Annotated in this window: 209 protein-coding genes, 8 tRNA genes, 1 other RNA gene and 6 pseudogenes (2 of these 224 cut by a window edge); 138 read left to right on the top strand and 86 right to left on the bottom strand. The window is 58.2% G+C overall.

The features are described from left to right. Both ligA and C1Y43_RS14195 read left to right on the top strand, forming a co-directional pair. A protein-coding gene (gene ligA / locus C1Y43_RS14200; RefSeq protein ID WP_058781777.1) for an NAD-dependent DNA ligase LigA crosses the window boundary here: on the top strand, positions 1–405 show its final stretch. The gene continues 1,614 nt to the left of window position 1, outside the view; only the last 405 of its 2,019 coding nucleotides appear in the window; the start codon falls outside the window, past its left edge; it ends in the stop codon at positions 403–405. A 1-nt stretch (position 406) separates the two neighbouring features. Continuing rightward, complete coding sequence (locus C1Y43_RS14195; RefSeq protein ID WP_058758356.1) at positions 407–625, top strand: DUF3820 family protein; 219 nt, start codon at positions 407–409, stop codon at positions 623–625. A gap of 32 nt (positions 626–657) precedes the next feature. On the opposite strand, the gene C1Y43_RS14190 is transcribed toward C1Y43_RS14195, so the two are convergent. After that, a complete protein-coding gene (locus C1Y43_RS14190; protein ID WP_021508088.1) occupies positions 658–1,659 on the bottom strand; it encodes a bile acid:sodium symporter family protein in 1,002 nt (333 codons plus the stop codon). Between the two features lie 101 nt (positions 1,660–1,760). Between C1Y43_RS14190 and C1Y43_RS14185 the strand changes: the two genes are divergently transcribed. After that, complete coding sequence (locus C1Y43_RS14185; protein WP_021508089.1) at positions 1,761–2,681, top strand: LysR family transcriptional regulator; 921 nt, start codon at positions 1,761–1,763, stop codon at positions 2,679–2,681. On the opposite strand, the gene C1Y43_RS14180 is transcribed toward C1Y43_RS14185, so the two are convergent. The 6 genes from C1Y43_RS14180 to C1Y43_RS14155 all read right to left on the bottom strand — a co-directional run bounded on the left by C1Y43_RS14180 (position 2,678) and on the right by C1Y43_RS14155 (position 4,144). After that, a complete protein-coding gene (locus tag C1Y43_RS14180; protein ID WP_021508090.1) occupies positions 2,678–3,034 on the bottom strand; it encodes a FlxA-like family protein in 357 nt (118 codons plus the stop codon). The two genes, C1Y43_RS14185 and C1Y43_RS14180, sit on opposite strands and share 4 nt — an antisense overlap. A 539-nt stretch (positions 3,035–3,573) precedes the next feature. Further along, a non-coding RNA gene (locus C1Y43_RS14175) (RtT sRNA) lies at positions 3,574–3,710 on the bottom strand. Positions 3,711–3,754: 44 nt separating this feature from the next. After that, a tRNA-Lys gene (locus C1Y43_RS14170) sits at positions 3,755–3,830 on the bottom strand. 4 nt (positions 3,831–3,834) lie between these two features. Then, a tRNA-Val gene (locus tag C1Y43_RS14165) sits at positions 3,835–3,910 on the bottom strand. A 41-nt stretch (positions 3,911–3,951) separates the two neighbouring features. Then, a tRNA-Val gene (locus C1Y43_RS14160) sits at positions 3,952–4,027 on the bottom strand. Between the two features lie 41 nt (positions 4,028–4,068). Next, a tRNA-Val gene (locus C1Y43_RS14155) sits at positions 4,069–4,144 on the bottom strand. A gap of 273 nt (positions 4,145–4,417) precedes the next feature. On the opposite strand from C1Y43_RS14155, the gene gltX reads away from it, so the two are divergent. Next, positions 4,418–5,839 (top strand): glutamate--tRNA ligase, encoded by a 1,422-nt coding sequence (gltX, locus tag C1Y43_RS14150; RefSeq protein ID WP_058758358.1) that lies wholly within the window; start codon positions 4,418–4,420, stop codon positions 5,837–5,839. 83 nt (positions 5,840–5,922) lie between these two features. Here the strand turns inward: gltX and C1Y43_RS14145 are convergent, their stop codons facing one another. Beyond that, the gene (locus tag C1Y43_RS14145; protein ID WP_058758359.1) at positions 5,923–6,276 is read right to left on the bottom strand and encodes a YfeC-like transcriptional regulator; all 354 of its coding nucleotides are present in this window, start codon (positions 6,274–6,276) and stop codon (positions 5,923–5,925) included. 111 nt (positions 6,277–6,387) lie between these two features. Beyond that, positions 6,388–7,176 (bottom strand): formate/nitrite transporter family protein, encoded by a 789-nt coding sequence (locus tag C1Y43_RS14140; RefSeq protein ID WP_021508241.1) that lies wholly within the window; start codon positions 7,174–7,176, stop codon positions 6,388–6,390. Between the two features lie 360 nt (positions 7,177–7,536). Here C1Y43_RS14140 and C1Y43_RS14130 point away from each other — a divergent pair. Both C1Y43_RS14130 and C1Y43_RS14125 read left to right on the top strand, forming a co-directional pair. Then, a tRNA-Ala gene (locus tag C1Y43_RS14130) sits at positions 7,537–7,612 on the top strand. 44 nt (positions 7,613–7,656) lie between these two features. Next, positions 7,657–7,732 (top strand) — tRNA-Ala (locus C1Y43_RS14125). 125 nt (positions 7,733–7,857) lie between these two features. Here C1Y43_RS14125 and C1Y43_RS14120 read toward each other — a convergent pair. The 5 genes from C1Y43_RS14120 to C1Y43_RS14100 form a co-directional block, all read right to left on the bottom strand. Beyond that, entirely contained in the window at positions 7,858–9,474 is a 1,617-nt protein-coding gene (locus C1Y43_RS14120) for a rhodanese homology domain-containing protein (RefSeq protein ID WP_104188610.1), read from the bottom strand. Then, on the bottom strand, positions 9,467–10,057 hold the full coding sequence (locus tag C1Y43_RS14115; RefSeq protein WP_058758361.1) for a cysteine dioxygenase: 591 nt from the start codon (positions 10,055–10,057) through the stop codon (positions 9,467–9,469). The genes C1Y43_RS14120 and C1Y43_RS14115 overlap by 8 nt, the downstream gene beginning before the upstream one ends. After that, positions 10,054–11,037, bottom strand: a complete 984-nt coding sequence (locus tag C1Y43_RS14110) for an ABC transporter substrate-binding protein (RefSeq protein WP_088517100.1) — start codon at positions 11,035–11,037, stop codon at positions 10,054–10,056. Before C1Y43_RS14110 ends, C1Y43_RS14115 begins: the two co-directional genes overlap by 4 nt. Beyond that, complete coding sequence (locus C1Y43_RS14105; protein WP_104188609.1) at positions 11,037–12,125, bottom strand: LLM class flavin-dependent oxidoreductase; 1,089 nt, start codon at positions 12,123–12,125, stop codon at positions 11,037–11,039. The genes C1Y43_RS14110 and C1Y43_RS14105 overlap by 1 nt, the downstream gene beginning before the upstream one ends. A gap of 192 nt (positions 12,126–12,317) precedes the next feature. Next, on the bottom strand, positions 12,318–13,508 hold the full coding sequence (locus C1Y43_RS14100) for a NupC/NupG family nucleoside CNT transporter (RefSeq protein ID WP_031279840.1): 1,191 nt from the start codon (positions 13,506–13,508) through the stop codon (positions 12,318–12,320). Between the two features lie 370 nt (positions 13,509–13,878). Between C1Y43_RS14100 and C1Y43_RS14095 the strand changes: the two genes are divergently transcribed. Next, positions 13,879–15,120 (top strand): Nramp family divalent metal transporter, encoded by a 1,242-nt coding sequence (locus C1Y43_RS14095; protein ID WP_104188607.1) that lies wholly within the window; start codon positions 13,879–13,881, stop codon positions 15,118–15,120. Between the two features lie 50 nt (positions 15,121–15,170). Here C1Y43_RS14095 and C1Y43_RS14090 read toward each other — a convergent pair whose 3' ends face one another. Both C1Y43_RS14090 and C1Y43_RS14085 read right to left on the bottom strand, forming a co-directional pair. Next, complete coding sequence (locus C1Y43_RS14090) at positions 15,171–15,524, bottom strand: DUF2502 domain-containing protein (RefSeq protein WP_058781783.1); 354 nt, start codon at positions 15,522–15,524, stop codon at positions 15,171–15,173. Between the two features lie 157 nt (positions 15,525–15,681). After that, complete coding sequence (locus C1Y43_RS14085; protein WP_104188605.1) at positions 15,682–16,671, bottom strand: aldo/keto reductase; 990 nt, start codon at positions 16,669–16,671, stop codon at positions 15,682–15,684. Positions 16,672–16,884: 213 nt separating this feature from the next. Here C1Y43_RS14085 and C1Y43_RS14080 point away from each other — a divergent pair, with 213 nt between their 5' ends. After that, entirely contained in the window at positions 16,885–18,546 is a 1,662-nt protein-coding gene (locus tag C1Y43_RS14080; RefSeq protein ID WP_104188604.1) for an alpha-keto acid decarboxylase family protein, read from the top strand. 154 nt (positions 18,547–18,700) lie between these two features. Continuing rightward, entirely contained in the window at positions 18,701–19,666 is a 966-nt protein-coding gene (gene glk / locus C1Y43_RS14075; RefSeq protein WP_104188602.1) for a glucokinase, read from the top strand. Positions 19,667–19,701: 35 nt separating this feature from the next. Here the strand turns inward: glk and C1Y43_RS14070 are convergent, their stop codons facing one another. After that, positions 19,702–20,430 (bottom strand): LytTR family DNA-binding domain-containing protein, encoded by a 729-nt coding sequence (locus tag C1Y43_RS14070; RefSeq protein ID WP_021508252.1) that lies wholly within the window; start codon positions 20,428–20,430, stop codon positions 19,702–19,704. Further along, the gene (locus C1Y43_RS14065) at positions 20,427–22,118 is read right to left on the bottom strand and encodes a sensor histidine kinase (RefSeq protein WP_021508253.1); all 1,692 of its coding nucleotides are present in this window, start codon (positions 22,116–22,118) and stop codon (positions 20,427–20,429) included. Before C1Y43_RS14065 ends, C1Y43_RS14070 begins: the two co-directional genes overlap by 4 nt. 467 nt (positions 22,119–22,585) lie before the next feature. Between C1Y43_RS14065 and C1Y43_RS14060 the strand changes: the two genes are divergently transcribed. Next, positions 22,586–23,110 (top strand): GNAT family N-acetyltransferase, encoded by a 525-nt coding sequence (locus C1Y43_RS14060; protein WP_031280018.1) that lies wholly within the window; start codon positions 22,586–22,588, stop codon positions 23,108–23,110. 119 nt (positions 23,111–23,229) lie between these two features. After that, positions 23,230–24,465: an alanine transaminase gene (gene alaC, locus C1Y43_RS14055; protein WP_058758368.1), complete on the top strand. Its 1,236-nt coding sequence runs from the start codon at positions 23,230–23,232 to the stop codon at positions 24,463–24,465. 42 nt (positions 24,466–24,507) lie between these two features. Here alaC and ypdK read toward each other — a convergent pair whose 3' ends face one another. The 3 genes from ypdK to C1Y43_RS14040 form a co-directional block, all read right to left on the bottom strand. Further along, positions 24,508–24,579, bottom strand: coding sequence for a membrane protein YpdK (gene ypdK, locus C1Y43_RS14050; RefSeq protein WP_006120362.1), 72 nt, complete (start codon positions 24,577–24,579; stop codon positions 24,508–24,510). Positions 24,580–24,781: 202 nt separating this feature from the next. Next, positions 24,782–25,810, bottom strand: coding sequence for an HlyD family secretion protein (locus tag C1Y43_RS14045; RefSeq protein WP_104188600.1), 1,029 nt, complete (start codon positions 25,808–25,810; stop codon positions 24,782–24,784). 5 nt (positions 25,811–25,815) lie between these two features. Next, positions 25,816–27,417 carry an MFS transporter gene (locus C1Y43_RS14040; RefSeq protein WP_104188599.1) on the bottom strand — a complete coding sequence of 534 codons (1,602 nt, stop codon included), beginning with the start codon at positions 27,415–27,417 and terminating at the stop codon, positions 25,816–25,818. A gap of 149 nt (positions 27,418–27,566) precedes the next feature. Between C1Y43_RS14040 and C1Y43_RS14035 the strand changes: the two genes are divergently transcribed. The 4 genes from C1Y43_RS14035 (at position 27,567) to C1Y43_RS14020 (ending at position 30,161) form a co-directional block, all read left to right on the top strand. Continuing rightward, complete coding sequence (locus C1Y43_RS14035; protein ID WP_104188597.1) at positions 27,567–28,352, top strand: IclR family transcriptional regulator; 786 nt, start codon at positions 27,567–27,569, stop codon at positions 28,350–28,352. Between the two features lie 7 nt (positions 28,353–28,359). Continuing rightward, positions 28,360–28,812, top strand: coding sequence for a universal stress protein (locus tag C1Y43_RS14030; RefSeq protein ID WP_058758371.1), 453 nt, complete (start codon positions 28,360–28,362; stop codon positions 28,810–28,812). Between the two features lie 9 nt (positions 28,813–28,821). Then, a complete protein-coding gene (locus C1Y43_RS14025; protein ID WP_104188596.1) occupies positions 28,822–29,625 on the top strand; it encodes a hypothetical protein in 804 nt (267 codons plus the stop codon). A 254-nt stretch (positions 29,626–29,879) separates the two neighbouring features. Then, complete coding sequence (locus C1Y43_RS14020) at positions 29,880–30,161, top strand: membrane lipoprotein lipid attachment site-containing protein (RefSeq protein WP_021509105.1); 282 nt, start codon at positions 29,880–29,882, stop codon at positions 30,159–30,161. 73 nt (positions 30,162–30,234) lie between these two features. Here the strand turns inward: C1Y43_RS14020 and C1Y43_RS23960 are convergent, their stop codons facing one another. Continuing rightward, on the bottom strand, positions 30,235–30,387 hold the full coding sequence (locus C1Y43_RS23960) for a hypothetical protein (RefSeq protein WP_021509106.1): 153 nt from the start codon (positions 30,385–30,387) through the stop codon (positions 30,235–30,237). Between the two features lie 282 nt (positions 30,388–30,669). Beyond that, a complete protein-coding gene (locus C1Y43_RS14015) occupies positions 30,670–31,887 on the bottom strand; it encodes an MFS transporter (RefSeq protein WP_104188594.1) in 1,218 nt (405 codons plus the stop codon). Positions 31,888–32,167: 280 nt separating this feature from the next. On the opposite strand from C1Y43_RS14015, the gene C1Y43_RS14010 reads away from it, so the two are divergent. Beyond that, positions 32,168–32,407, top strand: a complete 240-nt coding sequence (locus C1Y43_RS14010) for a hypothetical protein (protein WP_021313687.1) — start codon at positions 32,168–32,170, stop codon at positions 32,405–32,407. 36 nt (positions 32,408–32,443) lie between these two features. Here C1Y43_RS14010 and C1Y43_RS14005 read toward each other — a convergent pair whose 3' ends face one another. Next, positions 32,444–33,343: a DMT family transporter gene (locus tag C1Y43_RS14005; protein WP_021509108.1), complete on the bottom strand. Its 900-nt coding sequence runs from the start codon at positions 33,341–33,343 to the stop codon at positions 32,444–32,446. Between the two features lie 182 nt (positions 33,344–33,525). On the opposite strand from C1Y43_RS14005, the gene C1Y43_RS14000 reads away from it, so the two are divergent. From C1Y43_RS14000 to C1Y43_RS13895, 23 genes and pseudogenes are all read left to right on the top strand, one after another. Beyond that, positions 33,526–34,389, top strand: a complete 864-nt coding sequence (locus C1Y43_RS14000) for a helix-turn-helix domain-containing protein (RefSeq protein WP_021509109.1) — start codon at positions 33,526–33,528, stop codon at positions 34,387–34,389. Positions 34,390–35,250: 861 nt separating this feature from the next. Continuing rightward, a complete protein-coding gene (gene tssB / locus C1Y43_RS13995) occupies positions 35,251–35,751 on the top strand; it encodes a type VI secretion system contractile sheath small subunit (protein ID WP_104093036.1) in 501 nt (166 codons plus the stop codon). A gap of 33 nt (positions 35,752–35,784) precedes the next feature. Further along, a complete protein-coding gene (gene tssC / locus C1Y43_RS13990) occupies positions 35,785–37,332 on the top strand; it encodes a type VI secretion system contractile sheath large subunit (RefSeq protein ID WP_058781795.1) in 1,548 nt (515 codons plus the stop codon). A gap of 17 nt (positions 37,333–37,349) precedes the next feature. Further along, a complete protein-coding gene (gene tssK / locus C1Y43_RS13985; RefSeq protein ID WP_104188592.1) occupies positions 37,350–38,690 on the top strand; it encodes a type VI secretion system baseplate subunit TssK in 1,341 nt (446 codons plus the stop codon). After that, the gene (tssL, locus tag C1Y43_RS13980) at positions 38,687–39,376 is read left to right on the top strand and encodes a type VI secretion system protein TssL, short form (RefSeq protein ID WP_058781797.1); all 690 of its coding nucleotides are present in this window, start codon (positions 38,687–38,689) and stop codon (positions 39,374–39,376) included. Before tssK ends, tssL begins: the two co-directional genes overlap by 4 nt. Then, entirely contained in the window at positions 39,373–41,079 is a 1,707-nt protein-coding gene (locus tag C1Y43_RS13975) for an OmpA family protein (RefSeq protein ID WP_104188590.1), read from the top strand. The genes tssL and C1Y43_RS13975 overlap by 4 nt, the downstream gene beginning before the upstream one ends. Before the next feature lie 3 nt (positions 41,080–41,082). Continuing rightward, the gene (hcp, locus tag C1Y43_RS13970; RefSeq protein WP_021509115.1) at positions 41,083–41,574 is read left to right on the top strand and encodes a type VI secretion system effector Hcp; all 492 of its coding nucleotides are present in this window, start codon (positions 41,083–41,085) and stop codon (positions 41,572–41,574) included. 234 nt (positions 41,575–41,808) lie between these two features. Then, positions 41,809–42,090, top strand: coding sequence for a hypothetical protein (locus C1Y43_RS13965; RefSeq protein WP_071813636.1), 282 nt, complete (start codon positions 41,809–41,811; stop codon positions 42,088–42,090). Positions 42,091–42,262: 172 nt separating this feature from the next. Next, positions 42,263–43,957, top strand: a pseudogene (locus C1Y43_RS13960) (AAA family ATPase); the annotation flags it as partial. Positions 43,958–43,996: 39 nt separating this feature from the next. Beyond that, positions 43,997–44,183 (top strand): annotated as a pseudogene (locus C1Y43_RS24130) (hypothetical protein); the annotation flags it as partial. A 101-nt stretch (positions 44,184–44,284) separates the two neighbouring features. After that, the gene (locus tag C1Y43_RS13955; RefSeq protein WP_104188588.1) at positions 44,285–44,815 is read left to right on the top strand and encodes a DUF3304 domain-containing protein; all 531 of its coding nucleotides are present in this window, start codon (positions 44,285–44,287) and stop codon (positions 44,813–44,815) included. Continuing rightward, positions 44,803–44,989, top strand: a pseudogene (locus C1Y43_RS24125) (hypothetical protein); the annotation flags it as partial. The gene C1Y43_RS13955 and the pseudogene C1Y43_RS24125, both read left to right, overlap by 13 nt. A 101-nt stretch (positions 44,990–45,090) precedes the next feature. After that, positions 45,091–45,621 (top strand): DUF3304 domain-containing protein, encoded by a 531-nt coding sequence (locus C1Y43_RS13950; protein ID WP_104188587.1) that lies wholly within the window; start codon positions 45,091–45,093, stop codon positions 45,619–45,621. After that, positions 45,609–45,842 (top strand): annotated as a pseudogene (locus tag C1Y43_RS13945) (hypothetical protein); the annotation flags it as partial. The gene C1Y43_RS13950 and the pseudogene C1Y43_RS13945, both read left to right, overlap by 13 nt. Positions 45,843–45,943: 101 nt before the next feature. Next, positions 45,944–46,426 (top strand): DUF3304 domain-containing protein, encoded by a 483-nt coding sequence (locus tag C1Y43_RS13940; RefSeq protein WP_104188585.1) that lies wholly within the window; start codon positions 45,944–45,946, stop codon positions 46,424–46,426. After that, positions 46,416–48,104, top strand: a pseudogene (locus tag C1Y43_RS13935) (ImcF-related family protein); the annotation flags it as partial. The gene C1Y43_RS13940 and the pseudogene C1Y43_RS13935, both read left to right, overlap by 11 nt. Further along, positions 48,101–49,702, top strand: a complete 1,602-nt coding sequence (gene tssA / locus C1Y43_RS13930) for a type VI secretion system protein TssA (RefSeq protein WP_104188583.1) — start codon at positions 48,101–48,103, stop codon at positions 49,700–49,702. The pseudogene C1Y43_RS13935 and the gene tssA, both read left to right, overlap by 4 nt. A 41-nt stretch (positions 49,703–49,743) precedes the next feature. Then, on the top strand, positions 49,744–51,498 hold the full coding sequence (tssF, locus tag C1Y43_RS13925) for a type VI secretion system baseplate subunit TssF (RefSeq protein ID WP_104188582.1): 1,755 nt from the start codon (positions 49,744–49,746) through the stop codon (positions 51,496–51,498). Then, complete coding sequence (tssG, locus tag C1Y43_RS13920) at positions 51,462–52,547, top strand: type VI secretion system baseplate subunit TssG (protein WP_104188580.1); 1,086 nt, start codon at positions 51,462–51,464, stop codon at positions 52,545–52,547. Before tssF ends, tssG begins: the two co-directional genes overlap by 37 nt. Then, positions 52,525–53,070 (top strand): type VI secretion system lipoprotein TssJ, encoded by a 546-nt coding sequence (gene tssJ / locus C1Y43_RS13915; protein WP_104188579.1) that lies wholly within the window; start codon positions 52,525–52,527, stop codon positions 53,068–53,070. Before tssG ends, tssJ begins: the two co-directional genes overlap by 23 nt. After that, positions 53,070–53,525, top strand: a complete 456-nt coding sequence (tssE, locus tag C1Y43_RS13910; protein WP_059009093.1) for a type VI secretion system baseplate subunit TssE — start codon at positions 53,070–53,072, stop codon at positions 53,523–53,525. The genes tssJ and tssE overlap by 1 nt, the downstream gene beginning before the upstream one ends. A 52-nt stretch (positions 53,526–53,577) precedes the next feature. After that, on the top strand, positions 53,578–53,790 hold the full coding sequence (locus C1Y43_RS24120) for a hypothetical protein (protein ID WP_104188577.1): 213 nt from the start codon (positions 53,578–53,580) through the stop codon (positions 53,788–53,790). A gap of 309 nt (positions 53,791–54,099) precedes the next feature. Beyond that, positions 54,100–55,464, top strand: coding sequence for a VasL domain-containing protein (locus C1Y43_RS13895; protein WP_104188573.1), 1,365 nt, complete (start codon positions 54,100–54,102; stop codon positions 55,462–55,464). Positions 55,465–55,498: 34 nt separating this feature from the next. Here C1Y43_RS13895 and C1Y43_RS13890 read toward each other — a convergent pair. Further along, a tRNA-Arg gene (locus C1Y43_RS13890) sits at positions 55,499–55,573 on the bottom strand. Between the two features lie 88 nt (positions 55,574–55,661). Next, a complete protein-coding gene (locus tag C1Y43_RS13885) occupies positions 55,662–56,594 on the bottom strand; it encodes a formate/nitrite transporter family protein (protein WP_058775841.1) in 933 nt (310 codons plus the stop codon). 243 nt (positions 56,595–56,837) lie between these two features. Here C1Y43_RS13885 and ccmA point away from each other — a divergent pair, with 243 nt between their 5' ends. The 10 genes from ccmA to mlaA are packed head-to-tail and all read left to right on the top strand — an operon-like array spanning position 56,838 to position 64,597. Continuing rightward, positions 56,838–57,452 (top strand): cytochrome c biogenesis heme-transporting ATPase CcmA, encoded by a 615-nt coding sequence (gene ccmA, locus C1Y43_RS13880; protein ID WP_104188572.1) that lies wholly within the window; start codon positions 56,838–56,840, stop codon positions 57,450–57,452. Next, the gene (ccmB, locus tag C1Y43_RS13875) at positions 57,452–58,111 is read left to right on the top strand and encodes a heme exporter protein CcmB (RefSeq protein ID WP_031280025.1); all 660 of its coding nucleotides are present in this window, start codon (positions 57,452–57,454) and stop codon (positions 58,109–58,111) included. The genes ccmA and ccmB overlap by 1 nt, the downstream gene beginning before the upstream one ends. 58 nt (positions 58,112–58,169) lie before the next feature. After that, positions 58,170–58,910 carry a heme ABC transporter permease gene (locus C1Y43_RS13870; RefSeq protein WP_058782040.1) on the top strand — a complete coding sequence of 247 codons (741 nt, stop codon included), beginning with the start codon at positions 58,170–58,172 and terminating at the stop codon, positions 58,908–58,910. After that, positions 58,907–59,140: a heme exporter protein CcmD gene (ccmD, locus tag C1Y43_RS13865; protein WP_031280028.1), complete on the top strand. Its 234-nt coding sequence runs from the start codon at positions 58,907–58,909 to the stop codon at positions 59,138–59,140. Before C1Y43_RS13870 ends, ccmD begins: the two co-directional genes overlap by 4 nt. Further along, positions 59,137–59,622, top strand: coding sequence for a cytochrome c maturation protein CcmE (gene ccmE / locus C1Y43_RS13860; protein WP_021509145.1), 486 nt, complete (start codon positions 59,137–59,139; stop codon positions 59,620–59,622). Before ccmD ends, ccmE begins: the two co-directional genes overlap by 4 nt. Continuing rightward, positions 59,619–61,577 (top strand): heme lyase CcmF/NrfE family subunit, encoded by a 1,959-nt coding sequence (locus C1Y43_RS13855; RefSeq protein ID WP_058769877.1) that lies wholly within the window; start codon positions 59,619–59,621, stop codon positions 61,575–61,577. The genes ccmE and C1Y43_RS13855 overlap by 4 nt, the downstream gene beginning before the upstream one ends. After that, positions 61,574–62,131, top strand: a complete 558-nt coding sequence (locus C1Y43_RS13850; protein WP_010617464.1) for a DsbE family thiol:disulfide interchange protein — start codon at positions 61,574–61,576, stop codon at positions 62,129–62,131. Before C1Y43_RS13855 ends, C1Y43_RS13850 begins: the two co-directional genes overlap by 4 nt. Continuing rightward, a complete protein-coding gene (locus tag C1Y43_RS13845) occupies positions 62,128–62,583 on the top strand; it encodes a cytochrome c-type biogenesis protein (protein WP_021509148.1) in 456 nt (151 codons plus the stop codon). Before C1Y43_RS13850 ends, C1Y43_RS13845 begins: the two co-directional genes overlap by 4 nt. After that, on the top strand, positions 62,583–63,794 hold the full coding sequence (ccmI, locus tag C1Y43_RS13840; protein WP_104188570.1) for a c-type cytochrome biogenesis protein CcmI: 1,212 nt from the start codon (positions 62,583–62,585) through the stop codon (positions 63,792–63,794). The genes C1Y43_RS13845 and ccmI overlap by 1 nt, the downstream gene beginning before the upstream one ends. Before the next feature lie 35 nt (positions 63,795–63,829). Then, positions 63,830–64,597, top strand: a complete 768-nt coding sequence (gene mlaA / locus C1Y43_RS13835; RefSeq protein ID WP_021509150.1) for a phospholipid-binding lipoprotein MlaA — start codon at positions 63,830–63,832, stop codon at positions 64,595–64,597. A gap of 71 nt (positions 64,598–64,668) precedes the next feature. On the opposite strand, the gene fadL is transcribed toward mlaA, so the two are convergent. Continuing rightward, a complete protein-coding gene (fadL, locus tag C1Y43_RS13830; RefSeq protein WP_021509151.1) occupies positions 64,669–65,952 on the bottom strand; it encodes a long-chain fatty acid transporter FadL in 1,284 nt (427 codons plus the stop codon). A gap of 358 nt (positions 65,953–66,310) precedes the next feature. Here fadL and C1Y43_RS13825 point away from each other — a divergent pair, with 358 nt between their 5' ends. From C1Y43_RS13825 to sixA, 4 genes are all read left to right on the top strand, one after another. Continuing rightward, positions 66,311–66,607, top strand: coding sequence for a YfcZ/YiiS family protein (locus tag C1Y43_RS13825; protein WP_021509152.1), 297 nt, complete (start codon positions 66,311–66,313; stop codon positions 66,605–66,607). 168 nt (positions 66,608–66,775) lie between these two features. Next, the gene (gene fadI, locus C1Y43_RS13820) at positions 66,776–68,086 is read left to right on the top strand and encodes an acetyl-CoA C-acyltransferase FadI (protein ID WP_021509153.1); all 1,311 of its coding nucleotides are present in this window, start codon (positions 66,776–66,778) and stop codon (positions 68,084–68,086) included. Beyond that, on the top strand, positions 68,086–70,215 hold the full coding sequence (fadJ, locus tag C1Y43_RS13815; protein ID WP_104188568.1) for a fatty acid oxidation complex subunit alpha FadJ: 2,130 nt from the start codon (positions 68,086–68,088) through the stop codon (positions 70,213–70,215). The genes fadI and fadJ overlap by 1 nt, the downstream gene beginning before the upstream one ends. 195 nt (positions 70,216–70,410) lie before the next feature. After that, a complete protein-coding gene (sixA, locus tag C1Y43_RS13810) occupies positions 70,411–70,893 on the top strand; it encodes a phosphohistidine phosphatase SixA (protein ID WP_021509155.1) in 483 nt (160 codons plus the stop codon). 369 nt (positions 70,894–71,262) lie between these two features. On the opposite strand, the gene smrB is transcribed toward sixA, so the two are convergent. Further along, positions 71,263–71,811, bottom strand: coding sequence for an endonuclease SmrB (gene smrB / locus C1Y43_RS13805; protein ID WP_021509156.1), 549 nt, complete (start codon positions 71,809–71,811; stop codon positions 71,263–71,265). Between the two features lie 153 nt (positions 71,812–71,964). Here smrB and prmB point away from each other — a divergent pair, with 153 nt between their 5' ends. The 6 genes from prmB to C1Y43_RS13775 all read left to right on the top strand — a co-directional run bounded on the left by prmB (position 71,965) and on the right by C1Y43_RS13775 (position 76,596). Next, a complete protein-coding gene (gene prmB / locus C1Y43_RS13800; protein ID WP_104093054.1) occupies positions 71,965–72,897 on the top strand; it encodes a 50S ribosomal protein L3 N(5)-glutamine methyltransferase in 933 nt (310 codons plus the stop codon). A gap of 46 nt (positions 72,898–72,943) precedes the next feature. Continuing rightward, complete coding sequence (aroC, locus tag C1Y43_RS13795; protein ID WP_058775833.1) at positions 72,944–74,029, top strand: chorismate synthase; 1,086 nt, start codon at positions 72,944–72,946, stop codon at positions 74,027–74,029. A 5-nt stretch (positions 74,030–74,034) separates the two neighbouring features. Then, complete coding sequence (mepA, locus tag C1Y43_RS13790; protein ID WP_168715081.1) at positions 74,035–74,862, top strand: penicillin-insensitive murein endopeptidase; 828 nt, start codon at positions 74,035–74,037, stop codon at positions 74,860–74,862. A gap of 9 nt (positions 74,863–74,871) precedes the next feature. Next, complete coding sequence (locus tag C1Y43_RS13785; protein ID WP_058758411.1) at positions 74,872–75,669, top strand: sulfite exporter TauE/SafE family protein; 798 nt, start codon at positions 74,872–74,874, stop codon at positions 75,667–75,669. Positions 75,670–75,735: 66 nt separating this feature from the next. Beyond that, positions 75,736–76,281, top strand: a complete 546-nt coding sequence (locus C1Y43_RS13780; RefSeq protein ID WP_058758412.1) for an elongation factor P hydroxylase — start codon at positions 75,736–75,738, stop codon at positions 76,279–76,281. Between the two features lie 33 nt (positions 76,282–76,314). Next, positions 76,315–76,596, top strand: a complete 282-nt coding sequence (locus C1Y43_RS13775; RefSeq protein ID WP_010617478.1) for a YfcL family protein — start codon at positions 76,315–76,317, stop codon at positions 76,594–76,596. A 29-nt stretch (positions 76,597–76,625) separates the two neighbouring features. On the opposite strand, the gene mnmC is transcribed toward C1Y43_RS13775, so the two are convergent. Then, complete coding sequence (mnmC, locus tag C1Y43_RS13770; protein WP_104188566.1) at positions 76,626–78,638, bottom strand: bifunctional tRNA (5-methylaminomethyl-2-thiouridine)(34)-methyltransferase MnmD/FAD-dependent 5-carboxymethylaminomethyl-2-thiouridine(34) oxidoreductase MnmC; 2,013 nt, start codon at positions 78,636–78,638, stop codon at positions 76,626–76,628. A 155-nt stretch (positions 78,639–78,793) separates the two neighbouring features. Here mnmC and fabB point away from each other — a divergent pair, with 155 nt between their 5' ends. Further along, positions 78,794–80,014: a beta-ketoacyl-ACP synthase I gene (gene fabB / locus C1Y43_RS13765; protein WP_021509164.1), complete on the top strand. Its 1,221-nt coding sequence runs from the start codon at positions 78,794–78,796 to the stop codon at positions 80,012–80,014. A gap of 62 nt (positions 80,015–80,076) precedes the next feature. Here the strand turns inward: fabB and C1Y43_RS13760 are convergent, their stop codons facing one another. Further along, positions 80,077–81,495 carry a PLP-dependent aminotransferase family protein gene (locus C1Y43_RS13760; protein ID WP_104188564.1) on the bottom strand — a complete coding sequence of 473 codons (1,419 nt, stop codon included), beginning with the start codon at positions 81,493–81,495 and terminating at the stop codon, positions 80,077–80,079. Positions 81,496–81,581: 86 nt separating this feature from the next. Here C1Y43_RS13760 and C1Y43_RS13755 point away from each other — a divergent pair, with 86 nt between their 5' ends. Beyond that, positions 81,582–82,025, top strand: a complete 444-nt coding sequence (locus C1Y43_RS13755; protein WP_104188563.1) for a rhodanese-like domain-containing protein — start codon at positions 81,582–81,584, stop codon at positions 82,023–82,025. A 14-nt stretch (positions 82,026–82,039) separates the two neighbouring features. Here C1Y43_RS13755 and flk read toward each other — a convergent pair whose 3' ends face one another. From flk to C1Y43_RS13735, 4 genes are all read right to left on the bottom strand, one after another. After that, a complete protein-coding gene (gene flk / locus C1Y43_RS13750; RefSeq protein ID WP_059009109.1) occupies positions 82,040–83,071 on the bottom strand; it encodes a flagella biosynthesis regulator Flk in 1,032 nt (343 codons plus the stop codon). A gap of 119 nt (positions 83,072–83,190) precedes the next feature. Beyond that, complete coding sequence (locus tag C1Y43_RS13745) at positions 83,191–84,699, bottom strand: tripartite tricarboxylate transporter permease (protein WP_058782030.1); 1,509 nt, start codon at positions 84,697–84,699, stop codon at positions 83,191–83,193. 12 nt (positions 84,700–84,711) lie between these two features. Continuing rightward, the gene (locus C1Y43_RS13740; RefSeq protein ID WP_058769887.1) at positions 84,712–85,143 is read right to left on the bottom strand and encodes a tripartite tricarboxylate transporter TctB family protein; all 432 of its coding nucleotides are present in this window, start codon (positions 85,141–85,143) and stop codon (positions 84,712–84,714) included. Between the two features lie 11 nt (positions 85,144–85,154). Next, a complete protein-coding gene (locus tag C1Y43_RS13735) occupies positions 85,155–86,120 on the bottom strand; it encodes a tripartite tricarboxylate transporter substrate binding protein (protein ID WP_233209842.1) in 966 nt (321 codons plus the stop codon). A 132-nt stretch (positions 86,121–86,252) separates the two neighbouring features. Between C1Y43_RS13735 and tctD the strand changes: the two genes are divergently transcribed. Both tctD and C1Y43_RS13725 read left to right on the top strand, forming a co-directional pair. Further along, positions 86,253–86,924, top strand: a complete 672-nt coding sequence (gene tctD / locus C1Y43_RS13730) for a transcriptional regulator TctD (RefSeq protein ID WP_104188561.1) — start codon at positions 86,253–86,255, stop codon at positions 86,922–86,924. Continuing rightward, on the top strand, positions 86,915–88,291 hold the full coding sequence (locus C1Y43_RS13725) for a sensor histidine kinase (RefSeq protein ID WP_058769889.1): 1,377 nt from the start codon (positions 86,915–86,917) through the stop codon (positions 88,289–88,291). Before tctD ends, C1Y43_RS13725 begins: the two co-directional genes overlap by 10 nt. Here the strand turns inward: C1Y43_RS13725 and C1Y43_RS13720 are convergent. Continuing rightward, positions 88,278–89,183: a DMT family transporter gene (locus C1Y43_RS13720; protein ID WP_104188560.1), complete on the bottom strand. Its 906-nt coding sequence runs from the start codon at positions 89,181–89,183 to the stop codon at positions 88,278–88,280. The two genes, C1Y43_RS13725 and C1Y43_RS13720, sit on opposite strands and share 14 nt — an antisense overlap. Before the next feature lie 95 nt (positions 89,184–89,278). Here C1Y43_RS13720 and C1Y43_RS13715 point away from each other — a divergent pair, with 95 nt between their 5' ends. The 15 genes from C1Y43_RS13715 (at position 89,279) to hisP (ending at position 103,366) form a co-directional block, all read left to right on the top strand. Then, a complete protein-coding gene (locus C1Y43_RS13715; protein ID WP_104188558.1) occupies positions 89,279–90,058 on the top strand; it encodes a helix-turn-helix domain-containing protein in 780 nt (259 codons plus the stop codon). Between the two features lie 57 nt (positions 90,059–90,115). Further along, positions 90,116–91,252, top strand: coding sequence for a 4-phosphoerythronate dehydrogenase PdxB (pdxB, locus tag C1Y43_RS13710; protein WP_088517061.1), 1,137 nt, complete (start codon positions 90,116–90,118; stop codon positions 91,250–91,252). 77 nt (positions 91,253–91,329) lie between these two features. Continuing rightward, positions 91,330–92,340 carry an aspartate-semialdehyde dehydrogenase gene (locus C1Y43_RS13705; protein WP_104093061.1) on the top strand — a complete coding sequence of 337 codons (1,011 nt, stop codon included), beginning with the start codon at positions 91,330–91,332 and terminating at the stop codon, positions 92,338–92,340. Further along, positions 92,340–93,152, top strand: a complete 813-nt coding sequence (gene truA, locus C1Y43_RS13700; protein ID WP_058758421.1) for a tRNA pseudouridine(38-40) synthase TruA — start codon at positions 92,340–92,342, stop codon at positions 93,150–93,152. Before C1Y43_RS13705 ends, truA begins: the two co-directional genes overlap by 1 nt. 27 nt (positions 93,153–93,179) lie before the next feature. Beyond that, positions 93,180–93,842: a DedA family protein gene (locus tag C1Y43_RS13695; protein WP_010617492.1), complete on the top strand. Its 663-nt coding sequence runs from the start codon at positions 93,180–93,182 to the stop codon at positions 93,840–93,842. A gap of 132 nt (positions 93,843–93,974) precedes the next feature. Continuing rightward, positions 93,975–94,883, top strand: a complete 909-nt coding sequence (accD, locus tag C1Y43_RS13690) for an acetyl-CoA carboxylase, carboxyltransferase subunit beta (RefSeq protein WP_021509178.1) — start codon at positions 93,975–93,977, stop codon at positions 94,881–94,883. A gap of 72 nt (positions 94,884–94,955) precedes the next feature. Next, positions 94,956–96,224 (top strand): bifunctional tetrahydrofolate synthase/dihydrofolate synthase, encoded by a 1,269-nt coding sequence (gene folC / locus C1Y43_RS13685; RefSeq protein ID WP_104188557.1) that lies wholly within the window; start codon positions 94,956–94,958, stop codon positions 96,222–96,224. Continuing rightward, positions 96,214–96,963 carry a cell division protein DedD gene (gene dedD, locus C1Y43_RS13680; protein ID WP_104188555.1) on the top strand — a complete coding sequence of 250 codons (750 nt, stop codon included), beginning with the start codon at positions 96,214–96,216 and terminating at the stop codon, positions 96,961–96,963. The genes folC and dedD overlap by 11 nt, the downstream gene beginning before the upstream one ends. A gap of 250 nt (positions 96,964–97,213) precedes the next feature. Next, on the top strand, positions 97,214–97,699 hold the full coding sequence (cvpA, locus tag C1Y43_RS13675; RefSeq protein WP_021509181.1) for a colicin V production protein: 486 nt from the start codon (positions 97,214–97,216) through the stop codon (positions 97,697–97,699). A 33-nt stretch (positions 97,700–97,732) separates the two neighbouring features. Then, the gene (gene purF, locus C1Y43_RS13670) at positions 97,733–99,250 is read left to right on the top strand and encodes an amidophosphoribosyltransferase (protein WP_021509182.1); all 1,518 of its coding nucleotides are present in this window, start codon (positions 97,733–97,735) and stop codon (positions 99,248–99,250) included. Between the two features lie 113 nt (positions 99,251–99,363). After that, a complete protein-coding gene (locus C1Y43_RS13665; RefSeq protein WP_058769895.1) occupies positions 99,364–99,933 on the top strand; it encodes a UbiX family flavin prenyltransferase in 570 nt (189 codons plus the stop codon). 274 nt (positions 99,934–100,207) lie between these two features. Beyond that, the gene (argT, locus tag C1Y43_RS13660) at positions 100,208–100,990 is read left to right on the top strand and encodes a lysine/arginine/ornithine ABC transporter substrate-binding protein ArgT (RefSeq protein WP_031280032.1); all 783 of its coding nucleotides are present in this window, start codon (positions 100,208–100,210) and stop codon (positions 100,988–100,990) included. 194 nt (positions 100,991–101,184) lie between these two features. Beyond that, a complete protein-coding gene (locus tag C1Y43_RS13655) occupies positions 101,185–101,871 on the top strand; it encodes a histidine ABC transporter permease HisQ (RefSeq protein ID WP_021509185.1) in 687 nt (228 codons plus the stop codon). Further along, positions 101,868–102,584, top strand: a complete 717-nt coding sequence (locus tag C1Y43_RS13650; protein WP_021509186.1) for an ABC transporter permease — start codon at positions 101,868–101,870, stop codon at positions 102,582–102,584. The genes C1Y43_RS13655 and C1Y43_RS13650 overlap by 4 nt, the downstream gene beginning before the upstream one ends. Before the next feature lie 8 nt (positions 102,585–102,592). Then, the gene (gene hisP, locus C1Y43_RS13645) at positions 102,593–103,366 is read left to right on the top strand and encodes a histidine ABC transporter ATP-binding protein HisP (protein ID WP_021509187.1); all 774 of its coding nucleotides are present in this window, start codon (positions 102,593–102,595) and stop codon (positions 103,364–103,366) included. A 102-nt stretch (positions 103,367–103,468) separates the two neighbouring features. Here hisP and C1Y43_RS13640 read toward each other — a convergent pair whose 3' ends face one another. Further along, on the bottom strand, positions 103,469–104,416 hold the full coding sequence (locus C1Y43_RS13640) for a sugar-binding transcriptional regulator (RefSeq protein ID WP_058785604.1): 948 nt from the start codon (positions 104,414–104,416) through the stop codon (positions 103,469–103,471). A gap of 196 nt (positions 104,417–104,612) precedes the next feature. Between C1Y43_RS13640 and dalD the strand changes: the two genes are divergently transcribed. Genes dalD through C1Y43_RS13625 form a run of 3 tightly spaced genes read left to right on the top strand, consistent with a single transcriptional unit; the run spans position 104,613 to position 108,787 of the window. After that, positions 104,613–105,995: a D-arabinitol 4-dehydrogenase gene (dalD, locus tag C1Y43_RS13635; protein WP_031280035.1), complete on the top strand. Its 1,383-nt coding sequence runs from the start codon at positions 104,613–104,615 to the stop codon at positions 105,993–105,995. 12 nt (positions 105,996–106,007) lie between these two features. Next, positions 106,008–107,477 (top strand): xylulokinase, encoded by a 1,470-nt coding sequence (gene xylB / locus C1Y43_RS13630; protein WP_104188554.1) that lies wholly within the window; start codon positions 106,008–106,010, stop codon positions 107,475–107,477. 29 nt (positions 107,478–107,506) lie between these two features. Next, positions 107,507–108,787, top strand: a complete 1,281-nt coding sequence (locus C1Y43_RS13625) for an MFS transporter (protein WP_021509191.1) — start codon at positions 107,507–107,509, stop codon at positions 108,785–108,787. A 49-nt stretch (positions 108,788–108,836) separates the two neighbouring features. Here the strand turns inward: C1Y43_RS13625 and C1Y43_RS13620 are convergent, their stop codons facing one another. From C1Y43_RS13620 to C1Y43_RS13610, 3 genes are read right to left on the bottom strand one after another with little or no spacing between them, the layout of a single operon-like run. Then, the gene (locus tag C1Y43_RS13620; protein WP_058758428.1) at positions 108,837–110,051 is read right to left on the bottom strand and encodes a cytochrome c; all 1,215 of its coding nucleotides are present in this window, start codon (positions 110,049–110,051) and stop codon (positions 108,837–108,839) included. Further along, positions 110,048–111,814 carry a GMC family oxidoreductase gene (locus C1Y43_RS13615; RefSeq protein ID WP_104188552.1) on the bottom strand — a complete coding sequence of 589 codons (1,767 nt, stop codon included), beginning with the start codon at positions 111,812–111,814 and terminating at the stop codon, positions 110,048–110,050. The genes C1Y43_RS13620 and C1Y43_RS13615 overlap by 4 nt, the downstream gene beginning before the upstream one ends. Further along, positions 111,815–112,564, bottom strand: coding sequence for a gluconate 2-dehydrogenase subunit 3 family protein (locus tag C1Y43_RS13610; protein WP_233209835.1), 750 nt, complete (start codon positions 112,562–112,564; stop codon positions 111,815–111,817). A gap of 278 nt (positions 112,565–112,842) precedes the next feature. Between C1Y43_RS13610 and C1Y43_RS13605 the strand changes: the two genes are divergently transcribed. Continuing rightward, complete coding sequence (locus C1Y43_RS13605; protein WP_104188549.1) at positions 112,843–113,607, top strand: SDR family NAD(P)-dependent oxidoreductase; 765 nt, start codon at positions 112,843–112,845, stop codon at positions 113,605–113,607. A gap of 56 nt (positions 113,608–113,663) precedes the next feature. On the opposite strand, the gene C1Y43_RS13600 is transcribed toward C1Y43_RS13605, so the two are convergent. Continuing rightward, positions 113,664–114,533 carry an MBL fold metallo-hydrolase gene (locus C1Y43_RS13600; RefSeq protein WP_104188548.1) on the bottom strand — a complete coding sequence of 290 codons (870 nt, stop codon included), beginning with the start codon at positions 114,531–114,533 and terminating at the stop codon, positions 113,664–113,666. Between the two features lie 172 nt (positions 114,534–114,705). Between C1Y43_RS13600 and C1Y43_RS13595 the strand changes: the two genes are divergently transcribed. Next, positions 114,706–115,593: a LysR family transcriptional regulator gene (locus C1Y43_RS13595; protein ID WP_058780300.1), complete on the top strand. Its 888-nt coding sequence runs from the start codon at positions 114,706–114,708 to the stop codon at positions 115,591–115,593. 17 nt (positions 115,594–115,610) lie between these two features. On the opposite strand, the gene C1Y43_RS13590 is transcribed toward C1Y43_RS13595, so the two are convergent. Then, positions 115,611–116,507 carry a TIGR01777 family oxidoreductase gene (locus tag C1Y43_RS13590; protein WP_104188546.1) on the bottom strand — a complete coding sequence of 299 codons (897 nt, stop codon included), beginning with the start codon at positions 116,505–116,507 and terminating at the stop codon, positions 115,611–115,613. A 204-nt stretch (positions 116,508–116,711) separates the two neighbouring features. Between C1Y43_RS13590 and yfcF the strand changes: the two genes are divergently transcribed. Beyond that, positions 116,712–117,353 carry a glutathione transferase gene (gene yfcF / locus C1Y43_RS13585; RefSeq protein WP_021509199.1) on the top strand — a complete coding sequence of 214 codons (642 nt, stop codon included), beginning with the start codon at positions 116,712–116,714 and terminating at the stop codon, positions 117,351–117,353. 105 nt (positions 117,354–117,458) lie between these two features. After that, positions 117,459–118,004, top strand: coding sequence for an NUDIX hydrolase YfcD (gene yfcD / locus C1Y43_RS13580; protein ID WP_021509200.1), 546 nt, complete (start codon positions 117,459–117,461; stop codon positions 118,002–118,004). 47 nt (positions 118,005–118,051) lie between these two features. On the opposite strand, the gene C1Y43_RS13575 is transcribed toward yfcD, so the two are convergent. The 3 genes from C1Y43_RS13575 to ackA form a co-directional block, all read right to left on the bottom strand. Then, the gene (locus C1Y43_RS13575; RefSeq protein WP_104188545.1) at positions 118,052–119,311 is read right to left on the bottom strand and encodes a 4-aminobutyrate--2-oxoglutarate transaminase; all 1,260 of its coding nucleotides are present in this window, start codon (positions 119,309–119,311) and stop codon (positions 118,052–118,054) included. 146 nt (positions 119,312–119,457) lie between these two features. Further along, complete coding sequence (gene pta / locus C1Y43_RS13570; protein WP_176428128.1) at positions 119,458–121,602, bottom strand: phosphate acetyltransferase; 2,145 nt, start codon at positions 121,600–121,602, stop codon at positions 119,458–119,460. Positions 121,603–121,671: 69 nt separating this feature from the next. After that, positions 121,672–122,874, bottom strand: a complete 1,203-nt coding sequence (ackA, locus tag C1Y43_RS13565; RefSeq protein WP_021509203.1) for an acetate kinase — start codon at positions 122,872–122,874, stop codon at positions 121,672–121,674. 339 nt (positions 122,875–123,213) lie between these two features. Between ackA and yfbV the strand changes: the two genes are divergently transcribed. From yfbV to C1Y43_RS13550, 3 genes are all read left to right on the top strand, one after another. Next, on the top strand, positions 123,214–123,666 hold the full coding sequence (gene yfbV, locus C1Y43_RS13560) for a terminus macrodomain insulation protein YfbV (protein ID WP_021509204.1): 453 nt from the start codon (positions 123,214–123,216) through the stop codon (positions 123,664–123,666). 150 nt (positions 123,667–123,816) lie between these two features. Next, positions 123,817–124,311: a YfbU family protein gene (locus C1Y43_RS13555; protein WP_021509205.1), complete on the top strand. Its 495-nt coding sequence runs from the start codon at positions 123,817–123,819 to the stop codon at positions 124,309–124,311. Between the two features lie 14 nt (positions 124,312–124,325). After that, entirely contained in the window at positions 124,326–124,985 is a 660-nt protein-coding gene (locus C1Y43_RS13550) for a sugar phosphatase (RefSeq protein WP_104188543.1), read from the top strand. A 25-nt stretch (positions 124,986–125,010) separates the two neighbouring features. Here C1Y43_RS13550 and yfbR read toward each other — a convergent pair whose 3' ends face one another. Beyond that, positions 125,011–125,610: a 5'-deoxynucleotidase gene (gene yfbR, locus C1Y43_RS13545; RefSeq protein ID WP_104188542.1), complete on the bottom strand. Its 600-nt coding sequence runs from the start codon at positions 125,608–125,610 to the stop codon at positions 125,011–125,013. Positions 125,611–125,680: 70 nt separating this feature from the next. After that, positions 125,681–126,898, bottom strand: a complete 1,218-nt coding sequence (locus C1Y43_RS13540) for a pyridoxal phosphate-dependent aminotransferase (protein ID WP_021509208.1) — start codon at positions 126,896–126,898, stop codon at positions 125,681–125,683. Positions 126,899–127,863: 965 nt separating this feature from the next. Here C1Y43_RS13540 and lrhA point away from each other — a divergent pair. Further along, positions 127,864–128,787 carry a transcriptional regulator LrhA gene (gene lrhA, locus C1Y43_RS13535; RefSeq protein ID WP_021509211.1) on the top strand — a complete coding sequence of 308 codons (924 nt, stop codon included), beginning with the start codon at positions 127,864–127,866 and terminating at the stop codon, positions 128,785–128,787. Positions 128,788–128,835: 48 nt separating this feature from the next. Here the strand turns inward: lrhA and C1Y43_RS24250 are convergent, their stop codons facing one another. Then, positions 128,836–128,970 (bottom strand): hypothetical protein, encoded by a 135-nt coding sequence (locus C1Y43_RS24250; RefSeq protein WP_254919513.1) that lies wholly within the window; start codon positions 128,968–128,970, stop codon positions 128,836–128,838. Positions 128,971–129,447: 477 nt separating this feature from the next. On the opposite strand from C1Y43_RS24250, the gene C1Y43_RS13530 reads away from it, so the two are divergent. The 14 genes and pseudogenes from C1Y43_RS13530 (at position 129,448) to C1Y43_RS13465 (ending at position 145,227) form a co-directional block, all read left to right on the top strand. Beyond that, positions 129,448–129,891 (top strand): NADH-quinone oxidoreductase subunit A, encoded by a 444-nt coding sequence (locus C1Y43_RS13530; RefSeq protein ID WP_021509213.1) that lies wholly within the window; start codon positions 129,448–129,450, stop codon positions 129,889–129,891. A gap of 15 nt (positions 129,892–129,906) precedes the next feature. Then, positions 129,907–130,584, top strand: a complete 678-nt coding sequence (locus C1Y43_RS13525) for an NADH-quinone oxidoreductase subunit B family protein (RefSeq protein WP_021509214.1) — start codon at positions 129,907–129,909, stop codon at positions 130,582–130,584. 116 nt (positions 130,585–130,700) lie between these two features. Next, positions 130,701–132,500: an NADH-quinone oxidoreductase subunit C/D gene (gene nuoC / locus C1Y43_RS13520; RefSeq protein ID WP_104188540.1), complete on the top strand. Its 1,800-nt coding sequence runs from the start codon at positions 130,701–130,703 to the stop codon at positions 132,498–132,500. Next, positions 132,475–133,018: pseudogene (gene nuoE / locus C1Y43_RS13515) on the top strand (NADH-quinone oxidoreductase subunit NuoE). Before nuoC ends, nuoE begins: the two are co-directional and overlap by 26 nt. A gap of 2 nt (positions 133,019–133,020) precedes the next feature. Next, entirely contained in the window at positions 133,021–134,361 is a 1,341-nt protein-coding gene (nuoF, locus tag C1Y43_RS13510; RefSeq protein ID WP_031280037.1) for an NADH-quinone oxidoreductase subunit NuoF, read from the top strand. A 100-nt stretch (positions 134,362–134,461) separates the two neighbouring features. Continuing rightward, positions 134,462–137,185: an NADH-quinone oxidoreductase subunit NuoG gene (gene nuoG, locus C1Y43_RS13505; RefSeq protein WP_058775807.1), complete on the top strand. Its 2,724-nt coding sequence runs from the start codon at positions 134,462–134,464 to the stop codon at positions 137,183–137,185. After that, entirely contained in the window at positions 137,182–138,159 is a 978-nt protein-coding gene (nuoH, locus tag C1Y43_RS13500) for an NADH-quinone oxidoreductase subunit NuoH (RefSeq protein ID WP_021509219.1), read from the top strand. Before nuoG ends, nuoH begins: the two co-directional genes overlap by 4 nt. Positions 138,160–138,170: 11 nt before the next feature. Further along, a complete protein-coding gene (nuoI, locus tag C1Y43_RS13495) occupies positions 138,171–138,713 on the top strand; it encodes an NADH-quinone oxidoreductase subunit NuoI (RefSeq protein ID WP_021509220.1) in 543 nt (180 codons plus the stop codon). A 10-nt stretch (positions 138,714–138,723) separates the two neighbouring features. After that, positions 138,724–139,275, top strand: a complete 552-nt coding sequence (gene nuoJ / locus C1Y43_RS13490) for an NADH-quinone oxidoreductase subunit J (RefSeq protein WP_021509221.1) — start codon at positions 138,724–138,726, stop codon at positions 139,273–139,275. Further along, positions 139,272–139,574, top strand: coding sequence for an NADH-quinone oxidoreductase subunit NuoK (gene nuoK, locus C1Y43_RS13485; protein WP_013509877.1), 303 nt, complete (start codon positions 139,272–139,274; stop codon positions 139,572–139,574). The genes nuoJ and nuoK overlap by 4 nt, the downstream gene beginning before the upstream one ends. Beyond that, on the top strand, positions 139,571–141,406 hold the full coding sequence (gene nuoL, locus C1Y43_RS13480; protein WP_104093074.1) for an NADH-quinone oxidoreductase subunit L: 1,836 nt from the start codon (positions 139,571–139,573) through the stop codon (positions 141,404–141,406). The genes nuoK and nuoL overlap by 4 nt, the downstream gene beginning before the upstream one ends. A 208-nt stretch (positions 141,407–141,614) precedes the next feature. Next, a complete protein-coding gene (gene nuoM / locus C1Y43_RS13475) occupies positions 141,615–143,135 on the top strand; it encodes an NADH-quinone oxidoreductase subunit M (RefSeq protein WP_031280038.1) in 1,521 nt (506 codons plus the stop codon). Positions 143,136–143,141: 6 nt separating this feature from the next. Next, positions 143,142–144,599, top strand: a complete 1,458-nt coding sequence (nuoN, locus tag C1Y43_RS13470) for an NADH-quinone oxidoreductase subunit NuoN (RefSeq protein WP_031280039.1) — start codon at positions 143,142–143,144, stop codon at positions 144,597–144,599. A 175-nt stretch (positions 144,600–144,774) separates the two neighbouring features. Next, a complete protein-coding gene (locus C1Y43_RS13465; RefSeq protein WP_104188536.1) occupies positions 144,775–145,227 on the top strand; it encodes a GNAT family N-acetyltransferase in 453 nt (150 codons plus the stop codon). A 28-nt stretch (positions 145,228–145,255) separates the two neighbouring features. Here the strand turns inward: C1Y43_RS13465 and C1Y43_RS13460 are convergent, their stop codons facing one another. Further along, positions 145,256–146,914, bottom strand: coding sequence for a glucan biosynthesis protein D (locus C1Y43_RS13460; protein ID WP_031280040.1), 1,659 nt, complete (start codon positions 146,912–146,914; stop codon positions 145,256–145,258). A 288-nt stretch (positions 146,915–147,202) separates the two neighbouring features. Between C1Y43_RS13460 and elaB the strand changes: the two genes are divergently transcribed. Together elaB and C1Y43_RS13450 are read left to right on the top strand one after the other, a co-directional pair. Then, on the top strand, positions 147,203–147,511 hold the full coding sequence (gene elaB / locus C1Y43_RS13455; protein WP_021509227.1) for a stress response protein ElaB: 309 nt from the start codon (positions 147,203–147,205) through the stop codon (positions 147,509–147,511). 153 nt (positions 147,512–147,664) lie between these two features. Further along, complete coding sequence (locus C1Y43_RS13450; RefSeq protein ID WP_104188534.1) at positions 147,665–148,861, top strand: nicotinamide mononucleotide deamidase-related protein YfaY; 1,197 nt, start codon at positions 147,665–147,667, stop codon at positions 148,859–148,861. A gap of 363 nt (positions 148,862–149,224) precedes the next feature. Here the strand turns inward: C1Y43_RS13450 and yfaE are convergent, their stop codons facing one another. The 4 genes from yfaE to ubiG form a co-directional block, all read right to left on the bottom strand. Then, positions 149,225–149,485 (bottom strand): class I ribonucleotide reductase maintenance protein YfaE, encoded by a 261-nt coding sequence (gene yfaE, locus C1Y43_RS13445; protein ID WP_021509229.1) that lies wholly within the window; start codon positions 149,483–149,485, stop codon positions 149,225–149,227. 2 nt (positions 149,486–149,487) lie between these two features. Then, positions 149,488–150,618 (bottom strand): class Ia ribonucleoside-diphosphate reductase subunit beta, encoded by a 1,131-nt coding sequence (gene nrdB, locus C1Y43_RS13440; protein WP_021509230.1) that lies wholly within the window; start codon positions 150,616–150,618, stop codon positions 149,488–149,490. A gap of 74 nt (positions 150,619–150,692) precedes the next feature. After that, positions 150,693–152,978: a class 1a ribonucleoside-diphosphate reductase subunit alpha gene (nrdA, locus tag C1Y43_RS13435; protein WP_021509231.1), complete on the bottom strand. Its 2,286-nt coding sequence runs from the start codon at positions 152,976–152,978 to the stop codon at positions 150,693–150,695. A 627-nt stretch (positions 152,979–153,605) separates the two neighbouring features. After that, entirely contained in the window at positions 153,606–154,331 is a 726-nt protein-coding gene (gene ubiG, locus C1Y43_RS13430) for a bifunctional 2-polyprenyl-6-hydroxyphenol methylase/3-demethylubiquinol 3-O-methyltransferase UbiG (protein ID WP_021509232.1), read from the bottom strand. 176 nt (positions 154,332–154,507) lie between these two features. Between ubiG and gyrA the strand changes: the two genes are divergently transcribed. Continuing rightward, complete coding sequence (gene gyrA, locus C1Y43_RS13425; protein ID WP_021509233.1) at positions 154,508–157,147, top strand: DNA topoisomerase (ATP-hydrolyzing) subunit A; 2,640 nt, start codon at positions 154,508–154,510, stop codon at positions 157,145–157,147. Positions 157,148–157,314: 167 nt separating this feature from the next. Next, positions 157,315–160,167, top strand: a complete 2,853-nt coding sequence (gene rcsC, locus C1Y43_RS13420; protein WP_021509234.1) for a two-component system sensor histidine kinase RcsC — start codon at positions 157,315–157,317, stop codon at positions 160,165–160,167. Positions 160,168–160,209: 42 nt separating this feature from the next. Here rcsC and rcsB read toward each other — a convergent pair whose 3' ends face one another. Genes rcsB through C1Y43_RS13405 form a run of 3 tightly spaced genes read right to left on the bottom strand, consistent with a single transcriptional unit; the run spans position 160,210 to position 164,698 of the window. Further along, positions 160,210–160,860: a response regulator transcription factor RcsB gene (gene rcsB, locus C1Y43_RS13415; protein WP_013509853.1), complete on the bottom strand. Its 651-nt coding sequence runs from the start codon at positions 160,858–160,860 to the stop codon at positions 160,210–160,212. A gap of 1 nt (position 160,861) precedes the next feature. After that, a complete protein-coding gene (rcsD, locus tag C1Y43_RS13410; protein WP_058758458.1) occupies positions 160,862–163,519 on the bottom strand; it encodes a phosphotransferase RcsD in 2,658 nt (885 codons plus the stop codon). Positions 163,520–163,543: 24 nt separating this feature from the next. Then, the gene (locus C1Y43_RS13405; protein WP_021509236.1) at positions 163,544–164,698 is read right to left on the bottom strand and encodes an MFS transporter; all 1,155 of its coding nucleotides are present in this window, start codon (positions 164,696–164,698) and stop codon (positions 163,544–163,546) included. An 892-nt stretch (positions 164,699–165,590) separates the two neighbouring features. On the opposite strand from C1Y43_RS13405, the gene ompC reads away from it, so the two are divergent. Further along, on the top strand, positions 165,591–166,700 hold the full coding sequence (gene ompC / locus C1Y43_RS13400; protein WP_031280043.1) for a porin OmpC: 1,110 nt from the start codon (positions 165,591–165,593) through the stop codon (positions 166,698–166,700). A 22-nt stretch (positions 166,701–166,722) separates the two neighbouring features. On the opposite strand, the gene C1Y43_RS13395 is transcribed toward ompC, so the two are convergent. After that, positions 166,723–167,286, bottom strand: coding sequence for a TetR/AcrR family transcriptional regulator (locus tag C1Y43_RS13395; protein ID WP_058769916.1), 564 nt, complete (start codon positions 167,284–167,286; stop codon positions 166,723–166,725). A gap of 97 nt (positions 167,287–167,383) precedes the next feature. Here C1Y43_RS13395 and C1Y43_RS13390 point away from each other — a divergent pair, with 97 nt between their 5' ends. Continuing rightward, positions 167,384–167,839: a nuclear transport factor 2 family protein gene (locus C1Y43_RS13390; RefSeq protein WP_058758444.1), complete on the top strand. Its 456-nt coding sequence runs from the start codon at positions 167,384–167,386 to the stop codon at positions 167,837–167,839. 1 nt (position 167,840) lies between these two features. Here C1Y43_RS13390 and C1Y43_RS23955 read toward each other — a convergent pair whose 3' ends face one another. After that, entirely contained in the window at positions 167,841–167,996 is a 156-nt protein-coding gene (locus C1Y43_RS23955; protein ID WP_166718437.1) for a hypothetical protein, read from the bottom strand. Between the two features lie 401 nt (positions 167,997–168,397). Between C1Y43_RS23955 and apbE the strand changes: the two genes are divergently transcribed. From apbE to C1Y43_RS13375, 3 genes are all read left to right on the top strand, one after another. Then, positions 168,398–169,429: an FAD:protein FMN transferase ApbE gene (gene apbE, locus C1Y43_RS13385; protein ID WP_104188532.1), complete on the top strand. Its 1,032-nt coding sequence runs from the start codon at positions 168,398–168,400 to the stop codon at positions 169,427–169,429. A gap of 17 nt (positions 169,430–169,446) precedes the next feature. Further along, positions 169,447–170,088, top strand: a complete 642-nt coding sequence (gene alkB / locus C1Y43_RS13380; protein ID WP_104188530.1) for a DNA oxidative demethylase AlkB — start codon at positions 169,447–169,449, stop codon at positions 170,086–170,088. Positions 170,089–170,174: 86 nt separating this feature from the next. Beyond that, a complete protein-coding gene (locus C1Y43_RS13375) occupies positions 170,175–171,827 on the top strand; it encodes a multidrug ABC transporter permease/ATP-binding protein (protein WP_104188528.1) in 1,653 nt (550 codons plus the stop codon). 153 nt (positions 171,828–171,980) lie between these two features. On the opposite strand, the gene C1Y43_RS13370 is transcribed toward C1Y43_RS13375, so the two are convergent. Next, positions 171,981–172,706, bottom strand: coding sequence for a 4'-phosphopantetheinyl transferase (locus C1Y43_RS13370; protein WP_104188526.1), 726 nt, complete (start codon positions 172,704–172,706; stop codon positions 171,981–171,983). 76 nt (positions 172,707–172,782) lie between these two features. Further along, the gene (locus C1Y43_RS13365) at positions 172,783–172,986 is read right to left on the bottom strand and encodes a hypothetical protein (RefSeq protein ID WP_010618078.1); all 204 of its coding nucleotides are present in this window, start codon (positions 172,984–172,986) and stop codon (positions 172,783–172,785) included. Between the two features lie 393 nt (positions 172,987–173,379). Here C1Y43_RS13365 and C1Y43_RS13360 point away from each other — a divergent pair, with 393 nt between their 5' ends. Next, on the top strand, positions 173,380–173,883 hold the full coding sequence (locus tag C1Y43_RS13360; protein WP_199189152.1) for a hypothetical protein: 504 nt from the start codon (positions 173,380–173,382) through the stop codon (positions 173,881–173,883). Between the two features lie 142 nt (positions 173,884–174,025). Further along, positions 174,026–174,298 (top strand): hypothetical protein, encoded by a 273-nt coding sequence (locus tag C1Y43_RS13355; protein WP_104188524.1) that lies wholly within the window; start codon positions 174,026–174,028, stop codon positions 174,296–174,298. A gap of 33 nt (positions 174,299–174,331) precedes the next feature. Here C1Y43_RS13355 and C1Y43_RS13350 read toward each other — a convergent pair whose 3' ends face one another. The 4 genes from C1Y43_RS13350 to C1Y43_RS13335 form a co-directional block, all read right to left on the bottom strand. Further along, positions 174,332–174,658, bottom strand: a complete 327-nt coding sequence (locus tag C1Y43_RS13350; protein WP_104188522.1) for a four-helix bundle copper-binding protein — start codon at positions 174,656–174,658, stop codon at positions 174,332–174,334. A gap of 162 nt (positions 174,659–174,820) precedes the next feature. Continuing rightward, positions 174,821–174,897 (bottom strand) — tRNA-Pro (locus tag C1Y43_RS13345). 72 nt (positions 174,898–174,969) lie between these two features. Beyond that, positions 174,970–176,718 (bottom strand): LPS biosynthesis-modulating metalloenzyme YejM, encoded by a 1,749-nt coding sequence (yejM, locus tag C1Y43_RS13340; protein WP_021509248.1) that lies wholly within the window; start codon positions 176,716–176,718, stop codon positions 174,970–174,972. Positions 176,719–176,741: 23 nt separating this feature from the next. Then, positions 176,742–176,969 carry a YejL family protein gene (locus tag C1Y43_RS13335; RefSeq protein ID WP_021509249.1) on the bottom strand — a complete coding sequence of 76 codons (228 nt, stop codon included), beginning with the start codon at positions 176,967–176,969 and terminating at the stop codon, positions 176,742–176,744. A 158-nt stretch (positions 176,970–177,127) separates the two neighbouring features. Between C1Y43_RS13335 and yejK the strand changes: the two genes are divergently transcribed. Further along, positions 177,128–178,132, top strand: a complete 1,005-nt coding sequence (gene yejK / locus C1Y43_RS13330) for a nucleoid-associated protein YejK (protein WP_021509250.1) — start codon at positions 177,128–177,130, stop codon at positions 178,130–178,132. Between the two features lie 64 nt (positions 178,133–178,196). On the opposite strand, the gene rplY is transcribed toward yejK, so the two are convergent. Beyond that, positions 178,197–178,481 (bottom strand): 50S ribosomal protein L25, encoded by a 285-nt coding sequence (rplY, locus tag C1Y43_RS13325; RefSeq protein ID WP_058775794.1) that lies wholly within the window; start codon positions 178,479–178,481, stop codon positions 178,197–178,199. Between the two features lie 131 nt (positions 178,482–178,612). Then, positions 178,613–180,367 (bottom strand): DEAD/DEAH box helicase, encoded by a 1,755-nt coding sequence (locus C1Y43_RS13320; RefSeq protein WP_104188521.1) that lies wholly within the window; start codon positions 180,365–180,367, stop codon positions 178,613–178,615. Positions 180,368–180,592: 225 nt separating this feature from the next. On the opposite strand from C1Y43_RS13320, the gene rsuA reads away from it, so the two are divergent. From rsuA to C1Y43_RS13305, 3 genes are all read left to right on the top strand, one after another. After that, positions 180,593–181,315: a 16S rRNA pseudouridine(516) synthase RsuA gene (rsuA, locus tag C1Y43_RS13315; protein ID WP_104188519.1), complete on the top strand. Its 723-nt coding sequence runs from the start codon at positions 180,593–180,595 to the stop codon at positions 181,313–181,315. 11 nt (positions 181,316–181,326) lie between these two features. Continuing rightward, the gene (locus C1Y43_RS13310; RefSeq protein ID WP_021509253.1) at positions 181,327–182,520 is read left to right on the top strand and encodes a Bcr/CflA family multidrug efflux MFS transporter; all 1,194 of its coding nucleotides are present in this window, start codon (positions 181,327–181,329) and stop codon (positions 182,518–182,520) included. Between the two features lie 331 nt (positions 182,521–182,851). Next, on the top strand, positions 182,852–183,178 hold the full coding sequence (locus C1Y43_RS13305) for a hypothetical protein (RefSeq protein WP_021509254.1): 327 nt from the start codon (positions 182,852–182,854) through the stop codon (positions 183,176–183,178). Here C1Y43_RS13305 and yejF read toward each other — a convergent pair. From yejF to yeiP, 9 genes are all read right to left on the bottom strand, one after another. Continuing rightward, positions 183,172–184,761: a microcin C ABC transporter ATP-binding protein YejF gene (gene yejF, locus C1Y43_RS13300; protein WP_104188517.1), complete on the bottom strand. Its 1,590-nt coding sequence runs from the start codon at positions 184,759–184,761 to the stop codon at positions 183,172–183,174. The genes C1Y43_RS13305 and yejF overlap by 7 nt on opposite strands. Next, positions 184,762–185,784 (bottom strand): ABC transporter permease, encoded by a 1,023-nt coding sequence (locus tag C1Y43_RS13295; protein WP_058780318.1) that lies wholly within the window; start codon positions 185,782–185,784, stop codon positions 184,762–184,764. It lies immediately after the preceding gene. Then, positions 185,784–186,875, bottom strand: coding sequence for a microcin C ABC transporter permease YejB (locus C1Y43_RS13290; protein ID WP_104188515.1), 1,092 nt, complete (start codon positions 186,873–186,875; stop codon positions 185,784–185,786). Before C1Y43_RS13290 ends, C1Y43_RS13295 begins: the two co-directional genes overlap by 1 nt. 10 nt (positions 186,876–186,885) lie before the next feature. Beyond that, positions 186,886–188,694: an extracellular solute-binding protein gene (locus C1Y43_RS13285; RefSeq protein WP_104188513.1), complete on the bottom strand. Its 1,809-nt coding sequence runs from the start codon at positions 188,692–188,694 to the stop codon at positions 186,886–186,888. 65 nt (positions 188,695–188,759) lie between these two features. Beyond that, positions 188,760–190,325 carry a cyclic di-GMP phosphodiesterase gene (locus tag C1Y43_RS13280; RefSeq protein ID WP_104093086.1) on the bottom strand — a complete coding sequence of 522 codons (1,566 nt, stop codon included), beginning with the start codon at positions 190,323–190,325 and terminating at the stop codon, positions 188,760–188,762. Positions 190,326–190,552: 227 nt separating this feature from the next. Continuing rightward, positions 190,553–191,128, bottom strand: a complete 576-nt coding sequence (gene mepS / locus C1Y43_RS13275) for a bifunctional murein DD-endopeptidase/murein LD-carboxypeptidase (RefSeq protein WP_031280047.1) — start codon at positions 191,126–191,128, stop codon at positions 190,553–190,555. A 514-nt stretch (positions 191,129–191,642) separates the two neighbouring features. After that, positions 191,643–192,350 carry a phosphatase PAP2 family protein gene (locus C1Y43_RS13270; RefSeq protein WP_104188511.1) on the bottom strand — a complete coding sequence of 236 codons (708 nt, stop codon included), beginning with the start codon at positions 192,348–192,350 and terminating at the stop codon, positions 191,643–191,645. 46 nt (positions 192,351–192,396) lie between these two features. Continuing rightward, the gene (locus tag C1Y43_RS13265) at positions 192,397–193,371 is read right to left on the bottom strand and encodes a GTP-binding protein (RefSeq protein ID WP_021509262.1); all 975 of its coding nucleotides are present in this window, start codon (positions 193,369–193,371) and stop codon (positions 192,397–192,399) included. 99 nt (positions 193,372–193,470) lie between these two features. Then, entirely contained in the window at positions 193,471–194,043 is a 573-nt protein-coding gene (gene yeiP / locus C1Y43_RS13260) for an elongation factor P-like protein YeiP (protein WP_031280049.1), read from the bottom strand. A 152-nt stretch (positions 194,044–194,195) separates the two neighbouring features. Between yeiP and C1Y43_RS13255 the strand changes: the two genes are divergently transcribed. The 4 genes from C1Y43_RS13255 to fruA all read left to right on the top strand — a co-directional run bounded on the left by C1Y43_RS13255 (position 194,196) and on the right by fruA (position 198,516). Then, positions 194,196–194,450, top strand: a complete 255-nt coding sequence (locus tag C1Y43_RS13255; RefSeq protein WP_104188509.1) for a YkgJ family cysteine cluster protein — start codon at positions 194,196–194,198, stop codon at positions 194,448–194,450. A 277-nt stretch (positions 194,451–194,727) separates the two neighbouring features. Then, positions 194,728–195,858, top strand: coding sequence for a fused PTS fructose transporter subunit IIA/HPr protein (fruB, locus tag C1Y43_RS13250; RefSeq protein ID WP_104188507.1), 1,131 nt, complete (start codon positions 194,728–194,730; stop codon positions 195,856–195,858). After that, positions 195,855–196,793, top strand: coding sequence for a 1-phosphofructokinase (gene fruK, locus C1Y43_RS13245; RefSeq protein ID WP_104188506.1), 939 nt, complete (start codon positions 195,855–195,857; stop codon positions 196,791–196,793). The genes fruB and fruK overlap by 4 nt, the downstream gene beginning before the upstream one ends. Before the next feature lie 16 nt (positions 196,794–196,809). Next, positions 196,810–198,516, top strand: a complete 1,707-nt coding sequence (gene fruA, locus C1Y43_RS13240) for a PTS fructose transporter subunit IIBC (RefSeq protein ID WP_104188504.1) — start codon at positions 196,810–196,812, stop codon at positions 198,514–198,516. A gap of 69 nt (positions 198,517–198,585) precedes the next feature. Here the strand turns inward: fruA and nfo are convergent, their stop codons facing one another. Next, positions 198,586–199,431 (bottom strand): deoxyribonuclease IV, encoded by an 846-nt coding sequence (nfo, locus tag C1Y43_RS13235; RefSeq protein WP_058775787.1) that lies wholly within the window; start codon positions 199,429–199,431, stop codon positions 198,586–198,588. 56 nt (positions 199,432–199,487) lie between these two features. Continuing rightward, a complete protein-coding gene (locus C1Y43_RS13230) occupies positions 199,488–200,534 on the bottom strand; it encodes a YeiH family putative sulfate export transporter (RefSeq protein ID WP_104188502.1) in 1,047 nt (348 codons plus the stop codon). A gap of 106 nt (positions 200,535–200,640) precedes the next feature. On the opposite strand from C1Y43_RS13230, the gene C1Y43_RS13225 reads away from it, so the two are divergent. From C1Y43_RS13225 to C1Y43_RS13205, 5 genes are all read left to right on the top strand, one after another. Then, complete coding sequence (locus C1Y43_RS13225) at positions 200,641–201,018, top strand: YkvA family protein (protein ID WP_058757253.1); 378 nt, start codon at positions 200,641–200,643, stop codon at positions 201,016–201,018. Between the two features lie 9 nt (positions 201,019–201,027). After that, positions 201,028–201,894 (top strand): DNA-binding transcriptional regulator YeiE, encoded by an 867-nt coding sequence (gene yieE / locus C1Y43_RS13220; RefSeq protein WP_058769936.1) that lies wholly within the window; start codon positions 201,028–201,030, stop codon positions 201,892–201,894. Positions 201,895–202,030: 136 nt separating this feature from the next. Next, complete coding sequence (locus tag C1Y43_RS13215) at positions 202,031–203,497, top strand: amino acid permease (protein ID WP_021509272.1); 1,467 nt, start codon at positions 202,031–202,033, stop codon at positions 203,495–203,497. Between the two features lie 814 nt (positions 203,498–204,311). After that, a complete protein-coding gene (locus C1Y43_RS13210) occupies positions 204,312–205,391 on the top strand; it encodes an iron ABC transporter permease (protein WP_058769937.1) in 1,080 nt (359 codons plus the stop codon). Next, the gene (locus C1Y43_RS13205; RefSeq protein WP_021509274.1) at positions 205,391–206,179 is read left to right on the top strand and encodes an ABC transporter ATP-binding protein; all 789 of its coding nucleotides are present in this window, start codon (positions 205,391–205,393) and stop codon (positions 206,177–206,179) included. The genes C1Y43_RS13210 and C1Y43_RS13205 overlap by 1 nt, the downstream gene beginning before the upstream one ends. A gap of 47 nt (positions 206,180–206,226) precedes the next feature. Here the strand turns inward: C1Y43_RS13205 and fghA are convergent, their stop codons facing one another. Genes fghA through C1Y43_RS13190 form a run of 3 tightly spaced genes read right to left on the bottom strand, consistent with a single transcriptional unit; the run spans position 206,227 to position 209,163 of the window. Next, complete coding sequence (fghA, locus tag C1Y43_RS13200; RefSeq protein WP_104188500.1) at positions 206,227–207,069, bottom strand: S-formylglutathione hydrolase; 843 nt, start codon at positions 207,067–207,069, stop codon at positions 206,227–206,229. 12 nt (positions 207,070–207,081) lie between these two features. After that, entirely contained in the window at positions 207,082–208,206 is a 1,125-nt protein-coding gene (locus tag C1Y43_RS13195; RefSeq protein ID WP_021509276.1) for an S-(hydroxymethyl)glutathione dehydrogenase/class III alcohol dehydrogenase, read from the bottom strand. 45 nt (positions 208,207–208,251) lie between these two features. Then, complete coding sequence (locus tag C1Y43_RS13190) at positions 208,252–209,163, bottom strand: LysR family transcriptional regulator (RefSeq protein WP_058757258.1); 912 nt, start codon at positions 209,161–209,163, stop codon at positions 208,252–208,254. 103 nt (positions 209,164–209,266) lie between these two features. Here C1Y43_RS13190 and C1Y43_RS13185 point away from each other — a divergent pair, with 103 nt between their 5' ends. The 7 genes from C1Y43_RS13185 (at position 209,267) to mglC (ending at position 217,509) form a co-directional block, all read left to right on the top strand. Continuing rightward, complete coding sequence (locus C1Y43_RS13185) at positions 209,267–210,397, top strand: YbfB/YjiJ family MFS transporter (RefSeq protein ID WP_104188499.1); 1,131 nt, start codon at positions 209,267–209,269, stop codon at positions 210,395–210,397. Positions 210,398–210,521: 124 nt separating this feature from the next. Then, positions 210,522–211,187, top strand: a complete 666-nt coding sequence (folE, locus tag C1Y43_RS13180; protein ID WP_021509279.1) for a GTP cyclohydrolase I FolE — start codon at positions 210,522–210,524, stop codon at positions 211,185–211,187. A 54-nt stretch (positions 211,188–211,241) separates the two neighbouring features. Further along, the gene (gene yeiB / locus C1Y43_RS13175; protein WP_058757260.1) at positions 211,242–212,402 is read left to right on the top strand and encodes a DUF418 domain-containing protein YeiB; all 1,161 of its coding nucleotides are present in this window, start codon (positions 211,242–211,244) and stop codon (positions 212,400–212,402) included. Between the two features lie 141 nt (positions 212,403–212,543). Further along, the gene (gene galS / locus C1Y43_RS13170; RefSeq protein WP_021509281.1) at positions 212,544–213,584 is read left to right on the top strand and encodes an HTH-type transcriptional regulator GalS; all 1,041 of its coding nucleotides are present in this window, start codon (positions 212,544–212,546) and stop codon (positions 213,582–213,584) included. Between the two features lie 308 nt (positions 213,585–213,892). Further along, the gene (gene mglB / locus C1Y43_RS13165) at positions 213,893–214,888 is read left to right on the top strand and encodes a galactose/glucose ABC transporter substrate-binding protein MglB (RefSeq protein WP_104188497.1); all 996 of its coding nucleotides are present in this window, start codon (positions 213,893–213,895) and stop codon (positions 214,886–214,888) included. Positions 214,889–214,959: 71 nt separating this feature from the next. Next, positions 214,960–216,480, top strand: coding sequence for a galactose/methyl galactoside ABC transporter ATP-binding protein MglA (mglA, locus tag C1Y43_RS13160; RefSeq protein WP_021509283.1), 1,521 nt, complete (start codon positions 214,960–214,962; stop codon positions 216,478–216,480). 18 nt (positions 216,481–216,498) lie between these two features. Beyond that, positions 216,499–217,509 carry a galactose/methyl galactoside ABC transporter permease MglC gene (mglC, locus tag C1Y43_RS13155; RefSeq protein ID WP_021509284.1) on the top strand — a complete coding sequence of 337 codons (1,011 nt, stop codon included), beginning with the start codon at positions 216,499–216,501 and terminating at the stop codon, positions 217,507–217,509. A 191-nt stretch (positions 217,510–217,700) separates the two neighbouring features. Here mglC and sanA read toward each other — a convergent pair whose 3' ends face one another. The 5 genes from sanA to C1Y43_RS13130 form a co-directional block, all read right to left on the bottom strand. Next, complete coding sequence (gene sanA, locus C1Y43_RS13150; RefSeq protein ID WP_104093252.1) at positions 217,701–218,420, bottom strand: outer membrane permeability protein SanA; 720 nt, start codon at positions 218,418–218,420, stop codon at positions 217,701–217,703. Between the two features lie 139 nt (positions 218,421–218,559). After that, positions 218,560–220,257 (bottom strand): NAD-dependent malic enzyme, encoded by a 1,698-nt coding sequence (locus C1Y43_RS13145; RefSeq protein WP_021509286.1) that lies wholly within the window; start codon positions 220,255–220,257, stop codon positions 218,560–218,562. Positions 220,258–220,415: 158 nt separating this feature from the next. Then, the gene (cdd, locus tag C1Y43_RS13140) at positions 220,416–221,312 is read right to left on the bottom strand and encodes a cytidine deaminase (RefSeq protein WP_104188495.1); all 897 of its coding nucleotides are present in this window, start codon (positions 221,310–221,312) and stop codon (positions 220,416–220,418) included. A gap of 124 nt (positions 221,313–221,436) precedes the next feature. Continuing rightward, positions 221,437–222,129, bottom strand: coding sequence for a CidB/LrgB family autolysis modulator (locus tag C1Y43_RS13135; RefSeq protein ID WP_021509288.1), 693 nt, complete (start codon positions 222,127–222,129; stop codon positions 221,437–221,439). Then, entirely contained in the window at positions 222,122–222,505 is a 384-nt protein-coding gene (locus C1Y43_RS13130; RefSeq protein WP_058769941.1) for a CidA/LrgA family protein, read from the bottom strand. Before C1Y43_RS13130 ends, C1Y43_RS13135 begins: the two co-directional genes overlap by 8 nt. A gap of 151 nt (positions 222,506–222,656) precedes the next feature. On the opposite strand from C1Y43_RS13130, the gene C1Y43_RS13125 reads away from it, so the two are divergent. Beyond that, on the top strand, positions 222,657–223,004 hold the full coding sequence (locus tag C1Y43_RS13125) for an endonuclease domain-containing protein (RefSeq protein WP_104188493.1): 348 nt from the start codon (positions 222,657–222,659) through the stop codon (positions 223,002–223,004). Positions 223,005–223,731: 727 nt separating this feature from the next. Here C1Y43_RS13125 and metG read toward each other — a convergent pair. Next, positions 223,732–225,765, bottom strand: a complete 2,034-nt coding sequence (gene metG / locus C1Y43_RS13115; RefSeq protein ID WP_104188491.1) for a methionine--tRNA ligase — start codon at positions 225,763–225,765, stop codon at positions 223,732–223,734. Positions 225,766–225,927: 162 nt separating this feature from the next. Between metG and apbC the strand changes: the two genes are divergently transcribed. Then, positions 225,928–227,040 carry an iron-sulfur cluster carrier protein ApbC gene (apbC, locus tag C1Y43_RS13110; protein WP_058757266.1) on the top strand — a complete coding sequence of 371 codons (1,113 nt, stop codon included), beginning with the start codon at positions 225,928–225,930 and terminating at the stop codon, positions 227,038–227,040. Positions 227,041–227,043: 3 nt separating this feature from the next. On the opposite strand, the gene C1Y43_RS13105 is transcribed toward apbC, so the two are convergent. After that, positions 227,044–227,487 (bottom strand): GNAT family N-acetyltransferase, encoded by a 444-nt coding sequence (locus C1Y43_RS13105; protein WP_104188490.1) that lies wholly within the window; start codon positions 227,485–227,487, stop codon positions 227,044–227,046. Between the two features lie 290 nt (positions 227,488–227,777). Between C1Y43_RS13105 and ahpC the strand changes: the two genes are divergently transcribed. After that, positions 227,778–228,341 (top strand): alkyl hydroperoxide reductase subunit C, encoded by a 564-nt coding sequence (gene ahpC / locus C1Y43_RS13100; RefSeq protein WP_010617942.1) that lies wholly within the window; start codon positions 227,778–227,780, stop codon positions 228,339–228,341. A gap of 70 nt (positions 228,342–228,411) precedes the next feature. Further along, positions 228,412–228,986 carry the beginning of an alkyl hydroperoxide reductase subunit F gene (ahpF, locus tag C1Y43_RS13095; protein WP_104188488.1) on the top strand. Its footprint extends 994 nt past the window's final position, so 575 of the gene's 1,569 nt are visible here — the first part of the coding sequence; the start codon lies at positions 228,412–228,414; its stop codon lies off the right edge, out of view.

The following is a 228,986-nucleotide window of genomic DNA, read 5'->3' as shown; positions in this document are numbered from 1 at the left end:
ATGAACGCCGATCTCGATGCGCTAATCGCGGTACAGGACGTCGGCAAAGTGGTGGCAGCGCACGTGCGCAACTTCATGGAAGAGGAGAGCAACCGTGAAGTGATCCGCCAGCTGACGGAGGAGGTGGGCGTGCACTGGCCGGCGGTGGTGGTGGTCAAAGCCGAAGAGATCGACAGCCCGTTTGCCGGAAAAACCGTGGTACTGACTGGCTCGCTGTCGCAGATGAACCGTGACGATGCCAAAGCGCGGCTGACGGCGCTGGGGGCCAAAGTCAGCGGCAGCGTATCGAAAAAAACCGATCTGCTGATCGCCGGTGAGGCCGCCGGTTCCAAGCTGGCAAAAGCGCAGGAGCTGGGGATTGCGGTGATCGATGAAGCCGAAATGATTCGGTTACTGGGCGCCTGAGATGGATAAGCAGCAGCTGGTTGACATTGCCAATACCGCGATGCCGTTTGGCAAATACAAAGGGCGGATGCTGATCGATGTGCCGGAAGAGTATCTGCTGTGGTTTGCGCGTAAAAATGAGTTTCCCGCCGGCAAACTGGGTGAGCTGATGCAGCTGACGCTGGCGATCAAAATCGAAGGCTTACAGGGCTTAGTTAAACCGCTCAAGCGCAGTGAATAAGTGACAGGCCCGCAATTGCGGGCCTGATGTTTTTATGACTTCTGCGCTTCAATCTGTTGCTTCGCCAGCTTCTTCTCATTGCCGGCTTTATAGCGCTGGGCAATGAACGAGCACACCATCAGCTGGACCTGATGGAAGATCATCAGCGGCAGGACAATAATCCCCACTGCGCTGGCCGGGAACAGAATGTTAGCCATCGGCACGCCGTTTGCCAGGCTCTTTTTCGAGCCGCAAAACAGCACCACAATCTCATCCGCACGGCTAAAGCCAAACAGCCGGGAAGCGCCAAGGTTGATCGCCAGTGCGACGAACAGAATCAGCAGGCTGCCAGCCAGAATCCACAGCAGGGTATCAACGCCGACGCGATGCCAGATGCCGTTAACCACCGCTTCACTGAACGCCGAATAGACCACCAGCAGAATCGAGGTTTGATCGGTTTTGCCAATCAGGCTGCGATGCTTCTCCACCCAGCCACCAATCCAGCGGCGTGCCAGGTGGCCCAGCACAAAGGGCACCAGCAGCTGCAGCATGATTTTACCAATCTGCTCCAGACCGTTGCCCGGCGCATCGCTGTGCACATTCATCACCAGGTTAACCAGCAGCGGCGAAATAAAGACGCCCAGCAGACTGGAGGCGGAGGCGGCACACACCGCCGCGGCAACGTTACCGCCCGCCATGGAGGTGAAAGCAATCGCGGACTGCACCGTCGCCGGCAGGATACACAGGTAGAGGAAACCGGTGTAAATCTCCGCGCCGACGTTGACCGGATGCCACCACACCAGCAGCAGGCCAAGGATCGGGAAAATCACGAAGGTGCTGCACATAATCCACAGATGCAGCCGCCAGTGGCTGCTGCCAGCGATGATCTTCTCACGCGACAGTTTGGCACCGTGCATGAAAAACAGCAGGGCGATGGCCGCAGTGGTCAGGTATTCGAAGAAATCGACAAACCCGCCTTTGGCCGGAAAGAAGCTGGCCAGCAGCACGGTGATGATGAGTTTGACCATCATCGGGTCAAGTCGTAAAAAGCCCATTGTTACAATCCGGTTAAATGTAATAAATGATGCTGCTGATTGTGCGTCAGACGCGTTTAGAAATAAAATTGATTTATTGCATTAATCTATGAGCGTAATCGATGAATTACACCTTACGACAGCTGCGCACCTTCGTGGCGGTGGCGCAGCACGGCAGTTTCAGCCAGGCAGGGCAGGCGATTGGGCTGAGCCAGTCGGCGGTCAGTCATAGCATTAAAGAGCTGGAAGCGGAGATGGGCGTACGGCTGCTGGATCGCACCACGCGCGAGGTGTTACTGAGCGAAGCCGGACAGCAACTGGCAACGCGGCTGGAACGACTGCTGGAGGAGCTCAATACCACTCTGCTCGATGTGCGCAGCTATGGCGAGCAGCGCAGCGGCACGGTGCGCGTGGCGGCCAGCCAGACGCCCTCGGCGCATCTTATGCCGCAATGTCTGGCCAGCAGCCAGCTGCGTTACCCCGACATTCGGGTGATTCTGCACGACCGCGTGCAGCAGTGGGTATTGCAGAGCGTGCGCAATGCGGAAGTCGATTTTGGCATCGTCATCGGTCCGCTGCAGGATGCGGATTTCGATAGCGAGGAGATTCTGCAGGAGCCGTTTTTACTGTTGTGCCATCAGGATGATGCGCTGGCGCAGGTGCCGCAGGCCCAGTGGTCAATGCTGGCTGGTCGCGCTATGGTGCTGCAGGATTACGCGTCGGGCAGCCGTTTGCTGGTCGATGCCGCATTGCAGCGGCTGGCGCTGAACGTGCAGGTGGTGCAGGAGATTGGCCATCCGGCCACGCTTTATCCGATGGTGGAAGCGGGCATTGGCATCAGTATCTTACCGGCACTGGCGCTGCCGCTGCCGTCTGGTCGTAAGCTGACGGTGCGCCGGCTCTATCCGGAGATCAATCGCAGCCTGATGCTGATTAAACGCAAAAATCGGTCACTCACCCCGGCAGCGGAGGCTATCTGGCAGGAAGTGCGTCAGCAGGCGGCGCTGCTGACGCAGGATCGCGCGCTTAATCCGGCGTTTTAAACATAAACGTCAAGTTGGTTGCTGTCGGTTGGGCGGTTGATGCCATCCGCTTTCACTGCAGTAACCTCCTGTTTCTCCTGCTTCTGCTCCGCTTTCTCCTTTTCCTGCTTCTGCAATTGCTGGATTTGCGCCTGCAGCAGCTGAATCTGCGCGTTAATCGTCTCCTGCTTATCCTTTCTTTGCTTCTCGGTCAGGCTTTTGTCCTTCGCGATGTCTTTCAGTTCATCGTTCAGACTGGCGATTTGTTTGGTCAGGCTGGCGATTTTCGAAGCGCTATCGCTACTGCCGGATGCGCTTCCGGATCCCGAAGTACTGCTGCTGCCAATATTGGTATTGGTCGAAATGGTGGTCATAACGTTCTCCTTGCAAATGTGCCCTTTCGTTATCGGAACGCAGCCGCTGCGGCTTGAGGGTGAGAGATGTTAAATTTGCGAAAAGGTTTCGTCAGGAACGAGGGCGGAAGGGGATAGGGCGGGCACGGCCTCAGGCTGAGCGGGTTCTTTCTTCACAGCTGAAGCGAAAAAGCGCCCTGAGAATGTAAGAGCGGTCAGATATGGCAACCGCAAGTCGCACCCTATTCGTAGCGGCGCGATTCATCGCGCAATAAATTGCGCCGCTACCAAACGCAACCGTAGTTGAATGCAGTTACAGCTTAACTGGCAGCTGGGGGGAACGTGAAGAAACGAAACAAGCGCCCTAAGGACGTAAGAGCAACCAGGTAAGGCAACCGCAAATCGCACACCATTTGTAGCGGCGCGATTCATCGCGCAATAAATTGCGCCGCTACAACATGTGCAAACGTGGTTGAATGCAGTTGCAGCTTAACTGGTAGCCTGGGAAGTGGGATGTAAAGAAACGAAAAAAGCGCCCTGAGGGCGCTTTTTCCTGAATTTGGCGGGTCGTGCAGGATATGCCTCGGCCCATCCGGGGCCTCGCCCTGCGGGTGATGCTGGCGCATCAGCCTGAATCGCTCCCGGCGATTCAGTCGAACCTGCAGCAGGTTCTCATCCTGCACGTTCAGCATCGGCGCACAGAAACGAAAAAAGCGCCCTGAGGGCGCTTTTTCCTGAATTTGGTGGGTCGTGCAGGATTCGAACCTGCGACCAATTGATTAAAAGTCAACTGCTCTACCAACTGAGCTAACGACCCGAAGTGGTGGGTGATGACGGGCTCGAACCGCCGACCCCCTCCTTGTAAGGGAGATGCTCTACCAACTGAGCTAATCACCCACTTCGGTACTGCTTAACAAGAGTGTCATCTGACTAAGATATGGTGGGTGATGACGGGCTCGAACCGCCGACCCCCTCCTTGTAAGGGAGATGCTCTACCAACTGAGCTAATCACCCATATCTTATCTCTTGTTCACTGCGGGCCATCTCATTAAGAGTGGTGGGTGATGACGGGCTCGAACCGCCGACCCCCTCCTTGTAAGGGAGATGCTCTACCAACTGAGCTAATCACCCCCGCTGTGTGGAGTCGCATTATAGGGATCCTTCGAAGTGAGTCAACGCTTTTTAAAACATAAATGTGCGTTCGCTTTAAATTTAGACATCATGCAGCGCTTTTAGCCAATGTGCTGGTTTTATTAGCAGAAAAACGCACTTCTGCCCGCGCCGCCAGCGTGACAGTGATTGAGGAATCAGCCTCACCTGCTAGAATATGCGCACTGTTTTTCCGCGTTAACCCGTTTTTTTGTCATCCAGACAACGAAACCTGCGCATTTAAGGCAATGCTGAATGAAAATCAAAACTCGCTTCGCACCCAGCCCGACGGGCTACCTGCACGTCGGTGGTGCGCGTACTGCGCTTTACTCATGGCTTTATGCTCGCCATAACCAGGGCGAATTCGTCCTGCGTATCGAAGATACCGACCTGGAGCGCTCCACGCCGGAAGCGATCGAAGCCATTATGGATGGGATGAACTGGCTGAATCTCGACTGGGATGAGGGCCCGTACTACCAGACCAAACGTTTCGACCGTTATAACGACGTTATCGACGAAATGCTGGAAGCCGGTACTGCTTATAAATGCTATTGCTCGAAAGAGCGTCTGGACGCGCTGCGTGAAGAGCAGATGGAAAAAGGCGAGAAGCCCCGTTATGACGGCCGCTGCCGCGACAGCCATGAACATCATGCTGCCGATGAGCCGTGCGTGGTGCGCTTCCGCAACCCGCAGGACGGTTCGGTAATTTTTGACGATCAGATTCGTGGTCCGATCGAATTCAGCAACCAGGAACTGGATGATCTGATCATCCGCCGTACCGACGGTTCACCGACCTACAACTTCTGTGTGGTGGTCGACGACTGGGATATGGGCATCACGCACGTTATTCGTGGTGAAGACCATATCAACAACACGCCGCGTCAGATCAACATCCTGAAAGCGATTGGTGCGGAAGTGCCAACTTATGCGCACGTATCCATGATCCTCGGCGATGACGGTAAAAAGCTGTCCAAGCGTCACGGCGCGGTGGGCGTCATGCAGTATCGCGACGACGGCTACCTGCCGGAAGCGTTGCTTAATTATCTGGTGCGCCTCGGCTGGTCACATGGCGATCAGGAGATTTTCAGCGTGGCGGAAATGACTGAACTGTTCACCCTCGATGCGGTGAGCAAATCGGCCAGCGCCTTCAACACCGAGAAACTGCAGTGGCTCAACCATCACTACATTAATACGCTGCCGCCGGAATATGTCGCGACCCAGCTGCAGTGGCACATCGAGCAGCAGAATATCGATACCCGCACCGGACCGGAGCTGGCGAAGCTGGTGACGCTGCTGGGTGAGCGCTGCAAAACGCTGGTCGAAATCGCCGCGTCCTGCCGCTACTTCTATGAAGAGTTTGACGCGTTTGATGCGGATGCAGCGAAAAAGCATCTGCGTCCGGTGGCGCGTCAGCCGCTGGAAGTGGTACGCGACAAGCTGGCGGCCATCAGCGACAGCGACTGGAATGCGGAAAACGTGCATCACGCCATTCAGGCTGCTGCGGATCAACTTGAGCTCGGCATGGGCAAAGTCGGTATGCCGCTGCGCGTTGCCGTAACCGGTGCCGGTCAGTCGCCTGGGCTCGACGTGACGGTGGAAGCCATCGGCCGCAGCCGCAGCGTGGCGCGTATCGAAAAAGCACTGGCGTTTATCGCGGAGCGTGAAGCACAGGCCTGATTGAGCTGAACAGCGGCCTGTCAGGCTGCTGTGATAAGGCAGGCAACAAAAAAGCCGGAAGCATCTCACTGCTTCCGGCTTTTCTATTCTTCCTGGATTCCTAACCGCTGTAATACGCCCCTGATCCCTTCCCGCAATAACAGCGCCGCCAGTTGTTCCTGTTCGGTGGCCGTCATTTGCTGGACAGAATTTATTAATAACGCAGGTAACGTATTTTGCTGAGCGCCGTAATTCGCCGCCGGTTCGTTTGCATGGCGGGTGGACTGAATGAAGCTTTTGACACGCTCATCAATGTGGATTAATCGCGCCTTACCGCCCTGTACACCGGGCTTGGGCGTGGTCGTCCAGTTTTCACGCTTGATCCATTTATTCACCGTCTGCCGACTGTAGCCCGTTTCCAGCGCGAGCTCTTCGGGAGTGAGCCATTCCTTTTTCACGATGCTGTCCCTGTTAAATACATTAGCTCTACATATTACAACAAAACGTTACGGGGAAAAGTAATCAAGGCAGAAAATGCCTTTTGCTGTGCGACAAAAGGCAAAATCGGTTTACTGCGCTTCGCTGACCGCCGCCTGTGCCGGACGGAAGGCGAGGAAATAGGTGAGGCCGACAAAGATCGCACCGCCCACACCATTACCTAAAAATACCGCAACCACGTTAGGTGCAAATTCTGCCCAGCTCATCTGACCGGCAAAAATTGCGGCAGGCACGATAAACATGTTGGCCACCACGTGCTGGAAACCGATTGCCACGAAGGCCATCACCGGGAACCACATGCCGAAGATTTTGCCGACCATATCTTTACTGGCGAAGGCCAGCCATACCGCCAGGCACACCAGCCAGTTGCAGCCGATGCCGGAGATGAACGCGTGCATGAAATCGGCGTTCACTTTGGCATGGGCGATCGCCACGGTTTTCTTCAGATAGTCGCCTTCGGTCATGCCGAGCAGATGGCCGAAGAACCATGCTACCGCAACGCTGCCAATAAAATTGGCGATGGTGACCCAAAACCAGTTACGCAGCACGCTGAAACCGCTAATGCGGCGCGCGAACCAGGCAATGGGCAGCGTCATCATGTTGCCGGTCAGCAGTTCGCCACCCGCCAGCACGGTCAGAATCAGTCCGACCGGGAATACCGCCGCACCGAGGAAGCCGGCAAACGAGCCCCATTCAGCAGGCAGCTGGTTAATAACGTGCAGATCGAGCAGGAAGCCGGTCGCGATAAACGCGCCAGCCATAAAGCCAAGAATTAATAAGGTGGAAACCGGCAGACGGCTTTTAGCCACGCCGGCCTGAATCGCCAGTTGCGCGATCTCTTTAGGTGTATGCAGCGACATAGTTCACTTTTCTTTTATTAAACAAGGAGGACGTGCTGGCCGGTTAGCGAGTGAATACCCTGGACGGCTAACCGGTTAATTAGCGCGCTAAGTTTTACACGCACCATTAACGAAAACAAGCCTGACGCTAACATCTTTAACCTAAAGTTAACCTCGGCGTGGCGCACCGTTGAGGCGGCGTTGAGATAACGGCTGAGGGCAGGGATGACGAGCACACGCTGCGCTGAAAAAAAAGCCACGGCGACACAGGGTTGCCGCCTTTTTCAGCGATCGCACGCAGAACGAGAATTTGCCGTTGACACTCAAACAGCGGTCTCATATTATGCCGTCCGTCGAGGTAACTCGGCGGTTTTTCGGTACGGGGCTATAGCTCAGCTGGGAGAGCGCTTGCATGGCATGCAAGAGGTCAGCGGTTCGATCCCGCTTAGCTCCACCAAACCGCTCCCAACGGTTTGCACTGAAAAAACGAATTCCAGATGTGGGGGTATAGCTCAGCTGGGAGAGCGCTTGCATGGCATGCAAGAGGTCAGCGGTTCGATCCCGCTTATCTCCACCAATTCTCTGTTCGTTCAGAACAAACGTACTTAAAACCCGATAATAATACTGCCCGTTTGCGCAGTGTGACGTTACATTCGCCGACTGGCTGCGCGCAATGGCGCTGACCTGCAGCGCCTTTCCGTGTTAAACCGTCACGGCCTGTGGCTGCAGCTGCAGCACGCGAAAACCGTGGGTACCGTCGCGATCCAGTTGCGCCACCAGACCATATTCCCAGTCGAGATAGGCCTGCATCACGTCCGGTTCAATATCGGTGCCTTCGTACGGGCGGCGATAACGATCGATGGGCGGCGAGAGCAGGCGCTGCTCGCCCTGTTCGGTGGGCAGACCGGTGGCGCGCCAGGCTGCATTGCCTCCCGCCAGCACCCGCACCGGTTTGCCGGTCAGCGTGGCAATTTGCTCCACGGCATAGCTGGCCAGCAGACTGCTGCCGCAGGTCAGCACATAGCGGCCAGCATCGGGCAGTAGTGCCTTGCCCTGCTGCTGCAGGGTGGAACGCAGCAGCCAGGCCGCACCGGGAATATGGCTGTTGCGGTAATTGGCGAGCGTGGTGAAATCCAGCACCTGCGTGTCGCCAGCCGCCAGCCACTCGGCCAGCTGCGCGGGGGAGATCGATTCCGGCGCAGCAACCGGCGCGACCTGCGGCTGCCAGCTACCGACAGCGCTGAAATCGCTGGCCTGCAATGCGTCAAGCACCGCCACCTGCCAGCCAAGCTGCGCCAGCCAGGAGCCGGTCATATTGGCGCGGACACCGTCATCATCCACCAGCACGATACGCGCACCACGCACGCTGGCGTAATGATCGGTCTCCTGTACCAGCTGGCCGCCCGCCACGTGGCGGCTGCCCGGCAGATGACCGGCGGCGTACTCTTCGGCATCACGCACGTCAAACAGGTAGGTGGTGCGTGCTTCCTGCTGCCAGCGCGTCAGCGTCGCCAGAGGAATGCGTGTCACGCCAGCACGATCGGCAATAGCGCGGGCCTGGCTCGCGGCCTGACGTTGCGCGGTTTCGCTGGCGTTGCCATAGCGGCGGCTCTGCCCATGCTCCAGCGCATGACCGGCCAGCGTCCAGCCAATGGTGCCGTTGCGCAGCGCGAATACCGGATTACGAATACCGGCATTGACCAGCGACTGCGTGCCAATAATGCTGCGCGTGCGTCCGGCGCAATTCACAATCACTGTGGTGCGCGGTGAGGGGGCTATATCGCGCACGCGCAGCACCAGTTCGCCGCCGGGTACGCTGGTGGCGCCCGGAATACTCATGGTGTGATATTCATCGAAGCGCCGCGCATCCAGCACCACCACGTCGGCATCATCGCTAATCAGCGCCTGTACCTCATCGGCGGAGAGCGAAGGCGTGCGGGCATGATGTTCCACCAGTTCGCCAAACGCTTTGCTGGGTGAATTAACATCGATAAACAGCTCGCCGCCAGCCGCCTGCCAGCCGGCTAAATCATCGGCCAGTAGCGTGACCTGCTGATAACCCAGTGCGGCGAGACGTTCAGCGGCGGTCTGCGCCAGGCCTTCGCCGTTGTCATACAGCGTAATGGCGGTGTGACGTTGGGGAATGCGGTCCAGCAGCTCCAGCTCCAGCTTTGATAGCGGAATGTTGATGGCAAACAGCGGGTGCCCGGTGGCAAACAGCGCCTCATCACGCACGTCAATGATCGCCACTTCCTGTTGCTGACGCAGCGCTGTCAGCAGTTCCGCCGCCTGGCGAAACGGGAAAACCGGTTTAGTCATGTGAGAGGTCCCAAATGTTAGGTAGATAACGGTTGCTGTAGCCGGAAATGAAGCGCTTTTCGTGGCCGTCGGCGGTGTAGACCGCGCGCTCAACCGCGCCGATATTTGCGCCATACACGTGGATACTGACAGAGACGCGATCGTCATAGGCGTTGCTGACGCGATGGATATCACCGACCGTCGGCGACACCGCCTCCACGCTGCCGGGTTCAAGCCGCAACGGTGCACCTTCTGCCTGTAAACCGTGCGGGCCCGGCTGCCACGATTGTGAAATCTCGGCGCCGCGCAGCATGCCAATCAGGCCCCAGACGCGGTGATCGTGAATCGGCGTCTGCTGACCCGGCCCCCAGACAAAACTCACCACGGAAAAGCGCTGCTGCGCATCGGCATACAGCAGATATTGCTGATAGTGCTGTGGATGGGGCTGGGTAAACGCCTCATCCAGCCAGTCATCGTGGCGAATCAGTTCAGCCAGCCAGCCGCTGCCCTGCCGCAAAAGGGTCGCTTCGTCCGGCTGGCTGTCGAGCAGGGTGGCCAGCCGGGCGACGAAGGTGCGCAGGCGATGGTGCTGGTAATCACTCATGATTTGTCTCCGGGCGCGTGCTGGGCGATGCGGTTAGCGGCGGCGGACAGACTGAAGTCAAACGCCTGACTGACATCGACCTGCTTTGGCAACACCTGATAACGATGGAAAAAGTCGGCGGATTTCTGCAGCGTGGCAATCAGGTGCGTGTCAAACACCAGCGGGCGGATACGCGCATCGTCAATCCAGCTGCGGGTAATGGCGGTGGGCATATTCAGGGTTTGGCTCAGCACGCCGGCGAATTCCTGCGGATGGTGTTGCGCCCAGATTTGCGCCTTCGCCAGTCGCGCCAGCAGGTCAGCAATCGCTGCCCGCTTGCCGGCGTCCTGCAACGCTTCATTACGGGCCAGCGCGTAGGAGTAACCGGACATAATGCCTTTACCCCCGCCGTCCGGTACGCGCACCGTGCCGTCGATGGCGGTCGAGGTGGCGATATAGGGCTCCCACGGCGCCCAGGCCGCGACCGCACCGGACGTCAGCGCCGCGCGGCCATCCACCGGTCCGAGGAAGCGCAGCGTGACATCCTGCGGCGTCAGGCCAGCGCGCTCCAGCAGACCCAGCAGCAGATAGTGTCCCCAGCCGCCGCGGTTGACCGCGATCTGCTTACCTTTCAAATCCTGCAGCCGGTGAATGCCGGCGTCGGGGCGGGTCAGCAGGGCGATGCTGTCCGGGTTATTCTGCCAGGCACCCACGGCTTTCACCGGCGCGCCTGCCGCATAGACAAACAGAAACGGCAAATCGCCGGTAAAGCCAACGTCGAGCGCCCCGGCATTGAGCGCTTCCTGCACCGGCGCGCCGGAGTCAAAGGCGGTGAGCTTAAGATCGTAAGGCAGATTGTTCAGTTCGCCCGAGGCTTTCAGGGCGGCAAAACGATCGCCTTTCACATCGCCGAGGCGCAGCGTGACTTTATCGGCCGCCAGTAGCGGCTGGAGTGACGCGAGGGCCAGCGCAACACCGGCAAACAGAGCGGCGAGACGCATCAGGCGCTCCTTTTTTCAATTGCGCTGAGCGCAGCCACTTTTTCACGCGTCAGCGGCAGCAGTTCACGGCCGTATTCCACCGCGTCATTCAGCGGGTCAAATCCGCGGATCAGCACGCTATGAATGCCGAGGCGATAGTAATCCAGCAGCGCCTCAGAAACCTGATCCGGCGTGCCGACCAGCGCGGTGGAGTTGTAGCCGCCCTGCACCAGCTTTGCCACGCCGGTCCACAGCACTTTGTCGTGGCGTTCGCTCTCATGCGCCGCCGCCAGCAGACGCTGCGCACCGACACTCTGCGGCTTCGGCAAACCAAAGGTATAGCCGGTCTCCGCCAGCTGCTTCTCTGCGGTGGCGCGGATATGTTCGGCGCGCTCCCAGGCTTCTTTTTCGGTGTTACCCAGAATAGGCCGGAAGGAGATGTTAAACGCAATCTGGCGCCCCTGCGCGGCCGCCGCCGCACGCACGTTACGTACCGTCTCGGCCGCGCCTTTTAACGGTTCGCCCCACAGCGCGAAGACATCAGCATGCCGCGCCGCCACGTCAATCGCCTCCGGTGACGATCCGCCGAAATAGATCGGCAGCTTATGTTGCAACGGTTTAATGGCAGAGAAAGCCTGCTCAGCCTGGTAAAACCGGCCCTGATGATCGTAAGGCTGCGGCGACTCAAGGCTCTGTTTCAGCACGCTGAGAAATTCGTCGGTGCGCGCATAGCGTTCAGCCTTGCTGAGAAAATCACCGTCGCGGCGCTGTTCGCTGTCGCTGCCGCCGCTGATAATGTGCACGGCCAGGCGGCCGTCGGTGAGATGGTCGAGCGAAGCCAGCTTGCGGGCCGCCAGCGTGGGCGCGACAAACCCCGGACGGTGCGCCAGCAGGAATTTAATCTTCTGGGTATGCGCCGCTGCGTGAGCGGTGACCAGAAAGCCATCGGGTTGATCGGACCAGTAGCCGACAAGGATGCGGTCGAAGCCGGCCGCTTCATGGGCGCGGGCAAAGCGGGCAATGTAATCTTTATCGAACAACGTGCCGGATGCGGGAATGATTTCTGAGGCAAGCCGGTGGCCAATCATGCCAAGGAACTGAATGCTCATGCGATTCTCCTGAGGTGAGGTCAGAAGGAAAAGCTACGGGTGCAGACGGCAACAACGGAAATTCGATATTGTGCAAAGGGTTTGCGGGAAACGGTGAAGCAGGGCGTGACGCGGCGGCAGGCTGACTGGCGCGGGATATAACGCTTAGGTATATAAAAGAAGAGAAGGGCGAGCCGCAGCCCGCCCTGTAGATCAGAAGCCCAGCACCAGACCGGCGATGGCGGCGGAAAGCACGCTCACCAGCGTCGAACCGTACAGCAGTTTCAGGCCGAAACGTGATACCACGTTACCTTGCTCTTCATGCAGACCTTTGATCGCACCTGCGACAATGCCGATGGAGGAGAAGTTGGCGAAGGAGACCAGGAACACCGACAGAATGCCTTCCGCATGCGGCGACAGCTGACCGGCGATTTTCTGCAGGTCCATCATTGCAACGAATTCGTTAGAAACCAGCTTGGTCGCCATGATGCTGCCCACCTGCAGCGCTTCGCTGGATGGTACGCCCATTACCCAGGCAAACGGATAGAACACATAGCCGAGCACACCCTGGAAGCTGATGCCAAAGATGGTATCAAACAGCGCGTTGAGGCCGGAGATCAGCGCGATAAAGCCAATCAGCATCGCCGCAACGATAATCGCCACTTTGAAACCGGCCAGGATGTATTCACCCAGCATCTCAAAGAAGCTCTGACCTTTATGCAGATCCTGCAGCTGCAGATCTTCTTCGCTGTCCACGCGGTACGGGTTAATCAGCGACAGCACGATAAAGGTACTGAACATGTTGAGCACCAGCGCGGCCACTACGTATTTTGGCTGCAGCATCGTCATGTAGGCACCCACAATCGACATCGACACTGTCGACATCGCGGTGGCTGCCATGGTGTACATGCGGCGCTGTGACATTTTGCCAAGGATATCCTTATAGGCGATAAAGTTTTCTGACTGTCCCAGAATCAGAGAGCTGACGGCGTTAAAGGATTCCAGTTTGCCCATGCCGTTGATCTTCGACAGCACGGTACCGATAGCGCGAATCACCCAAGGCAGGATGCGGAAATGCTGCAAAATCCCGATCAGGGCTGAGATGAAGACGATAGGGCACAAAACATTGAGGAAGAAGAAGGCCAGGCCTTTCTCGTTCATGTTACCGAACACGAAATTGGTGCCTTCTGCTGCATATTTGAGCAGATGATCAAACAGCCCGGCGAAACCTTTAACAAAACCAAGGCCTGCTTCGGAGTTAAGGAAGAACCACGCCAGCAGCACTTCAATCACCAGCAGCTGAACGATATAGCGAATCCGGATACTCTTACGATCGTGACTGACGAGTAACGCCAGCACGGCTACCACCACCAATGCTAAAAGGAAGTGCAAAATATGGGACATATCGGCTCCAAATTTGAGGAGGGTTGTATTTTGCTGCGTATTCTATGTAACGCGTTACTTAAAAACGAGATCAAAACCACAATATAAGTATTCGGTATCGCTTTATTTCTCAGATTAGTCTCACCGCCCACAACCTGTTTACAAATGGATCACAAGAAATATCCACAAAGAGATTGTCTATAATTTGACCCGGGAGTAGAGTGAAACCTGTTGCATAATTTTTAGCAAGCGCTAACTTTACCTTGTGGTATAGCAATGGCTATACTTTATAGCACCATCTATCAATGCGATAACTATAACCAAATTTCACTTGCCTTGAATGCCCCGTAAGCTGGATGGGTCAGACAAGCGTTAGGACAGGGTCAAAACTATGTCAGAAAGTCGCACCGCCGAGCGCGCCGCTCGCGGAGCCAGAAAGATCAAGCTCGCGCTGCTGGGACCGGCCTTCATCGCGGCCATTGGTTATATCGATCCCGGCAACTTTGCCACCAACATCCAGGCGGGGGCCGCGTACGGCTACAAACTGCTGTGGGTGGTGGTATGGGCCAACATTATGGCGATGTTGATCCAGCTGATGTCTGCCAAGCTGGGTATTGCCACCGGTAAAAACCTCGCCGAGCATATTCGCGATCGCTTCCCGCGCCCGGCGGTGTGGTTCTACTGGGTACAGGCGGAGATTATCGCCATGGCCACCGATCTGGCGGAATTCATCGGGGCTGCGCTCGGCTTTAAGCTGCTGCTCGGCATCTCGCTACTGCAGGGCGCGGTGTTAACCGGTATCGCCACGTTCCTGATCCTGATGCTGCAAAACCGTGGACAGAAGCCGCTGGAGCTGGTGATTGGCGGGCTGCTGCTGTTTGTCGCCGCCGCTTATATCGTTGAGCTGTTCTTCTCGCAGCCGCGCGTCAGCAATCTGGTGGTAGGCATGGCGCTGCCGAGCCTGCCCACTTCGGACGCGGTATTCCTCGCGGCTGGCGTGCTGGGCGCGACCATTATGCCGCACGTCATTTATCTGCACTCGGCGCTGACGCAGTACGGTAATAAAGGCAGCAAGGCGGAGCGCTACTCCTCCACCAAGCTCGACGTGGCGATCGCCATGACCATTGCCGGTTTCGTTAACCTGGCGATGATGGCCACCGCAGCGGCCGCGTTTCACTTTAGCGGTCACACGAGCATTGTTGATCTCGACCAGGCTTATCTGACGCTGCAACCACTGCTGGGTCACGCGGCGGCGATTGTGTTCGGGCTGAGTCTGGTAGCGGCCGGCCTCTCTTCTACTGTGGTGGGCACGCTGGCCGGCCAGGTGGTGATGCAGGGCTTTATCCGCTTCCACATTCCGCTGTGGTTCCGTCGTACCATTACCATGCTGCCGTCCTTTATTGTTATCTGGGCGGGCTGGGATCCGACGCGTATTCTGGTGATGAGCCAGGTGCTGCTGAGCTTCGGTATTGCGCTGGCGCTGATTCCGCTGCTGTCGTTCACCGGGAACCGTGACATCATGGGCGATGAACTGGTGAACTCACGCCTGATGCAAAATGCCGGGCGTCTGATTGTGGTGCTGGTGGTGGCGCTGAATATCTATCTGCTGGTGGGCGAAGCGCTCGGCTGGTAAGCAAATGACTGAATAGAAAAATCCCGGCTGCGTCTGCGCCGGGATTTTTTTTAATGGTGATGATGGTCGTGGCGGTCATGCCGATCGTGTCGGTGATCGTGACGCCAGTGTTCGCGACGTTCGCGCTCGTGCCAGCGGTGCTCACGTTCACGTTCCCAGGCACGGTGGCGTTTCCACTCTTCGTGACGCCACCAGCGATGATCGTTGTACTGATAGCGATCGTGCCACCAGCGCGGTTCACGCCAGCGACCGCCGTCCCAGTAGTAGCCGCGACGATCGCGATCGCCGAGATGCAGCGTGACGCCAGGGGCCAGATTGATGGTAGCGCTACTGGCTTCAGCTGTGTGCAGCGCCAGAGGGGATAACGTTGCCAGCAAAGCGGCAAACAAAATTGCACGTTTCATACTTTCTCCTCATCGATAGCATCGAGGCTACCGTGGCGCTAGTGTGCCATATCGGACCAGACACGCCTTGAGATTTAGTCTGAAAAAGTGCCAGCGAAAGGTTGCGCAGCGTTTTCTGCTAAGGACAGCGCCCGGAAAAGTCCGGGCGGGTAAACGGTTACACCAGAATTTGCTCAATGGCAGTGATCTCGTCCGCCGTTAATTCAGGCTGGCTCAGCATGTCGACGGCATCATCGATCTGCGCGGTTTTACTGGCGCCGATCAGCACTGACGTGACGCGCGTGTCGCGCAGCACCCAGCGCAGCGCCATTTGCGCCAGCTTTTGACCGCGCTGCTGTGCCAGCGCCTGCAGTTGCTGCACCTTTGCCATCTTCTCTGGCGTTAGCTGGTTTTCGTTGAGGAATTTGCTGCCGCTGGCGATGCGCGAATCCTGCGGAATGCCCTGCAGATAGCGGTCGGTCAGCACGCCACCGGCCAGCGGCGAGAAAGCAATACAGCCGACGCCATTGTCACCCAGCACGTCGAGCAGACCCTGTTCCGGCGTGCGTTCGAACATCGAATAGCGCGGCTGGTGGATCAGGCAGGGGGTGCCGAGATCGCGCAGCATGGCGATAGCGGCGGCGGCTTTATCCGCCGGGTAGTTCGAAATCGCCGCGTACAGCGCTTTACCCTGACGCACCACCTGATCGAGCGCGCGCATCGTCTCTTCCAGCGGCGTTTCCGGATCCGGGCGATGGTGATAAAAGATATCCACGTACTCCAGCCCCATGCGCTTCAGGCTTTGATCGAGGCTGGAAATCAGGTACTTGCGTGAGCCCCAGTCGCCGTACGGACCGTCCCACATGGTGTAACCCGCTTTGGTGGAGATCACCAGCTCGTCGCGCAGGCCGTGAAAATCTTCGCGCAGAATGCGGCCAAAGTTGCTCTCCGCAGAACCGGGCGGCGGCCCGTAGTTATTGGCCAGATCAAAATGGGTAATACCGCGATCGAACGCGTGACGCAGCAGCGCGCGGCTGTTGTCGACGCGCGTGCTGTCGCCAAAGTTGTGCCATAGACCCAGCGAAATTGCCGGCAGCTTCAGGCCGCTGCGGCCGCTGCGGCGATACTGCATCTGGTGATAACGTTCGGCGTGGGGAAAAGTACTCATGCAGCGTTCCTGTCTCAGATGGGAGAAAGTGGCATCAGCATAGCAGTGTATGCGTTTACACTGCGCCGTAACGCGGCAAAGATCGCAACTTACAGAATTTTCTGTCGTCGTAACGAATGCTTGCCATGCATGACAGCGCGATGATGGCGAAAATCTCGCCAGTTCAGCCACATCGCTAATACTCCTGATCATTCCCCCTCACAGGAGCGGTCGATGAACACTCTTAACGTTGGCGACTATTTACTGCATCGTTTGCACCAGGCGGGTATCCGCCATCTGTTCGGCGTACCCGGCGACTACAACCTGCAATTTCTCGACAGCGTCATTGACCATCCCGGTATTACCTGGGTCGGCTGCGCTAATGAACTCAATGCCGCCTATGCGGCCGATGGTTACGGTCGCTGCAACGGCGCGGCCGCGCTGCTGACCACCTTTGGCGTCGGTGAACTTAGTGCGATTAACGGCATCGCCGGCAGCTACGCCGAATATGTGCCGGTGATTCACATCGTCGGCGCTCCCGCCAGCCACGCCCAGCAGCAGGGCGACTGCGTGCATCATTCGCTCGGCGACGGCGATTTTGGCCATTTTCTGCGCATGGCCCAGGAAGTCAGTGCCGCCAGCGCGGTGCTGAGCGCCGACAACGCCGTGGCTGAAATTGATCGGGTCATCGCTGGCGCGCTACAGCAGCACCGTCCGGGCTATTTGCTGCTGGCGGTGGATGTCGCCGCCGCCACGGTAACGCTGCCGTCAGCCAGCGCCAGCCCGGTACCGGCTGAAAACCGCGACGTGGCGCAGGCGTTTGCCGCAGCGGCGGAACGCCTGCTGGCACCGGCGCAGCGCGTGGCGCTGCTGGCCGATTTTCTCGCTGCCCGCTGGCAGCTGCAGGCGCCGCTGGCTGAGCTGCGTGCGCTGCGTGCCATTCCGGCAGCCACGCTACTGATGGGCAAGGGCGTGCTGGATGAGCAGCAACCGGGCTTCGTCGGCACCTACGCCGCCAGCGGCAGCCGCGAAACCGTGCGCGCGGCAATTGAAGACACCGATGTCACCCTGTGCGTCGGCGTGCGTTTTACCGACACCCTGACCGCCGGGTTTACCCAGCAGCTGTCGGCGCAGCGGGTGATTGATCTGCAGCCGTTTCATGCCAGCGTCGCCGGAGAAACCTTCGCACCGCTGAGCATGGCGCAGGCGCTGGCCGCGCTGCTGCCGGTTTATCAGCGCCACTGCGCGCACTGGGCCACGGGCGTGGCCGACATGCCGGACGATGCACCGCCCGCTGCTGCCGCCGTAATCAGTCAGCAGGCTTTCTGGCAGGCGATGCAGCGTTTCCTGCAGCCCGGTGATATTATCCTTGCCGATCAGGGCACGGCGGCGTTTGGCGCTGCCGCGCTACGTTTACCGCATGATGCGCAGCTGCTGGTACAACCTTTATGGGGTTCCATTGGCTATACTTTACCCGCCACCTTTGGTGCCCAGACGGCGCAGCCTGACCGCCGCGTCATTCTGATCATCGGCGATGGATCGGCGCAGCTGACCATTCAGGAACTGGGATCGATCCAGCGCGACGGCTTAAGCCCGATCATTTTTCTGCTGAATAATGAGGGATACACTGTCGAACGCGCGATCCATGGAGCGGAACAGCGCTACAACGACATCGCGCAGTGGAACTGGACCGCGCTGCCGCAGGCGATGAGCCTGAATTGTGCGGCTCAGAGCTGGCGCATCAGTGAAACGGCGCAGCTTGATGCCGTGATGGCACTGCTCAGCCAGGCGCGTTGCCTGTCACTGATTGAAGTGGTGATGGAGAAACAGGATCTGCCGCCGCTGCTGCGTACCGTGACGGCGGCGCTGCACCAGCGTAATAGCCACAAAGTTTAGGACAGTTGCCTCTGTACAGTTGGGCTGGCGACAGTCAGGCTGTGCGTCGCACTGAATGACCAACGCTCATCGTGCAAGGTGAGCGTTGTTGTTTTATTGGCAGGCTTTTATAGTGTCCTGCACTTGTTTATGACCCAAGCGGAGCAGCAGAAGAATGACAAAATACGCCCTGGTCGGCGATGTGGGCGGCACTAACGCTCGTCTCGCCTTGTGTGAGGTGGAGACCGGCGCCATCTCCCAGGCCAAAACATTCTCAACATCAGACTACGACAACCTTGAAGCAGTTATCCGTCACTATCTGGATGAGCAAAAACAGGACATTACCGACGGCTGCATCGCCATCGCCTGTCCGATCACCGGCGACTGGGTGGAGATGACCAACCATGACTGGGCCTTCTCAACGCGTCAGATGAAGGAAAGTCTGGGCTTTACTACGCTGGAAATCATCAACGATTTCACCGCGGTTTCCATGGCGATTCCAATGCTGACGGCGCAGGACGTACTGCAGTTCGGCGGCAAATCGCCGGTGCAGGATAAGCCGATTGCCATTTACGGTGCTGGCACCGGGCTCGGCGTCAGCCATCTGGTGCACGTTGATAAGCGCTGGGTCAGCCTGCCGGGTGAGGGCGGTCACGTTGACTTTGCGCCAAACAGTGAAGAAGAGGATGCGATTCTTGAAGTGCTGCGCGCCGAACTGGGTCACGTTTCTGCCGAGCGCGTGCTGTCGGGTTCCGGACTGGTTAACCTGTATCGGGCGATTGTGAAATCCGATCAGCGCGAGCCGGAAAACCTCAAGCCAAAAGATGTCACCGAGCGGGCACTGCAGGATAGCTGTATTGACTGCCGCCGCGCGCTGACGCTGTTCTGCGTCATCATGGGACGGTTTGGCGGCAACCTGGCGCTGAACCTCGGCACCTTTGGCGGCGTGTACATTGCCGGTGGCATCGTGCCGCGCTTCCTCGATTTCTTTAAAGCGTCCGGCTTCCGCGCGGCGTTTGAAGACAAAGGCCGCTTCCGCGATTATCTCGTCGATATTCCTGTTTACATGATTACTCACGACCAGCCGGGCCTGCTTGGCGCCGGTGCCCATCTGCGTCAGGCGCTGGGGCGCGTGCTGTAATCTGACGGGCGAACGGCTTCCCGTGCCGTTCGCCTTCAAAGATGCATCAGCTGGCGAAACGCCTTCACCTTGCTGCGGCTCACCGGCACCTGCGCATCCATATCGCGCAGCTTCACCAGATAGGTGTTGTTAAACCACGGTTCGATCTCGCCAATCTTGCTCAGATTAACGCAGTAGGAACGGTGGCAGCGAAAGAACATCGACTCAGGCAAACGGCTGCAAAACTCGCTGATCGCCATCGACATCACATAGGCTTCGCGCCGCGTGTAGACAAACGTCAGCTTCTCATGTGCTTCAACGTAATAGATATCGTTGATATCGGTCACGATAATGCGCTCATCTTTGACTAAATTCACCGTTTGCGGTGCGCTGGCTGCTGGATTGTGCTGCTGCGCCTGCTGCTGTTGTGCGCTGGCCTCCAGCTTGTTCAGCATGGTGATGATGCGCGACTCGTGATACGGCTTGAGGATGTAGTCAAACGCCTGCAGTTCGAAGGCCTCGACCGCGTGCTCTTTCCACGCGGTGATAAACACAATCAGCGGCTTATGGATAAACTGGTTGATGTTCTGCGCCAGCAACATGCCGTCCAGCGACGGGATGTTGATATCGAGAAAAATCACGTCCACCCGATGAGTCTGCAGATACTTCAGCACTTCCAGCCCATCATCAAAACAGGCTTCGATGCTGATCTGGCTATGCTGCTGGATCATCCAGCTTAGCTCCTGCTGCGCCAGGAATTCGTCTTCGACAATAATGGCTTTCACGCTGAGGTTTCCGCTAACGGGGTGAGCGGGCCGGACAGCCGCTGACCACTTTTGCTGAGGGTAAAGGCGATTTCCGTACCGGGCTGATGACGGGTGATGGTTAAGCCGTGGCCGGACAGCAGTTTCACCCGGTGATGCACATTCAGCAGGCCAATTTTGTTTCCCGGCATTTCGTTGCGCGCCACCCGGCTGACCACCTCTTCGCTGATGCCGGCACCGGTATCGCGCACCGCCACGCGCACGCGATCGCCCAGATCTTTCACGCTCAGCGTGACCACGCCTTTGCCACGGCAGGGCTGAATACCGTGCACGATGGCATTCTCCACCAGCGGCTGGATCAGCAGGCTGGGCAGCGAAAAGTGCAGATCTTCATCGATGTCGTAAATCATCGACAGCTTGTCGCCAAACCGTGCCTGCTCAATGGCGATGTAATCTTTCACCTGCCACAGCTCTTTTTTGATGTCGATGGGTTCATCGTCGTTGAGTTCCAGGTTGTAACGCAGGTAGCGCGACAGATTAATCACCAGCTGGCGCGCCGTGTCCGGGTTCAGGCGAATCGATGAGGAGATAGCATTTAGCGCGTTAAACAGGAAGTGCGGGTTGATTTTGCTTTGCAGCGCGCGCAGTTCCGCTTTATTGGCCATCTCGCGCAGCTGCTCGGCACGCGAGACTTCCAGCTGCGTCGAGATGATTTGCGACAGGCCGACCGCCATCTCTTTCAGCGAACCGGTAATGCGATGGGCGCGGCGATAGTAGATTTTCAGCGTGCCGGTCACTTCCCCTTTTTCCCAAAGGGGAATCACCAGCATTGAGTGAATGTCTTTGGTGCGGTGTGCCTCATCGTTATTCTTAATGATAATTTTTCCGCTGGCGATCGCCTGCGCGGTGGTCGGACTGATGCCGTCGTCGCCGTTGTGGTAGTTCTGCTCGCCGTAGCCGACGTAAGCCAGAATCTGTTTGGTGTTAGTGATCGCCACCGCATCGGCATGGATGTCGCTGCGAATGATGGCGCACACTTTGCGCAGCGAGTCGCTGTTAACCTGACGAAACAGCGGCAGGGTTTTGTTGGCAATCTCCAGCGCCAGCTTGGCCTGACGCGCGGCAATCGCCTCTTTTTCCCCTTCGACGCTCTGCACCAGCAGCACAATCAAACCAATGCTCGACGCGCCGAGAATCATCGGCAGCGCAATTTCCGACACGATGGTTAAACCGAGTGACATCGGTTTCGCCCACAGCACGATCAGCAGCATGGTCAGGCTTTCACACAGCATGCCGCCGAGGATGCCGGCGCGCCAGCGCTGCTCTTTGCTGACGAAGCGGTTGATGGCGCCGGCGGCGATACCGGCGATGATGCTGGTAATCAGACAGGGCACCGAGGTGATGCCGTCGATATCAATCAGGAAGCGGTGCACGCCGGCAATCACGCCGGTTGCAATGCCGACCCACGGCCCGAACAGAATGCCGCCCGCCATGACCGCAATCACCCGGACGTTGAGCAGTGAGCCGTCAACATTGATGCCGGACCAGGTGCTGAACAGCGCAAACAGCGAGAAGATGGCGGTCACCACGGCTTTTTCGCCGATTGAGTGTTCATCTTTTTGCAGTAGCTGACGAAATACGCGGGTGCGGGTCAGGAAGAACAGGCAGATCAGCATCAGCGCGGCGCGGTCAAACACCGCCAGCAGCATGTCGAAATGGGAAGGCACGGTGTTCTCCGGAGCAGGCAAGGTTGCGGACATGATAAAAAATGTGATCGCGATCCGCCAGCGTCCCGGCAAGCTGCAGACGTTTCTCATAGCCTGGATCAATTTTTAAGGTGCGCGCTGCCGGTGCGCATGAATGCGCAACCTGCAAGACCGCGGATGCACTCCAGGGGCGCCATTTATGGCGACCAGATACGAAGATGCGCGCTGCCGGTGCGCATGAATGCGCACCCTACAAGACTGCGGATGCACCGTAGGGGCGCCATTTATGGCGACCAGATCCGCCCGTAACATCCGACCCTGAAAGGAAGCAAGGCTGATTATCCGGTTCGAAACCTGAAAAGAGGAAATCCTGAGTGCCAAAAAGAGGATTGCTGAAAGCGTGCAGCGTTCACTGGTTGTCACGGATGCGGTTTGCTATTTTGCCGTAAGCACAACAGCGGAGCGTGGCCATGCAATTACTCACCCCTCGTTTGTCCCTCAGCCGGTTACAGCCGGAAGACTGGCAGATTTTCAAAGCGGTACATGAAGATGCCGCGACCATGACCTGGGTGAGCGAGATCCCCGATGAAAACGACATCCGCCAGCGCTTTAACGAGCGGCTGGCACCGTGGCAACCCAGCAGTTTTCACATGCTGTGCCTGGTGGCGCGCCTGCGCGACAGCGGTGAAGCGATTGGCCTGTTTGGCTGCAGCGCCGAATGGCATCCGTATCGTCAGGCCGAAGTGGGTTACATGCTGCGCCACGCCTGTACCGGTCAGGGCTACGGCAGCGAAGCGTTGCAGGCATTGTGCACGTTCCTGCTGCAGGCCGACTTCCACAAACTCAAAGCGCTGGTGATTGAGGGCAACTGGCCGTCGCGGCGCATTCTGGAAAAGAACGGTTTCGCGCTGGAAGGCACGCTACGCGATAACTACCGGCTCAACGGCCAGTGGGTAAACGATTGGGTGTTTGGGCGCTTAAACGAAGCAGGCTAAGAAAATTTGCCGTCCCCCCTCGACAATATTGTTATCAGCGCGTTATGTTCTTGTTTCGGTCACGGCAGTGACCAGCGTCGCTCGGACGGTCCGGGCGCTAACGTAATCCAGAGGACATCATGGCTGATAACAGCACACCCCGTCGTTTCTCGCGTATTGAACGTCTCCCCCCCTATGTATTTAACATCACGGCTGAATTGAAGATGGCTGCGCGCCGGCGCGGCGAAGACATCATCGATTTCTCCATGGGCAACCCGGATGGCGCGACACCGCCGCACATCGTGGAAAAGCTCTGTCAGGTGGCACAGCGTGAAGACACGCACGGCTACTCTACCTCCAAAGGGATTCCGCGCCTGCGTCGCGCCATTTCGCGCTGGTACGCCGAGCGTTACCAGGTGGATATCGATCCGGAATCCGAAGCTATCGTTACCATCGGCTCGAAAGAGGGCCTGGCGCACCTGATGCTGGCGACGCTCGATCACGGTGACACCGTGCTGGTGCCCAATCCCAGCTACCCGATTCACATCTACGGTGCGGTGATCGCCGGCGCGCAGGTGCGCTCGGTGCCGCTGGTCGCGGGCGTCGATTTCTTCAATGAACTGGAACGCGCCATCCGCGAAAGTTACCCGAAACCGAAGATGATGATCCTCGGCTTCCCGTCCAACCCGACATCGCAGTGCGTGGAGCTGGACTTCTTCGAGCGCGTCATCGCGCTGGCGAAGCAGTACAACGTGCTGGTCATCCACGATCTGGCCTACGCCGACATCACCTATGATGGCTGGAAAGCGCCGTCGATTATGCAGGTGCCGGGCGCGCGCGATGTGGCGGTGGAATTCTTTACCCTGTCAAAAAGCTACAACATGGCGGGCTGGCGCATCGGCTTTATGGTCGGCAACAAAGAGCTGGTGGCGGCACTGGCACGCATCAAAAGCTATCACGACTACGGCACCTTCACACCGCTGCAGGTGGCGGCGATTGCGGCACTGGAGGGCGATCAGCAGTGCGTGCGTGATATCGCCGAGCAGTATAAACGCCGGCGCGATGTACTGGTGAAGGGGCTGCATGAGGCAGGCTGGATGGTCGATCTGCCGAAAGCGTCCATGTACGTCTGGGCGAAAATCCCCGACCATTACGCGCATTTAGGCTCGCTCGAATTCGCCAAGCTGCTGCTGCAGGAGGCGAAAGTGTGCGTCTCGCCGGGCATTGGCTTTGGTGATTACGGCGATACCCACGTGCGTTTTGCCCTGATTGAAAACAGCGATCGTATTCGTCAGGCGGTGCGTGGCATTAAAGCGATGTTCCGCGCCGACGGTATTTTGCCGGGAACGGTAAAAGCGGTGGAAGAAGCAGAGTAACTACAAATCGGGGCGACTGAGCGGTCGCCCCGGCTGGCGTCTTTACAGCATCAGCACGAAGGTGCCGACCCAAAGTAAGACGAAGAAAGAGATTCCCATCAAGGCGTATTTCACAAAACAACTCCTCTGAGCGGTTACAATGATGGCGATCCCAAACCAGCGTAACCCGAACAGAATAAGAGAAAGGTGGAGTTCATCATCGCTACACGCTTTCTACTCAGGTCGCTTCGGGCTGCCCCGAAACAGGATCGAGCGCTAATTTACGCGGATTCGATCCGAAAATAAATAGGTCACTTCTGAGAAGTTGCTCACATTTTCATCGGGTCTCAATCTGCGGAATCGCCGACATGCCGACACGTAATTGCGCCAGATCGCTTTGATGCGGATCCAGCACAATTTTCACCGGCAAACGCTGAACCACTTTAGTGTAGTTGCCGGTGGCGTTATCGGGGGCAATCGCGGAAAACGTGGCGCCGGTAGCGGGCGCGATACTGTCGACGTGACCGGTGAAGGTCTTGCCGGGCAATGCATCAATCTTCACCACCACTCTCTGGCCCGGGCGCACATCCGCCAGCTGCGTCTCCAGATAGTTGGCGGTGATGTAAGTCTGCTGCAGCGGCACCACGGCCAGCAGACGCGTACCCGCGCTGACCCAGGCTCCCACGCGCACCGAACGCTGACCCACCATGCCATCCACCGGCGCAACAATACGCGTATAAGAGAGATTCAGCCCGGCCTGGTCGACGCTGGCCTGCGCCGCCGCGACATCAGCCTCCGCCTGACGCAGCGCGGCCTCAAGTACCTTCACCTGCTGTTCGGCCGCCGCCAGCGCCGCTGCGCTCTGGCGCACCGTAGCGGCCGCAGAACGCTGGGTTGAGCTGGCTTTCTGCTGATCGTCAGCGGCTATGGTGCCGCTCTTGTACAGCTGGTTGTAGCGCGCCGCGCTCTGTCCGGCATACTGTGCCGATGCCTGACTGGCGGCCAGCGTGGCGCGGGCCTCGGCAATGGTGGACTGCTGCTGGTCGAGCTGCGCCTGCGCGCTCAGCCGTTTGGCGTCGCTGACCTGCAGATTAGCCCGCGCGGTCTCCAGCGCCACGCGATAGTCGCGGTCGTCGAGCGTCGCCAGCACGTCGCCAGCCCGCACGCGCTGGTTATCCTGCACGTTGACGTGGGCAATGTAGCCGGACACCTTCGGGGCCACCAGCGTGTAATCGGCATTCACCCAGGCATCATCAGTGCGATGGTCGTTGCCGGTCATGGCTGACCACAGCCAGAACGCCATCGCCAGCAAAACCAGCAGCAGGGCGCTCAGCAGGATTGTTCGTTTCATAGCAAAAGCGTGCATAACAGTTATTCCGGAGTTTTGGTAACAGGTTGAATCAGGGTTTGCGGTGGCCAGACGCGTTTCGCCAGGCACAGCGTCAGCACTAACAGCCCGGCAGCGAAGGCGATCAGCATCAGATACGCATCGCTCAGGCTCAGCACCATGGCCTGATGCTTCAGCAGGGTGGCGAAGCCGCTGAGATTGGCCGCGCTGCTGGCGCTGCCGTCGGCCAACAGCGGCAGGCTGCTGCTGGCCTGCTGGCTATCCGCTGCGGTCATCAGCCAGCTGCGACTGGCAGCCTGATCGACCAGCACGCTGGAGTGAAACTGCTCACGATGGCTGATAAACCACTCCACCAGCGTGCTGGCGGCAATGCTGGCAAAGCCGCGTACGGTATTGAACATGGCGGAGGCGAACGGCCCTTCCGGCGGCGCGACCACGCTGGTGGCGCTCATCAGCACCGGCAGAATCACCATCGGCTGACCAAACGCCTGCAAGATCTGCATCAGCCAGAAGTTTTGCCGCGCCCAGTCGGTAGTGATCTGCATGCCGAGCAGGCAGGCGGTTGCCAGCAGCAGCACACCGACGCTCAGCACCCAGCGGCAGTCAATCCAGCGGATATTCAGCAGGCTGGCGACCAGCGGTGCAATCAGCAGCTGTGGCAGGCCGATGGTCAACGCCAGCGGCGCGAACTGCAGCGTGCGAAACCCCTCCACCTGACCAAAATAGGCCGACGGCAGCGCCGAACCGGACAGCGCCAGAATCAGTACACCCGCCAGCGCCAGCAAACCGTGCGACAAATTACGGCGGCGCAGCATCTGCAACTTAAACAGCGGCAGCGGGTGAAACCATTCATTAATAAAGAACACAATCAGCAACGCCAGCGCGCTGAATAATAGGGCGACAAACAGCGGCGAGCTGAGCCAGTCGAGACGCTCACCCTGCGTCAGCGCCAGAATCAGCAGCGCCATGCCCGAGCAGCCGCTCAGCATGCCGAACAGGTCAATCTGTTTAAATCGCTCAGTGCGCAGCGGATCCTGCGGCAGGCCCCAGCCGATCAGCAGCATGGCGATCAGCATGGCCGGCACCACCTGCCAGAACACAAACATCCAGCTGACGTCATCGGTCCAGAACGCCGCCAGCGACGCCGCCAGATTCGGGCCAAACGTGGCGGTGAGGGCGTAAGCACTCAGCCCATAAAGTTTGATCGGCGGTGGCAGAAAGCGCAGCGCCACCGTCATCAGCAGCGGCGGCAGGGCGCCGCCAAACAGTCCCTGCACCACGCGCAGCGCAATAAACAGCGGAGCCGTGGGCATAAAGGGCAGCAGGACACCGCACACCATGAAACCGGCCGACACCGCCAGCGCGAAGCGGCGCAGCGAAAAGGTGACGGCGAACCACGGCGCAATCATCATCGCGGCGACTTCCGCTGCCTGATAGGCCGAAATAATCCAGCTGCCGTCATCGTAGCTAATGCCGACTGCGGCACGGATATCGGCCAGCGCGATGTCGGTAACGCGATCGTTTAATCCGGAGGTCAGCGCGGCGATCAGCACCCCCACCAGCCCCAGCGCGAGGCGCAGGGTAAAAGGATGCGGTGCCGGTGCCGCCACGGGCTGGGCATTCATAACAGGTGTCTCGTTATTGGTTGATGCAGTGTATTGCGATGTGATACAGCTCGCATCTTACATTTCGATATGGTGTATTGCAATGTGATACAGGGTGTAAAAGTGCGATCGTTCGCGCTAAAGTAGGGCAGGCCAAAAAGGAACGTATCATGGTAGAACTTCCCTCAAGCCGTGAGGATGAAAAAGCGGGTGGCATTCAGGTCATTGCGCGTGCGGCAAAAATTTTAAATGCGCTCGGTGAGCATCCGGGCGGCATGAGTCTGGGTGAAATTGCGCAGGTGGTCGATCTGCCGCGCTCGACGGTGCAGCGCATCGTGGCGGCGCTGGATAGCGCGCAGCTGGTGCGCAGCGGCGGGGCAGGCGGGCTGCGCCTCGGTCCGGCGTTGCTGAAGCTGATCTCCAGCGTGCACAGTGACGTGGTGGAAATTGTCCGGCCGTTCCTCGAACAACTCTCGGCGGAAATCAATGAAACGGTATCGCTGGCGCGGGCCAGCGGAACGCAGCTGGCGATTGTCCATTACGTGGTGGCCACGCGTGAGCTGCGCGTGGTGCCCCACATCGGCCTGAATCTGCCGCTCTACAGTACGTCCGGTGGCCGGGCGCTGCTGGCGCTGGAGAGCGACGAAGATGTGCGGGTGATGGTCGGTGAAGCCTATGCGGAACTGACGGAAATGACGGTAAAAACGCTGCCGCAGTTGCTGACGCTGATTGCGGAGGTGCGCGTCAGCGGACTGGCTATCGATCGCGGCGAAACGCTGGAGGGCATTTCCACCATGGCGGTCGCGATTGATACGCTGTTCGGGCGCTTCTCGATCTCACTGCTGGTGCCGACGGCACGTTTTCACCGCCAGGAAGCGCATTACCGGACAGCGCTGATAAAGTGTAAAGAGGCGCTGATTCGCGAAATTGGCAAAATAACTGCTGCGGAAGGATAACCGACTGATGAAAACCTTGCTGATGGCCATCGATAACTCACCGGTGGCGGAAAAAGTGATCGCCCTGACCATTGAACAGGCGCTGGCGCAACAGGCGCAGGTCACCGTGCTGTGCTGTGTCGATCCGGCATATTCGTCGTGCAATCAGCCGATTGAGATCGACGCCGGGGAAGACCCGGACGATTTTGTCGTGGCGCAGGATGAACAAAATACAGCTGAAATGGTGGTACGCCATGCGCTGGCACCGCTGCTGCGCGCTGGCATTGACGCACGCGGGCTGATTCTGGCCGGTGAAGCGGCGGAAACCATTGTGGCGCAGTCTGAGGCGTTGCACGCCAGTATGATTATAATGGGCCGTCGTCACCTGTCGCCGCTCAACCGCCTGCTGAAAGGCTCGGTAAGCGCAGCAGTGATTGAACGCGCCAGCTGTCCGGTTTTAATTGACGTTCGCAAGGATTAATATCGCTCCATGTTCTCGCTTTTCCCGCTCACGCTGGCCGCTTTTGTGCTGCTGGCGATCATCATCGTGGTACTGCTGCGCACCACCGCGCTGCGCGTCTGGCAGGGTGTCCTGCTGTTTTTGCTGCCTGTGCTGCTGGCTAATCTGCTGTGGTTTAGCTGGCTGCATCCGCGTCAGGAGCGCGAGGCGCTGGCGGTGCAGGTGGCTACCCAACTGAGCGACGCGCCGGGTTATCGCGTGCTGAAAGTGCAGGAGCCGGCGCTGTGGCAACTGCTGAATCGTGAGTTGCAGCACAAGCTGGCAGAGGGCGTACCTGCGGAGCAGGCGCTGGGCGATATGCGCGGCTGGCTGATGGATTTGGTGAATCAGCGCATGGCGCGCGCCAGCGATGCGGCGATCATCAACTATATCCGCGTTTCGGTGCAGGAGATGCAGGCGCTGCAGCAGCAGGATACGCAGCGCTGCTTCCGTTTCCTCTATCCGCAGGTCAGCGGTGGCGTCAATCTGCAACAGGTGCTGTCGCCGGAGCTTAATCAGCGTGATGGTGAAGCGCTCGAGGCACTGCTGCAAAACAGTACCGGCGACGAGCTGGCGGTGGATCAGCCTCAGGCGCAGCGCGATCTGCAGCGCGTGGTGGAAAAACTGTATGGCAAGTGGGGCGATAAGCTGCAGCAGCTGAATATGCCGGCGGATACGGCGGTGGATCGCGGCACGATGTGCGCGATGTCGATTGATCTTTACAGCGGAATTCTCGCATTGCCGGACAAACAAGCGGCCAATCTTTTGCGTAAGATGGTCAGCCTTACCGGATAACGGGCGAAAAAAAGCCCGCTCAGCACGGGCATAAAGGTCACTTTCAGTATGTCTTTTTGTGGATATCACCTGGTGTGGTGCAGACTTCGTTTTGTCTGAAGTCATCTTCTCACTGCTGATGTGATAAGGAAAACCGTTTGGTTTTATTGATTTGATTGGCGAAAGCTTTGCATTAATCGGACATTTCGCGTCTTTTTCCTATAGAGGCGTGTGGCGTTGCCTTTTACACTGCAACGTCTGATGAGGACACCCTAATGAATAAAATGCTTATTAGCGCGTTAGCGCTTTTTATGCTGGCCGGTTGTAGTGTCAGCAAACCCGGGGGTTTTGAGCGCGTAGATGAAGATGCCCGTTCAAATACCGTACAGTATCGTTACGATCCACAGAAGCTGGATAAAGATGCGCTGGAACTTGATCTGGCGAATTACTGTAACCAGCGCGGCTTCGATAAAGTCGAATCGCTTCCGGCGCAGGACAGCAATTTGCCTGGCCTGAAGAAAGTCTGGTATCAATGTAATTACGCGGTGAAAAGCTAAAAAATAAGGGCGGGATTGATTCCCGCCCTTTCTTTATTCATTTTTTATTATGTGCTGTGTGTGCTTTGCCCAATTACCAGTGACGATAGCCGCCATGGCCGTGATGCCAGCCGCCGCCGTGCCCGTGGCCCCAGCCGGGACCGCGTCCATGGTCATGCTCGATAATACACCCGCTTAGCATGGTCATCATCGCCACCACCGAAGCGACTTTTATTAACTTCTTCATGGAGAGTCCTCCTCTTTTCCAATGAGGCCAGATTAACCGGGAAAAGTGGAGTGAAGATGCAGTGAATGTAGAGTTATTTCCGTAATTATTACCAGATATGTCAATTAAAAGCTAAAAGTGACAGAGCGGGAAATAAACCAATCGGAATAAGCTGAATAGCGCCTGATAATAACCCGATTACTCTGAAATGCAAGGTTAAATAACAGTCAGTCTCAACGCGTGATCAATTCTGTGGTTATCAGTAAAAAGCCTGCCGTGCATTTACACGGCAGGGTGGGTGAATTAATTATGCAGTACCGGCGCGACCAGGTTTTGACGATTTGGCAGACGGATACTGAGCGACAGCACCAGCGAGATCACCAGCAGCGTCATAATCAGACTGAAGGTCACGGTGAAGCCGCCGAACACCGAAGCCACCAGCGAGCCAAGTACGCTACCGATGCCGAAGCCGAGATAGATCAGGCCGTAGTTTTTGGTCAGGTTGTTAAGGCCGAAGAAATCGCTGACCAGTGACGGAAAGACGGTGATGGTGCCGCCAAAGCTGAACGCCACGCAGGCCAGCGACAGGAAGAAGGTGATTTCATTCATGTGGGTGAACAGCAGGATGCTCATGCCGCTCAGCGAAACCAGCTGTGCCAGCGAAATGACCCGGATGCGCGCCATTTTGTCCGACAGCACGCCGAGAATCAGTCGTCCGCTCAGGTTGGCAATGGCAATTACCGTCACCGCATTGGCCGCCGTTTGCGTACTCAGGTGCACCAGGCCTTCACCAATATCCTTCGCTACGCCAATCACATACAGACCGCTCATGCAGGCCGTCAGGAACATCAGTGCCAGTATCCAGTACTGCGGCAGGCGCACCGACTGCGCCAGCGTGAACTCCTGTGTGGCCTGCTGCTGACGTGAACCGGCCTGCTGTAGCGGCGCATCGCGCATCATCAGGGCCCCGGCAATAATCATCGTCATCGCCAGCACACCCCAAATCACAAAGGTATTTTCCAGCCCCTGAGTGCTAAGCAGCGCGCCACAGATAAATTTAAAGCCTAGACTGCCGAGGCCGTAAGCGCCGATCGAACAGGCCGAAATCAGCCCTTTGCGCTCCGGAAACCACTTCACGCAGTTAGAGAGCGTCATCAGATAACCCGCGCCATCGGCCAGTCCAACCAGAATGCCGGCGCTCAGGTACAGCATCATCAGGTTGTCAGCATGGGCGGTCAGCCAGAAGCCAATCGCCATCAGAATGCCTGCACCGATAGTGACGTTGCGCACGCCAAAGCGCTCCTGCAGCTTGCCGGCCAGCGAGGAGGCAATCGCCAGACCGAGACTGAGCAGACCAAAGGAAAAAGCCACCTGGCTGACCGGCGCATCCAGTTTCTGTGCCAGCTGGCCATTAAACAGGCTCCAGGTATAAACCGAGCCGAGCGCGAACTGGGTAATGATGGTGCCTGCGAGGGTAAGGATACGGACACGCTGATGATTAGGGGTAACGGCTGTTGTCATTTTTCTCTCTTCCATCCGGGAATACGGAATCTGCAGCGATAATAAGCCTCACGCGTACGCGGGTGGCGCGGACGGGCGTGAACGGAGCGGGAGACGGAATGAAATGCTGTGAAACCGGTATGAATGGCATTGCGCCTTTGCTTAAGCGCAGCGCGGATGTCGTCACATGAACAGACGTTGCGACAGGTGAGCATGTGTAACAGGGTGTTTTAAGCGCAGCATCTGCGCGGCAAAACGCAGGAACTTTGCCAGGCTTATAGTTCATTCAACAGGAGGAAATATGAAAGACCGGGCATATGAATCCGTATCCAGCGGGGATGAGGTTTGCTGCATCATCGGTCAGGCGGTGATCGAGTTAAGCGATGAACAGCAGCCTGTGACCAGGTCCACCCTGTCGCTGAAATTACTGGCGATGGCCGACCGCGACAGAGATGATGAACGCGTTCTGCTTTACTGGATTGCCAGAAAAGCCATTAACCAACCTCACCAGCTCAACATCGGCGTCGGGGGCTGGCGCTAGAGGAGTGACAGAGCGGGCGTCAAGCCCGCTCTTGCTTCAGGCCAGACGTAACCGGCGATGAGCCGGCCAGCGCACGAACATCACCATATTCCCTGCCAGAATCATCACCAGCCCGACGATAGCATTGCTATGCCACTGATAGCCTTCATACAGCGTCGAAAGCGTCAGTGCCACCAGCGGAAACAGCAGGGTGCTGTAAGCCGCCTGACTGGCACCGATGCGCCCCACCAGCGTGAAGTAGGCACCAAAGCCCAGCACCGAGCCAAACAAAGCCAGATAACTCATTGCCCCCAGCCACTGCAGATTGAGTGCCGGTGCCAGCGCGTCGCCATTCACCAGCGCCAGCACGGCCATGATCAGCGCACCGTACAGCATGGCGTAGCTGTTGGTGGTCAGCACGTCGCGCTGACGACGCTGATGGCGGGTAGAAATCATATTGCCAAAGGAGAAACCGAGCGTGCCCAGCGCGCTCAGTCCCACGCCCCACAGCAGCTGCGGCGCAACATGGGCTGACTGAATATCCTGCCAGAACAACGCAACAATCCCGCCGAGGCCCAGCGCGGCGGCGGGCAGCAGGCGGAAAGGCGGGCGCTGGCGGAAAAAAATCCAGCTGTTGAGCGCGTTATACAGCACCGCCATCGAAAAAATCACCGACTCCAGTCCGGTGCTGATCATCGCTGCCGCATGGTAAAAGCAGACAAAATTAAAACCGAATACGCAGCCGCCCTGTAACAGACAAAACAGGTGGTCACGCGCATCCAGCGTACGCAGACGTTTCAACAGCCGGAGAAGCACCAGCATGGTCAACGAGGCGAACAGGAAGCGCCAGAATACCGCCACCAGTACCGGCGTATCGGCGGCCTGCTGCTGCAGAAAAATCGCAATCCAGGTGGTGCCCCAAATCAGCACCACCGCGAGGTATAACATCAGGTTCATCAGAAACTCTCCGGCGGAATCAGGCTCGCAGTGTGCCTGAGCGACAGGAGCGCGGCTTGCATGACTTTGCGCAGCACTTGCAAATTCTTGCGCTTTTTCCCGCCTGGTCCGGCATTGGCCTGTTTTCTGTCCGGTCAGTTGCGTAAACTACAGGACATCAACCCAGAGAGCGATGTCAGACCATGCCGGAATATCAGACGTTTACTATGCTTCAGCGTCACAAAGCGCAGCTGCGCGATAGCGTGCAGCTGAGCGGCGGCATTCGGCTGGCGGCATGGTTCAACAGTGGCGATCGCGTGACCAACCTCAGCGATCACCATACGCTTAGCCTGTACGTTGCCGATGGTTACGACACCTGGCACAAAACACCGCACGGCTGGCGCAACGGCGGCGCGCCGGATCGCTTTTGCCTGATGCCGTCTGGCACCGAGTCGACCTGGGATCTGCGCGCGGATTTATCCTTCGTGCACCTTTATTGCACCGATGCGCATTTGCGTCACCTCGGTGAGCAGGTGTGGGATCGCAGCCCGGCGCAGCTTAACCTGCATGAGAAGATTTTTGCCGACGATGATCGCATCACCCAGCTGTATCGCCATTTTCTGCTGAGCTCCGACTGGCAGCAGCCGGCTAACCAGCTGATGCTGAGCAGCGCCTCAACACTGCTGATGACCCATCTGCTGCAGCGCTACAGTCAGGTACAGTGGCAGCTGCCGCAGGTGCGCGGCGGACTGGCACCGGTGGTATTGCGCCGCGTGCTGGCGCTGATCGATACGCAGCTGGATCAGCCGTTAACGCTGGCCCAACTGGCGGCAGAGGCGGCGCTCAGCGAATACCATTTTGCACGTATGTTCCGCAGCAGCACCGGCGAAGCGCCGCACCAGTATGTGATGCGCCGCCGTATGGAAGCCGCGCAGCAACTGCTGCAATTCAGCGCGCTGTCGCTCACCGAGATTGCCCTGCGCTGCGGTTTCCACTCCTCCAGCCATTTCAGCAACCGCTTCCGTCAGCTGCACGGCATGGCACCCTCGGCATGGCGTCAGCGCTGACGGGGCAGTTGCATTGAATTTTGCGAGAATTGCATTACTGATTACGCTACAGCGGGTAAATGCGGCTGCACATCCCTATGTGCCTGCTTAAACCAGTCAGGTGTTGCCTGGTGAAATACAGCACTTAATACTCAGGATAGTACCAACATTGTCCCGCAGATGGATATTCGCTCAAATACCTGGGAATGATGTAGTACAAGGCTTGCGTCGATCTTTTTAACAGGGAGGTTTAACAGCATCACATTATCGTCCTGTATAAAAATGCACGCTGCTGCTATCCGAAAATTTTATCTTTTTATGTCATTTCATCTGACGAAAATAATTAAACCCCGTTTATTTGAACGAAAAGAAATGTTGGAATTTGAAAAAGTGGTCTGTTTTTCACATGCTCAGTCACGTCCGGCCTCTCATTTTTGAACAAAGTACAAAATCAGATATTTCTCTTGATTGATGGCATTTTGAACAGAATCACGCCCTAAGCCAAATTGATCTCTCGTTGCATGTCCTTATCCCACAGGGCCTGAAGGGGTAATGCAAGAAAATTCTTATTAATCATGAAGATGATCTGGAGATGTTAAAATCGGGATTTGTAATATTTTTTTACATTTTTCCGTTTCCGGTCAGACAGGGAACGTTCTTACACTGCGGCTATTGGGTTTTATCCGAAATTTTTCATTTCAGACAAATGCCTAAAAAATAGTGTCGATATGCTGGTGAATGGAATGCACTCGCTTTTAATTCCGGAGTTTTTATTCCCGTCGGAGGACGTGAACCGGGACGTTGTTCTGGCTGGGTTTGCCTTTCTTACTAATTTCTCACTGGCATTGACCGTTTCTATCATTCAATAGAACAGGGACAGCCATGTCTAACTCTTCCTTTCAGTCCGAAATCCCCAAGGCACGTATTAACTTAAAACTTGACCTGCATACCGGAGGCGCAAGCAAGAAAACCGAGCTTCCGCTGAAATTATTGGTGGCGGGCGACTTCAGTCATGGTCAGGCGTCCGCACCATTATCAGAGCGAGCCAAAGTTAATCTGAATAAAAATAATTTTGACGCAGTGCTTTCCGAATATTCGCCCAAAGTCACGGTTGCCGTTAAAAATACGCTGGCCGATGACGGCAGCGAAGACAGCATCAGTCTGACTTTCCAGAGCATGAAAGATTTCTCTCCGGAACAGGTCTCCCGGCAAATACCTCAGCTGAAGGCCATGCTTTCCATGCGTAATTTACTGCGTGATTTAAAAGCCAACCTGCTGGATAACCAGGCCTTCCGAAAAGAGCTGGAAAAAATTCTGCTGGACCCGGCGTTAAGCGCAGAACTGCGCGCTGAGCTCTCAACCCTGGCACCAAAACAGCCATAACCATCACGATGATTTAACGGATTAATAAGGAAGATGCTGATGTCTGTAAATAATGAGAATGCGACGGGTGGCGAGAGCGTGGTGCTGGAGCGTCCGGCAGCCGGTGGGGTTTATGCCACCCTGTTTGAAAAGATCAATCTCAACCCGGTTTCTGAACTGAGCGCGCTGGATATCTGGCAGGATGCGCAGGCGATGTCGGATGCAACGGCGGATGAGCGTTTAACCGCCGGCATGCAGGTATTTCTGGAGTGCCTGAAAAAATCAGGCGCAAAAGTTGAAAAACTCGACAAAAACCTGATTGACCATCATATCGCCGCGCTGGATCACCAGATCAGTCGTCAGCTGGATGCGGTCATGCACAGCGAAGAGTTCCAGGCAGTGGAGAGCCTGTGGCGCGGTGTGAAATCCCTTGTCGACAAAACCGATTTCCGCCAGAACGTGAAAGTCGAACTGCTGGATATGTCAAAAGAAGACCTGCGTCAGGACTTTGAAGACAGCCCGGAAATTATCCAGAGCGGCCTGTATAAACACACCTACATTGATGAGTATGACACACCAGGCGGCGAGCCGATTGCGGCGCTGATTTCCGCTTATGAGTTTGATGCGTCTGCGCAGGATGTTGCCCTGCTGCGCAATATTTCAAAAGTGTCTGCTGCGGCGCATATGCCGTTTATCGGCTCTGCCGGCCCGCAATTCTTCCTCAAGGATTCAATGGAAGACGTGGCGGCCATCAAAGATATCGGTAACTATTTTGACCGCGCTGAATACATCAAGTGGAAATCCTTCCGCGAGACGGACGATTCGCGCTACATCGGTCTGGTGATGCCGCGCGTACTGGGTCGCCTGCCGTATGGCCCGGATACCGTTCCGGTGCGCAGTTTCAACTACGTTGAAGAAGTCAAAGGTCCGGATCACGACAAATATCTGTGGACCAACGCCTCGTTTGCCTTCGCATCCAACATGGTGCGCAGCTTCATTAACAATGGCTGGTGCGTGCAAATCCGTGGTCCACAGGCCGGTGGTGCGGTGCAGGATCTGCCGATTCATCTGTACGATTTGGGCACCGGTAATCAGGTGAAGATCCCGAGTGAGGTAATGATCCCGGAAACCCGCGAATTCGAGTTCGCCAATCTCGGTTTCATTCCGCTGTCCTACTACAAAAACCGCGACTACAGCTGCTTCTTCTCAGCCAACTCCACCCAGAAACCTGCGCTGTATGACACTGCGGATGCCACCGCCAACAGCCGCATTAACGCCCGTCTGCCGTATATCTTCCTGCTGTCGCGTATCGCGCATTATCTGAAGCTGATTCAGCGTGAAAACATCGGCACCACCAAGGATCGGCGTCTGCTGGAACTGGAGTTAAACACCTGGGTGCGCGGTCTGGTGACCGAAATGACCGATCCGGGCGATGAGCTGCAGGCTTCTCACCCGCTGCGCGACGCGAAGGTGGTAGTGGAAGATATCGACGACAACCCGGGCTTCTTCCGCGTCAGGCTGTACGCCATCCCACACTTCCAGGTGGAGGGCATGGACGTCAACCTGTCACTGGTTTCCCAGATGCCGAAGGCGAAATCGTAAGCGAAGGCAGGAAGCCAATGAAAACGGAACAACCGTTATGGGGCAGGGGCGTTATGGTCTCTCCCCAGCACTTCCAGCAACAGGTCGCCTATGCGGCCTGGTCTGCGGAATGCATCGCCCGGCTGGGCCTCTCCCATCCCTGGGGGATGATTGCAGCCACGTTCGAACCTGATGCACTGAAGCTGGGCCGCCTGCAGGCCCGTCATCTGCACATCCGTTTCCCCGATGGCACGCTTATCGACACCGATAACGCCGATGACCTGCCGCCGGTGCTGATGCTTGAGGGCGAATCACAGGACGTGGTAGTGGTGCTGGCGCTTCCGCTGCTGCGGGCAAATGGCGGCAACTGCCTTAAACCCGATGAGGTGGCCGAGCGCCCTGTGCGTTATCGCCAGCGCTGGCGGGATGTCCGCAACACCTTTGGCGATGATACCCGGCAGATTGCAGTGATGCAGCCAGAGCTGACGCTGCGTTTTGCCCATCAGAACAACAGTGATTATCTGACCTGTCCGGTCGCCCGTCTGCAGCAGGATTCCCAGGGCAGCTGGGCACTCGATGAAACCTGGCTTCCGCCACTGCTGGCTCTGCAGGGCAGCCGCTGGCTGGTAACCCAGCTGGAACAATTGATGACGCAACTGCGTGCCCGTCTGGGTCGACTGATGGCCATGCGACGTGAAAGTAACGAGCGCATGGCCGACTTTGCCGTGGCTGATGTGTCGTTATTCTGGCTGCTCAATGCCCTGAACAGCGCAGAACCGGTGCTCGGCCAGTTTCAGCGTAACCTGCAAAGTCCACCGGAGCGTTTGTACCCGGAACTGGCGCGGCTTGCGGGCAGCCTGCTGACTTTCTCGCTGGAACATCAGGTGAGTGCTATTCCGGTCTGGCAGCATGAACAGCTGAATAGCGTCTTCCCGCCGCTGTTCGACTTACTGGGCGATCTGCTGGAAGCCAGCCTGCCGTCGCGGGTGGTGGCGATTGAGCTTGAGCACGATGCCCGGCTACACGTCTGGCAGGCCCGTCTGCATGACTCCCGTCTGCGCGAAGGGGCGGATTACTACCTTTCCGTGCGTTCACCGATGCCGGTGGCACAACTGCAGGAGCAGTTCCCGCGCCAGTGCAAGATCGGCAGTCCCGATCATGTCAGGAGTATCGTCAATTCCTCACGGGTGGGCGTGCCACTGACGCCACTGCGCCATGTGCCGGCAGCCATTCCGCTGCGTCTGGAAAACCAGTATTTCAGCCTTGATGTCTCGCATCCCCTGGCCAGTGAAATGCTTCAGAGCGGCACCTGTATGTTTTACGTTCCGGGCATGCTCGGCGAGCCTGAACTTGAACTTTTTGCGGTACTGAGAACATGAGTGAGCCTAAACGCAGTACTGCTGCGCCCATTGATATTGATGCTCTGCTGCAGGATACCTGGCTGCAGGTCATCAGCCTGCGTCACGGTCCGACGTTTCAGGATGGAGAAGGGCGCACGTTGTGGGAGCGTTGCATTGCCGATGTTGAACGTGTGCAGCGTGAGCTGAAAGCGAGCGAACTCGATGAAGTCAGCTGTCAGCATATTCTCACCGCACAGTGTGCGCTGCTTGATGAGGCGGTCAAAGGTCGTGGTGTGGAGGATGACGCCTGCGTGCAGTGGTATGACATTCCCCTGCAGGGGCACTTCCTCGGCACCATGGATGCCGGTGATACGCTGTGCGATCGCATGCGTGATGTGCTGCGTGAACCAGCGCCTGACCAGGCTGTCATGACCTGCTTTCAGCGGGTCATGATGCTGGGGTTCCTCGGCAGTTTCCGCTCTCTGAACGATCCGGAGCGCCAGAAGCTTATCAACGCGCTCAGTGAACATGTCACGCCGTTCAGCTATCCACCAACCCATCCGGTTCTGGCGGAAAGCCGTACCGGACGAGAAATGGGCGGCTGGCTGGCGTCATGGCCCGTGCGTATTGGCCTGAGCGTGGTGCTGGTGGCTGCGCTGTGGTGGGGACTGAGCCACTGGCTGGATCAGATGCTGGTGACCCTGCTGCCGGGAGCCGTGAAATGAGTCCTGCACAGCAGCGCGGGCTTGCGCTGTGGGCCGCCCTGCTGAGTGCCGTGGTTTGCCTGAGTTTCGTGCCGGTATCGCGACTGGTTTCGGTGCTCTTTCTGCTTGCGGTGCTGGGGCTTATCCTGGCGTTGTGGATTGTCGCCAGGCGTCGTGCGGAGCATGACGTCGCCCTAAATCTGGATGACCTCCCGGAAGCCACTTACCGTCAGCCTGTGGTGCTGGTCTGTGGCGATCTGCCGCTGGCATGTATGCAGCAGTCACCGGTGCTTACTGTGACACAGGGATGCTGGATCCGCGTGGAGGAACATCAGGATCTGCAACAGGTTGCCCGTCAGATACTGGGGTTGCGTCCTGACTGGGGCCGACAGCTGTCGGTGATGGTCAGCGTCTGTCCGCAAAAACACGCCGACAGCGAGCGGCTTACCCGTCGTCTGCTGGCGCTGCGTTGGCAAATCAGCCAGCTGCGTAAAGAAACCGGGCATTCTGTGCCGCTGGTTCTGAATGGTCAGGTTGGCAGTGCGATGACCAATGATCTGCTCTGGCAAGCGGCTATCCCTGGGGAAGGGGTGAGGGTCTGGCGTGCGTCTTCAACGCCGGGCTCAGTCGCTGCATGGGTCACCACCGGTGGCGCGCCTGCGATGCAGCAACAGGTGCTGATGAACAGCCTGATGAGCTGGTTCCATCAGCACGTTGAAGCTGTCTTTATCGATGAGAGCCCGGATGTTCCGGTCATTGCACCGGTTGCGGTGCTGTGGGGATTGGGACCGATCCTGGCCGGAAGTCTGGCCACCTCGGTCTGGACGGCATGGCTGTCCCGTCATACTGCGATGCAACAGGTAGCGGGCTGGCAGCCGGTGGGAACGGACAGTACGGTTATTGCCGCGTTGCCGGATTTTATCCTGCCGCTGCTGCCGGAAGGACGCGGCCTGACGCCGCGTGGGCAAGCCTTCCGTTATGCGCTCGCGATTTTCACGCTGGCGGCCATGGCTGCACTGCTCAGCAGTGGCTGGAACAATCGCCAGTTGCTGCAGCGTGTCAGCTTCGATATTGCCCGTTATGAACGCATCCCGATGCAGGATTTCGCACCCAAAGCCGACGCCGTTGCCGTTCTGCGTGACGATGCGGCCGGGTTGGATGACCAGGCGCGCAATGGCGTACCGATGCGGATGGGCCTTGGTCTGTATCAGGGCGAGCGTCTGCGAATGCCTGTGCTGGATGCGATCCGTTCGTATGTGCCCCCGCCACCGCCGCCAAAACCGCAGCCGAAACCGGTGCCGAAAATTGTTCGCCTCGACAGCATGTCGCTGTTCGATTCCGGCAAATCCACGCTGAAAGCCGGGTCCACCAAAATGCTGGTGAACTCACTGGTCGGCATCAAAGCGAAGCCGGGCTGGCTGATTGTGGTCGCCGGCCACACCGATAACACCGGTAACCCGCAACTGAACCAGACGCTCTCTCTGAAACGTGCCGAAGCGGTACGCGACTGGATGCGTGACACCGGTGATGTACCGGAAAGCTGTTTTGCGGTGCAGGGTTATGGCGAAAGCCGCCCAATCGCAACCAATGACACGACGGATGGGCGTGCGCTTAACCGTCGCGTCGAAATCAGTCTGGTACCGCAGGCTGATGCCTGCCAGATACCGGGCAACCCCCAGACGTCATCGCAGGATGATGACGTATCACAACACAACGGAGAGTAATCCATGGCAATCCCTGTTTATCTGTGGCTGAAAGACGACGGCGGTGCGGACATCAAAGGTTCCGTAGACGTTAAGGACCGTGAAGGCAGCATCGAAGTTGTCGCTCAGGATCACAATATCTACATTCCGACCGACAACAACACGGGCAAACTGACCGGCACCCGTATCCACACGCCGTTTATGTTCACCAAGGAAATCGACTCGTCCAGTCCGTATCTGTACAAGGCAGTGACCACCGGCCAGACCCTGAAATCAGCAGAGTTCAAGTGGTACAAAATCAATGACGCCGGTCAGGAAGTCGAATACTTCAACACCAGACTCGAGAATGTGAAGGTGGTGAAAGTAAATCCATTGATGCATGACGTTAAGAATCCTTCTTACGAAAAGCACAATCACCTCGAACAGCTTGAACTGCGTTACGAAAAAATCACCTGGACCTACAAAGATGGAAACATCATTCATTCCGATAGCTGGAACGAACGTGCCACCGCGTAATGACCTGCCGAGCCAGGTGCTGCAGGGGTGTTATTTAGAGTAACGCATGATGCGGATGGGGAAACCTGTCCGCAGCTTTTTGCAAGGCCCCTTTGTGCTGAGGGGACAGTGTAAAAGTTAACATCCAAAAATCTGACCTAATGCGCTTAGGGTTCCTTACTAAAAGGAAAAGCGATGGGCGGTAGCGTGCCTGAATGAATCAGGCTTATTTCTGAGACATAAAAGGAGAAAACTATGCCATATACTTTTGATGATTCAGCTGCCAGGCAGCGCTGGGAAAAAGGAAAATCAATCAGTGTGCCGTCTGCCGGAATGCGGAAATATCACGACTGGCGTAGATATATTCTAACCGGCCGTTCTCCGTCAGATGCTGCAAGACTTGCCGGAGATATGAATTATGAACTGTTGAAGGGCAACAGTAACCTCTGTTCTGTCCGGCTTACACAGCAGCACAGGGTTTTATTCTCGGTGGTAGGAATGTCCATAACGATCCTGGAAATTGGCGGCCATTATTAGACCCCGCCCAAATCAAAAATACCCCATTGAATCGTCGCGTTTCAGATGCTGTAACCCTGCCTGAAAGGGCATTAATTGTGTGCAGTGAGGATCTTCCGGTTGGGGATATCTGAAACCGATAGTTCCCATACGGTAAAACCCGATAGTGCGCGTCAGAATGGAGAAAGTCTTTATGGAGCATCACTCATCAACCTTATTACGTCGCCTTAACCCTTACTGTGCTCGCGCGATGGAAGGGGCCGCCTCCCTGTGTCAGACCCGCGCCCATGCGGAAATTTTGCCGGAGCACTGGCTGCTGAAGCTGCTCGAACAGGGGGAAGGTGACCTGACGGTGCTGGCACGCCGCTATGAGTGGGATATGGATATGCTATGGCAGGATTTGCTTGCCTGGCTGGATAAACTGCCGCGTTCAGTCCGTCAGCGTCCGCAATTGTCTGACACTCTTCAGACGCTGATGCAGGAAGCCTGGCTGATTGCTTCTCTCAACGGTGAGGAACAGATCCGCAGCGTCCATCTGCTGATGGCGCTGGTTGATAAACAGAAACTGGTGCGCTGCGACGGGCTGTGGCCGCTGCTGACGCTGGGCCACAGTCAGCTGGAGCGTCTGCGTCCGCTGCTTGATGGGCAGTCGGACGAACGTCCGGAACGGCAGCAGGCAGCGGAACTTGCGCAGAGTCATGCTGGTGAGGTGGAGTTTGTCGGGCGCCCGGTCGGCGCGGCCATGAAGGAAGGCGAACTCAATCCGGCGCTGCAGAACGCACTTGATAAATTCACGCTCGACGTTACTGCCAAAGCCAGAGAAGGCAAAATCGACCCGGTGTTTGGTCGCGATACGGAGATCCGCCAGATGGTGGATATTCTCTCGCGTCGCCGCAAGAACAACCCGATTCTGGTCGGCGAACCGGGCGTCGGCAAAACCGCGCTGGTGGAAGGCCTGGCTTTACGTATCGCTGAAGGCAACGTTCCGGAAAGCCTGAAGCCGGTTATTCTGCGCACCCTCGACCTCGGCCTGTTGCAGGCGGGCGCAGGCGTGAAGGGCGAATTCGAACAGCGCCTGAAAAACGTCATTGATGCGGTGCAGCAGTCCCCGGTACCGAATCTGCTGTTTATCGATGAAGCGCACACCATCATTGGCGCCGGCAACCAGGCCGGCGGTGCGGATGCCGCCAACCTGCTGAAACCGGCACTGGCGCGTGGCGAACTGCGCACCATCGCCGCCACCACCTGGTCTGAATACAAGCAATACTTCGAACGCGATGCTGCACTGGAACGTCGCTTCCAGATGGTGAAAGTGGACGAGCCGGACGACGAGACCGCCTGCCTGATGCTGCGCGGCCTGAAAGCCCGCTACGCCGAACACCACAACGTGCATATCACTGATGATGCAGTGCGCGCAGCCGTCACGCTGTCCCGCCGCTATCTGACTGGCCGCCAGCTGCCGGACAAGGCGGTTGATTTGCTGGATACCGCCGCCGCACGTGTGCGGATGAGTCTTGATACCGTGCCAGAACAAATTGTGCGCCTGAAAGCGCAACTGACCGCGCTGGCACTGGAAGCGCAGGCGCTGCGGGAAGATATCGCCGCCGGCAGCAACCGCCATGGCGACCGCCTGGGTGCCATTGAGCAACAGCGGACTGAACTGGAGACGCGCATCGAAGAGCAGGAAGCACGTTTCAGCCACGAAAAGGCGCTGGCACAGCAACTGACGGCCAGCCGCCAGGACATCAGCCAGCAGGCTGAGATTTCCGACCTGCAACAGCGGCTCGAACAGGCGCAGCAGGGCGATGTGCTGGTTCAGGTGGATGTGGACACCCGCACCGTCGCGAATGTAATTGCCGACTGGACCGGCGTGCCGCTGGCCGGACTACCCAATCAACGAGCCCCTTAAGATGCCGGAGCCGAAAGTATGTCCAAAATAATTACCGATCTGGCATGGTTCCCGCCGGCGTTTCCGGCTCAGGGGCGTTTACCCACCAGGGCAGCGCTGGTTGTCACAAACTGCGCGCAGCAGGACAGCCACGAGCTTACCTGGCGGCAGGACTGTGCATATCAGCCTGTTCTTCGACGGCAGCGGCAATAACCTTAATCACGATCTGGTTTTTATTCCTCTTCAGTAATGCTCAGCCATGCCATCCCGAAAAGTCATGGCTGAGCAAGACGCACGTCATCCGTTTCTTCATCAAAGGAATGCAAAATGAAAATACGACATTACCTCGTGGTACTGGGTGCCCTGCTGCTGGCGGGCTGTAGTCAGCCTGCGGCGAACGCGGAAAGCCGGGGGGGCGGCGGAACCATAGAGGCAATCAATCACACCAGATGGGCTATCAACCATTTCAGCGTCGACGGTCAGTCTGGCATCGATGCTATTGGTCCGTATCAGGGCGGCGGCGGGGGGTGCTGCTATGGCGTGCCGGCGAAATGGCGACCGGGTATGAGGGTTAAGGTTGACTGGGAAAGTGGAGAAGCCTCAATGAAAGGTTTTCCTGGGTTTGCGGATACAGCTAAGTATCGGGCTTGGGAAAAAAAAATGAGTGCAAATAATCGCCAGCATAGCAAGGTTGTCCCAGTGCCGGACTATACGGGGCAGGAAACCTGCGGGATAACCGTGCATTTTCTGCCCTGTGATGAGGTGAAAGTGACGACCAGTTGTGCCAACTATGGCCATCCGGAACATCCGATCAAAGAGCCCCTTAAGATGCCGGAACCGAAAGTATGTCCAAAATAATTACCGATCTGGCATGGTTCCCGCCGGCGTTTCCGGCTCAGGGGCGTTTCCCCACCAGGGCTGCGCTGGTTGGCGCAAACTGCGCGCAGCAGGACAGCTACGAGCTTACCTGGCGGCAGGACTGGGCATATCAGTCTGTTTTTCGACAGCACCGGCAATAACCTTAATCACGATCTGGCTTTTATTCCCCTTCAGTAATGCTCAGCCATGCCATCCCGAAAAGTCATGGCTGAGCAAGACGCACGTCATCCGTTTCTTCATCAAAGGAATGCAAAATGAAAACACGACATTACCTCGTGGTACTGGGGGCCCTGCTGCTGGCGGGCTGTAGTCAGCCTGCGGCGAACGCGGAAAGCCGGGGGGGCGGCGGAACCATAGAGGCAATTAACCACACCAGATGGGCAATCAACCATTTCAGCTTCGACGGTCAGTCTGGCATCGATGCTATTGGTCCGTACCAGGGCGGCGGCGGGGGGTGCTGCTATGGCGTGCCGGCGAAATGGCGACCGGGTATGACGGTGAAAGTCGACTGGGAAACGGGGGTGGGCGGCTCAAAAGGTTTTCCCGGCTTTGCAGATAGAGAGAAGTTCAAAAAATGGAAAAAAGATATGCAGGCCCAGAATAAGCAGCACAGCGCGGTGGTACCGGTTCCGGACTATACGGGACAAGAAATCTGCGGGATAACGCTGCATTTTCTGCCCTGTGATGAGGTGAGAGTGACGACCAGTTGCGCCAACTATGGCCATCCGGAACATCCGATCAAAGAGCCCCTTAAGATGCCGGAGCCAAAAGTATGTCCAAAATAATCACCGATCTGGCGTGGTTCCCGCCGGCATTTCCGGCTCAGGGGCGTCTACCCACCAGGGCTGCGCTGGTTGGTGCAAACTGCGCGCTGCAGGACAGCGATGAACTGACCTGGCGGCAGAAACCGTGCCTGGCCGCCAGACGGCGCGCGGAGCCTCCCTGCTGTAAAACTTTACACATCAGCCTGTTTTTTGACGGCACCGGCAATAACCTTAATCACGACCTGACCTTTATCCCTATTCAGTAATGCTCAGCCATGCCATCCCGAAAAGTCATGGCTGAGCAAGACGGACGTCATCCGTTTCTTCATCAAAGGAATGCAAAATGAAAATACAACATTACCTCGTGGTACTGGGCGCCCTGCTGCTGGCGGGCTGTAGCCAGCCGGTGGCGAAAGCCAAAACCCGGAGCGGCGGCGGTGGGATTATTGTCGCCATCAACCACACCAAATGGGCGATCAACCATTTCAGTGTCGACGGTCAGTCGGGAATTGACATTATCGGTCCGTATCAGGGCGGCGGCGGGGGGTGCTGCTATGGCGTGCCGGCGAATTGGCGACCGGGTATGACGGTCAAAATCGACTGGGAAACAGGAGTGGGATACTCAATGGATTTTCCGGGTTATGCCGATGAACAAAAATTTTTATCCTGGGCCCAAAAAATAAAAGCCCAGAATAAGCAGCACAGTGCGGTGGTACCAGTACCGGATTATACGGGGCAAAAAACCTGCGGGATAACGGTGCACTTTATGCCCTGTGATGAGGTGAAGGTGACCACCAGCTGCGTGAGCCCCGGCCGGCTGGGCTAACGCCGAAAGCACGCTGTATGAAAACATGCTCACATCGGTGCGGCGTAACTTTGCCGATGTGTCCCTGGAAGACATGACCAGCGGTACTGATGCCCGCCGCCTGTTCACCACTGATGAAGTGGTACCGGGCATGTTCACCCGTCAGGCGTGGGAGGGCGGTATTCAGCAGGCTATCGAAAAGGCCGCCAACTCTCGCCGGGATGAAATTGACTGGGTGCTGAGTGACAGCCGGAAAGCGGTCTCCTCAGATCTGTCGCCGGAGGCCCTTAAAGCACGTCTGACGCAACGTTACTTCACCGACTTTGCCGGTAGCTGGCTGAGCTTCCTTAATAGTCTGCGACTTAATCCTGCGAACAACATCGCAGACGTTACCGACCAGCTGACGCTGATGAGCGATGTCCGCCAGTCTCCACTGATTGCCCTGATGAATACCATTGCCTGGCAGGGGCAGACCGGCCAGCACAGCGAAAGTCTTTCGGATTCAATTATCAAATCGGCTAAAGATCTCGTAAGTGGACAGGACAAGCCAGCGATTGACCAGTCTGCATCAGGGCCGCAGGGCCCGCTGGATGACACCTTTGGCCCGCTGCTTCAGCTTTTAGGTAAAAACAAAGGCAGCAACGTTATGTCGGCGGACACGTCACTGAGTCTGCAGACATATCTGACCCGCATCACCCGCGTGCGTCTGCGCCTGCAGCAGGTGGCCAGCGCCTCTGATCCGCAGGCGATGATGCAGACTCTGGCGCAGACCGTGTTCCAGGGCAAAAGTGTGGATCTGACCGACACCCAGCAGTACGGCAGTCTGATTTCGGCAAGCCTGGGCGAAGAGTGGAGTGGTTTTGGCAGCACGATGTTTGTCCAGCCTCTGACTCAGGCCTGGGAGACCGTGCTTCAGCCGTCGGCGGCGAGCCTGAATGATAAATGGAGCCGCTCGATTGTCGCCAACTGGCAAACTGCCTTTGACGGACGTTTCCCGTTTGCCGCCAGCAAAAGTGATGCCTCTTTACCCATGCTGGCTGAATTTGTGCGCAAGGACAGCGGGCGTATCGAGCGCTTCCTGACGACAGAGCTCAACGGGGTATTGCACAAAGAGGGCAGCCAGTGGGTGCCGGATAAGGTCAACAGCCAGGGGTTGAGCTTTAACCCGGCCTTGCTGCGGGCGATTAATCAGCTGAGCCAGCTGTCAGACATTCTGTTCACCGATGGCAGCCAGGGCATCAGCTTTGAGCTGCAGGCGCGTCCTGTACCGCAGGTAGTGGAAACCCAGTTGATTATTGATGGACAAAAGCTGCACTACTTCAACCAGATGGCCGACTGGCAGAGCTTCCGCTGGCCGGGTGACACTTACAAGCCGGGGACGATGCTGACCTGGACCTCAGTCAACGCCGGTGCGCGTCTGTTCGGGGATTACACCGGAACCTGGGGCTTTATTCGCTGGCTGGACCAGGGCAAACGCCAGCAGCTTGACCGCAGCCAGTGGATGATGAGCTTTACTGCCCCGGACGGTCGCACTTTGCAGTGGGTGCTGCGCTCACAACTCGGGAAAGGTCCGCTGGCGTTGCTGGATCTGCGCGGTTTCACGCTGCCGGATCAGATATTCAGTGTCGACAGCGCGGCCACCGCGCAGGCGCTGATGGCTAACACCGCAAACAGTGACATGGAGGAGGTCGAAGAATGAGCACACTGCAGAATCTGGTTACCGCCTGTCAGGCTGACGAAACTCAGCTGCGGCGGCAGGCGCAGGTACGCACGGAAAACTGGCAGCCCTGGCTTGCGCCGGTAAGTAGCGCCAGTCCGACCGGTGAGGACCCGGGCTATGATGATGATTTTCAGCGTATCCGCGAAGAGGTCAATAAGCTCTCCGGCATTGATACCGGGTTGATTTGTACGCTTGCCGAAAAACTGCTGACCACTGCGGCCAAAGATATCCGGGTTGCAACTTATTACTGCTGGGCGCGCCTGCACCAGGACGGCGAAGCCGGTTTTGCCGAAGGACTTGAGCTGCTGGCGGGATTGCTACAGCGCTATGGCACGCAGCTTCATCCTCAGCGCGAGCGGAGCCGTAAACCGGCGCTGGAGTGGCTCGCAGGCTCCCGTGTTCTGGACAGCCTGTCACTCTGGCCGGAAGTGGTTCGCGACGATGCACTACGCACTGCCGGTGCGTTGCTGCTGCTGCGCGACAGTCTGGACACAGAGCCGGAAGCGTCGCGGCCAGAGCTGAATGCCCTGTACAGCGCGCTGGAATCCCGCCTGATAAAGGCCGGAGGTGTGGATGCCGTGGTACCGCAGAACGCAGGTGATAAGGCTCCGTCACAGCTCTCCACGCCTGTGACGGAGCCAGATGCGCCAGTGCTGAGCCGCATCACCTCCGGTCAGGATTTGCTGGCCCAGGCCCGCACCCTGACCGGATATCTGCGTGAGCAACCCGATGGCTGGCTTGCCGCACACCGGCTGATGAAAAGTCTGCGTCATGACACGTTGCATAGCATTCCTGCCCCGGATGCACAAGGCAAAACCCGTATAGATCCGCCTCGCGCAGACCAGCGTGCCATGCTCAAACGTCTGTATCTGCAGCAGAGCTGGTGCGAAATACTGGAGCAGGCAGACAGCGCCTTTTCGCGTGGCGCTAATCACCTCTGGCTGGATTTGCAGTGGTATATCCACCAGGCGCTGATGAAATCGGGGCAGGAGGTGCTTGCCGGGATCATCGCCGCCGACCTGAAAGGATTGCTGCGTCGCCTTACCGGGCTTGAAACCCTGGCCTTTAATGACGGTACGCCGTTTGCCGATGAAGTGACGCTGAACTGGATAAACCAGAGCGTACTGGACGACATCTCCGGCTGGCGGGATGAGCCGGTCAGCGCCGCCGGTGAAACAGATAACGATATCCTGGCTCTCGAGCCGGAAGCGCTGGAGAAAGCGGACACCGACGGTCTGGATGCCACACTCCACTGGCTCCAGACGCGCCCGGGTGCGGATTCCGCGAAAGACAAATGGCTGCTGCGCCTGCTGATGGCCCGTGTAGCCGAGCAGAAGGGCAAAAATGAACTGGCGCTGCATCTGCTGGGAGAGCTCGACAGTGCTGCACAGTCCATCACCCTCACACAGTGGACACCGGCACTGCTGTTTGAAGTGAAATCGCGCCGCCTCAGACTGCTGCGCATGAAAGCCACACGCAGTGAAACTGATAAATCACGGTTACAGCCAGAGATGGACCAGCTTCTGGCGGGTTTGATTGCGCTCGATCCGGCCAGCAGCGCGGTGCTTTGCGGCTAAAACATCAGGCATACCTTTCAAACACACATATTCAGGTTTTTATGGATGATTTAACCCTGCGTTACTACGACGCTGAAATGCGCTACCTGCTGGAAGCCGGTGAAGAGTTTGCCCGTGCTCACCCCGAGCAGGCGGCAATGCTCAATCTCGATAAAGCGGGAGCGCGCGACCCGTACGTGGAGCGATTGTTCGAGGGCTTTGCCTTCCTGATGGGCCGGCTGCGCGAGAAGCTCGATGACGACTTGCCCGAATTAACCGAAGGGCTGGTCAGTCTGCTGTGGCCACATTACCTGCGTACCATTCCGTCCATGTCGGTGGTCGAGTTCACCCCTGACTGGCGCGAGATGAAAGAGCCGATGCGCATCGTCAAAGGTTTTGAGGTGAACTCGCGGCCGATCGGCGAGAAGGGCACGCGCTGCCGGTATACCACCACCAAAGAGATGACTCTTCAGCCGTTGTCGCTGGAACATGCCCGTCTGTCGACTGACCCTGACGGGCGTTCGGTTATTACTCTGCGTTTTCACTGCAGTGACCTGGCTGACTGGACGCGCATCGACCTGAGCTGTATTCCGCTGTATTTCAACGCCGACGCGCCGCTGGCCTGTGCCATGCATGAAGCCTTCACCATGAATGTCGCCCGCCTGTGGCTGCGCCTGCCGGGTGACATGGACAGAAGACCGCTCGACGGGTATTTCACCGCGCTGGGCTTTGGCGATAACGACGACCTGTGGCCGAAGGGCAGCAGCAGTTTCAGCGGCTATCAGCTGTTGCTGGAGTATTTCACCTTCCGCGAGAAATTCATGTTCACGGGCCTGCGTGGGCTGGAGACCGTGGTCTTTCCGGCTGAACTCCCCTGGTTTGAAATCGACGTGGTGCTGGCGGAGCGCTGGGAACATGACTTCAGCTTTACCGAAAAGCATCTGCGCCTGAACTGTGTGCCGGTGATTAACCTGTTCCCGCTGGAGTCAGACCCGCTGACGCTCAATTCTCTTCAGACCGAGTACATGCTGCGCCCGATGCGCGTGCAGGATGGTCATACCGAGATTTATGCGGTGGATTCGGTGATGTCATCCAGCCAGCATAGCTACGTGCCGTTTTCGAGCTTTCGCCACAAAGGCGGCATGATGCGCCATCAGGCCCCCGAATATTACTACCACACTCGCGTACGTCGCGGTCCGTCCGGACTGCATAACACCTGGCTTATCCTTGGCGGTGAAGCGTTTGATAACCACACGGTGCCGGAAGACGAAAGCCTGTCGCTGACGCTCACCGGCACCAACGGCCAGCTGCCACGACGAGCTCTGCAGAGCACGGTGCTTGATACGGTGATGAAAACCACCTCAGCCAGTATCGCCGTGCGTAACCTGTGTGCGCCGACACTACCCTGTTATCCACCGGCGCAGGACCGTTTCCACTGGCGCGTGCTGAGCCATCTCGGCAGCGGATTCCTGTCGATGATGGACAACGCTGACGTGCTGCGCGGGACGCTGGCGCTGTACGAATGGACCGACAGTGAGATGAACCGCCGTCGGCTGGAAGCCATCATCGACGTGAAGCACCGTGAAACTGAACGTTTCGAACAGGGCTATCTGGTACGCGGTGTGCAGATTGAGGTGACGCTGGACAGTCACGGCTTTGCCGGGCGCGGCGACATCTGTCTGTTCGGCGAGATGCTGAGCCGTTTCTTTGCGCTGTATACCGATATCTATCTGTTCAACCGCCTGATTATCATCCTGCAACCGACCGGAGAGCGCCTGGAATGGGAAGAGAAGCACAACCGCCGCATTCCCGGCTGACCCCGCGGCTGGAAGCCGACCTTCACCGCATCAACTTTTACCGCTTATGCCAGCTGCTGGAGAAGCGTAATCCTGGCAGGCCGCTGATGGGCTCGACCAGCCACCCGGCGGATGACCCGGTGCGGTTTGCGCCACATCCGGGGATGGGATTTCCGTCCAGCGAAATAAAGGCTGTCGAATATGACGAGGAGGATGACAGCAAGCCACCGCTCATCCGCACGACCTTTATGGGGATGTACGGGGTTGATTCCCCTTTGCCGACCGCCTATCTCGACGACATCACTCAGCGTCGCGAAGGTCACGAAGCGCTGCAGGGTTTTCTGGATATCTTCAGCCACCGTATCCTGACGCAGTTTTACCGTATCTGGCGTAAATACTCTTACCCGGCCACATTTGAGCCCGGCGGTACTGACGCTATCTCGCAGTCACTGCTGGGTCTGGTGGGACTGGGGATACCGGGCACCGCAGAGCACATCGCCACCCCGGTATCCCGATTTCTGGCGCTGCTGGGTGTGCTGCAACAGCCAGGTAAAACCCAGGAGGGAATACAGGCCCTGGTGAGCCTGCTGGCATCCGACACGACGGTGCAGGTGAGCCCGTATTGCCTGCGACCAGTGGCAGTCAGCCAGCCGCTGGGCTTTTACGGTGATGACGATTTTCTGCTGGATGGCAACACGCCGCTGGGCGAAGAGGCGATAGATGCCAACAGCCAGTTGCTGATTGCTCTGTTCACCGATAACGAGCAGGAATCACAGGGCTGGAAACCGGATGGCCTGCTGTATCAGGACTTTCTGGTGATGCTGCGGGTGTATCTCGGCTGGCGCTTCAAAGCAAAAATCACCCTGACCACCCGAACCCGCCTGCTGGTCGCGCCGCCGCTCGGCGAAGGCCCATTCTGGCTGGGGATGAATGGCGTACTGGGCGCGCAAGATGAAGATCTCCCGGAGGATATTCCGCAGACCTTTACCACGGAACTGGGTTATTACGCCGGGCTGGAGCCTGCATCATCACAACAAGGAAACCGACGTGTTACGTACAAGTTTGATTAGATCCGCATGCTGGCTACCTGCGCTACTGGCATTCAGCCTGACGGGGTGTGGGGTGACGCAGGGTATCACCGATGGCACTAAATCGGCATTTAACGCCGTGTTTTACAAAAAGATTAAGGTGCTGCACCTGGATTTCACCGCTCGTGAGGCGCTGAACACCGATTCCCGTGAAAGTAACTCGCTGTCTGAGCCGGTGGTTATTCGGGTCTGGCAGCTGAAAGACCGTAAAACCTTCGACAAAACGATCTATCAGCAGCTACTCAGGGATGGCGACACCATCCTGAAAGCCGATCTGCTGGCGACCCGGGATGTAGTAGTAAAACCTGGCGGTGATGCGAACCTCGATATGCCAATGGAAGAAGATGCGCAGTTTGTCGCCGTGGCAGGGCTGTTCCGCCATCCGGATAGGGTTAACAATACCTGGAAGCTGGTGATAGGGCGTGAAGACCTTGACCCGGATAAGCCGCGCATTCTGGAAGCCGGTAACAACCATCTGACGCTACAACCGCTCAAGGACGACTGATGCCCCAGGGACATAACACACCTTCGCTGTATGAAATGCTCACCGGTAACTTCACCGGTGGCCTGGCTCTCGATCAGGTCAGCGAACAAAATCAGGTGATTTTGTCCGTGCTCGATAACATGCAGCGCATCCTCAACTGCCGCGCCGGCACGCTGGCGCATCTGCCGGACTATGGTCTGCCCGATATGACCAAAATCCTGCAGGGCATGCCGGGCACTGCCCATGAGCTGATTGGCACCCTGTCTGCTGTTCTGCTCAGGTATGAGCCGCGCCTGAAAAGCATCAGAGTGGTGCTGCTGGAGCAGGCGCAGCCCGGCGAATTGCGCTACGCGATTGATGCGGAACTGAAGGGACTCGGTCTGGTGCGATACGGCACTGAATTTATGCCGGAAGGGCGCGTTCTGTTGCGGCATCTCCGGCAGCAACAATATCTTGATGGTAAAGCGCAAATCTAAGCGGCATTATTACGAACAAGGCTGAATAATAAAATAACATATGGATTTGAATATGAAGAAATTGATACCGCTGTTGGTTTTTAGCTTATTAGTGACTCTGCAGGCTGAAGCGGCCAGAGGCAGAAAACCCTGTTCTGGTGCAAAGGGTGGTATTGCACACTGTACCTCAGATGGACGTTTTGTTTGTAATGACGGAAGTCTGAGTCAGTCGAAGAAATTTTGCTCCAGGTATGATTCGTCAGAAAGCACGCAGCAGGCAAAATGACCGCTCAGCAGCGGCAAAACGCAGACCAAAAAGATCGCCACATCAAAGAAACAGCCACAGCCGATGGTTCAGCCTCAGGATCAGAACGATTTGCAACCACGAAAACCGACCTGCGCTCCGCTTTATATGGCCAGCCAACCCGGCTACACGCATTTACCTATTTGCGTCGGTAATCAATATTAATTAAGGCGGGTAAGGGGGGGCGGTAAAGAAATATTTGCATCGTTCATCGCTCAGAACAGGCAAAAAACCAGACTGCATAATTAATTATCCTCCCACGCTGTAAATACCTCACAGGGACAATAAGTCATGAATGACATGCCTGCCCGTCGGATTAAAACCGGCAGCGACCCGCGTAAGCTGCCGGATTATGCTGCTCTGCGTGAAGAGCTGAGCAAATTGACCCATCCGGCACGGCCGGATATAGACTGGCTTTACGTTGAACAACGCTGTCTTTCGCTGTTCGAACAAAACGGAGTGGAGTTGCAGACCGCGGCCTGGTACACGCTTGCCCGCATGCAGCTGGCTGGTTTGGTCGGATTGAATGAAGGTCTGGCGCTACTGGAAGCGCTGGTGAGTCATCAGTGGGGTGTGCTGTGGCCGCAACCGATCCACGCGCGCATGGACATTCTCACCAGCCTGAGCCAGCGCGTGCAGCAGCAGATGCGCACCCTTTCCCTGAATTATGACGATCTGAGTCAGCTTTATCGTGCTGAACAACTGCTTACCCGCCTGGGGACCGTATTACAGCGGTTGGAGCTTAAACATCTTAGCCAGCTTGATACGTTGCGTGCTCTGATGCATAACAGTGCCGCCAGGCTGGAAAGCCGTGACGATACGACCAGCGACATCTTGCCCGGTACCACGCTAGATAACGGGGCGATATCCGCACACCCGCATGAAACGAAAACTCCGCATAGCGCCAGATGGGTTTATGTCGCGCAGCAGCAACATCAGCCGAAGATAAAGGTGCAGACAGCGGCGCTGGCCCGTCGTAATAAGTGGCAATTTTTCAGTGCCGGGATGTTTACCATGCTGCTAATCAGCATGGCCGCGGTGGGTGGCTGGCAATATCTTCACCGGCCCGATCCACTGCAGGCTCAGCTGGTGGCATCGCTGGCTCCTGTGCCCGCCACACTCACGTCACAGCAGCGGGATGTGCTGCGGCAGCGGACGTCCTTACCACCAGCTTTGCTTGCCGACACACAGCAGCAGTTATCTCGTCTGGAACAACTCGCGCCCGACTGGAATATTGCGTATGGCCAGCAGCTGGTGGAGCAGGCGCAGGTGCTGTGGCCGGAACAGGCGGGTTCGTTATCAGCTCGGTGGCAGCATCAGCTTGAGGCCAGCACGTTGCCATCGCAAAACCTTGCGGCCTGGCATCAGGGAATGATGAAGCTGGCACAATTAAGCGAGCGGCTGAATGGACTGGATGAGCAAAAAGGCAAATACATCACGGTGAGTGAGCTGAAGTCCTCGGTATTTGGCATGATGACCCGTTTTCAGCAGGCTGAGCCCATTGAGGAACAATTGCGGCAAGTCCACTCGCTACCAGCCAGTGCCCCCCAGCGGCAACAGCTTATCCGCCAGCTCGAACAACACCTGCGATCGCAGATTTACACCTTGTGGCAGATGAAAAACAGCATTGGGGTGGCAGAGGGAGAGGACCAATAAACGAAGCGGTAAACCAAAGCAGAAGAGCTGTTACTGGTGTCCCCTGCAGGAATCGAACCTGCAACTAGCCCTTAGGAGGGGCTCGTTATATCCATTTAACTAAGGAGACGTGCGGCGCGCAGTATAGCGCACCGTGCAGGGGATTTTAACCGTGGGCCGCCTGTTTGCTCAAAGTGTCAGCAATCAGGCGGTGACGATCACGCTTTTTCCTGATCTTTCTGCTTTTCCTGCCTCTCTTTACGCTTCTGTTCGGCTCGCGCTTTGGCTTTGGCCGCTTCGCTCATGTCGTTACGGATCTGCGCGTGACTGATCAGGGCAAAAATCAGCGTACCGCCGGTGATGTTGCCCAGCAGGGTGGGCAGTGCAAACGGCCACAAAAACTCCTGCCACGGCAGCGTGCCGGCAAACACCAGATACAGCACTTCAACCGATCCGACCACAATGTGGGCCAGATCGCCCAGCGCCACCAGCCAGGTCATCATTACAATCACCACAATTTTGGCGCCGCCAGCGTAAGGAAACATCCACACCATGGTGGCGATGATCCAGCCTGAAATCACTGCGTTGGCAAACATTTCGCCCGGCGTGTGCTCCATCACTTTTTCGCTGATGGCAGTGAAGGCCTGGCGCGTGGCGTCATCGAAAATCGGCATATGATTAAACGCCAGCGCGCCCAGCGCGGTACCAATTAAATTGCCGATCAGCACCACGCTCCACAGCCGCAGTAGCAGCATAAAATTGCCGCCGGTGGGTTTATGCATCACCGGCAGTACGGCGGTGACGGTATTCTCGGTAAACAGCTGCTGGCGCGCCATAATCACGATGACAAAACCAAAGGTATAGCCGAGATTCTCCAGCAGATAAGCGCCGGGCACGCCAGCGAGGTGCACCTGGAAAATGCCTTTCGCCATCAGCGAGGCACCCATCGATAAGCCGGCGGCAATCGCTGACCACAGCAGCGCCATGCCGTCGCGCTCCAGCTCCTTTTCACCGTCCTGTCGAATTTCTTCATGGATCGCCGCAGCCCGCGAGGGCAGGGCGTCTTCGTCCACTTCAATATCCGTTCCCTGTTCTTTTTCTTCACTGTCCACGTCATTGTCATGCGTGTTATTTGATGGCGATGGCTTCATTTTTTCTCCCGGTGATAATGCCAGTGCGTAATAAGCGTAGACGTTTTTAGCAAGGGCGAAATGTTACAAAGATTCAAATTAAGAGTAACAAGAGATTAGCAAAGATGGTTTTTTGAGCGCTTTCTTGATCTGATGCGCATGAATACCTCATTTGGGGGAAGGGGGAGCTTGCGCACAGACTTCGGCCCCTGGTTTGAGTGTGGTATTATTCCCGCCTCATTTATTGCTATGAATCTCCCTTCTATGCTCGAAGTGATTAATCTCGCCTGCGTTCGCGATGAGCGAACCCTGTTCCACGGACTAAGTTTTCAGGTGCAGGCGGGCGATGTGGTGCAAATCGAAGGGCCTAACGGCGCAGGCAAAACTTCACTGTTGCGACTGCTGGCTGGGTTAAGCCGGCCAGAGCAGGGCGAAGTACGCTGGCAACAGCAGTCTATTCGCCGGCAGCGCGAAATATGGCAGCAAAACCTGTTGTATCTCGGCCATCATCCGGGCGTGAAATCGGTGCTGTCGCCGCGGGAGAATCTGCATTTCTGGCACGGCGATCGCAGCCAAGACACGCTGTATGACGCGCTGGAGCAGATCAATCTGCTGGGTTATGAAGAGGTGCCGGTGGCTCAGCTTTCTGCCGGGCAGCAGCGGCGCGTGGCGCTGGCGCGACTGTGGCTCAGCCCGGCTCCGGTGTGGATTCTGGATGAGCCGCTGACTGCCATCGACAAACACGGCGTGGAAAAATTAATGGCGCGCTTCGCCGATCATGCCGATAACGGTGGCGTGGTGATTCTGACGACCCATCAGGATCTGCCGGACAGCCATGCGCGCGTGCGCAAAATTCGTCTTACATCGGAGTGGGCGTGATGCTTGGCCGGGTTATTCAGCGTGAGTTAAAGATTGCCTTTCGCAGCGGCGCGGAAGTGATTAATCCGCTGTGGTTTTTTCTGATTGTGATTACGCTGTTTCCGTTAGGCATTGGCCCAGAACCGCAGCAGCTGGCGCGCATCGCACCTGGCGTCGCCTGGGTAGCCGCGCTGCTGGCATCGCTGCTGGCGCTGGAGCGGCTGTTTCGCGACGACTTTCTCGATGGATCGCTGGAGCAGCTGCTGTTGCTGCCGACGCCGCTGCCGATCACCGTGCTGGGCAAAGTGATTGCGCACTGGCTGATTACCGGACTGCCGCTGATTTTACTCTCGCCGCTGGCGGCGCTGCTGCTGTCGCTGGATTTTGCTGGCTGGCGGGCAATGGCGCTGACGCTGCTGATCGGCACGCCAACCCTGAGTTTTCTCGGTGCGATTGGCACTGGTCTGACCGTCGGGCTGCGGCGCGGCGGCGTATTGCTGAGTTTACTGGTGTTGCCGCTGTCGATACCGGTACTGATTTTTGCCAGCGCGGCGATCGACGCAGCCGGTCAGGGGTTACCGATCGGCGGTTATCTGGCGATTCTCGGAGCCATGCTGGCGGTCAGCGCCACGCTGTCGCCGTTTGCGACCGCCGCCGCGCTGCGCATCAGTCTGCATTAAGGCGGGCCTCCGGCAGAGAGGCCGCCATCCGAATTCTTATTTAGTGTGAGCAATGTCAATGTGGAAATGGTTACACCAGTGGGCAAAGCCTGAGCGGCTTTACCAGCTATGCGGTCGCTTGATTCCCTGGTTCGCAATCCTGGGCGTCGGTGCGCTGCTGCTCGGCTGGATTTGGGGATTCGGCTTTGCGCCGGCGGATTATCAGCAGGGCAACAGCTTCCGCATCATGTACATTCACGTGCCGGCGGCGATGTGGTCGATGGGCGTCTATGCCTCAATGGCCATCGCCGCCTTCATCGGTCTGGTGTGGCAGATGAAAATGGCCGATCTGGCGGCGGCGGCGATGGCGCCAGTGGGGGCGGTATTTACCTTTATCGCGCTGGTGACCGGCTCGGCGTGGGGCAAGCCGATGTGGGGCACCTGGTGGATTTGGGACGCGCGTCTGACTTCTGAACTGGTGCTGCTGTTCCTCTATATGGGCGTGATTGCGCTCTATCACTCTTTCGACGATCGCCGCACCGCCGGACGCGCGGCCGGCATCCTGATTCTGGTCGGCGTGGTTAACCTGCCGATTATTCACTTCTCCGTGCAGTGGTGGAACACGCTGCATCAGGGCTCGTCGGGCATTCTGCAACAGGCGATCGATCCCAGCATGCGCACGCCGCTGCGCTGGTCGATTCTCGGCTATCTGCTGGTGTTTGGTGCGCTCACCCTGATGCGTCTGCGCAATCTGATTCTGTTTACCGAGCGCCACCGCCCGTGGGCGATTGACGTGGCGCAGGGAGGACGCAAAGCATGACGCCTGCCTTCTCATCGTGGAGCGAGTTTTTCGCCATGGGCGGTTATGCCTTTTACGTCTGGCTGGCCGTGTGTTTTACGCTGATTCCGCTGATCGGTCTGGTGCTGCACACCGTGTTGTTCCGTCGCCGCCTGCTGGCAGAGATTCGCCAGCGTCAGTCCCGCGAGCGCCGCATCCGTGCGGCAAAAGCTAAACAAGCTGCCAGTGAAGCAGCAGGAGAGTCCGTGTGAATATCCGTCGTCGTAACCGCCTGTATGTGGTGGTGGCGGTGCTGGTGGGCTTAGGCCTTGCCACGTCGCTGGTGATGTACGCGCTGCGTTCCAACATCGACCTGTTCTACACCCCGAGTGAAATTCTGTACGGCAAAGGTGAGGATCACCAGAAGCCGGAGGCCGGACAGCGCCTGCGCGTCGGCGGCATGGTGATGCCCGGTAGCGTCAAACGCGATCCGAAAACGCTGGCGGTGTCGTTCAAACTGTATGATGCCAACGGCGTAGTCAGCGTCAGCTACGAAGGCATTCTGCCGGATCTGTTCCGTGAAGGGCAGGGCGTGGTGGCGCAGGGCGTGCTGGAAGACGGCAATCTGGTCAACGCCAAAGAGGTGCTGGCGAAGCACGATGAGAAGTACACGCCGCCGGAAATTCAGGACGCAATGAAGAAGAATCATAACGGACCGGCAGCGGCCTATCAGCAGGCGGGTACGCAATCATGATGCCGGAAATTGGCAGCTTTCTGCTGTGTCTGGCGCTGGGCTTAGCGCTGTTATTGAGTATTTATCCGCTGTGGGGCGCGGCGCGTCAGGATGGCCGGCTGATGGCGCTGGCGCGTCCGCTCACCTGGGGCATGTTCCTGTGCATCGCCGCCGCGTTCCTCGTGCTGGTGCACGCGTTTGTGGTCAACGATTTTACCGTCGGCTACGTTGCCACCAACTCCAATTCACTGCTGCCGGTGTATTACCGCATCGCCGCCACCTGGGGTGCGCATGAAGGATCGCTGCTGCTGTGGGTGCTGCTGCTCAGCACCTGGACATTAGCAGTGGCGATTTTCAGCCGCGGCATGCCGCAGGATGCGCTGGCGCGCGTGCTGGCGGTGATGGGGATGATCAACCTCGGCTTCCTGTTGTTCATCATCCTCACCTCGAATCCGTTTACCCGCACGCTGCCGAACTTCCCGATTGATGGGCGCGACCTCAACCCGATGCTGCAGGATATCGGGCTGATCTTCCATCCGCCGCTGCTCTATATGGGCTATGTTGGCTTCTCGGTGGCGTTTGCCTTTGCCATCGCGTCGCTGATGGCGGGCCGGCTGGATACCGCCTGGGCGCGCTGGTCACGTCCGTGGACCACCGCGGCATGGGTATTTCTTACTATTGGTATCGTGCTCGGTTCCGCGTGGGCGTATTACGAACTCGGCTGGGGCGGCTGGTGGTTCTGGGATCCGGTTGAAAACGCGTCCTTTATGCCGTGGCTGGCCGGTACTGCGCTGATGCACTCATTGGCGGTGACAGAAAAACGCGGCAGCTTTAAGTCGTGGACGGTGCTGCTGGCGATTACCGCGTTCTCATTAAGCCTGCTGGGCACCTTCCTGGTGCGTTCCGGCGTGCTGGTATCGGTGCACTCGTTCGCCTCGGATCCGGCGCGCGGGATGTTTATCCTCGCCTTCCTGGTGATTGTCATCGGCAGTTCGCTGCTGCTGTACGCTCTGAAAGGGGGCCAGGTGCGCAGCCGCGTGCAGAGCGAAGCATGGTCGCGCGAATCCTTCCTGCTCGGCAACAACGTGCTGCTGATTGCCGCAATGCTGGTGGTACTGCTCGGTACGCTGCTGCCGCTGGTGCATAAACAGCTCGGGCTGGGCAGCATTTCGGTTGGCGAGCCGTTCTTCAATACCATGTTCACCTGGCTGATGGCACCGTTCGCGCTGATGCTCGGCATCGGGCCGCTGGTGCGCTGGCGCCGCGATGAGCCGCAAAAGCTGTGGAAGCGGCTCGGCGTGGGTCTGCTGGTGACGCTGATCCTGTCGATCGTGCTGCCGTGGCTGTTGCAGGATCGCATTGAAGCGATGACGGTGATTGGCCTGCTGATGGCCATCTGGGTGATCCTGCTGACGCTGATGGAGCTGCACGAACGCGCTACCCATCGGCATCGTTTTCTGGCGGGATTGCGCCATCTGTCGCGCAGCCACTGGGGCATGGTGCTGGGCCATCTTGGCGTGGCGGTGACGGTGGTGGGCATTGCCTTCAGCACCCAATACAGCGTTGAGCGTGACGTGCGCATGAAGGCCGGCGACAGCGTGGATATCCACAACTATCACTTTATTTTCCGCGACGTGCACAATCTGCAGGGCCCTAACTATAGCGGTGGCGTGGCGATTATCGATGTCACACGCAACGGTAAGCCAGAAGCGGTGCTGCATGCAGAGAAGCGCTTCTATACCGCAGCGCGTACCATGATGACGGAAGCGGCGATCAGCGGCGGCTTCACGCGCGATCTCTACGCGGCGCTGGGCGAAGAGCTGGATGACGGTTCCTGGGCGGTGCGTATTTATTACAAACCCTTTGTGCGCTGGATCTGGTTCGGCGGCGTGTTTATGGCGGTGGGCGGCCTGTTATGCCTGCTCGATCCGCGCTATCGCTCGCGCAAAAAAGCGCAGCGCGAGGAACTGGCATGAATAAAAAGATCCTGTTTATTCCTTTAGTCCTGTTTCTGCTGCTGGCGGCGGCGCTGCTGTGGCAGCTGACGCGCAACGCCAGCGGTGACGATCCTACGCGCCTCGAATCGGCGCTGATCGGTAAACCGGTGCCGGTGTTTAAACTCGAAGCGCTGGATCAGCCGGGCAAAATCTATAACCAGCAGGTGCTGACCGATGGCAAACCGCTGCTGCTGAATGTCTGGGCCACCTGGTGCCCGACCTGCCGCGCCGAGCATCAATATCTCAACACGCTGGCGGAGCAGGGCATCCGCGTGGTTGGCCTCAATTACAAAGACGACCGCAGCAAAGCCGTCACCTGGCTTAACACGCTCGGCAATCCGTATGCGCTGAGCCTGTATGACGGCGACGGCATGCTCGGTCTGGATCTCGGCGTCTACGGCGCGCCGGAGACCTTCCTGATTGATGGCCACGGCATTATCCGCTACCGCCACGCCGGCGACATGAACGACCGGGTGTGGAATGAAGAGGTGAAGCCGCTGTGGCAGAAATACAGCAAGGAGGCCGGCGTATGAAACAGCTGCTTATGCTGCTCGCGGGTCTGCTGCTGAGCACCAGCCTGTGGGCCGCGATCGATACTTATCAGTTCGATTCGGTCCAGCAGGAGGAGCAGTATCGCGAGCTCACCGCATCGCTGCGCTGCCCGAAGTGCCAGAACAACAGTATTGCCGACTCCAACGCGATGATTGCCGCCGACATGCGGCTGAAAGTGTATGAGCTGATGAAGCAGGGCCAGAGCCGCCAGCAGATCATTGATTACATGGTGGCGCGTTATGGCAACTTCGTCACTTATGAACCGCCGGTAACGCCGTCGACGCTGATTCTGTGGGTCGGACCGGCGCTGTTTGTGGTGCTCGGCGGGCTGATTATTATTCTGCGCAGCCGACGCGGCAACGCGCGCAGCGAGCTGGATGACGATGAACAACAGCGCCTTGCGGCGATTCTGAAGCGTGACGGGAAGCCGTAATGACTGGATTCTGGATTACCCTGATTATTTTACTGGCGGCGGCGACGGCGCTGTTTGTCGGTGCCGGCTGGCGGCAGCGTCAGGCCAGCAGCGGCGATCGCGATCGTCTCAATACCGATTTTTATCAGCAGCGTCTGCGCGAGCTGGAGCATGATGAAGCCGAGGGCGTGGTCAGTGAACGTCCGGAGATGGTGCGCGAACTGCAGCAAACGCTGCTGACCGACGTGCCCGGCGACGCGGCGGCACGCGCGCATCACAGCAGCCGCTGGGTGCTGCTGCCGGGCGTGATCGTCCTGGTGCTGGTGTCGGTGGGCGTTTATCTGAAAACCGGTGGCCTCGCCCAGCTGGCGGGCTGGCAGAGTGTGCAGCAGGAGTACCCGGCGCTGCGCGCGCGGGTGATGGATCCCAATGCGCAGCCGCTGACCATGGAAGAGCTGGCGCGTCTGCAGCTCGGCCTGCACACCTCGCTACAAAACGATCCGCAAAACCTCAATGACTGGGCGATGCTGGGCCGCCTCGGCATGGTGCTGAACAATGCCACCGATGCCAGCCAGGCCTTTGAGCACGCTTTGCAGCTGGCGCCGGACAACCTTGAACTGCAGCAGGATTATGCCGAAGTGCTGACGCGCTCCAGCGATCCGCAGGATAACCGCCAGGCCAATATGCTGCTGAAAGACCTGCTGAAGCGCGACCACAGCAACGTGCGCACCCTCAGTCTGCTGGCGTTCAATGCCTTTGAGCAGCAGCAGTATGGTGAAGCGATTGGCGCGTGGCAGGTGATGCTGAAGCTGCTGCCGGCCGGCGATCGACGCATTACCATGATAGAGCGCAGCATTGAACAAGCGAAAACCGACGCGGGACAGCAAAATAGCCAGCTGGCATTGACGGTGAGCTTAACGCCAGAGGCAGAAAAAATGTTACCGCCGGGCGGAGTGTTGTATATTTCTGTGTCTGACGGTGTTTCACCGGTGCCTGTGGCTGTAAAGCGTTTACCGCTCAGCCACTTCCCGCTATCGCTTACGCTGGATGACAGCAACGCCATGATGCCGGATCGCCTGCTTTCGGCGCAGCATCAGGTGCAGGTCAGGGTGCGCATTTCGCGCGATGGTAGTGCTAATCCGCAGTCCGGCGACTGGTTTGGTTTAAGCGCGGTCACCCCCTGGGATGGTCACCAGCCGATGGCTGTTGAGGTCAATCAGCAGCAGCCCTGAAGCGATACACCTTTTATCTGCACAGGGAGAGAAGAATGAATAATCGCCTGACCGGCCTGGCGCTGGCCAGTTTACTGCTGGTGGGATGTGCCAGTTCCAAACCGGCCGACGAGACGACGCCTGCGCAGCGCAGCGATCCGCTCGAAGGGTTCAACCGCACGATGTTTAACTTCAACTACAACGTGCTGGATCCCTATGTAGTGCGCCCGGTGGCGGTTGCCTGGCGTGATTACGTGCCGGTGCCGGCCCGTACCGGGCTGAGCAACTTCCTCGGTAACCTTGATGAACCGGCCAGCATGGTGAACTCAATTCTGGTCGGCGAGCCGCGTCAGGCGGGCATTCACTTTACCCGTTTCTTCCTGAATACCGTGCTCGGCCTCGGCGGTTTCATCGACGTCGCCGGCAAAGCTAATCCCCAGCTGGCGCGTGAAGTGCCGCACCACTTTGGCAGCACGCTGGGCCGTTATGGCGTTGGCTACGGTCCGTACGTGGTGCTGCCAGGTTACGGCAGCTTTACCGTGCGTCAGGATGGCGGCGACTACGTCGATACGCTTTATCCGGTGCTGAGCTGGCTTACCTGGCCAATGTCGATCGGTAAATGGACGCTGGAAGGGGTGGAAACGCGCGCGCAGCTGCTTGATTCCGACGGCCTGCTCAGACAGCAGCAGGATCCGTACGCCTTTATCCGCAACGCCTATTTCCAGCGTAACGATTTCCTCGCCAGCGGCGGCAAGCTGAAGCCGGAGGAGAACCCGAACGCCAGCGCGATTCAGGACGATTTAAAAGATATCGACTCTCAATAAATGACAACGGCGACCAACAGGTCGCCTTTTTGTTTTCAGCTGGCGACCCGCATGGGCCGCTGCACTGATTATCAGAACTTGTAGTTAAAGTTAGCGCCGTACAGCCAGGCCTTACCTTCGGAATTAAAGGTATAAGGACCTTCTTTCACCGTCACGTGCTGACCGTGCATATAGGAAACCCCGACATCCACCGACGCGTCCGGCGTGAAGGCGTAAGACGCACCGGCGCTCAGCCACAGGCGATCCTGATCCGGAATCGAGATAGAGCGTTTATCCGCCGGCACCGGGCTGTCATCAAACGCGATACCGGTACGGAACGTCCAGTTGTCGTCGTAGTTGTAGGTGGTACCTAACGCGATGCGATATGCATCACGGTAGCCTTCATCTTTATAGAACAGCGTCTGGCCGTTGCTGCCGGTGGCTTTCAGCTCCTGGAACTGGCTCCAGCTGGTATAAGCGAGGCTGTAGTGCACCGCCCACTGTGGCGCCACTTTATGCCAGCCGGACACTTCCCACATTTCCGGCAGGTTCAGCGTCAGCGAACCCGGAATGGTGGCGCCGCTGGTGCCATACGGCAGACCCAGCGCAATCGCCTGCGGCGTGCCGTTAAAGGCGCGCGGGATATTGCTCTTATAGTCGCCGTCGAAGTCGATCTTCACTTTGGAACGATAGGTGAAGCCGAAGCGGTTGTTTTTATCCACTTCATACAGGATACCGGCGTTCCAGCCGTAGCCCCATTCGTCACCTTTCAGGTGCGCGACCTGGGTATCGGCCGGCAGACCGGCGCGGGCACCGGCTTCACCGGCGTAGCGCTCAATTTTCGCTTTGGCGTACACCGCGTCAAAGCCGACGCCGAAGCTGAAGTTATCATTTAACCGATAAGCGGTGCTGAGGTTGAAGTTGCCGGTCATCAGATCGGTTTTGCCACCAAAGCCGCCCGCGGTGTAGCCGTTATTAAATTCGGTGGCCAGACCGTAGTTCGAGGTGGCCGAGGCGCCAATCCACCACTGATCGTTAATCGGATGCACATAATGGATGTTCGGGATCCACTGGTTTGGCGCAATATTGCTGGCGTTGAGGCTGTTGCCGGTCGGGCTGTTACCGCTGATATCTACTTCCGGGTCGATATAGACGGCACCGATGGAGAAAGAAGGGCGGTCCATCAGGGCCATGGTGGCTGGGTTACGGCTGGCAGAGGCGGCGGTATCACCCATGGCGCCTTCACCGGAATAGGCGCGGCCCAGGCCGATTGCTGAGAATTCGTTAAGTTGAAAGCCTGCGGCGTAGACGTGAGAAGAGACGAGCGCCACTGCAGCTGCCACAGCTGACTTTGCAAACAGGTTCTTATGGTTCATGACCACAACCTCATCTAAATTATTATTAAACGTAGTTACGTCGCGTAACAAAGGACGGCGGATTGTAGGGACTGACGATACAGACACATATCAGACCAGTGCGACGAGTATAGGTCCGACCTGTGTATTTGTTGCAATATTGTTTTTAAAATATTTCTGCTTTGATCGATAAAATCAGATCTGCTTAACAAAATCCTTGCGGTTCTGCTCCAGCATAGCGAGTCAAATTTGTTTTGGATCAAATTTTAGTGTGATATTCGTCACTTAGCGGGCGGAAGATAGCCGCGACGTGGCATCCGGCGTACACTTTGCAGCAGAAAATGATCCGATAGTGTTGATTTATCGTCAGGAGAAAAACATGACTGATGCCATTAGAAACTGTAGTGCGAACGAAACGGCAGCCTGCTGCTGCGTTGACGTGGGCACTGTGATGGACAATACCGATTGCAGCGCCAGCTGGTCAGGCGTGTTCGCTGACCGTCAGGCGGCAGAAGCAATGCTGGCCGAGCTGAGCGCCAAAGCGCGCCAGGTTGAGTCCGATCCGTGCGAGATTCATTCGCGCTTTACCGACGAAGCAGACGGCGTGCGCCTGGACGTCGATTTCACCTTTGCCTGCCAGGCCGAAACCCTGATTTTCCAGCTCGGCTTACGCTAATCCCGCCGCTGCCGACCCGCTTTTTCGGCAGCGTTGCCTCTTTTTCGTGTTACTCCTCGCACTTTTTTTCTTCTGTTATTGGCGACTTAGCAACACCTGGTTAACACTGATGATCAGGTCAGACCTGTTGGGCAATGATGCTCAGGTCGTAAATTACAGGTGAGTGCAATGAGCAAAGCGCAGCCGCTGCTGACGCGTCAGGGCGAACGTATCGCCATTACCCACGGATTACGCACCCCGTTTGCCCGCCAGGCAAGCGACTTTCACGGCATTCCGGCGCTGGAGCTGGGGCGCATGGTGGTCAGCGAATTAATGGCGCGCAGCGAATTGCCGGTGGAGGTGATCGATCAGCTGGTGTTCGGCCAGGTGGTGCAGATGCCGGAAGCCCCCAACATCGCGCGTGAAATCGTGCTAAGCAGCGGACTGAGCGTGCACACCGATGCCTACAGCGTGAGCCGCGCCTGCGCCACCAGCTTTCAGGCAGTGGCCAACGTGGCGGAAAGCCTGATGGCCGGGACCATTGATGCAGGTATTGCCGGTGGCGCTGACTCCTCCTCGGTGCTGCCGATTGGCGTCAGCAAAACGCTGGCGCGCGCGCTGGTTGATCTCAATAAAGCCCGCACCCTGAGCAAAAAATTACACATCTTACGCCGCCTGCGCCCACGCGATCTGTTGCCGGTGCCGCCGGCCGTGGCGGAATACTCCACCGGTTTACGCATGGGCGACACCGCCGAGCAGATGGCCAAAACGCACGGCATCACGCGTGAGCAGCAGGACGCGCTGGCGCTGCGCTCGCACCAGCGTGCAGCACAGGCCTGGCAATCCGGCGTGCTGGCGCAGGAAGTGATGCCGGCGTTTGTGCCGCCGTGGAAAGCACCGATTGAGCAGGACAACAACATTCGCTTTAACGCCAGTGCGGCGGATTATGCAAAGCTGCGTCCGGCGTTTGACCGTCGCCACGGCTCGGTCACCGCGGCCAACAGCACGCCGCTGACCGATGGCGCGGCGGCGCTGATTCTGATGCGCGAAGGGCGCGCGCGCGAGCTGGGCATTACACCGCTCGGTTACCTGCGCAGCTATGCGTTTGCCGCGATTGATGTCTGGCAGGACATGTTGCTCGGACCGGCTTACGCATCACCGCTGGCGCTGGATCGCGCCGGCATTACCCTCGGCGATCTGACGCTGATCGACATGCATGAAGCCTTTGCCGCGCAGACGCTGGCCAACCTCAGGCTGTTTAACGATGAACGCTTTGCGCGCGAGGTGCTGAAGCGCGATCGCGCGCTGGGCGAAGTCGACGAGACGCGTTTCAACGTGCTGGGCGGTTCCATCGCCTACGGTCATCCGTTCGCCGCCACCGGCGCGCGCATGATCACGCAAACGCTGCATGAGCTGCGGCGGCGCGGCGGCGGCTTAGGGCTGGTGACCGCCTGTGCCGCTGGCGGATTAGGCAGCGCGATGGTTCTGGAGGCCGAATAATGAGCGAATCTGCATTCCATTTACAGATGCGTCCGGATCACGTTGCGGTGATCAGCATTGATGTTCCGGGCGAAAAGATGAACACCCTGAAAGCGGAGTTTGTGCCGCAAATCCGCGCGGTGCTGGCAGAGGCGCGCAGCAATGCGCAGCTGGCGGGCATCGTGCTGATTTCGGGCAAACGCGACAACTTCGTCGCCGGTGCGGACATCAGCATGATCGCCAGTTGTGAAACGGCGCAGCAGGCTGAAGCGCTGGCGCGCCAGGGACAGGAAGTGATGGCGGAGATCGCCGCGCTGCCGTTCCCGGTGGTCGCCGCCATTCACGGAGCCTGTCTTGGCGGCGGGCTGGAGCTGGCGCTGGCCTGCGATGCGCGCATCTGCTCGCTGGATGAGAAAACCCGTCTCGGCCTGCCGGAGGTGCAACTTGGCCTGCTGCCCGGTTCCGGCGGCACCCAGCGGTTGCCGCGTCTGATAGGTGTGCAGCAGGCGCTGCCGCTGATCCTCAGCGGCAAACAGCTGCGCGCTAAGCAGGCGCTAAAGCTTGGCCTAGTGGATGATGCGGTGCCGCAGGCGATACTGCTGGCAACCGCCGTGGCACGTGTACATAAAGGAAAGCACGCCGCACGCAGCCTGTCGCGCCGCGATCGCCTGCTGCAGGGGCCGCTGGCGCGTTCGCTGCTGTTTACGCTGGCCAAACGCCAGACCGACGGTAAAACCCACGGTAACTATCCGGCCACCGACCGCATTTTGCAGGTGGTACGCATCGGGCTGGAGCAGGGCAGCGCCGCCGGTCACGCCGCGGAAGCGCGCGCGTTTGGCGAGCTGGCGATGACCGCGCAGTCGGCCGCGCTGCGCAGCCTGTTTTTTGCGTCCACCGCCCTGAAGAAAGAGCCGATGGCGGATGCGCCGCCGCGCCCGCTGCAGCAGATTGGCGTGCTGGGCGGCGGGTTGATGGGCGGCGGGATTGCCAGCGTCACCGCGCTGAAAGCCGGTCTGCCGGTGCGAATCCGCGATATCAACCTTAACGGCGTTAACCACGCGCTGCAGTACAGCTGGGATTTGCTGAGCAAAAAGGTAAAACGTCGCCAGCTCAAGCCGGCGGAACGCCAGCAGCAGATGGCGCGCATCAGCGGCGGCACCGATTATCAGGGCTTCCGCCAGCGCGATCTGGTGATCGAAGCGGTGTTTGAGGATCTGGCGCTGAAGCAGCAAATGGTGGCCGAGATTGAAGAACACTGTCAGCCGCACACTATCTTTGCGTCTAACACCTCCTCGCTGCCGATTGCGCAGATCGCCGCCGGCGCGCAGCGCCCGGAGAATGTTATCGGCCTGCACTTCTTCAGCCCGGTAGACAAGATGCCGCTGGTCGAGGTGATTCCGCATAGCGGCACTTCAGCACAGACGCTGGCCACCACGGTGGATCTGGCGCGTCGTCAGGGCAAAACCGCCGTGGTGGTCGCCGACCGTCCCGGCTTTTATGTTAACCGCATTCTCGCGCCCTATATAAATGAAGCAATGCGCTGTCTGCTGGAGGGCGAGCCCATTGAACACATTGATAGCGCACTGGTGAAATTTGGTTTCCCGGTCGGCCCGCTGCAGCTGCTGGATGAAGTCGGTATTGATGTCGGCAGCAAAATCAGCCCGATTCTCGAACAGGCCTACGGTTCACGCTTCAGCGCGCCGCAGGCGGTGAGCGCTATCCTGGCCGACGATCGCAAAGGGCGCAAAAACCAGAAAGGTTTTTATGATTATCAGCGCACGCGCTGGCCGCGCAAACGTCAGGCCGATGCCAGTCTGTACCGCCTGCTGCAGTTAAAACCCCAGGCGAAACAGAGCGAGCAGCAGATCGCCACGCGCTGTGTGATGCTGATGCTTAACGAGGCGGTACGTTGTCTCGACGAAGCGGTGATCCGCAGCGCCCGCGACGGCGACATCGCGGCAGTGTTTGGCATCGGGTTTCCGCCGTTTCTCGGCGGGCCGTTCCGCTATATTGACCAGCGTGGTGCGGGCGAGATCGTCAATACATTACGTACATTAATGCAGCAATACGGCGAGCGTTTTACGCCCTGTGACGCGTTAGTGGCAATGTCAGAAGGGAAAACGAATTTTTACACTTCTGCACATTCATGAATAGCCGCACGGATTCAGCGGGTTAGAATCGGGGCCGCGCAGTGCCTGGCGCGGCACCATTCTGAGATATGCTTATTTAATAAACAACCGGTTGACTATACTCAAGCCATTGGGGTAAAACACAGCGTTCATTCGCAGAATGAAGCGTCTGGTGCTGTGGTACCCGGCGATATCGACAAACAACAGCGGTGCTTTATGCAAGTTTTTATCATGCGTCACGGCGACGCAGCTCTGGAAGCAGCGAGTGATGCGGTTCGTCCTCTCACCCTGTGTGGCTGCGACGAATCACGTCAGATGGCGAGCTGGCTGAATGGTCAGACGCCGGGAATCGATAAGGTGCTGGTCAGCCCTTATCTGCGCGCCGGGCAAACGCTCGCCACGGTACGTGAAGCGCTGAAACTGCCGGAAGGGCAGGAAGTGCTGCCAGAACTGACGCCAGGCGGCGATCCGGGCATGGTCGCCTGCCATTTACAGGCGCTGGCGGTGCAGGGTGCGCACGCGGTGCTGGTGATTTCGCATCTGCCGCTGGTGGGTTATCTGGTATCTGAACTCTGCCCGCAGGAAGCGCCACCGATGTTCGCCACCTCCGCCATTGCCTGCGTGGAGTTTGATGCCGACGCCTGCGAAGGCAAGCTGGCGTGGCAGGTGAGTCCGGCCAAATTAGCCAAAGCCATGTAATTCCCCTTCATACTTCAGGCTGCAGCTGCGTTGGCTGCGTCAATTCACCCCAGTCACTTACTAGTGTAAGCTCCTGGGGATTCATTTCCTTGCCGCCTTGCTGCAACCTGAATTATTTTGGGGAATGATGTGCGCTTAAGCCGCAGCTGCGTTAGCTGCGTCAATTCACCCCAGTCACTTACTGATGTAAGCTCCTGGGGATTCCCCGTCATATTTCAGGCCGCAGCGGCGTTGGCTGCGTCAATTCACCCCAGTCACTTACTAATGTAAGCTCCCGGGGATTCATTTCCTTGCCGCCTTGCTGCAACCTGAATTATTTCGGGGAATAATAGAGATCACTTTATTTCCCACTCGCTGTCCCTTTGCCGGTCAGGGTAACTCCGGCGGCTGCCACTCTTCGACTTCAATCAATACCAGCAGCGCGGCGTCGCCGCCAAACAGCTTGGGTGCCTGATGGAAGGCCATTACGTGCGGATGCTGTGCCAGCCAGAGCGGGGTTTGCTGCTTGAGAATGTGCTTGCCGTGGCCGGTCATCACGCTGGCACAAAAAATATGCTCGCGGCGGCAGGCGGCAATCAGCGCGCCGAGTTCCTGTTTCGCCTGGAGCTGGGTTAACCCGTGCAGATCGAGAAAAATCTCTGGCGTGTAATCGCCACGCCGTAATTTTTTCAGCTCGTAATGGCTGACGTCGGCGCGTACATAACGCGTCGGCCCGTCGCTGGAGAGCAGGGGCTGAAACTCGTCGGAAAAATAATGGCTGTTATCGGCCTGCTCAGACAGCAGCCGCTTCAGCGGCACTTCACGGCTTTTCACTGCCGGTTTGTGCACAATCGTATCCTGTTTCAGCTGGCGCGTACCGCTCATTAGCTGGCGGAACAGCGCCTGGTCGTCCTGGCTTAGCGGCGTCTTTTTACTCATGTCTCAGTGAATCATCAGAAATGGCGGGTGTCTGGCCGTTACCTTACCGCTAAGCGTCAACAAATGTCAGCTTTTTCACCTCGCTGCGCTGAATTCTGCCCGGCTTCATGGCACACTATCGGCCGATTGATTTTATGGCCTGCGGAGGGCTACGTGGACAAGATTTTCGTCGATGAGGCAGTGAACGAACTGCACACCATTCAGGATATGCTGCGCTGGGCAGTAAGCCGCTTTTCGGCGGCGGGCATCTGGTACGGCCACGGCACGGACAATCCCTGGGACGAAGCGGTTCAACTGGTGCTGCCGACGCTGTGGCTGCCGCTGGATATTCCGGAAGACATGCGCCACGCGCGTCTGACCGCCAGCGAACGTCACCGCATCGTGGAACGCGTCATCCGTCGCGTTAACGAGCGCATTCCGGTGGCCTATCTCACCAACAAAGCCTGGTTCTGCGGCCATGAATTCTACGTCGATGAGCGCGTGCTGGTGCCGCGTTCACCGATTGGCGAGCTGATCGAAAACCGCTTTGCCGGCCTGATCAACGAAGCGCCACGCCACATTCTCGATATGTGCACCGGCAGCGGCTGTATCGCCATCGCCTGTGCGTACGCCTTCCCGGAAGCGGAAGTGGATGCCGTCGATATCTCCACCGACGCGCTGGCCGTGGCTGAACAGAATATTGAAGAGCACGGCCTGCTGCATCACGTCACGCCGATTCGCGCCGATCTGTTCCGCAATCTGCCGCAGGTTAAATATGATCTGATCGTCACCAACCCGCCGTACGTCGATGCCGAAGACATGGACGACCTGCCGAACGAATATCGCCACGAGCCGGAGCTCGGTCTGGCCGCGGGCAGTGACGGCCTGAAGCTGGTGCGCCGCATCCTGGCCTGCGCGCCGGACTACCTCAGCGAGCAGGGCGTGCTGATTTGCGAAGTCGGTAACAGCATGGTGCACATGATGGAGCAGTATCCGGACGTGCCTTTTACCTGGCTGGAGTTTGATAACGGCGGTGACGGCGTGTTCATGCTGACGCGCGACCAAATCGTCGCGGCGCAGTCGCACTTCTCATTCTATAAAGACTAAAAATCGGGGCGAGCGCTCGCCCGCAACATCGCAACAAGGAACCCCCATGGCCGGAAACAGCATCGGACAACTTTTTCGCGTTACCACCTTTGGCGAGTCGCACGGTATTGCGCTTGGCTGCATTGTTGATGGTGTGCCGCCCGGCATCCCGCTGACCGAAGCCGATATTCAGCACGATCTCGATCGTCGTCGTCCCGGCACTTCGCGCTATACCACCCAGCGCCGCGAGCCGGATCAGGTGAAGATTTTGTCCGGCGTGTTTGAAGGCGTCACCACCGGCACCTCCATCGGTCTGCTGATTGAAAACACCGACCAGCGTTCGCAGGATTACAGCGCGATTAAAGATCTGTTCCGTCCCGGCCATGCGGATTACACCTACGAACAGAAATATGGCCTGCGCGACTATCGCGGCGGCGGCCGCTCCTCGGCCCGCGAAACCGCCATGCGCGTAGCGGCCGGTGCCATTGCTAAAAAGTATCTGCAGATGAAGCACGGCATCGTGGTGCGCGGCTATCTGGCGCAGATTGGCGACATCGCCTGCGAGCTGAAAGACTGGAGTATTGTGGAAGATAACCCGTTTTTCTGCCCCGATGCCGCCAAACTCGATGCGCTGGACGAACTGATGCGCGCGCTGAAAAAAGAGGGCGACTCCATCGGTGCCAAAGTCACGGTAATGGCCGAAAACGTGCCGCCGGGCCTCGGTGAGCCGGTGTTCGATCGCCTTGACGCCGATCTGGCGCACGCGCTAATGAGCATCAACGCGGTGAAAGGCGTGGAGATCGGTGATGGTTTCGCGGTGATCAACCAGCGCGGCAGTCAGCATCGTGATGAAATCCGCAGCAACGGGTTTCAAAGCAACCATGCCGGTGGCATTCTCGGCGGGATCAGCAGCGGTCAGACCATCAGCGCCAACCTGGCGATGAAGCCCACTTCCAGCATCACCGTGCCGGGCAACACCATCACCCGCGACGGCGCGGAAGTGGAGATGATCACCAAAGGCCGTCACGATCCCTGTGTCGGCATCCGCGCGGTACCGATCGCGGAAGCAATGATGGCGATTGTGCTGATGGATCACCTGCTGCGCCAGCGTGGGCAGAACGCTGACGTCAACAGCAGCGTCCCGCGCTGGTAAGCCGCATGATACGCCGCCTGTTACTCTCCCTTGCCGCGCTGCTGTGCAGTGCGGTCAGCCTGGCTGCCACGCCGTGGCAGCAAATCCATCAACCGATTGCCGGCAGCCCGCAGTCCATCGGCAGCTTTGCCAACGGCTGTATCGTCGGGGCGCAGCAGCTGCCGCTCAACTCGCCTAACTATCAGGTGATGCGTCAGGATCAGCGCCGCTATTACGGCCACCCGGACCTGATCGCCTTTATCCAGCGCCTCAGCACCCAGGCACATCAGCTGCAGCTGGGCCAGGTGCTGATTGGTGATATGGGCATGGCCGCCGGTGGACGTTTTAGCAGCGGTCACGCCAGCCATCAGACCGGTCTCGACGTGGATATCTGGCTGCAGCTGCCGCAGAGCCGCTGGACGGCACAGCAGCTGCTGAAGCCGCAGCCGCTCGATCTGGTTGGGCCGGACGACCGCCAGGTGATCGCGCGGCACTGGCAGCCGCAGATCGACAGCCTGATCAAGCTGGCGGCGAAAGATGACGACGTCACGCGCATCTTCGTCAATCCGGCGATTAAAAAGCAGCTTTGTGCCGATGCCGGTAGCGATCGTGCGTGGCTCCACAAAGTGCGGCCGTGGTTTGCCCATCGGGCACACATGCACGTGCGCCTGCGCTGTCCGCCGGGCAGCCTGGAGTGTGAAGATCAGGCGCCACCACCGCCGGGCGATGGCTGCGGCGCAGAGCTGGAGAGCTGGTTCCTGCCGAAGAAGCCGGGCACTACGCCGCCGGTGAAGAAGTCGCCGCCGCCGTTGCCGCCTTCCTGCCAGGCGTTACTTGATAAGCATCTACTGTAGGAACCTGAGATGGATCTGTTTGTTGTCAGCCCGGTAGTGCTTGGCGTGCTGTTTCTGGTCGCGGTGCTGGCGGCCTTTATTGATTCCATCGCCGGCGGTGGCGGTCTGCTGACCGTGCCGTCGCTGCTGGCGGCCGGTCTTTCGCCGGCGCAGGCGCTGGCGACCAACAAGCTGCAATCGGTCGGTGGCTCCTTCTCGGCCAGCCTCTATTTTGTGCGGCGCGGCGCGGTGAAACTGCGCGAGCAGCGGCTGAATATCGCCATGACCTTTCTTGGCGCGATTGGCGGAACGCTGCTGATTCAGCATATTCAGGCTGAGATACTGCGCCAGATACTGCCGCTGCTGCTGATCAGCATCGGGCTGTGGTTCCTGCTGATGCCGCGTCTTGGCGAGGCCGATCGCGAGCAGCGCCTGCACGGCCTGGCGTTTGCGCTGGTGGGCGGCGGCTGCGTCGGCTTTTACGATGGCTTCTTCGGCCCGGGTGCCGGCTCGTTCTATGCGCTGGCCTTCGTCACGCTTTGCGGCTTCAATCTGGCCAAAGCCACCGCCCACGCCAAAATCCTAAATTTCACCTCCAACTTCGCCAGTCTGCTGTTCTTTATGTTCGGCGGCAAGGTGGTGTGGGGCACCGGCGTGATTATGCTGCTGGGGGCGTTTATTGGCGCACGCCTCGGCGCCAGGCTGGTGCTGAGCCGCGGTCAGAAGCTGATTCGCCCGATGGTGGTGACGGTGTCTGCTGTCATGAGCGCTAAGCTGTTGTGGGACAGCCACGGCAGTGTCATTCTCGCCTGGTTTGCCGCACTGTAATCCGCACTCGTCAAAACCGGCCGCCAGTGCGACAATGGCGGCGGTTTGTTTAAAGATTAAAATATTATGAGTAAAGAGCACCATTATCAGCAGCTGGTGGAGATTTTTGACGGCTGCTTTGCTGAGGATTTTCAGACGCGTCTAATTAAAGGCGATGATGAACCTATTTATCTTCCAGCGGATGACACCTCACCGTGGCACCGCGTGGTGTTTGCCCATGGCTTTTACGCCAGCGCGCTGCACGAAATTTCGCACTGGTGTATTGCCGGTGAAGCGCGGCGCAAGCTGGTGGATTTTGGTTACTGGTACTGCCCGGACGGGCGCGATGCGCAAACGCAGGGCCAGTTTGAAGCGGTGGAGATTAAGCCGCAGGCGCTGGAGTGGCTGTTCTGTGTGGCAGCCGGCTTTCCCTTCAACGTCAGCTGTGACAATCTCGACGGCGATTGTGAACCGGATCGCATCGCGTTTCAGCGCAAGGTGCATGCGCAGGTGATGCATTATCTGCAGCACGGCATCCCGGCGCGTCCGGCGCGCTTTATTGATGCGTTAGCCAGCTATTATGGTACGCCTGCACTGACGGCGGCACAGTTTCCGTGGCCGGAAGATCTGTGAGCCGCACTCCGATAAATGAAGGATGATGAGAAGATGATCGTAGAATTCGAGTCCCGCATTCTGGCGCTGATTGACGATATGGTCGAACACGCCAGCGACGACGAACTGTTTGCCAGCGGTTATCTGCGTGGCCATCTGACGCTGGCAGTAGCGGAAATTGAGCAGAGCGGCGAACACACGCCGGAAGCGCTGCAAATTCAGGTCACCAACAGCCTGCAAAACGCCATCGCCGCCGGTGAACTGTCGCCGCGCGACCAGGCGCTGGTGGTGGGCATGTGGGATAACCTGTTTACCCAGGCGCGCCTCACTGCCTGACTGGCCGGGGCGATCGCTCGCCCCGCGCTTTAGCGTCCTGCCTTTTTCCCTTTCAGCAATTTGCGCACCCAGTAACGGTTGGGATGCAGCGCCGCCAGCGTGCTGCTGTCCAGCGGCTGTGGCTCGCCGCTCATTTGCGCCGCCAGCACTTCTGCTGCCAGCGGCGCGCTGCACAGTCCGCGCGACCCCAGTGCGCCAAGCACGAACAGGCCGGGATGCACCGGCGCTTCCGCAATCTGCTCGCCGCGCGCGCGCTGCGCCGCTAGATCCGCATACTCACTGAGCGTCGCCGCGTAATCCGGCACGCTGCCGCTCATCGGCAGGTGATCGCGCGTGGCGCAGCGCACGCCGCTGCGCGCTTCATCAGCGCTGACGTCAACCTGCGTCGGCCAGCTGACCTGCGGCAGACAGTTAATCAGCCGCTGGCGATTCTCCTGCTGATCGTCGGCGCGGAAAGCGGTTACCGTCTCACCGCGATGGTAGCTGGCACCGATGCAGTGCGTGGCAAAGTTCGGGCTGACCGGGGTGAGATAGCCGTCGTAACACAGCACGGTGCGCAGCGGGTTCAGCGCCGCGTTGGTCGGCACATGGCTGACCTGACCGGCCACCGCATACACCGGCAAATCGCGGCTTTGCCCGATCGCCTGCAGCGCATGGCCGTTGGCCAGCACCACCTGCTGATGGCTTACCGCAGGCTGTTGGGCGAACTGCAGCGTCCAGCCTGCCTGCTGGCGGACCAGTTGCGTCACGCGATGCAGCCAGTGCATGCGCAGCCCCTGAGTCTGGGCATACTCCAGCAGATTGCTGGTGAGCTGTGACGGCGACAGCCAGCCGCCCTGTGGATAGAAAATGCCGCCGCAGTCGAGATCGACGCCGGCCAGCTGCTGAGCCTGCTGCGGGCTGACGCCGTGCGCCAGCTCGTGCGGCAGATCCATGCTCAGCATCTGCGCGATCTTCTCTGCGCTTTTGGCATCCCAGCCGAGCTGCAGCACGCCGCTCCACTGATGTTCGAACATCACCGGCAGCGCATCGTACAGGCGGCGGGCAAAGCTGAATGCCGCCGGGAAAAAAGTGGCGAGCGCCGGATCGTGTTGGTTAAGCAGCGGATAGAGCGCGCCCTGACGGTTACCCGATGCGCCGAGCGCTGGGGCGGCATCGGCGCAGTACAGCGTAACCTGCCAGCCACGCCGCAGCAGCGCCAGCGCCAGCACCGCGCTGGCCACGCCGCCGCCAATCAGCGCCACCTCGCGGCTGGTGGCCTGCGGACGCGCATACCACGGCTGAGCCGCTAGCTGCCCGGGGGCGCTGTCCAGCACGCCGGTCAGCATTTCACGCTTGTGGCCGAAGCCTTTGCGCTTCGCCACGCTGAATCCGGCCTGCTGTAAGCCCCGCCGCACAAAGCCCGCCGAGGTAAAGGTGGCGAAGGTGCCGCCGGGACGCGCCAGCCGCGCCATGGCGGCGAACAGGGAAGGCGTCCACATCTCCGGGTTTTTCGCTGGCGCAAAGCCATCTAAAAACCACGCGTCAACCTGACCGTTGAGGCTGTCATCAAAAGTATCAATCAGCGCCTTAATATCACCCAGCCACAGATCCAGCGTCACCTCGCCGCCATTGAACAGCAGGCGCTGACAGCCGGGCAGGGCCAGCGGCCACTGCTGCTGTAACTGTCCGGCCCACGGGGCCAGTTCCGGCCAGTGCGCGTGCGCGCTCACCAGATCGGCGTGGGTCAGCGGGTATTTTTCGCAGCTGATAAAGTGCAGGCGGCGCAACCCGGCTTGCGGATGGGCGGCGCGGAAGCGATCGAATGCCTGCCACAGGGTAAGAAAGTTGAGTCCGGTGCCAAAACCGCTCTCGGCAACGATGAACAGATCGCGCGGATGTGCGGCAAATCGCTGCGGAAGATGGTTACCGTCGAGGAACACATAGCGCGTCTCCTCCAGTCCGTTGTCGTTGGAGAAATAGACGTCGTCGAACGCTCGGGAAACAGGTGTACCCTGATCGTTCCAGTTTAATTGCGCGTGTTCAACCGGGGATAACTTCACGGGAAAGGCTCATTTTTCAGGCAGTGGCGCGATTTTAGCGAGTGGCGTCACATGACGCAAATTTACAAAAGGAAATGGCTGATCGGACTTGTTCGGCGTACAACTGTAAGCTAGAGTGCACGTCAATCCAAAAGAAGTGGAATGAGGACTATTGAATGAAACGTGCAGTGATTACTGGCCTGGGTATCGTTTCCAGTATTGGTAATAACCAGCAGGAAGTGCTGGCTTCCCTGCGTGAAGGCCGTTCCGGAATCACTTTCTCCGAAGAGATGAAAGATGCCGGCATGCGCAGCCATGTATGGGGTAACGTCAAACTGGACACTAACGGGCTCATCGATCGCAAAATCGTGCGTTTCATGAGTGATGCCTCAATCTATGCCTATCTGTCGATGGCAGAAGCAATCAAAGATTCCGGCCTGACGGATGAGCAGTACCAGAACAACCCGCGTGTTGGTCTGATTGCCGGTTCCGGTGGCGGTTCCCCGCGTTATCAGGTGTTCGGTGCCGACGCGATGCGTGGCCCGCGCGGTCTGAAAGGCGTTGGCCCGTACGTGGTGACCAAAGCGATGGCGTCTGGCGTCTCTGCCTGCCTGGCCACGCCGTTCAAAATCCACGGCGTCAACTACTCCATCAGTTCGGCGTGCGCGACGTCAGCACACTGCATCGGCAACGCGGTGGAGCAGATTCAGCTGGGCAAACAGGATGTGGTATTTGCCGGCGGCGGCGAAGAGCTGAGCTGGGAAATGGCCTGTGAGTTCGACGCCATGGGCGCGCTCTCGACTAAATACAACGAAACCCCGGAAAAAGCGTCGCGTACTTACGATGCCAGCCGTGACGGCTTCGTGATCGCCGGCGGCGGCGGTATGGTGGTAGTGGAAGAGCTGGAGCATGCGCTGGCGCGTGGTGCCCACATCTACGCTGAGATCGTCGGCTACGGCGCAACCTCTGACGGCGCTGACATGGTGGCTCCGTCAGGCGAAGGCGCGGTGCGTTGCATGAAGATGGCGATGCAGGGTCTGGATACGCCAATCGACTACCTCAACACCCACGGCACGTCAACGCCGGTCGGCGACGTGAAAGAGCTGGGCGCGATTCGCGAAGTGTTTGGCGACAACACGCCATACATCTCTGCGACCAAAGCCATGACCGGTCACTCGCTGGGTGCGGCAGGTGTGCAGGAAGCGATTTACACCCTGCTGATGCTGGAGCACAGCTTCATCGCGCCAAGCATTAACGTGGAACAGCTGGATGACGCAGCGAAAGGCATGAACATTGTGACGCAGCCAACCGAAAAAGCGCTGACCACGGTGATGTCCAACAGCTTCGGCTTCGGTGGCACCAACGCCACGCTGACCCTGCGTAAATACCAGGCGTAACGCTTACGCTAATGCTCAAAGGCCGGTTAATCCGGCCTTTGTTGTTTTTGTCGCTGACGGATTCAGGTTGCCAGCAGCCTTACCAGCTTCGCGCAGGCGCGGTCAATTTCGCCTGGCGTCAACGCGGCAAAGCCGAGTATCCAGCCCTGCTGTGGCGATGCGCCGGCGTAAAGGGGTGACAGCGGCGGCAGCAGCAGACCGTCGGCCTGCGCCTGCTGCGTGAGCCGCGCCTCATCTCCCTGTAATAACTCAACCGTCAATTGCAACCCGCCTGTTGCCGGCAGCGGCCGCAGCCACGGCTGCAGATGCTGTTCCAGCTGCGTCAGCAGCCGATCGCGCCGGCTATGATAGAGTTGACGCATCAGCCGCAGGTGGCTGGCGAAATAGCCTTGCTGGATAAATTCGGCGGTGATCGCCTGCGGCAGCAGGGCGCTGTGGCCGTCCAGTACGCTGCGCGCGCGACCCAGCGCCGTCACCAACGCTGCGGGCACCACCATCCACGCCAGCCGCAGCGACGGAAACAGGGTTTTGGAAAAGGTCCCCAGGCTGATAACCCGGCTATCGGCTTCCATGCCCTGCAGCGCCGGCGCCGGGCGACCGTCATAGTGAAATTCACTGTCGTAGTCATCCTCGATCAGCCAGCTATCGTGCTGACGTGCCCACGCCAGCCACTGCAGCCGCCGCGCGAGGCTCATCGGTGTGCCGGTCGGATACTGGTGGCCGGGCGTCAGATACACCAGTTGCGCCCGGCCGCTGAGTGGTAGCGCGCCCTGATCGTCCAGCGGCATGGCGCGGCAGCGGGCACCGGCGGCGAGAAAGGCGTTCCGCGCGCCACGGTAGCCCGGCTCCTCCAGCCACACTTCATCCTCTGCATCCAGAAACATCAGCGCCAGCAGCTGCAGCGCCTGCTGTGAACTGGTGAGCATGATGACCTGCTCAGCCGTACAGCGCACGCCGCGCGACAGCGCCAGATAATCCGCCACCGCCTGGCGCAGCGGCGCATAACCGAGCGGATCGCCATAGCCCATCACCTGACTGCCCAGCGCGCGCTGTACGCTGTGGCTCAGCCGCTGCCACTGGCGGTGCGGAAACGCGCGCAGTTCCGGTGATCCGGCGGCAAAGGCAAGGGGAAAAGGGGGATCCTGGCAGCCACCGGTCGCCAGCACCTGCGTGCCGCGCTGCGAAAAGCGCGGTGCGCGCTGCGCTGTCGCCTTTTCCGCCGGTGGCGGCAGGGCGATAGCGACGAAGGTGCCGCGTCCGCTGTGCCGCTGCACGTAGCCTTCGCTCTCCAGCTGGCTGTAAGCGGCTTCAACCGTCACGCGTGACAGCGCCAGATCGGCAGCCAGCTGGCGGCTCGAAGGCAGCTTCTGCCCGAAGCGCAAATGGCCGCTGACAATGGCCTGGCGCAGCGTGGCGCACAGCCGCTGACGTAAACCGCCCTGCGTCTGATGGCGAAACAGTGGCAAAAAGGCGTGCTGCATAATGGTCTTATCGCTACAGTCAAAGTGGTATCAGGATGCAGACCACTTTGCCGTACACTGCAGGGACATCACAACAGGAGAATGCCATGTCAGCCGTTTTGTTTTATCCGCCCGCCAGCCCGCAGCACAGCGTGGCTTATCTGCAGCACAAACTGAGCTACTACACCGATGCCTGGGATCTGGCGGCGGATTTGGCGCAGGGCGTCACGCAGATTGTGGTGATTGATGCCCGCAGCCGCGAGGCGTATCAGGCCGGGCATCTCTGCGGCGCGCTGTCGTTGCCGCATCGCGAAATCGATGCGGCCAGCACCGCGCGGCTCGATCGTCACCGCGTCTACGTGACGTACTGCGACGGCATCGGCTGCAACGGTTCGACCAAAGCGGCGCTAAAGCTGGCTGAGCTGGGGTTTGAGGTTAAAGAGTTGATTGGCGGGCTGGATTTCTGGAAGCGCGATGGCCACCCGATGGCGTGGGGCGCGGCGCCAGGCGAGTGGCCCGCCGCGGCAGCCGCGGCGGCGTGCGGCTGCTGAGTGCGATGGCTTAACTACAGTAGCAGCCAGAGCAAAAAGAAGAACAGCGCCAGGCCGAGCACCAGCGTCAGCGCCGGGCGCTGTGCCAGTGGACGCGGCAGGATCTCAACAAACGGTGCCCAGATTGGCTGCGGTCGCAGCTCGCTGTCGGCCAGCGGCGTTTCGCTGTTGCGCTCGGCGCGGCGGCTGAACAGCAGCATCAGCAGATCCTGGCTTTGTGCCGGCGTCAGTAACGTCTGCGGCGTGGCCTGGAAGCGCTGCAGGCTGTAATCCTCCAGCATGCGCTGCTCGTCGTGGCTCAGCGGCTGCTTGAGCGAGCTTTCCAGCAGCTGCAGCGTCGGCGCGCTGTGCTGGCTCAGCGTCTGGCGCACCTGTAAAAACTGCGTCAGCAGTGGGAAGTGGCGCGACGGAACCGGGTCGCCGCTTTTCAGATTGACCAGTTTCAGCGTGTCGGCCAGCACTTTTACCGGTGATTCACCGGTGGCGGCGGCAAGGCGCGTAACCTGCTGGTTGAGCGCCTGCTGTTCGGCCGGTAACAGGGTACGATCGGTGGTGCGCGTCTGCTGCGGCTGCGGGATTGCCATCTGACCGTTCTGCAGCATGGTCAGCACCTGACGCAGCTGATCCTGGCTCAGCGCGCTCAATACCGTCTGATTAAACTGCTGACGGATAAAGTCGCTCACCGCCTGACGATTGTTGCCCTGCGGCAGTTTTTCCAGCAGCTGCTGCAACAGCTGGCGCGTGGCGTGGCTGTTCTGCACCTGGGTCAGACGGCTGTTGAGATGCTGCTCGGCCGCCGGAAAGTGGCGCGACTGCAGTTCGGCGTCATTTTTCACGCCTACTTCATGACGGATGCCAGCCCACAGTTCGGGTGCTTTCAGCGTGCTGAGTGACATGATACGGACGATCAGGCGTTCCAGCGTGGTGCGCTGGGCCGGGGAGAGCGGCTGTTCACCTGCCGCAGCGCCGGGGCGGCCTGCGCCGTTAGCCGGGTTAACAGATGAACGATCGCCCGCGGGCACACCGGGACCGCTGAGAGGTTGCATGGCGGAATCCTTGAAAAACGAGTCAGATCCGGGTGCGCCGGAAAAACGATGGCACATGATAGCAAAAGCCCCCGGGAAATCCACGGGGGCGGCAGGGAGAAAAACAATAAGACACGGATTTATTCGGCGGCGGCCAGCTTCATGCGCTTGCGACGCCAGCGCTTCCACAGCGGCGGCACCACCAGCACGGCGACAGCCAGCACCAGCAGCACTTTACAGATCAGGCTTTCCCACAGAATTGGCAGGTTGCCGTTGCTGATTGACAGCGCGCGACGCAGGTTCTGCTCCAGCATTTCGCCCAGCACAAAGCCGAGAATCAGCGGCGACATCGGGAAATCCATCTTGCGCAGGATGTAGCCGAAAATACCCAGCCCGACCATCAGCAGCAGGTCAAACGTAGTGCTGTGCACCGCATACACGCCTACCGCGGAGATGGCGGCGATCGCCGGCACCAGGAACCACAGCGGAATGGTCAGCATGCGTGCAAAGATGTTGATCATCGGGATGTTCATGATCAGCAGCATCACGTTACCGATCAGCAGAGCGGCGATCAGGCCCCAGACGATGTCCGGCTGTTCGGTAAACATTGCCGGACCGGGCGTGATGTTATACAGCGTCAGCGCACCGACCATCACCGCCGTGGTGCCTGAGCCGGGAATGCCCAGCGTCAGCATCGGGATAAACGATCCGCAGGCTGAGGCGTTGTTCGCCGCTTCCGGCGCTGCCACGCCGCGAATGTCACCCTTGCCAAACTGATCGCTGCCGCTGATTTTCTTCTCACTCATATAGGCAATGGCGCTGGCAATGGTGGCGCCGGCCCCCGGCAGCACGCCGACAAAGAAGCCAATGAACGAGGAGCGCAGCGTTGCGCCGGTGGCCTGTGCCGCCTCTTTCATATTGAACAGCATGCGGCCGCTGGCGCGCACCATCTTCTGGCCGCTGCTGGTGGATTCCAGCATCAGCAGAATTTCGCTCACTGAGAACAGGCCGATGACCACCACCACAAACTGGATGCCGTCCGAGAGATGCACGCTGTCAAAGGTAAAGCGATAAACGCCGGTATTGGCATCGACGCCCACCGTCGCCATGCCGAGGCCAATCAGCGCAGCGAGGAACGACTTCAGCGGGTTGTGGCTCATCATGCTGCCGAGACAGGCAATCGCGAACACCATCAGCGCGAAGTACTCTGCCGGACCAAACGCCAGCGACCAGTTGGCGAGGATTGGCGCAAACAGAATGATGCCGATGATGGCGATGGTTGAGCCGATGAATGAGCTGACCGCCGAGATCGACAGCGCCACGCCGGCTTTGCCCTGCTGCGCCATCGGATAGCCATCCAGCGCCGTCATGATCGCGCCGGCATCCCCCGGCACGTTAAGCAGAATCGACGAGATGCGCCCGCCATATTCGCAGCCGATGTACACCGTTGCCAGCAGGATCAGCGCGGATTCCGCCGGTAAGTGCAGCGCAAACGCCAGCGGCATCAGAATCGCGACGCCGTTAATCGGCCCAAGCCCCGGCAGCAGGCCGACGATGGTGCCGATAAAGCAGCCTATCAGGGCAATCATCAGGTTTTCCGGCGTCATGGCGACGGCGAAACCCTGCATCAGAAAAGACCAGGTATCCATAAGTGACTCCTGTTAACTGAACCAGCTGCCGACCGGCAGCGTGACGTCCAGCAGACGATCGAAGGCGTAAAACAGCGCCACACCCATTACCACACCGGAGAGGACGGCCGCCCACCAGCGTGCGCCAAACAGCATGCCGATGCCGAAGGTCAGCAGCGTGGTACACAGGGCAAAACCCAGCTTCTCAAACAGCCAGCCGTACACCATCAGCATGACGCACAGCGCCAGCAGCTTTTTCAGCGTTGCCGCCACCGGCCACTGCACGGCGTCCGGCTTGCGCAGCAGCATCATCACCGCGCAGATCGCCATCAGACCGAGCAGCAGCAGCGGGAAAGGGCGTGGGCCAACCGGCTCGTAGCTGTACTCGCTTTGAATCTGCCAGGCGATAACCATCCCGACGATGCAGAGCACCAGCCACACCGCCGCAAAGATACGATCGCTCATCTGTGCCTCCGTTATTTCGCCAGGCCGAACGATTTCGCCTGTTCACGGTAATCTGCCACCTGTTTCTTGACGTAGGCGTCCAGCTCGCTACCAAACAGGTTGAACTCAAACAGGCCGCGCAGATCGCGCTGCTGCTGAAACTCTTTGGTGGTCACCAGTGTTTTAAACGTCTGTTCCCACCACTGATAATCGGCATCGCTGACTTTGGGGCCGAGGTAATAGCCGCGAATAATCGGCCACTCAACGTTAAAGCCCTGCTCTTTGGCGGTCGGGATGTCAGCCAGTTCACCCGGCAGGCGTTTGTCGCTCATCACCGCCAGCACGCGCATCTTGCCACCCTGCAGGTGCGGCACCATTTCACTCATGTCGCCTGATACCACCTGGATGTGGTTGCCGAGCAGCGCGGTAACCGGTTCGCCGCCGCCTTCAAACGCCACATAGCGCATTTTGCGCGGATCGATACCGGCTTCCCGCGCCAGCAGCGCGGTTTTCATCCAGTCCTGGCTGCCGATGGAGGCGCCAGCGCCGACCACCACTTTGGTCGGATCGTTCTTCATCGCCTCCAGCAGTTCGCCCAGCGTTTTCCACGGCGCGTCAGCGCGCACGGCGACCATGCCGTAGTCCGTGCCAATGGCCGCCAGCCACTTCACGTCATCCACCGAGTAACGGCCAAACTTGCCCTGCGACAGGTTCAGCAGCGACCCGCCGGAGAAGGCCACCAGCGTGCCTGCTTCGGCGGGCCGCTGCGCAATGATGGCGTTGTAAGCCACGGCACCGACGCCGCCCGGCATGTAGGTCACGCGCATCGGCGTGGTGATCTGCCCGGTTTCCTGCAGCGAAACCTGGATCAGTTTACAGGTCAGATCAAAACCGCCGCCGGGTTTGGCCGGGGCGATACATTCGGTCCGCTCGGGTGCCGCAGCCTGTGCCGCAGAAAGAGAAAAAGCCAGCAGGGTCGTGGCGAAGGCGGTGCGCATTGTTTTTTTCATCTGTCGCTCCATTGTTTCTTCCAGAGTGTGATTGCCACCGAACATTCGGGGTTGCTGAATTGTTAAAACAGCAACCTTTCATTTACCTTTCAGCCATCGGCAAAACTAACAGGATGTGATATGCGTCTCTTACTGGTGGAAGATACCGTCGAGCTGGCCAACTGGCTGCAGAAAGCGCTGACGCAAAAAGGCTTCGCCGTGGACTGGGTGGCCGACGGGGTGGCGGCGGACCATGTGCTGCAAAGCGAAGACTATGCGCTGGTGGTGCTGGATGTGTCGCTGCCGCGGCTGGATGGCCTTGCGGTGCTGGCGCGCCTGCGCAAGCGCGGGCAACACGTGCCGGTGCTGCTGCTCACCGCACAGAGCGCGCTGCAGCAGCGCGTGCAGGGACTGAATGCCGGCGCCGATGATTACCTCACTAAACCGTTTGAGCTGGACGAGCTGGACGCGCGGCTGCGCGCGCTGTTGCGCCGCAGTCAGGGGCAGGCAACGCAGACGCAAAGCCTTGGCCAGCTGGAGCGCGATGCGGAAGGCTATTTCCTGCTGAATCACAAACCGCTGCCGCTGACGCCGCGCGAGGCCAGCGTGCTGTCGACGCTAATGCAGCGTCCGGGACGGCCGGTTTCGCGCCAGCATCTGTACGAGCAGACCTTCACGCTGGCGGATGAGGCCAGCCCGGAGAGCATTGAGCTGTATGTGCATCGGGTACGCAAAAAGCTGGCGGGCAGCGACGTGGCGATCGTCACGCTGCGCGGCCTCGGCTACAGCCTCGAGGTTCAGCCGTGCGACTGATTCACTCGCTGCGCGGCGAATTGCTGGCATGGCTGGGGGTGCCGCTGCTGCTGCTGTGGGGATTGTCGGTCTACACCCACTATCAGAGCGCGCTGCAGGCGGCAAATCAGGCTTACGACCGCTCGCTGCTGGCCTCGGCGCGCACCGTGGCCGAGCGGCTGGTGGTACGTCATCAGCGGCTGGAGGTGGATGTGCCGTGGGTGGTGCTGGACAGCTTTGAGCGCAACATGAACGACCAGCTGTTCTACCAGGTGATTTCGCCTGAAGGGCACACGCTGTCCGGCTACCCTGATTTACCGCTGGTGCCGGGCAACGCGCCGCTGTCCGATGTCTATCCGGCGCTGGTGCATTTCTACGATGCGCACTACCGCAAGCAGCCGATTCGCGTGGCCGCGCTGTGGCAGCCGGTGAACGAGGAAGGCGTGCAGGGCATGGCGCTGGTGCTGGTGGCGGAAACGCTTAACTCACGCCACGCCTTTGCCGACAGTCTGCTGCGCACCGCGCTGATCAGCCAGAGTTTTCTGGTGCTGATCACGCTGCTGCTGGCCGGGCTGCTGCTGCGGAAAGTGCTGCGCCCGCTGCGCCGGCTGTCGCGCATGATGCTGCGCCGTGCGCCGGGCGAACTGACGCCGCTGCCGTCGCTGCTGCCGTGGTCCGAACTGCAGCCGCTGATCGTCGCCTTCAACCGCCATCTGGAGCGGCTGCGCGGGCTGCTGGCGCGGCAGGAGCGCTTTAGCGCAGATGTGTCGCACCAGCTGCGCACGCCGCTCACCATCCTGAAAACCCAGGTCGGCGTCGCGCTCAGCAGCGACGACCCGCAGCAGTGGCGCGAAAGCCTGCAGGGCATGCGCCACACGCTGGACGACACCGTTCAGCTCACCGATCGCCTGCTGCAGCTGGCGCAAATCAAGGCGCGCCATGGCGAAGACAAGCCTTTCAGTGAGGTTAACCTGAGCGACATCGTGCAGCAGGCCTGTTTTAGCGGTTATGCGGCGGCGCGGCGTAAACAGATCGACCTGGGGTTTGAAGAGCAGGCGGCGAGCCAGGTGCAGGGCGATGCGCTGTTGCTGGCCGAGCTGTGCGCCAATCTGCTGGACAACGCCATCAAATACACGCCACACGGCGGCACGGTGACCGCGCGGCTGCGGCAAAAGGTGCTGGAGATTGAAGACAGCGGGCCGGGCATCGCGGCGGATCAGCAGCGGCAGGCGCTGCAGCCGTTTGGCCGGCTCGATCACGCCAGCCAGCCCGGCGCGGGCATTGGACTGGCGCTGGTGCAGGATATCTGTGCCTGGCACGGCGCGCAGCTGCAGCTGGACCGCAGCCCGCAGCTGGGCGGACTGCGGGTGACGGTTAGCTTTCGCTGATCGGCGGAGCCATCGCGCGCGCTTTACGCAGCGGAGTTTTCAGCCGCTGCGCCAGGATCACCCCGACCAGCGTCAGACCGCCGCCAATCCAGTGGTAAGCATGCAACTGTTCGTGCAGGAACAGCACGGCAATAAGGGCGGTAAACACCGGCACTACGTTCATGAAAATACTGGTGGTGCTGGCGCCGAGGCGCTGCACGCCAAGGATCCACAGGAACGGCGCCACAATCGAGGCAAACAGCCCGGCGAACAGCACCAGCGGAATATTGTCGGCGTTCAGCGCCACCTCCGGCGCGTGCCAGAAGCCGGGCAGCAGCAACAGCACGCCGAAGAAGATTTGCACATACAGGCTTTGCCACGTTGGCAGCGGGATTGCCCAGCGCTTCGTCAGTACGCCATACAGCGCGTAGGAGGTTGAGGCCGCCAGCATCATCAGCTCGCCGTTGCCGAGGCGCTGACTCAGCAGCTGTGCCGGGTTGCCGGCGCTCACCAGCCACACCAGCCCGGCAAACGACAACAGGCCGCCAATCAGAATGCCGCGCGTCGGCGCAAGGCGCAGTACCACCAGGCTGAGCAGGATGGTCAGCAGCGGAATGGTGGCGCCGAGAATCCCCATCATCACCGCCGAAACGCTGTGTGCCGCATAATAGGCGAGGCTCTGATACAGCACCATGCCGAGCAGGCCCAGCACCAGTAAGCGCCACAGCTGGGTTTTGATGGTGTGACGATGGCGCCATACGCCCGGCAGGCAGAACGGCGTGAGCACCAGCAGCGCCAGCAGCCAGCGGTAAAAGGAGATGGCAGCAGGATCGATACTGCCGGCAGACAGCTTGCTGACGATGGTGTTGATCGACCAGATCAGCACCGCCACCAGCGGTAACAATAAGTTCATAGTACGGCTCCGAATGTGAATCGCGACTAGCTTACGTTTGACCGGTTTAAAGCAGATAGTTAAAATCGGACAAAATTCGTTAGTGACCGGACAGAATGAATCTTCAGGTTGAGTATCAGCCACCGCGCGACGCGCCGCTGCTGCGTTTTTTCATGCGCTATGAGCAAACCAATGCCAAAACCGAATACCTGCCGCACCAGCACGACTGGGGCCAGGCGATATTCGTCACCAGCCACGTGCTGGAGATGGAAGTGGAAGGCGAGCGGCTGCTGACGCCGGCCGAAATGCCGATCTGGATCCCGCCGGGCCAGCGCCACAGCAGCTACAACCACTGTCAGGCGCAGTTTCGCACCTTCAACCTTGCCGCGGATTTATGCGCCGGCATGCCAGAGAAAGCCTGCCTGCTGAGCGTGGACGCCATCGTGCACGCCATCATGAATGATTTTGCCCGCCGCGCGCTGGAGCAGCCGCAGAGCGACGCCGACTGGCGGCTGTGCGAAGTGCTGATTGATCGGCTGCGTCTTGCATCGGTGAACACCAGCTATCTGCCGATGTCCGACGATAAATTCCTCGCGCCGATTCTGCGCGCGCTGGAAGAGAACCCGGGTGATAACACCACGCTGGCACAATGGGCGAAGCGTGTGTTTACCACCGAGCGTACGCTGGCGCGGCGCTGTCAGCAGCAGCTGCAGATGTCATTCAGCGAGTGGCGCCAGCGTTTACGCTTTTTGCGCGCGATTGCGCTGCTGGAGCAGGGCTGCAGCGTGCAGGGCATCGCCCACGAGCTGGGTTACAGCTCCGCTTCCGCGCTGATCGTGATGTTTCAGCAGCAGGCGGGCACCACGCCGGATCGCTATCGCAGTCGGTTAGGTTAATCCCCGGCTTTGTGCCATGATATGCCCCGTTTATTTCAAGCAGACAGGACCGCCGCCGTGAAAATTCTCGTCGATGAAAATATGCCTTACGCCCGTGAACTGTTCAGCCGCACCGGAGAGGTGGTGGCGGTGCCGGGCCGCCCGCTGCCGGCAGCCGAACTGCAGGATGCCAGCGCGCTGATGGTGCGCTCCGTCACCAAAGTGGATGCCGCACTGCTGGCCGGCACGCCGGTGAAGTTTGTCGGCACCGCCACTGCCGGCACCGATCATGTCGATGATGCCTCGCTGGCGGCGGCCGGTATCGGCTTCTCGGCCGCGCCGGGCTGTAACGCGATTGCGGTGGTGGAATATGTGTTCTCCGCGCTGCTGCTGCTGGCCGAACGCGACGGCTTTGATCTGCGCGATCGCACCGTGGGCATCGTCGGCGTCGGTAACGTGGGCGGACGGCTGGCTAAACGCCTCGCCGCGTGGGGAGTAAAAACCCTGCTGTGCGATCCGCCGCGCGCCGATCGCGGCGATGACGAAGATTTCCACTCGCTCGACGCGCTGGTGGCACAGGCCGATATCCTGACCTTTCACACGCCGCTGTTTAAAGACGGCCGCTACAAAAGCTGGCATCTGGCCGATGCCGCGCTGCTGATGGCGCTGCGCCCCAACACCATTCTGATCAATGCCTGCCGGGGTCCGGTGGTGGATAACGCCGCGCTGCTGGAGGTGCTCCGGCTGCGTAACGATCTCAGCGTGGTGCTGGACGTGTGGGAACCGGAGCCGGACCTCAACCTCGATCTGCTGGACAAGGTCGATATCGCCACCGCGCATATCGCCGGTTATACCCTTGAAGGGAAAGCGCGCGGCACCACCCAGGTGTTTGAGGCGTGGAGCGAATTTATTGGTCAGCCGCAGCAGGTGGCGCTGGACACGCTGCTGCCGCGCCCCGAGTTTGGCACCCTTACGCTGCACGGCAAGCTCGATCAGCCGACGCTGAAACGCCTGGTGCATCTGGTGTATGATGTGCGCCGCGACGATGCGCCGCTGCGCAAAGTGGCCGCGCAGCCGGGCGAATTTGATCGCCTGCGCAAGCAGTATGTCGAGCGCCGCGAGTGGTCTTCGCTGCAGGTGATCTGTGATGAGGCGGAGAGCGCGGCGCTGCTCAATCAGCTTGGCTTCAGCGCCACGCTGCGGGCGAATCACTAATCTCTGATTTTTCTGAATTAATGGGCGATGCATGTCATCGCCTCTCTTTTTTATGTCATTGTCTGGAGTAAACCAACATGTCTGACGGCTGGAATATTGCGCTACTGGGCGCGACAGGCGCAGTAGGGAACGCTGTACTGGAACTGCTGGCGGAACGCCAGTTCCCGGTTGGTGAGTTATATCTGCTGGCGAGTGAAAACAGCGCCGGAGAGAGCGTGCGTTTTGATGGCCGCTCGCTGCGCGTGCAGGACGCCGCAGAATTTGACTGGGCGCAGGCGCAGCTGGCGTTCTTTACCGCCGGCCGTGAGGCGTCGGCGCGCTACGCGGAAGAAGCCGCCAGCCAGGGCTGCCTGGTAATCGACAGCAGCGACCTGTTCGCGCTGGAGCCGGACGTGCCGCTGGTGGTGCCGGATGTCAATCCACAGGTGCTGGCGGATTACCGCAATCGCAACATCATTACCGTGGCCGATGCGCTGGTGAGCCAGCTGTTAAGCGCCATCAAACCGCTGGTGGATACCGCCGGTTTAGGCCGTCTGCAGGTGACCAACCTGGTGTCGGTCTCCAGCCACGGCAAAGCGGCGGTAGACGGCCTGGCCGGTGAGAGTGCGCGGCTGCTGAACGGCGTACCGGCCGATGAGCACTATTTTGGCCGCCAGCTGGCGTTCAACTTGCTGCCGCAGCAGGCGGACAGTGCCGGCAGCGTGGCGAGCGAGCGCCGGCTGGTCGATCAGGTACGTAAAGTGCTGCAGGACGAAGGATTACCGATTGCGGTGAGCAGCGTGCAGGCGCCGGTGTTCTATGGCAACGCGCAGATCGTCTATATCGAAAACCTGCGGCCGCTGTCGGCGGAGGAAGCGCGTGACGAACTGGCGCGCGCCGACGATATCAGCCTGAGCGACGACGGTGATTACCCGACGCCGGTCAGCGACGCCTCCGGCAGTGAAGCCCTGAGCATCGGCAGCGTGCGCAACGACTACGGCATCCCGGAGCTGCTGCAGTTCTGGTCGGTGGCCGACAACATCCGCTTCGGCGGCGCGCTGATGGCGGTGAAAACTGCAGAGAAGCTGGTGCAGGAGTATCTGTATTAATGCTGGAAGACGCGACCCCGTTTAAGCTGGCGCTCGGCATTGAGTATGACGGCAGCCGTTACTACGGCTGGCAGCGCCAGAATGAAGTACGCAGCGTGCAGGAAAAGCTGGAAAAAGCGCTGGCGAAAGTGGCCAATCACCCGGTGAACGTGTTCTGCGCCGGACGCACCGACGCGGGCGTGCACGGCACCGGCCAGGTGGTGCATTTTGAGACCACCTCCTCGCGTGCCGACAGCGCCTGGACGCTGGGCGTGAACGCTAACCTGCCGGACGATATTGCGGTGCGCTGGGTGAAAGCGGTGCCGGAAAGCTTTCACGCGCGCTTCAGCGCTACCGCGCGCCGTTATCGCTACGTGATTTACAACCAGCGGCTGCGCCCGGCAATTCTCGGCAACGGCATTACCCATTTTTACCATCCGCTGGATGCGGAAAAGATGCACCGCGCCGCCCAGGCTTTACTGGGCGAGAACGATTTTACTTCGTTCCGTGCGGTGCAGTGCCAGTCGCGCACGCCGTGGCGCAACGTGATGCATCTCAACGTCACGCGCCTGGGGCCGTACGTGATTGTGGATATCAAAGCCAACGCCTTTGTGCATCACATGGTGCGCAATATCGTCGGCAGTCTGCTGGAGATTGGCTGCGGCAATCAGCCGGAAACGTGGATGGCCACGCTGCTGGCGGCAAAAGATCGTACGCTGGCGGCGGCAACGGCGAAAGCCGAAGGGCTGTATCTGGTGGCGGTGGATTACCCTGCTCAGTTTGCGTTACCTCAGCCTGCGCTGGGACCGTTGTTCCTCGCGGATTCATTTTAATCGGAAAGTGTCAGGGAGTTAGCTGTTATGGAGTTTATCCACTTTATCGTCGATTTCATTCTGCACATTGACGTGCATCTGGCCGAGCTGGTGGCGCAGTACGGCATCTGGATTTACGCCATTTTGTTCCTGATTCTGTTCTGTGAAACCGGGCTGGTGGTTACGCCGTTCCTGCCGGGTGATTCGCTGCTGTTCGTCGCCGGTGCGCTGGCGGCGCTGCCGGGCAACGACCTCAACGTGCACCTGATGGTGACGCTGCTGGTGATTGCCGCGATCCTCGGCGACGCGGTTAACTACACCATTGGCCGGCTGTTTGGCGAGAAGCTGTTCAGTAACCCGAACTCGAAAATTTTCCGCCGCAGCTACCTCGATAAAACCCACGCTTTTTACGATCGCCACGGCGGCAAAACCATTATACTTGCGCGCTTTGTGCCAATCGTGCGAACCTTTGCCCCCTTTGTGGCGGGAATGGGACACATGTCTTATCGCCACTTCGCGCTCTTTAACGTGACAGGCGCGCTGCTGTGGGTCCTGCTATTCTCCTATGCCGGTTACCTGTTTGGTGACCTGCCGGTGGTGCAGGAAAACCTTAAGTTGCTGATTGTCGGCATCATCATTGTCTCGGTACTGCCAGGCGTGATTGAAGTGTGGCGTCACCGCCGCCAGGCGCGTCAGCACAAGTCGCAGTAAGCCTGTTACCAGATTTTTATCCACAGCGTGAACGGGTTGTGGTTTAATGAGCGACATTTACGGCCTGCTGAAGGTGATTTCAGCAGTAACGACAAGACTGGACCAGGTCAGCATTAAACAGAAAGGTCATCAATGAGCTGGATTGAACGCATACTGAATAAAAGCACTACCACGCCTTCGCGCAAAGCCAGCATCCCGGAAGGGGTGTGGACCAAATGCGATAGCTGTGGTCAGGTGCTGTACCGCGCCGAGCTGGAGCGCAACCTTGAAGTCTGCCCGAAGTGCGACCACCACATGCGTATGCACGCGCGCGAGCGTCTGCATAGCCTGATGGATGAAGGTTCGATGACAGAGCTGGGTAGCGAGCTGGAACCGAAAGACCTGCTCAAGTTCCGCGACTCGAAGAAGTACAAAGATCGTCTGGTTGCGGCACAGAAAGAGACCGGCGAGAAAGATGCGCTGGTGGTAATGAAAGGCCAGCTGCACGGTATGCCGGTGGTGGCTGCCGCGTTTGAGTTCTCCTTTATGGGCGGCTCAATGGGCTCGGTGGTCGGCGCCCGTTTCGTGCGTGCGGTTGAGCAGGCGCTGGAAGACAACTGCCCGCTGATCTGCTTCTCCGCCTCTGGCGGTGCGCGTATGCAGGAAGCGCTGCAGTCGCTGATGCAGATGGCGAAAACCAGTGCGGCGCTGGCAAAAATGCAGGAGCGCGGTCTGCCGTATATTTCGGTACTGACTGACCCGACCATGGGTGGCGTCTCCGCCAGCTTCGCGATGCTGGGCGATTTGAACGTCGCAGAGCCAAAAGCGCTGATCGGCTTTGCCGGCCCACGCGTGATTGAACAGACGGTACGTGAAAAGCTGCCGCCGGGCTTCCAGCGCAGTGAGTTCCTGATCGAAAAAGGCGCGATCGACATGATCATCCGTCGTCCGGAAATGCGCTTTAAGCTGGCCAGCCTGCTGGCGAAAATGATGAACCTGCCGGCACCGCTGCAGGATGGTGATCGCCCGACTGCGGCTGAGCCGGAGAGCAACGAAGCCTGACAGGCAACCGAAAGGCGCATATCAATGCGCCTTTTTATTCACGCACTACATCGTAAAGAGCTAACAGGGCACATGGACACTCTTCACCTCCCGCAAGCCACGTCGCCTCTGGCCACGTGGCTTCATTATCTTGAGCATCTGCATTCTCAGGCCATCGATCTGGGCCTGGACCGTATTCAGCGCGTCGCCGCACGCCTCGACCTGCTAAAACCCGCTCCGTTTGTCTTCACCGTCGCCGGCACCAACGGCAAAGGCACCACCTGCCGTACGCTGGAAACCCTGCTAATGGCCGCAGGCTATCGCGTTGGCGTCTACAGCTCGCCGCATCTGGTGCGTTACACCGAACGCGTGCGCGTGCAGGGTGCAGAGCTGGATGAAGCCCGGCACAGTGCCAGCTTTGCCGCCATCGAGGCCGGACGCGGCGATATTTCGCTCACCTACTTTGAGTTTGGCACGCTGTCCGCGCTCAATCTGTTCCGTGAAGCGCAGCTGGATGTCGTGATTCTGGAAGTGGGGCTGGGCGGCCGGCTGGATGCGACGAACATTGTCGACGCCGACGTGGCGGTAATCACCAGCATTGCGCTGGACCATACCGACTGGCTGGGGCCGGATCGCGCCAGCATCGGCCGCGAGAAGGCCGGTGTTTTCCGCGGTGGTAAACCGGCGGTGGTCGGCGAGGCCGATATGCCCGACACCATTGCCCAGGTGGCCGCGAAGAAGGGTGCGCAGCTGTTACAAATTAACCGCGACTGGCAGTGGCAGCGCGAGGGCGATAGCTGGACGCTGCAGGATGCCCAGGGTGAACTGCGCGATCTGCCGCTGCCCCAGGTGCCGCTCCCTAACGCGGCCACCGCCATTGCGGCGTTGCGCGCTTCCGGCCTGACGGTGAGCGAGGCGCTGATTCGTCAGCATCTGCCGCTGGCGATTCTGCCGGGACGTTTCCAGACGGTCAGCACCGCGCCGCGCGTGATCCTTGATGTGGCACACAATCCGCATGCGGCTTATTATCTGGCTTCACGTCTCGCTGAGCTGCCGGCACATGGCACGGTGCATGCGGTGGTTGGCATGCTGCACGACAAGGATATCGCCGGGACGCTGGCTGCGCTGGCGCCGCAGGTCAACCGCTGGTTCTGCGCGCCGCTCGACGGCCCGCGCGGCGCGTCCGCCGATGAGCTGATGGCGCATCTGCAGGGCGGCAGCGCCTGGCAGAGCGTTGAAGCCGCGTGGCAGGCGGCGCGGCAGCAGGCTCAGCCCGACGATGTGATTCTGGTGTGCGGCTCGTTCCACACCGTAGCGCAGGTGATGCAATCGATGGCAGCGGAGAACGGCAGTGGCAAGTAAGTTTCAGAATCGTTTAGTGGGCACGGTGATTCTGGTGGCGATTGGCGTCATCGTGTTACCGGGTCTGCTGGACGGTAAGAAAAAGCATTATAAAGAGGAGTTCGCGGCGATTCCGCTGTTGCCAAAGCCTGACGATCAGCAGGACAGCGAAATGGTGCCGCCGGTGACGCAGCCGCTGCCGTCGCAGCCGCCGGAAGGTGCAAGCGCGGCGCAGCAGGCGCCCGCCAGCAGCGCAACGCAGAGCAGTGCCGCCAGCGGCAGCACGCAGCCAGCGCAAAACAGCCAGCCCAGCGTCGTGACGCCGCCGCCGGTGCACCAGCAGCAGAAACCGACAGAGCAGGTGAAGCCGAAGCCGGTCGAGCAGCCGAAGCCTAAACCGGTGGAGCAGCCGAAACCGAAGCCGGCAGAACAACCGAAAGCGACAGAACAGCCAAAAACTTCAGAGCAGCCTAAAGCGGCGGAAACGCCGAAGCAGAGCGAGCCGGCCGCGCCAGCAGGACAGGCGTATGTGGTACAGCTTGGTGCCCTGAAGAACGCCGCTAAAGTGAATGAGATCGTGGCGCAGCTGCGGCTCTCCGGCTATCGCGCCTTTACCGTGCCGTCAACGCCGGTGCAGGGGCAGATTACCCGTATTTACGTGGGGCCGGATGCGTCCAAAGCGAAACTGCAGGGCGCACTCGGTGAGCTGAAAGGCATCTCCGGCCTCGGCGGTGTTGTGAAGCCGTACAGCACACGCTGATCAACTGATAAGCCGCGCCGATAGCAGAAACAGGCGCGGCTTTTGGCGTATTTTTTAGCGAAGCGTTACTGAAAATTTATGGAATATCAGCAGGTTAAACGGCTGACATCAACAAGGGCGAGGAAAGTTTTTTTCATCGCCCTTTTTCTCGGGACAGAACCGGAAAACCCTACGCAAACGTTTTCTTTTTCTGTTAGAATGCGCCCCGAACTGGATGCAGGGGTGCAAATGCACTGTACTGGAAGCGTTCATGATCTGGATTGATTACGTCATTATTGCGGTAGTTGGTTTTTCGGCTCTGGTCAGCCTGATTCGCGGGTTTGTCCGGGAAGCCTTATCTCTTGTTACCTGGGGATGCGCGTTTTTTGTCGCCAGTCATTACTACGCCTACCTTGCAGTCTGGTTTACAGGTTTTGACGACGAACTGGTTCGCAACGGCATCGCCATCGCGGTGTTATTCGTTGCCACCCTGATTGTGGGTGCCATCGTGAACTATGTGATCGGCTCGCTGGTTGAGAAAACCGGCTTGTCGGGAACCGACAGGGTGTTGGGGGTCTGTTTCGGGGCGTTGCGTGGCGTGCTGATTGTATCCGCCATTCTCTTCTTCCTTGATACATTCACCGGCTTTTCAAAAAGTCCGGACTGGCAACAGTCTCAACTCATTCCCCAGTTCAGTTACATCATCAGGTGGTTTTTCGATTACCTGAAAAGCACGTCGAGTTTTTTACCCCGGTAACACCGGGAGTGCGGCTAATGAGGAAATGACAACATGTGCGGTATTGTTGGTATCACCGGTTTTATGCCAGTAAACCAGTCGATCTATGACGCGTTAACGGTGCTGCAGCACCGCGGGCAGGATGCCGCCGGCATTTGTACCATCGATGCGCTGAACTGCTTCCGTCTGCGTAAGGCCAATGGCCTGGTCAGCGACGTATTTGAAGCGCGCCACATGCAGCGTTTGCAGGGAAATATGGGTATCGGCCACGTGCGTTATCCGACTGCCGGCAGCTCCAGCGCCTCTGAAGCGCAGCCCTTCTACGTGAACTCGCCGTACGGCATCACGCTGGCTCACAACGGTAACCTGACCAACGCCCATGAACTGCGCAAGCAGCTGTTCGAAGTCGGTCGCCGTCATGTGAATACCACCTCAGATTCCGAAATCCTGCTCAACATCTTTGCTCAGGAGCTGGATCGTTTTCAGCACTATCCGCTGGAAGCTGACAACATTTTTGCTGCCGTGGCGGCAGTGCATCAGCAGGTGCGCGGCGCTTACGCCGTGGTGGCGATGATTATCGGTCACGGCATGGTTGCGTTCCGCGATCCTAACGGTATCCGTCCGCTGGTACTGGGCAAGCGTGAGCTGGCCGATGGCCGCACCGAATACATGGTGGCCTCAGAGAGCGTGGCGCTGGATACGCTGGGCTTCGAATTTATTCGTGACGTTGCGCCAGGCGAAGCGGTGTACATCACCGAGCAGGGTCAGCTCTCGACGCGCCAGTGCGCAGAGAACCCGAAAAGCAATCCGTGCCTGTTCGAGTACGTTTACTTTGCGCGTCCGGACTCGTTCCTCGACAAGATCTCCGTCTACAGCGCACGCGTGCGCATGGGCACCAAGCTGGGCGAGAAAATTGCCCGCGAGTGGGAAGATCTTGATATTGACGTGGTGATCCCGATTCCGGAAACCTCGACCGATACCGCGCTGGAGATCGCCCGTATTCTTGATAAGCCGTACCGCCAGGGTTTTGTGAAAAACCGCTACGTGGGCCGTACCTTTATTATGCCGGGCCAGCAGCTGCGCCGCAGTGCGGTGCGCCGTAAGCTCAACGCCAACCGCGCTGAGTTCCGCGATAAAAACGTGCTGCTGGTGGATGACTCGATTGTGCGCGGCACCACCTCTGAGCAGATTATCGAGATGGCGCGTGAAGCGGGTGCGAAGCGCGTCTATCTGGCGTCGGCGGCACCGGAGATTCGCTTCCCTAACGTCTACGGCATCGATATGCCGAGCGCTACCGAGCTGATTGCGCACGGCCGTGAAGTGGAAGAGATTCGACAGCTGATTAAAGCCGATGCGCTGATTTTCCAGGATCTGCAGGATCTGATCGACGCGGTGCGTGAAGAGAACCCGGATATTGCCCAGTTCGAATGCTCGGTGTTCAACGGCATCTACGTCACCAAAGACGTTGACCTGCAGTATCTGGAATATCTGCAGTCGCTGCGTAACGACGATGCCAAAGCGATTGCGCGTCAGAACGAAGTGGAAAACCTGGAACTGCATAACGAAGGTTAAGGTCAGTCTCAGGCAGACGAAACAGGGCGGGCGCAATCCCGCCCTGTTTGTTTTTGTATTTATGGCGGCGGAGCGGCTATTATTGGCGCACTCTTTTGCAGCAAGGCTGAATTATGAAACGACTCATCATTGGTATTTCCGGCGCCAGCGGCGCGATCTACGGCGTGCGTATGCTGCAGGTGCTGCAACCGTTAGCCGAAGTGGAAACCCATCTGGTGATGAGCCCGGCGGCGCGGCAAACGCTGGCGCTGGAGACCGATTACAGCCTGCGTGACGTGCAGGCGCTGGCCGATGTGGTGCACGATGTGCGCGATATCGCCGCCAGCATCTCGTCCGGCTCGTTCAAAACGCTGGGTATGGCAATTCTGCCGTGTTCCATGAAAACCCTGTCGGGCATTGTGCACAGCTACAGCGACAGTCTGCTGACGCGCGCCGCCGACGTGGTGCTGAAAGAGCAGCGCCGGCTGGTGCTGTGCGTGCGGGAAACCCCACTGCATCTCGGTCATCTGCGCATGATGACCACGGCCGCCGAACTCGGCGCGCTGATTATGCCGCCGGTGCCGGCGTTTTATCACCGCCCGCAGCGCATCGACGATTTGATTGATCAGACGGTCAACCGCGTGCTGGATCAGTTTGATATCGAGTTGCCGGAAGATCTGTTTACCCGCTGGCAGGGTGCATGATGGTGCAATAATGCACTGAATGCGTGCAAAAGCGCGGGGCCGATCACTGTTCGTGCATCTCGTGCACCAAAAGTTAACAATCTCACTTTTTCTTCCTCACACCGCTGTTATATTTCCCTCACAAACTAAGTGCTTGCGTCCCAGATGGACGCGGTATTTAGTGCGCCTGCGCACAGTTTCGCCGATTTGCACAACTGGCATGAAACCTGCAAAACATTCAGCGCAAACACATCACGCACCACATAACAATAAGCACTTCACTTGAGGGTTACCTATGAAAAAGCGAGTTCTGGCTCTTTCTCTGATGCTGGCTATGTCCGGCGCTGCGAGCGTGTTCGCAGCGGTACCGCAGTCGCTGCGCATCGGGACCGATCCAACTTACCCGCCGTTTGAGTCCAAGAACGCGCAGGGCCAGCTGGTTGGCTTTGATATCGACCTGGCCAACGAGATCTGTAAGCGTATCAAGACCAAATGTACTTATGTGGAAAGTGATTTCGATGCGCTGATCCCGTCGCTGAAAGCGAAGAAGATCGACGCCATCATCTCTTCACTCTCAATCACCGAGAAACGTCAGGAAGAGATCGCCTTCTCGGAAAAACTGTATGCAGCGAACGCGCGTTTAGTGGCGCCGAAGGGGTCTAAACTGCAGCCGACCATTGAGTCGCTTAAGGGCAAGAACATTGGTCTGCTGCAGGGCACCACGCAGGAAACCTACGCCAATGAATACTGGCGTCCAAAAGGGGTGACCGTCACGCCGTATGCCAACCAGGATCTGGTGTATCAGGACCTGAATGCTGGCCGTATTGACGCGGCGTTCCAGGATGAAGTGCAGGCGAGCGAAGGCTTCCTTAAGCAGCCGGTCGGAAAAAACTACGCCTTCGCCGGTCCGGCGGTGAAAGATGACAAAATCTTTGGCGTCGGCACCGGTATGGGCCTGCGTAAAGATGACGCTGATTTGAAAGCTGCCATCGACAAAGCCTTTAACGACATGCGAAAAGACGGTACCTACGACAAGATTGCGAAGAAGTACTTTGATTTCAACGTTTACGGCGATTAAGACTCCTGTTCCTGAACGGGTGTATTGAGTCACGCTAACGTGGGTCATAACTATTCACTCCGGGCGCTTACTTATGTAAACTCCCGGAGTTCATACGCTTGCCACCATCCTTCCGTGATTCACATCCCTGGTCAGGACTGTCCGTGTGTTGTTGGACAGCGTTTGTTTATTTCCCTCACGACAGGATCGAACCCATGTTGTATGGCTATTCTGAAGTAATTCTCAAAGGCACGCTGGTGACTCTTGAGCTGGCGCTCAGCTCGGTGGTACTGGCCGTGGTGCTGGGCCTGATAGGGGCCGGCGCCAAACTCTCCCGCAATCGCCCGCTGGCGATGATTTTTGAAGGCTACACCACGCTAATCCGTGGCGTGCCCGACCTGGTGCTGATGCTGCTGATCTTTTACGGTCTGCAGATTGCCCTCAACGCCGTAACCGATGCGCTCGGCATGGCACAGTTTGATATCGACCCGATGGTGGCCGGTATTATTACGCTCGGCTTCATCTACGGTGCTTACTTCACTGAAACCTTCCGTGGCGCGTTTCTCGCGGTGCCGAAAGGGCAGATTGAAGCCGCCACCGCCTTCGGCTTTACCGGCTCGCAAACTTTCCGTCGCATTCTGTTCCCGGCGATGATGCGCTTTGCGCTGCCCGGCATCGGCAACAACTGGCAGGTGATCCTGAAAGCCACCGCGCTGGTGTCGCTGCTCGGCCTTGAAGATGTGGTAAAAGCCACGCAGCTGGCCGGCAAAAGTACCTGGCAACCGTTCTACTTCGCGATTGTTGCCGGGGTGATTTATCTGGTGTTTACCACGCTGTCCAACGGCGTGCTGTGGTGGCTTGAACGCCGCTACTCGGTAGGGGTGAAAAGGGCAGAGTTATGATCGAGATTATTCAGGAGTACTGGAAACAACTGCTCTGGACCGACGGTTACCGTTTTACCGGCGTGGCCATCACGCTGTGGCTGCTGATTCTGTCCGTAGTGATTGGCGGTAGCCTTGCGGTGCTGCTGGCCATCGCGCGCGTGTCGCCAAATCGCTATATCTCCACGCCGGTGTGGCTGTTTACCTATGTGTTTCGCGGCACGCCGCTGTATGTGCAGCTGCTGGTGTTCTATTCCGGCATGTACACGCTGGAGGTGGTGAAAGGCTCCGAGCTGCTGAACGCCTTCTTCCGCAGTGGCCTGAACTGTACGCTGCTGGCATTTACCCTGAACACCTGTGCTTATACCACCGAGATTTTTGCCGGTGCCATTCGCGCCGTGCCACACGGTGAAATCGAAGCCGCGCGCGCCTATGGTTTCTCGCCGTTTAAACTTTACCGCTGCATCATTCTGCCGTCGGCGCTGCGCACCGCGCTGCCCGCCTACAGCAATGAAGTGATTCTGATGCTGCACTCCACCGCGCTGGCGTTCACCGCCACCGTGCCGGATTTGCTAAAAATCGCGCGCGATATCAACTCGGCGACCTATCAGCCGTTCACCGCGTTCGGCATCGCTGCGGTGCTGTACCTGATTATCTCTTACGTGCTGATTAGCCTGTTCCGCCTTGCGGAGCGCCGCTTCCTCGCGCACGTGAAACCCTCTTCGTCGCACTGAGTATGACTATGGCTGAAAATAAATTAAGCGTTACCGAACTGCATAAGCGTTACGGTGAACATGAAGTTCTGAAGGGCGTGTCGCTGCAGGCCAACGCCGGCGATGTGATCAGCATTATTGGCTCGTCCGGTTCCGGGAAAAGTACCTTTTTACGCTGCATCAACTTCCTCGAAAAGCCGAGTGAAGGCACCATCGCGGTCAACAACGAGGCGATAAACCTGGTGCGCGACACCGATGGCCAGCTGAAAGTGGCCAACAAAGAGCAGCTGCGTTCGCTGCGTACCCGGCTGACCATGGTGTTCCAGCATTTCAATTTGTGGAGCCACATGACGGTGCTGGATAACGTCACTGAAGCACCGATTCAGGTGCTGGGGCTGAGCAAAGCCGAAGCGCGTGAGCGGGCAATTAAATACCTCGATAAAGTCGGTATTGATGCGCGCGCGCGTGCCAAATACCCGGTGCATCTGTCAGGCGGCCAGCAGCAGCGTGTCTCGATTGCCCGCGCGCTGGCGATGGAGCCGGAAGTGTTGCTGTTTGACGAACCGACCTCGGCGCTCGATCCGGAGCTGGTAGGCGAAGTGCTGCGCATCATGCAGAAGCTGGCCGAAGAGGGCAAAACCATGGTGGTAGTGACGCACGAGATGGAGTTCGCCCGTCACGTATCCAGCCACGTGATTTTTCTGCATCAGGGCAAAATCGAAGAGCAGGGCGCGCCAGACGAACTGTTCGGCAACCCGAAAAGCCCGCGCCTGCAGCAGTTTTTGAAGGGATCGTTGAAATAGGTTTCTGAACCGTTGCGGCGCAATGTATTGCGCGTTTCCCGGCGATGCGGCGGACAAATCCGCGCGATACATCGCGCCGCGACGAATCACAGAAATTTTTAATTAATCATTCAGCAGTTTCAGCGCGGTGTCTTCATCCGTCACCAGCCCGGAGATCCAGCCGCCGTGCAGCGCGGCGTGAATCGCTGCGTATTTTCGCGCGCTGCCGGCAAAGCCGATGATATTGCGCTGCGTCTGGCTCTCCAGCAGCACGCTGGTCAGCAGCTCGTCGGTTTCGCCGTACACCCGCTCTCCCTGCTGATTGAAAAAATGCCCCAGCATTTCACCCACCACGCCGCGCGCGTTGAGCGCTTCTACCTGCGCATCGGTGATAAAGCCTTCGGCATTGAGCGGGCAGCCCGGCATCACTTCGCCAATGCCGACAAACGCCACGTTCGCCTGCAGCGCACGCTGGGTGACGCGCTGATAGACCTGATGCTGCACCCACATCGTCTTATCCTGCGGCGTGTCAGCATACAGCGGCGCCGGAATGAAGAAATATTTGCCCTGCATCTTCTCCGCCATTTTCAGCGGTACGTCGTAGCGGGTACCGGAATCGTCACGCGCAATCGCACCGATCATCGACACACACTGATGCTGTGGCCGTTCAACCCACGGCAGCGCATCAATCATCGAGCGCAGCGTTTTACCGGAACCGATGCCAAACACCTGCGGTGTCTCTTCGTTGATAAACTGCGCCATCACCGCCGCACCTTCCACCGCCAGCATTTGCTGAATCGCCTCATCATCCAGCCCGGCTGACGGCACCACGCGGCACAGCGTCAGGCCAAACTTTTGTTCGATCTCGCGCGCCAGATGCAGGCAGTGCGTGACCGGATGGTCGATCTTCACGCTGACCATGCCCATTTCACGTGCGCTGGAGACCAGCCGCTGCGCCACCTGCCGCGATAAGCCCAGCGCGCGCGCAATCTCCTGCTGCGTGACGCCCGCCACGTAATACATCCACGCTGCCCGCGCTGCCAGCTCCTGCTTCTTCTCTTCTCTGCTCATCGCCTTGTTCCGTCAAACTCCGATGCGCCAGTTTATCGCGTCTTGCCCCTGAAGCGTTAACTGAGCAAAAGCCCTAAAAAAGAGCAAAAGTATTAAATGTGATGGATCTCGCAGAACGATCGCCCCGGCGGCGACTATGCTACGCCTCATCGGGCAAATGCCCTCCATTGTGGCAAATGTTTATTTCGAGGCGACTATGACGACGAAATCAGTGTGGATGCATATCGGCGCAGGCTCTTTTCACCGCGCGCATCAGGCGTGGTATCTGCACCAGCTGCGCCAGCAGGGCGATGACAGCTGGAGCATCGCGCTCGGCAACATCCGCGGCGATGCGGTAGCGCTGCTCAACCAGCTGCAGGCGCAAAACGGCGAGTACGTACTGGAAACCGTGACGCCGGAGGGCGAGCGCGCGTATGAAACCATTACTTCGCTGCGCACCATCCTGCCGTGGGACGCGGAGATCAGTGCGCTGGTGGCACAGGGCGCCAGCGCTGAGACAAAAGTGATCGGTTTTACCGTGACCGAAGCCGGTTATTACCTGACGCCGGCGCATGAGCTCGATCTCAGCCAGGCGGATATCCAGGCCGATCTCCGTGGTGAGGCGCGCACTATTTACGGCGCGCTGACCCGCATTCTGCGCCAGCGCGTGGCCAGCGGCGGTGCGCCGGTCACGCTGCTCAACTGCGACAACCTGCGTCACAACGGCGAACGTTTCCGTCACGGCATGCTGGCGTTTCTCGCCGCGCAGGGCGACAGTGCGCTGGCCAGCTGGGTGCGCGATAACACCACTTCGCCAAACACCATGGTGGATCGCATCACGCCGCGCCCCACGCCGGATGTCGCCGAACGCGTCAAAGCGGCCACCGGCAAAGACGATGGCGCGGCGGTGATGGCGGAATCGTTTATCCAGTGGGTGATTGAGGATGATTTCATCGCCGGACGCCCGGCGCTGGAAAAGGTGGGCGTGGAGCTGGTGGCGTCGGTGCTGCCGTGGGAAGAGGCGAAAATCCGCATTCTCAATGCCACGCACGCAGCGATTGCCTGGGCCGGCACGCTCACCGGCCATGACTACATTGATGACAGCACGCGTCAGCCTGCGATTTATCAGCTGGCGTATGACTACATCACGCAGGACGTGATCCCGTCGCTGTCGCCCAGCCCGCTCGATCTGGCGGATTATCGCGACGTGGTGCTGGCGCGCTTTAGCAATCCCTATATCAAAGATACCAACCAGCGCGTTGGTGCCGATGGGCTATCGAAAATCCCCGGCATGGTGACGCCGACGCTGCGCGAATGCTATCAGCGCGGCGCAGAACCGACCGCTACCGCCGTGCTGCCGGCGCTGTTCTACCTGTTCCTGCAACGCTGGGCCAGCAACCAGTTGCCGTATGCGTATCAGGATGGCGTGCTCAATGCTGACGCGCTGCGCCAGCAGCTGAGCGGCGAGAATGCGCTACAAACCTTCCTCAGCGACCGCGCGCTGTTTGCCGAACTGGCCGATGACCGCGCTTTTCATGCGCTGGTGACGCGCAGCGTAGACGCCATTGAGCAGCAACTGCTGCAGCCGGCGACGGTGTAAGGAGCGCACAGCATGTATCTCGGCATTGATATTGGCACCTCAGAACTCAAAGCGCTGATCGTCAACCCGCAGGGCGAGATTGTGGCGTCGAATCACGCCACGCTCAGCGTGCAGCGCCCGCATCCGCACTGGGCGGAGCAGGACCCCGAGCGCTGGTGGCAGGCGTGTGGTCAGGCGATCGCCGGGCTGCGCCAGCAGGCACCGGACGCGTGGGCCGCGATTCGCGCCATCGGTCTCTCCGGTCAGATGCACGGCGCCGTGCTGCTGGATGCCGCCGGTGAGGTGCTGCGGCCGTGCATATTGTGGAACGACACGCGCAGCGCGGCGCAGTGTGATGCGCTGCGCCAGCAGCATCCGCAGATGATGCAGATCGCCGCCAACCTGATTATGCCCGGCTTTACCGCGCCGAAACTGCACTGGGTGGCGGAACATGAGCCCGAAATCTTCCGCCGCATCGACAAGGTGTTGCTGCCCAAGGACTACCTGCGCTGGCGTCTGACCGGGCGCTTTGTCAGCGAGCCGTCGGACGCCGCCGGTACGCTGTGGCTCGACGTGGCGCAGCGCGACTGGTCTGACGCACTGCTGGCGATCAGCGGGCTGACGCGCGCACAGATGCCCGAACTGGTTGAGGGCAGCGCGGTCAGCGCCACGCTGCGCGCCGATCTGGCCAGCGAATGGGGCTTAGCCGCCACGGTGAGCGTGGCCGGCGGCGGCGGTGATAACGCCGCATCGGCGGTGGGCGTCGGTGCGGTTAATGCGGGCGATGCCTTTATCTCGCTCGGCACGTCGGGCGTGATTTTTGTGGTTAACGATCGGCTGCGCGCCGATCCGCAATCCGGCGTGCACGCTTTCTGCCATGCGCTGCCGGGACGCTGGCACCAGATGAGCGTGATGCTCAGCGCCGCCAGCTGTCTGCGCTGGTTGTGCAATCTGCTGTCGGTCACCGAAAGCCAGCTGATGGACGAGATGGCACAGCTCAGTGCGGAACAGCTGCGTCAGGCACCGCTGTTTCTGCCGTATCTCTCTGGTGAACGCACGCCGCATAACGATCCGCAGGCGACCGGAGCATTTTTCCATTTACGCCACGAAACGCCGCGCGCGCTGCTCGGCTATGCGGTGATTGAGGGCGTGGCGTTTGGCCTGGCGGATGGTCTGGCGGTGCTGGGCGATACGCAGCAGCAGATTCAGCAGTGCAGCCTGACCGGCGGCGGCGCGCGCAGCACGCTGTGGGCGCAGCTGATTGCCGACGTGCTGCAGCTGCCGATAGTGACCCATCCGGCCAGCGCCTCCGGCGCGCTGGGTGCGGCGCGACTGGCGTGGCTGGCCGACGGCGGCAGCGAAGCCGACGTGTGCCTGAAGCCGCCGGTGCAGGCGCGCTATCAGCCCGATGCGGCGCGCGGGGCCGTGCTGCAGCAGCGGCTGCGCCTGTTCCGTGAACTCTATGTACAACAACAGCAGGCGCGCGCGTTGCTGCCTGCCTGATCGGATTAGCGAACGGAAGGAAGATTGTCATGCAATCGAACGCATACTGGTTTGGCTTACCGAAAAAGATGTTCTGGGGCTTTCTGGCGATCGCCATTTTCATGGCCGGCGACGGCTTCGAAATGGCGTTTCTCTCGCGCCACATCACTGACATGGGCTTTTCGCCGGCCCAGTCGGCGGTAGTGTTTACGTTTTACGGCCTGGCCGCCGCGCTGGCGGCGTGGGCCTCCGGCGTGGTGGCGGAGCTGATTACGCCGCAGCGCGCCATGATGATTGGCTTTGTGCTGTGGATCGTCATGCATGCGCTGTTTATGTCGCTGGGGCTCGGGCTGCGTAACTATCCGCTGATGGTACTGTTCTACGGTATTCGCGGACTGGCCTATCCGCTGTTTATCTACTCGTTCATGATGATGCTGGTGCAGGTGCTGCCGCGTGACAAGCTGGCCGCCGCCACCGGCTGGTTCTGGGCGATGTACTCAGTGGGGATTGGCGTGGTGGGCAGCTATCTGCCGAGCCTGACCATCCCGATGCTGGGCGAAACCGGCACCTTATGGCTGGCGATTGTCTGGGTGGCGTGCGGCGGCGTGCTGGCCTACTTCAGCCTGCGCAACGTGCCGGTGGACCGTTCCCGCGTTAATCTGCCGCTGCGCGATAAGATGACGGAGATGTCGCGTGCCGTAACCATTCTGTTCACCAACCAGCATGTGTTTTATGCCTGCCTGATCCGCATCATCAATACGCTGTCGCTGTTCGGTTTTGCCATCATCATGCCGCTGCTGTTTGTCGATCGGCTCGGCTTTACCATCTCCGAATGGCTGCAGATTTGGGCGGTGTTTTTCTTCGTCACCATCTTTACCAATATTTTCTGGGGCATTACCGGTGAGAAGCTGGGCTGGATCCGTCAGGTGCGCTGGTTCGGCTGTCTCGGTATGGCGATCTCCAGCCTGGCGTTTTACTACCTGCCGCTGTATGCCGGGCATAACTTCTGGGTGGCGCTGATTCCGGCGATCATGCTGGGGATCTTTGTCGCTGCCTTTGTGCCAATGACCGCGGTGTTCCCGACGCTGGAACCGCATCATAAGGGCGCAGCGGTATCGATTTACAATCTGTCGGCCGGGCTGAGTAACTTTGTTGCCCCGGCGATTGCCTCGCTGCTGCTGCCGTTCTTCGATATCGTCGGGGTGGTGTGGGCCTATACCGCGCTCTACCTGTTCGCCGGCGTGCTGACCTTTATTATCCGTGTGCCGCAGCCGGGACACACGCGGGAAGCGTCAGCGGTGAAGTCGTCGGTGGTGCAGCAGCGCAGCTAAAGCTGAGCCTGTCGCACCGGCAGCCGCCGCTGCCGGTGCTGACACGGCGCTATTCCAGCTTCTGTTTCACTTTCTTCACGTCGTCAGCGCTGACCGGTGCGGCGGCATTTCCCCAGCTGTTGCGGATGTAGCTCACCACTGCGGCGATCTCCTCATCACCCAGCGTGCCGGCAAAGGCCGGCATTGCCGGTGCCGTGGGGCGGGCATCAGTATCGACACCGCGACTGCCGGCGGCGACCACCCGAATCAGCGAGGTAGCATCCTCCTGATTGAGCAACGGATTGTCCGCCAGCTGCGGGAAGATATTCTTCTCACCGCGACCGCCCGGGCTGTGGCAGGCTGAACACTTCGCCGCATAGATTTGCGCGCCCAGCTTCATGCGATCGTCCGTCGCGGCAAGTGCGGCGGGCGCTTTCTCATCACGCGATTCCCCGCTTTTCAGGTACACCGCCACCGCCTGCAGATCTTCATCGCGCCAGTGCTGCGTGGAGTGACGCACCGCGTCGGCCATCGGACCGGAAGCGATATCGAAACGGTTCACGCCGGTACGCAGGTAGCTGACGATATCCTGCTGGCTCCATTTGCCCAGCCCGCTGTGCGGGTTCGCGGTGATATCCGGCGCCATCCAGCCTTCGACCACTTCACCACGCAGGAACGCGCCGTTTTTATCGCCGCCGAGCAGGTTTTTCGGCGTGTGGCAGGTGCCGCAGTGGCCCGCGCCCTGCACCAGATACGCACCGCGATTCCACTGGGCGGATTGACGGGCGTCCGGCTGGAACGCGCCCTGGTCAAAGTTGATCCAGTTCCACACCATCAGGCTGGTACGGATGTTGAAAGGGAAGGGCAGCTGATTGGTCTCGACCGGGTTGTGTATCGGCTGCAGCGTCTGCATCCATGCCCACAAATCCTGCAGATCCTTATCCGACATTTTGGTGTACGCGGTGAACGGCATCGCGCCGTACAGCCGCTTGCCGCCGTGGCCGATACCCTCGGTCATGGCGCGGCGGAAATCTTCATAGCGCCAGTTGCCGATGCCGGTTTCGCGGTCCGGCGTGATGTTAGCGCCGACCAGCGTACCAAACGGCGTCTGCAACCTGACGCCCCCGGCAAACGGCTGCTGCGGATCGGCGGTGTGGCAGGCGGTGCAGTCCGCCAGCGTGGCGATATAGCTGCCGCGCGCGTACTGATCGTATTCCGGCTGGGCGTGAGACACAAAGCTGGTGAGCAGCAGCGCGGCAGCGCACAGAGAGAGGCGTGTTTTCATGCGGTAATCATCTCCCCGGGACGTTGCAGATAGTAGTGACGAATCGCATGCGCCGCTTTGAATGCCAGCGCGCCGACGGTGCCGGTCGGGTTATAGCCCGGGTTTTGCGGAAAGGCTGACGCGCCCACCACGAACAGGTTCGGTACATCCCACACCTGCAGATGTTTATTGACCGAGCTGGTTGAGGGATCGCTGCCCATGATAAAGCCGCCAACCACGTGCGACGACTGATACGGCACGCTGCTCCAGTGGCCGGTCATCGGTTTGACAATCATCTCGCGCGGGTTCATCGATTTAGCGATTTCCGCCACTTTACCCGTGCAGTACTGCGCCATTTTCAGATCGTTCGCCGCAAAGTCGAAGGTAATGCGCAGCAGCGGCCGGCCGTGCGGATCTTTGTAGTTGGGATCCAGCGACAGATAGTTGGTGCGCGTGGTGTAGCTGCTGGCCTCGCAGCCAATCGACATGGTGCTGAGGTAGTTATCTTTCAGCGCGCGTTTCCACTTCGAGCCCCATTTGGGCGTGTTGGGCGGCAGCGGCCGGTAGCCAATCGGTGCCGAGCCGATGGGCGTCACGCGGATGCTGCCGCCGCCGAAGAAGCCCAGACCGCTGTGGTCAAAATTATCATTATTAAATTCATCAATGCCCATGCCCACCGCGCCGGCACCGATAAACGGGTTAAAGTTTTTGTTGTCAAAAAACAGCGTGACGCCGTTGGCGGTCTGGTAGGCGTAATTGCGACCGGTGGTGCCTTTATTGGTGACCGGATCATAAGCCTGGCCAATGCCGGAGAGCAGCATCAGGCGCACGTTTTCAAAGGTAAAGGCGGCGACGATCACCAGATCGGCTGGCTGTTCCCACTTATCGCCGGAGGAATCAATGTAGGTGACACCGGTGGCCTGTTTGCCGCTGGCATCGGTCAGCACTTCCAGCACTTCGCAGTTGGTATACGCGGTAAAGTTCTCTTTGCGCATCAGCGCCGGCAGCACGGTGGTGATGGCGCTGGCTTTCGAGTAGTTGGCGCAGCCGTAGTTGGTGCAGAAGCCGCAGAAGGTGCAGGGACCCATGGTGACGCCATAGGGATTGGTGTACGCCTCGGAGACCAGCGAGGAGGGCACCGGAAACGGCTGGTAGCCGAGATTTTTTGCTGCTTCGGCAAACAGCGTCGGACCATAGGGCTGGCGCAGCGGCGGTGTCGGATAGTCGGCCGACCGCGCACCTTCGAACGGATTGCCGCCCGCCCGTTTCTCTCCCTGAATATTGCCGGCGTAACCCGAGGTGCCGGCCACGCGCTCAAACTGCATGTAGTGCGGCTCCATCTCTTCCCAGCTGGTGCCCCAGTCCTGCAGCACCAGCTCATCCGGAATGGCACTGGCACCGTAGCGTTCGGTCAGGTGGCTTTTCAGGCGAAACTCTTCCGGCTGAAAGCGAAAGGTAATGCCGGCCCAGTGGTTGCCCGCGCCGCCGGTGCCGTTGCCCGGATGGAACGAGCCCCAGGTACGCATCGGCAGGGCGGTTTGCGACGGATTGTTGCGCATGGTGCAGGTGTTCTGCCGCGTACGCAGCATCAGCTCTTCGCGCATCACGTAGCGCAGCTCGTCGGTGACGGTGCCAATATTGAAGTCGCGCGCGGTGTCGCGCCACGGGCCGCGCTCAATGCCGATCACTTCCAGGCCTTCGTCGGCCAGTTCATTGGCGATAATCGATCCGGCCCAGCCGAGACCAATCACCACCACATCGGTTTTCGGTAATTTCTTCATCATCTATCCCCGTGCTTTCCATTGCGCAATGCTGATCGGCTCTAAGCCCAGATTTTCGTTATGGCGCTCAATGTATTCGCGATAGTCGTAGCGCGCGCCGGGAAAGCCCAGCATCTTCCACGACACCATGTCTTTGTTGCCGCCGTAGATCGGATCGGCAAAGAAACCTTCCATGGTGTTGTTCAGCACCTCGAGAAACAGCGACTGCGCATCAAAGCCGCTGAAATGCACCTTACCGGCTTCCATGTCTGCCAGCAGCGCGTCCTGCTGCGCTGGCGTCAGATCGACAAAGTTCTTTTGCGAGGTTTGCTGCACGTAGCGGTTGAGCGCCGCCAGCCCCTGGCGATAGCGCTGTTGCGGCACCAGCGGCGACTGGTCGCCCTGCTCGGTGGTGCCCTGCTGAAACGGGCCCTGCATGTAGAGACGTTCAAAGGTGCCATAAAAGCCGTGCAGCTGGCGGTCGATAAAGACAGCGCAGCCGGCTTCTTTGCCGCCCACGCTCAGCTCGTCCGCCGGGATAATGCGGTCAACCATGGCTTCCACGGTGCGCGCTTCTTCATCGGTGAAGAACAGCCAGCCCTGAGCCTGGAACTGTTCTGGTGGGTTATCGGCGAAGGGGGTCCAGCCGGGAGCGCCCTTGAGGGAGACAGCATCGGCGGCGCGGGTGACGCCAGCGACAACGCCCAGCGTCGACCAGGTCAGGACCTGGCGTCGTGTGACACCGGGCAGGGTTTTGGCTCGTTTTTTCATCATCGCTTCCAGACAGAGTAACAAGATAAGGCGTAACCGGCCGGCGTGCGCGGCGGCATAACGGGCCGGAATCTTCAGTTTTTGTAAATTTTTATGGCGAATGTTAACTGTAGACGGGCTGAGTGGTGGCGACCAATAACCGTACAAAAAAGTGCACTATTTGATAATCCGCCGGTTATTTCCTGAACTAAGCGCCACGTTAAATCTGCAGGCTTCGCTTGAACTCAGCGCGCTGGCTGCCAGGCTTAACCGTTTCAACCACGAAATAACCTGGAGGAAATATGTCGCGCTTTGCAGAGAAAGTGGTGGTGATTACCGGAGCCGGATCCGGCATTGGTGCCGCAGCGGCGCAGCGTTTCGCCAGTGAAGGCGCACAGGTGGTGCTGGTGGGCAGAACCCGTGACAAGCTGGAACAGGTGCTGAGCACGCTGAGCGGCGAAAATCATCTGGTGGCACCCTGCGACGTCGGCGATGCGGATCAGGTTAAACAACTGGCAGAGCAGGTGCAGCAGCAGTATGGGCGCGTGGATGTGCTGGTGAATAACGCCGGCAGCATCGTGCAGGGCAAAATTCATGAAGTGTCGATAGCGGACTGGAAGTCGCTGATGAGTACTGACCTCGACGGTGTATTTTACTGCACCCACTTCTTTATGCCCGCGCTGCTCAACAGTAAAGGCAACGTGGTGAATACCTCGTCGGTATCCGGACTGGGCGGCGACTGGGGCATGAGTGTCTACAACGCCGCCAAGGGCGCGGTGACCAATTTTACCCGCGCGCTGGCGATGGATTATGGCACCGACGGCGTGCGCGTTAACGCCGTTTGCCCTGGTTTTACCTTCACCGATCTCACCGAAGAGATGAAAAACGATGAGACGCTGCTCGCACGCTTCTATGACCGTATTCCGCTGGGCCGTGCCGGTGAACCGGAAGATATCGCCAGCGCGATTGCTTTCATCGCCAGCGACGACGCGCGTTATATCACCGGGGTTAACCTGCCGGTCGATGGCGGCCTGACGGCGTCGAACGGCCAGCCGAAACAGGCGTGAGTGATAACAGGCGGAGAGTCAGGTGTAATGTCACCGTCAATCCGCCTGTTAGTCGGTCATGGCTCACCCGCTTCGCCATCGTCACATGCTGACACATAGCTGGCCGTATAACCGCCGTTCTCTAACGCCACGATTCTGGCAAAGCCAGACGCGCCAAAATGCATGCCGGCAATCACCGTATTTTCCGCTGCGACCTGCTGCAAAATACGCCGGCGCGTCTCTCTGGCCATGACGGGATCGATATCGAAGGCAATGGAAACCTGCGGGCAGGCCAGCTGCACAGGCGGGTAATGCACAATATCACCCCAAATCAATAAACGCTCGCCGTCTGAATCAATGCGAAACCCGCAATGCCCCGGAGTATGACCGGGCAACGCCAGCGCACGGATTCCCGGGCTGATCTCCTCATCCGCCATCAGCTGCAGCCGCGGGCCATAAGCCTGCAGCGTGCGCCGCACCAGCGCCGCGTTTAACTGCGCGCGTTCACTCAGCTGGCTGATCGCCGCATCATCCTGCCAGAAGGCGGCTTCGCTGTGGCTGAGGCAGAGCCGGGCATGGCGGAAGACCGGCTGACCCGCGCTGTCCAGCAAGCCGCCAATATGATCGGGGTGCGCATGGGTTAATAACAGGGTATCGATGTCGTCCGGCGTTACCCCGGCCAGCTGCAGATGAGGCAGTAGTTTGCCGCTCTGCGCATCGCGTTTTCCCATCCCGGTATCCACCAGAATCACGCGTCCCTGACCGCGGATCAGATAACAAAACACATGGATGTCGCCCGGCTGTGCTATGCCTGCCTGACGTTGCAGATCGACCGCATCGTCGTGGTGAATGTCCGTTAATAAACTCAGACTGGCTTGCATAGTGCCGTCGCTGATGGCGCTGACCTGATATTTCCCGGTGGTGTATGAAAATATTGCCTGGCTCATAATGATCTCAGTGCGCTAATTTATTCGTTCACGTTAAACAAAATAACGCGGCAATTTTCGCGGCGGATTAGCGCGATGATAATGCTGCGTCAGTGGCTGTTAGCGCGATAATGACGCTAACACCGTTAAGGTGACCAGTGTCATTTTTGACAGAGTTGAGACCCGGATTGTCATGGACATAAAAATTTTGCGCGCCTTTGCCACTGTCGCGGCGCTGGAGCATATTGGTCAGGCTGCGGAACGGTTACATATTTCGCCGTCTCCGCTTAGCCGGCAAATTCAGCAGCTGGAAAGCGAACTGGGCATGGTGCTGTTTCACCGTGAAAAGAAACGTCTGCGCCTGACGGACGAGGGTAAGCGCTTTCTCACTGAGGTGACGCCCTTTTTGCAGCATCACGAACGGTTAAAAGAGTATGCGCAACATCTGCAGCAGGGTGACGTCGGCCGGCTGGATATAGGATATGTGGAGGCGGCTATTCACTCGCGCCTGCTGCCCGCGGCACTGGCGCGGCTGGCACCGGGGGCGGGCATTGATGTCCGGCTGCATGCGTTACGTTCCGCACAGCAAATTGCCCGGTTAGAGGCGGGGGCGATCGATATTGCCATTGTGCATACGCTGCCGCACGATGACGCGGATTTTGTGCATAAGAAGATCGCGACCGAACCGTTGCTGCTGGCGATGCCAGCATCCAGTGCGCTGACCGCACCCGTGGCGGCTGATTTGCACGGTCGGGCGTGGATTGCCGACCAGGAAAATCTCAACCCTGCCGCGCGGGCGCGATTGCTGGCAGCCTGCCAGCGCGCCGGCTTTCAGCCGGATATTCGTTTTGAAGTGAATGGTCCGCTGGCCGCCCTTGCCTGCGTTGAAGCCGGGCTGGGTTTCACCCTGATCCAGCATAGCCTGGCGCGCATCGTACCGGATAACGTTGTGCTGATGCCGCTACCCGATCTGGCGCTGGAGATCGTGCTATATGCCGTCTGGCGCAGGCAGGATACCCGGCCGTTAACGGCGCGTTTTCTGCAGCAGCTTTGCCTCACGCCCGCCGTGGCGCCGCGGTAAGCCTGAGCGGAGATGCGTCAGCCGGCGACATCCTGCAGCGCTTCCTGCAAATCGTACCAGCGGAAACCAAAGCCGGACTCCTCCAGCCGCTTCGGCAGCACGTGCTGCCCGCCCAGCACCAGCACGGCGGATTCTCCCATCATCAGTTTGATGGCGCTGGCCGGAGTGCGCATAAAGGCCGGACGGTGCATCACGTGGCCCAGCGTGGCGGCGAACTGCTCGTTGCGCACCGCGTAAGGCGCCACCATGTTGAACGGGCCCTGCAACTGATCGTTATCGATCAACCACAGGATGGCGTTGACCAGATCGTCCACGTGGATCCATGGCAGGTACTGTTTGCCGCTGCCAATCGGTCCGCCGACGCCAAGTTTGAACGGCAGCTTCATTTTGCTCAGCGCGCCACCCTCGCGCGCCAGCACCACGCCGGTGCGCAGCAGGCACACGCGGGTGCGCTCGCTTTGCGCCTTCAGCGCCAGCTGCTCCCAGCGGGCGCACAGGGTGTGGGTAAACTCCTCGTGGCCCCCATCGTCCTCGGTCACCACCACATCGCCGGTATCACCATAAAAGCCGGTGGCCGAGCCGGAAATCAACAGGCGCGGCGGATTGCTGCTGGCGTGGATCAGCGAGACGATCTGTTCAGTGATTTGCCAGCGGCTTTCGCACAGGCGCTGCTTTTGCTGCTCGGTCCAGCGCTTGTCGGCAATCGGTTCTCCCGCCAGATTGATGACGCCGTCAATAGCATTGAGATCGGACTGCTGGTTAATGCCCGACCACAGCATCACGCGCGCATCGAGTTTTTCCCGCGCGGCCGCCACGTCACGTGTTACCACATTCACCTGATGGCCCAGCTGCAGCAGGCGCGGAATTAAATGGCGACCTATCAAGCCGGTACCACCGGTTATTAGCAGGTGCATGTTTAGTCTCCCTGTCATTAATTATCTGCTCTGAATTGAGCATAGAAGAGAAGTGCCGCTGCGGCGTGACAGCGCTTACGCTTATGATGAAAAACCGCCAGTTTGCCGTGGTCCTGCGGCAAAACATCGGACCAGCGCGCCATTGCCTTAGCCGGCAAAAATCGGTAAACATGATGCACACCTGACGCTTAGCCGAGGCAGCTGATGAACTATCCCGCCATTACGTTGTGGTCCGATTCCTGTTTTTTTAGCCCGTATGCCATGTCAGTTTATGTTGCGCTTACCGAGAAGGGCATTCCCTTTACTGTCAGGCGCGTTGACCTGTCGCGCAATGCACAGCTTGACGATGAATACCGCGGCCTGTCGCTGACCTGCCGTGTGCCCACGCTGCAAATTGATGATGTCAGCCTGAATGAATCCTCGGCCATCGCCGAATATCTCGAAGAGCGTTTTCCGGCGCCGGAGTTTGAGCGCCTCTATCCGCGCGATCGCGAAAAACGTGCTCACGCGCGCGAAGTGCAGGCATGGCTGCGCAGCGATTTACTGGCGCTGCGCACGGAGCGACCTACCGAAGTGCTGTTTGCTGCTGAACGCTTTGCTCCGCTCACGCCCGCTGGCGAACAGGCCGCCAGTAAACTGATTGCCGCGGTGCAGCGCCTGCTGCCGGACGGCCAACAGAACCTGTTTGGCGAGTGGTCGATTGCCGACACCGACCTGGCGGTGATGATTAACCGGCTGGCGCTGCACGGCGATCCGCTGCCGGTGAAGCTGCAGCACTATGCAGAATTCCAGTGGCAGCGCGCCTCAGTGCAGCTGTGGCTGGCCGAGTCGGGTAAAGCACGCTAAAACCTTGCGGCGGCGAAAAGAACGCTTTACCTTAGCGCTCATTCTAATAAAGCATCGCAAACAGGCGCGTGCTGGGCACGCCGAAAACAGAGAAAGGGTTACCGGATGGTGGATCAAACGGCAGGTGACGGTATCGAGTGGGTGGATATCGTTAGCGAAGAAAACGAAGTGATTGCGCAGGCCAGCCGTGCACAGATGCGTGCGCAATGTCTGCGCCATCGCGCTACCTATATTGTGGTGCACGACGGCATGGGCAAGATTCTGGTGCAACGCCGTACCGAGAGCAAAGATTTCATGCCGGGTATGCTGGATGCCACTGCGGGTGGCGTGGTGCAAAGCGGTGAAGACCTGCTGGAATCCGCCCGTCGTGAAGCGGAAGAGGAGCTCGGCATCGCCGATGTCCCGTTCGCCGAGCACGGCAAATTCTACTTCGAAGATCAGCACTGCCGCGTATGGGGTGGACTGTTCAGCTGCGTGTCGCACGGTCCGTTTGCCATGCAGGAAGAGGAAGTGGATGAAGTGTTCTGGATGACGCCGGAAGAGATCACCGCCCGCTGTGATGAATTCACCGATGATTCACTCAAAGCCCTGTCGCTGTGGCTGAGCCGCAACAGTGACGCGGTGCGCAGTAAGCAAAGCAGCGAAGCCTGATTCATGCGCTTCCACAGCAAGGCACCCTAAGGGGGTGCCTTTTGTGTTTAATGCTGGCTGAGAATACGGGTGAGAATGTTCAGCGCCGTACTGAACTGGGCGTCCGGAATGGTTAGCGGATAAAGAAAGCGGATCACGTTGCTGTGCACGCCGCAGGTCAGCAGAATCAATCCTTCGGCCAGCGCCTGCTGCTGAATTGCTTTGGCGATCTCCGCCGAAGGCCGGCCGCTGGCGTCATGGAATTCCGCCGCCATCATCGATCCATAGCCGCGTACCTCAGCCAGCGCACGGCAGCCGGCGCCGTTCAACGCTTCTGCCAGCTGCGTACCGAGCCATTGCGCACGCGCGCACAAGTTTTCCTCACTGATAATATCCAGCACCGCATGCGCGGCGGCAATCGCTGGCGGATGGCCAGCATAAGTGCCGCCCAGACCACCCGGCTCCGGTGCATCCATCACCGCGGCCCGGCCGCTCACCGCCGACAGCGGAAACCCGCCTGCCAGACTTTTCGCCAGCGTTATCAGATCCGGCTGCACCTCATAATATTCGCTGGCAAACAGCCTGCCGGTGCGCGCAAAACCGCTCTGTACTTCATCGGCGATCAGCAGGATGCCGTGGCGATCGCACAGCTGACGCAGCGCCGTCACAAACTCTGGCGGCGCGACATAAAATCCGCCTTCGCCCTGAACCGGTTCAAAGATGATGGCCGCCACCTGCTGTGGCGCGATATCGCTGCGGAAAATCGTCTCCAGACTGTCGAGCGCATCGTGCACGCTGACGTTATGCAGCGCATTGGGGTAGCGCGCGTGAAACACCGGGCAGGCAAACGGGCCGAAGCCGGTTTTGTAAGGCAGAACTTTGCCGGTCAGCGCCATGGTCATATTGGTGCGACCGTGGAACGCGCCGCTGAAGGCGATAATCCCCGGACGGCCGGTGGCTGCGCGCGCGATTTTCACCGCGTTCTCGACCGCCTCGGCGCCGGTAGAGAAGAAGGTGGTTTTCACGGCGCCTTCAATCGGCACCAGCGCATTCAGACGCTCCGCAAGGTGAATGTAGTTCTCATACGGCACGATTTGAAACGCGGTATGGGTGAAGCACGTCAGCTGCTGCTGTACTGCCGCCAGCACTCTGGGATGCCGGTGGCCGGTATTGAGCACCGCAATGCCAGCGGCGAAATCAATATATTCGCGCCCCTGCTGGTCCCACAGCGTGGCGTTTTCGGCTTTCGCCGCAAAGAAATCACACATCACGCCCACACCACGCGGCGTGGCCTGTAACCGACGGCTGTGCACATCACTGTTGCTCATTGCTGACCTCGTAAGTCGCGGGAGAGTGTAATCAGTGTTAGCGCGCAGGCGGGATTTTGCCAGTGCGTTTATACGGGCAGGGTTGTGGCGCAGGATAAAAAAAAGCACGCCCGGGCGGGCGTGCTGATGCGGAGCGGGGAAGGGGATTAGCCTTCAGCCTGCTGCGACTGAATCGCCGTCAGCGCAATGGTGTAGACAATATCATCGACCAGCGCACCGCGTGACAGGTCGTTAACCGGTTTGCGCATGCCCTGCAGCATCGGCCCGATGGAGATCAGGTCGGCAGAACGCTGCACCGCTTTGTAAGTGGTGTTACCGGTGTTGAGATCCGGGAAGATAAATACCGTCGCACGTCCGGCCACCGCTGAGTTCGGTGCTTTAGACTTGGCGACGTCTTCCATGATTGCGGCGTCGTACTGCAGCGGGCCATCAATCACCAGATCCGGGCGTTTTTCCTGCGCAATGCGCGTTGCTTCACGCACTTTCTCTACGTCACTACCGGCACCGGAGTTACCGGTAGAGTAGGAGATCATCGCTACGCGTGGATCGATGCCGAAGGCTTTAGCGGAGTCGGCGGACTGAATCGCGATCTCGGCCAGCTGCTCCGGATTAGGATCCGGGTTGATGGCGCAGTCGCCGTACACCAGCACCTGCTCTGGCAGCAGCATGAAGAATACCGAGGAGACCAGCGAGCTGTTCGGCGCGGTTTTGATCAGCTGCAACGGCGGACGAATGGTGTTGGCGGTGGTGTGAACCGCGCCCGAGACCAGACCGTCAACTTCGCCGCTTTCCAGCATCATGGTGCCCAGCACCACGTTATCTTCCAGCTGCTCCTGCGCGACCACTTCGGTCATGCCTTTGCTCTTACGCAGCTCAACCAGGCGCGGCACGTAGTTGTCACGCACCACCTGCGGATCGACAATTTCAATGCCTTTGCCGAGCTCAACGCCCTGCGCTGCGGCCACGCGCTGAATCTCATCCGGATTGCCCAGCAGCACACAGGTGGCGATGCCGCGCTCGGCACAAATCGCCGCCGCTTTAACGGTACGCGGTTCGTCGCCTTCCGGCAGGACGATGCGCTTGCCGGCTTTACGCGCCAGTTCGGTGAGCTGATAGCGGAATGCCGGCGGTGACAGACGACGGCTGCGTTCGGATGTGGCAGTCAGCGATTCAACCCAGTCAGCATTAATAAAGCCGGCCACGTACTCCTGCACTTTTTCAATGCGCTGCGTGTCGTCAGCCGGCACTTCCAGATTGAAGCTCTGCAGGCTGAGCGAGGTTTGCCAGGTGTTGGTTTTTACCATGAACACCGGCAGGCCGGTCTGGAAGGCGCGTTCGCACAGACGGGCGATCGGCGCTTCAATCTGATAGCCACCGGTCAGCAGCACCGCACCAATTTCGATGCCGTTCATCGCCGCCAGACAGGCCGCCACCAGCACGTCAGGACGGTCGGCTGAGGTCACCAGCAGCGAGCCCGGACGGAAGTGCTCCAGCATATGCGGGATGCTGCGCGCGCAGAAGGTGACGGATTTGACGCGACGCGTGTGGATTTCACCTTCGTTGATGATCTCCGCGTTGAGATGGCGGCACATATCAATGGCGCGCGTCGCGATCAGATCAAAGCTCCACGGCACGCAGCCCAGCACCGGCAGCGGGCTGTTAGCGAACAGTTGCTTAGGATCGATGTTGGCGATGCTGGCTTTCGAGGAGTCGTCGAAAATTTCTGACAGATCCGGACGGGTGCGGCCCTGCTCATCCACCGGCGCGTTGAGTTTGTTGATGATGACGCCGGTGATGTTTTTGTTTTTGCTGCCGCCGAAGCTGCTCTGCGTCAGTTCGATGCGCTCTTTCAGCTGTGCCGGTGAGTCGTTACCCAGCGACATGACGAAGACGATCTCCGCGTTCAGCGTTTTGGCAATTTCATAGTTCAGCGCCGAGGCAAACTGATGTTTGCGCGTCGGAACCAGGCCTTCCACCAGCACCACTTCCGCATCTTTGGCGTTGGCGTGGTAGTTGGCGATGATCTCTTCCATCAGCACATCCTGCTGGTTAGAACCCAGCAGCGACTCAACGCGAGACATTGGCAGCGGAACCGCGGCCGGAATAGCGGAGTTTTTGCGAATGATGGTGGTGGTCTGGTCTGGCGCATCGCCGCCAGCGCGCGGCTGGGCGATCGGTTTGAACACGCTCAGGCGCACGCCTTTGCGCTCCATGGCACGAATCACGCCAAGGCTGACACTGGTCAGGCCGACGCTGGTGCCGGTAGGAATAAGCATAATTGTACGTGACACTATAGAAACCTCGCGGTGTTACAGGGTGTCAAAAACAACACCGTCAGCCGAAGCTGACGGAGAGAAACATTACGCGGTGAGGCGCGCGGCGTCCTGGGCGATGACCCACTCTTCATTGGTTGGAATCACCACCGCCGGGCGGGTACCTTCTTTATTGATGAAGCCGGACTTGCCGAAGCGTGCAGCCAGGTTGCGCTCGTGGTCAACCTCGAAGCCAAGCAGACCCAGTTTGTCCAGCGCCAGCTCACGCACCATCGCCGCGTTTTCACCGATACCGCCGGTAAACACTACCGCATCCAGACGGCCTTCCATCAGCGCGGTGTAGCTGCCGATGTACTTCGCCAGGCGGTGACAGAACACATCCATCGCACGTTTGGCATCGTCCTTAGTAGCGTAGTTATCTTCCACGTAACGGCAGTCGCTGGTGACTTCGGTCAGGCCGAGCAGGCCGGACTCTTTGGTCAGCAGTTTGTTGATCGCATCCACGCTCATACCCAGCGTATCGTGCAGGAAGAAGACGATAGCCGGATCGATGTCACCGCTGCGGGTGCCCATCACCAGACCTTCCAGCGGTGTCAGACCCATTGAGGTATCTACGCACTGGCCGTTACGGATGGCCGCCACAGAACCGCCGTTGCCGAGATGGCAGGTGATGATGTTCAGCTCGCTGACCGGCTTGTTCAGCATTTTGGCGGCTTCCTGCGTCACATAGTAGTGACTGGTGCCGTGCGCGCCGTAGCGGCGCACGCCGTGCTCTTTATACAGGTTGTACGGCAGGGCATAGAGATAGGACTCTTCCGGCATAGTCTGATGGAAGGCGGTGTCGAAAACGGCGACATTTTTATCCGACAGGTGCGGGAAGTTTTTCATGGCTTCGTCGATGCCGATCAGGTGCGCCGGATTGTGCAGTGGCGCGAAGGACGACGCGTCTTTGATGCCCTGAATCACGGACTCGTCAATCACTACCGATTGCGTCAGCTGCTCGCCGCCGTGAACGATACGATGACCGATTGCAGCGATTTGTGCCGAAAGCTCTGGTTTTTGTGCCAGAATAGTTTTAACGATGAAGTTCAGCGCTTCGCTGTGCGCTGCGCCCGCGCCGAGCGGGGCTTCCTGTTTGCTGCCGTCCAGTTTCCACTTGATGCGCGCTTCCGGCAGGTGGAAACACTCCGCCAGACCGGAAAGATATTCGTCACCGCTGGCTGGATTGAGAATGGCAAACTTAAGAGAGGAGCTGCCGCAGTTGAGGACCAGTACTAACTTCGTCGACATGGAAGTACCTATTTTGTTAAATAGTGGCTAAAAATAACGCAATCAGACTAACAGCGTAGCCTATGAAAGCTGGTAGATTAATGATTAACATCATGCGCTAGTCAAAAAAGAAACGACACGCAAAAAATTTCGGTAATTTTACGCAGATTTTTGAAATCCACGAAGCGAAACATGGCTCCAGCGCGCTCTTTTATTGCGCTGCGGCTTCCGGTAATGTTGCAAAAACGGCGTCAGAATACCCACTGTGACCCGCAAAGACAAAATCTTTTGAAGGATGTCACGTAAAGTTGTGTAGTTATAAAATTTTTTTAAATGTTGCAGTAATAGTTGAGGTCTACCATGGCGAATGACGCAGGCAATCCAGGCTGGTTCGGCTTATTTCAGCGCGGCCAGCACTACATGAAAACCTGGCCCGCCGACAAACGTCTGGCGCCGGTGTTTCCTGAGAACCGTGTGGTGACGGCAACCCGCTTTGCGATTCGCTTTATGCCGCCGCTGGCCATTTTTACGCTGACATGGCAAATCGCGCTCGGCGGTCAGCTCGGTCCGGCGATTGCCACCGCGCTGTTTGCCTGTAGCCTGCCGATGCAGGGATTATGGTGGCTGGGTAAACGTTCCGTCACGCCGCTGCCGCCCACGCTGCTGCACTGGTTCCATGAAGTGCGCGCCAAACTGGAAGAGGCCGGACAGGCCATTGCCCCCGTTGACGGCAAGCCAACTTACCAGGCGCTGGCGGATGTGCTCAAGCGTGCTTTTAAGCAGCTCGACCGTACTTTCCTCGACGATCTTTGATCAAATGGCGCTTTTCTCTGCCAGAGAATTTGCGCCCAATCCCGGTTCAAATCAAAGAATAGTGATGCGGACATACACGCATCGCTTTCGTTGTGTAATCATTTCTGCATTGTTTAAATCTTAAGCGGCCCTGCGGCCCGGGAGTAAACCATGGAAATGACCCATGCACAGCGACTGATTCTTTCTAATCAATACCAGATGATGGCGATGCTTGAGCCGGATAACGCCGAGCGCTATCGCCGCTATCAGACCATTATTGAACGCGGCTATGGACTGCAATTGCGCGAGCTGGACAAGGAGTTCGGCGAGCTGAGCGAGGCGACCTGCCGTACACTGATCGACATTATGGAAATGCATCATGCGCTGCATGTTTCCTGGTCCAATCACAAAGCGCCGTGCAACATTGAAGAGCGTCGCCTGGCGTTTCTCGGCTTCGACGCGGCCACCGAAGCGCGTTACCTCGGCTATGTGCGCTTTATGGTTAATGTGGAAGGGCGCTATACCCATTTCGATTCCGGCACCCACGGCTTCAATGCGCAAACCCCGATGTGGGAAAAATACCAACGCATGCTGGCGGTGTGGCACACTTGTCCGCGTCAGTATCACCTCAGCGAGAATGAGATCGCGCAAATCCTCAATGCCTGAATAAGGAGCAACGTGTGAAGTACAGGGGTTTTCTGTTTGATTTAGACGGGACGCTGGTGGATTCACTGCCTGCCGTGAATCGCGCCTGGTCACGCTGGGGCGCGCGCCACGGCCTGGCCGCGCAGCAGGTGCTGGACTACATTCACGGCAAACCGGCGATCAACTCGCTGCGCCACTTTATGGCGGGCCAGTCTGAAGCGGCGATCCAGGCCGAATTTCGCTGGCTGGAGCAGCTGGAAGCAGAAGACACGGCAGGCGTGCAGGCGATTGCCGGTGCACACGCGTTGCTGACCACCCTGAACGCACTCGACATTCCCTGGGCGATTGTGACTTCGGGATCGATCCCGGTGGCGCATGCCCGTCACAAAGCGGCCGGTTTACCGCTGCCGGAGGTGTTTATTACCGCCGAGGACATTAAATTCGGTAAGCCCAATCCTGAACCTTATTTGCTGGGCGCTGAGCGGCTCGGGCTTTCTGCGCCAGAATGCGTGGTGGTGGAAGATGCACCGGCGGGCATTATCGCCGGGCTGGAAGCGGGCAGCGCGGTGGTGGCGGTCAATCCGCCGGCCGATGCGCCACGCCTGAGTGAAGTGGCGCTGCAGGTGGAAAATCTGCAGCCGCTGCACATCAGTAAACAGCCGGACGGTTATTTCAGCGTGACGATGCGCGCCTGAAACAGCCCACGCTGAGCGGCGCAGGTTACAGCGGCGTATCCTGGGAAATTTCATCCAGAGACAGGCTGAAGCTGGGGGTGAAGACTTCAACGAAGTAATCCATCTCCGGCGATCGCCGCTGCGCCAGCGTCTTCTCCAGACGGGCTTTGGCCAGCAGAAACTCGTTGTTGCCGGCCGACAGTTCTTCAAGGCACTTGAGGTAGGCGCACAGCGCATCAGCCTGTTTCACCACCGCCTGCTCGCTCTCGCTATGCAGGTGCTCATCCAGCAGCGGACGATACGCGTCCTGCAACTCAGGTGGCAGCATCTCAATCAGCTTGTGCTGCGCAATCTTTTCGATCTTCTTGTATTCATGGGCAATCTGCGCGTTGTAGTACTTTACCGGCGTGGGCAAATCGCCGGTCAGCACTTCGCTGGCATCGTGATACAGCGCCAGCATGGCGATGCGATCGGCATTCAGATTGCCGTTAAATTTTTTGTTTTTGATGATGGCCAGCGCGTGCGCCACCATGGCGACCTGCAGACTGTGCTCGGAGACATTTTCCGTGCGCACATTGCGCATCAGCGGCCAGCGGTTAATGAGTTTCAGGCGGGAGAGGTGGGCGAAAAAGTGGCTACGGGTCATGGACGGTTCCTGTTGCACGGCGGGGAGCTTGTGCGGCTCCCCGAAAGTCAAACAGTATACGCGTCACAGATTACTGGCGATAGCCTTGCAGGAAGCGACCAAACTTGTTGATCGCCATCTCGAGGTCGTCCACGCGCGGCAGGGTAACGATGCGCACGTGATCCGGCCACGGCCAGTTAAAGGCGGTGCCCTGCACCAGCAGCACTTTTTCCTGCAGCAGGAAATCCAGCACCATTTTCTGGTCGTCCATGATGTTGAATTTCTTCGCATCGATGCGCGGGAACATATAGAGCGCGCCCTGCGGCTTCACGCAGCTGACGCCGGGAATATCGTTGATCAGTTCCCAGGCGCGCTGGCGCTGCTCGAACAGCCGTCCACCCGGCGCGATAAACTCGCTGATGCTCTGATAGCCGCCCAGCGCAGTCTGTATGGCATGCTGCGCTGGCACGTTAGCGCATAGACGCATTGAAGCCAGCATCTCCAGACCTTCAATATAGCCTTTGGCGTGCTTCTTCGGTCCGTTCAGTACCATCCAGCCCTGGCGGAAACCCGCCACGCGGTAGGTTTTGGACAGCCCGTTGAAGGTCACGGTCAGCAGATCCGGTGCCAGCGCGGCAATCGAATGATGCTGGGCTTCGTCATACAGAATCTTGTCGTAGATCTCGTCGGCGAAGATGATCAGGTTATGCTGGCGGGCGATTTCCACGATCTCCAGCAGCAGCTCTTTGCTGTACACCGCACCGGTCGGGTTGTTGGGGTTGATGATCACGATTCCGCGGGTACGCGGCGTGATTTTGCTGCGGATATCATCCAGATCCGGGAACCAGCCCGCGGATTCGTCGCACAGATAGTGCACCGCTTTGCCGCTCGACAGCGAAACCGCCGCCGTCCACAGCGGATAATCTGGCGCGGGCACCAGCATCTCATCGCCGCTGTTCAGCAGCGCCTGCATCGCCTGCACGATCAGTTCAGACACACCGTTGCCAATATAGATATCTTCTACCGTAACGTCGCGCATGTCGCGCGCCTGGTAGTGCTGCATGATGGCTTTACGTGCTGAATAGAGACCTTTCGAGTCGCAATAGCCTTGCGCGCTCGGCAGGTTACGAATCACGTCTACCAGGATTTCATCAGGGGCTTCAAAACCAAACGGGGCAGGGTTGCCGATGTTGAGTTTGAGAACTTTGTTGCCTTCTTCTTCGAGACGTTTAGCTTCTTTCAGTACCGGGCCACGAATGTCGTAACAGACATTTTCCAGCTTGCCGGATTTATCAATTTGAAAATTCATCGTTACCGCCTTAATGGGCAGAGTCCTTTTAACCTGCCACTAAAATCAAACCTGCTCAATTTACTCCTCTCACCGTAACAAAAGAAGGGCAGCGCTGGGTTTTGGCGCGATAGCCAGACTTTGCCGGATTCAGTGGCGTGAAACGCATTTTTAACTATTAAAACTGGTTTAATTATCTATTAAAATGGCAGGAGTCAACATTAAATGCTTGCGCTGATCGGGTCGCCTGTAAACCGGGATATCCAGCCGCGCGCCGCGCCATTCAGCAATTTTTCATTTAACTGCGGTCTGAGGAATGGTTAGCGACTTGATGAAATAGTTAAAGGAATCTTGTTAGATGCCGAAAAAATGTGCAGCAATGATTAAGCACTATCTGGCATGAGGCGATGACGACGGTTATTTGCTTTGCCAGGCGGTTGAAACCAGGCCCCGTCAGCCGGGGATAAAACCGCGTGGCAGCGGCTTAAATAGCATTTACGCTGTCACTTTAACGCTTATCATTCAGTTTAAGAACCAGGCGGGTTAAAAAATCAGCAGCGTTGTGGCAGGATGTGCCGGAAATGGCTTTTGGTCAAAAATTACGATGTTTTGAACAAAAACATTTCCATTTATAGCGTAAAAATGATTAAGTATAATTTATTATTTGATGCACTTTATCGCTTCGCATCAGCATAACAAGATGTTATTCCTTTTTGCCCCGCAGGACAGTTTGGCGGGAAACCAGGCAACTACACAGCTTCCAGCAACGTTCTACTGACGTCCCTGGCCCAGGAAGTTGTTCTGACTTTTACGACGCCATTGCCCATTTTGCGGTGATGTGTTCGTCGGCATCCGCCTGACTCGATTTTTTCATGAGCGCCTTCACACAGGGCGATCATTAAGCACCATTACCACTTATCTCTTTGATAAGTATGGTAATACACCAGGGTAGTAGTTTCAAAAAATCTTATAAGTGAAGAAATAACATGACTAATGCAAATCGTCCGATACTGAATCTCGACCTCGATCTGCTGCGTACTTTTGTCGCCGTTGCTGACCTGAATACCTTTGCAGCCGCCGCTGCAGCAGTATGCAGAACGCAATCAGCCGTAAGCCAGCAGATGCAACGTCTGGAACAATTGGTAGGTAAAGAGCTGTTTGCCAGACATGGACGTAACAAATTGCTGACTGAGCATGGCATTCAGTTGCTTGGCTACGCCAGGAAGATCCTGCGTTTCAACGATGAAGCCTGCACTTCTTTAATGTACAGCAATATCCAGGGCGTGCTGACGATTGGCGCGTCTGACGATACCTCTGATACCATTCTGCCGTTTCTGCTTAACCGCGTAACGTCAGTGTATCCGAAACTGGCAATCGACGTCCGCGTGAAGCGTAATCCGTTTATGATGGAGATGCTGAACCAGGGCGAAGTGGATCTGGTGGTGACCACCTCCAGTCCGGGTAACTTCACCTACCAGGTGCTGCGCACCTCGCCAACGCTGTGGTACTGCGCGGCAGACTATATTTTCCAGCGCGGTGAAGCCATTCCGCTGGTGCTGCTGGATGAGCCAAGCCCGTACCGTGACATGGCGATCGATCATCTCAACGAAGCGGGTATCCCGTGGCGTATCTCCTACGTGGCTTCCACGCTGGCGGCGGTACGTGCGGCGGTAAAAGCGGGGCTGGGTGTCACCGCGCGTCCGGTTGAAATGATGAGCCCGGAACTGCGCGTGATGGGGGCAGCAGAAGGCCTGCCGGTGCTGCCGGATACGCAATATCTGCTGTGCCGTAATCCGGACAGCGATAATGAGCTGGCGCTGGCCATCTTCAACGCGATGCAGTCCACTAACGATCCTTACAATCTGAGCGCGAATCCGGACGGTACGCTGCTGCTGGATGATGAAGAGTAAGGTTGACCGTTACTGGTAATCCTGCACAACCGGCATGCCAGATAATTGTTAAAAGTTAGAGAAAAAAGCCTTAGCCTGATGAAAATCAGCTAAGGCTTTTTTTATGGCGGTTATTTCCGCTTTTTTAGCACGATTAGCACCTGATAATTTCACTAACTTCCTGAAAAGTGAAATGTGTTTCATTTTCATCCTGCGCGGAATTTATTTATCATTTCGTGCCAACTTTATCTCCGCCTGTCGCCAGACCGCCTGCCGGTTTTTCCAGCAAAAAACGTCAATATGTGTTCTGGATCAAAAAAATACCCCCGATAAGGGGGGGGAAATCCGCGCAAGACCTGTCAAACTATGATTGTTAAACGCACGATCCATGCATGTGAATACCCGCTACACTGAAATTAACCGTACAAACTGAAGCGATTTAGCTGGCGCTCAGGGGTGCATATGTTAATAATATGATGCGGGTGTAAATTAATGTTTGGATACTTTTGTCAAAGTTGACAAAAGGTTATAGAAAGGAGTAAAAAACCCCATAAAATTGCTGCTTAATTGATAAAGACAGCAAAGTTTATAAGGTTTTTTATCCTTCCCTTGAATCGATGTGGTGTGTTTGCTGCGACAGTGCAGGATGCCATCGCCACTTTTGATGAGTAAGCAAAGAGTATGTCAACAACCACAGAAGTCATCGCTCATCACTGGGCGTTTATTGTTTTCATTGTTATCGCGTTTGGCCTGTGTGCCTTTATGTTAACCGGTGGCTGGTTGTTAGGTGGACGTGCACGCGCGCGCCATAAAGACACGCCGTTTGAATCCGGTATCGAATCCGTCGGTGATACCCATATCCGCCTCTCGGCAAAATTCTATCTGGTTGCGATGTTTTTCGTCATTTTCGACGTCGAAGCCCTCTATCTATACGCATGGTCGACCTCCATTCGCGAAAGCGGCTGGGTCGGCTTTGTCGAAGCCGCAATTTTCATTTTGGTGCTCCTGGCAGGCCTGGTTTATCTGGTGCGCATCGGTGCGCTGGATTGGGCGCCTGCGCGTCGTCGCGTAGTCGTCAAATCGAGCCCGGTCAGCCACAGTCACACCAACCCTCATAAGCAGTAAAAGCGAGGCAATAAGATGGACTACACGCTGACACGCGTAGACCCGAACGGGGGCGATAACGACCGTTATCCCCTACAGAAACAGGAGATTGTTACCGATCCTCTGGAGCAGCACGTTCATCGCAGCGTCTATATGGGCAAGCTCGAGCACGCCCTGCATGACATGGTGAACTGGGGTCGTAAAAACTCTCTCTGGCCGTATAACTTCGGCCTTTCCTGTTGCTACGTGGAAATGACCACGTCATTCACCGCAGTACATGATGTGGCGCGTTTCGGTGCGGAAGTAATGCGCGCCTCGCCACGTCAGGCTGACTTTATGGTGATCGCCGGTACGCCGTTTACCAAAATGGCGCCGGTGATTCAGCGTTTGTATGACCAGATGCTGGAACCAAAATGGGTGATTTCGATGGGGGCCTGCGCCAATTCCGGCGGCATGTATGACATCTATTCGGTGGTGCAGGGTGTGGATAAATTCCTGCCGGTTGATGTGTATATCCCGGGTTGTCCGCCACGTCCGGAAGCTTACATGCAGGCGCTGCTGCTGCTGCGTGAGTCCATCGGCAAAGAACGTCGTCCGCTCTCGTGGGTGGTTGGCGATCAGGGCGTGTATCGCGCCAATATGCAGTCTGAGCGTGAAAGAAAGCGTGGTGAGCGTATTGCCGTCACCAACCTGAGAACCCCAGACGAAGTTTAAGCACCCCGTACACGGATGGAGCCACGGCCGCAGCAGATAATGACAACGTAGTGTGTGCCGCCATCCTGACGCCTTCTTTTGAGTGCCTGATTACAGGCCGGAATGGTGAGTAACGTATGACAGATTTAACCACGCAAGATCTCGCTCAGCCTGCATGGCAAACCCGGGATAACCTGGATGATCCGGTGATCGGCGAGCTGCGTAACCGTTTTGGGCCGGATGCCTTTACCGTTCAGGCCACCCGCACCGGCATTCCGGTCGTTTGGGTGAAGCGTGAACAGCTACTGGAAATCATTGAATTCCTGCGTAAGCTGCCGAAGCCGTACGTCATGCTCTATGACCTGCACGGTTTCGATGAGCGTTTACGTACCCACCGCGCCGGTCTGCCCGCCGCGGATTTTTCCGTTTTCTATCACCTGCTGTCGATTGAACGCAACCGCGACATCATGCTCAAGGTGGCGCTGTCTGAAAACGATCTGAATGTGCCCACCATCACCAAAATTTTCGCTAACGCCAACTGGTATGAGCGCGAAACCTGGGAGATGTTTGGTATCACCTTCAACGGCCACCCGCACCTGACGCGCATCATGATGCCGCAGACCTGGGAAGGGCACCCGCTGCGTAAAGACTACCCGGCGCGCGCCACCGAGTTCGATCCTTTCACGCTGACTAAGCAGAAAGAAGATCTGGAGATGGAGTCACTAACCTTCAAGCCGGAAGACTGGGGCATGAAGCGTGGCACCACCAATGAGGACTTCATGTTCCTCAACCTCGGTCCGAACCACCCTTCAGCGCACGGTGCGTTCCGCATCATTCTGCAGCTGGATGGCGAAGAGATCGTCGACTGCGTGCCGGACGTGGGTTACCACCATCGCGGCGCGGAGAAGATGGGCGAGCGTCAGTCGTGGCACAGCTATATTCCGTATACCGACCGTATCGAGTACCTCGGCGGTTGCGTAAACGAAATGCCGTACGTACTGGCGGTGGAAAAGCTGGCGGGCATCACCGTGCCGGATCGCGTGAATGTGATTCGCGTGATGCTGTCAGAGCTGTTCCGTATCAACAGCCACCTGCTGTACATCTCCACCTTTATTCAGGACGTCGGTGCCATGACGCCGGTGTTCTTTGCCTTTACCGACCGTCAGAAAATCTATGACGTAGTGGAAGCGATCACCGGTTTCCGTATGCACCCGGCGTGGTTCCGCATCGGCGGTGTGGCGCACGATCTGCCGAAAGGCTGGGAGCGTCTGCTGCGCGAGTTCCTCGACTGGATGCCGAAGCGTCTGAAAGAGTACGACAAAGCTGCGCTGCGCAACACCGTGCTGATGGGCCGTTCGCAGGGCGTGGCCGCCTATAACATGGACGAAGCGCTGGCGTGGGGCACCACCGGTGCCGGTCTGCGCGCCACCGGTCTGGACTTCGACGTGCGTAAATGGCGTCCCTACTCCGGCTATGAAAACTTCGACTTCGAGGTGCCGGTCGGCGCCGGCATCAGCGACGCTTACACCCGCGTGCAGCTGAAGATGGAAGAGATGTGGCAGTCGCTGCGTATCCTTGAGCAGTGCCTGAAAAACATGCCGGAAGGGCCGTTTAAAGCCGATCATCCGCTGACCACGCCGCCACCGAAAGAGCGCACGCTGCAGCACATTGAAACCCTGATCACGCACTTCCTGCAGGTTTCGTGGGGCCCGGTAATGCCGGCCAACGAATCGTTCCAGATGATTGAAGCGACGAAGGGGATTAACAGCTACTACCTGACCAGCGATGGCAGCACCATGAGCTACCGCACCCGCGTGCGTACGCCGAGCTTCCCGCATCTGCAGCAGATCCCTTCGGTGATCCGCGGCAGCCTGGTATCCGACCTGATCGTGTACCTCGGTAGTATCGATTTTGTTATGTCAGACGTGGACCGCTAATTATGCACGATCAAAAAATTGCCATTCAAACCATCGACCCGACTGAGGTCTTTGTGCTGAGCGAGGCCGAGCACCACGCTATTGAGCATGAAAAACATCACTATGAAGATGCGCGCGCGGCGTCGATTGAAGCGCTGAAGATCGTGCAGAAGCAGCGCGGCTGGGTGCCGGACGGTGCCATCAACGCGATTGCTGAGGTACTGGGCATTCCGGCCAGCGACGTAGAAGGTGTGGCGACGTTTTACAGCCAGATCTACCGTACGCAGGTTGGCCGCCACGTGATTCGCTACTGCGACAGCGTGGTGTGCCACATCACCGGTTACCAGGGCATTCAGGCGGCGCTGGAGCAAAACCTGAACATTAAGCCAGGACAAACCACGCCGGATGGCCGCTTTACGCTGCTGCCAACCTGCTGCCTCGGCAATTGTGACAAAGGCCCGACCATGATGGTGGATGAAGATACCCACGTTCACCTGACGCCGGAAGGCATCGCCAACCTGCTGGAGCAGTATCAATGACCATTAAACAGATCATTCGTACTGCGGAAACCCATCCGCTGACCTGGCGTCTGCGTGACGACAAACAGCCGGTATGGTTCGATGAATACCGCAGTAAAAACGGCTACGTTGGCGCCGATAAAGCGCTGAAGGGCATGAGCCAGGACGAGATCGTCGCCGCGGTGAAGGACTCCGGTCTGAAAGGGCGCGGCGGTGCGGGCTTCAGCACCGGCCTGAAATGGAGCCTGATGCCTAAAGATGAATCCATGAACATCCGTTACCTGCTGTGTAACGCTGATGAGATGGAGCCTGGCACTTATAAAGACCGCTTGCTGATGGAGCAGTTGCCGCACCAGCTGGTGGAAGGCATGCTGATTAGTGCGTTTGCGCTGAAAGCCTACCGTGGCTACATCTTCCTGCGCGGTGAATACATCGAAGCCGCGGAAAACCTGCGTCGTGCCATTGCCGAAGCTACTGCCGCGGGCTATCTCGGCAAAAACATTCTTGGTACCGGCTTCGATTTCGAGCTGTTTGTTCACACCGGTGCGGGCCGCTATATCTGCGGCGAAGAGACCGCGCTGATCAACTCGCTGGAAGGGCGCCGCGCTAACCCGCGTTCCAAGCCACCGTTCCCGGCCAGTGCCGGCGTATGGGGCAAACCGACCTGCGTCAACAACGTGGAAACACTGTCCAACGTGCCGGCGATCTTCCTGAATGGCGTGGAGTGGTACAAAAACATCTCCAGCAGTGAAGACACTGGTACCAAGATGATGGGCTTCTCCGGCCGGGTGAAAAATCCGGGCGTGTGGGAGCTGCCGTTTGGTACCACCGCGCGTGAAATCCTCGAGGATTATGCCGGCGGTATGCGCGATGGCCTGAAGTTCAAAGCCTGGCAGCCGGGCGGAGCCGGTACCGACTTCCTGACCGAGCAGCACCTCGACCTGCCGATGGAATTTGCCAGCATCGGCAAAGCCGGCAGCCGTCTGGGTACCGCGCTGGCGATGGCGGTCGACCACGAAATCAATATGGTGTCGCTGGTACGCAACCTCGAAGAGTTCTTTGCGCGCGAGTCGTGCGGCTGGTGTACGCCGTGCCGTGACGGTCTGCCGTGGAGCGTGAAGATCCTGCGTGCGCTGGAGCAGAAAAAAGGCCAGCCGGGGGATATCGAAACCCTGCTGCAGCTGTGCCGCCAGCTCGGTCCGGGCAAGACGTTCTGCGCCCACGCACCGGGTGCCGTTGAGCCACTGCAGAGCGCGATTAAATATTTCCGTGACGAGTTTGAAGCTGGCATTGCGCCGCAGGTGTTTGGCAATACCCGCGCCATTGGCGGGATTCAGCCTAACCTGCTGAAAGCGCGCTGGTAAGCCGCCGTCGTACACGGAATCGCCCGGGCCTGAGGCTGCGGGGCAGGAATTAGATGTTTAACGCTCGTCTGCGGACGAGCCTTACGGAAGCATGTTCACTATGGCTACAATCCATGTAGACGGTAAAGAATATGATGTGAACGGAGCGGACAACCTGCTGCAGGCGTGTCTGTCTCTGGGCCTTGATATTCCTTATTTTTGCTGGCATCCGGCGCTGGGAAGCGTGGGAGCCTGCCGCCAGTGCGCGGTGAAGCAATTCCAGAATGCCGAAGATACCCGTGGTCGCCTCGTCATGTCCTGCATGACGCCTGCGTCTGACGGCACCTTTATCTCCATCGACGATGGCGAAGCGAAAGAGTTTCGTGAAAGCGTGGTGGAGTGGCTGATGACCAACCACCCGCACGACTGTCCGGTGTGCGAAGAGGGCGGTAACTGTCACCTGCAGGATATGACGGTAATGACGGGACACAGCTTCCGTCGCTACCGTTTTACCAAGCGTACCCATCAGAATCAGGATCTCGGACCGTTTATCTCGCATGAGATGAACCGCTGTATCGCCTGTTACCGCTGCGTGCGCTACTACAAAGATTACGCCGATGGCAAAGATCTTGGCGTGTACGGCGCGCATGACAACGTCTACTTTGGCCGTCCGGAAGATGGCACGCTGGAGAGCGAATTCTCCGGTAACCTGGTAGAAATCTGCCCGACCGGCGTGTTCACCGATAAAACCCACTCTGAACGCTATAACCGTAAGTGGGATATGCAGTTTGCGCCCAGCATCTGCCAGCAGTGCAGCGTGGGTTGTAACACCAGCCCGGGCGAGCGCTATGGCGAGCTGCGTCGTATCGAAAACCGCTACAACGGATCGGTGAACCACTACTTCCTGTGCGACCGTGGCCGTTTCGGCTATGGCTACGTGAACCGTAAAGATCGTCCGCGTCATCCGGAACAGCTGCGCGGCAGCGACCGTATCACGCTGAACGCAGAACAGGCGGTTAATGCCGCCGCGGATATCCTGCGTCAGGCGAAGAAGGTGATCGGTATCGGTTCACCTCGCGCCAGTATTGAAAGCAACTTCGCGCTGCGTGAACTGGTGGGCGCGGAAAACTTCTCAACCGGTATGCCGGCAGCTGAGCAGGCGCGGGTTGAGCTGATGCTGAAAGTGCTGCAGCAGGGCGGCATCTACACGCCATCGCTGCGTGAAATTGAAAGCTATGACGCCGTGCTGGTGCTGGGTGAAGATCTGACTCAGGTCGGTGCCCGCGTGGCGCTGTCGGTGCGTCAGGCCGTTAAAGGCAAAGCTCGCGAAATGGCCGCCGCTCAGAAAGTTGCGGACTGGCAGATCGCCGCCATCCTCAACATTGGTCAGCACGCCAAACATCCGCTGTTTGTCACTAACGTTGATGAAACCCGTCTCGATGATATTGCCGCGTGGAGCTATCGCGCACCGGTGGAAGATCAGGCACGCCTGGGCTTCGCCATCGCACACGCGCTGGATGACAGCGCACCGGCGGTTAGCGACTTTGACAGCAGCCTGAACGGCAAGCTGGACGTGGTGGTTCAGGCGCTGGCCGGCGCGAAAAAACCGCTGATCATTTCCGGCACCCACTCGGGCAGCACGGCAATGATTGAAGCGGCAGCCAACGTGGCTAAAGCGCTGAAAGCGCGCGGTGCTGACGTCGGTATTACCTTCCTCGCCGGCGCGGCCAACAGCTTTGGTCTTGGCCTGATGGGCGGTCAGTCGCTGGACAGCGCGCTGGAGCAGCTGGATAAAGGCGAAGCGGAAGCGCTGGTGGTGCTGGAGAACGATCTCTACCGTCACGCGCCGAAAGCCACCGTCGATGCGGCACTGCACAACACCGCGCACGTGATTGTGGTTGATCATCAACGCACGGCCACGCTGGAGAAAGCCGGTCTGGTACTCTCCACCGCCAGCTTTGCTGAGAGCGATGGCACCTCCATCAACCATGAAGGTCGCGCCCAGCGCTTCTTCCAGGTTTACGATCCGGCCTACTACGACGATAGCGTGGTGATGCTGGAGAGCTGGCGCTGGCTGCATTCGCTGCACAGCGCCGTCGAGAGCCGCCAGATTGACTGGACGCAGCTCGATCACGTGATTGATGCCGCGATTGTGGCGCTGCCGCAGCTGAAAGGGATTAAGGACGCGGCGCCGGACGCCAGCTTCCGTATTCGTGGCCAGAAACTGGCGCGTTCACCGCATCGTGCCAGTGGCCGTACCGCCGCGCGCGCCAACATCAGCGTGCACGAACCGCGTCAGCCGCAGGATAAAGACACCATGTTTGCCTTCTCCATGGAAGGTAACAACCAGCCGTCGGCACCGCGTTCGCAGATTCCTTTTGCCTGGGCACCAGGCTGGAACTCACCGCAGGCGTGGAACAAGTTCCAGGCGGAAGTGGGCGGTAAACTGCGTCATGGCGATCCGGGCGTGCGTCTGTTTGAAGCCAGCGAAAGTGCACTGGACTGGTTCAGCCAGGTTCCGGCACGCTTCGTGGGCGGCAGCCAGTATCGCGTGGCTCCTTACTATCAGCTGTTTGGTAGTGAAGAGATGACTCAGCGTTCGCCAACCTTCCAGAAACGTATGGCACCGGCCACGCTGGTGATCAACCCGGCAGATGCTGAGAAGCTGGGGGTTAACAATGGTGCATCCGTGGAGCTGGTTTGCGCCGGTGAAACGCTGCGTCTGCCGGTGCGCTTCTCTGCGGCACTGCAGGCGGGGCAGGTGGGTCTGCCGCTCGGCATGCCGGGTGTACCGCCGTTCCTCGCGGGTGCGCAAATTGACAAACTGCAGGAGGCAGCGCAATGAGCTGGCTGACACCGGACGTTATTGACATCATCCTGCAGGTGGTGAAAGCCATTGTCATCCTGCTGGTGGTGGTGGCCTGTGGTGCCTTCATGAGCTTTGCCGAGCGTCGTCTGCTCGGCCTGTGGCAGAACCGTTATGGACCGAACCGCGTAGGCTGGGGCGGCTCGCTGCAGCTGGCGGCGGACATGATCAAAATGTTCTTTAAAGAGGACTGGGTTCCGCCGTTTACCGATCGCTTTATCTTTACCCTGGCACCGGTCATCGCCTTCGTTTCGCTGCTGCTGGCGTTTGCGATTGTGCCGGTTTCGCCGAGCTGGATGGTCACCGACCTGAACATCGGTCTGCTGTTCTTCCTGATGATGGCGGGTCTGGCGGTGTACGCCGTACTGTTCGCGGGCTGGTCCAGTAACAACAAATACTCGCTGCTCGGTGCAATGCGTGCCTCCGCGCAGACCCTGAGCTACGAAGTGTTCCTCGGCCTGTCACTGATGGGCGTGGTGGCGCAGGCGGGTTCCTTTAACCTGAACGCCATCGTTGAGAGCCAGACGCACCTGTGGAACATCATCCCGCAGTTCTTTGGCTTCGTGACCTTCTGTATTGCCGGCGTCGCGGTGTGCCACCGTCATCCGTTTGACCAGCCGGAAGCGGAACAGGAGCTGGCCGACGGTTACCACATCGAATATGCCGGGATGAAGTTCGGCCTGTTCTTTGTCGGTGAGTACGTGGCCATTACTACCGTATCGGCGCTGATCGTCACCCTGTTCTTTGGTGGCTGGCACGGTCCGTTCCTGCCGCCGTTCATCTGGTTCGCCCTGAAAACGGCGTTCTTTATGGTGATGTTTATCCTGATTCGTGCTGCGCTGCCGCGTCCACGCTATGACCAGGTGCTGTCGTTCGGCTGGAAAGTATGTCTGCCGTTGACGTTATTGAACCTGCTGGCCACTGCCGCAGTGATTCTGTACAACGCGCAGTAAGGGGTTTTGAGATGACTTTAAAAGATATTGTCGTTGGCTTCGGCACGACAGTGCGCAGTATCTGGATGATTGGCATGCATGCCTTCGCCAAGCGCGAAACCCAGATGTATCCGGAAGAGCCGGTTTATCTGCCGCCGCGCTACCGTGGCCGTATCGTGCTGACGCGCGATCCGGACGGCGAAGAGCGCTGCGTGGCCTGTAACCTGTGCGCCGTTGCCTGCCCGGTCGGCTGTATTTCGCTGCAGAAAGCGGAGATGCAGGATGGCCGCTGGTATCCGGAATTTTTCCGCATCAACTTCTCGCGCTGCATCTTCTGTGGTTTATGTGAAGAAGCCTGCCCGACCACCGCGATTCAGCTGACGCCGGACTTCGAACTCGGTGAGTTCAAGCGTCAGGATCTGGTGTATGAGAAGGAAGACCTGCTGATTTCCGGTCCGGGTAAATATCCGGAGTACAACTTCTACCGCATGGCAGGTATGGCGATCGACGGTAAAGACAAAGGCGACGCGGAAAACGAAGCCAAACCGATCGACGTTAAAGGCTTATTACCTTAAGGAGCCAGGTATGGAATTTGCGTTTTATCTTTGCGGACTGGTGGCGGTACTGACGACATTGCGCGTCATCACCCACACCAATCCGGTACATGCGCTGCTGTACCTGATTGTTTCGCTGCTGTCGATTGCCGGCGTGTTCTTCTCGATGGGTGCCTATTTTGCCGGTGCGCTTGAGATCATCGTCTATGCCGGTGCCATCATGGTGCTGTTTGTGTTCGTGGTGATGATGCTCAACCTGGGTAAAACCCAGCAGGATCAGGAGCGCGAATGGCTGAAGCCGTCGCTGTGGATCGGTCCGGGCATTGTCTCGCTGCTGCTGCTGGTGGTGATGATCTACGCCATCCTGACCGCGACCGACCAGGGTATTGATGGCACCGTCATCGATGCCAAAGCGGTGGGCATCAGTCTGTTTGGCCCGTATGTTCTGGCGGTTGAGCTGGCGTCAATGCTGCTGCTGGCCGGTCTGGTGGTGGCGTTCCATATCGGACGTGAAGATCGTCAGGGCGAAGTGCTGAGCAACCGCGTGTCAGACGCGGCGGCCAATAAGGAGGAGCACGCATGATCCCGTTACAACACGGCCTGATTCTGGCTGCTGTGCTGTTTGTTCTCGGCCTGACCTCGCTGGTGCTGCGCCGCAACCTGCTGTTTATGCTGATCGGTCTGGAGATCATGATCAACGCCGCGGCGCTGGCGCTGGTGGTGGCAGGCAGCTACTGGGGACAAGCCGACGGCCAGGTGATGTACATCCTGGCAATCAGCCTCGCGGCGGCGGAAGCCAGTATTGGTCTGGCGCTGCTGCTCCAGCTCTATCGTCGTCGTCAGACGCTGAACATTGACACAGTGAGCGAGATGCGCGGATGAATCTTCTCTATTTAACCGTATTATTTCCGCTGATTGGCTTCCTGCTATTGGCGTTTTCCCGTGGTCGCTGGTCGGAGAACCTGTCGGCTGCGGTGGGGATGGGGTCAGTGGGCCTTGCGGCGCTGACCACCGTATTTGTTGGCATGGATTTCTTCAGCCAGGGTCAGCAGCCGTTTACCCAGGCGCTGTGGACCTGGATGCACGTCGGTAACTTTGACATCAAAGTGAACCTGGTGCTGGATGGTCTGTCGCTGACCATGCTGTCGGTGGTCACCGGCGTCGGCTTCTTCATCCACATGTTCGCTTCGTGGTACATGCGCGGTGAAGAGGGCTATTCACGCTTCTTCGCTTACACCAACCTGTTCATCGCGAGCATGGTGGTGCTGGTGCTGGCCGATAACCTGATGCTGATGTACCTGGGCTGGGAAGGGGTAGGGCTGTGTTCCTACCTGCTGATTGGCTTCTACTACAGCAATCCGGAAAACGGCAAAGCGGCGATGAAAGCCTTCATCATCACCCGTGTCGGTGACGTGTTCCTCGCCTTTGCGTTGTTCATTCTCTACAACGAGCTGGGTACGCTGAACTTCCGTGAGCTGATGGAGCTGGCCCCGGCGCACTTCGCGGCGGACAACCACATGCTGCAGTGGGCGACGCTGATGCTGCTGGGCGGTGCCGTGGGTAAATCGGCACAGCTGCCGCTGCAGACGTGGCTGGCCGATGCGATGGCCGGTCCGACGCCGGTCTCCGCGCTGATCCACGCTGCCACCATGGTAACCGCAGGCGTCTATCTGATTGCCCGCACCCACGGTCTGTTCCTGCTGACGCCGGAAGTGCTGCATCTGGTGGGTATTGTTGGTGCGATTACGCTGGTGCTGGCGGGCTTCGCCGCGCTGGTGCAGACCGACATCAAACGCGTGCTGGCATACTCCACCATGAGTCAGATCGGCTACATGTTCCTGGCGCTGGGCGTACAGGCGTGGGACGCCGCGATTTTCCACCTGATGACCCATGCGTTCTTCAAGGCGCTGCTGTTCCTCTCCTCCGGTTCCGTGATTCTGGCCTGTCATCACGAGCAGAACATTTTCAAAATGGGCGGTCTGCGTAAGAGCATCCCGCTGGTGTATGTCTGCTTCCTGGTGGGCGGTGCCGCGCTGGCCGCGCTGCCGCTGATTACCGCCGGCTTCTACAGTAAGGACGAGATTCTGTTCGGTGCGCTGGCTAACGGTCACATCAATCTGATGGTCGCCGGTCTGGTGGGTGCATTCCTTACCTCAATCTACACCTTCCGCATGATCTTTATCGTGTTCCACGGCGAAGAGAAAATTCATGCGCATGCCGGTAAAGGCATTACGCATCACCTGCCGCTGATTGTGCTGCTGGTACTCTCAACCTTCGTTGGCGCGCTGATTACGCCTCCGCTGGCGGGCGTGCTGCCACAGAACGAGTTTGGTGAAACCGGCAAAGTGGCGCTGGAAATCACCTCGGGTGCCGTGGCGATTATCGGTATCCTGATTGCCGCCGCGCTGTGGCTGGGCAAACGTCAGCTGGTCACCCGCATCGCCAACAGCGCGCCGGGCCGTTTCTTCGGTACCTGGTGGTTTGCGGCCTGGGGCTTCGACTGGCTGTACGACAAGGTATTTGTTAAACCGTACCTTGGCATTGCCTGGCTGCTGCAGCGCGATCCGCTCAACTCACTGATGAACCTGCCAGCGCTGCTGTCACGCATCGGCAATAAAGGTCTGGTGGTGAGTGAGAACGGCTATCTGCGCTGGTATATCGCGTCGATGAGCGTCGGTGCCGTGGTGGTGCTGGCGCTGATGCTGGTGATTTAACGATTGATGAGCGGGGCGCGCGATGGTTTAGCGCCCCACGTAAGAATGTTCAAAATTGTCTGATGCACGGGTGAGATCAACGCAGTCAGTTTGGTGTTTGTCAGCGCAGCAACCGGCGCGTAGTAATACGTGAACGTTGCCCGCGCGGGCGAGGCGAAACAGGCGCGTCCGATAGCCTGAACGAAGACGAAAATAGGGAATGTACGCCGTGTTATTACCTTGGCTAATAATTATACCCTTTGTTGGGGGCTTGCTTTGCTGGCTGGCTGAGCGCCTTGGCGCGAAGGTGCCGCGCTGGATTGCCCTGATCACCATGGGGCTGACGCTGGCGCTGGGCCTGCAGCTGTGGCTGCAGGGAGGCTATTCGCTGACGCAGGCTGCGGGTCTGCCGCAGTGGCAGTCGACTTTCCTGGTATCGTGGATCCCACGCTTTGGCATTAATTTCCATCTGGCGCTGGATGGCCTGTCGCTGCTGATGGTGGTGCTGACCGGCCTGCTGGGTCTGATGGCGGTACTCTGTTCGTGGAATGAAATCGAAAAGTATCAGGGCTTCTTCCACCTCAACCTGATGTGGATTCTCGGCGGCGTGATCGGCGTGTTCCTCGCCATCGACATGTTCCTGTTCTTCTTCTTCTGGGAAATGATGCTGGTGCCGATGTACTTCCTCATCGCGCTCTGGGGTCACAAAGCGTCTGACGGGAAAACCCGTATCAGCGCGGCAACCAAATTCTTCATCTATACCCAGGCGTCAGGTCTGGTGATGCTGATTGCCATTCTGGCGCTGGTGTTCGTGCACTACAACGCCACTGGCGTCTGGACGTTCAGCTATGAAGAGCTGCTGAAAACCCCAATGTCACACACCGTTGAGTATCTGCTGATGCTCGGCTTCTTCATCGCCTTTGCGGTGAAAATGCCGGTGGTGCCGCTGCACGGCTGGCTGCCGGATGCCCACAGCCAGGCACCGACCGCCGGTTCGGTTGACCTTGCCGGTATCCTGCTGAAAACTGCGGCTTACGGCCTGCTGCGTTTTAGCCTGCCGCTGTTCCCGAATGCGTCGGCGGAGTTCGCGCCGATCGCCATGTGGCTCGGCATCATCGGTATCTTCTACGGCGCGTGGATGGCGTTCTCGCAGACCGATATCAAACGCCTGATCGCCTACACCTCGATTTCGCACATGGGCTTCGTGCTGATTGCCATCTACACCGGCAGCCAGCTGGCGTTCCAGGGCGCGGTGGTGCAGATGATTGCGCACGGCCTGTCGGCCGCGGCGCTGTTCATCCTGTGCGGTCAGCTGTATGAGCGTCTGCATACCCGTGACATGCGCCAGATGGGCGGCCTGTGGTCGCGCATCAAGTGGATTCCGGGCCTGTCGCTGTTCTTTGCCGTGGCCAACCTCGGTATGCCGGGCACCGGTAACTTTGTGGGTGAGTTCATGATTCTGACCGGCAGCTATCAGGTGGTGCCGTTGATTATCGTGATTGCCACCTTCGGCCTGGTATTTGCCTCGGTGTACTCGCTGATCATGATGCAGCGCGCTTACTACGGCGAAGCCAAATCAAAAGAGCCGCTGGCTGGAATGTCGCCGCGCGAATTCCTGACCATCGGTGTACTGGTCGTGCTGCTGGTGCTGCTGGGCGTTTATCCGCAGCCAATCCTCGACACGTCCCATGCTGCGATGAGCAATATTCAGCAGTGGTTTACCGCTTCAATTTCAACTACAAGGCCGTAATTCGCCATGACAATAACTCCTCAACAATTGATCGCGTTGCTACCGCTGTTAATCGTCGGATTGACGGTGGTGGTTGTGATGCTGTCCATTGCGTGGCGACGCAACCACTTTGTTAATGCCACGCTGACGGTCATCGGTCTTAACCTCGCGCTGCTGTCGCTGTGGTTTGTGGGCCACGTGGGCGCCATGGATGTCACGCCGCTGCTGCGCGTGGATGGCTACTCGATGTTCTATACCGCGCTGGTGATGCTGGCGAGTCTGGCAACCTGCACCTTTGCTTATCCGTGGCTGGCCGGTTTCCCGGACAACAAAGATGAGTTCTATCTACTGGTGCTGATTGCGGCGCTGGGCGGGATCGTACTGGCCAGCGCCAACCATCTGGCGGCGCTGTTCATCGGTATCGAACTGCTGTCGCTGCCGCTGTTTGGTCTCATCGGCTACGCCTTCCGTCAGAAGCGCTCGCTGGAAGCGGCGCTGAAGTACATGATTCTGTCGGCTGCGGCTTCTTCATTCCTGATCTTCGGTATTGCGCTGGTCTACGCCGATTCCGGCAGCCTGAGCTTTGTCCAGCTCGGCAAAAGCCTGAATGACAGCATGATTCAGCAGCCGCTGCTGCTGGTCGGGCTGGGCATGATGATCATCGGTCTTGGCTTTAAGCTGTCACTGGTGCCGTTCCATCTGTGGACGCCAGACGTTTATCAGGGCGCGCCGGCTCCGGTCTCGACCTTCCTCGCCACCGCCAGCAAAATCGCTATCTTTGCGGTCATCATGCGTCTGTTCATGTACGCACCGGTAACCGACAGTGAAGCGGTGCGCACCGTGCTGGGTGTGATTGCCTTCGTCTCGATTCTGTTCGGTAACCTGATGGCGATTTCGCAGAGCAACATCAAGCGTCTGCTCGGTTATTCATCTATCGCGCATCTTGGCTATCTGCTGGTGGCGCTGATTGCCGTGAAAACCCATCAGCTGTCGCTGGAAACCGCCGGTGTCTATCTGGCCGGTTACCTGTTCAGCAGCCTCGGCGCCTTCGGTGTAGTCAGCCTGATGTCGAGCCCGTACCGTGGTCCGGATGCGGATACGCTTTACTCCTATCGTGGTCTGTTCTGGCATCGTCCGATTCTCTCCGCCGTGATGACGGTGATGATGCTGTCGCTGGCCGGTATCCCGATGACGCTGGGCTTTATCGGTAAGTTTTACGTCATCGCGTCTGGTGTTAACGCGCATCTGTGGTGGCTGACCGCGGCGGTTGTCGCCGGTAGCGCCATTGGTCTGTATTACTACCTGCGCGTTACGGTGAGCCTGTACCTCAGCCCGCCGGAACTGCACACCCGCGATACCCCGGCCAACTGGGCGTTCACCGCCGGTGGTGTGGTGGTGTTGATCTCCGCCATCCTCGTGTTGCTGCTCGGTGTTTATCCGCAGCCGCTCATCACGCTGGTGCAGCTGGCCCAGCCGCTGATGTAAACAGTGCGTCATCTTCACAATCAGGCCTGCGGGCCTGATTTTTTTTGCCTGCAATTTGAGAGTTTGATCACATTGCTCCGCGTGTCCGCCCCTGTTACGTGCTGCCCACTGCGTTTAGCGCATGCGCTGTGATAGGCTGTGAAGATCACTTTTTTCGCTCAGACAAGGAAGCACGATGGATATGCAATGGCTTGATTGCCACCACAGTGAACTGACCGCGCAGCAGCTGTATACCGTGCTGGCGCTGCGCAATCAGGTGTTTATCGTCGAACAGGCCTGTCCGTATCAGGATATAGATGGCCAGGATTTGACGGCTGATAATCGCCATCTGCTGGGCTTTCTTGATGGCAAACTGCTGGCGTATGCGCGTCTGCTGACGCCCGCGCTGGCTTCCTCGCCGGTGACCATTGGTCGGGTGATTGTGTCGGAAGAGGCGCGCGGCCTGAAACTGGGCTATCGGCTGATGGAGCAGGCGCTGAACAGCTGCGAACAGCACTGGCCGCAGCGGGCGGTGTATCTGTCCGCGCAGGCGCATCTGGAAGGCTTTTATGGTCGCCTGGGCTTCCGGGCGGTCACGGACGTTTATCTGGAAGATAATATTCCGCACGTCGGCATGCAGAAAAAATAACGGCGAGGTGTTGGCCTCGCCGTGCAGGTTAGCCCGGCGTCATCTGCCGGTCGTCGGTGTACTTGCGCTGATCGGGCGGTGGCGGGAAGTACTGATACAGCCAGGTTTCGCTCAGCGTCTCATCTTTGGTGCGCAGGAACAGGCGCATATCCACCGGTTTGGTTGAGTCGCTGTTCGGATACCAGTCAAACAGGATACGGTACCCTTTCAGCGGTTCGACGTAGAGAATCTCCACCTGTTTGAAGGTGCCGGACGACACGGTGATTACCGGTTCGATGCCTTTCGGCGCGGCCGCCTGCAGGTCGCCGCCAATGAAATCGATAGCAAAGCGGCGGCACCACTGGTCCGGGAAGTGTTCGCCCGGTGCCCAGCCTTCCGGGAAGCCACCAATACCGGTGCGCGTGGCATCAACGCGGGCCAGACCGCTGCGGACCGGCGGCAGCTGGCTCCAGTAGAGTTTGTACTGGAAATTAAACTCGCTGCCAGCTTTGACCGGCTCGGCCGGCTGCCAGAAGCAGACGATGTTATCCAGTGTTTCCCCGGTCGTCGGGATCTCCATCAGGTTGATGGCGCCTTTACCCCATTTACCGATCGGCTCCACCCACAGGCTGGGGCGTTTGTCATACCAGCCAATCACATCCTGATAATCTTTGAAATCATGATTCAGCTGCAGCAGACCGAAGCCGCGCGGGTTTTCATCCTGATAGGCATTGAACTGCAGGCGCTGTGGGTTATTCAGCGGACGGGCAATCCACTCGCCGCTACCGCTCCACATTGCCAGTCGATCGGAGTCATGAATCTGCGGATGATAGGTATTGCACATGCGGCGCTCGTTGGTACCGCAGCTGAACATGCTGGTCATTGGCGCAATACCGAGCTGACGAATCTCGTTGCGCGCAAACAGGTGGTTTTCCACCTCCATCACTACGCGTTTTTCTTCGCAGTGGATGGTGAACTTGTAGGCACCGGTGACGCTGGCCCCGTCCAGCAGTGCATACACCACAAAGGTGGTGTCTTCAGCTTTGGGTGTTTCGAACCAGAAGGCGGTGAAGTCGGGAAACTCTTCCTGGCCATTGCTGAAGGTGTTAACCGCGACGCCACGGGCTGACAGGCCATATTGGTAGGTTTCATCTACCGCGCGGAAGTAGCTGGCACCGAGGAAAGAAACGATGTCGCGTCGCGCCAGCTCCGGCTTTTTAAAGGCGCGGAAACCGGCAAAGCCGAGGTCGGTTTTACCCACCAGTTGCTGGGTATCCACGTTGGCGTTGTGATAATTAAACAGTTCCGGACGGAAGTGGATTTCCCGCGCCTCGCGGCTGGCGGCGTCCACGGAGAACATGCGAATGCGGCGCTTAAAGCCCATGCCAACGTGGAAGAACTGCACATCCAGCTCGCGGTCGGCGATGTTGTTCCACAGTGAGTGGTTAGCGTCGTACTGAATTTCGTTATACGCCTGCGGTGTCAGATTGGCCAGGGTCGCGGGCAGGGGGCCGGGCGCGCCGCCCCAGGGCTGTTTGGCCAGCGCCGCGGCTTTCTTTTTCAGCACATCGAAATCGAAGCGCACGGCGGTTCCGTCGGCGATGCCATCATCGGCCCAGGCGGACTGCGCAAACAGCGAGGAGAGCCCGGTCATGCCGCTAACGGCAGAGAGGGCCATGGACGCTTTCATAAATTTTCTACGATTCATGCCGGAAATCTTTTCCTTAGCTGCTCGGGTGTATTGAGGCTGTCGCAAGACATTAAGCGTCAGGCTACAGGGGGTTACGACAGTGGCGAAAATAAAAAATTCAGTCCGCTGAAAATTTATCAGATTAATCAAATAAACGAAGCACAATTCCGCGTGCAACGCCCCGGATGACATAACTTTGCGTTCAGCGCGGCAAAAAGCGCAGTCAGCGGATGACGGCGCGGCGCAAAAACGCAATTTATGACTATAGTTAATCGACACCGCATTTAAACATGGAGGATTGTGAACATGTCATCTACCGATCAATTTGAAACCCGTCTTGATGACGATCTGGCGCTGCTGACGGAAACGCTGGAAGAAGTGCTGCGCTCCTCGGGCGATCCGGCGGACCAGAAATATATCGAACTGAAGCAGAAAGCCGAGCAGGCGCTGGAAGACGTGAAGAATCGCGTGAGCCAGGCGTCCGACAGCTATTACTATCGTGCCAAACAGGCAGCGTATCGTGCCGACGATTACGTGCATGAAAAACCGTGGCAGGGCATTGGTATCGGTGCGGCTGCCGGTCTGTTTGTTGGCCTGCTGCTGGCGCGCCGTTAATCCCCGTGGGCGCGATGTCCGTCGCGCCCGATTCCTGCTTTCCCGCTGTTTCCTTTCCGCATCGCGATTAACCCGCTATTTCGCACCGGCGGCGATTGTGTTTCGCCTGCGCGCTCCCTACAGTGAAAGCCACAGGGATAAGGAGAAAAGATCGTGATACGTGTCGAAATGCTCTCAACGGGCGATGAAGTGTTACATGGGCAGATTGTCGATACCAACGCCGCGTGGCTGGCCGATGTGCTGTTTCAGCACGGCCTGCCGATGACCAGTCGCAGTACGGTCGGCGATGCGATGAGCTCGCTGGTTGAAGCGCTACAGAGTCGCAGTCAGATTGCCGACGTGCTGATTGTGAACGGCGGTCTCGGGCCGACCAGCGACGATCTCAGCGCCCAGGCAGCGGCCACCGCCAGCGGCAGCGAACTGGTGCTGCAGCAGGCGTGGCTGGAGAAGATGGAAGCCTGGTTTGCCAGCCGCGGGCGGCTCATGGCACCCAGTAATCGCAAGCAGGCGGAGATTCCGGCCAATGCCGAGTTGATCGATAACCCGGTCGGCACCGCCTGTGGGTTTGCCCTGCAGCTTAAGCGCTGCTGGATATTCTTTACCCCCGGCGTGCCGTCAGAATTCAAAGTGATGGTTGAGCAGCAGATTATTCCGCGTCTTAAGGCGCGTTTTACGTTGCCAGAACCCCCGCTGTGCCTGCGTCTGACCACCTTTGGTCGCGGCGAGAGCGATATCGCCGCCGAGCTTGAACCGCTGCCGCTGCCGGAAGGCGTAGTGATGGGCTACCGTTCGTCGATGCCCATCATTGAGATCAAACTGACCGGCCCGGCCAGCCAGCGCGTGGCGATGGAGCAGGTGTGGCAGCAGGTTAAGTTACTGCTGGCCGAGTGCACCATTTTTGAAGGCTTTGAAGGGCTGCCGGCCGTGCTGGCGCGGGAACTGCACGATCGCGGCTTCCGCCTTGCTCTGAGCGAACAATACACGGCCGGGTTGCTGCACTGGCAGCTGGCCGCCGCACAGGTACCGCTTAGCGCTGCCGAGCTGCTGCCGGCTCGTGAGGAGTCGCTGGAAGCGCAGGTTACGCGCACGCGTCAGTTGGCCGCTCAGCAGGGCACGGTGCTGGCTTTGTCGGTTGGTGATTTGCAGGAAGGGGAAGTGTCGATTGCGCTGCACACCTCGGAAGCCAGCTGGGGCCAGCGGGTGAAATTTACCCACGGGCGGCACAATCTGGAAACCCGGCAGAAAGTGGTGGCGATGATGGCGATGAATATGCTGCGCCGCTGGCTGCACGGCAGTGAAGTCAGTACCGGTCACGGCTGGATTGATGTTCTGGAGACGGTGAAGAGCTAACCCGATTGTGCTGGCGGTCATCATCAGCAAGGTCAGAGGGGAAGTTGAGCACGCCCGGAACGGCAAAACCCGCTCCCTGCGGGCCTCGACACGCGGCATCCTTGCCGCGTGACGTCCGGCTTAGCTCAACATCCCCTCTTCCCGTTAGCATTGGTGTCGCTGCAGGGTGACGTTCTGTTACCGCAATGAAGAAGCCTGATAGGGCGTGGGGGAGGTTGCCGCTTGCAGCAGCTTCCGCGCCAGGACGGCGCGGCGGCAGGCTCCAGGGATGGATTTACGCCGGTGCAGCAAGCGGCAACCTCTCTGACGACCTGTATGGATGTTGCAGCATTAAAGGACTTTTGGGTTTGGTGTAGCGGCAGGTTACAGCTCGATCTCAATCTCCCCTCTGGCCTTACAACAGCAGGGCAGAATCTCGCCCTGCTGAATAAACGCCAGTGGGGTTTCCGCATAATCCACTTCGCCTTTCAGCAGACGCATGCGGCAGGAGCCGCAGTAGCCTTCGCGACATTGAAACTCGACGCACACATTGTGTGCTTCCAGCGTCGTCAGCAGATTAGGGTGTTCGTCTGCGCACTCCAGCCGGGAGCCGGAGCTGCGCAGGATTACCACGGAACGGCTCATGCTTACAGCTGGAAATCGTTGAAGTCGTCTTCGCCCACTTCGGAGTCGATCTGACCCACCAGATAGGAGCTCACTTCAACTTCCTGCGGCGCCACCTGCACGTTATCTGACACCAGCCACGAGTTAATCCATGGAATCGGGTTCGAACGCGTCTGGAACGGCAGATCAAGACCCACCGCCTGCATGCGGATATTGGTGATGTACTCAATGTACTGGCACAGAATGTCCTTGTTCAGACCAATCATTGAGCCGCCGCTGAACAGATACTCAGCCCACTCTTTTTCCTGCTCGGCCGCTTTCTTAAACAAGTCGAAGCACTCGTCGCGGCACTCAGCGGCGATCTCTTTCATTTCAGGATCGTCTTCACCGGTACGCATCAGATTCAGCATATGCTGAGTGCCGGTCAGGTGCAGCGCTTCGTCACGGGCGATCAGACGAATAATCTTGGCGTTACCTTCCATCAGTTCGCGCTCGGCGAAGGCGAACGAGCAGGCAAAGCTGACGTAGAAGCGAATCGCTTCCAGCGCGTTAACGCTCATCAGACAGATATACAGCTGCTTCTTCAGCGCACGCAGATTCACGGTCACGCTCTTGCCCGCTACCTGATGCGTGCCTTCACCCAGCAGATGCCAGTAGTTGGTCATCTCGATCAGATCGTCGTAATACTTCGAGATATCCTGCGCGCGCGCCAGAATCTGCTCGTTAGTCACGATGTCATCAAACACCAGTGACGGATCGTTGACGATATTACGGATGATGTGAGTGTACGAGCGTGAGTGGATGGTCTCGGAGAACGCCCAGGTTTCCACCCAGGTTTCCAGCTCGGGAATCGAAATCAGCGGCAGCAGCGCCACGTTCGGGCTGCGGCCCTGAATGGAATCCAGCAGCGTCTGATACTTCAGGTTACTGATGAAGATGTGCTTCTCGTGCTCCGGCAGCGCCTGATAGTCGATGCGATCGCGCGAGACGTCAACCTCTTCCGGACGCCAGAAGAAAGAGAGCTGCTTCTCGATCAGCTTTTCAAAGATGTCGTATTTCTGCTGGTCGAAACGGGCAACGTTCACTGACTGGCCGAAGAACATCGGCTCTTTCAGCTGGTCATTTTTGTTCTGTGAGAAAGTAGTGTAAGCCATGACTAAGTCCAAAAGTGAAACGGGCCAGCCGCTGCTGGCCCAGACACGATAAGGCGCCCGCAGGCGCCTTTCGATCAAATTTTACAGGCGCCGCTTTCGCAGCCATCGTCCTGAATAGACGGCGCCAGATCGTCCTGCGCATCCTCGGCACCGTCACGGGTGTTTTGGTAGTACAGGGTCTTCACGCCAAATTTGTACGCGGTCAGCAGATCTTTCAGCAGCTGTTTCATCGGCACTTTGCCATTGGCGAAACGGCCTGGATCGTAGTTGGTGTTCGATGAAATCGCCTGATCGATAAACTTCTGCATCACGCCCACCAGCTGCAGATAGCCGTCGTTTGATGGCATCTCCCACAGCAGTTCGTACTGATCTTTCAGACGCTCATACTCCGGTACCACCTGGCGCAGAATCCCGTCTTTCGACGCTTTGATACTGATGTGACCGCGCGGCGGCTCGATACCGTTGGTGGCGTTCGAAATCTGCGAAGAGGTCTCAGACGGCATCAGTGCAGACAGCGTGGAGTTGCGCAGGCCGTGGGTTTTAATCGACTCACGCAGCGCTTCCCAGTCAAGGTGCAGCGGCTCATTACATACGCTGTCGAGATCCTTTTTATAGGTATCGATCGGCAGAATGCCCTGCGAATAAGTGGTCTCTTTAAACCACGGGCAGGCACCTTGCTCTTTCGCCAGCTCGTTGGAGGCTTTCAGCAGCCAGTACTGAATGGCTTCAAAGGTTTTGTGCGTCAGGTTGTTGGCGCTGCCGTCGGAGTAGCGCACACCGTGTTTTGCCAGGTAATAGGCGTAGTTGATCACGCCAATACCCAGGGTACGACGACCCATCGCACCGCGTTTCGCCGCCGGAATCGGGTAGTCCTGGTAATCGAGCAGGGCATCCAGCGCGCGTACTGCCAGCGTAGCCAGTTCTTCCAGATCGTCCAGGCTTTCAATCGCACCGAGGTTGAAGGCGGACAGGGTGCACAGCGCGATCTCGCCGCTTTCGTCGTTGACGTCTTCCAGCGGTTTGGTCGGCAGCGCAATTTCCAGGCACAGGTTAGACTGACGCACTGGCGCAATGGCCGGATCGAACGGGCTGTGGGTGTTGCAGTGGTCAACATTCTGCACGTAGATACGGCCGGTTGAGGCACGTTCCTGCATCATCAGCGAGAACAGATCGACGGCTTTCACGCGCTGCTTGCGGATGCTGTCGTCCTTCTCATATTTGGTATACAGACGCTCAAACTCATCCTGATCGGCGAAGAACGCGTCATACAGGCCTGGCACGTCGGACGGGCTGAACAGGGTGATGTCTTCGCCTTTCAGCAGGCGAGTGTACATCAGCTTGTTGATCTGCACGCCGTAATCCATGTGACGCACGCGGTTGCCTTCGACGCCGCGGTTGTTTTTCAACACCAGCAGGCTTTCCACTTCCAGATGCCACATCGGGTAGAACAGCGTTGCCGCACCGCCGCGCACGCCGCCCTGCGAGCAGGATTTCACCGCCGTCTGGAAGTGCTTATAGAACGGGATACAGCCGGTGTGGAACGCTTCACCGCCGCGGATCGGGCTGCCGAGCGCACGAATGCGGCCCGCGTTGATGCCGATGCCGGCACGCTGTGACACATATTTCACAATAGCGCTGGAGGTGGCGTTGATGGAATCCAGGCTGTCGCCGCACTCGATCAGTACGCAGGAGCTGAACTGACGGGTCGGGGTGCGCACGCCGGACATGATAGGCGTAGGCAGCGAGATCTTGAACGTGGAGATCGCATCGTAGAAACGCTTGATGTAATCCATACGCGTATCGCGCGGATAGCCGGAGAACAGGCAGGCGGCGACCAGAATATACAGGAACTGGGCGCTCTCGTAGATTTCACCGCTGACGCGGTTCTGCACCAGATATTTGCCTTCCAGCTGCTTCACCGCCGCGTAGGAGAAGTTCATGTCGCGCCAGTGGTCGATGAAGCCGTCCATCTGCTCAAACTCTTCGGTGCTGTAGTCTTCCAGCAGATGGCGATCGTATTTGCCCATCTCGACCATTTTCACTACCTGGTCGTACAGCTTCGGTGGCTCAAACTGACCGTACGCTTTTTTACGCAGGTGGAAGATCGCCAGACGCGCGGCCAGGTACTGGTAATCAGGCGCGTCACGGGAGATCAAATCGGCAGCCGCTTTGATGATGGTCTCGTGAATGTCCGAGGTTTTGATGCCATCGTAAAACTGGATGTGCGAACGCAACTCAACCTGCGAGACGGAGACATTGTTCAGCCCTTCAGCTGCCCAGTCCAGCACCCGGTGAATCTTATCGAGGTCGATGCGCTCCTGGCGGCCATCGCGTTTCGTAACGAGCAGACTTTGGTTCATGTCGCGTGTTTACCTGTCCATGAAATACAAAATTATCCCCCGTCTATTCACAGGCGGCTCATTGTGAGTAAGCCTGTGGATAAACACTATATATAGGGGGTGCGGAAAGTTTGAACAACAATATGGTGAGTATTCTAGTCAGCAATCGGATCATCACAAGAGTTGATTTTCACAAAATTTTACGCCCTGGGGGGTGGGGAAAATCCTGGATCCCCACGCCACAAGGCCTGCACCTGGTGTCAACGGATAACAGGTTTTTTTTCAATTTTTGATCGAGCGCGTGTTTATTGCTCAACCGCTGCGATTCGGGAAATTTCCCAGGCGAAAAAAGCCCGCGCCGCTCCGTCAGCAGCGAACTTATCTGCGTTTGCTTATGAATTTTTTATGACCTTTTCACCTTACAAAAAGCGCATCGCAGCGTCTAAAAGGAAATTGATCTGGATAGGGCCAGCGCGTGATAAACCGGGTGCGGTCGGAAGTGAAAGGAGGACTGGCGGCGTGCAGGGCGTTATGCCGTTCAGATGAGTAAATTGCCGGTCGTAGATTCCATAGCGGCGCGATTTCTCGCGTAATACATCGCGCCGCTACAACAGCGCTGCCCACGGGCAGGCAGGCGAAACAGGTCGTTTACGCCTGACGGTGGGTATGCACCATATAATTGACGTCCACCCCGCGGCCAAGGCGGAACTGGTTGGTCAGCGGATTGTAGTGCAGGCCTGTCATATTGCGTTCACGCAGGGCGGTCTCGTCCACCCAGTTCAGCAGCTCGGCGGGACGAATAAATTTTTTCACGTCATGGGTACCGCGCGGCACCATGCGCAGCACGTATTCAGCACCAAACACCGCCAGTAGCCAGGCTTTAGGGTTACGGTTGATAGTGGAGAAGAACACTTCGCCGCCCGGTTTCACCAGCTGCGCGCAGGCCAGCACCACGGAACGCGGATCCGGCACGTGCTCCAGCATCTCCATACAGGTCACCACGTCGTACTGACCGGCATGGCTGGCCGCATGGGCTTCAACCGTCTGCTGCACGTAATTGACGCTCACGCCGCTCTCCAGCGCGTGCAGACGCGCGATCTCCAGCGGCTCGGCGCCCATATCCAGACCGGTGACCTCCGCCCCTTCGCGCGCCATGCTCTCGGCAAGAATGCCGCCGCCGCAGCCGACATCCAGCACTTTCTTACCGAACAGCCCATGGCTGTGCTGGGCAATCCAGCCAAGACGCAGGGGATTGATGCGGTGCAACGGCTTAAATTCACCCTCTAAATCCCACCAGCGTGATGCAACCGCCTCAAACTTGGCAATTTCGGCGTGGTCAACGTTCTGGCGGCTTTCCTGCGGTTGTTCATTCATTGAATCATGACTCCTGACAAAATATGCCACCAGTATAAACGCATAAACCCTGCGAGGCATCTCTCAGCGCAAAGGAAAAGCGCCACAAAACCCTGCTTTACGTTCACCGTACGCAAGCGATGTGATATACTTTCGCACCTTTAAAATCCGGGATTATGTAGAGGGATAGCGGCTCCATGAGCGACCTTGCGAGAGAAATTACACCGGTCAATATCGAAGAAGAGTTGAAAAACTCCTACCTCGATTACGCCATGTCGGTCATCGTTGGCCGAGCCTTACCCGATGTACGTGATGGCCTGAAGCCGGTGCATCGCCGTGTGCTTTTTGCCATGAGCGAACTGGGTAACGACTGGAACAAACCCTATAAAAAATCTGCCCGTGTGGTCGGTGACGTTATCGGTAAATATCACCCACACGGTGACTCCGCTGTGTACGAAAGTATCGTGCGCATGGCCCAGCCGTTCTCCCTGCGCTACATGCTGGTCGACGGTCAGGGTAACTTCGGTTCGGTCGACGGCGACTCCGCCGCAGCGATGCGTTATACCGAAGTGCGCATGGCGAAGATCTCCTCTGAACTGCTGGCTGACCTGGAAAAAGAGACGGTCGACTTTGTGCCGAACTATGACGGCACCGAGCAGATCCCAGAAGTCCTGCCGACCAAAATTCCTAACCTGCTGATCAACGGCTCCTCCGGTATTGCCGTCGGCATGGCGACCAACATTCCGCCTCACAACCTGACGGAAGTGATCAACGGCTGCCTGGCGTTCATCGAAGATGAAAACATCAGCGTCGAAGGGCTGATGGAGCACATTACCGGGCCGGATTTCCCGACCGCCGCCTTTATCAACGGTCGTCGTGGCATTGAAGAAGCCTACCGCACCGGGCGCGGTAAAATTTACATCCGCGCGCGCGGCGAGATTGAAACCGACGCCAAAACCGGTCGTGAAACCATCATCGTCAATGAAATCCCGTATCAGGTGAACAAAGCGCGCCTGATCGAGAAAATTGCCGAGCTGGTGAAAGAGAAGCGCGTTGAGGGCATCAGCGGCCTGCGTGACGAATCTGACAAAGACGGCATGCGTATCGTCATTGAAGTGAAACGCGATGCGGTCGGCGAAGTGGTGCTCAACAACCTCTACTCGCTGACGCAACTGCAGGTCTCTTTCGGCATCAACATGGTTGCCCTGCATCAGGGCCAGCCGAAGATCATGACGCTGAAGGAGATCATTGAAGCCTTCGTTCGCCACCGCCGTGAAGTGGTGACGCGTCGTACCATCTTCGAACTGCGTAAAGCGCGCGATCGTGCGCACATCCTTGAAGGTCTGGCGATTGCGCTGGCCAACATCGATCCGATTATCGAGCTGATTCGTCGGGCTCCGACGCCAGCCGAAGCGAAAAGCGGCCTGCTGGCGCAGTCGTGGGATCTCGGCAACGTCGCCGCCATGCTGGAACGTGCCGGTGACGACGCCGCGCGTCCGGAGTGGCTGGAAGCGGAGTTTGGTATTCGCGACGGTCGCTACTACCTGACCGAGCAGCAGGCACAGGCCATTCTTGATCTGCGTCTGCAGAAACTGACCGGCCTTGAGCATGAAAAACTGCTCGACGAGTACAAAGAGCTGCTGGACCAGATCGCCGAACTGATTCATATCCTGCAGAGTGCCGAGCGCCTGATGGAAGTGATCCGTGAAGAGCTGGTGGCGATGCGCGATCAGTTTGGCGATGCACGCCGTACGGAAATTACCGCTAACAGCGCTGACATCAACATCGAAGACCTGATCAACCAGGAAGATGTGGTGGTCACCCTGTCGCATCAGGGCTACGTCAAATACCAGCCGCTGTCAGACTATGAAGCCCAGCGTCGCGGCGGTAAGGGCAAATCGGCGGCGCGCATTAAAGAAGAAGACTTTATTGATCGTCTGCTGGTGGCCAACACCCACGACACCATTCTGTGCTTCTCCAGCCGTGGCCGCCTCTACTGGATGAAGGTCTATCAGCTGCCGGAAGCCAGCCGTGGCGCGCGCGGTCGTCCGATCGTCAACCTGCTGCCGCTGGAAGCCAACGAGCGTATCACCGCGATTCTGCCAGTGCGTGAATATACCGAAGGTTTCAACATCTTTATGGCGACCGCAGACGGTACCGTGAAGAAAACTGCGCTGCAGGAGTTCAGCCGTCCGCGCAGTGCCGGCATCATTGCCATCAACCTGCGTGAAGACGATGAGCTGATTGGCGTGGCGCTGACCAACGGTAACGACGAAGCGATGCTGTTCTCTGCCGCCGGTAAAGTGGTGCGCTTCGCGGAGAGCGCGGTGCGCGCCATGGGCCGTTCGGCTTCGGGCGTACGCGGCATCAGGCTGGCAGAAGGCGACAAAGTGGTGTCGCTGATTGTGCCACGTGAAGAGGGCGCGATTCTCACCGTAACGCAGAACGGCTACGGCAAGCGTACTGCTAACAGCGAGTATCCGACCAAATCGCGCGCCACGCAGGGCGTGATCTCGATTAAAGTCACCGAGCGTAACGGGCCAGTGGTTGGCGCGGTACAGGTGGTAGATAGCGATCAGATCATGATGATCACCGATGCCGGTACGCTGGTGCGTACCCGCGTGTCGGAAGTCAGCGTGGTGGGCCGTAATACGCAGGGCGTGATCCTGATTCGTACCGCGGAAGATGAAAACGTGGTCGGCCTGCAGCGCGTCGCTGAACCGGTGGAAGAGGAAGAACTCGACGCCATCGACGGCAGCGTGGCAGAAGGCGAAGACGATATCGCGCCGGAAGTCGACAGCGACGACGACGCACCGGAAACAGACGACGAAGAGTAACCGTTCGTTGTCTGTCACAAGCGGCAGGTCAGGGCAACCGACCTGCCGTTTTTTTTGTCTGACTTTCACTCCCAAAGTCGCGTGCCAACTGGCTTTTTCGCCCTGATAAAGCTAGTGTATGAGAACTTTTCAACGTCCCGATAACCCTTGCCGCCAGTGAGTCTCTTTTGAAATATCTCGTCTCCTTTCGCACCACGCTTCGCATCTCGCGCTACCTGTTTCGTGCGCTGGCACTGCTGCTCTGGTCGCTGGGTGCACTGTTGACCACTTTCTACATCATCAATGTGCTGCACGAGAAAGAGAACGCGGTGCGCCAGGAGTTTGCCACCAATTATGGTCAGGCCGAATGGTATGTGCGCCACTCCGCGGATGTGATGCGCGAGCTGAAGTACATCACTGAGAATCGCCTGAGCAGCAGCGTCAACGGGCTGGATATGCTCAACGGCATGCCGGGCGGCAAAAGCACGCTGCCGCAGTTTACGCCGCTGTTTACCGACGGTGACTGCACGTCAATGAGCAACACCTGGCGTAACTCGCTCGATTCCCTTAGCTATTTCATTAACTACTGGAAAAGCAATTTTGCCTCAGCCTATGAACTCAATCGGGTGTTCTTTATTGGCGGCGAAAATCAGTGCCTGGCAGATTTCACCATCGGCAACAATAATCCGGTCGATCGCGAACGCAGCCTGAAGGCGCTGCGCGAAAACGTGCTGCACTACCGCAGCGGCAACGAGGAAGAGCGGCGTAATCCAATGTACTGGATTACCAACAGCAGCCAGCCAGGCATCGGCAACTTCTACATGGTGGTGCCGGTTTACGTCGCCAACAAACTGCAGGCACTGCTCGGCGTGGAACAGAACATTCGCCTGGATGAATTTATTCAGCCCGGCGGGCTGCCGCTGGTGGCCACCATCACCGATGAAAACTATCGTCCGCTGATCAGCTCACGACGCGGCGGACCCGGTTATTCGCTGGACGATCTGCCGGATAACAGCACCTGGTTTGGTTATCTTGACGGCTATCGTCAGCTGGTGCTGAAAAAGCCGCTGCCGCCGTCCAGCCTCAATGTGGTGTGGTCGCTGTCGACCGATGTGCTGATGGATCAGCTCAAGCTGATGCTGATTAACGCGCTGCTGCTCAATATCCTCAGCGCGCTGATTCTGTTTACCCTGGCGTGGGTGTTTGAACGCCGCATGTTCCTGCCGGCGGAAGATAACGCTCACCGGCTGGAGGAGCACGAGCAGTTCAACCGCAAGATTGTCGCGTCAGCGCCGGTCGGCATCTGTATTTTGCGTACCAGCGATGGCACCAACATCCTCAGTAATGAACTGGCGCATAACTATCTGACGCTGCTGACGCAGGAAGATCGCCTGCGGCTGAATGAAATCATCGGCGGCCAGCAGGTTAATTTTGTCGATATGCTGACCGGCAGTAACACTAACCTGCAAATCAGCTTTGTGCATTCGCGCTACCGCAACGAGAACGTGGCGATTTGCGTGCTGGTCGACGTCTCGGCGCGCGTGCGCATGGAGCAGTCGCTGCAGGAGATGGCGCACGCTGCCGAGCAGGCCAGCCAGTCCAAATCGATGTTCCTTGCCACCGTCAGTCACGAACTGCGTACGCCGCTGTACGGCATTATCGGTAACCTCGATCTGCTGCAGACCAAATCGCTGCCGAAAGGCGTAGATTCGCTGGTCACGGCGATGAACAACTCATCCAGCCTGTTGCTGAAAATCATCAGCGATATTCTCGACTTCTCGAAGATCGAGTCCGAGCAGCTGAAGATTGAGCCGCGTCCCTTCTCGCCGCGTGAGGTGGTCAACCATATTGCCAGCAACTATCTGTCGCTGGTGGTGCGCAAGCGCCTGACGCTGTATGTGTTCATCGAGAACGATGTGCCGCTGGCGCTGGACGGCGATCCGCTGCGCCTGCAGCAGGTGATCTCCAACCTCTTGAACAACGCCATCAAATTCACCCACACCGGCTGCATTATCCTGCACGCCTATGTTAAAGAGGGGTATCTGGCGTTTCGCGTGCGCGACACCGGCGTGGGAATCCCGGCGAAAGAGATCACGCGCCTGTTCGACCCGTTCTTCCAGGTCGGCTCCGGCGTGCAGCGTAATTTCCAGGGCACCGGGCTGGGACTGGCGATCTGTGAAAAGCTCATCAACATGATGGATGGCGACATCGAAGTCGACTCTGAACCGGGCATGGGCAGCCAGTTCGTGGTGCGTATTCCGATCTACGCCGGACAGCAACCCGCGCCGCCGCTGCTGGATGGTCTGCAGGAAAAAGCCATCTGGCTCGATCTGCGCAACGACTATCTGGCGGCCTTCCTGCTGCGTCTGCTTCAGCAGCAGGGCATCCAGGTTGCGCACTATCAGGGGCGGGCTGGGGCGGACGATGTGATGATCTGCGATCACCACGACGCGCCAGCGCAGACGGTACGCGCGCGCATCCGTATCTGCGGTGAACACATCGATATGCCGCAGGAAACCACGCCGGGACAGTGGGTGCACAGCAGCGCGACGCTGCACGATCTGCCGCTGCTGCTGGGTCGGATTTATCGCATTGCCATCGACAGTGAAACGGCGACCACGCTGGAACTGCCGGTGCCGCAGCAGGCCTCCAGCTATGAAGACATCATGGTGCTGATCGTTGATGACCATCCGATTAACCGCATGCTGCTGTCTGAACAGCTTGGCACACTGGGCTATCAGACCAAAACGGCGCAGGACGGCGTGGATGCGCTCAACGTGCTCAGCCGTAACCATATCGATATCGTGCTGAGCGACGTCAACATGCCAAACATGGACGGCTACCGGCTGACGCAGCGTCTGCGCCAGCTGGGGCATGCTTTCCCGGTGATTGGAGTGACCGCTAACGCACTGGCGGAAGAGAAACAGCGCTGTATGGATGCCGGCATGGATAATTGCCTGTCAAAACCGGTGACGCTGGATGTGCTGAAAACCACGCTGGCGCTGTATGCCGAACGTGTTCGCAAAAGCCGGGAAGGATAAGCAGGGCAGAGGAGAGGCGGTGCCGAAGCACCGCCGCAGGGATTACTCTTTGTCGACCTGAGTGGCGCTGACGGAAGAGAGGTAGTTCAGCAGCGCGATATCGTTATCCACGCCCAGCTTCATCATTGCTGATTTCTTCTGGCTACTGATGGTTTTGATACTGCGGTTCAGCTTCTTGGCGATCTCGGTGACGAGGAAGCCTTCGGCGAACAGACGCAGCACTTCGCTCTCTTTCGGTGACAGACGTTTGTCGCCGTAGCCGCCGGCGCTGATTTTCTCCAGCAGTTTGGCCACGCTTTCCGGCGTGTACTTTTTGCCTTTCTGCAGGGCTGCCAGCGCTTTTGGCAGGTCAGTTGGTGCACCCTGTTTCAGCACGATGCCTTCGATATCCAGATCCAGTACCGCGCTCAGGATCGCCGGGTTATTGTTCATGGTCAGAACAATAATGGAGAGATCCGGATAGTGACGCTTGATGTACTTGATCAGCGTGATGCCGTCGCCGTATTTTTCGCCCGGCATCGACAGATCGGTAATCAGGACGTTGGCATCCAGTTTGGACAAGCTATTGATCAGTGCTGTTGAGTCTTCAAACTCACCTACCACATTCACCCATTCGATCTGCTCCAGAGATTTACGGATACCGAACAGAACGATTGGATGGTCATCGGCAATAATTACATTCAGGTTATTCATCTTATTGGTTACCTTGCTGCAGCAGTTGGTTGACGTACGCGTCAATTTCACTGGTGGTATTTTTAATGGTTAAATCGTCGCACAGTTTAATGTGCTGTTCTAACTCTTCACAAAGCTGTTTACCCGGCAGTAAATTGAGCATGGCAAACACGCCTTTCAGGCGATGCGCTGTCTGAGCAAGCGAGGGATAGTCCTTCTCCGCCGACTCAGTATACAGTCTCTTCACATCTGGCGGTACTGTCTCCGTAAACAGCTGGAAATAGCCGCCGCTCAGCAGCGGCGTGGCAGCCTCATCGTCGTCGCTCTCCTCTATCGAATCGTGAGCCAGTTGCTTCTCAATCAGGGCCAGCAGCGCATCAAGCAGCGCATTGCTGAGATTGAAATTGACCCGGAATTGCTGGTCGTTGAGGGCGTGATGCCCCATTTCGTCGCCCGCCAGCAACAGCGCCCAGCCGTGCAGGCGTGCCGGATCGTCCGTCACCAGCACATCATGCTCCTGCCCGGACAAGCGCTCATCCGAGGTCAGGCAATTTGCCCCCCAGTTCTCGAGGTGGCGGCAGACAATTTTGTGTACGTCTTCGACCGCGATATCCACCAGCGCCGTCACGCCTTCCAGCAGCTTCTCTTCCTGCTCGCTCTGCTGCTCCAGCGCCAGCGGCAGCTGAATGTTGTAGCGCGTGCCGATATCCGGTTTGGCGATAATCTCCAGCTGGCCGCCCATCTGTTTGCACAGCTGCTTACACAGGAAAAATGCCATGCCAGACGCCTGACCGTAACGATCCTGCGTGGTTTCGCCGAGGTAAGGGAAATCGACGTTGGCCAGCTCGTCGCCGGTCAGGCCTGAGCCGGTATCCACCAGCTGGAACAGCACGCTGTTGGCTTTGCTGTCGCTGGCTTTGATATCGAGGGAAATCTTGCCCCACTGCGTGGTGGTGAGCGCGTAGTGCATCAGCGTGGTCAGGACTTTACGCAGCGCGCGGCGATCGCCAAAGCGCATCTCGTCGTTGGCCAGCTGATTGTTGACCACCAGCGTCAGCCCTTTGCGCCGCAGCAGCGGCAGGCTCTCCAGCGCAATCTCATCCAGCAGATCCTGCAGGTTAAACACGCCCGCATCCGGCGACCAGTCGTGGGCTTCCAGCCGGTTGAGCAGGACGATATCGTCCACCAGCCGCGCCAGACCCTGGCTCTCATCCAGCAGATCCAGCACGCTCTCGTCGTCATCACGCTGGCTGAGCTGCACCAGCTGCGTCACCATGCTCTGCAGCGGACGATTAAGCGCATGGCCAAGATTCTGCATCAGCTGCTGGCGCATCTGGTGGTTGCGATCCAGCACCTGCTGCGCTTTTTGCAGCTTCTTATTCACCAGCAGCTCGCGATCCTGATCGCGCATCATAAACAGCTGGGTGTGCGGCGACAGCATGCTGCGCGCGTGGCGAATCTCATACACTTCGTTATTGATGGTAGCCTGCAGCACGCCCTGATGCTGATCGGACATATTGATGATCTTCTGCAGATTGAGATGCGGCAGCAGATGCTCAGCGATTTTGTTGCTCAGCAGGGTGCGATTGGTACCAAAGTCATACACCAGCAGCCCGACCGGCAGGCTGGCGACGATCTCCTCATTCAGCATGCGCAGCGAATCAAGCTCAGCGCTCTGGTTCTCATTCGGTCGCAGCGACTGCTGGCGCAGCAGCGTAATGCCGGCAATAGACAGCAGGAACAGCAACAGGTTGATCAGCAGCGGCCACATCAGGTTGTGCAGGGTATCCATCGCCAGGCTGGCGAGTGGCACCCGGTACACCAGCTGGAGCGAGGTGCTGGGCAGCGTGGCGGCAATCTCCAGGTTCGGGTTAACCAGCGTCACCGCGGTGCTTTCGCTGCTGGCGTCATCGCTGGTGGCGCTGCCGGGCTGGCTGGCATCCTGGCGCAACTGGAAGTTCTCCAGCGGCATACTGCGTGGAATCAAATCGTTAACCGGCAGATCGAACGCCACCACCGTGGCTAAATGACCTGGCTGGTTAAACGTGGTGCGCAGCGTGAAGTAGTGATCGTTCTGCCAGGCAAAGTGGCGCAGCGGCGAGAAGCTTTCGCGTTCGTCGAGCGCATTGGCCTGCTGCAGCATTTCGGCGCGGCGGCTGTCCACCAGCGTATTGATCGCGCTCTCTTTATAGCGCGTCGCCATATCCTTGAGCGGCAGGGTCGAGATCATGATCAGGCTGTTGTCCTGACCATTGAGGAAGTACATCGACCACGCCGGATTTTCAGCGCCCCACAGCGTATCGAGATAATTGGACATGCGCAGCGTCATATCCAGCGTGCTGCTGTCGTGCGAGCCAAAAATCAGCGCTTCGGTCTTGCGGCGGGTTTTCTCCAGATAGTAAACATCCGGGCGCAGGCGCGTCTCCTGCAGGCTGCTGTTCGGCGTAGAACCTGCGGCGCTGGTGGCGAGATTTTCATAGATTTGCCAGGTGGCAAAGCGGTAAGCATCAATGCGTTTTTGCATCGCGCGCGCCAGGTCGGTCATGGCGTAGCGCTTTTCCATGATCCACGCATTCACACTGTTATGCACCATGGCACCGAGCGCGAGAAACAGCACCAGGTTAAACACCACGAAAAAGCGCGTTACGTTGCCGGAGGTCAGCGGAAATTTATAAGGCAGCATAGGTGTCTCAGGATCCTGCAATTAACGCGCGACCAGCCGGGCGCTGGCGGCAACCGCCAGCAGCAGCAGGGCGATAAGTAAAAACGCGCCGCTCAGGCTGAGCCACTGGGAAATAAAGCCGATTAAAGCCGGGCCTGAAAGAATACCCGCATAGCCGAGCGTTGTCATGGCGGAAATCGCCAGATTGGCCGGCATATCCTGTTGATTACCGGCGGCATTAAACAGCATCGGCACGGTATTGGCCAGGCCAAAGCCCACCAGCAAAAAGGCCAGCAGCGCCGCCTGCGGCCATGGCAGCAGCACCGCCAGCGTCATGCCGGCTGCCGCTGCCAGCGCACCGGTCAGCATCACCGGATAGCGGCCAAAGCGCTGAATCACTTTATCGCCCGTCAGACGACCTATGGTCATGGCGATGGAGAAGATGGCGTACCCCAGACCGGCGTGCGCCACGCTCATGCCCGGACTTTGCAGCAGCAGCAGGGCGCTCCAGTCAAGTACCGCGCCTTCTGCAAGGAACAGAATAAAGCACAGGCAACCGAGGAAGGCGACCCAGCCGCGCGGGATCACCAGCCAGGGTTGATCGGGCTGATGCAGGCGCTCTGTCATCAGCGTCGGCAGGCTGCACAGCAACAGCAGCACCATCAGCAGCATGATAACGCCTACCGCCTGCAGCGGTGTCAGACCCGCGCCAAGTAACAGGCTGACCGCGCCGGCGCCGAGAATACCGCCAAGGCTGAAGAAACCGTGGAAACCGGACATCATCGGCTTCGCCGCCGCTTTCTCAACCTCAACCGCCTGCACATTCATGGCCACATCCAGCATGCCGAGCCCGGCACCGAACACCATCAGCGTGGCGGCCATCAACCACATCACATCCAGCGTTGCCAGCAGCGGCAGTACTGCCAGTATCACCAGCGTGGAGCACAGCATAACGCGGCGGCAGCCAAAGCGTGCCACCAGCGCACCGGTCACCGGCATTGCTGCCAGTGAACCAATGCCAAGACACAGCAGCAGGCCGCCCAGCGACGCGCCCGTCAGCTGGAGACGCTGGCTGGCAAACGGCACCAGCGGCGCCCAGGCAGACATGCTTAAACCGGCGATGAGAAAAACGAGGCGTGTTCCCAGATTGACACGCTGATGCAATTTGTTGGGCTGTGCGGCGTCCAGTGCTGTCATAAAGGTGTCGTTGTCATAAGTCGTTCGAGCGACGAAGTTTAGCATTAAAGCTGGCGCGGCACCGCTCAATGAAGGAGAAGAGCAGGGCAAAAATGGTCGCCAGAAAAGAGCATATTACCGATCTTTTGCCAGGCGCTGCGCTTTTCCAGACATTTCCTGGACTTCATAAACTCTCAGGCCGTTATCAAACCGACAGATTCAGTGAAAATTTGGCTTAAGTTGGGGTGAAAATCGATTGCTGCGGCAGCGCTAACTCACTGAATAGTGGTAAAGAATATTCCGCCAGCGGTTGGGGAAACGCATCGGCTATATTCCTGCTCAACTTTATTACGCCCGGAAATTAACATTGTGCAATCATGGCTAAGTAATGAACAAAAAGTGCGAAAAAGAACAAATAATGGCGTCCTGAGTGGCGGTTAATTTAACCTTAGTAAACAGGTTTACATAAAATTACACAGCGGAAGAAAAATGGCAGGCAAAAAAATGCCGGACAATCATGTCCGGCGGGAATTAGGGTAAATCTCTCATTCGGGGTGAATGAAGGTAATAATGAAATAAATGATGATAGCGGGAGTAATTGTATGCGCTGAGTGGCGTTAAGTTTTATCATTCAGTGCGGCAGCTTATCTCATCTTATCCCTATGTATTTAAATGAATAAAATTCGGTTTATCAATTAGTGCGATATTTTTTGCCGATGTGTGCTGATTATTAGTTCCGCGAAATTTACATTTAGAAATAACTATTTAATACAATGAAACACTTTCGGAAATTTAGTATCATTTTCGTGATAGATTATTGCTCTCCATAAAATAACAATGGCTTGTCGGCTAAATTTTTAAGCATTCAGTTAGCAGTGGCACATATAAAAGGCACATTACAGAGGGTAATAAAATGAAACGTCGCGTTCTCTCCCTGATGATTCCTGCATTGCTGGTGGCAGGCTCAGCAAGCGCAGCTGAAATTTATAACAAAGATGGCAACAAATTAGACCTCTACGGCAAAGTAGATGGCCTGCACTATTTCTCGGACAACGATGGCCAGGACGGTGACCAGTCTTACCTGCGTTTTGGTTTTAAAGGTGAAACTCAGGTGACCGACCAGCTGACCGGCTACGGTCAGTGGGAGTACCAGGCAGCGCTGAACACCGCAGAATCGCAGGGTACCGCTAACAGCTACACCCGTGTCGGCTTCGCCGGTCTGAAATTCGGTGATGCGGGCTCGTTCGACTACGGCCGTAACTACGGCGTACTGTATGACATCGGCGCCTGGACTGACGTGCTGCCGGAGTTTGGTGGTGACACCTACGGCGCGGACAACTTCATGTTCCAGCGCAGCAACGGCCTGGCGACTTACCGCAACAGCAACTTCTTCGGCCTGGTGGATGGCTGGAACTTTGCCGTGCAGTATCAGGGCAAAAACGACAACCCAACCGAATCCTCTTCCGGTCGTGATGTCCTGGGTGAGAACGGCGACGGCTGGGGTCTGAGCACCACCTATGATCTGGGCTCCGGTTTCGGTCTGGGTGCGGCGATGTTCCAGTCTGACCGTACCAACAATCAGAACGGCAACGCGCCAGGCATTCTTGGTCGCGGTGATAAAGCCGAAGCCTACACCGGCGGTCTGAAATATGACGCTAACAACGTGTATCTGGCGGCGATGTACACCCGTTCTTACAACGCAACCCGCTTCGGCGCGGTGGATTCCGCTGCGTACGGCTATGCCAACAAAGCGGACAACTGGGAACTGGTGGCACAGTATCAGTTTGACTTCGGTCTGCGTCCGTCGCTGGCCTTCGTCTCCTCACGCGGCAGCGATATCGAAGGTTACGGCAGCCAGAACCTGAAAAAATATGTCGACGTGGGTGCGACCTATTACTTCAACAAAAACATGTCGACCTATGTTGATTACCAGATCAACCTGCTGGACGACAACAACTTCACCGATGCGGCCGGTATCAACACCGACGACATCGTTGCGCTGGGCCTGGTTTACCAGTTCTAAGCCGGAGGGCGTGGCCTGCGGGTCACGCTCTGCTCTCCAGCAGCGCGTTCAGCGCCGCCTGCAGCGTTGCCGTCACCTGCTGCGCCGCTTCCCCCATCTGAACCTGCACGATTGCGCCATCCACCAGCAACACGATCTGCCCGGTTTTATCCTGCTGCGCTGTGCTGAGTCTTTCGGCAATGGCGGCCGCCATCTCCCGCTTGTGCTGGCGAATCAGGGCGCTCGCTTCCGGCAGGGTATCAGCCAGTTCTGCCGCGCTATTAATAAACGCACAGCCGCGGAAATCCTCCTCCTGAAACCAGCTCAGTAACGCAGCCGGCAGCGCCACGTTGATGGCAGGCTGCTGCGCCAGCGCGCTGCGAAAGCCGCTCATCCAGCGCTGATGGCGCTGCTGCAGAAATGCCAGAATTAAGTCATTTTTGGCCGGAAAGTGGCGGTAGAAGGTCACTTTGGTTACGCCAGCCGCGGCAATCACTTTATCGATGCCGGTAGCACGGATGCCTTGCGCATAAAACAGCTGTTGCGCGCTGAGCAGGATGCGGTCACGCGCGCTGGCGCTGGCATCAAACAGCAGGGGTGCGAGCATAAGAAAAAATTCCTGTTTACGGGGGTAGACAGAATTGTCTACATACGGCAGGATGAATCAAGTAGACAGACCTGTCTACATCATCAGGAGATAAAAAATGCTCATTCCCCCGTTCGATCATCAAAGTGCCTTAGAAAAAGTGCGTATGGCGGAAGATGCCTGGAACAGCTGCGATCCGCAGCGCGTGTCGCAGGTTTACAGTGAAGATACCCGCTGGCGCAATCGCAGCGAATTCGTTAACGGCCGCGCGGACGTCGTGACCTTTCTGCAGCGCAAATGGGCCCGCGAGCTGGATTATCGGCTGATTAAAGAGTTGTGGGCGTGGCACCACGATAAGCTGGCGGTGCGTTTTGCCTATGAGTGGCGCGATGACAGCGGCAACTGGTTCCGCAGCTACGGCAATGAAAACTGGCACTTTGGTGCCGATGGTCTGATGATTCAGCGCTTCGCCTGCATCAACGATTTGCCGATTAGCGCTGAAGCGCGGCTGTTTCACTGGCCGGCTGGCAGACGCCCGGACGATCATCCGGGCCTGAGCGAGCTGGGTCTGTAATTTACGGCGCGTTGCGCCAGCGTCTGGCCTTTGCCGCCTGCTGCGGGGATATGGTGGCAGGCGGCAGGCTGCCTTCCAGCGCCACCCCCGCCAGCGTGAAGGCGGAAAAGCTCAGCCAGCGCTGCCATTTATCCTGTTGTTTTGTTGCCTTACTCATATTGCACCTCGCTGATGTTCAACCCACCATCAACGCTGCACAATTCATGCCATGCCACCGCTCTCAGCGCCACGTGCCCCGTGGCCGCTTTGTTACACTGCGCCAGCGCTGAAGCGGTGCAGGATGCACGACGCTGGTGCAATGCCTTAACGTCGGCGCGACGGATAGTGCTGAATCAGGCGGTGGCGATAGTGCTGCCAGCAACGGAAGCTTCCGTAAGCAAATAACCCGGCGGTAATAGCAAGAATCATATAAATCATCTGTCGCTCCTGTAAGGATTCTCGTGCAGGAACGCAGTATGCTGTGCCAGCCAGCGATCAACTTCAAGCAGCTTTAGACGGTTTTACAAGCGAGTTATGCTTTGTAATAGGCTGTAGTAATGAGTTACAGACGAGGAATCGATGAATTTTCAGAACATTCTGCTGACAGGCATGGTAGCACTGCTGCTGAGCGGGTGCGAGCAAAAACCGGCGCATCAGGCGCTGGTGCTGGAAGGCAAAACCATGGGAACGGTGTGGCGCGTGAGTCTGGCGGGCGTGGATACTCAGCGTAAGGCCGCGCTGCAGCAGGCGATTCAGCAGCAGCTCGATCGCGACGATGGCGAACTCTCCACCTGGAAAAAGGACTCAGTGCTGTCGCGCTTCAACCAGTATCAGGGACAGGATCCCCAGCCGGTCAGTGCCGATATGGCCGATATCGTCACCCGCGCGCTGCGCATCGGCCAGCTGACCGGCGGCGCGATGGACATTACCGTCGGGCCGCTGGTGAATCTGTGGGGCTTTGGCCCGGCGCAGCAGCCGGCGCATACGCCATCGGATGCCGCCATCGCCGCCGCCAAAGCGCAGACCGGGCTGCAGCACCTGCGCGTGATTGAAACGGTGAACGGCCAGTGGCTGCAGAAAGATCTGCCGGGCCTGTATGTTGATCTCTCCACCATGGGCGAAGGCTACGCCACCGATCACCTGGCGCGGCTGATGGAACAGCAGGGCATCACTAATTATCTGGTGTCGGTGGGCGGGGCGGTGCTGAGTCGCGGCCTGAATGCCAGCCAGCAGCCGTGGCGGGTCGCCATCCAGAAACCGACCGATCGCGAGAACGCCGTGGAGGCACGCGTCGATCTGCAGGGGCACGGAATCAGCACCTCCGGCAGCTATCGCAACTATTATGAACTGGATGGCAAACGCATCTCGCACGTGATCGATCCGGCCAGCGGCCGACCCATCGATCACCGGCTGGTCTCAGCCACGGTGATTGCCACCACCGCGCTGGAAGCCGACGGCTGGGACACCGGGCTGATGGTGCTCGGCACCGAGCGTGCCAAAGCGCTGGCGCTGAAACAGCATCTGGCGGTGTATCTGATTACGAAGCAGGGCGACGGCTTCAGTCACTGGATGTCGCCACAGTTCAAATCATTTCTTATCGATCAGCCCTGACCTGACAGGAGGTAACTGTGCTGGATCTATTTAGTGAAGACGCGCCATGGCAGGAACCGCTGGCCGAGGGCGCGGTGATTCTGCGTCGCCGGGCGCGCGAGCAGGCCGATGCGCTGCTGGCGGCGATTCATGACGTCGCGGCCCTTAACCCGTTTGCCCATCGCATCACGCCGGGTGGACATCGCATGTCGGTCGCCATGACCAACTGCGGCGATTTCGGCTGGTCGACCGATTCGCGCGGTTACCAGTACACCGAACAGGATGTCAGCAGCGGCCGTAAATGGCCGCCGATGCCCGCGCTGTTCCGCACGCAGGCGCAGCAGACCGCGCAGGAGGCCGGCTTTGCCGGTTTCAATCCGGACGCCTGCCTGATTAACCGCTATGAGCCCGGTGCCAAACTGACGCTGCATCAGGATAAGGATGAGAAAGACTTACGCCAGCCGATTGTCTCGGTGTCGCTTGGCCTGCCGGCCGTTTTTCAGTTTGGCGGTTTCGAGCGCGGCGATGCAACGCAGCGCGTGCTGCTGGAGCACGGCGATATCGTGGTGTGGGGCGGTCCGTCGCGCCTGCGCTATCACGGCATTTTGCCGCTAAAAGCGGGCATCCATCCGCAGGCTGGCGCGTTCCGTTACAACCTGACCTTCCGCCGCGCTCAGTAACCGTAAAACGGATGAGAATTATTCTTGCCTTCACCCGAAGCGCCATTAAACTGCAGGCTGCCTGGTTGACCTCTGGATAATTTTTAATGGCATTGCTTCAGGTTGTTTTTCGCCAGTACCGCTGGCCGTTTATCGGCGTGATTGTGCTGACGCTGCTCAGCGCCGCGCTGGGTATCGGGCTGATCGCCTACATCAATAATGAACTGATCGTGGCAGTTAATACCTCGCTCACCGTGCTGCCGGGCTTTCTCGCCCAGCTGTTTCTGCTGATGGCGGTGACGCTGGCGTCGCAGCTGGCGCTGACTCAGCTCGGCCACCATTTTGTCTGGCGGCTGCGCGGTGAGTTTATCAAACGTATTTTGGATACCCGGGTTGAACGCATTGAGCAGATTGGTAACGCTCAACTGCTGGCCGGCCTGACCAGCGACGTGCGTGCCATCACTATCGCGTTTGTGCGCCTGCCGGAGCTGATTCAGGGCATCATTATTACGCTGGGTTCCGCGATCTATCTGGCGTGGCTGTCACCGCAAATGCTGTTGATCACCACGCTGTGGCTGGTGGTGACGCTGATCGGCGGCTGGCTGCTGGTGTCGCGCGTCTATCAGCACATGGCGAAGCTGCGCGACATCGAGGACGAGCTGTACCGTGATTTTCAGACCATCATTGAAGGGCGCAAAGAGCTGCAGCTTAACCGCGAGCGCGCCCGGCTGATTTACGACACCGTGTATCAGGAAAATGCCACGGATTATCGTCGTCACATTGTGCGCGCCGATACCTTCCATCTCAGCGCGGTGAACTGGTCGAACATTATGATGCTCGGCGCGATTGGTATTGTGTTCTTCATGGCTAATGGTCTCGGCTGGGCCAATACCGCTGTTGCCGCAACCTATTCGCTGACGCTGCTGTTCCTGCGCACGCCGCTGCTGGCGGCAGTAGGCGCGCTGCCGACGCTGCTCAGCGCACAGGTGGCATTGCGGAAAATTAATACCTTCGATCTGGCCCCTTATAGCGCCGGATTCAACGCGCTGCCGACGGTGAGCGACTGGCAGACGCTGGAGCTGCGCGATGTCTGTTTCCATTATGGCGAGCACGGTTTTGCCGTCGGGCCGATCAACCTGACGCTGCGCCGCGGTGAACTGGTGTTTCTGATTGGCGGTAACGGCAGCGGTAAATCTACGCTGGCGATGCTGCTGACCGGCCTGTATCAGCCGCATTCAGGCCGCCTGCTGCTGGACGGTAAAGAGGTGGACTGGCATAACCTTGATGCTTATCGCCAGCACTTCTCGGCGGTGTTCACTGACGTGCACCTGTTTGATCGCCTGATTCGTCGCGGTGGTGAGCCGGCTAATCCGGCGCTGGTGCAGCAGTGGCTGGAACGGCTGAAAATGCAGGACAAGCTGAAGCTGGAAGGCAACCGGGTTCTTAACCTGCAGCTGTCGAAAGGGCAGAGCAAGCGGCTTGCTCTGCTGCTGGCGGCGGCAGAGGAGCGCGATATCCTGCTGCTCGATGAGTGGGCGGCCGATCAGGACCCGCATTTCCGCCGCATCTTCTACCGCGAGCTGCTGCCGTGGCTTCAGGCGTCCGGCAAAACCGTGTTCGCCATCAGCCATGACGATCACTACTTTATTCATGCCGATCGGCTGCTGGAAATGCGCGATGGACAGTTAAGCGAGCTGACCGGCCGCGAGCGCGAAATGGCCACGCTGGACGCCGTCAAACGCACCGATACCGGCCATTGACGGCTGGCGGCAAAGCTTAGCAAAAACCCTTATTGGGCAGGATGTTGTCAGCGGGATACAGTGAATGGCAGCAGAGATCCTCGTCTCTGTCTCCCTGGAACACTTCTGTCGTCTTGTGTTGTCACCGGCCCGGGCTCATTCCGCGCCGGTTTTTTATTGCGTGCAGGCCGGGTGAGTGAGCAGTGTGACCACGCGCGCCGGCTGCAGCCAGAAGCGTGCGTCCAGCACGGTGCTGCGGGTAAATTCCGCGCTGAAATCCTGACACAGCTGCAGCCTGGCGCGCTGCTGCGGCAGGTCGAGCTCAATCAGCGCAGCCTGATGAAACGCCATGGGCTGATGCAGCCGCGGCCATAGCGCCTTATAAAGACTCTCTTTCAGCGAAAACAGCAGCGTTGCCGCCTGCGCAAAGGGCAGCGGCTGGCCCTCAAGCAGCGCGCGCTCCTGCGCGTTCATCAGCAGTTCCGCCGTGTCCTGCGCGGTTTGCTCTGCCATCACCTGCTCAACATCAATGCCCACATACAATGCCTCGCGCGTCGCGGCCATCACCACGCAGTCATGGCTGTGTGACAGCGAAGCGCGGATGCCTGCCGGCCAGCACGGTGAGCGATCCGGTGCGTTGTGCAGCACAAAATCAGTGATTCCCAGCTGCGCCAGCTGTTGCCGCACCAGCCAGCGGCTGGCGAGATATTCAATTTTGCGTTTGCTGGCTGCCTGCTGTAGTGCAGACGGCAGCGGCAGTTGCCACTGCGCAGGTAAAGCGGCGTGCCACTGTTGCCGATCAAAGCGGCACCACGCCAGCGATAGCGATTCAGCGGTGTGGCCAGCGGCGGTGATAAAACCACAAGTGGGCAGCGGCAGGGGCGTTTCGGCTGAGAACATAACGAGTAACGGCTGATGGAAAAGCGTGTTTTACCAGTCAGCCGCGGGCAGAGCAAGCCGAAAAGGCTGCTGCGGGTTAGCGATTTGGCGGGATAGCGAAGCTCTTCATCTGCACCACAAAATGGTGGTGGCCTTTGGTAATGCGTGCACCACGGTCACACCAGTGGCTCGCCAGGCGGAAGAAATCATCGCTGCCAATATCATACGCCAGCTCCACTTTGCTGATGCCTGAGTGCAGGAGTTCTTCCGCATCCTGCAGGTTTTTTGCTTTGATGACCATAACGAGATTCCATCAAATAAACGGGAGCTTTAGGGTAGGGGAAATCTGTGACAGTTTTGTTTCACTTTAATGAATTGCTGTCACAAATCAGTAAAAACGTGATCCCGGTCGGCTTTGCTGACTTCAGTTAAGTACCTGATTCGCAGCATGAATGAAGTGTGATGCAAGATTATGCTGCAGGATTTAGCACCCTGAACAGTAAGGTCAGGGTCTGTCGCAGTGGTGACGAATAGCCGCGTCTGGCGCGGTAATGACGCGGTCATTTTCCATCTCTATCCTTCCTGTGGTGGCTGTATTATGAAGCCCATCACACATCGATAGCCGCTTCGTTTAACCTGGGTAAAGCGTGGGCGTAAGATGCTGGTGGCTGACGAAGAGGCTAAGGAGCGAACGATGCAAAAACTGGCTGGCATAATGTTACTGGGTTGCATGAGCGTAGGCGCTGCACAGGCAGCGGATCTCAGCTTCCGGAATGCGCAGGGCAATATTGAAGTGGTGCCCGGCAAACCCACCTTTGTACATAAACTGCACTACCGTAAACTCTATGATGAAAAGCCGTTCCCGGATGCGGTGATTTATTACTACAGCAACGGGGTGTATAAAATCCTGTCGCAGGGCGAAAATCATTATGGCCTCTACGTGATGCAGGGCAGCGTTGAGGACCAGAGTTACACCATCCGCTATATTTCAACGCCGTCAAAAGACTGGGGCAATAAAACTGCCTTCCATCAGCTCACCTTTGTGAATGGCGCGCAGGCAAAGGTGTTTATTCAAAACGCGATTACCGATACCGGTGAGCAGATCGCCCAGCAAAACGGCGAGTTTTTGCTGCAGGATCACGATCCCGCAAACGCGGCGGCAGACCGCTGGGATGATGATTTAAAAATCAAACGCTGACGGGTTAGCCCTTCATCTGTGCCGCGATCGTCGCGCCTTTGGTTGCGGCACCCGATGCGTTATCCACAGCAAAGATTTTCCCTATCCCAGCGAGAATTGTTTCCGGCTGGCAACGCAGCGGAAACTCGATAATTATCAGGGCATGACTAAATATCGTGTAAGAGTGGGTTTTCACAACCCCTCAGCCCTGACCTTCAGGCAGCTGGATGAAATCCTGGAACCGCAACGCTTCTGGCGCAGCGACACGCGCAGCGGTACGTTTCGCTACTTCATGGAGTATGAGTATGAGTCGGACGTACGCGATATCTGCGAAGTGTGCGAGCTGGCTTATTCGCAGGCGTGTAAGGTGAAGAAATGCCCGCTGATTCTGGTGCAATCCTGCGAGGCAGAGGTTTCACTCAGCGTCAACGATTGAGATTCGCCGCAGCGAATCTCAATCCGGCTGGCATCATGCCGCCATTTTACGGCACTCTTCTGCACAGCGCTGACAGGCCTGAGCGCATTGCTGGCAGTGCTGGTGTTGATGCTGCTGGCACGACTGCGCGCACTGCTGGCAGATGTCGGCGCAGAACTGACAGAGCTGCTGCACCGATGCACTGTTTAGCGCCATGAACTGCGCCGTGAGGCGACAGGTATTGGCGCACTGCATATCCAGCCTGATGCATTCGCGCATCATCTCCACATTTTCCTCATCCAGACAGGATGTTGCGCAGTGGTCGCACGCGGCTGCGCACAGATAACAAGCCTCCACGCAGCGTTTATATTCATCAAGCATGTTTCCTCCTTGCATTGGTGATTAACCGTTTAAGCCTGGAAAGGATTGGTCATTATGCAATGAAGGAAAGCGTTAGGATTTATTACCGCGCTGTGCTTAACGCCGCGATTTTACAGCAGAAAATAAAAAAGCAGCCATAAAGGCTGCTTTTCTTTGGGATTTTGGTCGGCACGAGAGGATTTGAACCTCCGACCCCTGACACCCCATGACAGTGCGCTACCAGGCTGCGCTACGTGCCGAACGTGGAGGGTTATACTACTGGTTCCGTTGGCGATTGCAATATGCCGGCAGCTTAACTGCCTCATAATTAATCAGTTTGCCGTGAACCGTTTCTCTTCCGTCAGCACCTGCAACAGTAGCGCCAGCTGAGGTTTATGATCTTTCAGCTCTTTGCCCTGGGCATCGTACGCGCTGTAGTTACCGTTGTTGCTGAGGACCAGCGTCACTGTTGGCGTGGTCACCACCAGTTTGCCATCTTCACTGCTGGCGACCCAGTTATGGCTGCGCTGCGCGGCAAACAGATCTTCACCCTGTGAATAGTTAACCGGATTGGTGCGCACGTGCAGCAGGCGCTGCATCAGCGTGGTCATCACATCCTGCTGATCGGTCAGGCGATCGATGCTCTGTGCCGGGGTATTCGGCCAGTGCACCACCAGCGGCACCTGCAGCGTGGCGCGGTTGCCCGGATTATCGCTGTTGTCGAAGGTAATGGCGCGCTGCGCCGTGATCACCACCACGGTATTCTTCAGCGCATCATTCTGCTGCAGCGTATGCAGCACCGTCGCGATTTGTTCATCCACGCCTGTCGCCTGGCGCATATAGCTGCGCTGGCGCGCTTTGGTGCTGTCGCCGGTTACCGTCACGCCGTTGAGCGCGATCCACGAGAACCAGGGCGCGCCGCCTTTCTGACCATTGAGCCAGTTCTGCCACTGTGTCACCGTGGTGCTGTTAGGCTGGGTATCGGCCTGCGGCAGGCTGTAATCCGCCAGCAGCGCCTGACGGTACAGCGGCTGGCTAAAGCCATCGGAAGAGAACAGACCGAACTGATAACCCTGGCTGTTCAGCGCGCCGAGCAGGGCAGAGGGCATGCGCGCCGCCAGCACGCCGTCCATGTAGCTGGAGGAGATACCGTAGAACAGACCGAACAGGCCTTTTTCCGGCTGCAGTCCGGCGCTGTAATGCTGGGTAAAGCGCACGTTTTCACTGGCGAACTGATTAAGCGACGGCAGCGCTTTATCCACCGTGGCATTGTTCAGTCCGTCCACCGTCAGAATCAGCAGGTTATGGCGCGTTCCGCCATCGCGGAACGTAATATCGCTGAGCGGATACTGCACCGACAGCGCTTCCGGATCGCCCTGTTGCACCAGACGGCGCTGATACTCCTGCGCATCCAGCAGGCCATGTCGCTCCAGAAAGCGCCGTGCGGTCATCGGATAGGAGAGCGGCAGGTTGGCACGCTGCATGGTGATCGGCCGGTAGAAGTTGGCGTCCGCCCAGATATACAGCAGATGACTGGCAAAGAAGGCGCTGATAAACAGCGCGGCCAGCGGCTTGCCAAACGAACGCCGGTTCAGGCTGCGCAGCTTTTGCCAGCTCCAGGTGGCAAACAGCATCTCAACGAGGAAAATCAGCGGTACGCTGATAAACATCAGCTGCCAGTCGCGCGCCATCTCGCTTTGATCGGGGTTGACCACCAGTTCCCACACCACCGGATTGAGGTGCAGATGGAAACGGTTGAACACCGCGCTGTCGACCATAATCAGCGTCAGCCCGGCCGTGGCGACCACGGCGGAGAGCACGCGCAGCAACCGCTGCGACATGGCGACAAAGGTCAGCGGGAAGATAATCAGCAGATAAGCGGCAAACACGATAAAGCTGAAATGGCCAATCCAGCTGGTAAACGCATAAATACGGCCGGCGAGGGAAGAGGGCCAGTCGGCGACCAACAGGTAGCGGCTGCCTAAAATAAGCGCAAACAGAATATTAAACAGGGCAAACCAGTGCCCCCAGCTGATCATCTGGGAGACTTTTTCACGGTAGCGCTGCCGGTTGGTTACCATATTTATGAGGTCAAATCTGCAATTTAGTGGGCGTTGTCATCGCGCACGGAAGACTGCAGCGCTTCCGCAAACGAGCGGGCGAGGCTGCGGCGCTGGGCCGGTGCGATGTCGGTGTTGATCAAATTGGTCACCATGTTCCCCAACACCATCAGGGAAAGATCGGTTGGCGCTTTGTCTTTTTCAAGAACCTGCGCCAGCTGCGCGAGAAGCTGTTCGACGCGCGCGTCGCTGTAACGGGATGATTGTGGCATATCGTCGACTAATCAAGTGTGAAAACGCGGTATATTACCGTAACAACGCACTTTTTTCCGCAATTTTATCGCAAGCAGAACGATCAGTTTGTGCGCGCAGTTGAAAGCGGCTGCGGGCGGTGTTTGAATACGCGCCTGAGCCAAAAGGAGAGTCTACCATGAGTCTGGATATCGACCAGATTGCCCTGCATCAGTTAGTCAAACGTGATGAAAACCAGCTGGAACTGGTGCTGCGCGATACCCTGCTACCTGCCACGCAGGCGGTGGAAGAGATGGCGGAAGAGTTACACCGCGTCTATAGCGCCAAAAGCAAGGCTTACGGCCTGTTTAATGAAGACAGCGAGCTGGCGGAAGCGCTGCGCAACTGCCGCAAAGGGCAGGATGACTTCCTGGCGTTCAGCCGTGCGGCTACCGGACGCCTGCGCGACGAGCTGAGCAAATACCCGTTCGCCGAAGGCGGCGTGGTGCTGTTTCTGCACTATCGCTATCTGGCGGTGGAGTATCTGCTGGTGGCGGTGCTGAACAGCCAGTCGAGCATGCGCGTTAACGAGCAGCTCGACATCAGCAGCACGCACTATCTGGACATCAACCATGCCGATATCGTGGCGCGTATCGATCTCACCGAGTGGGAAACCAACCCGGAATCCACGCGCTACCTGACCTTCCTGCGCGGACGCGTGGGGCGCAAAGTGGCCGATTTCTTCATGGATTTCCTCGGCGCCAGCGTCGGTCTGGATACCAAAGCACAGAACCGCGGGCTGCTGCAGGCGGTAGATGATTACTGTGCCGAGTCCAGCCTGGATAAAAATGAGCGCCAGAACTATCGCCAGCAGGTCTACAGCTATTGCAATGAACAGCTGCAGGCGGGCGAGGAGATTGCGCTGGAAGATCTCTCCAGCGAACTGCCGCCGCTGGGCGAAAAAACCTTTCAGGCGTTTACCCAGGAACAGGGTTATGAGTTGGAAGAGCATTTCCCGGCTGACCGCAGCACCCTGCGTCAGCTGACGAAATTTGCCGGTAGCGGCGGGGGATTAACGCTTAACTTTGATGCCATGCTGCTGGGCGAGCGCATTTTCTGGGATCCGGCCACCGATACGCTGACCATCAAAGGCACGCCGCCGAATCTGCGCGATCAGCTGCAGCGTCGTACCGGCGGTCAGTGATCGCCCGCTTTGCGCCATAAAAAAACGCCGCAGATGCGGCGTTTTTTCGTCAACCCGTTAGCGATTAAGCGCGAACGAAGTCGATGTGGTGCAGTTTTGGCTTGAACGGGTGACGCTGAACAGCCTGAACTTTAACTTTGGTTTCTTTACCGTCAACAACCAGAGTCAGCACGTCGCTGTAGAACTCAGGCTTAGCCTGCATGTTCATCACAGAGTCGTGGTCCAGTTCGATAGAAACCGCAGCGTCTTTACCGCCATAGATGATGGCCGGGAATTTGTTCGCTGCGCGCAGGCGGCGGCTCGCACCCTTACCCTGCTCTTTACGTACTTCTGCATTAATAGTGAACATCTTAAGATCTCTTCTATAGTTCCTGCTACAGGCGACCCAGCAACAGGACGGTTATTCAATACGCTTTTACGGATGTAAAAGCGGGCGGCATTATAGCCGGATTGCCACAGCGGGGCAAATGATTCCGCCGCTTAGCGCAGCTCGTTAGCGCGGCGATAGCGTCCCTGATAATCGAACATTTTTTCCCGCACCTGCCAGTAGTGGCCTTTGGCGCGCGCCACCACAAAATCGGGATGGCGCAGCAGCGGCTGCAGCGCCACCACATCAGCGGCGGTCTGCCAGCCGAGCTCCACGCCGGGCGCACGCTGATGTGGCCGCATAAACAGCTGCTCAAAGGCGGTGCGCTGCGCCGGAGTGCGCAGGCGAAAGCGCTCGCTGACGCTGGTGCCATCCTCATCAAAATAGGTGGCTTGCAGCCACTCGCCTTTATCATCGCGTCCATGCGCCAGCGTCATACCACTACAGCGCAGTACGCGCGCGTCTTTCAGCTTCAGCGCCGCTTTCAGCATATCATCGGGGTCGACCAGCACCTTGTCGCACTGCTGGCAGCGGCGCGCGGCGATATCATTTTCTGCACCGCAGTCCGGGCAGCTTTTGAAGCGGAAACGGTAGTCGCACTGCGCGCGATTGCCCTCGTCATCGTCGAGCACGCCCTGACAGCGGCGGCCAAAGTGCTCAATGACGTGGCCATCTTCGGTCGCCTTGCCCCAGAAGGTATTCGCAAAGCCGCAGGCCGGACAAAACACCTGCACCGGCTGGTTATCGCTGGCGCCTTTCGGTGCGCCGACTTCGGGCGTAAAGAGATCGTGCGGGTTTCCGGCGTAATCGAGGATCAGGCAGTCGGTTTTGCCCGGTGCCAGCCGCAACCCGCGACCGACAATTTGCTGATACAGGCTGACCGATTCGGTCGGGCGCAGAATGGCGATCAAATCGACGTGCGGCGCGTCGAAGCCGGTGGTCAGCACCGCCACGTTAACCAGAAACTTAAGCTGCTGCGCTTTGAACTGCTGAATCAGCCGGTCACGCTCTTTCACCGGGGTTTCTGCCGATACCAGCGCACTGTTTTCCGGCAGCAGGCTGAGAATTTCCCGCGCGTGTTCAACGGTTGCGGCAAACACCATCACGCCGCGGCGCGTCTCAGCGAACTCGATGATCTGTCGCATGATCTGCGGCGTGACGCGCTGCTGCTGTTTCAGTTCGCGGTTAAGATCAGCCTCACTGAACAGGCCATTATTCTGCGGGATCAGCCGACTGAAATCGTACTGCACCACCGGCATATCCAGCCGCTCAGGTGGCACCAGAAAGCCATGTTTGATCATATAGCGCAGCGGCAATTCGTAGATGCAGTCGCGGAACAGCGCGTTATCGTCGCCGCGCACCATGCCGTGATAGTGGTACTGGTAAATCCAGCCTTTGCCCAGGCGGAATGGCGTGGCGGTCAGCCCCAGCAGACGCAGCTGCGGATTGTGCTGGCGCAGATGGGCGAACAGCTGCTGATACTGGCTCTCCTCGTTGTCGCTGATGCGATGGCACTCATCGACGATCACCAGCGAAAAGGCGCTGTCAAAACTGGCCAGATTGCGCGCCACTGATTGCACGCTGCCGAACACCACTTTACCGTCGCTCTGCTTGCGCTGCAGGCCCGCGGCGAAGATGTCCGCCTGCAGGCCATACGCCTGATATTTACTGTGGTTCTGCTCCACCAGTTCTTTGACGTGAGCCAGCACCAGCACGCGACCGCGCGCCAGCCGCGCCAGTTCGGCGATCACCAGGCTTTTGCCGGCGCCGGTCGGCAGCACAATCACCGCTGGCGTGGCGTGGCGGCGAAAATGGGCAACGGTGGCATCAACGGCTTCTTGCTGATAGGGGCGCAGGGTAAACGACATGGGAACCGGCTTTTTCTGGAACGGACGCGCATTATGCCATGAAAGTGGCTGAAACGCAGGATCGGCACTATTAGCAGGCGAAGGTTCAGGCTATACTGCCCACACTTTTTCAACGGTTAACCCTGCTCTCAATTATGCCGTGGCCGCCGCGCTACGCTGTAAATGATTTACCGGGCAAACGCCGTTTCAGTTCCCCTCCGCAGTAACAGGCAAAAAAGCGAATTCATGCGACTCGACAAATTCATATCTCAGCAACTGGAAGTTAGCCGTGCCATCGCCGGCCGTGAAATACGTGGCAGAAAGATCACCATCAATGGCGAAGTGGTGCGCGACACCGCTTATAAAGTCCTGCCGGACGATGCCGTAGAGTACGACGGCAATCCGCTGACGGTGCAGCAGGGCCCGCGCTATTTCATGCTGAATAAACCACAGGGCTATGTCTGCTCCACCGACGATCCTGATCATCCCACCATTCTCTATTTCATTGAGGAGCCGGCGGCGTTCAAACTGCACGCGGCAGGGCGGCTGGATATTGATACCACCGGGCTGGTGCTGCTGACCGATGATGGTCAGTGGTCGCATCGCATTACTTCTCCGCGCCATCACCTGCAGAAAACCTATCTGGTGGAACTGGAGCAGCCGCTTGACGCGGGGCTGATCGAAAAATTTGCTGCCGGCATTCAGCTGCACAACGAGAAAGATCTGACCAAACCGGCGCAGCTGGAAATCCTCGATGAGAAAGCCGCGCGCCTCACCCTCAGTGAAGGGCGCTATCACCAGGTGAAACGTATGTTTGCGGCGATGGGCAACCACGTCACGGCGCTGCATCGCGAAAGCATCGGTGAGATTGTGCTGGATGAGGAGCTCGGTGAAGGCGAATACCGTGAACTGACCGAGGCGGAAATCAACAGCATCGGCCTGCCGGACGAACTGAAACAGCGCAAATAGCGGGAGACAGCGTGCGTAAGGAAAAAAATTCACCGGTGGGATTAGTGGTGATTCTGGGATTGCTGGCCATGCTGATGCCGCTCTCCATTGATATGTATCTGCCGGCAATGCCGCAAATCGCTCGTGAATTCGCGGTGTCGGCCGGCAGCGTACAGATGACGCTGAATCTCTACATCCTCGGCTTCGCCATTGGTCAGCTGGTGTATGGCCCACTGGCGGACAGCTACGGACGTAAACCGGTGATTGTGCTTGGCACGCTGATTTTTGCCTGCGCGGCGGCAGCCTGTGCGCTGTCGCAATCCATTGACCAGCTGATTCTGATGCGTTTCCTGCACGGGCTCTCCGCCGCCGCGGCCAGCGTGGTGATTAACGCCCTGATGCGCGACAGTTATTCGAAAGAAGATTTCTCGCGCATGATGTCGTTTGTCATGCTGATCACCACTATTGCGCCGCTGCTGGCACCAATCATCGGCGGCTGGCTGCTGCTGTTGTGGAACTGGCACGCCATCTTCTGGACGCTGGCGCTGGCGGCGCTGATCACCACCGTGCTGGTGGTAACGCAGATCCGCGAAACGCTTAAGCCCGAGCAGCGGCAGCGTTTTCACCTGCGCACCACGCTGAGCAATTTTGTCGCGCTGGTGCGGCACAAACGCGCCTTCAGCTATATGCTGGCAAGCGGCTTCTCGTTTGCCGGGCTGTTTACCTTTCTTAATGCCGGGCCGTTTGTTTACATTGAAGTGAACCATGTGTCGCCGCAGAATTTCGGCTACTACTTTGGCCTCAACGTGGTGTTTCTGTTTGTCATGACGCTGATTAACAGCCGCGCGGTGCGCCGTTTCGGACCCCTGGCGATGTTCCGCCTCGGTCTGCTGATTCAGTTTGCCATGGGCATCTGGCTGCTGATTGTCAGCGCGCTCAACCTCGGTTTCCTGCCGCTGGTGTTTGGCGTGGCAATGTTTATTGGCTGCGTATCGACCGTCTCCTCCAATGCGATGGCGGTGATCCTTGACGAATTTCCCCATATGGCCGGCACCGCATCCTCGCTGGCCGGTACGCTGCGCTTTGGCGTCGGTGCGCTGGTTGGCGCGCTACTGTCGCTGGTCAGCGTCAACAGCGCCTGGCCGATGGTCGCCACCATCGCGCTGTGCGCTACCGTCTCAATCGTACTGTTCAGCTACGCCGCCCGTCCGCGCCACACCGCGTGATGGCGGCGGGTCGATCCTTAGCCCGCTGTTATTTCACCTCCTGATTTGCCCCTCTCCGCGCTCTCGCTCTGCTTAATGTTTCCATATTGTGAAAATTAATTGATAAAAAAGTAACGACATTGCGTCTAAAATGATTGTTAAGCGCCGCGTAACGCGGTAAACATAGGCATAAATGCGAGAAAGCTCGCAAATAATAAAGTTGCATCACGCTTTGTGCTTAAAACGAGAAGGCTATCCTTGACGTCCGTATGCTGAGCTTGCCAGGTGGGGATTCACCGCGATGAAGCCGTCCGTTGTGAATAACGTTACTGTCTCTGGGAACCGAAACACTATGCTGCAACTCTCGGTTGTGCATCGTTTACCACAACTATACCGCTGGTCGCTGGAACATGCCGGCGCCATTGAACGCCAGGAAGCAGCGAACGGCGCGCATGACGGGGATCTGGTCGCGCTGCGCCTGCTGAGCCATGATGGCCATCCGGCGCTGGAGATCCTGCAGCAGCTACAGGAAACGCTGGCGCAGATTCAGGTCGAGTGCAAAATTGCCGAATGTGAAGGGCAGCCGTGTTTGCTGATTCAGCGCGGCGACGAGAGCGCCACTAACTGCTGTCTGAAAAATCAGGGCGTGGCGATCGCCGAAACCTTTGACGGTCACTGAGGCCCGATCTCGCCCTGCGCGGAGGCCAGCAGCTGACGCGTATACTCTGCTGCAGGCGCGTTGAACAGCGCTTCGCATTCACCCTGTTCCACCACTTCACCCTGGCGCAACACCACCAGCTGATGACACAGCGCGCGCACCACCTGCAAATCGTGACTGATAAACAGATACGCCAGCTGATGCTGCTGCTGTAAACGGCGCAGCAGGGTGAGGATCTGCTTTTGCACCGAGCGGTCCAGCGACGAGGTGGGTTCATCCAGCACGATTAGCTGCGGCTGCAGGATCAGCGCGCGGGCGATGGCGATACGCTGGCGCTGACCGCCAGAGAATTCCGCCGGGTAGCGACTGCGGCTCGCTGCCTCCAGGCCAACCTCTTCCATCACCGCAATGACTCTGGCTTCCTGTTCGGCAGCGCTGAGCTGCGGCTGGTGCACCGCCAGCCCTTCGGCAATCACCTGCTGTACCGTCATGCGCGGATTGAGTGAAGAGTTGGGATCCTGAAACACCACCTGAATGCGCTGGCGTAGCGGCAGTAGCTGCTTCGCGCTCAGCTGATGCAGCGGCTGGCCGTCGAACCAGATCTCGCCGCGCGCAGCAATCAGGCGCAGCAGCGCCAGGCCGGTGGTGCTTTTGCCAGACCCGGATTCGCCGACTAACCCGAGGCTCTCGCCGCGCCGCAGGGTAAAACTGAGATTGTGTAGCGCGGTTTTTTCCGCCACGGTGCGCTTCAGCAGTCCACGGCGAATCGGGAAACCCACCTGCAAATTATTCACCTGCAACAGCGGCGGCGCGTCGATCAGCGGTACCGGTGCGCCGTCCGGCTCGGCGGCCAGCAGCTCGCGGGTATAAGGCTGCTGTGGCTGGCGAAATAGTGCGTCACAGCGGTTGTGTTCCACCTCGCGCCCGTTGCGCATCACCGTCACGCTATGGGCCAGCTGACGCACAATGTTCAGGTTGTGGGTAATGAACAGCATGCCCATGTTCAGTTCGCGCTGCAGTTCGCGCAGCAGCTGTAAAATCTGTGCCTGCACCGTGACGTCCAGCGCCGTAGTAGGCTCATCGGCAATCAGCAGTTTGGGCTGCGTCAGCAAGGCCATGGCGATCATCACGCGCTGGCGCTCGCCGCCGGACAGCTGGTGCGGAAAATCCTGCAGGCGCGTCGCGGCCCGGCGAATGCCTACGCGATCGAGGCAGCTGAGAATCTCAGCGCGCGCCGCTTCACGCCGCATGCCACGGTGCAGCGACAGCACTTCATACAGCTGCTTTTCCACGCTGTGCAGCGGATTGAGTGACACCATCGGCTCCTGAAAAATCATCGCCATCTGGTTGCCGCGCAGCCCGCGCATCTCACGTTCGCTGGCCTGTAACACATCGCGCCCGTCAAACAGGATCTCGCCCTGCGGATAACTCACCGGCGGCTGCGGCAGCAGACGCATAATCGACAGCGCCGTCACGCTCTTGCCCGATCCCGATTCGCCCACCAGCGCCAGCGTTTCGCCGGCGTCGATGCGCAGCGAGATATCTTCCACCACGCGGCGCGGCCCGAACGCCACCGCCAGATGATTCACTGTTAACAAATTCATTTAGCGCCCCCGGCTCGGATCAAAGGCATCGCGTACCGCTTCGCCGATAAAAATCAGCAGCGACAGCAGCAGGGCGAGGGCGAAGAAGCCGGAAAGGCCAAGCCACGGTGCCTGTAAATTGTTTTTTCCCTGCAGCAGCAGTTCGCCCAGCGACGGCGAGCCCACCGGCAGGCCGAAGCCGAGAAAATCCAGTGAGGTCAACGTGGTGATCGAACCGCACAGGATAAACGGCAGAAAGGTGAGCGTGGCGACCATGGCGTTGGGCAACATGTGGCGCAGCATGATGCGGCTATCGCTCACGCCCAGCGCGCGTGCGGCGCGGATATAGTCAAAGTTGCGCGTGCGCAGGAACTCGGCGCGCACGACGCTCACCAGGCTCATCCAGCCGAAGATCACTGTCAGCAGTAACAGCCACCAGAAATTGGGCTGAATCACGCTGGAGAGCAGAATCAGCATGAACAGCGTCGGCATGCCGGACCACACTTCAATCAATCGCTGGCCGATGAGGTCAACGCGGCCGCCAAAGTAGCCCTGCAGGGCACCCACCACAATGCCAATCACGCTGGAGAACAGCGTTAACAGCAAGCCGAACAGCAGCGAGATGCGCGTGCCGTACAGCAGACGCGCCAGTACATCGCCACCGTTAGCATCGGTACCCAGCCAGTTTTGCGCGGACGGCGGTGACGGGAAGGGCACGTCGGTGGCGAAATGAATGGTGCTGTCGCTGAAGCGGATGGGAGCCCACAGCGCCCAGCCCTGCTGGTCAATACGTTGTTTCAGCCACGGATCCTGATAATCCGCCGGCGTGGCAAACTGGCCGCCAAAATCACTCTCGCTGTAGTTAAACAGCAGCGGTGCGTACCAGCGCTGCTGGTAATGCACCAGCAGCGGTTTGTCATTGGCTAATAATTCCGCGCCCAGCGACAGCACAAAGATGAGCAGAAACAGCCACAGCGACCAGTAGCCGCGCCGGTTGTGACGAAAGCGCTGCCAGCGCTGCTGGTTAACGGGAGATAAACGCATCAGCGGCCCTCAAAATCAATGCGTGGATCGACCAGCGTATAGGTCAGATCACTGAGAATATTCATCAGCAGGCCAATCAGCGTAAAGATATACAGCGTGCCGAACATCACCGGATAGTCGCGCTGAATGGTGGCATCATAGCCGAGCAGCCCCATGCCGTTGAGTGAGAACATCACCTCAATCAGCACCGAGCTGGTGAAAAACATACTGATAAAGGTGGCGGGAAACCCGGCGATCACCAGCAGCATGGCGTTGCGAAACACGTGGCCGTACAGGATGCGCTTCTCATCCAGGCCCTTGGCGCGCGCCGTGACGACGTACTGTTTGCGCACCTCATCAAGGAACGAATTTTTCGTCAGCATGGTCAGGGTGGCAAAGCCGCCAATTACCGTAGCCAGCACCGGCAGGGTGATATGCCACAGGTAATCGCTGATTTTGCTGTACCACGGCAGCGTGTCAAACTGCGGCGAAGTGAGGCCGCGGAGCGGAAACCAGTCGAGATAGCTGCCGCCGGCAAACAGCACAATCAGCATGATGGCAAACAAAAACGCCGGAATAGAGTAGCCGATGATAATAAAGATGCTGCTCCAGATATCAAACGCACTGCCGTTGCGCACCGCTTTTTTGATGCCCAGCGGAATCGACACCAGATAGATGATCAGCGTGCTCCACAACCCGAGGCTGATCGACACCGGCAGGCTCTCTTTAATCAGCTGCAGCACCGAGGCGTTACGAAACAGGCTGTCGCCAAAGTCAAAACGCAGGTAATTCCACAGCATTTCGCCATAGCGCTGCAGCAGTGGCTTATCGAAGCCGTAGCGATGGGTTATTTCTGCCACCACTTCCGGATCCAGCCCGCGCGCGCCGCGGTACTGGCTGTCGCCGGGATTGTCGCGCACCAGCGCACCGCGCGCGCCGCTGTCACTGCCGCCGCCGCCAGGCAGACCGGTGCTAGGACCAAACTGGATGTTGGCCAGCGCCTGATCGACCGGACCGCCCGGCGCAATCTGTACGATAAAGAAATTCAGGGTGATGATGGCCCACAGCGTGGGAATAATCAGCAACAGCCTGCGCAGGAAATAAGCACCCAAACCGCTCTCCTCAGCGTCGATCGGCCGGTAAACGACCGGCTTTGTTCACATCGTACCACCAGTTTTCCAGCCCGGTGGCAAACGCCGGTTTAATCTGCGGATGGGAAAACTTGTCCCACCAGGCCAGCCGCTGTTCGGCGTTGTACCACATCGGAATCATGTAGGCGTTCCACAGCAGCAGGCGATCCAGCGCCTGACCGAGCGGCAGCAGCGCTTTCTCATCGCCCTGATGCGCCACGATCTGCTGCACGAAATGGTCGACCAGCGGATCTTTTACCCGCGCGGTGTTCCACGATGAGCTGATGTAATCCGACTGCCAGACATACTGCAGGCTGGTGGAGGGCCACGGCATCGCCTGATAAAGCGACGGAATCATGTCGTAATCGCCTTCGCGCAGCCGGCGCAGATATTGCGAACTGTCCACCTGGCGCAGCGTCATCGTAATGCCAAGCCGTGCCAGGCTGTGCTGGAACGGCAGCGCCCAGTCGTTCAGAGAACCGCTGCGCAGCAACAGTTCAAACTGAAACGGCTGGCCGGTTTTCACGTTTACTAACTGCTGATTTTTGATCTGCCAGCCGGCCTGCTTCAGCAGCGCCATCGCCCGAAGCAGATTGTTGCGGTCAAAGCCGCTGCCGTCAGAGTGCGGCGGCGCGTAGGCGTTGTTGAATACCTCGGCAGGCAGCTGCGCCTTGTAGGGCGCGAGCAGGACCAGCTGATCGGCGTCTGGATAGCCTTTGGCGGCGTAAGCGGTGTTCTGGAAGTAGCTGTCGGTCCGCTTGTAAGCGCCGTAGAACAGCGCTTTGTTCATCCACTCAAAATCAAACGCCAGCGTCAGCGCCTCGCGCACGCGGCGGTCGGCAAACAGTGCTTTCTCGTTATTGAACGCCAGCCAGCGCGTGTCGGTGGCGACGTCATTCGGCGTGGTGGCTTTCACAATGGCTTGGCTGGTGAAGTTGCGCCCGCGATATTGTGTGGCCCATTTCTTCGCCGAACTCTCCTCGCGCAGGTCATAGGCACCGGCCTTAAACGCTTCAAAAGCCACGTTGTCATCAAGATAGTAGTCGTAGCGCAGGGTATCAAAATTAAAGCGACCGCGGTTCACCGGCAGATCGGCCGCCCAGTAGTTCTTCACCCGACTATATTGAATGAACTGGCCGGATTTGTACGAAGTGACGCGGTAAGGCCCGCTGGCGAGCGGCGGATAGCCAAGCGGCTCATTGAATTTTTTGTTCTGCCAGAATTTTTCCGGCAGTACCGGCAGCGTGATCCAGCTCAGCACCAGGTCTTTATCTGGTTTGGGCATCTCAATGCGCACCGTCAGCCGGTTCAGCGCTTTCACCTGCACGCCACGAAACGCCACGCGAAACTGCGGCACGCCTTCGGTCATGAATTTGCCGAAGGTGAAGGCAACATCCTGCGCGGTGATCGGCGTACCGTCCTGAAACTGCGCGTGTGGATTGATCGACACTTCCATCCAGTGATAATCGCTGGGATAGCGTGCTGATTCGGCGATCAGCGGATAGTAGCTGCCGGGCTCATCGTCTGAGGTGGTAAACAGGCCGTCGTACAGCGTGTCAGTGCCGATACCGGGGTTGCCGCGCGACGCATAGCGGTTGAAGTTGTCGTAAGTACCCACCACGGCGAGGGTGATCTTGCCGCCTTTTGGCGCCGCCGGATTGGCGTAATCATAATGGCTGAAGTTGACCGCGTATTTCGGTTCGCCCAGCTTCGCAAAGGCATAGCTTTCATGGATAGTGACCGCGTGCACCGGCGCAATGGCGCTGCACATCAGTAGTGCTGTGGCAAGACGAAGCAGCATAAGTGGGGCGCTCTCCTGTGGTAATCCGCACTGTATGGTAGCAGTTTCATGCGCGGTACGTGACGTTAACCCAAACTGGCCTGGCTCTGATAGTAGCTGATCAGCTTTTCCGGGCGCAGCGGGCGGCTAAACAGATACCCCTGCAGATGCGTGACGCCCCGGTTAACCAGCCAGGCCGCCTGGTCGCCGGTTTCCACCCCTTCCGCCACGGTTTTCAGGTTGAGTTTCTTTGCCAGCAGCAACACGGTGTCAAGCACCGGCGAGGTTACGGTTTCGGTGCCGATACTCTGCACAAAGCCGCGATCGATTTTCAGGTAGTCGAACGGATATTTTTCCAGGTAGATCAGCGCGCTATGGCCAGTGCCGAAATCATCGATGGCAATCTTGAAATTGTGTTCATGCAGCCAGGCGAAGATTTCGCCGGCGTTCTTCTCCCGCACCATGGTGCGCTCGGTGATTTCAAATACATAGTTAAAATGATCGGCGGGCATACTGGCGATCCACGCCTGCACGTCGCGGCGAAAACTGGCCGATGCCAGATGCTGCGGTGACATATTCAGACTGAGACGGGTGCCGCGCGGCAGTTGCTGACAGAGAAAACGCGCGTCGCGCGCTACCAGGCTGAACAGATGTTGGGTCAGAGGAATAATCAGGTTTTGCGCTTCGGCGTGGCTGATAAATACATCAGGGGGGATCATGCCTTCAACCGGGTGAGTCCAGCGCAGCAGCGCTTCAACGCCATAGGGTTTGCCGTTGTGTGCCGTTACCAGCGGCTGATACTCAACGTGAAACTGACCGCGCCGGATGCCAAGCAGGATTTCACGTCCCGGTCGCTGATGCAGCGACAGCAGCAGCCAGCTGATTGCGGCAACCAGCAGCGCCAGCAGCAGGCCGGTCAGCAACGCCAGCGTGTAATCGCGTGAGGCCAGCGTGCTGCCGTAAAGCACAAAGCGCATGCTGCCGTCATCAAGCGTCAGGTCGGTGAGGGCGGGCGGCAAATCGCGGCTGCGCACCACCTGGCTGGTGCCGCTGAGCAGCGCGCTGTCGCCTGCCACCAGCGCCATGCGCGTGATTTCGGGATGGTAAGAGGCCAGCAGCTGGTAAGGCGTCATGCTGAGGTTCATGGTGGCGAGGATGCCGGTTTCGCTCGCTCCCGGACTTTTCAGCCACAGCGCCAGCGCTGGTTTGGCGGGCTGCAGCGGTGTGCCGGGCAGCAGGCGGACGTCACGGTCGCGCTCCAGCTCTGAATCGGGTGAAATGGCGCTGGCGGCCAGCAGAAATGCGCCGGTGGCCGAAGAGCAGTAAGCGTTGCCGTCGCGTACCAGTAATATCGCGCGAATGTTGCCGGCAAAGGCGGCGCGAGAGGTCAGCTCACGGTTGACGCTGTTGCAGCTGAGCTGAGTGTATTGCTGCAGTGGATAAAGGCTCTCGACCAGGGTTGACATCACCTGTTGCAGATCGTCACGGCTGTGAGCCAGCAGCTGCTGGTGTTGCTGGACGCGTTTTTGCCAGGTCAGCGTGAGCAGGACGGTGACAAACAGGATAAAAAACGCGACCCCAATAATTACGCTACTCCAGGCGATGCGCCGCGAGTAGCTGGCATGACGATTTAACGTCCCCGACAGTGGCATGGAGTTGGTTCCCCTGATCTTGCCCTTTTTATTATAAAAACGCATACAACTGTGCTGGTTCAAGGCAACGAGAATATAACGAGGCTGCGCGAAAAGTCTCGTTATATTTTTGATTCACAATTACTTTTTCCGCCACGGATTTGGCTTAAGCAACCGCAGACGAAAAAAAACGCTGCCGGGGCAGCGTTTTCAGATTCTCTGGCTGAGAACATCAGGAAGGAAGGGGGTTAACTGGGGTTTTTTGCCAGTACCCGACGCGCTTCGCGGTAGCGGTTTTTCCAGTAACTGTCGTTAAGGCTGGAAATCATCACGCCGCTGCTGGTAGACGCGTGTACAAAATTGTCGTTGCCGAGATAGATGCCGACATGGCGACCGGTGGAGCCGGCGCGGAACAGCACTAAATCACCCGGACGCAGTTTACTGCGTGAAATCTCTTTACCGCTGTCCTGCTGTTCCGATGTGGAACGCGGCAGCTCTAAACCAAACTGTTCGCGAAAGGTGCGCTGAACAAAAGCAGAACAGTCAATGCCGCGTTTGGTGTCGCCGCCTAAGCGATAACGCACACCTTTCCAGTCACTGTACTGCTCCATGATGCGGGACTTAACGTCCACGTTCTGCACCATTTGTTCAAATTCGTCCTGAGACGCCTGAAGTAAAAAACCATTCTGGTTGTTAACTTCATGATTCTCGTTATTCGCGTTCTGACCGTTATGGGTACTGCTACATGCCGATAAGAGGGTTGCTAATGCTACTGCGGGAATAATCCGCCTGAGGTATCTCAGAATTGGTTGAGACTTGACCATTGTACGTGTTTTCCTTCGATGTCCTTACGACAGAATGTCGCCAGCCAGATGACAAAACGGGTTGAGATTAATAAGTGCGACCCTCTAAGACAATTCCTTAATTACTAAAATGTGTTAATGCACACATTTTTGTTGCTTAAGGTACCGAATTTTATGCTGCACGGTAGTAATCGGAGTTGAGGTTAACCGATTACAGACCGCGTGGCGAGTGCTTTTATATAAATTTTTATAGGTTTTTTTGATGTGAAATCAATCTGTAACACAACGGTTACTTTATCAACAACTGGTAGCGATTTAAGCGTCAATTAACCGCAGGAACAGCGGCTAATTCTGGCGCTAAGGGAGATTTTAAGAGGGTTCTGACTGGACAGGCCAGGAATAACGCCATTGTCAGACGATTTGACGCATAGGTTTTTCTTTTATCAGAAAACGCTTAGGCCGCTAATAATTTATTGCAGGATTAAATAAGCGCAGGCGATCTTAAAAACAGGGAATAATCGCCCGCGCTAAACAATTACGACTGGGGTTTATATTTTCCGGGCAGCGAACGATAGAGCCAGTTCACCAGTTTGTCGCTGGCCGGTGTTAATAACCACCAGCTCAGGCCCACCAGCACCACCGACAGCGAACCGACCGCAATATCGGTAAACCAATGCGCACCCGCCATCACGCGCGGCAGGGAAAAGACCACCACAATCAGCAGGCCCATCAGGAAGGCGCGGAAGCCGAAATAGCGCCACATAAAGCAGGCGAAGATAATCAGCATCATGCCGTGGTCGCCGGGGAAGCTGTCTCGGGACGCATCTTTTGCCGGAATGCCGGTCAGTTCGCTGACGCGATGCACGTTATCAAAGAACAGCGTCGGGCTGGCATGCTTAACCGGCAGCAGATGGCCCAGCTGGTTAAGAATCACCGCCGTCAGCAGCATGGTGATACCAATCGCCAGCATACGACGTCGGCCCTGCGGCGTTTCGCGGCGCCAGAACCACAGATAGAGCAGGCCCATCGCCAGCAGCGACACCGCATCAAAACCGCGGAAATTGGTGATCGCCACCAGCAGCGCAAAGCCGTGATGGTCGACCATCTGGTCGTTAAAGCCAAAAAAGATGCCTTTGTCGAGAGCGAACCAGAACCCGTGCTCCGGCGGCAGATACCACGACATAAATAGCATCACACCCAGCGCATTCAGCAGCAGGATGGTAATCAAACGAGAAGTGCGCATAAAAGTAACTCAAAAGGAAAAAAAATAACGGGCAAACCTACCGCAGCTAATTTAAACGAATCTTCAACAGGGCAGTCTGCAAGGCGTTCCAGTCGGTGGCCTGATGGTGGATCAATTCGATACGGCTATCCGGCGGCGTGACCGGGCGCGTTTCGATGAACAGGTCTTCACCCTGACGGTTAATGCTGACCAGACCGTCAGCGGTACGCAGCACGCCTTTCACGCGATCCACCGGCGCAAGCCGCGCCCACTCTAAAGCCGGAATAGTATCGAACACCGTGTCACCATCGAAAATCCAGCCACAGGAAGCATAGCCCTGACCTTCATTTAACGCACGACGCCAGCGCGCTTCGCCTTCCAGTTTCAGCGCCGCCAGCCCCTGCGGGCGTGGCGAATGATGATGATGCGCGGCATCGGGTACCGCACGATCCGCCAATGCCGGCTGACTCAGCAACGCCGGATCAATGTTGCCCCAGCTGGCTTCCACCAGTTGACGGTCGCCCAAATGCTGCTGCTGCCAGCTCGCCAGCCGCTGGCGATCTTCCGCATCCCACTTGTCGCTCTTGTTGGCGATGATGATGTCTGCGGCGATCAGCTGGTCGCGAAAGTTTTCATTCTCCGTGACGCGCGTATCGGCTAACTGACGCGGATCGAGCAGCGTCAGCGTGGCGTCCACGCGGATCCACGGCTGATAGACCGCCGCGCGCAGCATATTCAGTAACTGTTTGGGATGGCCAAGACCGGTAGGTTCGATAATCAGGCGGTCCGGCTGGGTCTGCTTCAGCAGCATATTCAGCCCAACCTGCAGCGGCAGGCCGTTAACACAGCACATGCAGCCGCCGGGGATCTCTTTCAGCGTGGCGCCGCGGTCGGCGAGCAGGGCGCCGTCAATGCCGATCTCGCCAAACTCGTTGACCAGAATGGCCCACTTTTCATTGGCCGGTTTGTGCGCCAGCAGATGTAACAGGGTGGTGGTTTTACCGCTACCGAGAAAACCGGTAATCAGGTTCACGCGCGTCATGATTTACTCCGTTAAAATAGCCGCGCCGGACAACCGCATCCGGCGCGCAGGCTGTTGTTATACTATAACAATCAACCGCCGCCGGAGAAAATCGTGCGCTTAATCGGCGCGTCCCATATAACGACGCTCGGCAATATGGATACGGATGCGATCGCCATTGCTCAGGTACTCCGGCACCTGAATCGACAGCCCGGTGCTCATGCCCGCCGGTTTGGTGCGCGCACTGGCGGATGCCCCTTTGATGCCAGGTGAGGTATCAACAATCTCCATGTCTACCGTCTGCGGCAGTTCCAGCGCCAGCACCTGACCATCCATGGTGAGCACCTGGATACCGGGAATGCCGCCTTCCGGAATAAAAAGCAGCTCTTCTTCGATCTGATCTTTTTTAAAGCTGTACGGCGTGTAATCTTCGTCATCCATAAACACGTATTCGTCGCCGTCGATGTATGAGAAGGTCACCGCGCGTCGGCTGAGCTGGATGGCATCAATAATGTCGTCACCCTTGAAGCGCTCTTCAACTTTCAGGCCGGTGCGTACATCGGTGAAACGCATCTTGTACAGCGTGGCGGCACCGCGCGCGCTTGGGCTCTGGACATCGATATCCTTCACCAGCAACAGTTTACCGTTCCAGGTGACGGCCATTCCTTTTTTGATTTCGTTTGCCTTTGGCATAATGCTTGACTCGCTATAACCAGGTAGATGCGCGCCAACTTACTCGCGCGGTGAAAAACAGGCAAGTGAGGCCGGTGAAAATTGTTGGTCGCGCATGGAATTCCGCGGTGCAGACTGCTATTGTCGGCCGCTAATCTTTGCAGGAGCGCATGATGTTATGTCGAGACCAGTGCGGTGCCTGCTGCACAGCCCCCTCCATCTCTTCCCCCATTCCCGGTATGCCTGACGGCAAACCGGCCAATACCCGCTGCGTTCAGCTCGACGAACAGCAGCGCTGCAAGATCTTTGGTTCGCCGCTGCGTCCGGCGGTGTGTGCCGGTTTACAGCCACAGGTGGAGATGTGCGGCAGCAGCCGCGCCGACGCCATGATCTACCTGTTGCAGCTGGAAGCCGATACCGCGCCCTGAGTTTAAGCTGACGCGAGCTGAACAGCACGCTCGTCGCAGGTGCCGCGTTACAGCAACGCGTCAGCGCGCCCGCTGTGAAAAATCCTAAATCCGCCGCGAAGTGTGCGGAGCATCAAAAATCTGCTACGCCGATTGCGCATTTTCTTGCCTGTAATCGGGTGCTGTACCATATTCCCTGAAACGTTTCAGCGTTGTCCTCCCGGCTAAGTCCGTGTCGCACAGCGTATTTTTTCGCCATCAGGCTGAAACGATTCACTTTCAGCAAGCGAGGAGAAATATGTTCCAGCTCGAAGTTCAGGCCATTCACACCGGCGCCAGCGCGTCCGATAAAGAACAGGCCATTCGTCAGGTTGCCGCTGCGCTTACTGCGGCCGGAAATGTGGCCGAAGGCTACGTCGACGGCATGCTGGCGCGCGAACAGCAAACCACCACCTTTCTCGGCAACGGCATTGCCATTCCGCACGGCACCACCGATACCCGCGATCTGGTGCTGAAAACCGGCGTGCAGGTTTATCAGTTCCCGCAGGGCGTGGACTGGGGCGATGGCCAGACGGCGTACGTCGCCATCGGCATTGCCGCCAAATCTGACGAGCACCTCGCGCTGCTGCGCCAGCTGACCCACGTATTAAGCGATGACAGCATCGCGGAGCAGCTGAAATCTGCCTCTGCTGAAGAGCTGCGCGCGCTGCTGATGGGTGAAAAGCAGGCCGCTGAATTCCAGTTCGATACGTCGCTGATCGCCACTGACGTGGCCGCCAGCGATCTGATGACGCTGCAGGCGCTGAACGCCGGTCGTCTGCAGGCGGCCGGTGCCGTTGACGCCAGCTTTGTCGCGGACGTTGTCTCGCACGCGCCGCTCAGCCTCGGTCAGGGCATCTGGCTGAGCGACAGCACGCACGGCAACCTCAACAGCGCGGTGGCAGTGAGCCGCAGCGCGACGCCGCTGACGCCTCAGGGCGAACCGGTAGCGCTGCTGCTGACGGTCGCCGCCACCGATCAGCGCCCGCTTGAGGTGCTGGGTTACCTCAGCAATCTGCTGCTGAACAAGCAGGCTGAACGCCTGCTGAAGGCGGACGCGGCAGGCATTCTCGCGCTGCTGACCAGCGAAGTTGATGAAGCTGCGGACGTCTTAACCGCGGAATTCACCATCCGCAACGAGCACGGTCTGCATGCGCGTCCGGGCACCGCGCTGGTGAGCGTGATCAAGCAGTTCAACAGCGATATCACCGTGACCAATCTCGACGGCAGCGGTAAGCCGGCTAACGGGCGCAGCCTGATGAAGGTGGTCGCGCTGGGCGTGAAGAAAGGCCATCGTCTGCGCTTCACCGCCAGCGGTGACGATGCGCAGCAGGCACTGCACGCTATCGAAGAAGCCATTAATAGCGGTCTGGGCGAGGGGGCAGCATGAGTCGTCGCGTTGCCACTATCACCCTGAATCCGGCGTACGATCTGGTCGGCTACACGCCGGAGATCGAGCGCGGCGAAGTTAACCTGGTCAAAACCACCGGGCTGCACGCTGCGGGTAAAGGCATCAATGTCGCCAAAGTGCTGAAAGATCTCGGCATCGACGTCACCGTCGGCGGCTTCCTCGGTAAAGAGAATCAGGACGGCTTTCAGCAGCTGTTCAGCGAACTCGGCATCGCTAACCGTTTTCAGGTGGTGCAGGGCCGTACCCGCATTAACGTTAAGCTGACGGAAAAAGACGGCGACGTCACCGACCTCAATTTCTCGGGCTTTGACGTCACGCCACAGGACTGGGACCGCTTCACCGCCGACTCGCTGACCTGGCTGGGCCAGTTCGATATGGTGTGCGTCAGCGGCAGCCTGCCAGCGGGCGTTGCGCCGGACGCGTTCACCAAATGGATGAGCGATCTGCGCACCCACTGCCCATGCATCATTTTTGACAGCAGCCGTGAAGCGCTGGTGGCCGGTCTGAAAGCGGCACCGTGGCTGGTAAAACCCAATCGCCGCGAGCTGGAGATCTGGGCTGGCCGCAAGCTGCCGACGCTGCAGGATGTGATTGACGCCGCGCACCAGCTGCGCGAGCAGGGCATTGCCCACGTGGTGATCTCCCTCGGTGCGGAAGGCGCGCTGTGGGTCAATGCCTCTGGCGAATGGATCGCCAAACCGCCTGCGTGTGAAGTGGTCAGCACCGCAGGCGCCGGAGATTCGATGGTTGGCGGCCTGATTTATGGCCTGCTGATGCGGGAATCCAGTGAACACACGCTGCGTCTGGCGACGGCGGTGGCGGCCATGGCCGTCAGCCAGAGCAACGTCGGCGTGACCGATCGTACCCAGTTGGCCGCGATGATGGCGCGCGTCGACTTACAACCCGTTAACTAACAGCAGGAGAGCGATAATGAAAACGCTGCTGATAAAAGATTCTTCACTCGGCCTGGCATCAGGCCATTTAGCCTCGGAACGTCTACAGGCGGCGGCAGGGCAGGCAGGACTGACGCTGGTCGACAGCGCCGCGGATGCCGAACTGGTGCTGGTGATTGGCCAGCAGATTACCGACAACGCGCAGCTCGCCGGCAAGTCCGTTGCCCTCGTGGATGTGCAGCAGGCGCTGCGCGATCCGCAGGCGGCACTGGCGCTGGCTAAAGATGCGGCGCAACCGTGGCAGCCGGCTGCGGCAACCCCGGCGACACCGGCGACAAGTGCACCGGCGCAGAGCGCCGGGCAGAAACGTATTGTGGCCGTCACTGCCTGTCCGACCGGCGTGGCGCATACCTTCATGGCAGCCGAGGCGATTGAGGCGGAAGCCAGCAAACGCGGCTGGTGGGTAAAAGTGGAAACCCGCGGCTCAGTCGGCGCCGGCAACCCGATCACCCCGGAAGAAGTGGCGGCGGCCGATCTGGTGATCGTTGCGGCGGATATCGACGTTGACCTGGCGAAATTTGCCGGCAAGCCGATGTACCGCACCTCCACCAGTCTGGCGCTGAAGAAAACCGCACAGGAGCTGGATAAAGCGCAGGCGGAAGCCAAAGTCTGGCAGCCTTCCGGCAACCAGGCGGCAGCCAGCCAGAGCGACAGCAAAGAGAAAGCCGGTGCCTATCGGCATCTGCTGACTGGCGTATCTTATATGCTGCCGATGGTGGTCGCCGGCGGTCTGAGCATTGCGCTGTCATTCGCCTTTGGGATTACCGCGTTCAAAGAGCAGGGCACCTTAGCCGCGGCGCTGATGCAGATCGGTGGCGGCAGCGCCTTTGCGCTGATGGTGCCGGTGCTGGCGGGCTTTATCGCCTTCTCGATTGCTGACCGTCCGGGCCTGACGCCGGGTCTGATTGGCGGCATGATCGCCACCAGCATCAACGCCGGTTTCCTTGGCGGCATCATCGCCGGTTTCATCGCCGGTTACGCCGCGAAACTGCTGAGCAGCAAAGTGAAGCTGCCGCAAAGTATGGAAGCGCTGAAGCCGATTCTGATCATTCCGCTGGTGGCCAGTCTGATTACCGGCCTGCTGATGATTTACGTGGTAGGCAAACCGGTTGCCGGCATCATGAGCGGCCTGACCAGCTGGCTGGCGAACATGGGCACCGCTAACGCGGTCCTGCTGGGCGCGATTCTGGGCGGCATGATGTGTACCGACATGGGCGGTCCGGTGAACAAAGTGGCTTACGCCTTTGGTGTTGGTCTGTTGAGTTCGCAAACCTACGCGCCGATGGCCGCAATCATGGCGGCCGGTATGGTGCCACCGCTGGCGATGGGGCTGGCAACGCTGGTAGCGCGTCGTAAGTTCAATAAAGGTCAGCAGGAGGGCGGTAAAGCCGCGCTGGTACTCGGCCTGTGCTTTATCTCCGAAGGTGCCATTCCGTTTGCGGCGCGTGATCCGATGCGCGTGTTGCCATGCTGTATCGTGGGTGGCGCAGTGACCGGTGCGATCTCCATGGCGATGGGTGCCAAACTGATGGCGCCGCACGGCGGGCTGTTCGTCCTGCTGATTCCAGGCGCCATTACGCCGGTACTGGGTTACCTGCTGGCGATTGTGATTGGTACGCTGATTGCGGGTCTGGGCTATGCGATTCTGAAACGTCCGGAAGAGGAACTGGTCAAAGCCGCGTAACGGCAGCCAGGAACAACAAAGGGAGCCGCGGCTCCCTTTGTTATTGGCGACAGGCCCCGGTGAAACCCGTTACGCCTGCTGCTCGGCCTTCAGCCAGGCAATTTCATCCTTCCAGATATCCGGATTGATGGTTTCGAGAATCATCGGGATACCGTCAAAACGCGCATCCTTCATCAGCCAGCTAAACGCGGTCTTGCCAATGTTGCCCTCGCCAAGGCTGTGATGGCGATCCACGCGGCTGCCGAGCGTGCTTTTGGCATCGTTCAGGTGCATACCGCGCAGATACTGAAAGCCCACCACGCGCTCAAACTCGGCAAAGGTGGCTTCACAGGCAGCTTCGCTGCGTAAATCATATCCGCCAGCGAAGGCGTGGCAGGTGTCGATGCACACGCCGACGCGCGATTTATCCTCGACGTGGTCAATAATCGCCGCGAGGTGTTCAAAGCGGAAACCGAGGTTGCTGCCCTGACCGGCGGTATTCTCAATCACCGCTACCACGTTGTGGGTTTTATCCAGCGCAATGTTGATCGACTCGGCGATGCGCTTCAGGCAGGCATCTTCATCAATCTGCTGCAGGTGGCTGCCGGGATGGAAGTTGAGCAGCGTCAGACCAAGCTGTTCGGCGCGCTGCATCTCATCGATAAACGCCTCGCGCGATTTCTCCAGCGCGTCCATCACCGGGTGGCCGAGGTTAATCAGATAGCTGTCGTGCGGCAGGATTTGCGCGGCGCTGAAGTTGTATTGATCGCAGGCGGTTTTAAAGGCGTCGATCACCTGCGCAGAGAGCGGCGCGGCTTTCCACTGGCGCTGATTTTTAGTGAACAGCGCAAAGGCTGTGGCTTCGATTTCATGGGCCCGGATCACTGCCTGGTCTACGCCGCCGGATGCGCTTACGTGTGCGCCGATATATTTCATGCCGCTCTCCTGAATGGGCGATTGCTGATGCAAAACGCCCATGATAGCGGATGCGCTTACGCCATGAAATGTTGCACCAGCACATTCAGTGCGCCGCCGCCGAGAATCAGCCAGATAAACATCAGCAGACCAAGCAGCAGCGGTTTGACGCCCGCCTGCTTCAGCGCGCCGAAACGGGTGGTTAAGCCCAGCGCCGCCATCGCCATCGCCAGCAGCAGATTCGCCAGCTGATTCAGTCCCGCTACCACCGGCGGTGGCAGCAGATGCAGCGAGTTAAACAGCGCCACCACAATAAACAGCAGGGCAAACCACGGAAAGCGGATCGGCTGCTGTGCCTGACGCTGGTGGCTGCGCTGGCGCTGCAGCCAGCTGCCGAGGATCAGCAGAAACGGTGCCAGCATCATCACCCGCAGCATCTTGGCGATCACCGCCGTGTTCTCCGTTTCCGCGCCCATCGCATGGCCAGCCGCCACCACCTGCGCCACTTCGTGCAGCGTCGAGCCGGTAAAGACGCCAAAGTGCTGCGCGCTGACCTGCGGCAGCAGCGTCCAGATAAACGGGTACAGCACAATGCCGACGGTGCCAAACAGCACCACGGTGGCCACCGCGACCGCCACTTTCGACGGTGCGGCTTTGATCACCGGTTCACTTGCCAGCACCGCTGCCGCACCGCAGATGCTGCTGCCGGCACCAATCAGCCACACGGTTTCGCGATCCATTTTCAGTAAACGGATCCCGATCAGGCAGGTGATCAGAAAGGTTGAGCTCAGCACCAGCACATCAATCAGCACGCCGCTGACGCCGACATCGGCGATCTGCTGCACGGTGATGCGGAAGCCGTAAAGAATGATGCCGAGTCGCAGCAGTCGCTGTTTGGCCAGCATCACCCCACTGTCACACGGTGTCGCAACGCGGGGATACAGGCTATTACCCAGCACGATGCCGATAATGATGGCCAGCGTCAGCGCGCCGAATCCCGCGCCCGCCAGCCACGGCTGACTGGCCAGCCACGCGGCGCCTGCGGCGATGGCGGCGGTCAGCAGCAGTCCCGGCAGCCAGCGATGAACATGAAAAGGGGTTTTGTTGACGCTTAGTTCAGCCATAATACGCTTCTCCTCAGTGAGGCTTTAGCGTGCGCCTGGCTGGCTTAAAAGTGAAATTGATAATATATTTATAATCAACCGGAATAAGTGATAAGGAAGGGCAACAATGTTCATGCGCTTGCGCCGCTGGGCGAAGCTCATCAAACGGGACGTGCTGACGCTGTGGTTTGCCTGTCGCGATCCGCGTACGCCGTGGTGGTTTAAGCTGCTGGCGTTTGGCATCGTCGCTTATGCGCTCAGCCCCATCGATCTGATTCCGGACTTCATCCCGATTATTGGCCTGCTGGATGACGCGATTATCATCCCGCTTGGCGTGATGATCCTGCTGCGTCTGCTGCCGCGCGACGTGCGCATCAGCAGCGCCGAACGCGCCGAGGTGCAGCGGGCGCGCGGCAAAAAGATCGTCAGCTGGAGCGGCCTGATTCTGATGCTGCTGATCTGGCTGGCGGTGGTGATCTATCTGGTGAAGCGGTACGCCATGTAAGGAGCACGCATGCACATTACGCTGCGTCAGATTGAAGTGTTTACCGAGGTGCTGAAAAGCGGCTCAACTACTCAGGCCTCGCAGGTGCTGGCGCTGTCGCAGTCGGCGGTCAGCGCGGCCCTGGCCGATCTGGAAAGTCAGCTCGGTGTACAGCTGTTTGACCGCGTCGGCAAACGGCTGGTGCTCAACGAGCACGGCCGGCTGCTCTATCCGCGTGCGGTCGGGCTGCTGGAGCAGGCGATTGAGATCGAACAGCTGTTTAAAGAAGACAACGGAGCGATTCGCCTGTTTGCCAGCAGCACCATCGGCAACTATCTGCTGCCGGGGATGATCGCCGCGTATCGCCGCGATTTTCCCACGCTGCCGCTGGAGCTGAGCGTCGGCAACAGCCAGGACGCCATCAATGCGGTGGCCGATTTTCGCGTCGACATTGGCCTGATTGAAGGGCCGTGCCATGAGCCGGATATCATCAGCGAACCGTGGCTGGAAGATGAACTGGTGGTGTTCGCCGCGCCGGATGCGCCGCTGTTACAGCAGCCGGTGACGCTGGAGACGCTGGCCGCTGCGCCGTGGATCCTGCGCGAGCGCGGTTCCGGTACGCGTGAGATTGTCGATTACCTGCTGCTGTCACACCTGCCGCAGTTTCAGCTGGGGATGGAGTTAGGCAACTCGGAGGCGATTAAACACGCGGTGCGCCACGGCATGGGCATCAGCTGCTTATCGCGCCGGGTGATTGCCGATCTGCTTGAGGCGGGCACGCTGAAGGAAGTGCCGGTGCCCCTGCCGCGCCTGACGCGCACCCTGTATCGCATCCATCACCGGCAGAAACATCTGTCGAAAGCGCTGAGCCGCTTCCTCGCCTATTGCCGGGAATAGCCGCAGTCTGCCCTGTGCTGTGGCTAATAATTCCCGGCCGATTATGAAGGTAACTAATAACCCGAGGCGAATGCTATACAGTGCAGGCTTTGCTGCTACAATCGCGCCTTATTTTTATCCAGCATAGCGTTTACACATGCATAATGACTCAAAAACAACACAACAACCTGGGCTGCGCCGTGAATTAAAAGCGCGCCATCTCACCATGATCGCCATTGGCGGTTCTATCGGCACCGGCCTGTTTGTCGCCTCGGGTGCCACTATCTCTCAGGCGGGTCCTGGCGGTGCGCTACTCTCCTACGCGCTGATCGGCCTGATGGTCTACTTCCTGATGACCAGCCTCGGCGAACTGGCGGCGTTTATGCCGGTCTCCGGTTCCTTTGCCACCTACGGCGCCAAATATGTCGAAGAGGGCTTTGGCTTCGCGCTGGGCTGGAACTACTGGTACAACTGGGCGGTGACCATCGCCGTTGACCTCGTTGCCTCACAGCTGGTGATGAACTACTGGTTCCCGGACACGCCAGGCTGGATCTGGAGCGCGCTGTTCCTCGGTCTGATGTTCCTGCTCAACTACATTTCGGTCAAAGGCTTCGGCGAGGCGGAATACTGGTTCTCGCTGATCAAAGTCGCCACCGTCATCATCTTTATTGTGGTCGGTGTGCTGATGATTACCGGCATCCTGCGCGGCGCAGAAAATGCAGGCTGGCACAACTGGACGGTGGGAGATGCGCCGTTTGCCGGCGGGTTTGCGGCGATGATTGGCGTGGCGATGATTGTCGGCTTCTCTTTCCAGGGCACCGAACTGATCGGGATTGCCGCCGGTGAATCAGAAGACCCGGCGAAGAATATCCCGCGCGCGGTACGCCAGGTGTTCTGGCGCATCCTGCTGTTCTATGTGTTCGCGATCCTGATCATCAGCCTGATTCTGCCGTATACCGATCCGCAACTGCTGCATAACGATGTCACCGATATCAGCGTCAGCCCGTTCACGCTGGTGTTCCAGAATGCCGGTCTGCTGTCCGCGGCGGCGGTGATGAACGCGGTGATCCTGACGGCGGTGCTGTCGGCGGGTAACTCCGGCATGTACGCCTCAACGCGTATGCTGTTTAACCTGGCGCAGGAAGGCAAGGCACCGCGCATTTTTGCAAAACTGTCGAAAGGCGGCGTACCGCGCAATGCCCTGCTGGCGACCACGGTGGTGGCAGCGCTGTGCTTCCTGACTTCGAAATTTGGCAATCAGGAAGTGTACCTGTGGCTGCTGAATACGTCAGGGATGACCGGCTTTATCGCCTGGCTCGGCATTGCTATCAGCCATTATCGCTTCCGCCGCGGCTATGTGGCGCAGGGGCTGAATCTGGCCGATCTGCCTTACCGCTCCGGCTTCTTCCCGCTGGGTCCGATGTTTGCGTTCGCGCTGTGTCTGATCATTACGCTGGGGCAGAATTATCAGGCATTCCTCGCCGATCGCATCGACTGGTACGGCGTAGCCGCAACCTATATCGGCATTCCGCTGTTCCTGGTGATCTGGCTGGGTTATAAGCTGACGCGCGGCACCCGCTTCGTAAAATACAGCGAGATGGAATTCCCCTCCTTTAAGCAGTAATGCCTGACAACGCTGCCTGGAGGCGTTTTTGCGCGATGAATCGCGCCGCTACAAACCGGTGCAACCCTCTGTAGCGGCGCAATTTATTGCGCTGGCAAACAGGCAGTAATGCATGACAACGCGGCCGGGAGGCGTTTTTGCGCGATGAATCGCGCCGCTACAAATCGGTGTAACCTTCTGTAGCGGCGCAATTTATTGCGCTGGCAAACAGGCTGTAATGCCTGACAACGCGGCCTGGAGGCGTTTTTGCGCGATGAATCGCGCCGCTACAAATCGGTGCAACCCTCTGTAGCGGCGCAATTTATTGCGCTGGCAAACAGGCAGTAATGCCTGACAACGCGGCCGGGAGGCGTTTTTGCGCGATGAATCGCGCCGCTACAAACCGGTGCAACCCTCTGTAGCGGCGCAATTTATTGCGCTGGCAAACAGGCAGTAATACCTGACAACGCGGCCTGGACGCGGTCTTGCGCGATGAATCGCGCCGCTACAAATCGGTGCAACCCTCTGTAGCGGCGCAATTTATTGCGCTGGCAAACAGGCAGTAATGCATGACAACGCGGCCTGGACGCGGTTTTGCGCGATGCATCGTGCCGCTACAAATCGGTGCAACCCTCTGTAGCGGCGCAATTTATTGCGCTGGCAAACAGGCAGTAATACCTGACAACGCGGCCACGGCCGCGTTTTTTTGCGAACTATTACGCTATGCAAACCTGGCGCAAACCATTCGGGCTTTGTTACAGAGACAGCATTGATAATTATTATCACCTGCTCTATTGTGGCAGCCGTTATAAGGCGACAGGAAACAGGTAGAACAATGCGTAGTACGGACTCCGCGCTGGTGGCGGAACATGGCACCGAAGCCGATACCCTGACCCGTTATCGTCAGGTTCTGCGTCAGCGACTGCTGCTGATTGGTGTGCTGGTGCTGGCGATCCTCGCTTCAGTTATCCTCGATTTCACCCTTGGCCCGGCCGGCCTGACGCTCAATACGCTGTGGCAAACGCTGCTCCATCCCGCAGCGGTGGACGCCGGCACGCGCGTGATCGTCTGGGACATCCGTCTGCCGTATGCGCTGATGGCGGTGGTGGTCGGCTTCTCACTCGGCCTCGCCGGTGCTGAAATGCAGACCATCCTCAATAACCCGCTGGCCAGCCCGTTTACGCTCGGCGTCTCGTCGGCAGCGGCGTTTGGTGCCGCGCTGGCGATCATTCTTGGCATCGGTATTCCCGGCGTGCCGGACCAGTGGTTGATTTCAGCAAATGCCTTTGTCTTCGCCTTGTTTGCCGCGCTGATGCTGGATGGCATCACGCGCTGGACCAAAGTCTCAACCTCCGGCGTGGTGCTGTTTGGCATCGCGCTGGTGTTCACCTTTAACGCCCTGGTTTCGATGATGCAGTTCATCGCCAGCGAAGATACGCTGCAGGGCCTGGTGTTCTGGACCATGGGCAGTCTGGCGCGTGCCTCATGGGAAAAACTGGGCGTGTTGAGCGCCGCCTTTGCCATCCTGCTGCCGTTCTCGATGCTCAGCAGCTGGAAACTCACGGCGCTGCGCCTTGGTGAAGATCGCGCGGTGAGTTTCGGCATTGACGTGCGGCGGCTGCGGCTGGCGACGCTGCTGCGCATCAGCATTCTCTCGGCGCTGGCGGTGGCATTCGTCGGCCCGATCGGCTTTATTGGCCTGGTCGCGCCGCACATTGCGCGCATGATGTTTGGTGAAGATCACCGCTACTATCTGCCAGCCAGTGCGCTGACCGGCGCGCTGGTGCTGTCGCTGGCATCGGTGGCCTCGAAAAACCTCATTCCCGGCGTCATCATTCCGGTCGGCATCGTCACCTCGCTGGTGGGCGTGCCGTTCTTTCTCAGCATTATTCTGCGGCATCGGGGGACAGTGTGATGGAGCAGGGCTTACGAGTCAGCCACTTTTACGCCGGTTACCCGAAGCGGAACGTCATCGACGATCTCAATGTCACGCAGCTGCCACGCGGCAAAATCACCGTGCTGCTGGGGCCCAACGGCTGCGGCAAATCGACGCTGCTGCGCGCGCTGGCCGGTCTGAGCAAAGGGCAGGGCGAGCTGTGGCTCAACGGTGAAGAGCTGATGAGCCAGCCGTTTGCCCGGCGCGCGCAGCGCGTGGTCTATCTGCCGCAGACGCTGCCAGCCGGTGTGCATCTGCACGTGCTGGAGTCGATCATCGTGGCGCAGCGTGCCTCCGGTGGATTACACAGCGCCGCCAGTGAAGCGGAAATCATGCACCTGCTGGAGCAGCTGGGCATTGCCCATCTGGCGATGCGCTACCTCGATCAGCTGTCCGGTGGCCAGAAGCAGCTGGTCGGGCTGGCGCAGTCGCTGATTCGCCGTCCGGAACTGCTGCTGCTGGATGAACCGCTCAGCGCGCTGGATTTGAATTATCAGTTCCATGTGATGGATTTGGTGCGGCGCGAAACCCGGTTGCGCAACATGGTGACGGTGGTGGTGGTGCATGACATTAACATCGCGCTGCGTCATGCCGATCACGCGCTGATGCTGAAGCAGGGGCAATTACTGGCCGACGGTGTGCCGTCGCAGGTGATTACGCCGGAGACGCTGGCGCAGGTGTATGGCGTGCGCGGTCGCATTGAGCACTGCTCACAGGGCATGCCTCAGGTAATGATTGATGGGCTGGTGGCGGAATCACTGGCCTGACGCCAGACACGTTCTGCCCCTCAGCATCAGAGGGGCAGAGAAGTGCATTACGCCAGTAAATGCTGCGCGTGGAACCGCAGATGGTCCTCCACGAAGCTGGCGATAAAGAAGTAGCTGTGGTCATAACCCGGCTGGATACGCAGCTCCAGCGGGAAGTTCTGCTCGCGCGCCACCGCTTCCAGCCGCTCCGGGCGTAGCTGATCGGCGAGGAACTGATCGCTATCGCCCTGATCGATCAGTACCGGCAGGCGATGTTCAGCGTTCTGCATCAGCAGGCAGCTATCCCACTCGCGCCACGTCTGGCGATCGTCGCCCAGATAGGCGGCAAAGGCTTTCTGTCCCCACGGCACTTCGGTCGGATTGACGATTGGCGCAAACGCGGACGCCGACGCATAGCGCCCGCCGAGGCGCAGCGCCAGCACCAGCGCGCCGTGGCCGCCCATCGAATGTCCCATTACCGACTGGCGATCGCTCAGCTTGAAGTTATCCGCCACCAGTGCCGGCAGCTCCTCGCTGAGATAATCGAACATACGATAATGTGCCGCCCACGGTTGCTGCGTGGCGTTGAGATAAAACCCGGCACCCTGGCCCAGATCGTACCCGCTGTCATTGGCCACTGCATCGCCGCGCGGGCTGGTGTCCGGCATAATCAGCACCAGACCGAGTTCGGCCGCCACGCGCTGCGCACCGGCTTTGGTGGTGAAGTTCTCATCATTGCAGGTCAGCCCGGCGAGAAACCATACCACCGGCGGTGGCGCGTCGTCGCGCGGCGGTGGCAGAAAGATGCTGAACGTCATCGGGCAGTTGAGCACGACGGACTGATGACGCCAGCGCTGCTGCCAGCCGCCAAAAATACGGTGTTCTTCCAGCAGCTCCAGAGTGGATGCCATGTCGCCTCCTGCTTATTTATTAAAATGCACCACGGAACGGATCGATTTGCCTTCATGCATCAGCTCAAATGCCTCGTTGATCTCTTCCAGCGGCATGGTGTGAGTGATGAAATCATTCAGCGCAAACTTACCGTCGAGGTAATCCTGCACGATGCCCGGCAGCTGAGTGCGTCCTTTCACGCCGCCAAACGCCGACCCGCGCCATACGCGACCGGTAACCAGCTGGAACGGCCGGGTAGAAATCTCTTCGCCGGCACCGGCAACGCCGATAATCACTGATTCGCCCCAGCCTTTATGGCAGCACTCCAGCGCGGAACGCATCACGTTGACGTTACCGATACACTCAAACGAGAAGTCCACGCCGCCGTCGGTCATCTCGACGATAACTTCCTGAATTGGCTTAGCAAAATCTTTCGGATTAACCAGGTCGGTTGCGCCCAGTTTGCGCGCCAGGTCAAACTTGCTGGTGTTGATATCAATACCGATGATGCGACCGGCCTTCGCCATTTTCGCCCCAATGATCGCCGACAGGCCAATGCCGCCGAGGCCGAAAATCGCCACGGTGTCGCCTTCTTTCACTTTGGCGGTATTCATCACCGCGCCCATGCCGGTGGTCACGCCACAGCCGAGCAGGCACACTTCTTCCAGCGGCGCTTCTTTGCTGATTTTCGCCAGGGAGATTTCCGGTACAACGGTGTACTCAGAGAAGGTCGAGGTGCCCATGTAATGGAAGATCGGCTTGCCGTCTTTAAAGAAGCGGGTGGTGCCGTCGGGCATCAGCCCTTTGCCCTGTGTGGTGCGGATTGCCTGACACAGGTTGGTTTTGCCGGAGAGACAGAATTTACACTTGCCGCACTCTGGCGTGTACAGCGGGATCACGTGATCGCCGACCGCTACGCTGGTAACGCCTTCGCCCACCGCTTCAACCACGCCGCCACCTTCGTGACCGAGGATCGCCGGGAATACGCCTTCCGGATCTTTACCTGACAGGGTGTAAGCATCGGTATGGCACACGCCGGTGGCAACGATACGCACCAGCACTTCCCCTTTCTGTGGCGGCATCAGATCCACTTCTTCAATCTTCAGCGGTTCGCCAGCAGCCCAGGCCACGGCCGCGCGGGTTTTAATCATGTTCATGCAATCCCTCTTCCTGTGATGTCGTGATTGGATAAAAAATAACGCTTACTCAGCGGCCTGCAGCGGATGCAGCAGTTCATCGTTGAGCGGGCGGTCATCAAACATTTCAATAATCAGATACTTCAGCGCCTCAACGTTGGGCGTAAAGGCGTCGCGGCGCCACATCAGCCAGGTGGCCGTGTCGCGCCAGGTCGGCGGCAGGCTGTGCTGCTGCACGCGCGCGCGGGCTGGCATCTGCGCCAGCACCGAGGCGGGAATCATCGCCACGCCGCCGCCGCCGGCTACGCAGGCGACCATGGCGTGATAAGACTGAATCTCCATAACGCTGTGCGGTGCGCTCTGGCTGTCGCGATACCAGGACTCCAGCCGGGTGCGGTACGAGCAGCTGTTGCCAAAGGCAAACAGCGTATCGCCCTGCGTATCGCGGGCGCTGTGAATCGGCGCGTGTTCGAGGCTGGTGATCAGCACCATCTCTTCACGAAAGGCGATGCAGCCATTCAGATCGTCATGACTAGCCGGACCGTCCACCAGCGCCGCCGCCAGCGTGCCGGCGCGCACTTTATCGATGATATCGCCTGAGGTGCCGGTCACCAGCGACAGCGCGACGTTGGGGAAGCGCTGATGGTAGGCGGCCAGCAATCCCGGCAGGCGAGTGGCGGCGGTGCTCTCCATCGAACCGAAGGCAAAGTTACCACCGGGTTCACCGGCGCGCGCCATGTTCAGCGCCTCGTCGCTCAACGCCAGAATACGCTGCGCATAATTGAGGAAATTGTGGCCCATCGGCGACAAACGAATGCGCTGCTTCTCACGAATAAACAGATCGACGCCGATTTCTTCTTCCAGCTGTCGCAGTCGCGTGGTGAGATTAGACGGCACGCGATGCAGCATTTCGGCGGCGCGCGCCAGTGAGCCGGTTTCGGCCACGGAACAGAACATGCGGAGCTGTACTAAATCCATATTCTCTTCTCGTAAACAACTTGGTTAATATTATTCACTTTTCGTGAGTCTAAACGTCATGCATGCTGCTGACAAGTGATAATCCAATCGATCCGGAGTCAGAATGGCGTGGCGAGTCGCGCTTAGCGCGTTTTTAAGTTTAGTGGTTGCAATGGGGATTGGGCGATTTGCGTTTACCCCGCAGGTGCCGCTGATGATTCACGACGGTCAGCTCACGCTCGCCAGCGCCAGCCTGGTCGCGGCGCTGAACTATCTCGGTTATCTGGCCGGATCGTTTGACGCGATGCGCGCGCAGCGGCGCGTGGAGTGGCGGCTGCAGCTGGGCGTCTGGGGTGCCGTCGCGCTGACGTTGCTGTCCGCCTGTATCAGCGGGCCGTGGCTGCATGCGGTGGTGCGTTTCCTGATCGGCGTCGCCAGCGGCTGGGCAATGGGGCTGGTGGCAGCATGGAGCAATGAGCAACTGCTGCATCACGGCCGGCCGGGTCTGTCGGCAGCGGTGTTTGCCGGTCCCGGCACCGGCATCTTCATCAGCGGTATGCTGGCGGTACTGCTGCACGCCAGCGGCGTGAGCGCGGCGTTTGCCTGGGCGGCGTACGGTGTGCTGGCGCTGCTGCTGATTGCCGCGATTGCGCGCTTCCTGCCGCGCAGCGGACAGCTGCATCGCCCGCAACAGGCCGCCGAGCCGCTGCTACTGACGCGTAATCTGAAGCGCCTGATCCTCAGCTACAGCCTCGCCGGCTTTGGCTATATTCTGCCCGCCACCTTCCTGTCGCAAATGGCGGCGGCGCGCTTCCCTGATAGCGCTTTTGCGCAGTTTGTCTGGCCGGTGTTTGGCGGGGCGGCGGTGATCGGCATCGTGCTGGGGATCGTGACGCGCCACTGGGGTAGCAGCCATCGGCGGCTGGCGCTGGTGCTGTGGGCGCAGGCGCTGGGCGTGATCGCCGCCATCGTACTGCCGGGCATCAACGGTCTGTTGCTGGCGGCGCTGCTGATTGGCGGCGGCTTTCTCTGCGTGGTGCAGCTGTCGCTGCAGTACAGCCGGGAGCTGGCGCCGCACCACGCGCGCTATCTCGCCGGCCTGCTCACGACCGGTTATGCCATCGGACAGCTCGGTGGGCCGCTGCTGTCCTGGATTTCCAGCCTGCTGTGGCACCGGCTCGATCCGGCGCTGTGGGTGGCCGGAGGCGGGTTGCTGCTGGCGGGGGCGCTGGTGATGCGGCGATCGCCCACCTGAAACGCTTTCATTTCCAATCGGATTGATTGCTGGATTAAGCGCGCGTTGTGTTTCACAATACGCGCTCAGAATTTCCCCCGCAGGCGCAGACCTGCGGGCGCATCACCTGCCGGAGAAGAGTACGATGAGCACCTTAAGTCAGGAAGCCGCCCTGGTTCACGAAGCACTGCTGGCGCGTGGCCTGGAAACGCCATTACGCGCCCCGGTGCGCGACATGGACGACGCGTCACGCAAGCGTGAGATCGCCGGCCACATGACCCAGATTATGCAGCTGCTGAATCTGGACCTGGAAGACGACAGCCTGATGGAGACGCCGCACCGCATCGCCAAGATGTACGTCGACGAAATCTTTTCAGGTCTGGATTACGCTAACTTCCCGAAAATCACCGTCATCGAAAACAAGATGAAGGTGGACGAAATGGTCACCGTGCGTGATATCACCCTGACCAGCACCTGTGAACACCACTTCGTGATCATCGACGGCAAAGCCACCGTGGCCTATATCCCTAAAGATAAGGTAATTGGCCTGTCGAAGATCAACCGTATCGTACAGTTCTTCGCCCAGCGTCCGCAGGTGCAGGAGCGTTTGACCCAGCAGGTGCTGGTGGCGCTGCAAACCCTGCTGGGCACCAATAACGTGGCGGTGTCGATCGATGCGGTGCACTATTGCGTGAAAGCGCGCGGCGTCAAAGATGCGACCAGCGCGACCACCACCACTTCACTCGGCGGATTGTTCAAATCGAGCCAGAACACGCGTCAGGAGTTCCTGCGCGCGGTACGCCACAGCTAAGCAGCGCGGGCGGCGTCGTTGTCGCCCGTGTTCCTCTCACCGTCAGGGCACTCGATGCAACGCTATCTCGCGCTGGATTTCATTCGTGGTTGCGCCATTCTCGGCATATTGCTGCTGAATATCGTCGGCTTTGGTCTGCCCTCGGCGGCCTATCTCAATCCGGCCTGGCAGGGTGAAGCCTCCGTTTCTGATGCCTGGACCTGGGCAATCATGGATGGCCTGGCGCAGCTAAAATTCCTGACGCTGTTTGCGCTGCTATTTGGTGCCGGGCTGGCACTGCAGGTGCCGCGCGGTAGCCGCTGGATCTCCTCACGCTTAACGCTGCTGGTCTTCATCGGGTTCATCCACGCGGTGTTTCTGTGGGAAGGCGACATCCTGCTGGATTATGGCCTGATTGGGTTGATTGTCTGGCGCATGCTGCGTGACGTGCCGTCGGAGCGGGCGCTATTACACACCGGGGTGCTGCTCTATCTGGTGGGCTGTGCCGTGCTGCTGGTGTTTGGCGTCATCTCCAGTCCGCAGCCGACGCGCTCATGGCTGCCGGGCGCGGCAGATCTGGAGTATGAGAGCTACTGGAAACTGGTCGGCGGCTGGGAAGCGGTGCAGAATCGCCTCGAACACCTGTCATCCGGCCTGATGGCGCTGGCTTCGCAGTATGGCTGGCAGCTGGCCGGGCTGATGCTGATCGGTGCCGCGCTGATGCGCAGCGGCTGGCTGAGCGGCCAGTTTAGTCTGCAACACTACCGACGCGCGGCGGCGCTGTTACTGACCATCGGCTGGCTGATTGCCATACCCGGCGTGCTGGCACAGTGGTTGCTACAGTGGGAATTTCGCTGGAGCGGCTTTTTCCTGCAGGTGCCACGCGATCTCGCCAGTCCGTTTATCAGCCTTGGCTACGCTGCGCTCTGTCTCGGTTACTGGCCGGCCATCGCCGCCACGCGGTTCAGTTACGCCATTCAGTGCGTCGGCCGCATGGCGCTGAGCAATTATCTGCTGCAGACGCTAATCTGCACCACGCTGTTCTACCGCTTCGATCTGTTCCTCAAATTTGACCGCCTGCAACTACTGGCTTTTGTACCGGCTATCTGGCTGGTCAATATTCTGTTCTCCGTGCTGTGGCTGCGCGTCTTCCCGCAGGGACCGATGGAGTGGCTCTGGCGCCGGCTGACGCAGCTCGCCGCCGGAAAAGCGGATAACGCGTCCGCCGGCAGATAATGATGTTCATCACAAAGGTTGCATAATTGTATGTAACCGTTTTCATCCGTGTGACGTAATTCACGCAGCTGTTTCCGATGCCCTGACAGAATAGCGCCGTTACGCGCCAGTCGCGCATTTTCTCCTCTGTGGAACAACTGCATGATAACGATTCGTGATGTCGCCCGTCAGGCCGGGGTTTCCGTTGCCACCGTGTCGCGGGTGCTCAATAACAGCAGTGCAGTCACCTCTGATACCCGCGAAGCCGTGCTGCAGGCGGTTGAATCGCTCGGCTACCGGCCGAATGCCAACGCGCAGGCGCTGGCTACTCAGGTGAGTGATACCATCGGCGTGGTGGTCATGGACGTTTCCGATCCCTTCTTTGGTGCGCTGGTTAAAGCGGTGGATACCGTGGCGCAGCGCATGCACAAGCACGTGCTCATCAGCAATTCCTGGCATCAGGAAGAGAAAGAGCGCCATGCCATTGAGGTGCTGATCCGCCAGCGCTGCAACGCGCTGGTGGTGCACGCGAAAACGCTTACAGACGCGGAGCTGGCCCGGTTTATGGACCAGGTTCCCGGTATGGTACTGATTAATCGTACTATTCCGGGATACGAGCACCGCTGCGTCTGCCTTGATAATGTCACTGGTGCGCAGGTAGCGACGCGCATGCTGTTACAGCAGGGCCATCAGCGCATTGGTTACCTCAGCTCCAGCCATCCGATTGAGGACGTGGCGCAGCGCCGCGACGGCTGGCTGCAGGCGCTGGCGGAGCAGGGCATCCGTCCGCCGGAGGGCTGGATTGCGCATGCCGAGCCGGACATGCAGGGCGGTGAAGCCGCGATGGTGGAACTGCTGGGGCGCAATCTGCACCTCACTGCGGTGTTCTCCTATAACGATGGCATGGCGGCCGGTGCGCTCACCGCGCTGAAAGATAACGGTATTCAGGTGCCGCAGCATTTCTCTGTCATCGGCTTCGATGACATCCCCATTTCCCGTTACACCGACCCGCAACTAACCACGGTGCGCTATCCCATTGTTTCTATGGCGAAACTGGCGACTGAGCTGGCCCTGCAGGGCGCAGCAGGCACGCTCGATCCGCACGCCGCGCACTGCTTCATGCCTACGCTGGTGCGGCGCCATTCGGTGGCGCAGCGGCAAATTGTGGAGTCGGTCACTAATTCAGGCGATAGCGCCGTGTAACCGTTTCCAATCTGTGATTGTATTCACAGTTAATTAACATGGCGCTCACTATGATGGCAGCGTCTTACCGGACTGAAACATTATGTAACGCCGGGCTTTCCTTCCCCGGTCTGGTTTCAGTAGCCGATTGAAATGGTTCACAACACACTTCAGGAAGCGTTTACCTACAGGGAAGTCAGGATAGCGATGGTGGTCCGGCTTGGTAGCAGCGCCTGCCCCATAAAAAATAGCGTTTCAACCGACTGCGCTGTCTGCCCGCAGGCAATACGGCGCGATGAAATACCCTGCATAAAAAAACCGGAGATACCATGAATAAGAAGGTTTTCACGCTCACAGCACTGGTTGCCAGCATGATGTTTGGTGCAACTGCGCACGCCGCCGATACCCGCATTGGCGTGACAATTTATAAATATGACGACAACTTCATGTCGATGGTGCGCAAGGACATCGAAAAAGAGGCGAAAAGTGTAGGCGGCATTCAGCTGCTGATGAACGACTCACAGAACGACCAATCCAAACAGAACGACCAGATTGACGTGCTGATGGCGAAAGGCGTGAAAGCGCTGGCCATCAACCTGGTGGATCCGGCTGCTGCGGCAGTGGTAATCGACAAAGCGCGCGCGAACGACGTGCCGGTGGTGTTCTTCAACAAAGAGCCTAACGCGAAAGTGCTGGCCAGCTACGACAAAGCTTACTATGTCGGTACCGACTCCAAAGAGTCCGGCATCAAGCAGGGTGAGCTGATCGAGAAACACTGGAAAGCCACGCCAGCCTGGGATCTGAACAAAGACGGTCAGATTCAGTTCGTGCTGCTGAAAGGTGAACCGGGCCATCCGGACGCTGAAGCGCGTACCAAATACGTTATCGAAACCCTGAACAAAGACGGCATCAAAACCCAGCAGCTGGCGATGGATACCGCAATGTGGGATACCGCGCAGGCGAAAGACAAAGTGGATGCCTGGCTGTCTGGCCCGAACGCCAACAAAATTGAAGTGATCATCGCGAACAACGATGCGATGGCGATGGGTGCGGTTGAAGCGCTGAAGGCGCACAACAAAACCAGCATTCCGGTGTTTGGTGTTGACGCCCTGCCAGAAGCGCTGGCGCTGGTGAAATCCGGTGCGATGGCCGGTACCGTGCTGAACGATGCGGAAAACCAGGCGAAAGCCACGCTGGACATTGCTAACAACCTGGCCAATGGCAAAGAGCCAACCGCAGGTACCAACTTCAAGATGGATGGCAAAGTCGTACGCGTACCGTACGTACCGGTTGATAAAGAAAACCTGTCGCAGTTTGTGAAGTAATTCGTCCCGGGCGCGGCTTTTCTGCCGCGCCTTATTGCATCTGACCAACGCTTTTTTTAGCCAGGTAAATTATGGCCAGTGAGAATCCGACCACACAGCGAGAATATCTGCTGGAGATGACGAATGTCTCGAAATCATTTCCAGGGGTGAAAGCCTTAGATAATGTGAATTTAAAAGTGCGGCCGCACTCCGTCCATGCCTTAATGGGTGAAAACGGCGCCGGTAAATCCACTTTATTAAAATGCCTGTTTGGGATTTATAAAAAGGATACGGGGAGCATCCTGTTTCAGGGTGAGGAAATAGATTACAAATCCTCCAAAGAGGCGCTGGAAAATGGCGTTTCAATGGTGCATCAGGAATTAAATCTGGTGCTGCAGCGCAACGTGATGGACAACATGTGGCTGGGGCGCTATCCGCGCAAAGGTCCGTTTGTCGATCAGGATAAAATGTATCGTGATACCAAAGCGATCTTTGATGAATTAGATATTGATATCGATCCGCGCGATAAAGTCGCGACGCTTTCGGTATCGCAAATGCAGATGATTGAAATCGCCAAGGCGTTTTCCTATGACGCGAAAATCGTCATTATGGATGAGCCCACGTCATCGCTGACCGAAAAAGAAGTTAACCACCTGTTTACCATTATCCGTAAGCTGAAAGATCGCGGCTGCGGTATTGTTTATATTTCGCATAAAATGGAAGAGATTTTCCAGCTGTGCGATGAGATCACCATTCTGCGTGACGGCCAGTGGATTGCCACTCAGCCGCTGGAAGGGCTGGACATGGACAAGATCATCGCCATGATGGTCGGCCGTTCACTCAACCAGCGCTTCCCGGACAAAACTAACGTGCCGGGTGAAGTGATTCTTGAGGTGCGCAATCTGACCTCGCTGCGCCAGCCATCGATCCGTGATATCTCGTTTGACCTGCACAAAGGCGAGATTCTCGGGATTGCCGGTCTGGTGGGCGCCAAGCGTACTGACATTGTGGAAACCTTATTTGGTATCCGTGAGAAGTCGGGCGGCACCATTAAACTGCACGGTAAAGCGATTAATAACCACAGCGCCAACGAAGCCATCAACCATGGTTTTGCGCTGGTGACGGAAGAGCGGCGTTCCACCGGGATTTATGCCTACCTGGATATTGGTTTTAATTCGCTCATTTCTAATATCAAGAAATATAAATCCAGTATGGGTCTGCTGGATAATAAACGCATGAAAAGCGATACCCAATGGGTCATTGATGCCATGCGGGTGAAAACGCCCGGCCATCATACCCAAATTGGATCGCTCTCCGGCGGTAACCAGCAAAAAGTCATTATTGGTCGCTGGTTATTGACGCAGCCGGAAATACTGATGCTTGATGAACCGACGCGCGGTATTGACGTCGGCGCTAAATTCGAGATTTATCAGCTGATCTCGGAGCTGGCGAAAAAAGAAAAGGGCATCATTATTATCTCTTCTGAAATGCCAGAGCTATTGGGCATTACCGACCGTATTTTGGTAATGAGTAATGGTCAGGTAGCGGGCATTGTCGATACTAAAACGACCTCGCAGAATGAAATCCTGCGTTTAGCGTCATTACACCTTTAATGAAGCAAGGGCTTTAACATGAAAGCGACTACTAAAAAGAATGCGCTAACCTGGTTAAAAGAGGGCGGCATTTATGTTGTCCTGTTGGTACTGCTGGCGATTATTATTTTCCAGGATCCGACCTTTTTAAGCCTGATGAACCTGAGTAACATTCTGACTCAGTCATCGGTCCGTATTATTATCGCCCTCGGCGTAGCCGGTCTGATCGTGACCCAGGGCACCGACCTGTCGGCAGGGCGCCAGGTGGGTCTGGCGGCGGTGGTGGCGGCAACGCTGCTGCAGTCGATGGATAACGCCAACAAGGTGTTCCCGCATCTGGAAACCGTGCCGATTCCACTGGTGATTCTGACCGTGTGCATCATCGGTGGCGTGATTGGTCTGGTTAACGGCGTGATCATCGCTTACCTGAAGGTGACGCCGTTTATCACCACGCTGGGCACCATGATCATCGTTTACGGCATCAACTCGCTGTACTACGACTTCGTGGGCGCTTCACCGATTGCCGGATTTGACGCTGGCTTCTCGAAGTTTGCCCAGGGCTTCCTGCGCTTCGGCGACTTCAAGCTGTCGTTCATCACCTTCTATGCGATTATCGCCATCGTGTTCGTCTGGATCCTGTGGAACAAAACCCGCTTCGGCAAAAACATCTTTGCTATCGGCGGTAACCCGGAAGCGGCGAAAGTCTCTGGCGTTAACGTTCCGCTTAACCTGATCCTGGTGTATGCGCTGTCCGGCGTGTTCTATGCCTTCGGCGGGATGCTGGAAGCGGGCCGTATCGGCAGCGCCACCAACAACCTCGGCTTTATGTATGAGCTGGATGCGATTGCGGCCTGCGTGGTGGGCGGCGTGTCGTTCGCCGGCGGGGTAGGTACCGTCGCGGGTGTGGTGACCGGTGTGATCATCTTCACCGTCATCAACTACGGTCTGACCTACATCGGCGTGAACCCGTACTGGCAGTACATCATCAAGGGCGGCATCATCATCTTCGCCGTGGCGCTTGATTCGCTGAAATACGCGCGCAAGAAATAGCAGAGAACAAGGTCAACCATCAGGGCTGCGGCAACGCGGCCCTTGTTGTTTTTATTGCACATTGAGAATAGTGGTGAGACTTGCAGGGGATGGCCGGTACTTTGTAGGGTGCGCATTGATGCGCACCGGCAGCATCGCCGCGATCCTGCTTAACTCGCCAACGTCAGATCCGGCTGCTGGCCTCTCGCCGATTATTTCCGCAGCTTCTCTTCCAGCTCAAGCAACTGTTCCGGTGTGACCGCCGGGTAGCTCTGCGCATCTTCCGGCACTTCATGCACCGCCGGAATCGGCACCAGCGGGCCAAGGAAACGCGGCTCACGCTTCATCAGATAGAGATCCGCCAGCGCACCGAGGCGCGCACCCACCTCGCGGAACCGCACCGACAGCATATTTTTGGGCGACGGCACGGCGTAGCACTGCGCCTGAATGCCAAGATGCTGGGCGATATACAGCGCGCGTTCGCAGTGGAAGCGCTGGGTAATGATGATAAAGTCGTTGGTGTCGAAGACTTTGCGTGTGCGCACAATCGAATCCAGCGTACGGAAACCGGCATAATCCAGCACGATGTCCGAGGGATCGACGCCGGCTTTGATCAAATCGCGTCGCATGGTCATCGGCTCGTTGTAGCTCTGCAGCGCATTATCGCCGCTCAGCAGCAGATAATTCACCTTGCCGCTGTTGTAAGCGTTGAGCGCGCCCTGAATGCGATACAGGTAATACTGATTGATGACGCCGGTGCGGTAATACTTGGCGGTGCCCAACACCACGCCGACCTGGCGATGCGGCAGCGAAGCGACATCTTCATAAATAAACGGCGCGGTTCGCCAGCTAATCCAGCGATCGAGGCCGAGCGCGGTCGCCATCACCAGTAAGATGATGATAAACAGACCAAAGAAAACGCGTTTAAGTATGCGCACGGGCACTCGGTTGACGAAAATTCAGATGGGTCAAGGCTACTTGAGGCGGCACGGCTAAGCAAGTTCGCGCCGGTCGGCTGACGTTTTTTTAAGCGCTGCCGCACCTGAAGCGTGCGGCAGCGTCGGTCTGCAATTAAATCGAGGTACGGCGGTAGTGACGATACTGCGGCAGCCAGAAGTTGTTGTTGATGGCTTTCGACAGCACGTCCTCGGAGGTGACCACCGCCACGCCCGCCAGCTGCGCCGCTTTGCCCACTTCCATGGCGATCACTTTGGAGACGCCCTGGATGTCCTTAATCTCTGGCAGCACCGGACCTTCACCGTCGTTAACCAGCGGTGAGCAGTCAGCCAGCGCGCGGCTGGCGGTCATCAGCATCGAATCCGTTACGCGGGTGGCACCGGCAGCGATCACGCCGAGACCGATACCCGGGAAGATATAGGAGTTGTTGCACTGGGCAATCGGGTAGGTTTTGCCTTTCCAGGTGACCGGTGCAAACGGGCTGCCGGTGGCGACCAGCGCGTCACCGTCGGTCCAGGCGATGATATCTGCCGGAGTTGCTTCCACACGCGAGGTCGGGTTCGAGAGCGGCATCACGATCGGGCGTTTGCAGTGCTTGTGCATCTCGCGAATGATCTCTTCGGTGAACAGTCCCGGCTGGCCGGAAACGCCGATCAGGATATCCGGCCGGGCATTGCGCACCACGTCGAGCAGTGAAATCGAATCGCTGGTCACGTCCCAGTCTTTCAGATTGTCGCTCTTCTGCACCAGCTTGCTCTGGAAATCGAGCAGGTTAGGCAATTTGTCAGTGAGCAGGCCGAAACGGTCTACCATCATCACGCGCGCGCGCGCTTCATCATCGCTGAGGCCTTCGGATTTCATCTGTGCGACGATCTGCTCGGCGATACCGCAGCCGGCGGAACCGGCACCGAGGAACACCACTTTCTGCTCGCACAGACGGCTGCCTGCAGCGCGGCTGGCGGCGATCAGCGTGCCCACCGTGACAGCGGCCGTGCCCTGAATATCATCATTGAAGCAGCAGATCTCATCGCGGTAACGCTCCAGCAGCGGCATGGCGTTTTTCTGCGCGAAATCTTCAAACTGCAGCAGCACGTTTGGCCAGCGGCGCTTCACCGCCTGAATGAATTCATCAACGAAGGCTTCGTACTCTTCGCCAGTGATGCGCGGATGACGCCAGCCCATGTAGAGCGGATCGTTCAGCAGTTGCTGATTATTGGTGCCAACATCCAGCACCACCGGCAGGGTGTAGGCCGGGCTGATGCCACCACACGCGGTATACAGCGACAGCTTACCGATAGGAATGCCCATGCCGCCAATGCCCAGGTCGCCGAGGCCGAGAATACGCTCGCCGTCGGTGACCACGATGACTTTGACATTCTGCTTGGTGGCGTTTTGCAGCATGTCTTCAATGCGGTCGCGGTTGTTGTAGGAGATAAACACCCCGCGCGCGCGACGGTAAATTTCTGAGAAGTGTTCGCAGGCCGCGCCAACCGTTGGGGTGTAGATGATCGGCATCATCTCTTCCAGGTGGTTGTCCAGCAGGCGATAGAATAGCGTTTCGTTGGTGTCCTGGATGTTGCGCAGGTAGACGTGCTTGTCGTTATTGTTTTTGAAGTCCAGGAACTGACGCCAGGCGCGCTCGGCCTGCTCTTCGATGGTTTCTACGGCGTCTGGCAGCAGGCCATTGAGGTTAAATTCGTTACGTTCTTCCAGCGAGAAGGCGCTGCCTTTGTTCAACAGCGGAAATTCCAGCAGGATCGGACCCGCGTAAGGAATATACAGCGGACGTTTACTTTCGTACTCGAGTTCCATGCAGTGTTTGCTCCGGTTGCAGTGTTTTCTGACGTGTCGCCAGCAAGAAGGTAACGCCAGACCCGTTTATTGTGAAGTTCTGGCGCCCGATCCTATGAAAATTCCTGCAGATGTACAGCTTTTGTTAATAGAAGGTCACAAAAGCGGTAAAAGGATCACTAAACTGTTGGTTTCGAAACTAAAGTAACTGAGAAATTGCTGCAGCCGAGCGCGGCGAGGGTGGTGCGGGTGGCATCAAACTGGCTCAGCGTGGCGTCGGCGCTTTCTGCCAGCACTGCCTGCTGAATCTCCTCCAGCGCTTCGTTGTGCATATTCATCAGAATCAGCGCGGCCTGTAATGGCGGCAGGCTCGGGTTGAAAGCGGCATTTTCGGCATAGCGCCCGGGGTAAATCTGGCCGCTGCGGCTCTGCAACGCCACGCCGCTATAACTCTTGCTGTACGGTGCATGGCTGCGGCTGGCGGCATCAATCGCGGCCTGCTGCAGCGCATCGCCCTGCGGCAGGAAACCGTGGTCGACCGGCGTCAGCAGCCGTTCACTGATATTGAGATCCGCCGGGCCGAAGGCGTCCGGTAAATAGTCGGCCAGCGTGCTGACCGCGCGGCCCGGCAGGCTGATGCGAATCGCCGTACCGCTATTCAGCTCATTCATAAACTGGCGGCAGTGTCCGCACGGCGTGTAGTTGACGGTAATGGTTGCCAGCTGTGCTTCGCCCCGCAGCCAGGCATGCGTGACTGCGCTCTGCTCGGCGTGGACCGTTTGCTGCAGCGGCGCATGTAAAAACTCCATGTTGGCACCGAAGTACCAGTGGCCACTGATGCCGCGCGCAATAGCGCCCACGTTAAAGTGCGAAACCGGTGCCACGGCACAACAGGCGGCAATCGGCAGCAGTGCGAGTGCCAGCGCATCATCATCCAGACCGGTTGCCTGTTGCAGCTGAGTCACCTCCTGCGGTCGCAGCACGCCGTGAAAATCAGCGGCGTCCAGCAGCGGCTGAAGCGCGCTCTGCAGCGCAGCGGGCAGGGCAGAGAAAGCGGAAGTGAATCGTGCATGCATGATGTTATGGCCTCATTAACTCGTCAGCGGCGAAGCGCCGCCTCAAGGTTTATATGTGATCCATGTCGCTATGACAATGCAAGCTGATTGGCTTGTTTCAACTTTGCGAGATCTCTCGCAAGTTTTACCCCAGTAAGCGCATCAGCAAAGGAAAAATGAAAGGCGCCAGTAACGAGGTGATGATGCCGCAGATTACCAGCGCCAGTGAACTGAAGGCGCCTTCCTGATAGTCAATCTCCGCGGCGCGCGCGGTGCCGAGCGCATGAGACGCGTTGCCAATCGCCAGCCCGCGTGATGACTTGCTGCGCACTTTAAACAGATTTAGCAGCATGTGACCAAACACCGCGCCCAGCACGCCAGCAATCAACACGCAAATGGCGCTGATGGCCGGAATACCGTGTAGCGAGCCCGATACTGCCATGGCGATGGGCGTGGTCACCGACTTCGGCAGGATGGTGGCCGCGATTTCCGGCGTCGCTCCCATCCACAGCGCGATCGCCGTGCCGGACACCATGGCGGTAATGCTGCCGATAAAGCAGACGCTAATGATGGTTTTCCAGCGCGCGCGAATCTGGTGCATCTGCTCATACAGCGGCAGCGCCAGCGCCACCACGGCGGGCTGCAGCAGCTGATTAAGCAGCGCACTGCCGGCAAAATAGCGCGCGTAAGGCAGGTGCGTCAGCAGCAGCAGTGGAATAATGATCGCCATGGCCACCAGCAGCGGATTGACGATGGAGAGGTTGATTCTGGCTGCCAGACGGCGTGCCAGCAGATACGCCACCACGGTAAGCGGCAGTGACCACCAGGCGTCACTCATGGCCGGACTCCTTCGGACGCTGCAGGCGCTCGGCGCTCAGGCCGACAATCAGCAACACCAGCAGGGTGCTGACCATACAGGAGACGACAATCGGGCCAAACTGTGCGCTGAGGATATCGGTGTAGCCCATCACGCCAACGCTGATCGGTACAAACAGCAGCGCCATGTAGCGGATCAACAGCTGACAGCCGGGTTTCACCCACGTTACCGGGATAATCTGCAGCGCCAGCAGGGCAAACAGCAACAGCATGCCAAGGATGCTGCCAGGAATGGTAAATGGCAGCAGGGCGGCAAGGCCGTTGCCGGCATACAGCGCGGCATAGACGATGGCAAAGGCGCGCAGATAGCGCCAGCAGGCAGATAGCATGGTGGGCATGTCAGGCTCCTGTTTTCGTGGCGCTTCATCATACGCATTAAGCGCTTAGCGTGCTAGCGATCACACTGGAATGCAAATTCAGGATTTCAACACCTTTGCTTTGAAGCTGATTAAAGCGGTGTAAGCTGGTGGGCAGAGCGAAGGAGCAGCGATGAACCACACCGTGCAACCGCAGCGCGCGCTGCGAAAGGCGATGCCGCAAGCGGAGCAAAAACTATGGCGTTATTTACGCAACCGAAATGTGTGTGGCGCTAAGTTTCGCCGCCAGCATCCAGTAGGAGGGTACATCGTTGATTTTGCCTGCGTTGAGCAATCGCTGATCGTGGAACTGGATGGTGGACAGCACAATGCGCCTGAAGATCAGGCTTACGATGCCCGGCGCACGGCGTATTTACAGCGCTGCGGCTGGCGCGTAATTCGCTTCTGGAATCATCAGGTGTTTAATGAATTTGAGGCGGTGATGGCGGAGATTTATCGCTGTCTGATGCTGGCGCGATAAGCGCAGTGCGGTTTTCCCCTCACCCCAGCCCTCTCCCGCTGGCGGGAGAGGGGGCAGTCTTGTGCGGGGTTTTGCTATGTGCAGGTTTGATACATGGGTGACAACGTGCGCTGTTCGGCCCTTTTTAATGCGGGAGAGTGAGTCAAGCGAACGAGGTGCATGCCTGGCTCTAAACCCAAACCCCGCACTCAGCGGTTCCCTCTCCCGTAAGCGGGAGAGGGTTAGGGTGAGGGCCAGCGCGCACCAACCGTTATTACACCGGCATAGTCGGCTGGGCACCGCTATTCACTGTCAGCACAAAGCTGCGCTTCTGGAATCATCAGGAGTTTAATGAGTTTGAGGTGGTGATGGCGGAGATTTATCGCTGTCTGATGCTGGCGCGATAAGCGCGGTGCGGTTTTCCCCTCACCCCAGCCCTCTCCCGCAGGCGGGAGAGGGGGTAGTCTTGTGCGGGGTTTTGCTATGTGCAGGTTTGATACATGGGTAACAACGTGCGCTGTTCGGCCCTTTCAATGCGGGAGAATGAGTCAAGCGAACGAGGTGCAGGCCTGGCTCTGAACCCAGACCCCGCACTCAGCGGTTCCCTCTCCCGTAAGCGGGAGAGGAGGTAGACTTGTGCGGTGTTTTGCTATGTGCAGGCCTGGCTCTGAACCCCAACCCCGCACTCAGCAGTTCCCTCTCCCGTAAGCGGGAGAGGGTTAGGGTGAGGGCCAGCGCGCACCAACCCTTACTTCACCGGCATGCCAGGCTGCGCACCGCTATCCACGGACAGCACAAACAGGTCTTTGCCGCCAGGGCCGGCAGACAGCACCATGCCTTCGGACACGCCGAAACGCATTTTGCGCGGCGCCAGGTTGGCGACGATGATGGTCATCTTGCCCACCAGCACCGACGGATCCGGATAAGCGGCGCGAATGCCGGAGAAAATCTGGCGCTTCTCGCCACCCAGATCCAGCTGCAGACGTAGCAGCTTATCGGAACCTTCTACCAGCTCAGCCTGCTCGATCAGCGCCACGCGCATGTCGACTTTGGCGAAGTCATCAATGGTGATGGTCTCGCCAATCGGTGCATCGGCCAGTGGACCGCTTGCCGCCGGCTGGTTCGCCGCCGCTGCGTCCTCTTTCGAAGCCGCAATCAGCGCCTCCACTTTTGCCATCTCAATACGGCCATACAGCGCTTTAAACGGCGCTACGCTGTGGTTGAGCAGCGGCTGCGCAATGCCATCCCAGCTCAGTTCGCTTTGCAGGAAGGCTTCTGTGCGCTCGCTCAGCGACGGCAGCACCGGCTTCAGCCAGGTCATCAGCACGCGGAACAGGTTGATGCCCATGGAGCAAATCGCCTGCAGGTCGGCATCGCGGCCTTCCTGTTTCGCCACCACCCACGGTGCCTGCTCGTCAACGTAGCGGTTGGCCAGGTCGGCCAGCGCCATGATCTCGCGGATCGCACGGTTGTATTCGCGGCTGGCCCAGGCTTCACCAATCTTCTCTGACGCATCAACAAAGGTCTGATACAGCACCGGATCCGCCAGTTCGCTTGCCAGCTGGCCGTTAAAGCGTTTGGTGATAAAGCCAGCGTTGCGCGAAGCGAGGTTCACCACTTTATTAACGATGTCAGCGTTCACGCGCTGGACGAAATCTTCCAGATTAAGGTCAATATCGTCGATGCGCGAAGAGAGCTTGGCCGCGTAGTAGTAGCGCAGGCTGTCGGCATCAAGGTGCTGCAGCCAGGTGCTGGCTTTGATGAAGGTGCCGCGCGATTTCGACATCTTCGCGCCGTTCACCGTGACATAACCATGCACAAACAGGTTGGTCGGCTTGCGGAAATTGCTGCCTTCCAGCATCGCTGGCCAGAACAGGCTGTGGAAATAGACGATGTCTTTGCCGATGAAGTGATACAACTCGGTGCTGGAATCTTTCTTCCAGAACTCGTCGAAATCGATGTCGCCGCGTTTGTCGCACAGGTTCTTGAACGACCCCATGTAGCCGATAGGCGCATCCAGCCAGACGTAGAAGTATTTGCCCGGCGCACCAGGGATTTCGAAGCCGAAGTACGGCGCATCGCGGGAGATATCCCACTGTTGCAGACCGGCTTCAAACCACTCCTGCATCTTGTTCGCCACCTGCTCCTGCAGCGCACCGGAGCGCGTCCACGCCTGCAGCATCGCGCTGAAGGATGGCAGATCGAAGAAGAAGTGTTCAGAATCGCGCATCACCGGCGTCGCACCTGACACCACCGATTTCGGCTCAATCAGCTCGGTCGGGCTGTAGGTCGCGCCGCACACTTCGCAGTTATCGCCGTACTGATCGGGCGATTTACATTTCGGACAGGTGCCTTTGACGAAGCGGTCAGGCAGGAACATGCCTTTTTCCGGATCGTACAGCTGCGAAATGGTGCGGTTTTTAATGAAACCGTTCTCTTTCAGGCGCGTGTAAATCAGCTCAGACAGCTGGCGGTTTTCGTCGCCGTGCGTGGAGTGATAATTGTCATAGCTGATGTTGAAACCTGCGAAATCGGTCTCATGCTCCTGCTTCATTTCCGCAATCATCTGCTCCGGCGCGATACCCAACTGCTGGGCTTTCAGCATGATCGGCGTGCCGTGGGCGTCGTCCGCACAGATGAAGAACACCTGATTGCCACGCATTCGCTGGTAACGGACCCACACGTCAGCCTGAATGTGTTCAAGCATGTGACCTAAGTGGATAGAGCCGTTTGCGTACGGCAGGGCGCACGTTACCAGTAGTTTTTTAGCGACTTGAGTCATAATTTGCGTAGCATTCCGTGAATAAAAAATCGGGCTTAGATGTTAACCGAAGCACCCTCTGGCGTAAACACAGCAGCTCCGCCACGTCACTTTTAGCGCCTATCTGATATGATTGATGGCACACCGCCATCGTCTGGCGTCATGACTAAATAAGGAGTTGGGATGACCGCACAATCCCGGGACCATCATTCACCTGAAGCGTTGCGCGCCGTGGTTATCGGCGTGCTGAGCGAGTTTGAGCATCCGACGCTGCAACACAATCTGACTACCCTCAAAGCGCTGCGCCATGTGGCGCTGCTCGACGACAAGCTGCACATTGAACTGGTGATGCCATTTGCCTGGGCCAGCGCGTTTGAGGCGCTGAAAGCCCAGACCAGCGCGGAATTGCTGCGCCTGACCAACACGCGCGCCATCGACTGGCGGCTGCGTCATGACATCGCCACCCTGAAACGCGTGAAAAATCAGCCGGGCGTCAACGGGGTGAAAAACATCGTCGCCGTCAGCTCCGGTAAAGGTGGCGTGGGCAAATCCAGCACCGCCGTGAATATGGCGCTGGCGCTGGCGGCCGAAGGCGCGCGCGTCGGTATTCTTGATGCGGATATTTACGGTCCGTCGATCCCGGACATGCTCGGCACCGAAAAGCAGCGTCCCACCTCGCCGGATGGCACGCACATGGCGCCGATCATGGCGCACGGTCTGGCAACTAACTCTATCGGCTATCTGGTGACCGACGATAACGCCATGGTGTGGCGCGGACCGATGGCCAGCAAGGCGCTGATGCAGCTGCTGAACGAAACGCTGTGGCCGGATCTCGATTACCTGATTCTGGATATGCCGCCGGGCACCGGTGACATTCAGCTGACGCTGGCGCAGAACGTGCCGGTGACCGGCGCGCTGGTGGTGACCACGCCGCAGGACATTGCGCTGATTGATGCGCGCAAGGGCATGGTGATGTTCGAAAAAGTCAGCGTGCCGGTGCTGGGTGTGGTGGAAAACATGAGCATGCACATCTGCAGCGAATGCGGCCATCACGAGCCGATTTTTGGTACTGGCGGTGCGCAGAAGCTGGCTGAGGATTATCACACCCGCCTGCTGGCTCAGCTACCGCTGCACATTAATCTGCGCGAAGATCTCGACGACGGTGAACCGACCGTGATTCGCCGTCCGGAGAGTGAATTCACCGCGCTGTATCGTGAACTTGCGGGCCGGGTTGCCGCCCAGCTTTACTGGCAGGGTGAGGTGATTCCGGGCGACATCGCCTTCCGCGCGGTTTAAGCCTTAGCTGCCGCTGGTGCGCGACGCCAGCGGCAGGTGCATCAACACGTATTGGCCCTGTTCGCTCTCTCCCAGCGCTTCGCGCTGCCAGCCGTGCTGCTGATAAAACTGCAGCGCCGCTTCGTTCTGTAGCAGACATTTCAGCGCGCCGGTGGAGGTAAAACGCTGCTGCACCGCGTTCAGCAGCGCACTGCCGACGCCCTGGCCCTGAAAGGCCGGATCGACATACAAACTGTGCAGAAAATTATCGTTGTCCATTACGCCAGCAAAGCCTGCGCGGTGGCCGGCGATCTCCGCCACCAGTACCGTTTCACCGGGAATAATCGCGTCGAAATCTTCCAGCTGCCAGTCGTCGCCGGCCAGCCATGTCCAGTTATGACGGCGCGCCGCGAGATACAGTGTGCGTAAGAAAGGGCGGTCGGCTTCTTCAAAAAGACGAATTTTCACTTCCAGACTCCATGACGAGTAAGCGGGCACGTTTTGTAGCGGCGTTGTGCACGCAGTAAAATCGTGCAGCAAAGATGATTGAATGTTTATAAAAAAATAGCAGTTGCCGTGCGCAAAGATAAAGCCTGTTAACTCTGCGGCTTTTCTGTGTAGAATGCCGCGGCAAGCCGCATCAAATCTGGCGTCGGCACTTTGATAGCTTTTGATTATCTGATTGATAACGTCTGCATATTAGAAGTTGGCCCGAAAATTATGTAGCCTGCATCACATCTTTTTAACGGAGGTCACCCATGTCTATTATCAATACCAAAATCAAACCGTTCAAAAACGCTGCATTCAAAAATGGCGAATTCATCGACGTAACCGAGAAAGACGTTGAAGGTAAATGGAGTGTTTTCTTCTTCTACCCGGCTGACTTCACCTTTGTATGCCCGACTGAACTGGGTGACGTGGCAGACCACTACGAAGAGTTCCAGAAACTGGGCGTAGACATCTACTCCGTTTCAACTGACACGCACTTTACCCACAAAGCCTGGCACGGTTCTTCAGACACCATCGCGAAAATTCAGTATGCGATGATCGGCGACCCGACCGGTGCTCTGACCCGTAACTTCGAAATCATGCGTGAAGCAGAAGGTCTGGCTGACCGCGGTACCTTCATCGTTGACCCGGAAGGCATCATCCAGGCCATCGAAATCACTGCAGAAGGCATCGGCCGTGACGCATCTGACCTGCTGCGTAAAGTGAAAGCGGCTCAGTACGTGGCTTCTCACCCAGGTGAAGTTTGCCCGGCTAAATGGAAAGAAGGCGACGCAACGCTGGCTCCATCACTGGACCTGGTTGGCAAAATCTAAGTCACCTACGCCCTTTGATCTTTCTTCCATCGGGTGCTGCGGCACCCGATTTTCTTCACAGGAACTCACTATGCTCGACACCAATTTAAAAATCCAGCTCAAGGCCTACCTTGAGAAACTAACGAAACCGGTTGAGTTGATTGCCACACTGGACGATGGCGCAAAATCCGCAGAGATCCGTACTCTGCTGACCGATATCGCGAGTCTGTCTGATAAAGTCAGCTTCCGTGAAGAGAACGATCAACCGGTACGTAAGCCATCATTCCTGATTACTAACCCAGGCAGCCACAGCGGTCCGCGCTTTGCCGGTTCGCCAATGGGCCACGAATTTACCTCACTGGTGCTGGCACTGCTGCAGACCGGTGGACATCCGTCGAAAGAGGCGCAGAGCCTGCTGGATCAGGTTGTTGCGCTGGACAGCGACCTGCATTTCGAAACCTATTATTCTCTGTCGTGCCACAACTGTCCTGACGTGGTACAGGCGCTGAACCTGATGGCGGTGCTCAATCCACGCATCCGTCATACCGCCATCGACGGTGGCATGTTCCAGAACGAGATCACCGAACGCAACGTCATGGGCGTGCCGGCGGTTTACCTCAACGGCAAAGAGTTCGGTCAGGGTCGCATGAGCCTGGCAGAAATCGT

This window comes from Pantoea sp. ICBG 828 (assembly GCF_002928355.1).
GTDB lineage: Bacteria > Pseudomonadota > Gammaproteobacteria > Enterobacterales > Enterobacteriaceae > Pantoea > Pantoea dispersa.
This window is presented reverse-complemented; position numbering and strand designations above follow the sequence as displayed.

Bases quoted from the DNA above. Each gene is read 5' to 3' on its own strand.
- C1Y43_RS14195 (WP_058758356.1), top strand. From the start codon at position 407: ATGGATAAGCAGCAGCTGGTTGACATTGCCAATACCGCGATGCCGTTT.
- C1Y43_RS14190 (WP_021508088.1), bottom strand. From the start codon at position 1,659: ATGGGCTTTTTACGACTTGACCCGATGATGGTCAAACTCATCATCACC.
- C1Y43_RS14185 (WP_021508089.1), top strand. From the start codon at position 1,761: ATGAATTACACCTTACGACAGCTGCGCACCTTCGTGGCGGTGGCGCAG.
- C1Y43_RS14180 (WP_021508090.1), bottom strand. From the start codon at position 3,034: ATGACCACCATTTCGACCAATACCAATATTGGCAGCAGCAGTACTTCG.
- gltX (WP_058758358.1), top strand. From the start codon at position 4,418: ATGAAAATCAAAACTCGCTTCGCACCCAGCCCGACGGGCTACCTGCAC.
- C1Y43_RS14140 (WP_021508241.1), bottom strand. From the start codon at position 7,176: ATGTCGCTGCATACACCTAAAGAGATCGCGCAACTGGCGATTCAGGCC.
- C1Y43_RS14120 (WP_104188610.1), bottom strand. From the start codon at position 9,474: ATGACTAAACCGGTTTTCCCGTTTCGCCAGGCGGCGGAACTGCTGACA.
- C1Y43_RS14115 (WP_058758361.1), bottom strand. From the start codon at position 10,057: ATGAGTGATTACCAGCACCATCGCCTGCGCACCTTCGTCGCCCGGCTG.
- C1Y43_RS14110 (WP_088517100.1), bottom strand. From the start codon at position 11,037: ATGCGTCTCGCCGCTCTGTTTGCCGGTGTTGCGCTGGCCCTCGCGTCA.
- C1Y43_RS14105 (WP_104188609.1), bottom strand. From the start codon at position 12,125: ATGAGCATTCAGTTCCTTGGCATGATTGGCCACCGGCTTGCCTCAGAA.
- C1Y43_RS14100 (WP_031279840.1), bottom strand. From the start codon at position 13,508: ATGTCCCATATTTTGCACTTCCTTTTAGCATTGGTGGTGGTAGCCGTG.
- C1Y43_RS14095 (WP_104188607.1), top strand. From the start codon at position 13,879: ATGTCAGAAAGTCGCACCGCCGAGCGCGCCGCTCGCGGAGCCAGAAAG.
- C1Y43_RS14090 (WP_058781783.1), bottom strand. From the start codon at position 15,524: ATGAAACGTGCAATTTTGTTTGCCGCTTTGCTGGCAACGTTATCCCCT.
- C1Y43_RS14085 (WP_104188605.1), bottom strand. From the start codon at position 16,671: ATGAGTACTTTTCCCCACGCCGAACGTTATCACCAGATGCAGTATCGC.
- C1Y43_RS14080 (WP_104188604.1), top strand. From the start codon at position 16,885: ATGAACACTCTTAACGTTGGCGACTATTTACTGCATCGTTTGCACCAG.
- glk (WP_104188602.1), top strand. From the start codon at position 18,701: ATGACAAAATACGCCCTGGTCGGCGATGTGGGCGGCACTAACGCTCGT.
- C1Y43_RS14065 (WP_021508253.1), bottom strand. From the start codon at position 22,118: ATGCTGCTGGCGGTGTTTGACCGCGCCGCGCTGATGCTGATCTGCCTG.
- C1Y43_RS14060 (WP_031280018.1), top strand. From the start codon at position 22,586: ATGCAATTACTCACCCCTCGTTTGTCCCTCAGCCGGTTACAGCCGGAA.
- alaC (WP_058758368.1), top strand. From the start codon at position 23,230: ATGGCTGATAACAGCACACCCCGTCGTTTCTCGCGTATTGAACGTCTC.
- C1Y43_RS14045 (WP_104188600.1), bottom strand. From the start codon at position 25,810: ATGCACGCTTTTGCTATGAAACGAACAATCCTGCTGAGCGCCCTGCTG.
- C1Y43_RS14040 (WP_104188599.1), bottom strand. From the start codon at position 27,417: ATGAATGCCCAGCCCGTGGCGGCACCGGCACCGCATCCTTTTACCCTG.
- C1Y43_RS14035 (WP_104188597.1), top strand. From the start codon at position 27,567: ATGGTAGAACTTCCCTCAAGCCGTGAGGATGAAAAAGCGGGTGGCATT.
- C1Y43_RS14030 (WP_058758371.1), top strand. From the start codon at position 28,360: ATGAAAACCTTGCTGATGGCCATCGATAACTCACCGGTGGCGGAAAAA.
- C1Y43_RS14025 (WP_104188596.1), top strand. From the start codon at position 28,822: ATGTTCTCGCTTTTCCCGCTCACGCTGGCCGCTTTTGTGCTGCTGGCG.
- C1Y43_RS14020 (WP_021509105.1), top strand. From the start codon at position 29,880: ATGAATAAAATGCTTATTAGCGCGTTAGCGCTTTTTATGCTGGCCGGT.
- C1Y43_RS23960 (WP_021509106.1), bottom strand. From the start codon at position 30,387: ATGAAGAAGTTAATAAAAGTCGCTTCGGTGGTGGCGATGATGACCATG.
- C1Y43_RS14015 (WP_104188594.1), bottom strand. From the start codon at position 31,887: ATGACAACAGCCGTTACCCCTAATCATCAGCGTGTCCGTATCCTTACC.
- C1Y43_RS14010 (WP_021313687.1), top strand. From the start codon at position 32,168: ATGAAAGACCGGGCATATGAATCCGTATCCAGCGGGGATGAGGTTTGC.
- C1Y43_RS14005 (WP_021509108.1), bottom strand. From the start codon at position 33,343: ATGAACCTGATGTTATACCTCGCGGTGGTGCTGATTTGGGGCACCACC.
- C1Y43_RS14000 (WP_021509109.1), top strand. From the start codon at position 33,526: ATGCCGGAATATCAGACGTTTACTATGCTTCAGCGTCACAAAGCGCAG.
- tssB (WP_104093036.1), top strand. From the start codon at position 35,251: ATGTCTAACTCTTCCTTTCAGTCCGAAATCCCCAAGGCACGTATTAAC.
- tssC (WP_058781795.1), top strand. From the start codon at position 35,785: ATGCTGATGTCTGTAAATAATGAGAATGCGACGGGTGGCGAGAGCGTG.
- tssK (WP_104188592.1), top strand. From the start codon at position 37,350: ATGAAAACGGAACAACCGTTATGGGGCAGGGGCGTTATGGTCTCTCCC.
- tssL (WP_058781797.1), top strand. From the start codon at position 38,687: ATGAGTGAGCCTAAACGCAGTACTGCTGCGCCCATTGATATTGATGCT.
- C1Y43_RS13975 (WP_104188590.1), top strand. From the start codon at position 39,373: ATGAGTCCTGCACAGCAGCGCGGGCTTGCGCTGTGGGCCGCCCTGCTG.
- hcp (WP_021509115.1), top strand. From the start codon at position 41,083: ATGGCAATCCCTGTTTATCTGTGGCTGAAAGACGACGGCGGTGCGGAC.
- C1Y43_RS13965 (WP_071813636.1), top strand. From the start codon at position 41,809: ATGCCATATACTTTTGATGATTCAGCTGCCAGGCAGCGCTGGGAAAAA.
- C1Y43_RS13955 (WP_104188588.1), top strand. From the start codon at position 44,285: ATGAAAATACGACATTACCTCGTGGTACTGGGTGCCCTGCTGCTGGCG.
- C1Y43_RS13950 (WP_104188587.1), top strand. From the start codon at position 45,091: ATGAAAACACGACATTACCTCGTGGTACTGGGGGCCCTGCTGCTGGCG.
- C1Y43_RS13940 (WP_104188585.1), top strand. From the start codon at position 45,944: ATGAAAATACAACATTACCTCGTGGTACTGGGCGCCCTGCTGCTGGCG.
- tssA (WP_104188583.1), top strand. From the start codon at position 48,101: ATGAGCACACTGCAGAATCTGGTTACCGCCTGTCAGGCTGACGAAACT.
- tssF (WP_104188582.1), top strand. From the start codon at position 49,744: ATGGATGATTTAACCCTGCGTTACTACGACGCTGAAATGCGCTACCTG.
- tssG (WP_104188580.1), top strand. From the start codon at position 51,462: ATGGGAAGAGAAGCACAACCGCCGCATTCCCGGCTGACCCCGCGGCTG.
- tssE (WP_059009093.1), top strand. From the start codon at position 53,070: ATGCCCCAGGGACATAACACACCTTCGCTGTATGAAATGCTCACCGGT.
- C1Y43_RS24120 (WP_104188577.1), top strand. From the start codon at position 53,578: ATGAAGAAATTGATACCGCTGTTGGTTTTTAGCTTATTAGTGACTCTG.
- C1Y43_RS13895 (WP_104188573.1), top strand. From the start codon at position 54,100: ATGAATGACATGCCTGCCCGTCGGATTAAAACCGGCAGCGACCCGCGT.
- C1Y43_RS13885 (WP_058775841.1), bottom strand. From the start codon at position 56,594: ATGAAGCCATCGCCATCAAATAACACGCATGACAATGACGTGGACAGT.
- ccmA (WP_104188572.1), top strand. From the start codon at position 56,838: ATGCTCGAAGTGATTAATCTCGCCTGCGTTCGCGATGAGCGAACCCTG.
- ccmB (WP_031280025.1), top strand. From the start codon at position 57,452: ATGCTTGGCCGGGTTATTCAGCGTGAGTTAAAGATTGCCTTTCGCAGC.
- C1Y43_RS13870 (WP_058782040.1), top strand. From the start codon at position 58,170: ATGTGGAAATGGTTACACCAGTGGGCAAAGCCTGAGCGGCTTTACCAG.
- ccmD (WP_031280028.1), top strand. From the start codon at position 58,907: ATGACGCCTGCCTTCTCATCGTGGAGCGAGTTTTTCGCCATGGGCGGT.
- C1Y43_RS13855 (WP_058769877.1), top strand. From the start codon at position 59,619: ATGATGCCGGAAATTGGCAGCTTTCTGCTGTGTCTGGCGCTGGGCTTA.
- C1Y43_RS13850 (WP_010617464.1), top strand. From the start codon at position 61,574: ATGAATAAAAAGATCCTGTTTATTCCTTTAGTCCTGTTTCTGCTGCTG.
- C1Y43_RS13845 (WP_021509148.1), top strand. From the start codon at position 62,128: ATGAAACAGCTGCTTATGCTGCTCGCGGGTCTGCTGCTGAGCACCAGC.
- ccmI (WP_104188570.1), top strand. From the start codon at position 62,583: ATGACTGGATTCTGGATTACCCTGATTATTTTACTGGCGGCGGCGACG.
- mlaA (WP_021509150.1), top strand. From the start codon at position 63,830: ATGAATAATCGCCTGACCGGCCTGGCGCTGGCCAGTTTACTGCTGGTG.
- fadL (WP_021509151.1), bottom strand. From the start codon at position 65,952: ATGAACCATAAGAACCTGTTTGCAAAGTCAGCTGTGGCAGCTGCAGTG.
- C1Y43_RS13825 (WP_021509152.1), top strand. From the start codon at position 66,311: ATGACTGATGCCATTAGAAACTGTAGTGCGAACGAAACGGCAGCCTGC.
- fadI (WP_021509153.1), top strand. From the start codon at position 66,776: ATGAGCAAAGCGCAGCCGCTGCTGACGCGTCAGGGCGAACGTATCGCC.
- fadJ (WP_104188568.1), top strand. From the start codon at position 68,086: ATGAGCGAATCTGCATTCCATTTACAGATGCGTCCGGATCACGTTGCG.
- sixA (WP_021509155.1), top strand. From the start codon at position 70,411: ATGCAAGTTTTTATCATGCGTCACGGCGACGCAGCTCTGGAAGCAGCG.
- smrB (WP_021509156.1), bottom strand. From the start codon at position 71,811: ATGAGTAAAAAGACGCCGCTAAGCCAGGACGACCAGGCGCTGTTCCGC.
- aroC (WP_058775833.1), top strand. From the start codon at position 72,944: ATGGCCGGAAACAGCATCGGACAACTTTTTCGCGTTACCACCTTTGGC.
- mepA (WP_168715081.1), top strand. From the start codon at position 74,035: ATGATACGCCGCCTGTTACTCTCCCTTGCCGCGCTGCTGTGCAGTGCG.
- C1Y43_RS13785 (WP_058758411.1), top strand. From the start codon at position 74,872: ATGGATCTGTTTGTTGTCAGCCCGGTAGTGCTTGGCGTGCTGTTTCTG.
- C1Y43_RS13780 (WP_058758412.1), top strand. From the start codon at position 75,736: ATGAGTAAAGAGCACCATTATCAGCAGCTGGTGGAGATTTTTGACGGC.
- C1Y43_RS13775 (WP_010617478.1), top strand. From the start codon at position 76,315: ATGATCGTAGAATTCGAGTCCCGCATTCTGGCGCTGATTGACGATATG.
- fabB (WP_021509164.1), top strand. From the start codon at position 78,794: ATGAAACGTGCAGTGATTACTGGCCTGGGTATCGTTTCCAGTATTGGT.
- C1Y43_RS13760 (WP_104188564.1), bottom strand. From the start codon at position 81,495: ATGCAGCACGCCTTTTTGCCACTGTTTCGCCATCAGACGCAGGGCGGT.
- C1Y43_RS13755 (WP_104188563.1), top strand. From the start codon at position 81,582: ATGTCAGCCGTTTTGTTTTATCCGCCCGCCAGCCCGCAGCACAGCGTG.
- flk (WP_059009109.1), bottom strand. From the start codon at position 83,071: ATGCAACCTCTCAGCGGTCCCGGTGTGCCCGCGGGCGATCGTTCATCT.
- C1Y43_RS13745 (WP_058782030.1), bottom strand. From the start codon at position 84,699: ATGGATACCTGGTCTTTTCTGATGCAGGGTTTCGCCGTCGCCATGACG.
- C1Y43_RS13740 (WP_058769887.1), bottom strand. From the start codon at position 85,143: ATGAGCGATCGTATCTTTGCGGCGGTGTGGCTGGTGCTCTGCATCGTC.
- C1Y43_RS13735 (WP_233209842.1), bottom strand. From the start codon at position 86,120: ATGCGCACCGCCTTCGCCACGACCCTGCTGGCTTTTTCTCTTTCTGCG.
- tctD (WP_104188561.1), top strand. From the start codon at position 86,253: ATGCGTCTCTTACTGGTGGAAGATACCGTCGAGCTGGCCAACTGGCTG.
- C1Y43_RS13720 (WP_104188560.1), bottom strand. From the start codon at position 89,183: ATGAACTTATTGTTACCGCTGGTGGCGGTGCTGATCTGGTCGATCAAC.
- C1Y43_RS13715 (WP_104188558.1), top strand. From the start codon at position 89,279: ATGAATCTTCAGGTTGAGTATCAGCCACCGCGCGACGCGCCGCTGCTG.
- C1Y43_RS13705 (WP_104093061.1), top strand. From the start codon at position 91,330: ATGTCTGACGGCTGGAATATTGCGCTACTGGGCGCGACAGGCGCAGTA.
- truA (WP_058758421.1), top strand. From the start codon at position 92,340: ATGCTGGAAGACGCGACCCCGTTTAAGCTGGCGCTCGGCATTGAGTAT.
- C1Y43_RS13695 (WP_010617492.1), top strand. From the start codon at position 93,180: ATGGAGTTTATCCACTTTATCGTCGATTTCATTCTGCACATTGACGTG.
- accD (WP_021509178.1), top strand. From the start codon at position 93,975: ATGAGCTGGATTGAACGCATACTGAATAAAAGCACTACCACGCCTTCG.
- folC (WP_104188557.1), top strand. From the start codon at position 94,956: ATGGACACTCTTCACCTCCCGCAAGCCACGTCGCCTCTGGCCACGTGG.
- cvpA (WP_021509181.1), top strand. From the start codon at position 97,214: ATGATCTGGATTGATTACGTCATTATTGCGGTAGTTGGTTTTTCGGCT.
- purF (WP_021509182.1), top strand. From the start codon at position 97,733: ATGTGCGGTATTGTTGGTATCACCGGTTTTATGCCAGTAAACCAGTCG.
- C1Y43_RS13665 (WP_058769895.1), top strand. From the start codon at position 99,364: ATGAAACGACTCATCATTGGTATTTCCGGCGCCAGCGGCGCGATCTAC.
- argT (WP_031280032.1), top strand. From the start codon at position 100,208: ATGAAAAAGCGAGTTCTGGCTCTTTCTCTGATGCTGGCTATGTCCGGC.
- C1Y43_RS13655 (WP_021509185.1), top strand. From the start codon at position 101,185: ATGTTGTATGGCTATTCTGAAGTAATTCTCAAAGGCACGCTGGTGACT.
- C1Y43_RS13650 (WP_021509186.1), top strand. From the start codon at position 101,868: ATGATCGAGATTATTCAGGAGTACTGGAAACAACTGCTCTGGACCGAC.
- hisP (WP_021509187.1), top strand. From the start codon at position 102,593: ATGGCTGAAAATAAATTAAGCGTTACCGAACTGCATAAGCGTTACGGT.
- C1Y43_RS13640 (WP_058785604.1), bottom strand. From the start codon at position 104,416: ATGAGCAGAGAAGAGAAGAAGCAGGAGCTGGCAGCGCGGGCAGCGTGG.
- dalD (WP_031280035.1), top strand. From the start codon at position 104,613: ATGACGACGAAATCAGTGTGGATGCATATCGGCGCAGGCTCTTTTCAC.
- xylB (WP_104188554.1), top strand. From the start codon at position 106,008: ATGTATCTCGGCATTGATATTGGCACCTCAGAACTCAAAGCGCTGATC.
- C1Y43_RS13625 (WP_021509191.1), top strand. From the start codon at position 107,507: ATGCAATCGAACGCATACTGGTTTGGCTTACCGAAAAAGATGTTCTGG.
- C1Y43_RS13620 (WP_058758428.1), bottom strand. From the start codon at position 110,051: ATGAAAACACGCCTCTCTCTGTGCGCTGCCGCGCTGCTGCTCACCAGC.
- C1Y43_RS13615 (WP_104188552.1), bottom strand. From the start codon at position 111,814: ATGATGAAGAAATTACCGAAAACCGATGTGGTGGTGATTGGTCTCGGC.
- C1Y43_RS13610 (WP_233209835.1), bottom strand. From the start codon at position 112,564: ATGATGAAAAAACGAGCCAAAACCCTGCCCGGTGTCACACGACGCCAG.
- C1Y43_RS13605 (WP_104188549.1), top strand. From the start codon at position 112,843: ATGTCGCGCTTTGCAGAGAAAGTGGTGGTGATTACCGGAGCCGGATCC.
- C1Y43_RS13600 (WP_104188548.1), bottom strand. From the start codon at position 114,533: ATGAGCCAGGCAATATTTTCATACACCACCGGGAAATATCAGGTCAGC.
- C1Y43_RS13595 (WP_058780300.1), top strand. From the start codon at position 114,706: ATGGACATAAAAATTTTGCGCGCCTTTGCCACTGTCGCGGCGCTGGAG.
- C1Y43_RS13590 (WP_104188546.1), bottom strand. From the start codon at position 116,507: ATGCACCTGCTAATAACCGGTGGTACCGGCTTGATAGGTCGCCATTTA.
- yfcF (WP_021509199.1), top strand. From the start codon at position 116,712: ATGAACTATCCCGCCATTACGTTGTGGTCCGATTCCTGTTTTTTTAGC.
- yfcD (WP_021509200.1), top strand. From the start codon at position 117,459: ATGGTGGATCAAACGGCAGGTGACGGTATCGAGTGGGTGGATATCGTT.
- C1Y43_RS13575 (WP_104188545.1), bottom strand. From the start codon at position 119,311: ATGAGCAACAGTGATGTGCACAGCCGTCGGTTACAGGCCACGCCGCGT.
- ackA (WP_021509203.1), bottom strand. From the start codon at position 122,874: ATGTCGACGAAGTTAGTACTGGTCCTCAACTGCGGCAGCTCCTCTCTT.
- yfbV (WP_021509204.1), top strand. From the start codon at position 123,214: ATGGCGAATGACGCAGGCAATCCAGGCTGGTTCGGCTTATTTCAGCGC.
- C1Y43_RS13555 (WP_021509205.1), top strand. From the start codon at position 123,817: ATGGAAATGACCCATGCACAGCGACTGATTCTTTCTAATCAATACCAG.
- yfbR (WP_104188542.1), bottom strand. From the start codon at position 125,610: ATGACCCGTAGCCACTTTTTCGCCCACCTCTCCCGCCTGAAACTCATT.
- C1Y43_RS13540 (WP_021509208.1), bottom strand. From the start codon at position 126,898: ATGAATTTTCAAATTGATAAATCCGGCAAGCTGGAAAATGTCTGTTAC.
- lrhA (WP_021509211.1), top strand. From the start codon at position 127,864: ATGACTAATGCAAATCGTCCGATACTGAATCTCGACCTCGATCTGCTG.
- C1Y43_RS24250 (WP_254919513.1), bottom strand. From the start codon at position 128,970: ATGAAACACATTTCACTTTTCAGGAAGTTAGTGAAATTATCAGGTGCT.
- C1Y43_RS13530 (WP_021509213.1), top strand. From the start codon at position 129,448: ATGTCAACAACCACAGAAGTCATCGCTCATCACTGGGCGTTTATTGTT.
- C1Y43_RS13525 (WP_021509214.1), top strand. From the start codon at position 129,907: ATGGACTACACGCTGACACGCGTAGACCCGAACGGGGGCGATAACGAC.
- nuoC (WP_104188540.1), top strand. From the start codon at position 130,701: ATGACAGATTTAACCACGCAAGATCTCGCTCAGCCTGCATGGCAAACC.
- nuoG (WP_058775807.1), top strand. From the start codon at position 134,462: ATGGCTACAATCCATGTAGACGGTAAAGAATATGATGTGAACGGAGCG.
- nuoH (WP_021509219.1), top strand. From the start codon at position 137,182: ATGAGCTGGCTGACACCGGACGTTATTGACATCATCCTGCAGGTGGTG.
- nuoI (WP_021509220.1), top strand. From the start codon at position 138,171: ATGACTTTAAAAGATATTGTCGTTGGCTTCGGCACGACAGTGCGCAGT.
- nuoJ (WP_021509221.1), top strand. From the start codon at position 138,724: ATGGAATTTGCGTTTTATCTTTGCGGACTGGTGGCGGTACTGACGACA.
- nuoK (WP_013509877.1), top strand. From the start codon at position 139,272: ATGATCCCGTTACAACACGGCCTGATTCTGGCTGCTGTGCTGTTTGTT.
- nuoL (WP_104093074.1), top strand. From the start codon at position 139,571: ATGAATCTTCTCTATTTAACCGTATTATTTCCGCTGATTGGCTTCCTG.
- nuoN (WP_031280039.1), top strand. From the start codon at position 143,142: ATGACAATAACTCCTCAACAATTGATCGCGTTGCTACCGCTGTTAATC.
- C1Y43_RS13465 (WP_104188536.1), top strand. From the start codon at position 144,775: ATGGATATGCAATGGCTTGATTGCCACCACAGTGAACTGACCGCGCAG.
- C1Y43_RS13460 (WP_031280040.1), bottom strand. From the start codon at position 146,914: ATGAATCGTAGAAAATTTATGAAAGCGTCCATGGCCCTCTCTGCCGTT.
- elaB (WP_021509227.1), top strand. From the start codon at position 147,203: ATGTCATCTACCGATCAATTTGAAACCCGTCTTGATGACGATCTGGCG.
- yfaE (WP_021509229.1), bottom strand. From the start codon at position 149,485: ATGAGCCGTTCCGTGGTAATCCTGCGCAGCTCCGGCTCCCGGCTGGAG.
- nrdB (WP_021509230.1), bottom strand. From the start codon at position 150,618: ATGGCTTACACTACTTTCTCACAGAACAAAAATGACCAGCTGAAAGAG.
- nrdA (WP_021509231.1), bottom strand. From the start codon at position 152,978: ATGAACCAAAGTCTGCTCGTTACGAAACGCGATGGCCGCCAGGAGCGC.
- ubiG (WP_021509232.1), bottom strand. From the start codon at position 154,331: ATGAATGAACAACCGCAGGAAAGCCGCCAGAACGTTGACCACGCCGAA.
- gyrA (WP_021509233.1), top strand. From the start codon at position 154,508: ATGAGCGACCTTGCGAGAGAAATTACACCGGTCAATATCGAAGAAGAG.
- rcsB (WP_013509853.1), bottom strand. From the start codon at position 160,860: ATGAATAACCTGAATGTAATTATTGCCGATGACCATCCAATCGTTCTG.
- C1Y43_RS13405 (WP_021509236.1), bottom strand. From the start codon at position 164,698: ATGACAGCACTGGACGCCGCACAGCCCAACAAATTGCATCAGCGTGTC.
- ompC (WP_031280043.1), top strand. From the start codon at position 165,591: ATGAAACGTCGCGTTCTCTCCCTGATGATTCCTGCATTGCTGGTGGCA.
- C1Y43_RS13395 (WP_058769916.1), bottom strand. From the start codon at position 167,286: ATGCTCGCACCCCTGCTGTTTGATGCCAGCGCCAGCGCGCGTGACCGC.
- C1Y43_RS13390 (WP_058758444.1), top strand. From the start codon at position 167,384: ATGCTCATTCCCCCGTTCGATCATCAAAGTGCCTTAGAAAAAGTGCGT.
- C1Y43_RS23955 (WP_166718437.1), bottom strand. From the start codon at position 167,996: ATGAGTAAGGCAACAAAACAACAGGATAAATGGCAGCGCTGGCTGAGC.
- apbE (WP_104188532.1), top strand. From the start codon at position 168,398: ATGAATTTTCAGAACATTCTGCTGACAGGCATGGTAGCACTGCTGCTG.
- C1Y43_RS13375 (WP_104188528.1), top strand. From the start codon at position 170,175: ATGGCATTGCTTCAGGTTGTTTTTCGCCAGTACCGCTGGCCGTTTATC.
- C1Y43_RS13370 (WP_104188526.1), bottom strand. From the start codon at position 172,706: ATGTTCTCAGCCGAAACGCCCCTGCCGCTGCCCACTTGTGGTTTTATC.
- C1Y43_RS13365 (WP_010618078.1), bottom strand. From the start codon at position 172,986: ATGGTCATCAAAGCAAAAAACCTGCAGGATGCGGAAGAACTCCTGCAC.
- C1Y43_RS13360 (WP_199189152.1), top strand. From the start codon at position 173,380: ATGCAAAAACTGGCTGGCATAATGTTACTGGGTTGCATGAGCGTAGGC.
- C1Y43_RS13355 (WP_104188524.1), top strand. From the start codon at position 174,026: ATGACTAAATATCGTGTAAGAGTGGGTTTTCACAACCCCTCAGCCCTG.
- C1Y43_RS13350 (WP_104188522.1), bottom strand. From the start codon at position 174,658: ATGCTTGATGAATATAAACGCTGCGTGGAGGCTTGTTATCTGTGCGCA.
- yejM (WP_021509248.1), bottom strand. From the start codon at position 176,718: ATGGTAACCAACCGGCAGCGCTACCGTGAAAAAGTCTCCCAGATGATC.
- C1Y43_RS13335 (WP_021509249.1), bottom strand. From the start codon at position 176,969: ATGCCACAATCATCCCGTTACAGCGACGCGCGCGTCGAACAGCTTCTC.
- yejK (WP_021509250.1), top strand. From the start codon at position 177,128: ATGAGTCTGGATATCGACCAGATTGCCCTGCATCAGTTAGTCAAACGT.
- rplY (WP_058775794.1), bottom strand. From the start codon at position 178,481: ATGTTCACTATTAATGCAGAAGTACGTAAAGAGCAGGGTAAGGGTGCG.
- C1Y43_RS13320 (WP_104188521.1), bottom strand. From the start codon at position 180,367: ATGTCGTTTACCCTGCGCCCCTATCAGCAAGAAGCCGTTGATGCCACC.
- rsuA (WP_104188519.1), top strand. From the start codon at position 180,593: ATGCGACTCGACAAATTCATATCTCAGCAACTGGAAGTTAGCCGTGCC.
- C1Y43_RS13305 (WP_021509254.1), top strand. From the start codon at position 182,852: ATGCTGCAACTCTCGGTTGTGCATCGTTTACCACAACTATACCGCTGG.
- yejF (WP_104188517.1), bottom strand. From the start codon at position 184,761: ATGAATTTGTTAACAGTGAATCATCTGGCGGTGGCGTTCGGGCCGCGC.
- C1Y43_RS13295 (WP_058780318.1), bottom strand. From the start codon at position 185,784: ATGCGTTTATCTCCCGTTAACCAGCAGCGCTGGCAGCGCTTTCGTCAC.
- C1Y43_RS13285 (WP_104188513.1), bottom strand. From the start codon at position 188,694: ATGCTGCTTCGTCTTGCCACAGCACTACTGATGTGCAGCGCCATTGCG.
- C1Y43_RS13280 (WP_104093086.1), bottom strand. From the start codon at position 190,325: ATGCCACTGTCGGGGACGTTAAATCGTCATGCCAGCTACTCGCGGCGC.
- mepS (WP_031280047.1), bottom strand. From the start codon at position 191,128: ATGGTCAAGTCTCAACCAATTCTGAGATACCTCAGGCGGATTATTCCC.
- C1Y43_RS13270 (WP_104188511.1), bottom strand. From the start codon at position 192,350: ATGCGCACTTCTCGTTTGATTACCATCCTGCTGCTGAATGCGCTGGGT.
- C1Y43_RS13265 (WP_021509262.1), bottom strand. From the start codon at position 193,371: ATGACGCGCGTGAACCTGATTACCGGTTTTCTCGGTAGCGGTAAAACC.
- yeiP (WP_031280049.1), bottom strand. From the start codon at position 194,043: ATGCCAAAGGCAAACGAAATCAAAAAAGGAATGGCCGTCACCTGGAAC.
- C1Y43_RS13255 (WP_104188509.1), top strand. From the start codon at position 194,196: ATGTTATGTCGAGACCAGTGCGGTGCCTGCTGCACAGCCCCCTCCATC.
- fruB (WP_104188507.1), top strand. From the start codon at position 194,728: ATGTTCCAGCTCGAAGTTCAGGCCATTCACACCGGCGCCAGCGCGTCC.
- fruK (WP_104188506.1), top strand. From the start codon at position 195,855: ATGAGTCGTCGCGTTGCCACTATCACCCTGAATCCGGCGTACGATCTG.
- fruA (WP_104188504.1), top strand. From the start codon at position 196,810: ATGAAAACGCTGCTGATAAAAGATTCTTCACTCGGCCTGGCATCAGGC.
- nfo (WP_058775787.1), bottom strand. From the start codon at position 199,431: ATGAAATATATCGGCGCACACGTAAGCGCATCCGGCGGCGTAGACCAG.
- C1Y43_RS13230 (WP_104188502.1), bottom strand. From the start codon at position 200,534: ATGGCTGAACTAAGCGTCAACAAAACCCCTTTTCATGTTCATCGCTGG.
- C1Y43_RS13225 (WP_058757253.1), top strand. From the start codon at position 200,641: ATGTTCATGCGCTTGCGCCGCTGGGCGAAGCTCATCAAACGGGACGTG.
- yieE (WP_058769936.1), top strand. From the start codon at position 201,028: ATGCACATTACGCTGCGTCAGATTGAAGTGTTTACCGAGGTGCTGAAA.
- C1Y43_RS13215 (WP_021509272.1), top strand. From the start codon at position 202,031: ATGCATAATGACTCAAAAACAACACAACAACCTGGGCTGCGCCGTGAA.
- C1Y43_RS13210 (WP_058769937.1), top strand. From the start codon at position 204,312: ATGCGTAGTACGGACTCCGCGCTGGTGGCGGAACATGGCACCGAAGCC.
- C1Y43_RS13205 (WP_021509274.1), top strand. From the start codon at position 205,391: ATGGAGCAGGGCTTACGAGTCAGCCACTTTTACGCCGGTTACCCGAAG.
- fghA (WP_104188500.1), bottom strand. From the start codon at position 207,069: ATGGCATCCACTCTGGAGCTGCTGGAAGAACACCGTATTTTTGGCGGC.
- C1Y43_RS13195 (WP_021509276.1), bottom strand. From the start codon at position 208,206: ATGAACATGATTAAAACCCGCGCGGCCGTGGCCTGGGCTGCTGGCGAA.
- C1Y43_RS13190 (WP_058757258.1), bottom strand. From the start codon at position 209,163: ATGGATTTAGTACAGCTCCGCATGTTCTGTTCCGTGGCCGAAACCGGC.
- C1Y43_RS13185 (WP_104188499.1), top strand. From the start codon at position 209,267: ATGGCGTGGCGAGTCGCGCTTAGCGCGTTTTTAAGTTTAGTGGTTGCA.
- folE (WP_021509279.1), top strand. From the start codon at position 210,522: ATGAGCACCTTAAGTCAGGAAGCCGCCCTGGTTCACGAAGCACTGCTG.
- yeiB (WP_058757260.1), top strand. From the start codon at position 211,242: ATGCAACGCTATCTCGCGCTGGATTTCATTCGTGGTTGCGCCATTCTC.
- galS (WP_021509281.1), top strand. From the start codon at position 212,544: ATGATAACGATTCGTGATGTCGCCCGTCAGGCCGGGGTTTCCGTTGCC.
- mglB (WP_104188497.1), top strand. From the start codon at position 213,893: ATGAATAAGAAGGTTTTCACGCTCACAGCACTGGTTGCCAGCATGATG.
- mglA (WP_021509283.1), top strand. From the start codon at position 214,960: ATGGCCAGTGAGAATCCGACCACACAGCGAGAATATCTGCTGGAGATG.
- mglC (WP_021509284.1), top strand. From the start codon at position 216,499: ATGAAAGCGACTACTAAAAAGAATGCGCTAACCTGGTTAAAAGAGGGC.
- C1Y43_RS13145 (WP_021509286.1), bottom strand. From the start codon at position 220,257: ATGGAACTCGAGTACGAAAGTAAACGTCCGCTGTATATTCCTTACGCG.
- cdd (WP_104188495.1), bottom strand. From the start codon at position 221,312: ATGCATGCACGATTCACTTCCGCTTTCTCTGCCCTGCCCGCTGCGCTG.
- C1Y43_RS13135 (WP_021509288.1), bottom strand. From the start codon at position 222,129: ATGAGTGACGCCTGGTGGTCACTGCCGCTTACCGTGGTGGCGTATCTG.
- C1Y43_RS13130 (WP_058769941.1), bottom strand. From the start codon at position 222,505: ATGCCCACCATGCTATCTGCCTGCTGGCGCTATCTGCGCGCCTTTGCC.
- C1Y43_RS13125 (WP_104188493.1), top strand. From the start codon at position 222,657: ATGAACCACACCGTGCAACCGCAGCGCGCGCTGCGAAAGGCGATGCCG.
- metG (WP_104188491.1), bottom strand. From the start codon at position 225,765: ATGACTCAAGTCGCTAAAAAACTACTGGTAACGTGCGCCCTGCCGTAC.
- apbC (WP_058757266.1), top strand. From the start codon at position 225,928: ATGACCGCACAATCCCGGGACCATCATTCACCTGAAGCGTTGCGCGCC.
- ahpC (WP_010617942.1), top strand. From the start codon at position 227,778: ATGTCTATTATCAATACCAAAATCAAACCGTTCAAAAACGCTGCATTC.